Source organism: Psychrobacter aquimaris (assembly GCF_016107525.1).
GTDB lineage: Bacteria > Pseudomonadota > Gammaproteobacteria > Pseudomonadales > Moraxellaceae > Psychrobacter > Psychrobacter aquimaris.
Genome location: NZ_JABASR010000002.1, coordinates 1 through 230,686, shown reverse-complemented (window position 1 = coordinate 230,686; position 230,686 = coordinate 1). Strand labels below are relative to the sequence as shown.

Genomic DNA, 230,686 nt, shown 5'->3' with positions numbered 1-230,686 from the left:
CTTCTACGCTGGCTTGAAAGAGGTCGTCACGCGGTAACGTATTAATCACATGCATCATTTTATGGTGCGCATGACCGTCACGTGGCAATTCCGCCATGGCCATAATCTTGTTGGCTTTTTCACGTAATAGCGGGATTTGTTGCACAGTCAGTTGATACGCTTGTGAGGTCAATAGACCAATAAATCGATATTCACCAACCAGCTTACCATTGTCATCAAATTTATGAATACCTAAAAAGTCCATATATACTGGACGATGCACAGGCGATACACGGCTTGATTTGGACAACATCAATACTCGCGGTTCAGTCAATAGTTGCTTTAATACTTTTGGCAATTGGCTAAAACTTTCTGAGAGTTTGTCTTCTTCAGCGCCGCGTAATAGACCAAGACCGCTATTACCAATGGCGAACAAATCTAAATCAGCAGGTTCAGAATTCACTTCGACAGCCTGCCCGCCTTCTAAACGGTATTCACGGTAACCCAAGAATATAAAATGATCGTCTAATATCCAATCTAAAAACGCTTGTATCTCTTGCTGCGAGTAAAAGACTTCTGGTAATGGTTTCTTTGATAGCTCAGCTTTGATATCCGTCAGCTGTGCACGCATCTGCTTCCAATCACCAACGACTGTATCTAGCGTATCAATTTTTGCCAATAACATTTGCTGTAGCGCAGCCAGATCCTCATCATTTTGATAAGCAATTTCACAATGAATCAAAGACAGATGAGAGGTAGCGCTTTCATGTGCACCTTCAATATGGGTAATATGACCATTATCATCACGCTCAACACTGACAATGATGTTATAAGTACGATGAACATCGATACCTTCAGCCTCAAGACTCATCAAAATCGTATCGACTAAAAACGGTCTGTCATAGGCGACAATTTGAATAACCGTATGTGAGCTGTGAAAATGCTGCTCTTCTGCTTTGGGGTTCAGCACCTTCAGTTGTGGCTTGCTACCATCATAGGCTTGGAGCAACGTAAAATGATGTAGTGCCATGCCCGCTAGGTCAGCATTACTGATGGTCTCAGCTGCTTCTGCGTGCAATGGCTGATAATAGCTATGAATAAAATGATCAAATAATGATTTGTCTTTTTGTACATAACTGGTAGCAATATCGCTTATCTGGCTGATGCGCTCTTTTGCGATACTGAGGGAGTTTGGCATGTCCTTCATCCTTTTTTATAGATTTGATTTATCATTTATTTAAGTTTATTAATTCGTACTAACTAATGGCACCGCATAAATATATGGAACATTATTGGTGCTGCGGAGCAGTATATCCATTTACGCAATTTATTCTGTTTTTTTCTTGATATTTTAAGTTTCTCTCCTTTTTTCACCCTTATTTTTAGGAATATGTCGCAATCGGGATCTAATACCATTAATTTAGTGAAGTGTAACGTACATAGCGTGCCAGCTAAAGCGTACAACATCATTTCATGAATCAGCAACATGTCGATAACATTTACTCATGAGACAGGTTTTACTCTTTCTTGACGATTAATTGCTGGCGAGTGGATACTCATGGCAATCGGTACGACTTTTTTGTTAGAATATGCCAGTATATTTGAGAGTGTGTGGCTAACTCATAATTAACTTTAATGCTAAGGGCAAGACGTATGATGAATATTTTGGTGATTGGTTCAGGTGGTCGCGAACACGCGTTAGCATGGCAGTGTGCAAAAGACGATAAAGTCAATAATGTCTACGTCGCGCCTGGTAATGCTGGTACAGCGCTTGAACCTAAATGCCAAAACGTCGTCTTAGAATCTGCAGACGAGAATGCTAGTGAACATAGTGCAATCATCGCGTTTTGCCAAGACAATGCCATTGATATGGTCATCGTCGGGCCAGAAGCGCCTTTGGTCACTGGTATCGTTGATGCCTGCCGTGATGCTGGTATTAAAGCGTGGGGACCAACAGCATACTGTGCGCAGTTAGAAGGCTCCAAAACCTTCGCCAAAGAATTTATGGAGCAAAACAATATCCCTACAGCAGCCTATAAAGGTTTTACTGAAGCTGTGGCTGCCAAAGCTTATATCGATGAACATGGCGCACCAATCGTTATCAAAGCCGATGGCCTTGCCGCTGGTAAAGGAGTCATCGTTGCGGAAACTATCGAACAAGCACATGAGGCCATCGATGATATGCTTGCCGACAATAAATTCGGTGATGCAGGCAGCCGCGTGGTGATTGAGCAGTTTTTGCAAGGCGAAGAAGCCAGTTTTATTTGTATGATTGATGGTAAAAATATCTTACCGATGGCAACAAGCCAAGACCATAAACGTGCTTTTGAAGGCGATACAGGCCCGAACACAGGCGGTATGGGCGCTTACTCTCCTGCCCCAGTTGTCACTCAAGATGTCCATGAAAAAGTCATGACCCAAGTCATCCAGCCAGTGGTTGATGCAATGAATAATGCGGGTCACCCTTATACGGGATTTTTATATGCAGGTCTTATGATTGATGCTGCCGGAGACCCCTATGTTATCGAATTTAACTGCCGTTTTGGTGATCCAGAAACTCAGCCTATTTTAATGCGTTTACAATCATCAATGGTAGATTTGGTTGCACAAGGTCTAGCAGGACAGTTGCCTAGTGATGCGCAATGGGACAGCCGCCCTGCCCTCGGTATTGTCATTGCTTCCAAAGGCTATCCTGAAACATCATCCAAAGGTGATGTGATTGCTGGCTTGCCAGAGCTAGATGCCAATAATGACAACGCTGTCAAAGTCTTCCATGCTGGCACAGCCTTTTCTGACAGCGATGCTATAGACAGCGAAAAAGAAGTGGTGACGAATGGCGGACGTGTCTTATGCGTGACGGCTCTTGCAGATAGCATCTCAGACGCTCAGCAAGCCGCACTTGCAGTAACGGGTGCTATTAGTTTTGATGGTGCACAGTATCGCCGTGATATTGGTCATCATGCCATTGCTCGTGAAAACAGTTAGAAACCAATAGAAATCAGGCTAGAGCTGTTCCCAGCCTTAGTCTAATACACCAAATGATTCTTAGCTTATATGATTCGACCTAGCATCACGCTAGGTCTTATTTTTTGATATCCATTTTACAAAGATTATAATCTGAAAATATATACTGCGTCTTACAAAGTAACTGCTATTGGCAAGCTTAGGCTCATCAACCAAATGTGCTTTATATGATACAATTTTGTACCCGTACATCGCATCTCCCTTGTATTGTAGGTTTTGAACCCACAAATCAATACCAACTGGATGAATGATTATATTTATGGCAAATGATACGTCTAAACCTTCTAGCAATAAGCAATCAATCGATAACTTAAAAACCTCAGGGTTCGATCGTCGAATGTCGATTGCCAAAACCTCCTTAAATATTGGTCGCCGTTGGGCGGGTAATAGTGTGTCTGGTATGTTCTTAAATAAAGAAGCACGTACAGCACGTAACCAAGTGTTTATGGAGGCCCAAGCAAACTACCTCGCAGAAGAGCTAGGTAAGCTAAAAGGTTCGGTCGTTAAAATCGGTCAAATGTTAGCAATTTATGGCGAACATATTTTACCACCAGAAATCACACGTGCCTTGCAAACGCTAAATGATGATACCGCTACATTATCATGGTCAACCATGCAACAAACCCTGCAGCAATTACTGGGTGAAAAATTAAGTGAATTGGATGTCGATACGGTTCCTATAGGTACTGCGTCTCTCGCCCAAGTTCATCGCGCCACAGTGATTGCGACTGGCGAGCAAGTTGTACTAAAAATTCAATATCCAGGTGTTGCTGATGCAATCAACTCGGACCTTGCTTTATTTAAGCAATTATTAAAAGTTAGTAATATCGTTCCGCAGACCCGTTCGCTAGATGCTTGGTTTGAAGAAATACGTGACCTACTCCACCATGAGGTGGACTACGAAGCTGAAGCCGCGACGACAGAACGCTTTTATGAACGCTTGAGTAAAGATCCGCGTTATGTGGTTCCCAAGATTAATCGTACTTATTCCAAAAAGCGCCTACTCTGTATGTCTTATGAGCCAGGTATTACCGTAGTTTCTGAGGCATTACAATTATTACCTCATGAGCGTCGTAACGCTATTGGTCAGGCGGCCATCGAAATCATGATGCAAGAGATTTTTGTGTGGGGTGAAATGCAGACAGATCCCAACTTCGGTAATTATCTGGTTCGTGTCAGTGAAAATGAAGATGATATCGACAAATTGGTATTACTAGATTTTGGTGCTATTCGTCAATTTGATAATAACCTTTTAACCATTGCGCATGGCTTACTAAAAGCTGGCTACCGCCATGACCATCAGGCGATGATGCTTGCGATGACGGGTTATGATTTCTTTGATAGTATGAGCGATAAAGTACGCTCTGATATGGCGGCGCTATTTTTATTGGCAACTGAACCTTTTAGCGATCCGGCGACTAACCCTGACATTCCTGCCGACTGTCTAGATAAGGATGACCGTTATATTTGGGCTAATAGTAAACTTCACTCTCGCCTTTCAACACAAGCTACAAAAGCAATGCAGTCTTTTGAGTTCAATTTACCACCAAAAGAGTTTATGTTTATTAGTCGAAAATTTATTGGTGCTTATACTTTTCTAACGGTGCTTGATGCTTATACTGATTCGGATACCTTAGTAAAACCTTATTTATAGTCTTAATTGAAGCAAATATTCTTTAATAGTAAGTAATTTTTGAACCGCCTTTTTGTGGCGGTTTTATTTTTTATTATTTTATTTGCTTAGGCTATTTAACTTGATTCACAGTCTCGGCCTGCCATTCGTCAAATCTGGTTTTATAACCTTCTGGCTTACGCATATTAAGCTCCCAGCATACTTCTCCACGAGCTAAATACTTTATTTCAAAATGCGTGCGCTGACTGTCATCAGCGACTTGATAGCGCTCATTAGGTAACGACCATGTCTCAGTTGCTTGCTGTTCTGCATTATTCATATAGGTTTCTATGTTGGTTACTAGTACCACCTCTCCACCTACGTGCAAGCGTGACAATAGAAACTCGAAGAAAGGCATGTTTAGCCATTGCTGGTTGGGGTTGTGCTGTTCAGGATTGGGGTACAGAATGAAAATCTTACTGACACTATTGGGTTTAATGGCATGCACAATCCATGCAATCGCATCAGCATGAATGGCATTTAAATTAGGTGAATCTTGTAGCACTGCCAGTTTGGCAAAAGCGTCGAATTTATTACGTGTACGTTCAATTGCAATCAAATGCTTATCGGTATTTTTTTCGGCAAAACCAAGCGCATGCTTGCCCTTCCCTGCACCAATTTCTAATATCAAAGGGATACTACTTTTATTGTCGTGAATGATGTTTGGCACAATAAAATCACGTGGTGCCGAAAGCTTTTCTGGTTGAAATGCACGCTGTTGCTGATGCGTAAACTCAATATTATCCGTCATCTACTATCCTTAAAGTATTTGTCTTTTGCCATTATTCGGGCGCATGCTATTATATAGCCAATCCACTTCAATAGTAATATAGCGACAGCGAGTAATACGCTATCGTAGTCTATCAAGCGCATACGAGACGAGAATAGATACAATGACCGACTGCCGCTCGCTAATGATGTTAATCATACAAATAAATCGAGGATACTCTCACCCTTATCATGACTGAATCTACCCCCAACACTTCTCCTAAAACCTATCCTTGCCCACGTTGTGGTACTAAAACAGCATGGCAAGACAATAAATACAAACCGTTTTGTAGCAGTCAATGCAAACTTATTGACTTAGGTGCATGGGCAAATGAAGACTATACCTTGCCTGCTGAAACCACGCCTTTTTCTGACGAGCTATAATAAACACCCTCTCTTTTAACTAACTTATCATCTTAAGGATGTTTTATATGTCTGCTACTTATCTGATGCCCACTTATAACCGTCAACCCATCAGCTTTACACGCGGTTCAGGCAGTTGGCTATACACCAAAGATGAGACGCCTTATTTAGATGCACTGACTGGTATTGCTGTATGCGGCTTAGGGCATTGCCACCCGCAAGTGACTGATGCCATTCAACAGCAAGCAGCGACTTTAATACATACCAGTAATTTATTCGGTATCGACTGGCAAGAGCGTGCGGGTGAAGTGCTATGTACAGCTGCCCAAATGGACAGTGTGTTCTTTGCTAATAGTGGTGCTGAAGCGAACGAAGCGGCGCTCAAACTTGCACGGTTGTATGCACATCAGCAAGGTTTTAAACGCCCAAAAGTCATCGTTATGGAGCAGTCATTCCATGGTCGTACGTTACTGTCACTGTCAGCCACTGCCAATCCAAAAGCCCGTGAAGGGTTTTATACATTAGATGAGGATTTTATCCGTGTACCCTTTGGCGATATTGCCGCGATTCAGCAAGCCGCGCAAGATCATGATGAAATTTGCGCCATCTTTGTAGAGCCTATTCAAGGTGAAGGTGGTTTAAATACTGCTGCCAACGGATTTACGTATCTTGAAGAACTACAGGCAGAGTGTGAAGCCCATAACTGGCTATTTATGTTGGATGAAGTACAGACAGGTAATGGCCGTACGGGTAAATACTTCGCTTATCAACATAGTAATGCGCGTCCTGATGTATTGACGACAGCTAAGGGCTTGGGTAACGGTTTTCCAGTAGGTGCATGCATGGTACGTGGGCGTGCTAATGGCCTGTTTGGTGCAGGTAGTCATGGCTCTACTTATGGCGGTACGCCGCTGGCCAGTCGTGTGGTACATAGCGTATATGACGTATTGGCTAACAGTGATATCATGACTAATGCCGTTACCGAAGGGCTGTTTATTCGAGAAATGCTAGTCGATACACTAGGACAATACGGCGTCAGCAGTCGTGGTGCAGGTATGATGATTGGTATCGCTTTGCCTGAAAACATGGACTGTAGTCAGCTAGTTGATCGTGCGCGTGATGAGCAAAAGCTAATTATTAATGTCACTGGTGGACATGTTGTGCGCTTACTACCACCGCTTAATATGAGTCGTGATGAAAGCACACAAGTGGCTGAGCGTTTGATTGACTTACTAAAGCCATCATTTTAAATGATTGTTTAAATCAAACGCTAACACGCAAAAAGCCTATAGATAATATGTCTATAGGCTTTTTTGCTTTCGGAGGCTTTAACCTAATTTTTATAGCGCGTTATGTAAATTTCATCTCAAACGTATTATCAATCACGCCACCCCGCGCAAGCAACCAAATGAAATGCCTTGAACAAATGACGAGCTAACTTGTCATAACGAGTAGCAATCGTACGGTACTGCTTAATCTTTGCAAAGAAGTTCTCGATTAAATGCTGTTCTTTATAGCGTGCTTTATTAAAGTCTCTTCTCTGCAGTCGGTGACGCTTCGATGGTATGACGGATTGCATTTCTTTTACTGCTTCAATCATCTCAATGACACGGGCCTCAGCATCGTAAGCCTTATGAAATGGACAAGCTAAGTTTGGCTAATACTGACATCGTATGGTTCAGATGAATCACACGATGTCATGAGCTACACGACACATCAGATAAAAGCTAGGAGATTTTCCTAATGTATCTACACAAGGAGGTATTTTAGTTGGCAGCCCAACTTTACTATAACCGATGGCTTGCTCCCTTTTTTTATAACAGTGCTAATTGGTATTAAGCCCAATAATACCTAAAAGGTATAGTTTATTATTGAATAGGTGTTGGACACGTATAACTAAAATGTTTACCTTGGGTTAAATTGTATGAACTAAGTTTATATGTGTAGAGTTATAGAAATATCGTGTAACTTTTATTTCTCTTCTATCAATTGAATACATTTTAACTCTGAAGTGGTTTAACTATTTAAATTCTAAATAATAGTGACTAAACAGCCAGCTTTGAGGGACATCCTGGAGACAGGAATACTTCTTGTTCACTCCTACCTCATTATTTCATAGCAAATTTTCAACATACCCTAATGAAAGTAACTCAAGAATGTAAGGATGGATCATGAATCGTATTAACGTTAAAACGGTTTTATCAACTATAGTATTGGCGTCTTTATTAACAGCCTGTAGTTCTATTGAACCCAAAGTTACTAAGCTAGCAACCAATTTAGATTATCTACATAAACCTAGTACGCATCCAGCTAGACTAGCTCCTTCACCTAATGAAATACGCGTCACGTTACTTGGTACTGGAAGTCCTGTTCCAAGTACAAGCCGTTACGGCATGTCAACGCTTGTGCAAGCCAACGGTTATAACTTTGTATTTGATGCTGGTCGCGGCAATGTAGTCCGATTAACGCAAGCAGGTGTGCCACTTGGTAAGATTGATGGCGTATTTCTCACCCATTATCACTCAGATCATGTAAATAGCTTAAGTGATTTATGGATGACAGGTTATATACCAGCTTTTGGCGGTAGAGAGGGAAGTTTTAACGTGTATGGACCTAAAGGCATACATTCATTAGTCGATGGTTTAAAACTGGCTCATGCAGATGACATCAGAGTACGTGTCGCTGATGGCGAACTTAAAGAAGCAACTACTAACATGGTGGCTCATGAGTTTGACACCAATAGCGTTGTATTTGATAACAACGGTGTGCGCATAACTGCTTTTGATGTTCAGCATGATCACAGCGGAGCCATACAGCCAGCTGTGGGATTCCGTATTGACTATGCGGGCCGTTCTGTTTTATTAAGTGGAGATACTATCCCAACTCCCAATGTACTTAAATATGGTAAAGACGTTGATTTATTGGTTCATGAAGTAGCAGAGTTTGAAGATATCAATGCGTTGCCACAGGTATATGCACACCATACCAATCCACGCCAAGCTGGAGAAATCTTCACTAAAACAAAACCGAAAATGGCAGTATACAGTCATATTGTGAATGGTACGTCACCAAAATATATTGGGATTCCAAATGAGCAACTTATTGAACGAACTAGAGAGAATTACAAGGGGCCATTAGTTGTAGGAGAAGATTTGATGAGCTTTTCTATTACAGCCAAAGGCATAGATATTTATCGTTATTAAAGAGCAAATGCGTTGCCGTCTTTAAAAGCTGAGCAAAAAGCAAACTTGCAAAGATTGGCGATGCTTTCAGATGATGATCTTAATTTATCTAATACTGTTGAAGTGATTGGACTGTTCAAGCTTGAATCGTAGCAGCATAGGAAATTATCTTGAATTCTGTGTAACTGCCATTGAGATTAAGTACCTGATGAAACCATCATTAAAAACTGTCATAAAGCGATTCAGAGCAGACATCCAGTTACGGATTAGCATCGAGCAGGTTTTGAAAGCCTGCTAGGTTGCTAAGTACACTACTTTAAACGCAGCTTGATCAGACGGAAACATCTTACGCTTGTTCACCATAGTACGGATAACGTTACTTAAAGGCTCAATAGTATTAGTGATATAAATGACTTTTGTCATACCTTTAGGATAACCATAGAGCAGCATTAAGCCTTCCCAGTTACTATGCCAATATATGTACGATAAATAGCTGAACCTTAGCATTAGGGTAAACAGTGCACTTATTTGATTTGTCGGCTTTCTCATATTTGGATTAGCCTAGATGGTCTTCTATCTAAGCTCCATCGTGGTAGCAAATCATCCCACTATCAGTGTAAATATCGTGCGCACTAGCATCACTGCGAGATTCCAAAATAAAGCTAGAAAGACCGACGGTAACCATCAAGATATAATGAACGATGCGTCAGAAGACTATTTGTTAGATTATTAGTCAATAAGATCATAATATCTAAAATGCCCATAATCGTTTTTTCTTCTCAACCGTTTTGACGATTGAGAAGAAAAAAAGGGAACAAGCTATCGATCGCAGTAAAGATGGGCCGACAACTAACATATCTCCTCGTACAGATGCATTAGGCAATTCATCTGATTTCTTGCATGGGCGGGCTTAATTGATGATAAGCCCTAATTGGCATGAAAGTACTTTTTTAGCACCTCTAAACAGCGAGTGATTTTAGCTGGCTGTTGATCACGATTTAAGGTAACCGCATATAGTACAAAACTTGGCAATTGATAACCAGTCAACACTTCGACCAAATCACCATTTTCAAGCTCTTTTTTAATGTCCATTTCCATCACTCTAACCAAGCCATGACCTTCTTTTGCCAAGGTGGTCGCCATAAAGACATTATTGGTATAAATGCGTGAATTCATTTTCGTGCGCGTTTTTTTACCTGTTTCTGTCTGAATGAGATCAATTTGATTTGCATCTTTCATGATTTCAATACAAATCAGCTGATGATCAGCCAAATCTTTAGGTGTTTGCAGTTTGGTATGCTGGCGTAGGTACTGCGGTGAAGCAACCAGCATTTGGCGCACATCAGTCAAGGGATGACTGCTTAGGCTCGAGTCATTAATCGATGGACTCATACGAATCGCAATATCGATCCGCTCATCAATCATGTCAATATAGTGGTTGTCTGCCAGATAGGTAATGCTAAGATCATCATGTGCCGCCATCCACGTAGAGAGTGCAGGCAAAATATGATTAACGCCAAGCTCTGGTGTTGTCGCCACTCGTAAGCTTCCTGCCAACTCATCACGCAACTGATTGACCTTAATCCGGCCTTGTTCAGCAGCACTTACCACATCCTTTGCGGCTTCATAAAAGCTTTCGCCAGCTTCTGTTAAGCTCAGCTTACGAGTTGAGCGGTGTAATAGCACGACGCCCAGCTCATTTTCTAATGAGCGGATTTGCTGACTGACTGCACTGGTTGTAATGCCAAGCTCACGAGCAGAACCACTAAAAGAGCCATGTCCAACCACACTGGCGAACACAGCCATACCGCGTAAATTATCCAACATATTCTCACCTAAACTTCATTTCAGTTTTTAATATAACTTAACCATTATAACGAATCTTGATTCATCTTATCGTTATTAAATATTTCTCTCGTGTTTGAGAAAGCCCATTTAATCTGCAATAAAAACAAAAATATCAAGGCGATAGTACAACATCGCCTTGATATCTTATATAAAATTTGCGTTTAACAACTATATAGACTTTTAAATAATTTTAACAACAGTTTTTCTGACTGTTTAATACAACTGAACCTTACCCATTTTTCCTTCACCGCGCTCATTCAAATACTGCATCACAGGCGTAGCAAGCAGTCTTGCTTCTGCAACCGTTTTCGCTTGCACCAAGCGCTTTTGTTGGCGACGCTCAGGCGTTTTATCCTCTGCTTGCATGACGCTACCATCGATTTGTAAGTCAATTTCTGCTTGGGTGAACTGCTGTTGCAGTTTAGCCGCCAATTGCTGAAACGTAGTTTGTAAATGCCGACTATCTACACTGGTTATAAATATTGCCTTGCCATCACATAAGCCCGTCATCATGCCTTGACGCGCAAGTGCCAATTCGTCTTGAGCCAAGATCTCCGCTTCGCGAGCCGTTTGTAGCCAGTAGTCCCATTTTTCTGGTGTCCACTCACCTAGCAGTTCTTGCGGTGGGCAACGCAGTAAAGTACGTGGATCATCAAGTTGCGTTGTTAACTGAGAATTATTTGCATCAGGCTCAACAACGGGTTCAGGCTCAACAACGGGTTCAGGCTCAACAACGGGTTCAGGCTCAACAACGGGTTCAGGCTCAACAACGGGTTCAGGCTCAACAACGGGTTCAGGCTCAACAACGGGTTCAGGGTTAGTAACTAAGACATCATGATTTTTCTCATCATTTTGAGCCAAACTTGATTCAATATTGTTATAGCTCTCGACTTGCAAATGATCATTATCTCGTGCTTGATAATCAACATCATAAGACTGTAATGGTGGTGCGGAAGCCGAGTGGCTAGTTGATGACTGTGTAGAACGTGTAGCGGTCACATCTTCTATAGCTGGCATTTCAGATGATACAGAGCCAGCATAAGTATGATTTAATATCTCATCGACTGGCAACGGACGAAATGCCAGCAGGCGTAAAATGCACATTTCCAGCGCCTGCATCGGTGTGCTGGCAAGCTTAACACCTTCACGTGCTTGCACGACAATTTCATAATACAGTTGCAGGACGTCTGGGCTCATATGCTGCGCAAGCGTGTTAATATCTTGTGCCTGTGCCTCATTCACATTTAATGCCACTTCAGGAAGCAGCTGGGTCAATGCCAATTGATGCAGTAACTCAGTAAGACCATCAAACATACTCGTCGCATCAACCATTTGCGCGCGCATCTGCTCTATATGAGCCGCGACAGCAGGCTTATCATGATTATAGATATCAGTAATTAAACTGACCAAATCAGCCGCATCAATCAAGCCAAGCATGGCGTTTACAGTGACATCATCGAGCGCACCTTGACCAAAAGCAATGGCCTGATCTGTCAGTGACAACGCATCACGTACTGAACCTTTCGCAGCACTAGCCAACTGCCAGAGTGCAGGCTGCGTATAGCCTACTTTCTCTTGGGTCAGGATATTTGCTAGATGCTCGCTGAGTAGCGTTTGCGGCAATGGACGTAGTACGAACTGTAAACAGCGCGAAATAATGGTAATCGGCAATTTTTGTGGATCAGTCGTGGCAAGTAAGAATTTTACATGCTCAGGTGGTTCTTCCAAAGTTTTAAGAAGCGCATTAAAACTGTGTGTGGACAACATATGTACTTCATCAATCAGGTACACTTTATAACGACCTTGGCTTGGCGCATAAGGCACATTATCCAGCAACTCGCGGGTGTCTTCTACTTTGGTACGGGATGCCGCATCAATCTCGATAAGATCGATGAATCGCCCTTGATCGATGGCCACGCAGTTATCACACACACCACAAGGCGTACTAGTGATACCTGTATCGCAGTTCAAACATTTAGATAAGATACGCGCAATCGTCGTCTTACCCACACCGCGTGTGCCCGTAAAGAGGTAAGCGTGATGCAGACGGTTATAATCAATCGCATTAATCAATGCTTGAGAAACATGCGTTTGCCCAATCAACTCATGAAAGTTTTTGGGGCGGTATTTGCGAGCTAAAACTTGATATTGCTGCGACATAGCTATCCATTGTGCCAAGTAGTTAGAGTGCTTATTTTGAATACTATTTTTCGATATTTATTATAGCAAAAAGCCAGCGCATTCGTCTGGCTTCTTACTGATTCGATAAGCGACTTTGATTAAGTACTAATGAGTCATTAGTCAACTTTACGGCGCATATGCGGGAATAAAATCACATCACGGATACTAGCCGAATCGGTAAACAACATCACTAAACGGTCAATACCGATACCTTCACCTGCGGTTGGTGGTAAGCCGTAAGACAAGGCTTCGATATACTCTTCATCAAAATGCATGGCTTCATCATCACCAGCGTCTTTTTCAGCGACTTGCCCACGGAAGCGTTCTGCCTGATCAGCGGGATCATTAAGCTCACTAAAACCGTTGGCCAGTTCACGACCACCGATGAACAGCTCAAAACGATCGGTAATTTCAGGATTGTCATCACTACGGCGTGCCAGTGGTGAAGTTTCAGCTGGATATTCAGTGATAAAAGTTGGCTGACGCAATTGGTGCTCAGCAGTTTCTTCAAAGATAATGGTCTGTAGTTTACCCACCCCAAACACATCTTTCACTTGCTGTTTAAGCGTCGTCGAGGCGTACTCTGCCAGATACTCACGGTCATTGATACGTGTCATATCGAAATTTTCGGCATATTTTGCAATCGCATCAGACATAGATAAACGTATGAATGGCGCTTTCAAACTGATGGCTTCTTCTTGATAAGTAATCTCAGTCGTGCCTAAAATATCCATCGCCAATTCATTAAATAAGCGTTCGGTCAAATCCATCAAGTCATGATAATCAGCATACGCTTGATAAAACTCAATCATGGTAAATTCAGGATTATGGCGAGTTGATACGCCTTCATTACGGAAGCTGCGGTTAATCTCAAACACTCTTTCAAAACCACCAACGACTAAGCGCTTCAAGTAAAGCTCAGGCGCGATACGCAAATATAAAGGCATATCTAGAGCGTTATGATGGGTCACAAATGGACGCGCCACCGCACCACCTGGGATAGGATGCATCATCGGTGTCTCAACTTCCATGAAGCGCTCATTTAACATAAACTTGCGAATACCACTAATGACTTGACTGCGAATCATAAAGGTATCACGAGTCGTCTCATTGGTCATCAAATCAAGATGACGATTACGATAGCGCGCTTCCACATCGGCTAAGCCATGAAACTTGTTTGGCATTGGACGTAGCGCTTTAGTCAACAACTGAAACTCTTCGATATGCACATATAAATCGCCTTTGCCTGAGCGACCGATATAGCCTGATACGCCAACAATATCACCCAAATCTAGTGATTTAATGGTCGCCAACGTCTCTGGGTCCAACTCTTTGCGTGCAACATATAACTGAATGCGACCCGTCATGTCTTGAATAACAATAAAGGCACCACGGTTCAGCATGACGCGACCTGCCACGTTGACCTGTGTTTTTTCACCATTCGCCGCTTTTTCTTCAATTTCTTGTTTTGAGACGCCGTCAAAGGCTGTTTGCAAATCTTGCGCATAATCAGTACGTTTAAACGTATTTGGATACGGCTGTTTGCCTGAAGCACTGATATCGTCTAGCTTGGCTTGTAACTGCGCAATCAGCTCGTTAGCGTCTTCTACAACTGGGGTTTGGTCTGGGTTCTGATTATTGTGCTTTGACATAACACTCTCAATATTATTAGGTAATTAAAAGAATAAACGAAAACTGCAAAATTAAATCTATACTTATTATCATAGTCGATAGCCGTAAAAAAACAGCTATAAACAAACAGACACTGTCATATAGACAGTGTCACGCTTTTATGAATTAATGATTCACGACCAGTTATTGAGCCTCTAGTCATTAATATACTGATGGTTACTAATCACCACCGCCAATACTGGCCATCAAATCAGCTTGATGCTCACGTAACAGTGCATCAAGAATCTCATCCAAGTCGCCTTCCATAATGGCATCAAGCTTGTATAACGTCAGGTTGATACGGTGATCGGTCATACGACCTTGTGGGAAATTATAAGTGCGAATGCGTTCTGAACGATCGCCACTACCCACCAAGTCTCTACGGATAGTATCTGCTGCATCAACTTGAGCCTGTACTTTGACTTGCTGAATCTTTGAAATCAGCATTTTCATCGCTTGCGCACGGTTTTTGTGCTGGCTACGCTCTTGTTGACACTCTACCACGGTACCCGTTGGAATGTGTGTCAAACGTACTGCTGAGTCAGTAGTGTTAACGTGCTGACCACCGGCACCACTTGAACGAAAGGTATCAAAGCGGATATCAGCTGGATTTAGATCCACTGTATCATCAATCTCAACCTCAGGCATGACCGCAACGGTACAAGCTGACGTATGCACGCGACCTTGGCTTTCGGTTTCAGGCACGCGCTGCACACGGTGTACGCCTGATTCAAACTTTAAGCGACCATACACGCTGTTGCCTGATACGCGAGTGATGATTTCTTTATAACCGCCATGCTCGCCTTCACTTGCCGACAGCACTTCCACTGTCCAGCCTTGTGTCTGCGCGTACTTTTGGTACATTCGGAACAAGTCACCAGAGAAAATTGCGGCTTCATCGCCACCTGTACCCGCTCGAATTTCCAAGAAAGCAGGCACTTTATCATTCGGATCTTTTGGTAGCATCATGACGTTGAGCGCCTCTTCCATCTCTACGATGGTCTCGCGGGCGTTATCAATCTCTTCTTGCATCATCTCTTTCATGTCAGGATCTGAGGCTTCTTTTAACATCGCCTCGGCATCAGCCTGATCCGTCTCTGCACGCACATAGTTCTGCCATAAAGTAGTGATATCCATCAAGTCGCTGTGCTCGACAGACAGTTCACGGAATTTATTATTATCGCTGATGACACTAGGATCTGATAATAAGGCGGTGACCTCTTCATAACGGTCTACCATCTGGTCTAAACGCAGGCGTAAGGATTCTTTCATAAAAGGACTTTTAATTGGATGAGAGGAATAAGACCGTGATTATAGCAAATTTTTCGGGGTAAATTAAAACCTCTAAGCATTCTTGTCGATATTCTAAGCATTCTGCCCGTTATATTCTCAAATAGCGCTTCATTCTTGAATAATATATTGCTCAAATAATGCGATTGAGTGTTCATAACAAAAATAACAGACAAAAAAATAGCTAAGATTGCTCTTAGCTATTTTTTATTAGGGCGTGTCCTCATTTTAAAAATGGTGATAAAAATGAGATAAATAGCAGTCAAACAAGGAAAATAGCGCAGATAATATCGAGATATTACCTAGTTATTTGACAACGTTTGGCAAAATTTAGCCATTTTTAGCCCATTTAGACAATAATCGATTGAATTGAGGACACGACCTAGTAACAGATTTTACTTTAGAAATTAAACCTTACGTACCAATACTGAACCGATAGAGTAACCAGCGCCAAATGAACAAATAACACCCAAATCACCTGATGCTAGCTCATCTTTATAGCGATGGAAAACAATCATCGGACTGGCTGAACTGGTGTTAGCAAATTCAGCAATGACACTTGGCACGATGGCTTTATCGGCGTCTTTACCAATGACAGTACGTAGGATTAAATCCAACATATTGGCGTTGGCTTGGTGCAACCACATCATCTTAACGTCAGATGTTGGGATATCGTTTTCTTGTAAATGCTCGCTGATGACTTCTGAAACCTTTGGACAGACTTCACGGAACACTTTTCGACCATTTTGTAAGAAGAGCTTGTCGGTGACTGGCTCTTTGATGTCTGGATACATCTCAGTCTGTGCCGCTAAGAATTCTGAGCGATCCATAAAGCCGTATTCGTTTTTGATATTGGTCGAAAACTGGGTAAATAGCTTAGAGTTAAGAATCTCATAACCTTTTGGCGTGTCTAGCTCTTCGACGATAGATGCTGTTGCGACATCACCAAAGATAAAGTGGCTGTCACGGTTACGCCAGTTCAGATGCGCTGAAGTAATCTCAACGTTGACCACAGCGATGCGCTTAGCCAGACCAGAAACGATAGAACCGTGTGCTTGCGACAGACCAAAAGTCGCGGCACTACAAGCGACGTTCATATCATAAGCAAAACCGCCAATCATACCGATTGCATTTTGAATCTCGATAGCGACCGCAGGATAAGTACGCTGAAAGTTTGAACAGGCAAGGATAATACCATCTAGGTCATTGGCTTCAAGTCCCGCATCTGCTAGCGCGTCTTTCAAAGCTGCAGTACCCATTTCTGCCATAATAGACAGCTCTTCACCTAAATGACGATAAGGAATCACTGGTGCCATGATTTCAGGATCTAAAATACCATCCTTTTCCATCACATAACGTGATTTGATACCAGATACTTTTTCGATAAAGGCTGCTGAAGAAGGCTCTAGGGCAGTCAAAGTTCCTGCTGCTATCTCGTCAGCATGCTTTGCATTATAATTCTCAACATACTTATTAAATGAATCTACTAGCTCTTCATTACTGATGCTATAAGGCGGAATATACAGGCCAGTGCCTGTGATACAAGTCGTCATGATAAGCTTCCTTGTCTACTACTATGGGGCTTGGGATAAGCATAAAAGTGGAAAAATAACAGTCGTTTGATTTCAGTGAATAACTGTAAACTTAAAATCAGAGCCTTTATTATGCCTGAATATAATTATTTTTCTAATACTTTGTTACAAATAATCTGTTTGTTGCGAAAAATAAGCAAAGTTTGCCTTCATTTTGGAGCAGCTACGTTATAATTGGCGCACTTTGGTAGCGACACGTTCACAATTAGAGCGCATAAAACTGCGAGACATAAACCCGCTCATACTTGGTAATACTCATGGTAGAAATTTTTAACTGGTTATTTGGACAATACGCTGACTATCCCACTGTCTTTATTGCTCTTGAATTTATTGCCGTCATATTTGGGGTAGCAAGTGTCTTGCTCGCCAGCAGAACCAATATTCTGGTATTCCCAATAGGGCTAGTCAGCACCGCTATATTTGTCTATCTGCTGTGGAAATGGCAGTTATTTGGCGATATGTTTATCAATGCCTATTATACGGTGATGAGTCTGTATGGCTGGATCAATTGGACACAGAATAAAAAAAACACAGCAATAAAAAAGCAGCAGGATTATATCAACCCTACAGGCCAGCAGCAAAATAAATCGTTAGCAGGCACCGCTGCCCAAAATGCTATTGACGTAGAACATCTAGATAAAAAAGATTTGCCAATACTGGCATTACTGGCCACAGCGACTATAGCCTTTGTCGCATTGGTATATTACTTCAGACCAATCATTAATAATAACTTTAGTTTTGATGGCGCAGTATTAGGTCTGCATTTATTTACGTGGGTCGATTACACCGATATGCTGACCACCGCGCTGTTTTTGATGGCGATGTGGCTGATGGCGCGGCGCAAAATTGAGCATTGGATACTCTGGATAATCGCCGATGCTATTTCAGTCCCACTGTACTTTTATAAAGGTCTCACTTTTACTGCGCTACAATACGTAGTCTTCACTCTTATCGCAATTTGGGCTTACTATGAATGGCAACGACGTTACCGCTTGCAACCTAAAGCAGCATACGCCTAAATCGGTCATCAATGTCGCTATCCTAGGGGCAGAGAGCACTGGTAAGACCACACTATGTCGCGACTTGGCAGCTCATTTTGGTTGCCCTTGGGTGCCAGAATACATGCGCACCTATCTACAAACGAAATGGGATAAAGAACACCTGACTTGCACTTGGGAGGATTTACTCCCTATTGCGCAAGGTCAAATTGAGTTAGAAAACAAACTTGCTGAGCAAGCGGCTCAAACCGATCACAACCATTATTTATTTTGTGATACCAGTCTGTTTGAGTTAATGGTTTATGCCAACTGGTATTATGGCGATTGCCCTAAAGCGCTCACCAATGCGGCGTTAGCACATCATTATGATTTGATTCTATTAACCGAAGTTGATATCCCATGGGTCGCCGATGACTTACGAGATAGCCCACATCAACGCGAAGAGATAAGTGCTTATTTTGAAAGTCAGCTGACCTGTCACCAAAAGCCGTTTCATCGCATAGGTGGTGATAAAGACGAGCGAGTACAACAAGTGATCGAATGGCTGTCTTAAATTCACCCTATACCACGTTATAAGTAAGTGACCTACAACCTTTCAGAACCTTAAGAGATGTCCATGCTAAAAAACCTTGAACGCTACTTAGAAAAAACCATCTTTAACAGCCGCTGGATATTAGCGCCTTTTTATTTAGGGCTGGTCTTAGGGATTATTTTATTATTTATAAAATTCATTCAAAAAACAGTCATGATGTTTAATACTGTATTTAGCGCTTCTGTATCAGACGTCATTGTTAATATATTGGTGTTAGTCGATCTCTCCTTAGTAGCCAGTTTATTATTAATTATCATATTTAGTGGCTATGAAATATTTGTCTCAAAAATTGACACTGGTGATCACGTTGATCGACCTAGTTGGATGGGAAAAGTAGATTTTTCTGGTCTAAAACTAAAAGTCATCGGTGCCATCGTCGCTATTTCTGCGATTGATCTTTTAAAATCATTTATGGATATTCCTAATGAATTGAGTGATGGTGAAGCAGACAAACTCATGTGGAAAGTCATCATTCATATGACTTTTGTATTGTCTGGCTTATTATTTGCTATCATGGATAAAGTGGTTGGCGATACTAAAAAACACTGATGCCAGAAAATATTAAGGATTATTTTTCCACATACTCTCCATCGTTCTTACATATTTTTTCTTCATTCCTCCTCTATGCTCTTCTTTGAACCTACTGACTGTTATAGGTACAGTTTTGGACTAAAGATTCACATGAGGAGCTTTCATGCAAAAAACACTATTGACTAAATTGTCCATCATCGCCGGGCTTTGTATTATTTTTGCCATCGGTCTCGGTATGATTGGCTCGGTCATCTACGAACGACAAAATTATGCTGCGTCGGTGGTCAAAGAAATTGCCCAGCAGCACATCAATCCGCAAGAAGTCATCACTCCATTTATCATCATTCCTACCACAATTACGCCTGAATGTCAGGTTGCAGCACCTGAAACAACCAGTAAGTGTGCACTATCCTACTCAAAAAATGAAATTGTCTTTGCCAGTCAGACCCAAGCCATACAGGATCTTGAAGTAAGCACTGATACCTACAAACGTGGCATCTATCATGCGACCAGTTATGATGGTGCGTTGACATTTGACCAACGCTATACATTTGATCAAGCCATCAGTAGCTTGTATGACAATACAAGCACGACTAGTGACACACAAGGTTCTGTCAGTACACCCGCCAATAAAAATAACACACAGCCAGAAAAAACCATCATTCACTGGAATGCAGCAAAATTGATTATTCCAGTATCAGATCTGCGCGGCGTTGCGACTCTGCCAACGGTGACCATTGATAACAAACCGATAAAAGCGACCTACCCTCAGACAGCGCTGCTGAAAAATCTGACCTATGTAGAAGTAGCTATTCCGCAAGATATATTACAGCGTTCAGTAAAAAACATAACGAGCCAGCAGAATGGCAATACCATCCTTGCTACGAACAGTGCTAGCGAATCACTAACCAGTACAGAAATCGTCATTGATTTACCGTTAGCTGGTATTAGCAATGTAAGCACCGTGCCGACTGGACAAAACTTTAACTTAACGATGCGCAGTAATTGGCATGCGCCAAACTTTATTGGCAAGGCACTTCCCAATGCCAAAAAACTCACTGCTAAAGGTTTTGAAGCCAGTTGGCAAAATCAGTATTTAACAATAGCCAACAATCAAGATTTGTCGCAGTGTGTCAGCAGCGCTAACAACCGATGTGTCGTCACCAGTCAAGCCAGTCTCGATAGCAATAGCCAGTCAATGGCTTCTGATGATGTGATTACAGCAATAGAAGGCGCTGCCACAGCAGCAGGTAATGCCATACCTGATAGCTATAGAAATGTGCGCCTGAACAGCTTTGGTGTGAGTTTTGCTGAGCCTAATGACGTGTATTTACAAACTGAACGAACGATGAAATATGCCTTATTATTAATCTTAGTATCATTCGGCACTTTCTTCTTATTCGAAGTCATTAAATCTAGCCGCATCCACCCTATTCAATATCTGTTGGTCGGTTGTGCGCTGTTGGTTTTTTATGTCTTACTATTACCACTTGCTGAGCAAATTGTCTTTTGGAAAGCATATGCCATTGCTGCCAGCGCGTGTGTTGGACTCATTGGTTGGTATGCTTATTATGTACTGGGCGGCGTCAAGCGAGCGGCGATTTTTACTTTCACACTGGCAGGATTGTATGCGTCGTTTTTCGGTATATTAACCACCGAAGATATGAATTTATTGCTTGGTGCTGTCTTCTGTTTTGTCCTACTCGCTTGCGTGATGGTCATGACGCGTAAAATTGATTGGTATAAAATTGCCTAACTCAGTTAGGGCATATTAAAAACGTTTAGTGTAGGGCGGTCTTACGTTGGTATAATTGGCTAAAACTGCCAACATAAGACCGCTCGATCTACTCATAGATAATTCAATATAGCTATCATCTCATTCATTATCATCTAATGATCTCACTATTCAAGGCCTTCGCCCAGTCTCGACATCCATTCTCACAGCGTTCACAGAGCTGATTGGGGTCAGATATGTAATCGACATAGCCGCAATGCATACATGCATAGTACGTTTCTGATTCTATCTCTTCGACAGGTTGATACTGCTTAGGGAAAAGCGGCATACCATAGCCAGTGTTTTCAGGTGAGTATAACAATATACTAAAATTACCGTCTGTCTCTAGCAAGCCTGTACGCACTTGACCCAGATGCTCGACCCCTTGTTGGCGCATTTCAGCGAAAAACTCATCATGTGACATCTTGCCCTTTTTAATCTTATCGAGTACTAGCGTCCCGTCCTCTACAATATAGAGTGATTTCCCTTCTAATAGATCTTCAAAAGGTTGGAATTCCATCATGATCCACGTGCACAATCGATAAAGCAGGATAACGGTGCTCATGACCAGTACTGCCTGAATAATCGGTAAATCCTCGGTAAACATAGGATCACCTGCGATAGAGCCCAATGATAAAATAATGGTCAGCTCAAAGATGGACAGCTGACGGACGCCGCGCTTGCCCGTCAAACGCAAAAACGAAATAATCAGCACAAACATAACAATGACGCGCACTAATATTTCAAGCGCAAATGCCCAAGTGGTGTCATGAATAAAAATACTTGCCCAATCCATATTACTTTTTCCTATCTATTATTTTTATTTAATTTACGACAATTCATTTAAGCAATCGTTCTGAATATGCGTGTGACCCACAACACATCACTTTTGTAGTCAGTCTTCATTGTCAATTCAACTATCATCAGTCCAATTTAAAAGATACTTTTTACCGCAAGTACAATAAAATATGATCTGTTGTGAGAAATCTCCCAATTGGCAACTAGCAACGGGGTTTTCGCACTTCAGCCAGTATTTCTGCTGGTAAAAAATCGGTTATAACAATATCCCTAAAGATCGGATTTGCCTATTTTATTCAAAAACCAGCTTATTTATTGTAGGAATTATTTTTGAAAGCTACCTTGTACACTGTTATTGCATTAATCGCCTTTGCTGCAAACTCTCTCTTTTGTCGGATGGCGTTAGCAGATGGCCATATAGATGCTTGGAGCTTTACCATTATTCGCCTGCTGAGCGCTGCTGTCTGCCTAGGTATTATCATGACCATTCATGCTTACCGATTACGACAGCACGTGCGAGAGCCTGACAGTATTTCTCACGCTGCTATTTTAAACGACAAAGGCAGCTGGTTAAGCAGCGTGAGCTTAGTGATTTATGCGCTGTGCTTTTCGATTGCTTATGTAGAGCTGGATACTGGTACAGGCGCGCTGATTTTATTTTCAGCGGTTCAGCTGACGATGATTGGTTGGGGTATCTATAAGAAAGAGCAATTGAGCGGCTTACAATGGCTGGCATTTATCGTAGCGGTGGCAGGCTTTGTCTATTTGATGCTACCGTCAGCAGCGGTGCCTTCGTTACTAGCAGCGGTGCTTATGGCGATCAGTGGTGCTGCTTGGGGAATATATAGCATACGCGGCAAAACCTGTGTGTCACCACTGCGAGCCACAGGTTTTAATTTTATTCGAAGTCTGATAGCAGCTCCCATACTGTTAGTGATAGGCATGAATTATCTAGACAATATGGGCTTAGAAAACATCAATTTAGGTGATATTACTATCAATGGAATATTTTTGGCCTGCGCATCAGGAGCGATTGCATCCGGTATAGGCTATAGCATCTGGTACATGGCCATGCCTTTGTTAAAAAATACCCAAGCAGCAGTTGTACAACTGTGTGTACCTCTACTGGCTGCAATATTAGGCGTGGTGTTTTTATCTGAGCAATTGACCTTGCCATTCGTTGTGGCAAGCTCAGTTATCTTGGGTGCAGTATTGGTATTTATTTTAAATAAAAAAGAAGCCTCTACGTGAAATATCCTCATTCGTTATTCAAAATTAATATGCGGATAAAGACTGAGATGATTAGTCATAAAAAAGACAGATAAGATTACTACCATAGCCCTCAACCACAATATAAAGTGACATTCTCTGCGGTATCATGTTGCTCGACGTAACAACCTACTTTTACCGATACTTTTGAGGCATATTATGAAAAAATTATTAGCCGTAGCACCTTTTGCTGTATTACTAGCTGCCTGCGCCACTAACGCACCAACCACCACGACCCCAGACACCAATACTCAGCCAGTAGTCCAATCATTCACTTGTGAAGACAACGGTCAACTCATTGCTGTCTACACTGCAAATGGTCAAGCTGCCAACCTAAACGTGACCTTGCCTAAAGTTGGCTTGACCAATGCAAAAATCACCATGGAGCATGCGGTATCAGGTTCTGGCACTCATTATGTAAATAATGTTAACCCTCAAACCACTTACGATTGGCACACCAAAGTGGATTATGGCATCATGACCATCAAATCAGACAATGGTCAAGAATACCGAGTGAACTGCCAACTATAATAATCATAGAAACACACATAAATAATACGTGGTAGTTATTTGAATAAACTCCATGTTTTTATTAAAATTTATTTAAAACGAAAGAGCCAATAGTCAAACTACTGGCTCTTTTTTGTGCTTGACTTTTTGTGCTTGATAATTTGATCTTAATGATCAAAATTGCATCACTCAATAAAAAACTGCCTGAATACTTTATGTACCCAAGCAGTTGAAAGTCATGTCGTTTTTATATTTATTTATAGTTATTAGAGCAGCTGTTGAATCAGTTGTTAGGTGTTAACCACTCTTGACCGTTAAATCACAGTCACATGCAAACGTGCATCGACATTGCCGCGTGTGGCATTAGAGTATGGGCAAACTTGATGAGCTGTTTCGACCAGTGTTTGCGCTTGAGCTTCATCAATGCCAGACACTTCAACATACAAATCTATATCTAGGTTATAGCTACCATCAGCTTTCATACCAATACCCACTTGGGTCGAGGTTTTTGAGGCAGTGATTGGCAATTTCATTTGCTGGGCGGTCAGGTTTAAAGCACTATCAAAACAAGCCGCGTAACCCATTGCAAAAAGCTGTTCTGGGTTCACACCTTCCTTGTCTGTTTCTTGAAAAGAGACCAGATCAAAACCTAGCGAACCATCGTCAAGACCTGTATGACCAGAACGACCACCCGTTGCCGTTGCTCGCGTTTTATAGAAAATTTTCATCATATATTCCTTATGGATTGGCGTGTTATTGGTATTGTGCAATACGCTGCAAATCAATCTTGCTGCGTTTTGATGCCATCATTATAGAAGTGAACACGCTAATCTGGTAGAGCATTACTACAGAATCCTTGCCTAATCCTATAAATATTTATATGATTAGGCAAATTATAAAATAAGCATAAATCATGAAAACAAAAACGGTTGAGCAGCTACTTAGTATATTACCCAAAAACCAAACCATAGAATCAGACATTTCAGGCTTGTTTTTTTATTGTGCCGACAGACCAAGAAAGACTGTCAGCTATATCCAAGAACCTAGTATATGTATCGTCTTACAAGGCACGCGTGAAATTTACTTAGGTGCAGATTGCCAGAGATTTGATGACAGCAGCCTGATGTTCTGCCCTGTCAATATTCCTATAAGCATGCATATCAAACACGCCACTGTAGAGAAGCCTGTCATCGTATTGTCTATGAAATTAAATTTAGTGCTTATTAGTGAGGTCATGGCAAAAATACCACCTCAGAAAAATGCCGATTATGAGCATCAAGGTATAAAATGGCCGTTAGAAGACACCATATTAGCCGCATTCGAACGACTGATAGACTTGCTTAATTATCCAAATGATATAGCGTTCTTATCACCTTTAATTCAGCAAGAGATTTATTATCGTTTGCTCTCAGCACAGCAAGGTCATAAGCTTCGGCAACTGGTGGTTAACGGCAGTCACACTCACCGTATTGCCCAAGCCACCGATTGGCTAAAATCACATTTAAATGAGCCAGTCATCATAGAAAATTTGGCCAGTCGATGCGGGATGAGTGTTTCGGGATTTCATCAACATTTTAAAGAAATCACTCAACTAAGCCCGCTTCAATATCAAAAAAGCCTACGATTGATGAAAGCGCGGCAGCTTATTCAACTCGGCGAGGCACAAGTATCACAAATCGCCATGCAAGTAGGCTATGAAAGTCCCAGCCAATTTAGCCGTGAATATAAACGGCTGTTTGGAGTAAACCCAAGCAGCGAATTAAATATTTAGCATAATGCTCCTACCATAATGGTTTCTGACTAGGGCAACTCCTCTGCGCATTGACAGCTTCACAAGCAACTACGTACGTAATATAAGTACCTGCTTAACAGGTTCCCTTTTTGCAGTCGAACAAACGACGAAATATCTTATTCAAGCAAAAAACAGTTGACTTAAGCCATATATTCATATTATAACATATATAATATATTCATAATTTTGCAACTATTAGAATAGTTTTTCTACGTTTAATCGTCAGAATATTTCGGGAGGCACTAACATGATTCGTTTAAGCTATACTCTCAAATGCTGGGCATTAGGTGTCACTTATTTCTTGGTGTTTTATTTTATGGTGGTCTTGAGTGATCCTGGCTTTAGCAAGTATATTTATATGTTGGCGTTAAGCACCATATTATTTCCCGTGGCTAAACGTGCAGTCGATGTAATGACGGACTTTTTTACACCAAATACCGTATTATTTAACGGATTATTGCCCTCATTATTGATCAACGTGGTGATCTGGATACTCACGCCATTTATTGTAGCATTGACCGTCATTGCATTCGTTCTTTATAGTATGGGCGTACTGACAGAAAAGATCAGTCACTAACTTTATCTAGGTGCTAATTTTTAGAGCAAAGGTCACATGAAGTCGCCTTTGCTTTTTTGTTTCATAAAAGATTTATCCGTTGCAGCAAAACAATGACACTCAAAAGCGGTGCAATAAGACAAATAAAACGATAAAACCCGCATCTTGGTTATGATGCGTCCTCTTTTGTCGCGAGAAGACGCCAGAGACTGGTGGCAGTGTATATGACATTGTATTAGAAAAAAATGAGGGATAAAGAGATGCTAAACGATAGCTTGTCTCCTGCCGATATGGTGTATCCAGAATTTAGGACTTTACTATAATTTATCTTTAGTTCAATAAAAAAGGCTGGGTTAGCGATTGCTAATCCAGCCTTTTTTATTGTTTGAATAAGAATGTATAGGCGATACTAAATAAACAACATTATGATGCAGCGTGACTGCTACAAACTTTTGTGCTTGCTGTGCCTGTGCAGAGAGAAGCTACTCAAATTTACAACAGTCATACGGCATCTCTTTTATATTGACATGACTATAGCAGGAATAACTCCAAGAGATACGGCATTCAAAATCGATGGGTTACGAATTTTCTGATCCATTCTAAAAGCCTAACGCTATCCTAACTCATTTTATCCCACATCTTGCTTAGACGTTTTGGTGACACCGCCATACGGGTTTTCATCGGTTGCGCGAATAGCTGAATGCGATACTCCTCGACCATCCAGCGGTACTCACTAATGGCTTTATCATTGGCGCGATTCGCCAGCCGCTCCATATGTACATCAAGCGCGTATACTCCTTCGAGATCAGATTCGAGATTGTGCTCAAGCCGTTCGATACGAATTTCAAGCGCCTCTAGATAGCGCGGATACTGCTGCCAATGGCTATAATCCATACGATAAACAAAATCAGCCAAGTGCAAATCTTCTAACTGGTCTTCGATATCTTCGATAGACTCACCAAATACCTCTCGATCGAGCATGAGTAAGCTTTGGCGAATACGTTGCCAGCGAGTATAGACATTTTTAAGGATTTTTATGACGTTTTGACCGGTCAATAGAAAGTTACCCGAAACCACTTCCAAGGTTTTCTCGTACTCTTCTGGTGTAAAGGGTAATTCTTCAGCAAGGGCTACAGCACTATCATCAGCGCTTTCAGGCAAATCAGCACTGTGATCAAATAACACATAATGCTCTTCAAGCGACGCGTCCAATGCCGCGTCGATAACGATGGTTTTTAGCTTCTCCATATCACCAAGTGGGGCAAACGCCAATTTAAATATTTTGTCGATTTGGCTGGTCAGCTGTTTTTTCTTCGCACCAAGCTTACCTTTTATTAAGGTCAAAACGCCAATACGGTGCGCCTGTAACGCCGCATTGACATCGGTATATTGATGGATGGATACCGCCTCGCCTGCTTCATCAGCAACCAAAGCAGCAAACTGCTTCATTACTACTCCTGCACTATGATGGTTTTTACTAAAGGCAAAATGCTCAGGGAATTCGGTGTGCGTACCTTGCTGCTCATTCACCGCTTGTCTAGTCTCAGAAGCGTGGCGAATCTGTAGCGTTTGCAGGTCGCGACCCTTTTCGATAATACGATTTTTGTCATCGACCACACAGATTTGTGGCTGCAAATATCGATCAATGCTGGAAGGATTAAAGCTATCAGGCGTCACTGACATAACGCCGCGACGGTTGAGCGCTTGGCAAAGCTGCTTAAGCAGTCCTTGTCCACCAGCAGGTTGCAATTCATCAAACAAACTATCGGCCGTATCAGGAATTGGTACAATTTGACGGCGGATATCCTTAGGTAGTGACTTGAGCAATTGCAACACCAACTCATAACGCCAACCCGGTACGCCCCATAATAATTCGATCGCATCAAGCTGCGGTAGCGCGGCAAGTGGCACACGAATGGTCACGCCATCATCATCGCTTGACGGATCAAAGACATAACGTAGCGGCAGTTTTAAATCACCCAATTTCCACACTTCTGGAAAATCGCCTGTGGTCGGTGCTTGGCTATTGAGCACGTCATCATCGCTAAAGAATAGATATTTGGCATCGGTTTTTTCAACCTCGGCACGCCAATCTTCAAAGGCTTTGCGACTGGCAATATGCTCAGGGATTTTTTTATCATAAAACTGATACAGCGCCTCTTCATCCACCAACAAATCACGGCGGCGTAATTTATCTTCAATGCGCTCGATATCGGCAATTTTATCCATATTATGCTGTAAGAATGGCGCTTGACGCCCCAAGTTACCAGTCACCAGACCATCACGGATAAATATTTCTCGTGACTCAACTAAGTTCACTTGCTCATAATTGGTCAGCTGCTTACTGATAATTATGAGACCAAACAAACTAATCTGCGCATAGGCTTTAACGCGTCCAGTCTTCTTCGACCAATGCGGCTCAAAGTAGTGATACTTTAATAAGTTACCAGCGGCTGAGATAATCCATTCAGGTTCAATTTTGGCAACAGTGCGCATAAAGACTTGCGAGGTTTCGACCACTTCAAAAGCCATGACCCAAGGTGGTACTTGTTTAAATACTGTACTGGCTGGGAATATTTTGGCTTTTTGCTGGCGCGCCGCTAAGTATTCACCACGATTTTCAGTTTTATGCGCAATCGTAGACAACAAGCCTGTCAATAATGCGCGGTGTAAATTGGCATATTTAACGGCCTTGAGGTCTTCATCTTCGATCGCGGTAGGATCGCTGGTCATATTTTCTAACGAAGCATTTTTATCAGTAGCTTTTGCCTCTTTAACATCCGTCAGCTTAAGTTCTGTGACCATTTGTACTAACTGACGATGGGTTTGACTCCACTCACGTACACGCGGGAAGCTCAAATAGTTTTTCTTCGTAAACTGCTTTCGCTGATTACCAGACAACTTATTGCCGTCTTCATCTTTTTCAAATAGCGCTTTCCACAGACTTAGATAGAATAAAAAGTCAGAATCATCTTGACGAAATTCCGCATGCTTTTGATCAGCTTGCTGGCGTTTATTGGCAGGACGCTCGCGTGGATCCTGTACAGCAAGCGCAGCTACTACGATTAGCATTTCACGGATACAATCAAAATCACTACCCGCAACCAACATACGTGCCAGTCTTGGATCGATTGGCATACGCGCCATTTTTTGCCCAGTGGGCGTCAGGCTTAAATGATCGAGACCTTTTTTTGGTTTTGGCTTATTGTTTTGATGAGCAGAAGTTGCTTCGCTTTTAGAAGTAATAGCGCCTAGCTCATCGAGCAATTTATGACCATCAGTAACCAAGCGACTGTCAGGCGGCTCAATAAAGGAAAAATCATCAACGCTACCTAAACGCAGATTGGCCATCTGTAAAATAACCGAGGCTAAGTTAGTCCGTAAAATTTCAGGTTCAGTAAACTCCGGACGACCAGTAAAATCTTCTTCGCTATACAGACGAATACAAACCCCTGGTGCAACACGACCACAACGACCTTTACGCTGATTGGCAGCGGCTTGCGAGATCGCCTCAATCGGTAGACGCTGTACGCGTGAGCGATACGAATAACGCGAAATCCGCGCAAAACCCAAATCAATCACATAGCGGATACCCGGTACGGTCAATGCAGTCTCGGCAACGTTGGTCGCGATAACGATACGCCTGCCACGACCTGATGGCTGAAAGATGCGCTGCTGCTCTTCATAAGTCTGCCGTGCAAATAGTGGCAAGACTTCTGTATGCTTTGGCCCATGACGCTCAAGCACCTCTTGTAGCTCACGAATCTCAGCTTCTGTCGCTGCAAATATGAGAATGTCCGCTTGATCGGCATGACCTTTATTTTGTGCATCGCTAAAGCATTCTTCGACGGCGGCAACGACCGCACGTGGCAGATTTTCTTCAAAGTCATCGTAGCTGTCATCATCTGAGCTGTTCACTGGCTCATCGGTAAGCGGACGGTAACGAACTTCAACAGGAAAACTACGACCTTCGACATTGAAAATAGGCGCAGGCACATTGCGTTTTAGCTTATTATCATAGCGGCTAAAATATTCACTAAAGCGTTTGGTATCAAGTGTTGCTGAGGTAATAATCACTTTTAAATCAGGACGTTTGGGTAGTAGCTTTTTCAGATACCCCATAATAAAATCGATGTTTAAGCTACGCTCATGCGCTTCATCAATAATGATAGTATCGTATTTACTCAAGAACCGATCATGCCCCAATTCAGCCAGCAAGATACCATCGGTCATGAGTTTAACAACAGATTGCGCCGTACCCTGCTCATTAAAGCGAATCTTGAAGCTGACAGTATTACCGAGCTGCTCGCCCAATTCTTCAGCGATACGGTTTGCCACACTGCGCGCGGCCAATCGTCGAGGCTGGGTATGCCCTATCTGCCCAGTGATACCGCGACCTGCCAGCATTGCCAGCTTCGGCAATTGCGTCGTCTTACCAGAACCCGTCTCCCCTGCAACAATAATGACTTGGTTATCAATAATTGCCTGTACTAAATCTTCTGCACGTTGACTCACGGGTAAATCAAGATTCAGTTTTTCTGCCAGTTTGTCTGGAATGCTATCCATACGTGCCTGCACCGCTTGCTGTGAGCGGCTTTTAATTTTTTCATACTGCGCACGTTTTTTAGTTAGCCCATCATCGGCTTTATCGTCAGAATCTTTTTTATTGTTAGCCACAGTAGCTCGCGCCAGCTCCCGCTCGAGACGACTTAAATAATAACTGTCTTTAGCCAGTACTGGTAAATCAACAACCATGTCGGGCTGTGAAGACGCCTCATCACTGTTCGCCGTCATATTTGAATTATCATTATTTGGGCTTGCTAACTTACTTAATTCATCGGATTTAAACACATTGGTGTTGTTTTCAGTCGGCATATCGGAGGTGTTCTTAGAAGTATTCGGCATATTTACTTAGGCTATTTATTGTTTGGAAGTGGTTAGATTATGAGGGTAATTTGGGCGTGATTCAAGGTGGTTATAGTGTTTGCTTGGCAACTATGCAGACTATTATCTATTTTCAAAACGCTCAGTCAAAATATTTCTAAGCTCATCCGTCATGGGTCTAAATTTAAAATGCTTTGGCTCCATCTGAGCAATCAAAGCATACCGATCATTTTCAATCGAGTTATTCTCACAAGAAAAATGATTCATCTCCTGACCAGTGATGGCATTAATAATATAAAAAGAGGTATCGCTATCTTCAAACTGTGTCAGCTCATAATAATTATTCGGATCCCGCATAACGAGATTAGTACCATTAGAAAGAGTCGTATAATAGGTATCCTCAGTAGCTTGCTGAGCCTCTAATCTTAAAGGATTACCTTGAGTGGCGAAATAATACTTGAGCATATAACCAATATCGCTATTGATCACATCCAAACGTAAATGCTCACCCTCTTGTGTGATGCACTGATAGATCATAAAAGGTTCGTAAATTCGTGGTTCAGTATTGACATTCTCGTCCACTATACTCTCCCACTCCATTCCCATAATGGGCGCATCCAACATGAGGCTTCCATCCTCAGTCAACTTATAACCTGCTGGTACGTCTTGATCTTCGACCTTAAACTGGAGGTTTAACGACTCATTATTCTCTTTTCGAGCATCGTCAGTGTCGTTACTCAGTACCGCTGTAGTGTCGTCCGATGTGTCTTGTTTATTCTTTTTATCCCAAAGTGTTATAGCCACTAGGACAATAAAAAGTCCTATCCCAAGACCAATACCTGCGATAACCCACTTAACAAATCCTCTTATAAAATTTTTCAAACCTGCCAGTCCTATTTTATTTTTGTGAATAAATTATTTGCAAGCTCAAACACTACTTGTATAAATAATTTGTTGACGAGTGGCAGCCCCCGTAAAGAAAGTCTGCAAATTTTGTAATGGTAGCCTAGGAAAAGGCAGATGCAGCGAAAGTATTAACCTCTCAAACGCTACCATTTCATCAGCTAATGCTTGCGCGACGTCAGGTTGAATTTTTGGGTTTTCATAAATATGATCAATTAACCAAGTGAGTTGTGGAAACTTAGCATTATCATGAATCTGATAAAGAGTGGGTAATAGCTCATCAGAGATTTGGCAACGCGATTTGCGAATCATGCCATTTTTATAGTACATATTTAAAGCCATATTAGAATCTGTCCTTAATTAAATGATGAGACTAAAAATGAAATATATTTTTGTCAGTCAAAGAGACAATTGCAGAGAATATGAACATATTGTCTAAAAACTTGCAAAGAGTGACGGAGATATAACCGCTTTTAGTCCATTAAACTCTAGTCTCGTCAATTGAGAACAAGCCTAGAGTAACTTCCTTAAATTCTTAATACTTAGATAACCAACATACTCTTTATCTTCGTCAGCATTTGCAAGTTCGTGACTATTATTAATCATAGGCTCAATTAAAATCTGTATGTTTGAGACAAGGTCATTCACGTTGTATATATCATCAATATCTACCTCAAATTTATCATCGATGTGCGATGCGGCATTAAAAGGTGTGTCTTTATCTTTATAAGTAAATTGCTGATAAAACTCACTTTGCTTTGCTTGTTTAATAGCATCTGTTTGATTATCAGCAACGATAAGTAGCTTATGGTGAAATTCTTCAAAACTCCCCTGCTGATAGCCGCCTAAATTAATAAAGAACAGTTTTAAACCGTTATCGTTCTCTACTTGATTGTTTGACTCGATCAATTTAATAGTATGGTTTCCCACTTTGGTAATCGCTCTGTATGAATCAATATGCCATTTATTGTTGACTTCCGGCCAATGATTATTGATATCGTCTATCAGCTCATTTACTTTGCCAGCTACACCAAAGAAAATATCATGCTGCTCAATTAAACGACCTTTGGGGCGACCACCAAGCTGCACCATAAATAGTGTTAGCATCTTACGCAGTCCTTATTTAATATACAAAACTCATCGTTAATCTAATTAATGTAATCAGCTTACTCTAAAAATACGTTGGCAACTTCTACATTTATAACACCCGCCCTGTTCTCAGTGCAAACGCCCAGTCTTCACGACCGTTCATTGAAGCTAATTTAGCCGCAGCCTCATAATCATAAGGCACTTTGATATGCTCAGTTTGCCAGTATTTGCCCTGTTCAGTATCAACACATTTAATAATCGCGTAACTGGCATGGGGCGAATAGGTTTGCATCTTATGCAAAATAGGCAAATCATCTTCATAGGCTGGGTAACCAACGCTACCTGTATTGACGACCATCTGCCCTGTCGATAGCGTGACTGTACGTGGGATATGAGTATGACCACATATGATAACGGTGCTATCGATACCGTTAAGCAGTGCCAAAATGGCTAGATTATCACGTACAGTCGGCTGCCCCGTCTCGATATTTTCTAACAAATATACCATGTCATCGGTTGGTGACCCATGGCACAGATAAATATCCTCACTCAAATGACAATCAAACGGCAAATTCTGTAGCCAATTAACCGCTGCTCTAGGCAAATCCTCGGTGATAAAAGCCATGGTTGCGTTGTTGCCAATCTCCGCCGTTGTCGCTTCATAAATCTGTCTATCCTGATTACCTCGAATGGTAATGATATCGTTCTGATGTGCCATTAAGAGCGCATAGGTATCTTTAGGGGCAATCGGTCCGTATAAAACATCACCCAGATTAACAACTTGATCAATATCGCGCTGTTTAATATCAGTCAGTACAGCTTCAAGCGCGAAGACATTACTATGAATGTCAGAAATAGCCGCGATAGTATTTAAATGCTTATTATTAGAGTGCGCCATTCTATTTATTCTCCTCACAAACCACTATGTTATACATCGACTAACCGTAAAAAGGAACAGAAAAGAGAAACAAAAAAACCCAATGGCTCGTGAGTATTGAGACATCGGGTTTCATAAGTTATGATTAATGTGATTGCTAAACTATATTAAGAAGAAATAAGCCCACAATCCGACGACAAAGGTAGCAATGATATTAAGAATGACACCCGTACGGATCATTTCGCTCTGTTTAATCAACCCCGTACCAAAGACAATCGCATTTGGCGGTGTCGCAACTGGTAGCATAAAGGCACAAGATGCGCCAATACCGATGACCAATACCAGCACTTCGTGAGGTAAACCCATCTGCTCTGCAATGGCAGCAAATACGGGAACCAGCAGTGCAGCAGAGGCGGTATTAGAAGCAAACTCCGTCAAGAAGATAATAAATGCTGATACCGCAATCATAACCACGATAAGCGGTGCAGAAGACAAGGCATTAGCGACCGTCTCCCCTAGCACCAAGGACGCACCTGATACCTTCAAAATCGTCGATAGGGCGATACCCCCACCGAACAGCATGAGTACACCCCAATCCGTATTATCAGACACTTGCTTCCAAGATACCAAACCTAAGCTCACCACCGCAGCGGCGGCTGATAAGGCAATAACTGCATCAGTATCCGTAATATCAAGCGCGGCACCGATCTTTTTGGAGAAAATCCAGCTCAATGCAGTGACAATAAAGACGATAATCGTCACCACACGCGGTTTATTCCATGCGATAGGTTCGTCTTCAACCAGTACAATTTTACGATTCAGATTGGGTTTAAGGAACAGATACATCGCACCCAATAATAGTGGAAGTAACACCAACATCATTGGTATACCAAACTTCATCCAATCCACAAAGGCAATATTGAGCGCCTTTGCCGCGATGGCATTTGGCGGTGAACCAACGATCGTACCCAGACCACCAAGGCTTGCTGAATAAGCAATACCTAGTAATACAAATACAAAAGTACCACGGTCTTTTTCGCGATCAACTTGCGTTAAAATACCGAGCGCCAGTGGCAACATCATCGCCGCCGTCGCGGTATTCGATATCCACATCGATAAAAATGCGGTCACGCCAAATATCAAAAACACCGCCGTACTTAATTTGCCGCCTGACATCGATAAAATCTTCAGTGCAATTTTTTTATCCAATTGCTGCACATGCAAGGCTGCCGCTAAAGCAAAACCACCAAAAAACAGATAAATGGTCGGATTGGCAAAGCTTTGTAAGCCTATCTCGGCATCGAATTCTGGTATCCCAACTAGGGCACCCACCACTACTACCAATAGCGCTGTAATCGTGACGTGCAACGCTTCCGTTAGCCACAGTACCCCGATGAAAAACAATAAGGCAAGACCCTTATTGGCATTGATATCGAATGGCAATACATTAAAGATAATTATACTAATAACCGCCGCAATAGCGACCACTATCAACCCTTTACCGGTACCCTTTGGAAAGGTATCGGTAAATAAATACTCGTTGCCATCATCAGGAAGATGGCTATCTAGTTTTTGCTCTGACATAAAATGTCCTTATTTTCCCAAAGACAGTGTAAAAAGACGCTAAAATAAAAACGTATGTTAGCGATTGACACTGATTCAACCAGCAACCGTAAAAAATACGTTGTCATAATAACAGATATATAACAAAAATCTGATGCAACAAAGCCCTTATAAGATTTGCAATAAATATTGTCATTTCAAAGGTAAAAAATTACTTTGATGCATTTTACGAAATGCACCTTAAAACAGTACTTTACAGAGATAAATCTTTCTCATGAACCCGTTCACATTTTAATTAAAAACTTGACTCAACAGCTTATTATTGTTAAATCGAACACAGAGTGAGCAACCTATAGCTGAATAATCACTTTTCATCAAGCCGCAAGCCTTGTGATGTACGGTTACACATCGTCACTAAACAAGCGTACACTTAGTATGTACAAGCGCATGGTGCTATCTCATACTAAATAAGTCAAAATAAAAATCTAATACCGCTAACAGCTTAACAATTATTTTTTAATAGTATTTATATCGGAAAGTTAATAACAATAAATAGGAGTATTTTATGACAGACACAAATAAAACCGACTCAACCACTAAAATGGCACCAAAAGATATCAATCAAGACGGTTTGGCTAAAGAAGACCAGCAACGTACCGACGACTCAGCACTCGATATGATGCAGGGCATGCATGAACATGAAGACCATGAAGGTGAGAAGTAAACCAACGTTTTATGATTACCCCAAGCCAAAACACGAAAGGTGCTTATCGTTATGATGAGCGCCTTTCGTGTTTTGGCTCTCTTTTTTCTGGCAGGCGATCTGAGGCGTAGTTATATATAAATGCCGCCGTCAAGACGATAGCAATGGGTACAAATAGAGCTTCATAGCCAACTTTAGCGAATAAAAATGCCCCTACGGCGCTACCACCACAAAAGCAATACCAAATAATGGCTTGAAAACCCAATGTCGGTTTACTAATTGATCGACCAGCCAGCCAGTTGCCAATAGCAGCGCCCATATCTGATGTCAAACCTGTCAAATGGGTGGTACGAATGACTGCACCGCTATAAGTCGCTACCATGGCATTTTGTAATCCGCATGCCATCGCCGCCGCCAATTGTCCTAAATAATCATGCTGCTGATACAACCAGTAGCTGGCCATTAACAGTGCCGCCTCAATATATAGCGCATTACCATAGCGCCTACCCAACTTTAGTGACGTCTGCCCAATCACATAACCGCTCAGTATCGCACCTGCCAAAAAAGACAGTAGCAGCGCACCAATATACAAGATACTACGCACATCCAAGTAAGCAATAGCCGCTGCAAATAGGCTTACGTTGCCCGTGACATGAGAAACAGATAGATTGGCAAAGCCCATTAACGCAGCAGTGTTCACACAGCCAGCACTGAATGCCAGTACAGCACCGCCCCACAATATCCACTTTGGTAGTTTGGTTATCATATTCGCCGCCTAATGGCTTATCACCAAAAATCCACTATTATAACCAAAAAAGGCAACCGATTGGCTGCCTTCCTGATGTATAAAACCTTATAACTAACTATTAAAGAGGATTATTTAGGCTCATCAAGCATCATTAACTGCTCACTGATAGCAACGGTATTAAAACCTGCGTCAACAAACATAATCTCACCGGTAATACCAGATGCCCAAGGTGATAGCAAGAAAAGAGCCGCATTACCGACTTCGGCCTGTGTGATATTACGTTGTAGTGGCGCAATTTTTTCGCTGATATCGAGCATTTTACGGAATGATTTAATGCCACTGGCGGCAAGCGTGCGAATAGGACCTGCTGAGATTGCATTGACACGAATACCTTCACCGCCCATAGAAGTAGCAAGATAGCGAACACTGGCTTCAAGACTGGCCTTTGCCATACCCATAACATTATAGTTTGGCAATACTGAGATACTACCTTCATACGTCAATGTCAGCATCGAACCGTGACGCATAGCTAATAGAGCACGAGCTTCTTTGGCCAATGCCACAAAGCTATAGCTTGAGATATCATGGGCAATTTGACTACCTTCACGGGTCGTCGCCTTGACAAAATCTCCATCAAGCTGATCCATCGGTGCAAAGCCAATCGCGTGTACCACACCATCGATACCATCACCCCAATGGGCAGTGACTTGCTCAAAGCAGGCGGCAATCGACTCATCAGACGCCACATCACATTCTAATACCAAATCTGCTTCGAATTTCTCTGCTGCCATATCGACACGCTTTTTGATCTTATCATTGGGATAAGTCAGAATTAATGAGGCACCTTCACGGTGCAGTGCCTCAGCGATAGCCCAAGCGATAGACAGTTTGCTGGCAATGCCTGTTACGACAAATCGTTGTCCTTGTAGTAGCATAATGTTTCCTTTTGAGTCGACCAAGATGGTTTAATAATATCACGTTATTTAGAGTGATTAGATACGATGAATATCGCAGCATAAAAAGTACAAATTATAAGATAAACCATTATACACGAATTAATTTAAGTAAACAGTCGTAAACTGTATTCCCTTGCAATGTCGCCTAATATCGATTAAACACTCAACTGCTCGCCACAGCAGTATGAAGTTAAGCAGTTTTCAAGTATAATCACAGCCCTTCCCAGCTTGCACAATTTTTATAAAAATCCTTTACAACCGTTGTTTGTAAACAAGGATTTAGCGTTAAGCTACACCCACATTTTGGATGGCTGCCAAACTTATGAGTAACACCCCAACAATAGCATCAGATTACCAAGAAAGCGTTGAGTCTTATCGTCAACTGATTCTCTCAACTGGCGAGGATTTACAGCGTCCCGGCCTTGAAGAAACACCGATGCGTGCCGCGAAAGCTTTTGCACATCTAACCCAAGGTTATCATCAAAGCTTGGATGAAGTCGTCAACGACGCCCTGTTTCCATCGAGCAATCGCGAGCTGGTATTGGTACAGAATATTGAGTTTTATTCATTGTGCGAACATCATATGCTGCCCTTTCATGGTATCGCTCATGTAGGCTATTTACCCAATGGTCAAGTACTGGGCTTATCAAAATTTGCCCGTATCGTCGATATGTTCGCCCGCCGTTTACAAGTTCAAGAAAATTTAAGCGATCAAGTGGCACAAACTATTATGGATGTCACTGGCTGTCGCGGCGTAGCGGTAGTGATGGATGCAGCACATATGTGTATGATGATGCGCGGCGTGAATAAGCAGCATTCCACCACACGTACGACGTCGATGCTGGGTGAATTTGTACATGATAACCAAGCACGTACAGAGTTTTTAAGTGCGATCCCTAGACGTCAGCCTGCATTCTAACGCTTCAAATAGCAATAGATAGTCACAAAAAAAGGATACTACGGTATCCTTTTTTAATGCACATCGTTCAATATAGCTGTGATAAAACTTAGCAATCAACCCTTGGTTGGCAATATAACAACAAGGCTTAACTAACCTAGTTCACTTCATCAATCCAGTTGCCATAACCTTCTGCCTGCATCTGCGCCAGTGGAATAAATCGCATCGCCGCTGAATTCATGCAATAGCGCTTGCCTGTAGGCGCTGGACCATCATCAAACACATGACCCACATGTGAATCAGCATAGCGGCTACGAATTTCGGTACGGCTTCCAAATATCCCGCGATCTTCCTTCTCAACGACCATATCCGCGCTCAATGGACGGGTAAAGCTTGGCCAGCCAGTGCCAGATTTGTATTGATCACGAGAGGAATACAGTGGCTCTCCCGATATCACATCAACATATAGCCCAGGCGCTTTATTATCCCAATATTCATTATCAAAAGCGCGTTCGGTACCGTCTTTTTGAGTGACTTTATATTGAATATCAGTGAGTGATTGCTTTAGCTCATCCTGTTCAGGCTTCACAAAGGTATCTGGATTGAACCCTGCACTAGTGTTAGTAGCTGGCGCATTGTTTGATGATACTTGTACGCTATTAGCCGCCGTAGGCTTGAACTGGCGAAAATCCAGCTCATAGTCTTTGCCATAGACACTTTCGATAAATTGATAGCGACCAGAATTAAAGGTATAAGCCTTATAGCGGATTGGATTTTTCTTATAATAGTCCTGATGATACTCTTCCGCAGGATAAAACTTGCTAGCAGCAACAATTTCAATCACAACTGGTTTGCTATAGACACCAGAGTCTTGCAGTGATTGCTTAGCAGCTTCTGCTATCTGCTTTTCTTGTGCATTATTATAAAAAATAGCGGGACGATACTGAGTACCGCGGTCTACAAACTGACCTTTATCATCGCTAGGATCCGCAATTCGCCATAGTGCTTGGACAATACCGTTATAGGTAATTTTCGTCGGATCATAATACACTTGTGCGGCTTCAGTATGTCCCGTACCACCTGCTGACACCGTACTATACGTTGGATTGGTCGATTGACCGCCAGTATAGCCGGAGACTACCTCTACCACTCCAGGTATTTTTTCATAACCAGCTTCTACACACCAAAAACAACCACCAGCAACCGTAGCGACTGCTAAATTTGGATCCGTAGGTGCATAAGGATTGTCGATGGAAGTATTTTCCACAGCGGGCGTATTTTCGGTGGCTGCACAACCAACATAAAGAGCACTGCTCGCTACGATAGCGATACCAACAACTTTAGCCTGTAATTTATAATTCATTAATAATTGGCGTGTCATAAGAAGCCCTTAAGAGTAATGTTATGTAATGATTGTAACTCTCAGGTATCACCGAAACATTCCCAAATTGTTATATATTTACAATATCTTGAACTATTTAGAAAAATAAAGCCTACTATCCTTTCGGAAATAGGCTTTATTTTTATTTATTGCCAGACTACTAATATGGCAAAATAGTTATGCGACTTTATCGTTATTTTTATTGATCGCCTCATCACTGGCTTGCTTAATTTTCGTTAAAATAGCCTTAATTTCAGATGCTGATAGATAAGTCGGTACTGCATAAGTATCACTGACTTCTTTCGCAGCCGCTTTAGCAATTTTATCAAAATCACTGCTTTGCATACCTTTAACCGTTGGATCAATATTTAAGTTGGCGATCAGTTCGCGTACTTGCGCGATTAGCTGATCGGCAATCTCAGCATCACTCTTGCCAGCTTGGCCCGATTTTACCATAGCCGTTTTTTTAGCCAGCTCCGCCAATCTTTTTTTACTCCCTTGACGATTGACGTCAAGCACATACGGCAACACGATGGCATTGGCGCGACCATGAGGAATACTATAATACGCGCCTAATTGATGAGCGATGGCATGGACGTAACCCAAACCAGCTTTATTAAAGGCGATACCGCCGTAATGGGCTGCAATACCCATCTCTTCTCTGGCTTTCAAGTTGCCGCCATCTTTATAAACCAGCGGTAAGTTTTGCATGACAGATTTCACCGCAGAAGCCGCATAATAGTCCGTCTCTACGCTAGCATTGGCACTCATCCAAGCTTCAAGCGCATGTGTCAACACATCGATACCAGTGTCCGCTGTGATATGCGCGGGCATACCTTTCATAATAACGGGGTCAATAGCCGCTGCTAATGGCACCATTCTTGGGTCGATAGACAAGGATTTTTGATGCGTTTTGTCGTCTGATACCACCGCACCAAGGGTTGCTTCTGAACCTGTGCCAGCTGTCGTAGGGATACAATAGAGAGGCACCGATGGCTTTCTGGCTTTAAGAATGCCGATAAGCTGTTGCGGTTTGCAGCTGTTGCCTTGTGACATCGCAATCATCTTAGCCGCATCAATGACCGAGCCACCACCGATGGCGATAATCGAGTCGCATTTAGCATCGATAGATTTTCGTAGTCCTTCTTCGACGACCTTAAAAGTAGGGTCTGGGGTAATGCCATCATAGACTTTATAACTGATGTTTCTTTTATCTAGATAATCCGTGACTTTGGCAGGGATACCAAGTTTGTTTAATACGGCATCAGTAACGATAAATACGTTGGCATGTCCTTCATTGATAAGCATATCGCACAGATCCTCACAGGAGGTCTCGCCGATAAATAACATCGGTCTTCTGATAGGTACAATATAAGCGAAGGCTTTTAGCACTTTGGCGCGAGTCTTGGCAACTGCCAAATAACCGGCATACTGCAATGGATTATTACTGACTAATTTAGAAAAACCATTCTGTTTTTTCATAAGCATAAAAATCCTTTTTAATAATGCTAACACTGAGGTCTGTTGAACATCTAAGCAAAGCAAACTACTATTTGAATTTATTGTACCACCGCCATTTTTAGGATGTCGCGATTATTATGAACTGCTATGTTCTGATTATTTACGGTATTCAAATGATTCAGTTTTGACTGTCTATACTAAATGAGACTCGCCTGTAATAACTGCTGAGCATAAGGATGCTGTGGATGATTAAACACCTCTTCAGTACGTCCATACTCTATACACTTGCCCTCTTTTAGCACCATAATATGCTGACACAAGGCGCGTACTACTTTTAGGTCATGACTGATAAATACATAACTTATTTGCAGTTTTTCCTGAATTTCACGTAGCAATCTGACTACAGTGACTTGCGTGGTACTATCAAGCGCGGACGTCGGCTCATCCAATATCAGTAGACTAGGCTGCATAATGAGTGCGCGCGCAAGCGCTACCCGTTGACGCTGACCACCTGACAGCTCATGCGGATAACGCTGTGCAAACGCTAATGGTAAATGTACAGTAGCGAGACTGTCCATCACTGCCTGCTGGCGTGCTGTCTTATCAACGCCTTGCACCAGCAATCCTTCTTCAACGATCTGCATAACTGTCATGCGCGGATTGATACTAGCAAATGGATCTTGAAATACCATTTGAATTTGCGAGCGAAACTGACGTAGCTCACCCCTGGACAATACTGAAATATCTTGTCCATTAACCATTATCTCGCCACCGACGCGTGCTTGATTGCTAAGCAATTGACTTAACGCAAGCGCTATGGTCGTTTTACCAGACCCTGACTCACCAACGATGCCTAACGCCCACCCCTTTTTTAATGTCATATCGACATTTTTTACCGCATCGAACCAGCGCTTAGTACCGCCAAACAGACTTTTTTCAATTGGGAATTGTACTTGTAAGTTGCTGACTGCTAATACGGTTGATTGCTGACTTTGGTCATCATTATCATCAAATAAACTCAGTGCTTGCCCAAAGTCTTGTTTTATTAGCGTGCGGGTATATTCGGCTTTCGGCTGATTGAACACACTGATGGTTTGCCCCTGCTCAATCGTTTGACCTTGGCGCATAACGATGACTTCATCACTGTAGCGCCTGACCAGATTGAGATCATGACTGATTAATATCATCGCCATATTATGCTGACGCTTGAGATCATCTAGCAACTCAAGAATTTCATGTTGCAAGGTGACATCAAGCGCGGTGGTTGGTTCATCAGCGATTAAGATATCAGGCTGCTGGGCCAACGCCATGGCAATCATCACCCGCTGACGCTGACCACCTGATAACTCATGTGGATAGCGATTGAGTTTGTCAGCAGGGTCGGTGATATTGACACCCTCTAATAAGGCGATAGTTTTTTCGCGCCATTGTTTCTTGGGTACATCGCTGAGACGCAAGGATTCCGCAATCTGCTTGGCGACTGTATGTAGCGGGTTTAATGCGGTCATCGGCTCTTGAAACACCATGCCGATGCGCTGCCCGCGAATAGAGCGCAGTGCAGCATTACGCGACCTATCATTGGCTATCGGTAGTGTCGTCATTATTGTTGCATTTGCTAATTGCACTTCACCGCTAACGGTCAAACTGTCTGGCAACAAGCCTAATAGTGCAAGACTTGCAATAGATTTACCAGAGCCTGACTCACCAACGATGGCCAGTGTCTGACCTTGCCGCAGCTCATAAGACAGATTATCAACCAAAGTTACGCCAGTATTAGTAACAATACTAAGCTTATCTACTGTTAGCATAAGCTTATTGTCGGTATTACTGTGGTTTTCATTTAAATGGTTATTTTTCTCAGTAGCAATTGTCATATTAGCAGGTATCATATTAGCAGGTATCATATTCTCAGTTGTCATATCAGGAGCGCCTCGGGTCAAACGCATCACGCAGCGCTTCGCCAACAAAGATCAGCAATGATAAAATAAAGGTCAAACTAAAGAATCCAGATAGTGCCAACCAAGGTGCATCAAGATTGTTTTTCCCTTGTACCATTAGCTCACCGAGCGACGGTGACCCAGGCGGCAAGCCATAACCCAAGAAGTCTAATGCCGTTAAAGCGATAATATTGGCCGTCAATATAAATGGCAGCTGTGACAAGCTTGAAGCTAGGGCATTGGGCAAGATGTGTTTGAGCATGACTTGACTGTCTGAAGCCCCCAGATTACGTGCCGCACGCACATAGTCAAAGTTGCGCGCGCGCAAAAACTCTGCCCGCACTAAACCAACCAATCCCATCCAGCCAAACAATAACATCATGGCAAATAGCATAAAGATACTAGGGCTAAATAAGCTGACCAAAATAATAATCATAAACAGCTGCGGCATACCGCCCCAAACCTCCATGAAGCGCTGCCCTGCTAAATCTATCCAGCCACCGTAATAGCCTTGTATTGCACCGATGACAATACCAATCAATGCACCCGCAAGCGTTAATGCTAGGCCAAACAATAACGAAACCCGCATGCCATAAAGTATGCGCGCCAGCACATCGCGACCCAAATCGTCCGTACCAAGCCAGTTCTGACTATTGGGTGCTGCTGGATATGGAATACCCAGCTCAACGTTTGGTGTCTGATCGGCAAATGGTATGGGCGGCATAATATAAAAGCCCTGCTCATCAATCAGCATCTGCACTGCCGGGTCTTTGTAATTGGCTTCGGTCTCAAACACTCCACCAAAAGTCGTTTCAGGATAGGCTTTTAGAACAGGAAAGTAATAATTACCTTGATACTGCACCAATAATGGCTTGTCATTGGCAATCACATTGGCTGCCATACAAATGAAAAATATCAGCGCAAAAATAAAGAGAGAGATAACGCCAAGTCTATTTTGGCGAAAGCGGTTTAAACGCGCCTGCCAAATAGGATTTAGGCGACGTTTTTTTTCTATAGTAATTGGAGGTGCGGTTGAGGGAGTTGAAGATAATCGATGACTTGACATTAGCGCCCCTCAAAATCAATACGGGGGTCAATTAAGTGATAACTTAAATCACTGAGTAACTGTAACAATAGTCCCACCAAGGTAAAAATAAATAACGTACCAAATATCACGGGATAATCACGCTGCTGAATGGCTTCAAAGCCTAGCAACCCCAAACCATCAAGTTTAAAAATAATCTCAATGAGAAAATTACCCGCAAAGAAAATGCCAACAATAGCCGCTGGGATACCTGCGATAATAATCAACATCGCATTACGAAAGACATGACCGTATAAAACCTGACGCTCACCCAAGCCTTTCGCTCGAGCAGTGAGCACATACTGCTTACCCAGCTCTTCTAAAAAGCTAAACTTGGTCAGATAGGTCAAGCCCGCAAAACCGCCAACCGTACTTGCCAATAGCGGCAGCGCTAAATGCCAAAAATAATCCTTGATTTTACCCAACACGCTTAATTGCTCAAAGTTCTCAGAGGTCAATCCTTGCAGTGGAAAGATATTCCAGTAGCTACCACCAGCAAAAAACACCAGTAGTATAACGGCAAACACGAAGACGGGAATCGCATGGCCAATAGCCAGTAGCATGGCAGAGACTTTATCAATCCCTGAACCATGATGCATGGCTTTATAGATACCTAATGGAATCGCTATCATATAAATTAATAACGTGCTCCAGAGTCCAAGCGAGATAGAAACGGGTAGTTTCTCGATAATCAAATCCGTTACTGATTGACCTTTAAAAAAAGACTCGCCAAAATCCAGTTGAGCGTAATTCTTTAGCATTAGCCAAAAGCGCTCAGGAGCCGATTTATCAAAACCGTATTGGGCATTAATCGCTGCAACCATTTCTTCAGATAAGCCTCGCGTGCCTTGATAAGTGCTATTGTTGCTGCCTGCACCAATATTACCAGCGAGCGCATTGTCTTTTGCACCCTGCTCAATAAGCGCCAGCTGCTGCTCAACAGGACCACCAGGCGCGGCTTGTACAATCACAAAATTCGCCAGCAATATCAAAAATAGCGTCGGTAATATCAGTAGTAACCTTTTTAAGATATAACGACCCATAATGGCGGCTTCCTAAAATAAACAAATATAATACCAACCCCAAAAAGTACGATTAGCAGCGGTGACTATTTAAAAGTTGTTTTTAAGCTCACGTAACGCAGCAAATACGGCCAAAGATTTATCGTCATCGATAGTTGCTTTAGACTTAACCCCTGCAATCACACTCGGCTCTTGCGTTCGTAAAAACACATTGACCGCGCGCTCATGTTCTAAAGTGACTGGCAGCGTCGGAAGACCTTGGGCGGTGTTTTCTTCTGCTTGAGCCAATGCTTGCTGCATTGCTTCATTAGCAAGTTCGATAGATAAACCAAAATGCAGGTTACTGGCAGTATATTCGTGCGCAGGATATAGTAACGTCTCAGCTGGCAGTCCATTTAAACGCTTAAAGCTCTCATGCAATTGCTCAATAGTGCCAGTAAACACACGCCCGCAACCGGCACTAAATAAGGTGTCACCGCAAAAGCAATGCTTACTGCCGTCGATATCTAGTATATATGCAACATGACTGGCCGTATGACCTGACACATCCCATACTTGCGCGGCGCAGCCCCATGCGCTTACCGTACTGCCGTCTTTAATAGTCTGATCTTCGTCGACGTTGTGTTCAGTATGAGCAACCAGATGCGTCATCGGATAAGACTCTTGCAGTTCTGCGACGCCGCCAATATGATCATGATGATGATGCGTGGTCCAAATAGACGTCAGCTCTAGCTCATGTTCCTCTAGATAGGCAACAACTGGCTCAGCTTGACCCGGATCAATGACAATTGCCTGCCTATTATTTTCGTTTATCAATGTCCAGATATAATTGTCATTAAATGCTTTAATCGGGTGAATACGAATACTCATATGAAGTCCTTACCAGTGGTTATCTTTATTACTTATATCTTTTGCTAAATTTTAAAAACCAAGTAACACGTGAAGATGAAGTATTATTTCATTTATGGGTTTAAAGTATTGTTTGAAGCTATTTTTTCAAATATTGATTAACACCTGCTTCTGCTTGTTTATCCGTCCACCAATAATCAATACCGATAGCATTGGTTGGCAGTTTTTCAGTATGACGATATTGATTCCAATAGGCGACATTGGTAGCCGACTTACCATATAAGGGCACTAAGTAATATCCAGCACGTAGTAGACGATCAAGCACGTGAGTATATAAAATAATTTCTGCACGGTGCTCGGCATTTGCAAGCGCCGCAACTACCTCATCAATAGCGACGTTTTTAATCCCTATCGAATTATGATTGCCTGGCTCGTTAGCAGCAGCACTACCCCAAAATGCGGCTTGTTCAGCACCTGGTGATAAGCTCTGCGCAAAGATATCGACCACCATATCATAATCAAAACGGCGCATACGCTCATAATATTGTGGCCCATCGACTTGACGTAAGCTTGCATCAAACCCTAGACGCTTTAGATTGCGAATATAAGGCAGCAATACACGCCCCATAGTCTCGCCCGTCATCAAAATCTCAATCTGAGCAAGATTGCCATCTGGCTGATATAACTTCATATCGTCATAATAAAACCCAGCATCTAGTAATAACTGCCGCGCCTTTAATAACGCTGTACGATTAAAGCCACTACCGTCGCTGGTTGGCAATTGCCATTCAGTCAATACAGCTTGCCGCTGAACTGGCTCAAGCTTGGCTAGCAATGGACTTAATACCTGCATCTCAGCAGCAGATGGTGTGCCTATCGCAGCAAGCTCCGAGCCATGAAAGAAGCTTTGTAAGCGCTCATACTGCCCATGAAACAAGGTCTTGTTCATCCACTCAAAATCATAAGCCGCAGTCAATGCTTGGCGGACGCGAATATCTTGAAAAAGTGGCCGACGCATATTCATCACCAAACCCTGCATCGGAACTGGGTTTTCACTGCTTATGGTTTCTTTATAAATAAAACCTGCTTTGACGGCTGGGAAATTGTAACCGGTCGCCCAATTAGAGGCTTTATTTTCAAGTCGAAAGCGATATTGCCCAGATTTAAAACCTTCAAACGCAATCTCATCACTTTGATAATACACAAACTTAATCATATCGAAGTTGTAACGACCGCGATTGACCATCAAATCACGCCCCCAATAATTGGGGTCACGCACATAGCTGACTGCACGTCCCGCATCGACGCGTCCAAGTTTATAAGGACCACTACCCATCAATGGTGTCAGCGTGATTTTCTCAAAACCTGTATCAATAGAGGATTTAGCAAAAATAGGGAATTGCCCAACCGTTAATAAAATCTCTTTATTGTCATCGGACTTGAAGACAAACTTTACTTGTTGCTTATCGATAGTTTCAATGTCTTTAATATCACCCAAATAGCTGCGAATATACATCGGTCCTTTGTTTAGTATTGCGTCGTAAGTGGCTTTGACATCGCTACTGGTCACTGGTGTGCCATCCCAAAAGCGCGCAGCAGGATTGATATGATAGATAATCCAACTGGTATCATCAGGGTCATAAGTCACCTTGCTTGCCAGCTGCGGATACATGGTAAAAGCTTCATTTAGTGAGCCGGTCATCAAGGTATCATACAGATAATCGGTGCCGATCATCGCCACACCCGTGGTCATCCATTTATTGGCTGCGTTAAAAGTGCCACGCGCATCAAGCGATAATGTACCACCTTTGGGGGCATTGGGATTGGCATAGGGCATAAATGGCACGTCAATATAATCAGTAGTGCTGTTATGTCCAAGCGCAGTAGTGGTAATGGGTGCCGCGATACTGCATGGTATCCAGCTGACGGTGATGGTTAGCAAAACAGCTTTTAGCATGGCATCTTTTATCATCATGACGTTATAACAAACCTCTATGCTAACCAATTTGGATATCAAAAATTAAGGGCTTATAGCAAAATAGTGTTATTGCAAAATTTCATCATAACAAACTTAGGTTTTTTAACCTAATGGTTTACCGTGTTACGTAGCACGAGTGCTGCATCGTTGATATTAAGTATTAACATAGCAGCGATTAAAAAGCCTTGTGCTATCATCGTCCACTTGACAAATGTACTCACGAAAAAGGCGCTACCGTTGCCAGTTGCGCCTTTTTTCTTACATCATCTGTATATTAAGACTTTGTATTTAAACCATTATTGATGTGCTTAAGCATGCTTTTTTTCAAATGCGATCATAAAGTCAACCAGTTGCTGTACCCAGTCTAGCGACACCGCGTTGTAAATACTGGCACGCATACCGCCCACATCGCGGTGACCTTTTAAATTCATCAAACCTGCTGCCGCTGATTCTTCTAAAAATACTTTATCAAGGCTGCTGTCTGCTAACGTAAACGGCACATTCATGATAGAGCGATACTTAGGGTCAACTGGATTGCTATAAAAGCTGCTGTCATCAATCGTTTTATAGAGCAAATCTGCCTTTTTCTGGTTGATTTTGCCGATAGCAGCAACGCCGCCCTGCTCTTCTAACCAATCAAAGACCAGCCCTGCTAAATACCAAGAATACGTGGCTGGCGTGTTTGACATCGATTCTTTTTCAGCTTGATGCTCATAGTTCATGAGTAATGGGCACCACTCACTTGCTTGACCTAATAAGTCTTCACGGATAATCACAATAATCAATCCTGCTGGACCGATATTTTTTTGCGCACCAGCATAAATCATCCCAAACTTAGAGACATCAATGGGCTGTGACAAAATGCAAGAAGACATATCGGCGATAATAGGCGCATTCACTTGTGGCGGCTCAAATATCTGCAAACCATGAATGGTTTCGTTAGCACAGTAATGAAAATATGCGGCATCTTCACTCAGATTCCATTCGCTTTCGGCTGGCACGTCAGTAAAGCTACTGTCTTTACCCGTTGCGACCACATTAACCTCGCCAAGACCTAGTTTGGCATAACGCTGTGCTTCTTTGACCGCTTTACCGGACCAAGTACCCGTCGTCAGATAGTCGGCGCGTCCACCATTTAATAGGTTTAATGGAATTGCTGAAAACTGTAAGCTAGCCCCGCCTTGTAAAAACAGCACTTTATAGTTATCTGGAATGTCCATTAGCGAGCGCAATTTGGCTTCAGCTTTTTCGGTAATCGCGATGTATTCTTTACTACGGTGGCTCACTTCCATGACCGACATGCCGCGTCCCTGCCAATCAAGCAACTCTTCTTGAGCGCGTGATAATACGGCCGTCGGTATAGTAGCAGGTCCCGCTGAAAAATTGGGTACGCGGTTAGGAGCGGCTTTATTGGTCATAATCAATATCCTAAATATGATGAAGTCATCGTTGTTGTATAAGTTTTAAAGCGGTAGCTTTAGCAGTTCAGTCGTCAAACTATCACTTTAAAACACGTTGAGGTGGGTCTTATCTCTATTTTTATTTTTAATTACTAGGGTCTAGTCAACAGCTATGGCAGCAAACTGTCAGCCTTTCTTTATGCAGCTCTAATTATAAGCCTTTAACTCTGACTCAATAACTGCTCCCAAAGCTGACGTTTAAGATTACTATCAATAAGCATCTCATCGAGTGTGGGCACAGTAGTAACGTTAGGATGCTCAAGACCATCAGGCAACGCAGTCAATACAGCAACTTTAATCTCTTCGCTACGACCAATTTTAAAGACGTATCCGGCAAGGCTAGCATTAGCAAGCTCTGCTGTATCCATACCCTCACAGATAGGGAACGATGTCGTCTCACAACTGATGGATAAGGCTTGCGTAATATTTTGCCACAGTTTTTGGCTATCATGATTAAGTGCTTGGATATCCACCAAAATCACCCAGTCACCATAGCGACCACCTTGCAAATCAAAGGGCGCTACTTTTTTAAAGCTATCTTCTTTAAAACTGCCATCTTCAAAGCACTCAGCGTTATTTATACCAGCAATAGCAGTTTTCTGAACAACAGTATCTACAAGGGAGGTAACGGCTGGCTTAGAGATATTATTAGGGGTAGTCGAGTCAAAACTATAGGTAACGGAGCTTTGTTGGTCAAAGTGGCTTAAACCTGTCTCATTAGCATCATCATAATAGTGATTATTAATAGGCTCATCACCTACTATACCTGATAGCGAATCAGCAGATGCTGCTATAGGTGACATCTCAACACTTATATCATCAGCATTAGAAGACTCAATACTTGGCTGTTCAGTGGTCGCAGCGGCAGAAATAGAGGCCGTACTGATATTATCTATAGTCGAGTTGGCGGTAGCCGGATCAGGGAAAGTAGGCGCAGAAATATCTGCGATACTTCGGGTCTCAGAGCTCGGCTGCACCCACTGATTGATACCCATCATCGCTAAAATCTGGCGCTGCTGCATACGATGCTGCAATACAACTAGCGGCTCTTGGATATCACTCATGCTTATTTACTATCCTACTTATCTAAAATGGATTTACTGACTTTTAATGGCAAGGAAAATATTAAAAAAGGATTAAAAACATATCGCTCCTTCAATACCAGTTCCTTCAATATAAATTTTCTTCATAGCGAAATACTTACTCAGATGCCATCAATGACATTGCTCAAAAAAGCTGCCGAACGCCTAACCAATGATTGGCGAGCATGGATAAGCAGTCATATTCATCTTGACTGACTATCGTATCGTGTAACATCACCGTATGCAATGTACTCAGCCATTGCCGGTAAGTATGATAATCATAAGAATGACTGTCATTGCCCTCGTTATCTGCGTTGCCGTCCTGTCTATGAGCATTATAATCTATTTGATCGCCGCCCTGTTGCCTCTGTCTATAATTATCATTACATTTGGCTTCTGATGCAGAAGACTGACTGGCAGGCGCTATAAAAATAGGCACCGCTTCTATCACTGCTAATAACTGGATACTGTTTATATTTTGCGCAGTCAATAGTAGCCATTGCAAATTCGCGTCACTAACGGCCGCTAAGTCAATATCGATCAAACGTGCATGACGCCGCAAATCTACGATATAGTGAGCAACACTGTCATTATTATAGCTTAGCGCTGAAATATGTACTGAGCTGTCTAGTGCTGATACGACCTGACCCTTAACATCTTTTGATAAGCGATAAGCCAATAAACTAAGCATGGTTTGCTTCGCAACATCGAGACCATTAAATACCTGTCCTGAAGGGTCAAGCTGAGCATAAACATTATCCCTACCAGCTTGTAATGTTTGCTGCCATAGCCATAATAGCTGAGGCTGAACATGCCCCTGTTTCTCGTTTAATACAGTAGAAAGTATAGGTAATAATTGCTGCAGCTGTAGCGCTTGCCATAATGATAAAATCGATGGCAAACGAGAGTCGATATTTCCTGAGTGCGTTGATACTGATATAGGTTTATCGATAGAACCATCATGGCTGGCTATGTTATCAGCGAAATTCTGACTTAAATCCGCCATCAGGTAGTTTTCAAATAGCTCAATGATACCTTTTTGATAGCGCATCAGCATTGTGCGACACTTTTTTTGCTGCACATAATGTTGATGGTCTTGACTACGATGACTGGCTTCATACTTTGAATGTAATTCATTGATAGCAGTTTCTGATAGGTCATGCTGACTCAGTTTCTTTACCGCCAACGTAATCAATGCACTGTCTAAACGCCGATCCAGACGTGCCACTGCCTCCAATAATTTATGATCTAGTGTATGCGATAAAATTTGCATGTTGCTGCTAATATTAGCTCTAGGATTATTATCGATTTCAGCCGCAGACGTTTTATCATTAGCAAGTCCAAGCCACATATCGGTTAAGTCATAACTCTCAGTCGTTGATAAGATGCGACCTTGATGGCATAGCAGCACTGCTTCAATCAGAGCTTGCGACCCTAGCGGGTGATAACTGTGATTGAGTATATACTGCGGCAGTGAAACTTTTTGTATATCATCGATACCAATCAATGTATCCGATGGCAAATCGCTATCAGGTTTTGCTTGCCATGGCTTGAGCAACGGATGAATACCGATATCTTGTACTTGAACCTGTAAACGTCCATCGACCACGACATCTTGCTCGATAGCAAACTCCAGTCCCTTATCCGAGTCCAATTTGTTTTTTCTTTCATCAGTAGGAAAAGCAGCGACTTCTTTGTTGATAACATCATGGCAGTTACTAGTAATGCTTTTATCAATTGAATGATTGTTTTGATTAATATCGCTTTGATTTGTATTTAACGTTGATTGAGTTTCAAATATTAATGATTGGGTGTTTTTTTCTTGTTTATTTTTGCTTAGGCTATTTGCTTTTATTGCACCCCAATCCCCTAATCGGCGCTGCTCATATATCTCTTTTATTTTTTGTTGATTTATGCGTTTTTCTTTAGCCACTTGCACAGCAAAATCATGATAAGCGTTGGCATTGATGGCACTCATTCGCTCAGCCAAGCTCGGATGGGTGGCAAACCAAGAGACGTCACCTAAATCAGCACCACTACTAGCAAAGAAGAAGTGACTAAGGCCATTGACATCGGCGATACTGGTTAAGCGCGAACCAAGCGAATCTTGATGAATGGCTTTCAGTGTTGCCATAATGGCAGGTGAGCGTGTCAGCTGCACGCTGGTGGCATCGGCAAGCAATTCACGCTGGCGATTAAAGCTATGCTTAATTAACTGAGCACTGGCCATACTTGAGAAGCTTAAACCATGCACTAGGAGTGTCCACACACTTCGCGGTGCCTGACTATCAAGCTTAGCAGTATTTTGCAGCCACTGCGACTGACTCTGTGCTGATGATTGCTGGCTTTTTGACGGGCTGTGAAACTGATTGTAAGCTTGAGAATGCCAATAGCTTACCCATTCACTATGGGTGGTGAAGTTGGCGGTTTGAGCTTCAGTGCTACGCGCATGGCTATCGACTGCTCTTTGTGACAAGAGATTGCGTTGATTGACTGCATTATCAAAATAATTATTATGGCTATTCTGATGACTGCGTTGATGAGCAGCGCCAAAACTATTAATAGAATCACTCCAGTCATACAATATTTGTAAGCCTGCTAATACCACCATCAGCTGCAAATTGAATGTCGCATCACCATGCAAGATATGACCATATTCATGGCCAATGAGTCCGTATAGCGCCTCATCAGACAGTTTATCAAGTGCGCCTTGAGTGACGACCAACACCATATCTTGACTATGACGACCAGCGACGAAGCCGTTAATGCCTTGCTCATTAGGTAGCACATAGAGAATTGGCATACGTAAACCTGAAGCAATGGATAGCTGCTGGGCAATCTCATAGTAACGACGGTAGACAGGCGGAAAATCTCGCTCATCACGCACGGCGATATGACGGGCGCTAAACCGAACCTTTGGTACAGGCTCATGCTGATGAGCAACCCCTTGACTATGCTCCCACGCATCTTGGCTGTGGTCAATAAATAGCCGAATGGCGCCCACACGCTGAGCAATAGCACGACCACCCGCTTCTAAACGCCTGTACTCTAAAAAACTACCGATCACAAAGCTGCTAATTGTCCAGATAGCAACCAGTATTAACACCCAATGATAAATGCCACCAGTAAATATCGTCAGCAGTAGCGCCATGATACCCAGCGCTACTGCCAGATGGGCAAAGACAATGAGAAAAAATAGCCCATAGAGCAACAGACTTCGCTGAGTACGGGTGCGCTGTTCACCAAAAAAATCCATCTATATGCCTGACTTAAAAATAGCTAAACGCATCTGAACATATGAATATAATTAAATATCATCCCATATTGACGACAGGTGCTTGAGCGATCACCTTTCTGTCTTCAAACACTAGCGGGCTTAACGGGCGAAAGCCAAAAGTCGTACTAATAAGATTATTGGGAAATACCTCGCGGTCATTGTTGTAAAACATCACGCTGTCATTGTAATGCTGACGGGCAAAGCCAATGCGGTTCTCAGTATTGGTCAACTCATCCATCAACTCTTTAATCATACTGTCCGCTTTTAGCTCAGGGTAAGCCTCCACAACCGCTGAGAACTGCCCTAACGCTTTAGACAGCATACTCTCAGCTTTGGCAAATAGCGCCATATGCTCAAGCGAGTCTGGCTGATGTATATTGGAATCTTGCAAGCTTTGGGCGTGATTACGCGCGCTAATCACACGGGTCAGCGTCTCTTCTTCATGCGTTAGATAGCGTTTAGCGGTTTCGACCAAATTTGGAATCAAATCATGACGGCGCTTCAGTTGTACATCGATTTGAGCAAAACCATTTTTCGCTTGGTTGCGAGCGCGTACCAACTTATTAAATATAGATACGCCAAATACAATCACTAGTAGCACGAAGGCAATGAACAACCAAACAAACATCTTCATAAGAAAACCCTAAAGTGTCCAGAATGTTAATAAAAGTTAATACATTGTATTTTAACTCATATTAATCAACCAAAGGTCAAAATCGGACAAAACAAAGGCCAAAAAAAAGCCCTTTATAATTAAGGGCTTAATATATCAAACGAGAATTTCTGATTAAATATCAAAACAGTCATCAAATTTTAGGCAAAAAAAAGCGACTCCATCAGCACATCCTCGGCACACATTGTGACTATTACCGTTGCTACCTTCCGGTCCTGGCGGGGTTCATAGAACAATGTTGCGAGGCTACCAATGGAGCCACCAGTTGCAAATTATACAAGAATTTTAAAATATTACAACCCCTATCGCAAAACTCTTTGTTGTATAGCAAAAACACTCTGTAACTTAGGTGACAAAATTCTCACAGCAACCCTGCTAAATTTTGCTATTTTAGTCAAGGAAGCTGAGCATACTCGGTATCAACTAATAACTAAAATGGACAGCTTCTCATATAAAGGCGAGCCTTACCTATTGTATGGCTCATCTAAATACCATTGATATAACTCACTTAGGAGATTATTGTGAAAACTACTCTACTTAATAAAGCGGCTCTAACGACTGGCACTGCATTTCTACTCACAGCTATGATGGGCAGTGCACATGCAGAACCCACTGGCTACGACCAGCTTACTTTTCAGACAGAAGTAAAAGAAGAAATCCAAAATGATGAAGTACGAGCCAGTTTATACAAAAAAGCACAGGCAACGGATTCTAAAACTCTAGCGACAACGCTCAATACCTCAATTAATAATGCCATGAAAATTGCTAAGCGCTATCCAACTGTTACCGTGAGCACTGGACAACAACGCACCTACCCTCGCTATGATAAAAACGACAAAATCATTGGCTGGACAGGACAAGCAAACATCGATTTAAAGAGCACCGATTTTGCAGCAACAAGCCAGCTCATCGCCGATCTACAAGAAACGTTGGTGATGGACAATCTGAACTTTGGTGTCTCAGATACCAAGAAAGATGCACTAGAGCAAAAGCTGATGACCAATGCTTCTCGTGCCTTTCAGCAACAAGCCAAAAACCTAACACGCGCTTGGGATGCTCGTGGCTATCGTGTGGTCAATGTGAGTCTAAATACAGGTAGCAACTACCCACGTCCGATGTTTAGCGCCATGAGTATGAAAGCAGGTGCAGCAGATGAATCAGTACCTAGCCAAAGTTTTGAATCTGGCAATAGTACTATCTCAGTGACTGCTAATGGTACGATTGAATTGACTAAATAATTGAGCTAAGTTTGCCAGTATAGGTTGGTTAAAACATGGTTTGATCAACTTATACTGTAATAGCGCCGAAGAATAAATAGCTAAACAAAAAGAGGAGCCGTCACTTATCACAGTGACTGCCCCTCTTTTTAATGCCTAAAGACCAAATCATTTAAAAACAACATTATATTTAATGACTAAATATAATGACTAAGCTACGCTATTTTTTGGTAAAAGCGTCATTAGTCACAGGCTTACTGCTCTGTGCTTTTTGTAGATTACTGTCTTTTTGGCGCATTTTTAACAGCACTTTTTGATGCCAAGGTAGGTTCTGATAGGCTAGAAGCTGTTGTGCGATTTTCTTATTATTTTGCAATGTTTGCGTATTTTGAATCACATAGACTGTACGCTCAACCTGTTTTAGTATCTGCCCTTTCTCATTTTTTAACACAGCTTTTATCTTGTGCGACCCTGGCAAAATATCTACCGTTGCAACAGAGGCGCTGAGACCTTGCGCGATTTCATTACCATCCAAATAAATACTGACACTATCACCTGCTTGTAAATCCGGTTTCACTTGCACATTCACAGTGATATTTTGTGCTGGACGACGATATGCGCGCTCTTCACTGGGTTCAGTAATGGCAAGCTGGTAGTTGATTGCTGGTTTGGCAGCAGGGCTATTTTTAGCAGCAGTATTTTGTGTAGTAGTATTAACACTGCTAGGCGGAGGCGGACTACTCGCATTATCACTGTTGCTTGAGCTGACGGTACTTTCTCTCGTCATGACACCTGTCTGGCTGATTTTTTTACCTGCCTGCTGCTCATAATTTTGCGGGCGATCGGTAAAGGTGACTTGACCTGTTTTTTCGTCAATAACTTTATAAATAGGCGCAGCATTCACTGAAGGGGCGTAGAGACTTGCCATACTAATCATCGTAGCAGCAATCAGTGCTAACCCTAATTTACTTTTTGAAAAAATCGGTTTTGATAATGAAGTCATAGTCAGTCAACCTAATGAATACCTAATATAATATTATGAATATCTATTATGCGATACTTTGGGCGTTAAATCAGAAATAATTTCAAAGAAGACAGATCTGTTGATTTGGCAAATTATTATTGAGACGTAAAAAAACCAGCTAAGATTTCCTTAACTGGTTTTATGAATTGAGTTTGCTGTGAGCCTATCAGCTATAAATTAGCAGCTGTAGTATAAGTCAAACTCAACTGGATGTACGGTTACATTGACACGTTGTACTTCTTCTTCTTTCAAGGTAATGAACGCCTCTAACATGTCTTTGGTAAATACATCGCCTTTCAACAAGAACTCATGATCGTCACGCAAGGCTTGTAGTGCAACGTCTAAGCTCTCCGCAACAGTTGGGATGAGTGCTTCTTCTTCTGGAGGTAGGTCATACAAGTTTTTGTCAGCAGCTTCACCTGGATGTATTTTATTTTGAATACCATCAAGACCCGCCATTAATAACGCAGCAAACGTTAAGTATGGGTTGGCCGCTGGATCAGGGAAACGTGCTTCAACACGTACCGCTTTTGGGCTGCTAACATGTGGAATACGGATAGATGCTGAGCGGTTAGACGCTGAGTACGCAAGTTTGATAGGGGCTTCATAATGCGGTACTAGGCGCTTATAGCTATTAGTCGATGGGTTGGTAATCGCATTCAACGCACGCGCATGCTTGATAATACCACCAATGTAATACAATGCCGTTTCAGACAAACCAGCGTACTCATCACCTGAGAAAGTATTGACACCATCTTTAGAGATTGACATATGCACGTGCATGCCTGAACCATTGTCACCAACGATTGGTTTTGGCATAAAGGTAGCAGTTTTGCCAAACTGATGCGCAACATTATGCACAACATACTTTAACTGTTGTACTTCATCTGCTTTTTTGACTAGCGTATTGAAAGCGACACCAATTTCTGACTGGCAAGGCGCAACTTCATGGTGATGAACTTCAACACAGCCTTCACCGATGATTTCTTCTAGACGCTCACACATCACAGAGCGCATGTCTTGTGAGCTATCGATTGGTGGTACTGGGAAATAAGCGCCTTTAACACGTGGACGATGCCCCATGTTGCCCCACTCATAGTCATTATTGGTCGACCATGCCGCTTCTTCGGCTGTGATCTTGTGGCTAACGCCAGACATATCAATTGACCATTTAACATCATCAAATATAAAGAACTCAGGCTCAGGACCAAAATAAGCAGTATCACCAATGCCCGTTGACTTTAAGTACTCTTCGGCGCGGCGCGCAATAGAACGTGGGTCACGATCATAACCTTGCAGCGTTGATGGCTCGATAATATCGCAAGTAACGACTACGGTAAGTGAATCAAAGAACGGGTCAAGAAAAGCCGTCTCTGGATCAGGACGCAAGATCATATCTGACGCTTCGATACCTTTCCAACCAGCAATAGATGAGCCATCAAACATTTTGCCATCTTCCATCACTTCTTCATCAATGCTGTGCGCTGGGAAGCTGATATGTTGCTCTTTACCACGTGTATCAGTGAAGCGAAAATCAACCCATTTAGCATTAGAGGATTGGATAAGATCTAGTAGTTTGTTCGACATAAATAGTCTCCGTTGTGTTGATTAGGTTATTGCGATTTGAATTATGAGTGCAATCTGCTGGTTTAAAATCTTTGGTTTGAAAACAGTAAGCGCTGCGTTTAAAGCTAAAAAGCCTGTTCAATATTATGCTTATTATCAGCACTGTCAATATTATTAGTCAAGATAGCGATCTAAGTTATGTTATTGATAAGACCCGTCAGCATTTTGCTCCGATATTATTCTAACAACATATAACTCATTGTGCTGAACTCTTCAGGCACTTGCTTAATAATAATTGCTGAACCACTTTATCACCAAAGATAACCATAACAATAATAGTGCAAAGGCTATGCCAGTTTTTTATAACGATCACACCACAGAAGCTGAAAAATATTTATTAATAATATTTACAGCAACTTATAGCACCTTTGGCACTATTACAACAGTAGGATTGCCATCATGGTTGTCACACATATTATTCATGCATAGTCATTAACAACGCATTTACGCACTAAATCAGTGCGTAATAAACATATGGATAAAAAATCATGTACTTTTTTAGTGCATTTGAAATATTAACGAATGCCATCCAACAAGCAAAATTTATTTTTATTAACCGCTCATTTGGATCGCTTGTACCCTACATTTGATAGACTGCAAAATAGTGGTAAGATAACGGCGCTATATAACCATCTCCATAAGTAGAACTCAATTAAGTAGAAAACTAATGATTCTGATGATCGATAATTACGACAGCTTTACATACAATATTGTACAGTACTTCGGTGAATTACAGCAGGACATCACCGTCTGGCGTAACGATCAAACCACTATTGAAAATATTAGAACCCTTGCGCCAGATGCGATCGTCATTGGCCCTGGTCCCTGCGATCCTGATCGAGCTGGTATCTCTCTAGAAGCTATAGAGACCTTTAAGGTTGTGATACCGATACTAGGTATTTGCCTAGGGCATCAGGCAATTGGACAAGCATTTGGTGGACAAGTCGTTAAGGCTGGCGAAGTCATGCACGGCCGATTATCCGCCGTTTATCATACTGACCAAGGTGTCTTTGCAGGCTTGCCTAATCCCGTACAAGTCACGCGCTATCATTCGCTTGTCATTGATCAAACCAGCCTGCCCGACTGTCTTGAGCTGACCGCATGGACAAAAAACAGTGATGGCAGTATTGAAGAGATCATGGGTATCCGTCATAAAACGTTTGCGATAGAAGGGGTGCAATTTCATCCTGAGTCTATTTTAAGCGAAGCAGGTTATCAGCTGCTCAATAACTTTTTGCAGAAGCATCAGTTGTCAGCACTAAACTCAGATCAACTACCACAAGTCGGCTAACAGTTTATTAAGGCGTGTCCTAAAAAGCCTTCAATAATTAAAATAAAGTCCATTCTGTTGATAATTTAGAATTAACGTATAAAAATATTAAGAGAGATTATAATGAGTACAACAAAAACAAATGAAAGCCCTACCCCAAATAACATTGCCCAACTGTCTGATGAAGGCACACACAAGCTACTGACGACAGCCTTAGGTCGAATCTTTCAGCACATTGATTTAACGTTTGATGAGATGTATCAGGTGATGCTGATTATCATGCAAGGCAGATGCAGCGACGCCATGATGGGGGCTATTTTGACTGGCCTGCGTATGAAAGGTGAGTCCATCGATGAGATTACTGCTTCTGCCAGTGCGATGCGTGCGTTAGCAGCCAATATTGAGCCAACCAACTGTGATTACTTAGTCGATATCGTCGGAACTGGCGGTGATGGTGCCAATCTATTTAATGTTTCTACTGCGTCAGCGTTGGTTGCTGCCGCCGCTGGTGCGCAAGTAGCCAAACATGGTAACCGCGGCGTCTCCACCAAATCTGGTAGCTCAGATTTGCTTGAGCAAGCGGGTATCAGTTTAGCGCTTACCCCTGAGCAATCTAAAGAATGTATCGAAAACCAAGGTATTGGCTTTTTGTTTGCGCCCAATCATCACAGTGCGATGCGTTATGCCAATCCAGTACGCCGCGATCTCAAAGCGCGCACCATCTTTAATATTTTAGGGCCATTAACCAACCCTGCTGGCACACCCAATCTGGTGATTGGTGTCTTTACCGCCCAGCTGTGCGAGCCTATCGCTAAAGTCATGAAAAACTTGGGTGCACGTCATGTCATGGTCGTTGGTGCAAAAGACGGCTTGGACGAAATCAGTCTTGCCACCTCAACCACTGTCGCTGAATTAAAAGACGGTGAGATATCCGTTTATGAGATGATGCCAGAAGATGCAGGTATTGAGTCACAAACCCTTATCGGTCTCGATGTAGACTCTCCAGCGCAAAGTCTTGAGCTAATTCGCGCGGCTCTATCAGGAGAAAAATCTCAAGACCGTGCTGTCCTTAAAGCACGTGATATGATTGCACTAAATGCAGGCGCGGCTATATATACCTCAGGGCTTGCCAGCAATTACCCTAATGGTGTTAGTCGGGCACAAAAAGTCATTCAGAATGGTGATGCTTTACTCAAGCTCGAGTCTCTCGCCAAATACACGCAGCAACTGGCGACGCAGGCTTAATGGCTAAGCACCATTACTGTGCACTCTAGCTATTTTGTCTATTTACATTTAACGATATTCGGATACCAGCATGACTCATACAGAAATTAAGACAGATATTCCTTCCGTATTGCAACGCATTGTCGCCACTAAAGTGAAAGAAGTAAATGCCGCACGCGAGGTATTATCTCTTGAAGATTTACAAGCGCAAGTAGCGACGGATAACAAACCACGTCGTGGCTTTGCGGCGGCACTGCGAGCGGCCAGCACTAAAGAGCATGGTATTGGTATCATCGCTGAGATTAAAAAAGCCTCTCCTTCTAAGGGCGTCATCAATCACAACTTCGCGCCCGCACTATTTGCCAAGCAATACGAGCAAGCGGGCGCCAGCTGTCTGTCTGTATTGACCGATCGCGATTATTTCCAAGGCGATGATAGCTACCTTATTCAAGCAGCTAATGCTGCAAGCCTACCGATACTACGTAAAGATTTTATGATTGATGTGTACCAGATCTATCAATCTTATCTGATGGGTGCTGACTGTATATTACTTATTATGGCTTGCCTTGACGACATCCAAGTACAAGAGCTACATGCGCTAAGTATCGAATTGGGTATGGACGTGTTGATAGAAGTACACACCAAAGCCGAGCTTGAACGGGCACTCCAGCTACCACGTTCAACGCATAATATTTACGGTATTAATAATCGTGATTTGAATACTTTCGATGTCGACTTGCAAACCACGCTGGATCTAAAAAATATTTTAATCGACGCACTGGCTGCTGATGTAGATAGCGCGCTTAAACCGCTTATCGTCACCGAAAGTGGCATTCATAATAGCGCTGATATTCGTTTGATGTTGAAGCACGATATTCAGCACTTTTTAATCGGTGAACAGTTCATGAAGACTGACCACCCTGGTCAAGCGTTACAATCCTTACTTGCGGGCGTCGCAGCAGACGGGTAAAGTGGCTTAAGTCTACTAAACAGTTTAAATCAATCCATCATTCATCAACCAACGATACGTTAACTTCTATGTCAAACTCTCTATTTTCAAAAGAAATGCAAGACCAGCTCAAAGAGCTAAAAGGCCAACTTAGCAAAGGTCGCGATACCAATTCGCCAGAAGATGAAAACCAAAAACCCACTGAACCTGTATCATTACCCACGCAAAAGCAAGTCAACAAGACTGTCAAGCAAATGGCTAGCGAGCATATTGATGATGACAAAGTGCTGTTTATGCAAGCAATGCATGGTGTCAATCAGCTTGAAGACAAAAACGTGCGCTCACCTGCCAATGCTAGCAAAGCGGGTAAACCTGATGCGACTACCTTGTCTAAACGTGCTGCCGCGCAAGGTAGTGAAGCAAGTGATTTGGGGGCAGGCTTATCAGATATGCAAGCACTACTCAACCCTGTCGCTGCTGAAGCCTATCTATCTTACAAACAGCCAACTTTGCAGAATAAAATCTTTGATCAGCTTAAAAAAGGCAAGCTACGTTGGTATGACGCCGTAGATATTCATGGTTGCACCATCGAAGAAGCGCGCGTGGCCATGACTCAACTCCTAAGCCAAGCAAAGCAGAAAAACGAGACCATGGTAAAAATCGTTCATGGTAAAGGCAGTGAAGCCATTTTAAAAACGTGCGTCAATGGCTGGCTACGTCAATTACCAGAAGTATTGGCATTTTGCTCTGCACCGCCAAAAGATGGTGGTAATGGTGCGGTATTGGTACTACTCAAAAAACCTAAAGCTGATGGTGAATAGTTTTTAGTGTTAGATTCAGTAGTGGAAATCAAAAGGACTGCTTGTTTGCAGTCCTTTTTGTTATGCTGGTTTTTAAAATCATTATTTACCTCACATTTAACATCTAGCGATAGCGGTATTTGCATAAATTAGGATCAGACATTTATGAGCATACAAACCATTGAAAACACACAGCAACTAGATGAACACATCAAGGCTCTGATAGTTATCGAGCCAAGATTTTTGTCTATCTATGAACAAATTGGTATGCCCAGTTTACGGCATAATGTTGGTGGGTTTGAGCAGTTGATGCGAGCAATGGTCGGTCAACAGCTATCAGTAGCAGCGGCAAGCAGTATTTGGCAACGATTGCTTGATGCAGACTTAACTAACTCACAGGCAATAATTAAAGCAACAGATGAGGACTTACGAGCGCAAGGGTTATCTAAGCAAAAAACCCGCTATATTCGCTCATTAGTCGATCATGATATAGACTTTGCTGCGTTAGAAACTATGCCTGATGAAGAGGTGCTAAAAGTGCTGACGGCCGTTATCGGTATTGGCCGCTGGACGGCTGAGATGTATTTATTATTCTCTCTAAAACGTGCAGATGTGCTTGCGGTCGATGATCTAGCGATTAAAGTAGCGGCGATGCCATTATTAGACTTAACAGAACGCCCAACGCCGAAACAGTTAAAGAACCTAACACAAGATTGGTCGCCACATCGCAGCGCTGCCAGTTTGTTGCTATGGTCATACTACGGCTTATTACGTAATCAAACTGCTGTCCCTTTATAATGCCAAATACCCAAGTGATGATTCACCTTATCAAACTCGCTTAGTCTAGAATTTAGTATTTGTTTTCTTGGCTGCTCTAATTTTTGTGAATGGCAGAAGATAAACGCTTGATACTTACCTCAAGTGCTTATCTTATACATTTTTTAAACCATAATTTTACGGCTGGTTCCATATAGAAAAGCCAGATTTTCTTTTTGCGTACTTGAACTTGATTTTCTTTAACATACGGCTTTTATTTCTCAATGCCTTTAACGCATTGTCTTTTTTACTCTCTACTGATTTAGAGGTTCGCTGACTGCCTTTTTCATCTGTCTTGACGCTATCTTTACTCAAGTCCACGGCATGCTTATCATCGTTATTGTTATCCGTGTTGTCGCTAACATCGTCATCAGCATAGCCATCATTTGACAGATCTTCTGTCGTTTCAGCGACGTTATTTTCCTTGTTTTTATCTTCAATTTCGTTTTCTATATGATACTCAAGCTCAGTTTGATTGACGATAAGCTGCTGGGTTGGCAAGGCATGCTCGACATCATATTTCGCCACTTGGTTCAATAAATCAACAAATAAAACGTTCTGTTTATCATAGAACTCAGTCACGCCATTAGCGTTAACATAAGCCTGTAATTGAATGATATAGCAGTCTTGACGTAGCTCTAAAATATTGACCTGATTCCATTCTTGGTTGGTCAAATAATGCTCATCTATAAACTCATCCAAGTCTTTGACCATCTTAAAGACCACATCAATATCAGCAGTGCGTTTAATATATAACTGATGGAAGAAGCGAAACATATCGCGGGACGTAAAGTTTTCAATCTGCATCGATGAAAAATCACCATTTGGTACAGTCACGACCGTGCGCGTCAAGGTGCGCACACGCGATGAGCGAATACCAATATCAATGACTGTGCCTTCATAAGTGCCAAACTTACAATAATCACCAATACGTACGGGCGAATCCGCCACGACCACGACACTACCAACAAGGTTTTCGATGGTTTTTTGCGCACCCAGTGCTAATGCCAAACCACCCACACCCAAAGCGGCAATACCCGTGGTCAAATCAAAACCCAAATTACCGAAGATAACAATCACAGCAAAAATCAGCAGCAACGCTTTGACGACTTTGCGTAGCAGCCCCAAGATAGAGACCCGTTCAGTATAGTTTTTCTTATAGCTTAAATTTACCGCACGAGTGAATATGGCATCGATGACTCGTAGCAGCAACCAAGTTAATGCCAACCAAGAAGCAATATCAGTAAAGCGATTGACCGGTTCTCGCAGCGTCACTGACACGCCCGCATATACCATCACTTCTGACAATATCAGCGCCATAATGACCACAGCCAGCGGTAATACGACTTTATTGGGTAATGGCAATGGTACACCGCGCACGCGAGGATAGACGATTCTCAATAGATGGTACAACAGCCACACCAGAATGTAAGTGAACACAAAGCTGCCGATAATCATGGTTAACGCTGCAACCAAATCTGCCATTTGATAACCAAACAGCTTTTTACCTTCTAATGAATCAAAGGTATAGCGAGACACTAGCGTTGGCTCAGTATTTTCTATGACTTCTGGTACTGAGCTGAGCGTATCCGTAGAAAACTGCCAGTACTGCTCTCCCTGCTTAGACACCACTCTTTCAAGTATCAGTGGCACACTTTTTTCGCCTACATTAATCGCACCGACGTTTTCTTGGCTTGGTGGTAGTTGATCGGTTAGATTGCCCTCAGGCGTATTATTAATCTGCAAATCAGGCTGAAAACGCCCTCCCGCATCCAGTGCTTGCTTAAATTGACGGACTATTGTCGTAGGATTGTCAGACTTGGATAAGTTTAAATAATTACTCGCCAGCAGATAATCATTTTCACCTAGCGCACTAATGAAGCCCTGTACAGTATGCCGCGGTGTATCGCGTCCGAATGAATCTGGTATAGGCGTACTCGCCGATTCCTCACTAGTACTGCCGCCCATCCCCAGTGTGCTAGCTTCAACAGCAAACGCATTATTGGGCAATAACACACTCAAGAGCATCACAAACAAAAACAAGATTGCCATTAGTGGCATTTTGATCGTTGAGTGTATTGAAGACAACTCGGGGCTAGGAATCATAGGAATCAGGCGATACTTAATAGACAAAACAAACCTCTTAGCATTATGAGTGGTACAACGAAGAACAAATGAGCGCTTCACTATAATAGCAATTATTTATAACAGCAGTGCTTTTGATTACACGTTTTTATGGTCTTCTATGTGAGTTATCTGCTCTCGCCTTTCTCTATGACTTTTAATTTTTTTATAACCTTTAACGAAATTCCTTATGAATTTCTACTATGAATGAGAGTGATAATCGTTAAATGAATAAACCGCAATCTATCATGAAAACTACTCAGCTTACCGTGAATAAACATTAGGTTAAAGTGGTTTATAAAGCTGTTTATTTTGTAGATAATGAGCGCAGTTTTGCTTGTCTACTGTTTTTTGTAATTTTTAGCCATATTAACGTCAGTATGGTTACTTTTTATTTATGCATTTTTTAATATGATTACTTTGGAATTTACTATGTCTTTATCACGTTCATCTTCACTTACCTACCTTCGTTTAAGTATCTTAAGCGCATTGGGTTTACTTGCGGTTAACACTGCAATGGCAGTGACACCTGACGTTGCTATCATCAACGATAGCGAGCTACCACAAGTTGAGCTTGATGAAATCATCGTAACAGCAACCCGTACCCCCACTAAAACCAGTAATGTTATTGCACAAACTCGTGTGGTTGATAGTCAAGAGTTACAACGCTATCAGGGTCAAAGTGCCCTCGAAGTACTTAAGCATCAACCTGGAATAAGCTATTACACAAATGGTGGTCCTGGTACTACTTCAAACTTTTATATGCGCGGATATAATAACAAACAAATATTGGTACTCATTGATGGAGTCCGTTACAGCTCCCTGAGTGCAGGTGGTGCAACTCTTAGCTTGTTACCTGCTGATCAAATTGATCGTATAGAAATTCTATACGGCGCATCCGGATCAAGCATCTATGGCGCTGATGCTATGGGCGGCGTGATTCAAGTATTTACGAAAGGCACGAACGTTGACAGAACCAATTTTTCAGTGACGGTTGGTGCAGGGTCACATGACGAATATCTGTATGGTGCCAGTGCACAATTTGCAAACCAAACAGGTACAACCTTAAGCTTATCAGCGAGTCATAACGAAACGGACGGCTATAATGCGACACTACCACGTAACCTGCCTGCTCAAACAGATGACGATGGATTTAAAAGCGATAATTACAGCATATCATTTAACCAAAAAATTAATGATAATTTGAAGTTAGGAGTCAATGGTATTTATTCAAAATCAACTACTGATATTGACGCTTATGATGATTACAATACTAGCGCCCCTGCTCTAAAACATGCTTTCTCCGATCAAAATAATGGTGCTGCTAGTGCCTATCTCGAACACACTAACGACAATAGCAATACTAAATTAACTTACGGTTATAGCATTGATGAATCAATAACCTATGAGACTGATTTAAAAAATGGCAGCAAATACGATACTAATCAGCAACAGATAAACTTAGTAAGAGCTCAAGACCTACCGATTGGTAAAGCCATTATAGGAGCTGAATACTTAAATCAAGAGCTAGAATCAAATGTATATACTACCAACGACCGTAAAATTAAAAGCGGATTTTTAGGTTATTTAGTATCACATAATAATATCGATGCTCAAGCAAATGTACGATACGATGATTACTCGGACTTTGACAGCAAAACTACTTACAACTTAGGTGCAGCCTACCACCTTAACCCAGAATTTCGTGTAGGTGCTAACTACGCTAAAGGATATCGAGCGCCTACTTTTAATGACTTATATGGTCCAGCCAGCTGGGGTAGTAATCCAAACTTAAAGCCAGAGACTAGTGATAACTATGAGGCTTTTATCGAGTATATTAACCAAACTCAATCTACTCGTCTTACTGGATATAACAACAAGGTTGAAGAACTGATTGCTAGCGATGGTATCAATACTGTTGAATACCCTTATGGCAAAAACATCAATGTTGATAAAGCAAAAATTAAGGGCGTTACCCTAACCTCTGACTGGAACATGGATAACTATCTCTTTGGTTTAAGCTATGACTATCAAAAAGCAACGGATAATAGTGATTACACTGGTAAAGTCGATTACTTTGGCAATCCTATTAACTACAATGGTAATTATCTTTCTATCCGTCCCGAACATAAAGGTCTAGTGTATTTGGGCTATCGCTTGCCAAGCGTAGATATCCGCGCTGAGTATCAATACGTAGGCGATTATTATAGTGGTGTCGCCAATACAGATTCCCAATTGGTTGATTCTTACGGCTTATTGAATATTAGTGGCAACTATAAACTGACTGACAACCTATCTATGACGGCACGTTTAAACAATATTACCAATAAGAAATATGTGACTTTACCTGGCTATAACACCGATGGCACCAACTTCTTCACATCCCTGACCTATAACTGGTACTAAGTGTCTCTTAGCACTATTCAAACTCTCTGAACTAAAGTAAAAAAGGTCATCAATCGATGGCCTTTTTTATGGCTATATATTGCTGTTCGACATTTTACGAACCTAAGCCGTCAGCTATTTATGTTATCCAACAGGTGACAATCCACGGCTCATCTATTACAATAACGACCTCCGAGAGGTGTTGCGCCATAAATATTGATAGTCGTGTTTGTATTCAAATGCTCGCTATTCATTGTTTATGTTAGGCTCGGTTAACTGTTGAGTATCCATCGTTTTGGCCGCTCGCAGCGCAAATAACGACACCTGCGTTTTTATTCTTTTTATCATACCTTAACCACTGATAGGAGCATATTATGGACGCAGTGTCTAACACCCCATCTGCCCATACGATCGACCCCTCTTTCACTGACTATAAAGTCGCCGACATCAGTCTTGCTGACTACGGTCGCCGTGAAATCACCCTTGCTGAAACCGAAATGCCTGCCCTAATGGGTTTGCGTAGCCGCTACGAAGCCGATCAACCGCTTGAAGGCGCGAAAATCGCTGGCTGCATTCACATGACCATTCAGACTGCGGTTCTTATCGAGACGCTTGTCGCGCTAGGTGCTGAAGTACGTTGGACTTCATGTAATATTTTCTCAACTCAAGACCATGCTGCTGCTGCTATTGCTGCTGCTGGCATCTCTGTTTATGCTTGGAAAGGCGAAACGGAAGAAGAGTACGAGTGGTGCTTACGTCAACAAATCCACGTTGGTGGCGAAGCATCAGGTCAGCTTTGGGATGCTAACTTAATCTTAGATGACGGCGGTGATTTGACTGCTTTGATTCATAATGATTATGCAGAAATGCTTGATAGCATCCATGGTATCTCAGAAGAGACCACCACTGGTGTGCATCGTTTGGTTGAAATGCTAAATAAAGGGTCACTTAAAGTACCAGCCATCAACGTCAACGACGCAGTTACCAAATCTAAGAACGACAATAAATACGGCTGCCGTCACAGCTTAAACGATGCTATCAAACGTGCAACCGACATGTTCCTTGCAGGTCGCCGTGCTTTAGTGATCGGTTATGGTGACGTTGGTAAAGGCTCTACGCAGAGCTTACGTCAAGAAGGCATGATCGTACGTGTTTCAGAAGTTGACCCTATTTGTGCGATGCAAGCATGTATGGATGGCTTCGAAGTATTGTCACCTTACATTAATGGTGATAACACAGGCGGCGCAGAAAACATCAATACCCGTTTGCTTGAAGATACTGACATGATCGTTACCACCACTGGTAACTACCATGTTTGTGACAGACATATGCTAGCAGCCCTTAAGCCTGGTGCGGTTGTTTGTAACATCGGTCACTTTGACACCGAGATCGACACACAGTTTATGCGTGATAACTGGCGCTGGGTTGAGATTAAGCCACAAGTGCATCAAATCTTCCGCTCGGACGATGAAAACGATTACTTGATTTTGCTTGCTGAAGGTCGCTTAGTGAACCTTGGTAACGCCACTGGTCACCCATCACGCGTGATGGACGGCTCATTTGCTAACCAAGTATTGGCACAAATGTATCTGTTTGAAGAAAAATTTGCTGACTTGCCAGCCGACGCACGTACTGAAAATTTATACGTAAAAGTACTGCCTAAGAAGCTAGACGAAGAAGTCGCTGCTGCTATGGTTGCTGGCTTTAACGGTACGCTGACTAAGCTGACTGAAAAACAAGCAGAGTATTTGGGTGTGCCTGTCGAAGGTCCATTTAAGCCTGACGCTTATAAATACTAAAAGGAGCCAGACTGTGACTAAGCCTGCTTTCTCCTTTGAGTTTTTTCCAGCCAAAACCGAACTAGGTCATGAAAAGCTACTCAGCACTTACGATGAGCTGAATAAGCTATCACCTGCGTACTTTTCGGTGACCTACGGTGCAGGTGGCTCAACCCGCAACCGCACTTTAGACATCGTCCAAGCACTATGCGCACGCGGCGACACTGACATTGCACCGCATATATCTTGTATCGGTGATGATAAAGCAGAAATCGCTGAATTACTTGATCTTTACAAGGGCTTAGGTATCAAGCGCTTGGTCGCATTACGTGGCGATTTGCCTTCAGGTCAAGTTGGTATGGGTGAGCTGCCGTTTGCGGTAGATTTGGTTAAGTTTATCCGTGAATATTCAGGCGATCATTTCCATATCGAGGTCGCAGCGTATCCTGAAATGCATCCCCAAGCACGTAGCTTTGAGTTTGATATTGACAATTTGATCAATAAATACCAAGCGGGTGCTAATGCATCGATTACTCAGTTTTTCTATAACGCTGATAGTTACTTATATTTGCGTGATACCTTAGAGAAGCGTGGTATCGATACGGTTGCTCAGCCTTTGATCGCTGGTATCATGCCGATTACCAACTCAAGTAATTTGGTACGCTTTGCCGATAGCTGTGGCGCTGATATTCCGCGTTATGTGCGTAAGCGATTGTCTGACTTTGGCGATGACCGTAAAGCGATTCGCGAATTTGGTTTTGATGTGGTCTATCGTTTATGCGAGCGCTTGATTAGCGAGGGCGTACCTGCCATGCATTTTTATAGCATGAATAAGATTGAGCCAAACAAGCGCTTGGTTGAAGCACTGGGACTCTCCGCTTAAACCTTTCGTCGAATTTATGGTGTAAAGACTGGCGTTCTTAGGAGCGCCAGTTTTTTATTGCGCCTCCTATTTACTAAAACAAGTTTTTGCTATATTAAGAAAATTTAAACCATCAAGTTATGTAGCGTATGTTGAATATCCATGAATAGGGCTTAAAGCCACTATGAAGTCGTTATCTTTAATAACCTAATGACAAACCCTTTACCCACTCAAACGATATTCTGCTAAGATATTTGAAAATATTATTATTCAAACAATAGGACTAAGCGACTGTGCGACGTTTTTTTTATGACATCAGTAATGGCATTAGTGATGAAAGAGGCTTACTCCATCCTCAACTGAGTACTTTGCCTATCGGCGCCAACGTTGAATTAACAGAAAGCATCGCCCATCATTGGTGCCGTGTATTGCGTGCCAATATTGGCGATCAAGGCATTTTATTCGATGGCTTTGGCGGCGAATATCAGGTGCAGCTACAAACCATCAGCAAAAAGCACGCCACTGTGACTTTATTGGCTCATATCAATACAGATCGTAGCGCGTCTATGTTCACTAAAATCGGTCTGGTGATGAGCCGCGGCGAACGCATGGACTATGCGATTCAAAAATCCACCGAACTGGGTGTCACTGCCATTCAATTATTAAGCAGTCATCATGGCGAGGTGAATTTAAAACCTGCCCAAGTAGAGAAAAAACTGGCACATTGGCAGCAAGTTGCCATTGCCGCGTGTGAGCAATGCGGTCTGAATCGTCCACCGCTTATTATTGCGCCTGTGTCTATCAATGACTGGTTACAAGGGTCAGCGACACACTCTTTAGATTCACAAATGGACGTTAGCCCTCCTACTGTTAGTCCTATTGTCACAACCCTTAGCCAAGACCCTTATTATCAAATATTACAGCAACCAGCAGATTTGCGGATGCAACTGAGCGTGCCAGCTGCAGGACAACCAGCCATACCTAAGTCGCTACCAGAGGTCTTGAAACAGCAGTCTCCTTATATTAAGCTGTTAATAGGCCCTGAAGGTGGTCTGAGCGTTGATGAATGTCAGCAAGCAGCCAATGTTGGTTTTGAACCTTGGCAAATTGGCTCAAGAATCTTACGCACCGAGACTGCACCCGTGGTGGCGTTGGCAACCCTACAGGCTTTGAGCCATTGAGGGTAAAAATGCCATAGGTGTAATCCTAATTACTGTTCAATTTTGACGTAATGAGTCCAATTATGACTGCTTTCGCTCCTATTTCAATCGCAGACAAACAGCAACTGCTGGCCGATTTATGCGAGCAGCTTGATGATGCCATATTTATCTTGGATGCCAATTTACGCTATCTATCAGTCAATGCCAGCTATGAGATCATCATTGGCTATAGCGATGCATTTCTACTTGGAAGGCCACTTGGCATTTATGCAGCAGAGTTTTTATCAAATGAAGAAAGAGTTATTTTAGCAGATATCACTAACCGTCTAGACCGCAATGGTTTTTATGAAAATGACTTTTCGATGCCGAACCGCTATGGACAAATACTTGACTGTCACATGACTTATCGAAAAATTTGTGTCAATCATAAGACCTACTATGTTGGTATGTTGCGTGATATGTCTGCGGTCGTCAAAGACCAAAAACAGGTGGCTCATTTGCTCAATTATGATCAATTGACTGGGCTACCAAACCGTAAAGTGTTCTTGAGTCAGACCAGCGATTTATTGTTGGACAGCTATCAGGAAGTCGTGATTGTACGCTTCAATATTGACCGTTATCGTAACCTAGCAAGCTTGCTAGGCCCTGATGGCATCAACACTTTGGTAAAAAACTTTGTCACACGCGTGAAGAACCTTAAGCTCGATAATTTACATTGTTTTTCCCATTTTGGCGGCGATGATTTTGCGTTATTATTCGAATCTAATGACGCTAATATGGTACGTCATCAACTAGACAGCTTAATGCAAATGTGTGAACGCCCCTTTTCCTTAGATGAGAACACTGCGACAGACGCCAAGATTTATTGTCATGTTTCCGTCGGTGTCAGTTACTTTCCCACTAATGATGACGAACTGACAGGATTATTGACCAAGGCTGAAAAAGCGCTGCATTATGTTAAGCAGCAAGGCGGTGATGACATCTGCTGGTATGATACGGCTATTGATGAAGCCACTGCTGGTAGCTTGCAGTTAGAGGCGGAACTTAGAGCTGCCGCCACTGAAAATCAGTTTGTTCCTTATTATCAACCGAAATTTGAACTGGCTACTGGCATCATTATTGGTTTTGAAGCCCTAGTACGTTGGCAACACCCGACTCGCGGACTACTAAAGCCGATACATTTTATCAATGCCATTATCAATCATAAACTGTCGTTTGAGCTGTTCTCGCACATGGCGGTTCAAATTGCTAAGCAGTTATCTACTTGGCAACAGCAAGGATTTTGTCAGCACATCTGTATCAATGCAGATGCAGCCGAATTTAGCCACCCTGAATTTTCTGAGATGGTCAGCAGTTTACTGGTGCAATACCGTATTTCTGCGCAGCAGCTACATATTGAAGTCACCGAATCATCCTTAATTCAGCGTCATGCAAACGTCAAAAAACAGCTTACTTTGCTTAAAGAGCTTGGAATTTGTCTGGCTTTAGATGACTTTGGCACCGGTTATGCGTCTTTAAGTTACTTACAAGAATATCCGTTTGATTTTATTAAAATTGACAAAAGTTTTATATCCAACATCGACACCGATCGTACCCAACATGCCATTGTAAAAGCTATTTTAGACTTGGCAGTTGCACTCGATATGCAGGTGGTCGCCGAAGGAATCGAAACTGAACAACAGCGCGATGTGTTGTTGAAGATGGGCTGCCAACAGGGGCAAGGCTATTGGTTTGGCAAACCAGTGCCAGCAGATGCTGCGACCGACATGTTGATTCAGCAGTACGCCGCCAAATAAACCTCTTTTAATGGATGTTTATTTATCTATTATCATTATTACTTTCATATAGTTATTCGTACATTATCTTAGCGCCTAACGTCGATTGTATAACCGATGCAAGATAGGTTCATGACTTATCAGTGCTGTCACCAAACTTGTATAATCCTCTATGAAAGCCTATCTTTTATAGTGAATTTGTTAGGTCTTATAAATTTTTAAGCCGACTCTAACACTCACCATTTTTTAAATATCATATTTATGTAATCAATAATGTAGATGATCTGCTTGACGGCCTATCATTGATTTAGGTTCGCTAAATTAAAGTAGGCGATATCGGTATGCGACACCATCGTGCCCCACTTGCCTACTTCTTCGACTACCATTGATTGCATACTAAAAAGGACAGGAAGTTATGCAATACAAAGCGCCCTTACGTGACATTCAATTCGTGATGCATGAGTTACTTGATAGCGAAAGCCACTATAAAACCCTGCCAGCATTCCAAGAAGCTGACCGCGAGCTAATGGACAGCCTGTTTGAAATGGCTGCAAGCTTTGCTGAAAACGAGCTGTCACCCTTGAATCAAAGCGGTGACGCTGAAGGCTGCCAATTTAATAATGGTCAAGTCACCACGCCAAAAGGCTTTAAAGAAGCATACAAAGCGTATTGTGAGCTTGGCTTCCCAGCCTTATCTGCTGAAGAAGATTTTGGTGGTCAAAACATGCCGTTCTCATTATCGACAGTCATTAATGAAATGGTTGGTACGGCTAACTGGTCATTCTCGATGTACCCTGGTTTATCGCATGGTGCCATTCAAACCATCGAGCATCACGGTACGGACGAGCAAAAGCAAACCTACCTAGAAAAAATGGTCACAGGCGAATGGTCAGGCACTATGTGCTTAACTGAAGCACATGCGGGTTCTGATTTGGGCATCATCCGCACCAAAGCCGAGCCTAAAGAAGATGGTAGCTATAGCATTACTGGTCAAAAAATCTTCATCTCAGCTGGTGAGCATGACTTAACGGATAACATTATTCATATCGTCTTGGCTCGTCTGCCAGGCGCACCGGCTGGCACAAAAGGCATCTCACTGTTTATCGTTCCTAAGGTAACGGTCAATGAAGACGGTAGCCTAGGTGAAAACAATAACGTCGTTTGTGGCTCTATTGAACACAAAATGGGTATCAAAGCCTCAGCCACTTGCGTGATGAACTTTGATGGCGCAACCGGTTATCTAATTGGCCCTGAAAACCGTGGTCTACAGTGTATGTTTACCTTTATGAACGTGGCCCGTATCGGTACAGCAGTTCAAGGCTTAACAGCAGCAGAATATGCGTTTCAAGGCTCATTGACTTATGCCAAAGATCGTCTAGCGATGCGCTCGCTGGCAGGTGTTAAAGCCCCTGAAAAAGTAGCTGACCCTATCATTGTACATCCAGCCGTTCGTAATATGCTGTTGACCGAAAAAGCCTTTGCTGAAGGTGGTCGTGCTTTAGTTTATTACCTCGCACATTTTGCGGATACCGTTGCAAAAGGTGAAGGCAATGATCTTAAGTTTGCTGATCAAATGTTGTCACTATTGACCCCAATTGCTAAAGCCTTCCTAACTGAAACGGGTCTAGAAGCAGCAAATCATGGCGTACAGGTTTATGGTGGTCATGGCTTTATCAGCGAATGGGGCATGGAGCAGAACGTGCGCGATACGCGTATTGCTTGCTTATACGAAGGCACCACTGAAATTCAAGCACTCGATCTACTAGGTCGTAAAGTATTGGGTTCACAAGGTAAACTGCTTGCAAACTTTGTAAAAATCATCCAGACATTCTGTGAAGAAAACAAAGATAACGACGAGATGGGTCAATTTATTCGCCCACTTGCCAAACACCTTAAAGAATGGGGTGATTTGACTGCACGTATCGGCATGCAAGCCACTGAAAACCCAGATGCAGTTGGCGGCGCTGCTGTGGATTATATGTATTTCAGCGGTTATGTGACGCTAGCCTACTTATGGGCACGCATGGCGTTAGTGGCACAAACTGAACTTGCTAACGGTAGTAGCGAACAAGCCTTCTACGACGCGAAAGTAAAAACCGCGCAGTTCTATTTTGCTAAGCTATTGCCACGTACCACCACTCACGTACAGCGTATCAGCACTGGTGTTGAGCCATACATGAGCATGGACGTTGATCAGTTCGCTTTTTAATTAGACGTTGATCACTTCTAATACTGTCTTTTTATCGGCAACATACTCAGGTGTGTTGCCGATTTTCTTAGCGCCATTAAAATTAATAACGAATAGACTCAACACTTTCAAAAAATCCAATCTTATTTTTATAAAGGCTATCCTTTATCAATACTTTTGGTGTACGCACAATTCACGAAGAAAAACACCCGTGCGCAAGCTTATTTGCTAAACTTTGATTATTAACCACTAAAGTTAGACCAAAAGAACAATTCATATCTTTAACAACTTCAATTTTGTTTATTTAAACCAAAGGAATGTTTATGGCTGTTTATAATGCCCCTCTGAATGACATGCGCTTTATCTTAAATGATGTATTTAACGCGCCTAAATTTTGGCAAAACAACGAAAACTTAGCTCATGTCGATATGGAAACAGTCGATATGATTTTGGAAGAAATGGCAAAACTGTCAAAAAACATTCTTTTGCCAATCAACCGCAGCGGTGACGAAGAAGGCGCAACCTTTGAAGGTAATGGCGTCGTCACAACCCCTACTGGCTTTAAAGAAGCCTATAAGCAGTATGCTGAATCAGGCTGGGTTGGCCTCAGTGGTGATTCTGAATATGGTGGTCAAGGTTTCCCAAAGATGGTGACCATGCTGACTGAAGAGATGGTATTCACTGCCAACCAGTCATTTGCCCTCTACCCTAACCTAACCGTTGGCGCGACGCTTTGTCTAAATGCAGCCGCTTCTGAAGAACAAAAGCAAACGTATCTAGAAAAAATGTACAACGGCGAGTGGGCAGGCACCATGTGTTTGACAGAGCCACATGCGGGTACTGACTTGGGTATCATCAAGACCAAAGCCGTGCCTAACGATGATGGCAGCTATGACATTTCTGGTACCAAAATCTTCATTACTGGCGGTGAGCATGACTTAACCGAAAACATCATTCATTTGGTGTTAGCAAAAACCCCTAATGCGCCAGAAGGCTCAAAAGGTATTTCACTATTTGTCGTACCAAAATTTTTGGTCAATGCAGATGGAAGCTTGGGCGAGCGTAACACCCTAGCAGTCGGCTCTATCGAGCATAAAATGGGTATCAAAGCCTCAGCCACTTGTGTCATGAACTTCGACAATGCTAAAGGTTGGATGGTTGGTGCCGAAAATACCGGTCTGTCGTCAATGTTTATTATGATGAACTATGAGCGTGTGACCATGGGCTTACAAGGCCTTGGTGGTTCTGAGCTTGCTTACCAAAACGCAGCGCTATATGCCAATGATCGTGGTCAAGGTCGTAGCGATACCCAGCTGCAAAGTCCAGAAAAACCAGCTGATGCCATCATTCATCATGCCGATGTGCGCCGTATGCTATTGAATGCCAAAGCCAACACCGAAGCGTCACGTTGCTTTGCCATGTACGTTGCCAAAAACCTTGATGAAGAGAAGTTTAGTACCGATCCAGAAGCCGCTCAAGCTGCCGCCGCACGTGTTGCTCTACTGACGCCAGTGGCTAAAGCATTCTTGACCGACAAAGCACTAGAAGCTACTATTGATTGTCAGCAAGTATTTGGTGGTCACGGCTATATCCGCGAATGGGGTATGGAGCAAATCGTTCGTGATACCCGTATTGCCCAGATTTATGAAGGCACCAATGGTATTCAAGCACTTGACCTACTAGGTCGCAAAGTCGCTCGTAATAATGGTAAGTATGTCACGCATTTCTTGGGTGAAATTCGTGATTTTGTCAAAAATATGCAAGCGGATCATGGTATTAAGCAAGCCACACTAGATGCTGCCGATACAATTGAAGCGCTAACCACGACCGTGCTTAGCAATATTAGTGAACGTAAAAATGAGATAAATGGCTGTGCAGTGGACTATATGCATGCCTTTGGTTACCTAGCTTATTCATACATGTTTGCCCTGATGGTTGAAGCAGCTAACGGTAAAGAAGGTGATTTTTATACCAATAAAGCCAAGCTTGCCGATTATTTCGTCGGCCGTATTTTGCCACGCATTGATGCTCATGCGCAGATGGTTCAAGCAGGTAGTGATCCAATGATGAATTTTGATCTGAATTACTTTGACGTACCTGCTAGCTAATTTTTTACTTTTATAATAAAGTAAACCATACCGCACTACGATAAAAGGGACAGTCACGCTACTGTCCTTTTTTTTGCCAAAAATATCATCACGATAATCGTTTCAATAATTAATATAATGAGCGCCACAAAATAACTGCTAACAAAATAGTTAACCGCCCATGCGTTGTTACGATTAAAATAGCGCATGGTCATAAGCATTGAGATCAATACCAATATCCCTAACTCTTAAATTAACAGACTGCAAATTGTCGAGCTTTAAATTAAATATAGAAAATATCACGGCATTGATAAATACAATAATCACTAAAATATATCCTTGCATATACTGAATAATGACAATGATTGAAATAACCACCACAAGGGATGCAATGTGTCAGAAATAAAACACATTTTACAACAGATTACTGCCTTAAGTGATGTGCCAGATCCTGCGGTACTCAAACGCTTAATCGATGAGCTACGCGTGAGTGATAAAGAGCCTGCGTTAGCCAATCAAAACATTCAAGATCTGATTGATATTTTACGTCAACATCCAGAATATGCAGATGGGCTGTCAAGTTTTGTCTTAAAACTTATTATTGAATATCGTCAAATTGCTTTATATACCGATACTGGCATCATGTCAGATCAAGGGTTTTTTAATAGCCTGCGCCGCCTTATCGGGCATCGTTTTTTACCGCTATTACCACAAGAAGACTCTGTCGTAGAATTGGTCGGTTATTTATTTGATAAACGCTCTGATGAGCGCTGGCTTGCCAATATTGAAAAAGACAAATGGGATGAGCTGGTCAAGCTACTCAAAGTCGATGAGCAGCATTTAAACTTAGTGGCGACGGCAAAAAACAGTATTTTGAACGCCATTATCATTTTATCCTATCGTATCAGCGGCATTGGCTTGCACCCGGATTTGATGGAATTTTATCCGCAAATGCTGAATTATTCAGCATCATTTGTGGCACAAAATCAAGAGGCGGTCTTGTATGTCAATCAGTACCGTGAAGCCCATGAACTTGATACCTTAACGGACATCACTCCTGAAAAAGCGGTGGACCCAGCGCCATTATTGGTCATGATTGAACAATGCGAAGATATCGTTGCCACCATACGCAAGCGGATTTATAAAACCGGTATCTCTATTCGCCTAACCAATATGATGCTACGCTTAGATCAAAGCTTGCAGCGTATGCGCATCTTAACTGAGCTGGTAGCAGACAATTATGATAAGCGCGATCAGGCAATCATTGAGCTGATTCAAGCGCTGATTACCACTGCCAGCCGTCGCTATAGTATTGGCTATTTGATTGATAATAATACCAAGCTGTTGTCACGCAAAGTTACCGAAAACGCCAGCCGCGTCGGCGAACATTATATTAGTACCGATAAAGCGGGCTATCAAAAAATGTTCAAAAAAGCATCTATCGGTGGTTTTATCATTGCTTTTATGGCAACGCTTAAGATATTGGCCTATAACCTAGCCCTCGCACCGATGGGACGCGCCTTTGTAAATAGCATGATTTATGGATTGGGCTTTGTTTTCATCCATATCGTTCATGGAACGGTCGCCACCAAGCAGCCAGCCATGACGGCAGCGGCAATCGCCTCTACCATCTCGGACAGTTCTGGCAAAAAGTCACACCAGTTAAATAAGCTATCAGAGTTAGTGGTCGATATTTTACGTACCCAATTTGTGGCGATTATGGGTAATATCATGCTAGCGATACCAGTTGCCCTGATTATCTCTTTTGCGTGGTTACAATATACCGGCGCGCCGATGATTAATACCGACAAGGCTGCACACTTACTGCATGATCTTGACCCCTTTCATTCACTTGCACTACCACATGCCGCAATCGCTGGTGTGTATTTATTTTTATCAGGTCTGATCGCTGGTTACTATGATAACTTGGCAGTCTATAACCAAATCGGTGCCCGTATTCAGCGCCATAGGCTACTTCAATATGTATTACCCAAATCTTGGTTGCAGCGTTTAGGCGGCTTTATAGAAGCCAACCTTGGCGCCATTATGGGCAATTTCTTATTCGGGGTGTTCTTAGGCAGTACCGCAACAATTGGCTATTTATTTGGCTTACCGATTGATATACGCCATATTGCGTTTGCCTCAGCCAATCTAGCACATGGACTGTTTAATATTTCCGCCAGCCAGTGGGATTGGCAGATTGTCTTTGTCTCTATTTTGGGGGTTGCCCTCATCGGTATGGTAAACCTCATGGTAAGCTTCTCACTCGCCTTATTTGTGGCGCTGCGCTCTAAAGAAGTCAAATTCCTTGAGTGGAGCCGTTTAACCAAGCAGATTTTTAGTCACATGCTCACCCATCCTTCTGACTTTTTCTGGCCACGTGATAAGCCTATGAAGTATGCTCGTATCGACAGCCAAGGACATATGATTTTTGACGATACCAGCGCTCATAAAGGCGGACAACCTATACCCAATAACTATGTTGTGCGCCGTTTGTCTGATGTAAAAATCCTACCTAAATCTAAGCAAAAAAGCATGCATAATGAACAGGCTATCACAGACATAGATTACGATAATAATATCTCAAATGGTGACGCTGATCCTCTGCTAAAAAGTCGGGAAACACACAACACCACCAATCATATCAGCACTAAAAAAACCATTGAACTCGATGATGGGCTGATAGATGAGGAGCTCAATAGCGTCCCTTATAGCAGTGATATTCAATATGACAAAGCGCATAGAGCATTTCATGAGGATAATGAGACGACTGCCCATTATGAAAGCGATAATAGCAACCCTGAAAGCAAGGCCGCGGGCGATGCTAAAACATCACTGCCTAAACCAAAAAAACCACCAAACCTACCCAGTTAATGGGAAGATTTTGGTGGTTTAAGAAATCGTTTGTCTAAGTCAGATAGCTAGGGCATGTCCTCATTTTAAAAATGGAGATAGAAATGAGGACATGCCTTGATATTATGTTTCTGGTTGTAAGCAATGCGCACTTGACGTGATGATTTTGCCATCGCTCAAGCGATACGCCAAGAGATCATTACCCCAAACGCAGCCGCCGTCAAGTGCACGCGCATACGGTAAATCCACCTCACCTTTCAGCGCTGCCCAATGACCAAATAGTATCTTGCGCGTGCGCGGTACTTGCCATTCAAACCAAGGCAGGAAACCCTCTGGCATAAACGCTTCTAACCCTGCTGCAAAGCTAAATTCTAGCGTGCCGTCTTGTTTGCATAGCCGCATACGAGTGAAGTAATTGGCAATTGCGCGCATTTTGGTAAAGCCATTAATATTTGGATGCCAGTCATCAGCAGTCTTACTATATAAATTCGGCAATAAACGATCCAGCTGTTTTAAACTACTTTGCAGTTGTGACTCTAACTGCTGCGCATAGTTAGCTGCTGCCTCAACCGTCCAATGCGGTGGAATGCCAGCATGTACCAATACCGTCTGCTCATCAGGAAAAGCCAATACCGGCTGATGACGCAGCCATTCCAGCAACTCATCACAATCATCGGCAGCAAAAATAGGTGCTGTCTGATCCTTTTTCTTAATCTTTGCAGCACCTCGCCAGACAGCGATCAAATTAATATCATGATTGCCGAGTACTGTCGCAGCGGCGCCTTGCTCACAAAGTGCTTTGACATGACGCAATGTACTTAACGAGTCTTCACCACGTGCCACCAAGTCACCTGCAAGCCATAGCTTGTCTTGCGCAGGATCAAAATCTAATATCTCAAGTAAGTGAAGGTACGCCGCATAGCAACCTTGCAGGTCACCGATGACATACTGATGGCGAAAACTCATAATACCTCTATGCTTTTATGTGATGTTCTTTATGTGAAAATCGTATAGTGTCATGATTTTTACATCATAGCTTCTACACACATACTTTTGACGATTAATGATTAATAGGTTAATTAAACCTCTACTTTACGTGCCTGATTGCTCAAATTCACAAAATCCTTCACACTTAAGACTTCAGGACGCGCTTGTGGGTCGATAGCGCAAGCCGCAAAATCATCCTCGCTCAGCGTTGGCAGCAAGGTTGATTTTTTAAAGATGGCACGTAACGTCTTACGACGATGGTTAAAGGTTTCGCGTACCACAATCGCAAAATACTCTTCGTCTTCTGCCACGATAGGCTTATTGATATGCGGCGTCAGGCGAAAGACTGCGCTGGTGACTTTTGGTGGTGGATTGAAAGCACCACGTGGTACGGTCAATAAATAATCGGTATCACAATGATATTGCATGATGACAGATAGGCGACCGTAAGTCTTGCTACCGACGTCAGCGGTGATACGCTCGACCACTTCTTTTTGCAGCATAAAGTGCATGTCTTGAATCACATCAGCATAACTGAGCAAATGAAAAAGTATTGGCGTCGAGATGTTATACGGCAAATTGCCGACCACACGTAGCTTGCCACGCTCAGGGCTATACAGCTCACGATAATCGACATGCATGGCATTGTCTTTGATAATCGTAAAGTTTGGGTGACTGTTGGCACCGATACGAATACGCAAGCTATCTGCCAAATCACGATCGAGCTCTACCACGGTCATCGCATCGACTTCTGCCAATAGCGGTTCCGTCAGCGCGCCCATCCCCGGCCCAATCTCGATTAAATTGTCATCACGCTCTAAGCGAATGCTCTCAACAATCTCACGGATAACACTACGGTCATGTAAGAAGTTTTGACCAAAGCGCTTACGCGGTTGGTGTTTGGCAGCGCGTAGGCTGTTAGAAATAGATTGAGCATCAAATGTAGTTTTGGACATAAAAAAGTCTTAATGAGTAAAAGATAAAAGGACTATAGCGCTATGGCAACAATATACTGGTTTTATATGCGCTTTTATTTTCTGGCTTTGTAAGACGAAATTATAGCACAGCTCATAATTACACTGTATTTTTGAGATGTTTTAGCGGTAAATCACCTATATCTTAGCGCAATCGATACAGTATTTTTAGTTTACAAATCATTTGCTATAATTTTGATGATATATACAGTTCTCTAGTGAGGACTTGAACCTTTGGCTGTAGCCCAAGTGATTCCAATGGGTATAGACTTTTATATTGAATCAGCATTCATCTGAGTGCACTTAATGAGCTTAGCTTAATGATTACGAAAATTCACCGCTAACTGCTTAGTGACCATTGCCTTCAAATCCGTAGAAACAAACTTGGAGAATTACTATCTTAAAATAGTCTGATTAATTAAAAGAAGAATACTCCCGTTCTTTTTTCATAAGCAACTTGGAACAAATCGTTGAGATTTCTAAGTAATATATTTCTTGGGTTTTTACCAAGATAACACTCCATAAAACCTTCTAAATTTTTTTGAACCGTCCCGACAATATCGAGGCGGTTCAGATGACTTTCTAATACAATATGAAATCAGAATAATAAATAATCAATACAATCAAACACTTAATCTAAGTGCCTATGATACGCATTTTACGCAAGCATTTAAAGACGTCATAGCGGCTGATGGTAGAATATTGGATTATCCCGAAATTATTCAGGGATTTATTGATAATAATGAGCGCGTGATTAAGTTCTTTAAAGCGCATAGACAGATCGTTACTAACGCAGAATTTAACGCAACCAACAATTCAGACTAATAAATTTAAGGTATGCCTTAATCTAAGCATATTAGTCGTTGTCTCAAATTAATTAACTACTACACCTTCAGACGCGGTTTAGCCCTGATAGTAGTGTTTTGCTCGTCTAGGCAAAAAAAATAACGACTTTTCGGATTATTTTTTTGTCTTACTTTATCTCTCTATTCTCACGTTCAAATTCTTTAGTTCACTCATCGAACCTTTAAGCTTATATAACCGTTGAAAATCCATGCTAAAAGGGTCTCAGAGACCTCCATCTTAGAGACAATGGCTTAAATGGCTATCCCTGTGGTGGTGGAGTGATTTGATGCTTCCATAAGTATACTAACAACGCTTTATCTGATTTTAGAGGTACGGTTTACTCTTTTCATCATAACCTCTTACAGTGTTAAGTCTCCGACAATTCCAAGACCGGCCATTATGAGCGCTTGAACAAAATATTGTAAGTTCAAAGACCATTGTGAAGCTGCTGTCATGCTAGCCCATAGGCTTATTTAACAATTTTTGATTATAGTTCCATATAGTACTTAATTTAGTTAGATAAATTAAACATTTGTTTAAGATAATAAATCACTATTTTTAACAATAAAACAACGGTTATGTAAATTTAAATTAACAATAGAACAACATATTTTGAATTTTCAGAGGCGTCTAATATATGTAGGTCGACACAAACAATGATGTTTCAATCACATAATGGAGCGTTAGATTATGCCTTTACATAACAGAAAACGGGTAGATCCTATTGGCGAAGATGCTTATGAAGATCCAATGAGTAATACGTTACTCAATAAATTTCAGTTGCCTCAAAAAAGTACCCAGCCAGAAATTGTTGCCCAGTTTATAAAAGACGAGCTACTCCTCGATGGCAATGCCAAGCAGAATATGGCTACATTTTGTACGACATGGATGGAAGATCAGGTTCATGACCTCATGGACTTATGTGTTGATAAAAACATGATTGATAAGGATGAATACCCACAGACTGCTGAGATTGAAGCGCGTTGTGTTCATATCTTAGCGAATTTATGGAATAGTCCACAATCTCAGACTACCCTTGGCTGCTCAACTACTGGCTCATCAGAGGCTTGCATGCTTGGCGGATTAGCCATGAAATGGCGTTGGCGTCAAAAACGTGAATCAGCAGGATTAGATACTTCAAAACCTAATTTAGTCGTTGGGCCGGTACAGATTTGTTGGCATAAATTTGCGCGGTATTTTGATGTTGAACTTCGCCAAATTCCACTTGAAGGTAATGAGGTTGGTACAAATCCCGAAAAAATAAAAGACTATGTTGATGAGAATACCATTGGCGTCGTTCCTACATTAGGCGTGACTTACACCTGTGTGTATGAAGATGTCGCTGCTATGGCGAAAGAGCTAGATAAAATTCAAAACGAAAAAGGATGGGACATACCTATTCATGTAGATGCCGCTTCGGGTGGATTCATAGCACCTTTCACTCAACCTGACCTTGAGTGGGATTTTCGTATTGATAGAGTGAAGTCTATTAATGCCAGTGGTCATAAGTATGGTTTAGCACCACTAGGTGTCGGTTGGGTGGTTTGGCGCTCAAAAGAAGACTTGCCAGAAGACTTGATATTCTATGTGGATTATCTAGGTGGAAATATGGCAACCTTTGCGCTTAACTTTTCTCGACCAGGTGGTCAAATTGTTGCGCAATACTATAATTTTTTACGATTAGGATTTGATGGTTATAGAGGTGTTCAACAAGCCTGTGTAGATACCGCTCAATGGTTAGCAGATGAAATCTCAAAGTTAGGTCCATTCGAAATGTTTTATGATGGACGAGGTGGTTTACCCGCCCTTAGTTACACCTTAAAAGAAGGAGACTGGGGTTTTAATCTCTATGATTTATCTGACAAAGTTCGCCAGCATGGTTGGCAAATAGCCTCTTATCCACTACCAAATGATCGTCAGGATACCGTCATTCAACGTATTCTAATTCGTCATGGTATCAGTCGAGATATGGCAGCGTTGTTATTGCGTGATATTAAAGCAGCTGTTGAATACTATAAAGCGCATCCAGTTTCACATTCTAGCTCTACTCGTACCTTTCATCACACATAGAAGAGCGTTATGAGTAATCCTACTGTAGTCGGTCAAATATTCGATAAGATAGAGCCTGTTACTGCTTCAGGCTTACATGGATTTTTTCAACTACTTGATACTCAGCCCATAGTATTTATCTTGTTATCATTAGCAGTAGGTACTTATATTGGTAATCGTAGCATCAAGAATATCTCTTTAGGGTCAACAGCAGGTACTTTGCTGGTGGGGGTTGTGCTTTCGATGATTGCACAATCTGTTTATGGTATTACTTATGCCATACCGGGGGTTCTTTCAACCTTTATGCTGCTCCTCTTTATGTATGCGTTAGGGCTTAAAGTTGGACCTCAGTTTTTTTCTGGATTAAAAAAAGGCGGTTTGGCATTCATTAGTATTGGCGTCATTGTCTGGTCACTAAACTGGATTATCTGCTTTTTTGGGGCAAAGTTTGCAGGTTTAGCACCTGGATACGCAACAGGACTTATCTCTGGCAGCTATACCATAACGGCCATACTAGGAGTGGGGCAAGGCGCTTTATCGAGTGGCGCCTATATACCACCGTCAGGGATAACAGCAGAAGAAGTTGGTGCTAATATGGCCGCGGCCTATGCCGTTAGCTATGTCCTATCCACTGTTGGTATCATTTTACTCATTCGCTATTTACCTAAGATTTTTGGTTACAACTCTGCTGAAGAGGCTAAAGCTGCTGAAGCTGATTATAATGGCGGTGCGACAGACCCTTTACCTGGAGCACCTCAGGCATTAACGCTGGGTTTTTCACCGTATGATTTACGCGCCTTTTATGTGACTCACAAAAACATTCTTGGCAAAAGCATCTCAGCGTTAGTCAAAGAATATCCGCAAGCGCCTATCTTACGTTTGGTTAGAAATGGCACGATTATAGAGTTATCAGATGATCCTATCGTTCAACTGAACGATATCGTTACAGTTAGAGCCAATATTCACGATTTGATTTTTGTAGACAATGAGCTTATCGGACCTGAATCTGATGATCAATTGGCCCGCAATGTTCCTATAGAAGTTGCAGATATTCATATTGGCTCTCATGATATTTCAGGTCAAAATATTGATGACCTCAGCGAGTCTGGAATAGGAGGCGTCACGGTTCAAGCTTTATTTAGAGCAGGTAATGAAATCCCTTTAGGTCCTAAAACACAGATTTCTTTCGGAGATGTGATTAGATTGGCAGGTCCGGATGTGGCCTTAAAAATGGCAGGGAAACGATTGGGAGGACGAGTAATATTACCAACCATGAAGTCTGAAATAATTTATCTCGCCGTTGCGATGGTTATTGGATATTTAGTCGGTATTATAACGGTCCGAATTGCAGGTATCCCATTTGCACTAGGAACTTCAGCAGGTTGTATTCTTGCTGGGATTGCCGTTAGTTATTTTCGCAGTCGTAACCCTGAGTTTGGTGGTCCAATACATGAAGGCGCCAGAAGCTTCTTGCAAGATTTTGGTTTAAACGTTTTTGTAGCGGTTTTAGCAGCCAATGTTGGGCCTAAAGTCATTACAGCCTTACATGGTGATACTCTATTATGGCTAGCAGTAATCGGAATAGCAGGTGCGTTAATACCACCGCTCGTTGCCTTCTGGATAGGGGTGAAATTCTTTAAACTTAACTCAATTATTGCTGATGGTGCCGTAACTGGTGCTAGAAATAGTACACCTGGACTAAATGCCATTATGGAAGAGTCAAAAAGTTCAGTCGCTGCTATACCTTATCCTGTCAGTTATGCACTTACGACCGTTTTAGCTTTGATTGGTGGTTATATTTCAATAATTTTATCTTGAGTTTTTAGGACTGAAGTTAGTAGCCAAAGATGATTTCAAATCAGTCTATTTAAAGCATACCCCCAACGGAACCATTAAAACTGACCTCTACATCAATTAATAGACCACTTAAAATAGACTGATATAATTGAACCACTCATATTAGGCCAAATAGTCATGGCTCACACTAAAGTTATCCAATACTGCATCATAAATTTTGCTAAGTCACCGAATTATGCAAAAGGTCTATTAATAAGCAACTTATCCGCCATCTCATTAGCCATCAGTAGTGCTTGGTATAAACTCGTCGCGCTCGCACCGCCGCGTCCTGCCAAATCTAGCGCCGTGCCATGATCGACAGAGGTACGAATATAAGGCAAGCCCAAGGTGAGATTAACCGTATCACCAAAACCGTGCGACTTTAGCACTGGCAACCCTTGGTCATGATACATGGCAATCACTGCGTCACAGTTCGCTAAATGCCTTGGGGTAAATAACGTATCCGCTGGCATCGCCTCTGATATATCGACGCCTGCTTTGATAAACTCGTGTAACACGGGATTAATAATCTCAATCTCCTCCGTACCCAAATGCCCACCCTCGCCTGCATGTGGATTGAGACCGCAGACTAAAATACGTGGCTGTATTAAGCCAAACTTCTCTCGCATATCATCAATGACAATTTGTACCGTTTGCCTTACATTATTAGTAGTAATCGCAGCAGGAATGTCTTTTAACGCTAAATGCGTAGTGACGAGCGCAACTTTCATTGCTTGATTGGCGAGCATCATGACGACTTTATCACAGCCACTTTGCTGCATAAAAAACTCTGTATGACCGCTAAACATAGTGCCATCGAGCAGTTTAATATCAGCATCTATCAGTGCGGACTTTTGCAATGGTCCAGTGACGATAGCAGCCACTGTTTTATTGGTTGCCAACTGATGGGCAATGTCTAACTGCTTGGCGACCATTGCCGAATTGCGAGTGTTAATTTGCCCGCAAACAACTGGTTCAGCACAAGATATATTAAGCAGAATAAAAGCATTATCAACGTCAGTATTTTGCTGCGACATCTGCTCTAAAAAGTTAAAATTAAAGTCGTTGGCATCCATATCAATAGTTTGCCAGATAGGTGAATTTGTCAGCACGCCAGCTGCAACCAACTCATCTGCGCGCTTTGTCATAGCGGTGCTATCGGCGGTGACCCAAACTGGGCGTTCAAAATCCTGCAGTTTACTCTCAGCCGCTAATAGCAGCACGATATCCATCCCTATACCAGCAGGCTCACCAGTTGTTATTAATAGCGGCAATTTTTTTTGTATATCTTGCATAGTAACTACGCCTTTATATTCATATTAAGTCTTGAATTTTATTGTATTTTTTATGGGAAAAATAAGTGCTGACACTTATATTGTATAGATAATTTTTGACTTGTCATAATCCTCATCGAGGATAGATAGTTGTCTATCGGTGCCGAAAAAAGCACATTATGTGTTAAACTTTCGCTTTTCATTATAGCATTTACCAGTCAACACCGAGATCAGGTTTTGGTACTTCAATTATAGTGGCGCGTGGCGTTTTATTTGCTGTATCAGCACCCAATTAAACTCCTATATCAAATACCCATTTACACCCTCTTTTATATCGACTTTTGACACATTAGGCACTCATGGCAGACAACGAAAAAACCGACGACTTACTCAATCAGACACCGCCGCACAATATCGATATTGAAAAGGCATTACTCGCGTCTTTAATGAGTATCGAAGAGGCGTACGACAAGATTGCTGATATCGTTACCAAAGATGATTTTTATGCAGGGCGACATCAGTATATTTTTGATGCTATTGCCCATTTAGCGGCAGTGAATGAACCCTACGATACGGTCATGGTACACGACTGGCTAGAAGCACAAAAACTCCTTAAAAGTGCAGGCGGCGATAGCTACTTGGCAGATATTTTGAGCCAAAGCCCTGCGACCTTGTTTAACCTGACCGCCTATGCTCAGCGCGTACGTGAGTTATCTACTCTACGCCAATTGATCACGACTGGCAATGAGATGCTCACGCTCGCCTATAATCCTAAAGACCAGACCGTTAGTGATATTTTAGACAGTGTTGAGGGTAAGATATTTAGCATAAATGAGCAACATAACAAACGCGCCGAACAGCGTGGACCTGTAGGTATTACTGCTGTTTTGACCAATGTTATTGATAAGATTCAAGAGCTAAAATCCAATCCCGATGGCATGATTGGTTTACAAACGCCGTTTGCTGAGTTAAATAATAAAACCCAAGGCTTGCAGGCAGGTGACTTAATCATTGTGGCCGCCCGTCCTTCTATGGGTAAAACCACTTTTGCGATGAACTTGGCAGAAGGGATTTTATTCAATGAAGATCTGCCTGTTGTGGTGTTTTCGATGGAGATGCCTGCTGAGTCTATCGTCATGCGTTTGCTGTCCTCATGGGGCGCGATTAATCAGACGCATCTGCGTTCTGGGCAAATGAATGAAGACGAATGGGCAAAAATGATGAACGCCATTCAACACTTGCAATCTAAGCATCTTTATATTGACGATAGTACAGCGCTGCCACCCTCTGAGATGCGTTCACGCTGCCGCCGTATCGCCAAAAATCATGATGGAAAACTTGGCGCCATCGTCGTCGATTATCTCCAGTTGATGAAAGTGCCAAACTTAGATGGCAACCGTGTTGGAGAAATCTCTGAGATTTCACGGAGTCTCAAGGCGCTAGCACGTGAGCTTGAATGCCCTGTTATTGCTTTGTCGCAGCTTAACCGCAGTCTAGAAAACCGTCCTAATAAGCGCCCTATCATGTCGGATTTGCGTGAATCGGGTGCAATTGAGCAGGATGCCGATTTGATTATGTTTATCTATCGTGATGAGGTTTATAATGAAAACTCAGATCATAAAGGCGTGGCTGAAATCATTATTGGTAAACAGCGTAACGGCCCTATCGGCACTATACGTTTGGGCTTTGAAGGGCAATTTACCCGCTTTATTAACCTAACGCCAGAATACTATCAAAACGTCAGTTATGAGAATGATGAGTAACCAATCTTATAAAGACTAAGGCTTAATCATAAGCTAATAAGTACTTTTTAACAAAATAGCCAGTGCTGCATTAGCCCGATTGATGCGGTACTGGCTTTATAACTTCATAATTCTACTTATAAAGAAGCCAATTATGCGTACTATCACAATCAAACCACAAGCCATTACTCACAACTTAAACCAAGTCAAGAAAATGGCACCAAACTCTAAAGTCCTTGCTATGGTCAAGTCCAATGCTTACGGACATGGCGTGGCTGCAGTGTTGCCAGCATTGCAAATGGCAGATGGTATCGGCGTCGCCACCCTAACTGAAGCGCTGGAAGCTCGGCAGTTGGGCTGGAACAAAACCATTGGTTTGATTGAAGGTGCATTTACCGCTGATGAGTGGCAACAAGCCATTGAACATGATATTAGCTGCGTGATTCACCATGCACCGCAATTGCAGTGGGCTTTAGAGAATATTCCACCAACCAATAGTGCAACCAGAGTGGTTTGGCTTAAATACAATACTGGCATGAACCGTTTAGGCTTCAATGCTGAAGGCGTTATGGCAGCGGCTAAGCGCCTGCATGAAGCCGGATATCAGTTGATACTAGCAACGCATTTTGCCAATGCTGATGATAGTGCTCATCCATTGAATGCGATGCAGATACAACGTTTTTCGGAGGTATTAGACACCTTACAAGCAACCATTAGCCCAGATATCCAAGGCTCATTATGTAATTCTGCTGGTATCGTTAATTTTCCAGAGCATCATTATGATTGGGTGCGTCCTGGCATTATTTTATATGGTAGCGCCCCTGTGATTGATAAAAGCGCGCATGAGTTAGACTTACAGCCAGCGATGGATTTTAGCGCGCAAATTATCGCCCTGCAAACAGTCCATGCAGACAATGCTATTGGCTATGGCAGTCGCTGGACAGCGCAGAAAGACACTAGAACGGCTCTGGTGAGCATTGGATACGGTGATGGCTACCCTCGTGTCGTAAGCGATGAGGCCTATGTTTCTGTTATCGATACTACCAACAATCAAAGCTACCGATGCGCGGTCATTGGACGGGTGGCAATGGATATGATTGTCATTGATATCAGTACCACACCAGAAGACATTGCGTTAGACAGCAAAGTAATACTGTGGGGCGATTCACCGCACGTCGATGAAGTCGCCGCACATGCAGGTACGATTAGCTACGAGCTACTATGCCGCCTAAGCAATCGCCCAAATCGTATACAAGTATAATTATGCTGACCTAATCGCTATCCATTTATCGCTATCCATTTAATGACTGTTTGCCAGACTGATAAATCACGGCAAATTGGACATTTACATTAAGCCTAATTGCGCTATACTAAAAGTTTGTTGTCACCCCAGTATACGCACTGACGCGATACTATTAAAGACTGATGACGTTTCACTGACTGCGATCGACTGCTAGGATTACTATGAGTTTGCGCCATTTTTTGACCTTATCTGATTTAACCAAACAAGAACTAGAAAACCTTATAAAACGCGCCAGCGAATTGCGCAAGATGCAACACGCAGGCGAGATATATCAGCCGTTTGTTGGTCGTACGCTTGGCATGATATTTGAAAAATCCTCAACCCGTACGCGCATCTCGTTTGAGACGGGTATGGGTCAGTTTGGTGGTAGTGCTATATTTTTATCGCCAAATGATACCCAGCTTGGGCGTGGTGAGCCACTAGAAGACTCCGCTCGTGTTATATCGAGCATGGTCGATATCATCATGATTCGTACCTTTGGCCACGAAAAAGTTGAGACCTTTGCTGAATACTCAAGTGTTCCTATTATTAATGCTTTAACTGACGAGTTTCATCCTTGCCAGCTACTAGCTGACATGCAAACCTATTATGAGCATCGCGGTAGTATCGAAAATAAAATCGTCACTTGGGTCGGTGATGGCAATAATATGTGCGCATCCTATATGCAAGCGGCTCATCAGTTTGGCTTTGAGCTACGAGTAGCAGCTCCTTATGGTTTCGAGCCTGACCCTGAGCTGATGAAACGTTTCTCGCATTGCGTCAGTATTGTCGAAAACGTGCAAGAGGCAGCGAAAGATTCAAACTTAATTGTCACCGATGTATGGGCAAGCATGGGACAAGAGTCTGAACAAAACACTCGTGCGCGCCGTTTTGCCGCTTATCAAGTAACGCCATCGCTATTAGATAAAGCCGATCCTGAAGTGGTATTTATGCACTGTCTACCCGCGCATCGTGGTGAGGAGATCTCTCATGATATGCTTGACGACCCACGCTCAGTGGTATGGGATGAAGCTGAAAACCGCTTACATGCACAAAAAGCCTTAATGGAATTCTTATTACAAGACAAAATCAAACTATAAAAAAATATAGTCATAACCTATTTATCAAAGAGTAAGTATAAAAAAGGCAGACCACATTTAGTATGGTCTGCCTTTTTTATACTTACTCGACAATTATTACTCAGCTAACGAGCCATTTAACGCATCAACGTCTCGACCCCAACGCTACTTGCTTTAAGCAATACATCAGCTTGGTTAGCAGCAAAAATACCATTACACACGACCCCAACGATATTATTCAGTTGCTGCTCAAGCGCTATTGGATTACTAACGTCCAAATCATAAGTATCTAAGATGACGTTACCATAATCAGTCACAAAGTCTTCACGATAAACAGGCTCACCACCCATTTTTGCCAATTGTCTAGCGACATATGACCGGGCTTGCGGCAACACCTCTATCGGCACTGGGAATTCGCGGCCTAGTATCTCGACACTTTTACTCTCATCAACCATGCATATAAATTTCTTAGAAGCAGCTGCCACGATTTTTTCACGAGTGAGCGCGCCACCGCCGCCTTTTATCAATTGCAAATGCTCATTGACTTCGTCAGCCCCATCGATATAAATATCAAGCGTACCCGCAAAGTTCAAATCAATAATCTCGATACCAAGGGCACGAAGTTTGTCTTCAGTGACCTGTGAGCTAGCCACCGCGCCAGCAAGCTTTACGGTCGGCAATAATTCAATCAAACAGTTGACTGTACTGCCTGTGCCTACTCCAAGTATCATGTCATCTTCGATATAACTTAGAGCCGCTTTGGCTGCGGCTTGCTTTTGTGCTTGCTGATCACTCATCATAAATCCTTGACAGAATAAACGTATCGTTTTAAAAAAGGTAAAATGCGCCGCTATTATACCCGATGAGTTTGATGGATGTCAGCGTAATAGCCACGCTAATCGCAAGACATTCACTCAACTTTTAAAATGTAGACAGATAAGGCAACCAAAAAACCAAAGCCAGTAGCGTGACCAATAGTACGGGCGGAGTAATAAGCAGTCCAATTTTCATATATTGCCCCCAGCTGATTTTATAATCCTTTTCTGCCAATACATGGAGCCACAATAAAGTCGCCAGACTACCGATAGGCGTAAATTTCGGCCCCAAATCATTACCAATCACATTGGCATAAATCATGAGCTCTCGAGTAGCAACGGGTACTTGAGCACTATCAATCGCCAGTGCACCAACTAAGGTCGATGGCATGTTATTCATGATAGACGCTACAATAGCAGAGAGGAATCCTGTCCCTAATGTTGCTATTACAGCACCTTGCTGCCCCAACCAATTCAATACTTGTGCACCATAGGCCGTTAACCCTGCATTACCTAAACCATAAACGACCAAATACATGCCGATGGAAAATAATACAATTTGCCAAGGCGCATGACGCAGAACATCGGATACAGAAACGACGGCACCACGACCCCCTTGCCACCAGCGACCGGCGATAGCCATTAACAATAGCGCAGCCACTCCTGTCACAAATGAGATAGCAATGCCCAATGATTCCGTCGTAAAGTAGGCAATAAGTAGCAACGCGAGCAGTGGAAAGGCAGCTTTAAAGACAAGCGGATCTTCAATCGCAGACTCTGGTGCGCTTAGTTCAGCCACAGAGTAATGTTTTGGAATGTGCCGCGCATAGACTACCCATAACACGGCAAGCGTCGCTAATACAGACACGATATTGACTGGTATCATCACCGCTGCATAACGGCCAAAACCAATATCAAAATAATTGGCACTAACAATATTGACCAGATTAGAAGTAACTAATGGCAGACTTGCAGTATCAGCAATGAAGCCTGTCGCGATGATAAACGCCAAAGCGGATGGTGGTGAGAATTTAAGTCGCAGCAAAATAGCAATGACAATCGGGGTCAGTAGTAATGCTGCCCCATCATTGGCAAAAAACGCCGAGATAAACGCGCCTAAAATCACAATCATGGGAAACAATAATCGTCCTTGCCCATTGCCCAGTCTGGCCACATGCAGCGCTGCCCACCCAAAGAATCCAGCTTTATCTAAGATAAGCGAGATGATGATAAGTGCCACAAAGGTAAAAGTCGCATCCCAAACGATGTCCCACACAATTCCAATATCGGAGAGCTGTACCACGCCAAAAGCCAAGGCAACCAATGCGCCACCCATCGCACTCCAGCCAATACCCAATCCTTTAGGTTGCCATATCACTAAAACCAACGTCACGATAAAGATAGTTAATGCAAGCATTGAGTAACCTTTCTAGGCTTAATTATTATAAGAGCAAGTATTAGAAAATGAATTATGAGCGGATAAATTAGAGTGATTTTTGATTGACGCGCTGCGACAACTCCTCAGCGCTTTCTACTCGTTCAGAGTAGCGGTCTGTTAGATAGGCTGAGCGTCCACGAGTCAGCCAAGTGAATTTTACCAACTCCTCACAAACATCCACGAGACGCAAATATAAAGGAGACTTATCCATACGATCATCGTCGTTAAATTCCAAAAAAGCTTTAGGAATAGACGATTGGTTAGGTATGGTAATCATCCGCATCCAACGACCCAGAATGCGCAATTGGTTGACCGTATTGAAGCTTTGGCTGCCACCGCTAACTTGCATCACTGCCAAAGTTTTACCTTGGGTCGGACGTACACCGCCTAATGATAATGGAATCCAGTCAATTTGTGCTTTCATAATACTGGTCATACTGCCATGACGCTCTGGGCTCACCCACAGCATACCTTCTGACCACTGCGCCAACTCTCGCAGCTCTTGTACTTTTGGATGATCTGCATCAACAGCATCAGGCAATGGCAAACCCGTCGGATCAAATGTTCGAACCTCACAACCATACCAACGCAATAGACGGCTCGCTTCTTCACTTGCCAGTTTAGAGAATGAGCGCTGGCGTAGAGAGCCGTATAGCACCAATATTTTAGGGGGATGGCGCGGGTCATGTGTACCAATTAAAGACTCAATATCAATCGCTTGTATTGCACTTGCATCAATATTGGGCAAATCGATCACATTCAAATCTGCTGTATTATTTGCCATAATGAACCACTTCCCCATCTTCTTTAGTAAAGCTGCCCACTGGATTGTCTAATAACTCAAATACGTGTTCTGATGGGCGGCATAATGCCGCGCCTTTATTCGTGACCACGATAGGACGATTGATTAAAATAGGATGGGCAATCATCGCATCAATGATTTGATCATCAGACAGTTCAGGATTGTCTAATCCTAGTTCATCATTGACAGGCTCTTTGCTTCGTAACAGCTCTCTTGGTGAAAGGTTCATTTTTGCCAACAGCTCAACTAAGTAATCACGGCTTGGTGGGTTTTTAAGATATTCAATCACCTCTGGATTTTCGCCTGATGCTTTCATGATGGCTAACGTATTGCGAGAAGTACCGCATTTTGGATTGTGAAAAATCAATGATGTCATAGTAATTTTACCTATTTTATGAGTATGCTTAGGGTATGTCCTCAATCTTAAAGAAATTGACTAAATGAGCTAAAAATGAGGACACGCCCTAGTAATAAAGAGGTTTGTTAAATCAGTTATGGGCTTACTGACTGTTTGAAAGATTGTCTGCATCAGCAGGTTTAGCACTCTCACATCTGCTCAAATTTTCCATGAGCGAGGCACACAATTCCGGGTGTCCCGCACAACAATCTTGCAATAGAAACTGAATCACCCCCTCCATATGTGCTAATGATGCACGATAAATTATATGGCGGCTGTGCCGTTGAGACACCACCCACCCTGCCCGAGCCAGCACCGATAAATGGGCTGACATGGTATTGTGCGGCACAGACAGTTGACGAGCAATTTCACCTGCTGGCAGACCAACGGGCTCTTGGCTGACAAGCAACCTAAAAGCTTTTAGACGAGTATCTTGAGAGAGCGCAGCAAAGCTTGCAATAGCATTAGTTATTTCCATATGTCCAATAATACAGACATATTGAAATCATTCAATACTTCTTGGACAAAATATTGAAATAAAACCAACCCTATCTTTCATCAAATCTTAAAATCACTACAAAAACTGCAATTGAGTCTTGCAAGACCATCAAAATCAGCATAGGCTAATCTATTTAATTTTTCTATTCAATCACACTTTTTATTAGGAAACATTATGCTGTCACATTGGGTACGAGCCATCTTGCAAGCCACCGTCTATGACGTGGCAATTCAAACACCACTTGAAGCGGCACCCAAGCTGACCCAACGTTTCGCTAATGACATTCGCTTTAAACGCGAAGACTTGCAACCGGTCAAGTCCTTTAAATTACGCGGCGCTTACAATCGAATTAGTCAGTTAAGTGATGAGCAAAAAGCACGCGGTGTCATTTGCGCATCAGCGGGTAATCATGCTCAAGGGGTTGCTTATTCTGCCCGTAAACTTGCCCTAAACAATATCATCGTGATGCCGACCACCACCCCTGACATTAAAGTAGATGCGGTTAAAGCACTGGGCGGCAATGTTGATTTGTATGGTGATAGCTTCGATGAAGCCAACCGTTATGCAATCAATCGCGCTGAAACAGAAGGTCTGACCTTTATCCCACCTTATGATGATGAATTGGTCATTGCTGGACAAGGCACCATTGGTCTTGAGCTAACCCAGCAATGGCGCAATATGGATTATGTGTTCGTCGCGGTTGGCGGTGGTGGTCTTATCTCAGGTGTCGCGGCATTCTTAGGTGAAGTTGCGCCGCATGTTAAAGTGATTGCGGTAGAAGCAGAGCAGTCAGCTTCTCTTAAAGCGGCGCTTGAAGCCAATGAGCGCGTTAAGCTTGAGCAAGTTGGACTGTTCGTCGACGGCGTGGCGGTTGCTCAAATCGGCGAATTGCCTTTTGAGATCGTTCGCCTGCAAAAAAGTGATAAATCAGGTCCTTTAGTCGAGCCGGAAGTGGTGACTTGTACCAATGATGAAGTATGCGCTGCGGTGAAAGATATCTTTGAAGAAAACCGTAGCATCGTTGAGCCTGCGGGCGCGTTACCCGTTGCTGGCATGAAGAAATATATCGAAGCCCATAATCTACAAGGTAAAAACTGCGTCGGTATCATTTGTGGTGCCAATATGAACTTTGACCGCCTACGCTATATCGCTGAGCGCACTGAGATTGGTGAGAAAAAAGAAGCCATCTTTGGCGTGACGATTCCTGAACAAACGGGAGCTTTCTTAAATTTCTGCCGCAGCTTACACGGACGTAACATCACTGAATTTAACTACCGTGCCGATAGTAAAAAATCACCTGACTCTATGGAGCCTGCATCAATATTCGTCGGTATCGCGCTAAAAGAAGGCGACAAAGAGCGTAAAACCATTCGTACCCAATTGGCAGCTGATGGCTATACAGCGCATGACTTGACCGATGATGATATCGCCAAATCCCATATTCGCCATTTGATTGGTGGTCATGCACAGGTCGCAAACGAGCAGTTATTAAGTGTGGTTTTCCCAGAGCGTCCAGGTGCATTGTTGACTTTCTTAGAAAAACTGGGTGATGACTTTAATATCACTTTGTTCCATTATCGCAATCATGGTGCCGCCGAAGGTCGCGTATTGGTCGGTTTGCAAGCGTCTGAGGGTAACTCTCGTCAATTACAAGACGCGTTACTCGATATCGGCTATGACTGCACCATGCTCAATGATAATATCGGCTATCAGTTATTTTTGAAATAAAAATAGACGTCGACTATCAATACATCAATGGCCATTTTTTAATCACTAAAAAACGGCCATTGATGAATGAACAGTAATTATTCGTTGGTAACTTTCATTAATTTATAGCGACCATGATTAGCTGGTAAACCGTGATTCAAAAGATATTGATGTTTGTATTATTACTGGTTTTAGCACTTGTGGGTTATAAGATACTGCAACCTAAAAACACGACCAGCAACAGCAACCCTATTACTAACGTTGCAACTGATAATCCAGTTGACGCTGCTTTTACCTCAACTGATTTGGATGATATACCGCCAACGTACGTCGATTCAAAGGCAACGTCAACATCAGTCTCGGCAGTAAAACCAGTACTCACGTTATCAGGCTCAGCAGCAAGCTTTACCTGTGATGGCCGAAAGCATTGCTCTCAGATGACATCATGCGCAGAAGCCACTTACTTTATACAACACTGCCCTAATACAAAAATGGATGGTAACAATGATGGTATTCCATGTGAGCAGCAGTGGTGTCACTGATTTTATATCAAACATAAACTGAGAACAGCATGCATACTCCTGCCATTTTTACCGAAGAAAACCTAGAAAACATTATGAAATTTATCGCAGCCAATCCCTTAGCGACCTTGGTTGCTCAAACCAAAGATGGCATCGAAGCCTGCCATATACCGCTCTTCTGGCATAACGATAACTTTATGCCTAATGCTGATGTTGGTTCTGATGTTAACTCTAATGCTCAGCACGGCTATCTTTACGGTCATTTCGGTCGTAAAAACCCTATTTATCAAGACGCCTTACCAAATACTTCGTGGTTAATTATTTTTCAAGATTCTGGACACTATATCAGCCCCAAATGGTATCCTAGCAAAGCCAGAACTCATAAAGAAGTGCCCACTTGGAACTATCAAAGCGTCCATATTCAATCCAAAATTGAACTGCTTGAAGACGCCGATACGCTGAAATGGATATTAGCAGCCATGACTGCGCAGCAAGAGGTGCTATCCGATCATCCTTGGTCATTAGATGAGGCACCTGCTGCTTATATCGATGCTATGTGCCGAGGGATTATTGGCTTTAAGCTGCCCATCGATTCTATACAAGCCCAATTTAAATTAAGCCAAAATAAAACCGTAGAAAATATCACAGGTGTGATTAATGGTTTAGCGCAGTTGAAGACAAATGATGCGGCAGAAATGGCTGTGAAAGTTGCCAATCAGAATAATGGCTAAGACGAGCCTTTCTACTTCACCATAAGAATCTATTTTTAAACATTTTGATAGCGCATGGCTCTTTCAATTTGCAAAAAAAGCACCATTATTATTATCTTACTTTATGGATATCTATGAGGTTTTGATGAGTAAACACAACAAAAACCACAATCAGCCTAACCATAGCCAACCTGATGTCGTGCGTATGCGTCTCGATAAGTGGTTGTGGGCAGCACGATTTTATCGCACTCGCAACCTTGCCAAAGAAGCCATCGAAAGCGGACGGGTGCATTATGCGGGTAGTCGCGTAAAGACCAGTAAAGAGATTATGATTGGCGATGAACTACAGATTCGTCAAGGCTCAGCCACTGCCATGACTGAAAAGACCGTCGTCGTTGAAGCACTAACGGCGCAACGTGGTAATGCGCTCGCCGCTGAAGTTTTGTATTCAGAAACTGAGGAAAGCGAAGAGCGCCGCGCTTATTATGCTGAGCAGCGTAAACTTGCCAATCTTGCACGGCCTGATAATAAACCCAACAAAAAAGAGCGCCGTGATCTTCAACGCTTTAAGCACAAACAAGAGTAAGCTGGTCACAGCACTACCTTAGGCTATAAATAATATCGTCAAAAATCCGTGAGCAAATGACCGTATTGTTTAGCTTCTACCCTTGCCATTCAGGGCATTAACCGTTAGGCTGACAGCCGATTTACTTAATTAATTGCATGCTAATAAAAGCCGCACTAACATGGCGGTCTCTTATAGCATGTTTTTTTGTTATACAAGGTCATATTATGCTGATGAAAACCTGTACTCCGTCTTCTGTATTATTGGTTTGTTTGGGAAATATTTGCCGATCGCCAACGGCTGAAGAAGTCTTTCGTCAGCAAGCAGCGATTGCTGGATTGTCAATCAAAGTAGATTCAGCAGGGACAAGTGACTGGCATATTGGTCATGCGCCTGACACTCGCTCGCAACGCCATGCAAAAGCGCATGGTTATAAAATCAACAAACTGGTCGCCCGCCAAGTCAGTACCGATGACTTTCGTAATTTTGATTTAATTCTAGCGATGGATACACAGAATTTAGCTGATTTACAAGCCATCAAGGACAGCTTGACAGACACAGAGGACCATTTGGCCAAGTTGGCTTTATTTAGTGAAGAAGATCCTACTTATGGCGGCGACGATGTGCCAGATCCTTATAAAGGCGATGGCGATGACTTTGAAGAAGTGATTGAACGTATTGAGTCAAGCGCACAAGCGTGGATTGAAAGCTGGAAAGCTTGCTAACGATAAAGTTAACTTTATGCCACCTTTATGTCTTGCATCCTTTATAATAAACACTGTGTAATTCATTATCTATCTGCCACATAGGCTATGTTATGACCTCAGTTTCACGCTTGAATTCTAGTACTCAATTTGCCATGACCACTGATTTGCCAGCGAGCTTATTGACCCGTGAATTAGTCGATTTGTCACATGGTAATACCATGGCCTTAGCCTGTGTCGCGGATACTGTCGTGACACTGACGAATGAAACACAGCTTGACGATTTTATGGCAAATCATGCAAAAGACATAGCACGAAACAAGCCGTTATTTGTGTTGTCTGGCGGCAGTAATGTGTTATTGCCAGCGCACCTGAATGCTATCGTATTGCAGCCCCAAATGCGAGGTATCAGCCTAACCGCTCAGACAGATAGCCACGTCGATATTGCAGTGATGGCAGGCGAAAACTGGCATGACTTGGTGGTATATACAGTCGATCAAGGTTGGTACGGGCTAGAAAATCTGGCGCTGATACCCGGTCTAACTGGCGCTGCACCCGTACAAAACATCGGTGCTTATGGTGTCCAATTAGAAGACTGCTTACAGTATGTGCGAGCCTATCACTTACCCACTCAAACTTGGCATCATCTCACAGCCACCGACTGCGAGTTTGGCTATCGTGACAGCATATTTAAACGTGCGCCTAATACCTGGTTAATCAGCTGCGTTGGATTCAGACTACATACCGATGCAACCAAAATCCTAGCCAGCTATGGTGATGTGCAAACCGTTGCAAAACACTATGCCGAGCAACACGGTCGTACGCAGCCAGTGCCTGCGGATGTAATGCAAGCGATTATCAATATTCGTCAACAAAAACTCCCTAACCCCAAGCAGCTGCCAAATTGTGGTAGCTTTTTTCAAAACCCCATTATTCCTCAATCGCAATTTACTGCTTTACAATCGACCTACCCTACTATCGTCGGCTATGCTATGCCTGATGCCCTGGTAAAGGTTGCGGCAGGATGGTTGATTGAACAGACTGGCTTGAAAGGTGGTGGTGTTGCACCGATTGTCACTCATCAGCAGCAAGCCTTGGTGCTGACCAATCACGCCCCTTATCATGCCACTCAAGACGATGTAGCAGATGCCCAACGACATATCGCCGATACGGTCTATGAAAAATTTGCGATTCAGTTAGCGCGTGAGCCAGTTTGGGTAAATACTGATGGCTCTATTGGGTATGAAGAGCATGTGGTCTAAGCGGTTATTATCTAAGCGGCTATGGCGTTATTACTTGCGTTCAGCTGAGCGTATGATCAAGCTATTTCGCATCATTAATATTACCTTTTTACTTGGTTCAACAACTGTTATTTTAGTAATCATCAGCCTGTTTACACCGCTGTTTTCCCAAGCGATTGTTTATCTATTTACGCTTTTGCCATTACCCAGCCTACCCTCTGCTGCCTTGAGCTCACCGCCTACCGCTTATGTGGTATTAGGCGGCGGACTAACCAATGATAATGACAATCAAATTATTCTTAATAGCTATAGTCTTAACCGCGCCCGCACCGCTGCCAGCGCTTATCACGACTTACCCCTACCTATTGTGCTAAGCGGTGCTGAAGCGCCGTGGCTCGGTCAATGGCTCCTTGAGCATGGCATTGATGGGCTGATAAGCGAAAATGCCAGTATGAATACCTGCGAAAATGCGCGTTTTACCGCCAAACGTATTCCACTGCGTCACGTGTATCTCATTACTGACAGCTACCATATGGCACGTGCTCGTAGACAGTTTGCCTTAAACGGTATCAATAGCACACCACTTAGCGCACCTTTACCAGTGAGCCGTGACTGGATGAAGCCTGCGCAGAACTTAAGTCATTCACGGCGGGCTGTTTATGAGGTTGCCGCTTATTTGCGCGATGTGATACGTCCGCAGGTAGATTGTCGTCATGCCAACGACGTGACTTCACAGCAGCTGTTAACTCCAAGAGGTAACGCAGCAAAAAAATCTGATCAATAGATTTCAATACAAGCAGGTAGCCAATTAAATATCTTCTGAGAACTCAACCAAATCACTACTGATCATCCACTACACTTGTGATGAGTGTATAATAATAAAAGAAAATGCTATTTAAGAGAGTTACCATGCTCAGTATATTTTTGTTAATTCCATTAAGTCTCATGCTGTTTGTGGTTGCCATTTGGGCGGTGCGTTATGCTGTCAAATCAAACCAGTTTGAAGATTTGGACAATGCATCACAGCGCATCATATTGGATGATCGCCAAGAGCGTCGGCAAACCATACAGGCTCATGAACACTCAATGCCTGTTTCGCAAAATGACGCTACCACAGCGACTGATATAATCGCTGATGATAAGGCGATCCATCCTGATGATATAAAGTCAGTAACTCAGTCTGACCTTGATAAACATCCAAAAATCTAGCCTTGATCTACCTTATCTATAGTAGAAGCTATTAAAAGTATAAATATATGGCAACTGAGCGCAAATAGTACGAATTGGTGCATTGAGCGAGGTGAACGCCGTAACCATTTATAAAGGCTTTAACTATCTGTATTACTTACTACTAAGTGTTGATTCAATACCGACTATATAAGTAGGTACACCTTTCATTTTTTAGGAGAATCGCCCCATGACCACCGCCTTACTTATTGCGGCATTACTGATGGGATTTTTTGGTTCGCCGCATTGCTTAGGCATGTGTGGCGGTCTGGTGACAGCATTTGGGCTATCGATGAAAGACGTCAGCCCCGCCAAACGCCGTGCTCTTGTGGCCACTTACCATATAGGTCGTTTGACCAGTTACGCCTTTTTGGGTTTGATGGCAGGACTGATTGGCACCACTGTACTAGAACCCTTAATGAAAGGTAATAGTACGCCGCGTATCTTACTAGGCTTGGTGTTAGTATTCGTCGGCGTGACCATGCTGGGCGCACCATTTTTAAAAAATCTTGAGCGTTTTGGTATGCGTTTTTGGCAATATCTCAGCCCACTTCGTCAAAAAGTATTTCCACTCAACACCTTTCCGCGAGCATTAACTGCTGGGCTGCTTTGGGGATTTTTGCCTTGCGGACTGGTTTATGGTGCATTACTCATTGCAGTCGTCGCTCACAACCCGCTCAGCGGTGCCGCACTCATGTTTGTGTTTGGCTTAGGAACCGTACCGATGCTGGTCGCCACGCACGAGACCGTTGGCTGGTTACGTGACAAGATTGGTCGTTTTCGCTTGAGACAGCTTAATGGCGCTGTCATGGTTTTATCTGGTTTAGCCGTTGTGTTCGTACCTATAGCAATGTCTAGTATGCATGGTGGGCATGATATGTCGAATATGCAAGGCGATCATATGCAAATGAGCGATTCACAAATAATGAATATGCCGATGGATACAAATATGGATCACAACAGTCATAATATGATGCCAGCTGATGACAGCACCTCTCACCAAGGTATGGATCATAGTATGCATGATATGAGTGATGGCACGATCAATATGAATCACCATGAGCATTCTGAAATAATGGAACAAACTCAATAAAAATTATCGATAATAAATACTGTTAAAATATAAAATCATTTAACATCAAAACCTACCACATAAAAAAGCCCTTAACATCAATCATGACGTTTAGGGCTTTTATCATTTCGTCAGCGGCGTACTATAGCAGCACTAATGGCTTAGAAATCACTACTCTTGCCACTGCTCAAGCATAAACTTAGTATCTAAATGCTTCTCTAGCGCTGGTATATTAAAAGCATCATCTTCACTCACAAAACTAATGCTGATGCCTGTTTGTCCAGCACGACCCGTACGACCGATACGATGCACGTAATCATCTGGCTGGTCAGGCAAAGTATAATTGACTACATGACTGATATCATCGACATGGATGCCGCGCCCTGCGACATCGGTTGCCACCAAGATAGAAGCATGACCATCCTTAAAACGCTGTAAATACTTTTCACGCTTTTGCTGAATGACATCGCCTGACAACATCACAATTTTATGCGCTTGACGCAGCTTATGATAGAGACGCTTGACTTGGTCTTTACGATTGGCAAAGACAATAACTTTATCCACTGCCTCGTCACTGATAATACGCTGCAACGCTTCTAACTTTTGATCTTCTGTCAGTAAGTAAAAGTGCTGATCAACCAATTCGCTGGTTTTGTGTTCCGGCTCGATTTCAACAAACTGCGGTTCATGTAACCAACGATAGGCCAAATTCATCACATCTTGGTTAAAGGTAGCAGAGAACAATAAGCTTTGACGGTCTGTATTGGCTGGCATCCGACCTACCAAACGCTTGATGTCAGGAATAAAACCCATATCCAGCATGCGATCCGCTTCATCTAATACCAGTACTTCCACTCGATCTAAATAAACCATGCCTTTATTGGCAAGATCAATCAAACGCCCAGGAGTTGCGACCAAAATATCAACGTATTGACGCTCAAGCTCATGCTGTTGGGTTTCATAATTGGTGCCACCCATGATACAAACACTGTGTAGCGAGGTGTATTTGGTTAGAGCAATGCAATCGTCAAATATTTGCTGAGCAAGCTCACGAGTGGGCGCCATGACAACAGCACGTGGCTCACCCAAATAACGCTCTTCATCATTGGTAAAAGGACGTTTAAGCAAAGCTTCCATAATAGTCAGTAGAAAGGTTGCTGTCTTGCCAGTACCCGTTTGTGCCTGTCCAATAGCATCCTGATTTGCCAACGTATGCGGTAGTATTTGTGCTTGGATAGGCGTCAATGCAGTAAAACCTAGATCACTTACGGCACGTAAGGTCGGTGCTGAAAGTGGCAAATCAGTAAACGTGGTGAAATTACTCAAAAAAATATCCTTTTAAATTAATCGCTTGTTCATTACTAATGATAAGTAGACTTATGATAAATAGGCTCATAATAAACCGTTATATCGCTATCTAGATTAAGCAACAGCAATATTAACTCTATGTACAGCTGACTGAGATATGGGCATAAAAAAGCCAAGCCTAACGCCTGATCCTACCAAACATGCTGGTTTTGACTCAACATGGGTAAGATAAAACGGGCTTGACTCAGTAGTATATCAGTAGTGTCTACAGACATTATAGCTAAACCGCTCTAATGACTGGATAGATTACTCTTCTACTTTTCTAACTTCTTCAGCTTGAAGGCCTTTATCACCTTCTACCACACTGAATTCAACTTTTTCGCCATCTTTTAAAGAACGATAGCCATCACCTTGAATCGCGCGGAAATGGACAAAAATATCTTCTCCGCTGTCACGTTGAATGAAACCAAAGCCTTTTGAGTCATTAAACCACTTAACGATACCTTGCTCACGAGCTGACATAATATTGCTTCCTAAAAAAGTCCGCTTAGCCCCAAATTCCTTTGCAACATTGCATATAAACGGGATCTAAGATGATGAAATCAAAAACTTAAAAGTACTACCCTAACTACTATCACCTACATATCGCATCTATAGCAAATAGCGGTATGTACCGAGACAGCCACTACTTACAAAAATGACGACTATCTTGCTTACTACGCTACTTCGTCATAAGCTGCTTCGACAGTAGCAACAAACTTGCAATAATTATTGCATAAAAAATATCATAGCACGGGTTTTTAGCAACATAAAGACTTTTAACATGATTTTTTGTCTTTAGCTTTATTTTTCATGTAATTTTTTTATAACCTCGCCATCAAGCTGTTATCATAAAGAGAAAGGTTTGATTAAACAGCGCAATTTCATACTTGTATAATACTTAAACCTTATAACAAATAATAAACCATCAACCTCGCTTCATCGTTATAGAGACCATTATGACCTCTTCTTCTCAATCTATACCAACCGTCAAGCCTTCTAAACAAAATGCCGATCAAACACTCACTCATAAGTTGTTGCTGGTTAATGGGGCTAATTTGAATTTATTGGGTAAGCGCGAACCTGAGATTTATGGTCATACGACACTAGCAGATATCGAAGAACGTCTGATTAAACGTGCAGCTCAGCATGGCATTGAATTAATATGCATACAATCCAATCATGAAGGCAAACTGATAGATGACATCCAACATCATGGACTCTTAGCGGATAAAACTGCGCAAGTAGATGCCATTATTGTTAATCCTGCAGCCTTTACTCATACCTCAGTTGCATTACGTGATGCGCTCTTGGCCACACAAAAACCATTTATCGAGGTACACTTATCCAATGTGCATGCGCGCGAGCCTTTTCGCCATCATTCTTATCTAAGCGACGTCGCCGTCGGTGTTATTTGTGGTTTGGGGCATTTGGGTTATCAAATGGCATTGTCCTATTGGCTTGATAACCTCTACTCTGTCACAATCAGCGACTCATACTAATTTTGATAACCGAAAATAATCAATTGTATAACAGCGTTTTATCAATGTATTATCAATAGCACACGAGTTAAACAGCAATTGTTTGACTAAAACACTAAAATTACGGCTGAGCAAACAACCCACTATATGGTGATATGAATGGCAAAATCGTCTGGAAAGCGCTTTATGAAATTGGCTGGCATGACAGCAAGTATTGCCGGAAAAGCAGCTAAAAACTCATTTAAGCACCTCTCAAGTGACGAAGAAAAACGTTTGCAAGCACGCTCAGAGCTGATGCAAGATGTGGGTGTCCAGATAGCCGAAACATTGGGTGAAATGAAAGGCGCGGTGATGAAAGTCGGGCAAATTGCCTCTCAATACAAAGACGTGTTCCCACCTGAAGTGGCGACAGCATTAGAAAAGCTGCAAAAAGATGCGCCGCCCATGCCGTATGCGCAGATACGTGCACAAATCGAACGCGAGCTTAAAGCACCTGTGGCAGAATTATTTAGCGAATTTGAAGAGACACCGTTTGCTGCTGCTTCCATCGGCCAAGTGCATAAAGCCGTTTTGCTATCGGGTCAAAAAGTGGTGGTCAAGGTTCAATACCCTGATGTCGATGAGAACTGTGATAGCGACCTCAAACAAGTGCGAATGGCACTAAAAATCGCGGGTGTGCTCAATATGAGCAAACAGTTGCAGGAACAGCTCTTCAACGAGATTCGCCAAAGCTTACATGATGAGTTGGACTATATTAAAGAAGCGCATAACTTACGAGTGTTTGGCGCATTTCATGCAGAAGACGAAGGTCTTATTATCCCTAAGGTCATTAGCAGCCACTCTTCTAAACGGATTTTGACATTAACAGAAGAGATGGGAGAAACGCTAACCATCGCGGCGACTTGGGACAACGACATCAAACAAGACATAGCCAAGCGCCTGTTCCACTTTACCGCAGGACAACTTTTTGGCTTATACCGTATGCACTGCGACCCACATCCCGGTAACTTCGCCTTTCGCAAAGATGGCAGTGTGGTGGCTTATGACTTCGGTGGTATTCGTAGCTATAGTGACAGCGAAGTTCAATTATTCCGCCGTTTTGCCAAGCATGCCATTAAAGGGGATGTGACTGCACTTGAGCAAGACCTCATCGCTCTTGATATTCGCCGTGATGACGATAAAAACATCCCCGGAGAGTTTTATGAGAAATGGCTATCTATTGGCCTAAAGCCTCTGTCCATTCAACCTTATCAAGAAGGCGCTTTTGATTTTGGTCAAAGTCAGGTGCATCACGAAGCCATTGCGCACATGCGGACGTCGTTGAAATACTTTGGGCAATTCCAGCCTTCTGCAACGACCATGATGCTAGATCGCACGGTATCAGGGCAGTACTGGAATTTGGTCAACCTTGGGGTTGAAATTGACTTATCACCACTCGTTAGTGAATACATCGATGTATAGTAATATAAAATATAGATATTGACGAAAGTAGACAACGCGTCAAAACTGCTAGATATGCAAAGCGTGCCCACAACGATCACAGAATTCTGCTGCGACAGCATGACCAAATTTGCCACAATTAGGACAAGTTACAGGATTGAGTTGAGGGCGCATATTACGCGCCAACTCCGAGGTAAAAATACCCGTTGGCACTGCAATAATCGAATAACCCGTAATCATGACCATGCTCGCAATGGCTTGACCGAGCGGTGTTTTCGGTGACATATCACCATAGCCAACTGTGGTCATGGTGACGATTGCCCAATAGATAGACAGCGGAATACTGGTAAAACCATTCTCTGGCCCCTCTACCACGTAGATAATCGAGCCAAAAATCGTGACCAATAATACCAGCGACAAAAAGAATACCGTGATTTTTTGCTGACTGGTTTTAAGCGCTGAGGCCAAAAACCCCGCTTGTTGCATATAGGCTTTGAGTTTGAGTACACGAAACACGCGTAAAATACGCAAAACCCGTATCACTAATAGATACTGTACACCCACAAACATGAGGCTCAAGTAACTTGGCAGCACAGACAATAAATCGACTACCCCATAGAAACTAAAAACGTAACGAAAGCGGTTGGGTGCTGAAAACCACCTAAGAGCATATTCTATCGTGAATAAAATGGTAAAAAACCATTCAGCATAGAAGAATATAGTGCCATATTGCAGGCGCATGTATAACACACTGTCGAGCATGACCACAGCCACACTGGTCAAAATTGCAATCAGTAATACAATATCAAAGATTTTACCCAAACGGGTATCTGTGCCTTCAATAATGATATGAATGCGGTTACGCAGATGGGTAATGGCTTCAGCGGTTGGTTGCTTCATAGAGTCAGTAGTATCGAGTCAGTAGCGCTATAAAACCGATGGCTTGATGACAACCAATGATTTAAAATACGCTGGATAAGGCCAAGTTAGTCAAAATACATAAAACTGGTTTATAATATTGTTCACGTATCACAGTGAATACAATCTATAAGTTGCCACAGTGTAGCAAAAAAGCACTCTCAACAACATACAAATCGTTAACGTGTCGGTAGCTCTGTTACTTTAAATAGATAAGGCAATCTATACCATAAAAATACGCGAACCTAGTGTGTGTCATCATGCAGATTGTAAAGTCTTGAGATGTATAAACACTCTCATTAATGACACATTCTAGAATGAAAGATTGTTATTAAATATTTTTTAAGCACAATAAATAATACGCAAAACTTAAGGATGTTATATGGCAGGCCATTCAAAATGGGCAAATATTAAACACCGTAAAGCCCGTCAGGATGCGGTAAAAGGCAAAATATTTACTAAGATTATTCGTGAAATTGTTTCTGCTGCCAAGCAAGGTGATCCCGACCCTGACAAAAACCCACGCTTACGTGCTGTCATTGAAAAAGCACTGTCAGTCAATATGACACGAGATACCATCAATCGAGCAGTTGCTCGTGGTACAGGCGGTGATGACAATGATAATATGGACGAAGTCAGCTATGAAGGCTATGGTGTCGGCGGCGTCGCAGTGTTAGTCGAAACCATGACTGACAACCTTAACCGTACGGTCAGTGAAGTGCGTCATGCTTTTACTAAAAATGAAGGCAATCTTGGCACTTCAGGCTCAGTGGCTTATCTATTTACTAAACGCGGCGAAATCACTTTTAATGATACAAGTTTAGAAGACGAAGTCATGTTGATCGCACTAGATGCTGGCGCGCTTGATATCGAGAATGATGGTGACAGCCTGCTGGTTATCACCGAATGGGAAAGTTTCGGTCAAGTCAAAGATGCACTTAATGCTGCAGGTCTGGTCTCTGACAATGCTGAAGTCACCATGTCACCATCCACTGTTGCGGAAATAGACAATGTGGAAGACGCTGAAAAAGTCATGAAAATGATTGATATGCTAGAAGACATCGATGACGTGCAAGAAGTTTATAGCAATGTGAACTTTTCTGCTGACGTAATGACACAGCTTGAGCAATAGTATTTATCCCGCAACCATTTATGTGTCAATCATACAAAAGGCCAAACGTTTAAAATGTTTGGCCTTTTTTGTTTAGCAATATCTGACGAGCATTTTTTTCAAACTAAGTTTTGCAAGTGACGCCTTCAAGTGCTAACAAGTATATTTTCTTATCAAGTCCACCTGTATAGCCACCCAGCCTACCATCGCTAGCAATGACTCGATGACAGGGAACAATGACGCTAAAAGGGTTTTTACTGTTGGCATTGGCCACCGCGCGAAACCCTTTGGGATTATCCACATTTTGTGCCAGTGTCGCATAGCTGATTGTTTCGCCATAACCAATATTTTGTAATGCTTGCCAAACTCGTTGCTGAAACTTGGTTCCTAAGCTTATATCAATTGGCAAATCGAATACCTGACGCTCACCCTTAAAATACGCTGTTAATTGCGCAATAGTCTCTATCAGTAGCGCTTGAGCAGGCTCGTTTTTGCTTAGGCTATCGTTATTGATGAACGTAAAACTTTGATCGACAAGCCCATAGTGTTTCTTAAGTTTAGGAATAGCTTTTGAGCTATGCCAAGAGTCACCTGCTAGCAGCCAATTAACTTCCACCAGTTTAGGGCTGCTATGCTCATTGACACTCGCAATTAACGTTAACTGGTGTGCTCCAAAAGCTACTTCAGTGACTATCATGATGCTTCCTTTCAAAGTATGCGGTTTTCAAAACTCATTCATCGACTAAAATGACCTATCGAGCGCTACTCTTTATCATCAGTCTCAAACAAGGCAGCGACAAATTGTTTTGGACTAAAGGCACGTAAATCATCAATCGACTCGCCAACACCAATATAACGAATAGGCACATCTGTGGTTTCGGCAATATTAAAGACCACACCACCTTTTGCAGTGCCATCTAACTTAGTAATAGTAATACCGGTTAACGGTACGACTTTATTAAACAATTCAACTTGATTAATTGCATTTTGACCCGTGCCAGCATCGAGGACAATCATACCTTCGTGCGGTGCGCTTGGATCGGCTTTACGCATGACGCGCACCACTTTTTCAAGCTCAGCCATTAGGTGGGTTTTATTCTGCAAGCGTCCAGCAGTATCAGCGATTAATACATCGATATTTTTTGCTTTAGCGGACTGCATGGCATCAAAGATGACAGAAGCACTATCAGAGCCGTGACCCTGCGCCACGACTGGAATGTTATTACGCTCACCCCAGATTTGCAGCTGTTCGGTAGCAGCGGCACGGAATGTATCACCAGCTGCGAGCATGACGGATTTGCCTTCACCTTGTAGATGCTTGGCAAGTTTACCAATCGTTGTAGTTTTGCCCACACCATTGACGCCCACGACTAAAATCACAAAAGGTTTTTTGCTGGTATCAATAATTAACGGTGCGACTTTCGGCGTTAAGATATCAACCAGTTCAGTTTGTAATGCTTTGTATAATGAATGCGCATAAATCAGATCACCACGGTCTGTCTGCTCGGTGAGACTTTTGATAATACGATTGGTCGCGTTGACACCGATATCGGCGACCAATAGCTGATCTTCAACTTCTTCCAATAGCTCATCATCAATCTCTTTGCCACCGATCAAAATACTGACCATACCTTCGGCAAGATTTTTACGCGACTTACTCAGTCCCGTTTTCATGCGGTTAAACCAGCTGCCTTTTTTCTTGTTTTCTTGCAGCTCTGTGGATTCGACTTCTGGCTGAGTGGTCGCTTGTACCGCACTACTTGCAGGACTGACATTTGGGCTATCCCCTAGCTGATCCTGTAACGGCATGGTTGGGGCAGTAGAAATAGTGCTAAGCTTAGTATCAATATTTTTATTATCATTATCAGCTGATGAAGCGCTTATAAAGCTTTCAGATGCATTTTTAGACGTACTTTGCTCTTCTGTCCTCACAATCGGCGCACCCAAGGCAATATTTTGTGCTGCATCAGCGCTTGAGACATCTTTGTTTATCGTGCTGTCTTTTTGCTGATCTTCGATGCTTTTATCATTGGGCGTTTGGATAGAGCCTGCATCTTCTTTCTCATCGATAATGGGCACAGATTGAGAAGGCAGACTAGGTAAGGTAATATCATCGTCATCTAATTCATCAAGATCGCCATCGAGATTAATGATCACACGACTGCTATTATTGGAGTTATTCATAAGCTTGCCCTAAAAGTTATCACGATCAGTTATTTGATTATTTTAAATGGGTTGGTATGTCGTCATGTTTTTGCCATGGGTCACGACAGACAATTTTTAGCGTAGTTTATCATAATTCGAGTTGCGCTCAGACCTTACCATCATAGCCTATCGTCAATTTTTGCAAATCTAGCAAGCCATACCATCCATTTAGAAAGTTTCGCTTAAGATTTGGAAACAAAAATCTGACCTTACACATGCTAAACTTCGCCTACTCTACCAAAGTTTATTGTAGAACAAGCCTTATTCCAAAACTTACTAATTATTTCACTATCGCTTACTCAATCATCATTTTTAGGAATTATCTATGCCATCACTATCTAACACTGGCAAAACGTACGGTAAAAAAGCAATCAACATCAGCGCAGCTTTACTAGTAGCAACACTGGTACTATCCACGACAGGCTGTAACACCACCCAAGAATTTAAACCAACGGCCAGTGTGATGGTTGGTGCACATAAATCTTTATAAAACCTGCTATCTATCGCTCGTATTGAAAGTGACCTAGCCACTTATCAATTTACAAGTTGCCATTTTATATAAGTAGAACATACCATGCCACTGCCTTTATCATCGTCGCCCCTACATACCGCCTCTCTACGTCTTGCCTGCGCCTTAGCAATAGCAACGACTCTTGCTGCTTGCCAAACCAATACTATCAGCGCTAACGCATTGTCAACTGTTCAGAATCCAGTGACTCAAAATACTTTGGGTAAAGATGAGGTAGGTCCAAGTAAAGCAATTCAAGATATTCAGCCATCATCAGCATTGACCATGGATATGTCAGGTCGACATGAATATCAGTTAGAAAACGGTCTAAAGGTAGTTGTAAAAGAAGACCATCGCGCACCTGTGGTAATGACCCAAATCTGGTATCGGGTCGGGTCAGCTGATGAGCCGCTGGATAAAGGCGGTATCTCGCATTTGCTCGAACATATGATGTTTAAAGGCACTACTGATGTTTCGAGCGACGACTATGAGCGCTTGATTGCTAAATTCGGCGGCGTCAATAATGCGTTTACCAGCTACGACTATACAGGCTATTACGAGCTATTCCCTGCCAACCGCTTGCCTTTGGCGCTAGAGCTAGAAGCAGATCGCATGAAAAACCTATTGTTTAATGAGCAGGAGTTTGTCAAAGAGCACCAAGTGGTCATGGAAGAGCGCCGCCAACGCACTGATGACAATCCACTTGCCAAGGCTTACGAGTCATTTCGTTTGCTAGCCTTGCCCGACAGTCCAAAAGGCGAATCCGTCATTGGTCCGATGGATGAGCTTGAATCCATTACCCTTACAGATTTAAAAGATTGGTATAAGACATGGTACGCACCAAACAATGCAACGTTAGTCGTCGTTGGCGACGTTAAGCCGCAAGAAGTGCTGGCTCAAGTCAAACGTTACTTTGGTGAGCTACCCCCAAGTGACCTACCTAAACGTCCTGCCGTCAGTCAAAAAGGCTTTCGTGGCTATCAGCAAGTCGACTCCGAGCAAGCCGTACAAGTGCCAGTGTTATTAATGGGTTATAATGTCCCGAGCCTTGTGACAGCAGGGACAGGCAATGAAAAACAAGCTTATGCGCTCTCACTGGCTCAGGATGTATTAGATGGTGGTCTATCTGCGCGACTTGAGAGTCGATTGATACGCGAACAAGGTCTGCTTACCACCGTAGGTACTTCATATGACTTGCTAGATCGTGGCGATGGGCTGTTTTTAATACAAGCAACACCACGTGAAGGTGTCAGCTTAGAACAAGCACAACAAGCCATCATTGCTGAAATAGAAAAGCTTAAAACCGATCCCATTACCGCCGATGAAATTGAGCGTGCCAAAACCAATACGGTCACAGGGCTCGTCTATGCGCAAGACAGTATGGAGGGTCAGGCGCGGATGATTGGCTCATTACAGTCTATCGGTCTTGACGATACGCTGCTTGCCGAATTGCCCGCCAAACTCGATAGCGTGACGATTGCTGACATACAAGCTGCTAGCAAAAAGTATTTGGTAAAGGAAAATTTAACAGTGATGCATATCATCCCGCCTAAAGACCAAGCAGCGACAGAGAAATAATAGTGTCCTGTTAGCTCTTTATTCGATACAAGCGCCAATCATAAAGACCTTATTTATAAGAAGAAAACCATGACTCAGAATAGTGATTTGTTGCAAAAGAGAAAAAAAGCGTTCAACTTAATACCATTAGCAATGCCAACCATGCAAAAACTGTCACATCTTAGTGTTGGTATCTTGTTAGGTCTAACAACATTGACGATGGCAGCACAAGCAGATACAACCAGTGCTGAAGAATATCGTGACTCTACGGCAGTGGATACGAGCGCACCGATTGCCGCATTATCAAAGCTAACCAGCCTTGACGATGACAAACCGTTAAAAGTTACTGTCCCAACGATTCAGCAGTTCAAAACCAAAGCAGGTGTACCCGTACGTTTTGTACAGACGACAGCCTTACCAATTGTCGATATCGATTTGCGCTTTAACGCTGGTAGCGCCCGTGATGGTAGTATTAGTAGCACAGGATTTGGTATTGCTAACATGACCGCTACTATGCTGACGCAAGGCTCTAAACGCTTAGACGAAAATGAATTTACTCGAGCTGTTGAAACCTTGGGCATTGACCTAAACAGCAGTGCCTATAAAGACATGTTTATTGTCTCGCTACGTAGCTTATCTGATGACAAACATTTACTTCCAGCCATTGATTTAATGACTCAAATGCTCAGCGAGCCCGCTTTTGATGAAAACATCCTAGCACGCAATAAAGCACGATTATTGGTGGGCTTGCAGCAGCAAAAACAAGATCCCAACAGCCTTGCTAGCATCGCATTTAACGAAGCATTGTATGGGGATCATCCTTACGCCCATCCATCAGCGGGTACGCTTGAAAGCGTCCCTACTATCGAAAAGCAACAACTGATAGATTTCAAAAACCGCTACTTGGTCGCAGCAAATGCCTCTGTTGCCATCACTGGTAATCTAACCTTAGAGCAAGCAAAAAAACTTGCTGAAGATATCACTGGCAAATTACCGAAAGGTCAGCCCGCAACTGAACTGCCTGAACCCAAACCACTGAGCCAAGCCAAGCACATTCATATTCCCTTCCCAAGCACTCAAACCACCGTACTCATGGGACAATTGGGAGATAAGCGCGCCACCGATGCCCAGTCTCAGCAAAAGCAAACCAACTTTGCAGTTGGTAATGAGATACTTGCAGGCGGTGATTTTAATGCTCGACTCATGACTGAGGTTAGACAAAACTTGGGCTACACTTATGGCATATCAGGCTCTATGAATCCCATGCTAGCACGAGGACCGTACCAAATTGGTTTTTCAACGCGTAATGATAAGGCTCGTGCGGCTATCGATGCCAGCTTAGCAGTCATCAACGACACCTTAGAAAAAGGTGTTACCAACACTGAGATGCGCTTAACGACGGACAATCTTAAAAACAGCTTTCCAATGAGTTTTGCGAGCAATGCGGGAATTAATGGCTTACTTGGAATGATGAATTTTTATCAATTACCGAATAATTATCTGACTGATTATGTCAAACGTATCGACCAAGTACAGCTATCAGAAGTCAATCAAACCATGCGAGATACCCTTAAGCCTGATGATTTCTTGATCGTTACCGTTGGACAAGAGGATCCTTGGAAAGATAAAAAGACCAATAAATAGCCATACAAAAAAATACTGGGCAACACTATTTAGTATTACCCAGTATTTTTTTATACAATGACACTATTTATGAATGCTCCTAAAAGTCGATACTAAGTTATCCATCCTAGAAAATAAGGCACTTAACCAGAAACAGTCACTGCCACGTCGTACATAAAATTTTCAGGTTTATAAGTTGCACCATTATAGGTCAATCGAATCACGTGCTTGTCATAAGAGTCTACTTGATAATCACCATTGGCAAAGTTATGCAGCGCTGGCACTATTAAGAGGGCTTCAATTTGACTGCTGTTAATGCTAACCGAGATGTGCTGCCCACTTCGTGGATATAAGAAATAATCACAATGGTTATTCACCATCACTTCTGCAGTACGCTCAACGACCTCACTGCCCACTTCTTCTTGTATAAGTTTTGGACAGATATCTGAGCGCTGTGAAGCCAGCTGAGCATAGGAATTTCTGATACTGTCTTCAATATCCTGTAAGTTTCTGTCAGGATCAGTAGGGGAATCCTCTGTAATTAAAGAGCTTTCTTCAGAAAACGTTTCTGGACTACAGGCACTGATCAATAAAAGAAACAGAAAAACTAAACCAAATAAAGCCACATACATGTTATTTGATTGCAAAAACGCTTTTTTTGGCTTATCAAACTGATACGTTTTTACTGTTGCTGAATACCGCTTTTTCATAAATCCTACTTATAATAAACGCTATATAACTTCATAAACCAAATAATCATTAAACATAGCTTTTTAATTCCAGGCTAAGCGAGCTTGATACCGTATCTGGTTTATACAATATAGACCCTATTATGATTCTAAACTGTTCATCATTTAGCGCTGCCTTTTATAAGTATTATTATAGCCCTTTTAATCTAATTTTATTACCTCTGGCTCATATTTATTTGATTTTTCGATAGCTTATGGATGACTTAATAGCGGCACGAAGATGAGCTACTGGCGTGATTAAAGCCCCATTTACGATAACCATCCGTGTCTAAATGTATAGCACCCGTAGCATATAGGCCTAAACCAAAATTATGGGGTTGCCCCTGATATTGCCAAAACTGACATAAGCCATCTTGCATAGTACTAAGCTGCCATAAGTTATCTTCATACTCTGGTACCCATATATCGATAGCACTGGCATTCATATGCTTGCTACTATCGGCACCGCCTGCACAGTCGTTAAGACCAGGACTCCGATATACCGAGCGTATTTCACTACTGATGGGTAGAATGCCTTGATGCTTTAACTCACCATACAAACGTAATGTCGGGACAATATTTGCCCATAACTCCTGCGGTGGCAGCTGATAAGGCTCGTAGCCACATTTGCTCCAGCTTCGTGCTGTCGTGAGTAATTGCGACATAGGCGGTACATTTTGTGCGCCCACTCGTGAATTTAGGTAGCGTTGATAGTCTGCCACTTGCCTAGCACGGTAGCTATTGCTATTCAACCATGCGTTAAAATCCATACTAATAGAATCATTATAATTGCTATTGTAAGTATTGTTCGCCGTGCTGTAGCTGTTATTACTGTAAGTTGTGTTATAAGCAGGCGCGCGCCGATTGATATTCATGCGCTTATTTTCTTCAATAGACAGACTGGCATCGAACTCAAAATCACGCTGCTTTTCGGCTATCAAGCCCTGCATGCTATCGCCACTCAGCATGGTAACGCCAGGATTATGGCTTGTGGTATTTGAAGAAGGTCTGATGTAAGCATTACTGCTACTATCCGCACTACTACCATGACGTACTTGGATACGGCGCTCACTATTGTCACTTATAATAGCGGCATGAACAGAGAAGCTACTGGCACACACGAGTAGTGCAATAATAGGCTTGTGAATCTGCCTATAGGGATGTTTTTTTGTATTAGTCATTGCAAAAATCTACCGCTAAAAACGTTTTATCGATACTATCAAATTTTCAGCAAGCAAGCTAAACTATCGCCTTCAATCAGAGGCGTGTTATTCGTAATTAACACTTATCCTTATAATTTTTATAATTATGTGACTTTATTTCTTATGTGTTACTTTGTCCACGATATTTTACTAGTAAAGATATCGTACAATTACTTTAAAGCATGGTTCTGATTTGAAACTTCCCTCTTACCTCAATTGCCAGACACACTTTGCCTATGTCTTCTAATCCGCAATACCGTTTTTCACGTCAGAGCCATCATTTAGGCCAAGGCCATGCACCGACGTTATGGCAGCGTATACATATCGATCCATGGTTGACCCTCCTCTTACTGACGGTTTGCTGCATTGGTTTGACTATTTTATATAGTGCTGCTGGCCAAGATGTCGGCATGGTATTACGTCAAATGGTCAGCTATGGTGTTGCCTTTACGGTTATGTTTATCATGGCACAGATACCGCCTAGCCTTTATCGCACTTTTACACCCATATTTTATTTACTGGGATTAATTCTATTGGTGTTAGTCGATATCATCGGTGAGGTACGTATGGGTGCTCAGCGCTGGATTAACTTACCAGGGTTTGGCAGTGTGCAACCATCAGAGTTTATGAAGCTTGGGATGCCAATGATGTGCGCTTGGTTTTTATCCAAACGTGACCTACCACCCTCTCTATCAAGCATCGCTATCACCTTGGCCTTAATCATCGTTCCTGTGTTATTAATTGCGAAAGAGCCTGATCTTGGGACGTCACTCTTGGTAGCAGCGAGTGGTATCTTTGTGCTTTTTTTGGCAGGGCTATCTTGGCGGTTGATTTCAGCTGCCGCCATATTAGCGATACCGCTTATTGCGATTGCTTGGAATTTCCTATTACATGATTATCAGCGTACACGTGTCTTAACACTGCTTAATCCTGAAGCCGATGTACAAGGGGCTGGGTGGAATATTATCCAGTCAAAAACTGCCATCGGTGCGGGTGGTCTTACTGGTAAGGGTTATTTAGAGGGCACGCAGTCGCACTTACATTTCTTACCAGAAGGTCATACTGATTTTATTATCGCGGCTTTTTCAGAAGAGTTTGGCTTGTTGGGTGTGATTTTATTGATGTTCATTTATTCCTGTTTGCTCCTACGTGCCTTATACATTGCTTTCACCCATCCGGATGTTTATAGTCGATTACTAGCGGGGGCTATTGCCATGTCTTTCTTTGTTTATGTGTTCGTTAATGTGGGTATGGTTGGTGGTATTTTACCCGTCGTTGGGGTTCCTCTGCCCTTCATTAGCTATGGTGGTACAGCAGTAGTGACGTTAATGGCTGGATTTGGACTACTTATGTCCATTCACACTCATAAGCCCAGTTAAATTACAGTTACCAACAACTTTTTAATGAAAATTTAGATTTTATGTTGATACTATTTATATTGATGCGATTAGTGTTTGGACAATATTTGAAGCTAACGTTTGGAATCGAAAAAATACATCCTATCGAAAGCCTTGAATGGAATAAACCAGTAAATTAAGGCCCTCATGCATTTAAACAATGATCTTAAATAAATAATAACCAACCAGAAATAAAGATTTTTTAATCATTTCGATTATTTAATTTGTTCATGGCAAGTTGCATGACTTGCCATAAAAACCCTCATATCTACCTTCGAATTAAATACAAATAATTGATTTAATTGAAATAAATACAAATACCCCTCATGTTCTTTCTTACTACAACACTTCGTTGCTAATTGGTACGGATAGGTTTTAATCCTTGTTTTTTACAAATAATTGCGTTAACCTCGTTTTACTGTACTTTGATACATAACCCGTACATAGCTACTAATAAACTTTGCATTTAATTATATTTTGGTTGTAGCTCGTACGTATAGTTAGCGAATTGTAGATTTCAAGCTTTCAAATACACTACTTAATTAACGGTTTAATAACAAAGACACACGCAATACCTTTTAAAACCTTTATTAATTTAGCAATGTGAGAAAGTTTGTAATTAGCACATATAGCGGACTCGACACTCAACCTTTGTATTCACATTGGGTGTTTTACTAATATCGTTAACTATCATTTGAGCGTTTCATAAGCATCTTTGGTCATATTGTATTGACCCGCTTATGATAATGAAATGAAAAATTACCATACCTTAAAATCTATAAAAGCCCCATTTATTTAGCATCAATAATTATATGAAAAAAAAGATTGATGATGTGGCTTTATAGTTTGTGACGCTGTTAGATTGGTCTAACACTGCCACTCTCAGTCTAAAACTATTAGAGTTAGATTTTAAAGTATAAGTTATAGAGGTATCTATGAATAAGCGTTTATCTGGTTTACTTACCATGTCAGCAGTATTATTTGCTGGCTCTGCAGTTGCTACTAATGCAAATGCTGTAGAAGCAAAAACCTCTCTTGCAATGATTTCACAAGATAACGCCTCCCATATCGATCGTGTACTTGGTGAGCTCAGCCGTCAGCATGATGGTGCATCAAGTTTGGTTAAGTCAGCACGCCAACCGACTTCGTTGGCACTTAGCAGCTCACTGTTAGCCAGTGACACTACTCAACTGACCAATGATGAAGATGTATTAGAGCGTCTGACAGCCGTAGCTTCTAACTCAGTCAGTAAGTTCAAACAAACAGGTCTAGCCTCTTGGTATGGTCGTAAATTCCATGGTCGTAAAACAGCCAGTGGCGAAACCTTCGACATGAATGGCTTAACAGCAGCACATCGCTCGCTACCGTTAAACTGTTATGTTAAAGTCACAAATAAGACTAATGGTAAAAGCGTTGTGGTAAAAGTTAATGATCGTGGCCCATTTCATGGCAACCGTGTGCTAGATTTGTCTTATGGTGCTGCCAAAAAACTTGGTATTACAGGTAAAGGTGTGGGTAATGTTGCTATTGAGCGCGTTTCAGGACCATAATTCTGAGAAAACAGTCTCTCTGAATTAGAACATAAAAAGCGCCTAATACATCAGTGATTAGGCGCTTTTTTGTGGTTCCAGTTTATTGTGTTCATTAGGCTCTACGAATAAACTTATAGCCCTTAGCAATGACTTATGAGATAACTTATAAAACAACCATAATCAAAACCATTAAACCTTACAATTCAAACGCACTTTCAATGGCATCATCAAGACGTTCAACGGCAATCACATTGATACCTTTAAACTGAGGTGCATCTTTAGCAGGTGCGTTGGCTTTTGGAATAATGGCATGCTTAAACCCATGTTTCATCGCTTCTTTTAAACGTTCTTGACCGTTCGGTACAGGACGGATTTCACCCGATAATCCCACTTCACCAAATACGGCCAATGACGATGGCAATGCTTTTTCTTTAATACTTGAGGCACAAGCCAACAATACCGCTAAATCAGATCCAGTCTCTATGACCTTGACACCACCGACGACGTTGACGTACACATCTTGTCCGCTGGTGTGAATACCACCGTGACGATGCATGACGGCCAGCAGCATGGACAGACGCTGAAAATCCAACCCTAATGCCATTCGTCTAGGTGAGCCTTGTGAATCATCGACTAACGCTTGCACCTCCACCAACAAGGGTCGTGTGCCTTCGCGGCTGACCATGACGACAGATCCAGCAACAGGTTTGTCATAACGGCTCAAAAATATCGCTGATGGATTGGCGACCTCTTTCAGTCCCATATCAGTCATACCAAAAATACCTAATTCGTTGACTGCTCCAAAGCGGTTTTTAACGGCACGAATCATCCGAAAGCGTGAGTCTGATTGACCTTCAAAATATAAGACAGTATCAACCATGTGTTCAAGGACGCGTGGCCCTGCGAGCGTGCCTTCCTTGGTTACATGACCCACTAGAAATAGCGCTGTACCAGTCTGTTTGGCATAGCGAGTCAAGATAGCCGCAGACTCTCGAATTTGACTGACGCCGCCAGGTGCAGAATTGATTGCATCCGTATAAATGGTTTGAATAGAGTCAATAATAGCGATGGCGGGCTGCTCTTGAGTCAGGGCTGCACAGATAGTCTCTACATTGGTTTCAGCCAGCACGCGTAATCTATCGGCCGGTAAATCCAAGCGTCTAGCGCGCATAGCCACCTGTGCCAATGATTCTTCACCAGTCACATACAATGCACTACCTGCCAATGAGTCGGCACGTGCCATATTGGTCGCAGTTTGCAACAAAATCGTCGACTTACCGATACCAGGATCACCGCCGATCAAAACGACTGAACCGGCAACCAATCCGCCACCAAGTACACGATCAAACTCACTGATACCAGTTGGTAAACGTGTGTCTAGCGTTACACTCACGGCATTAAGTGGCATGACCGCACTATGCGTGCCCGAATAGTTTCCTGCTGGTGCACTGCCTGATTCACGAGGTGCTGAGCGATTTGCTGCTGGTTTAGAAACATTTTTATTATGATGCGGCATGCTGACATTAGGTGCTTCGACCAAGCTATTCCATTCACCGCAATCGGTACATTGCCCTGCCCACTTACCAAAATGCGCGCCGCAATGCTGACAGACATAACTGCTCTTATTTTTTGCCATAACGTATGAACCTTATTCAAGTGTCCAATCAAGATTAATTGATAAGATATCGTGACGCTCTTATAAGCGTTAATTTGAGAATAAATTTTGAGATAAATCAGCCATCGATATGATGAACCAGATCTTATAGAAGAAATGAGGCTAAATGTGATGAATAGCTAGATATAAGAAAAGTAGCAAGCGCTGTCTTGAGAGCTTAATGAAAACTATAAATCCAACAGACAGTTTAAATAGTAACGCGAAAAATGCATTGAGATGTTAGGGCGTATTGAACACTCGCAAATAGCTGCCGCTAATCGCTGCTAATTTAGCAAAAATGTGTTCGAGACAAGTCGAATATTCAACACATCCTAATTCACACTTGAAAGTCTTTACCCAGATAAACGGCTTTCACCAATTCATTTTCTAACACTTCACTAGAAGTACCCTCAGCAATAATAGCGCCTTCTGAGACGATATAAGCTTTCTCACAAATGGCCAAAGTATCGCGGACGTTATGATCAGTAATCAAAACACCAATACCACGATTTTTTAGGGTCAAAATAACGTCTTTGATATCACCAACAGAGATAGGATCGACGCCTGCAAACGGCTCATCTAATAAAATAAACTTTGGGTCAGCCGCCAATGCACGGGCAATTTCACAGCGACGACGCTCACCACCTGATACGCTCATGCCTAATGATTTTCGCACATGCTCTAAATGAAACTCACCGATTAGTTTTTCAAGCTCTTGCTTTTGCTCACTTTTACTCAATTCTTTACGAGTTTCTAAAATAGCCAAGATGTTGTCTTCGATAGACAATTTGCGAAATATAGATGCTTCTTGTGGTAAGTAACCAATACCCGCACGCGCACGCTCATGCATGGCATATTTAGACAGATCCATTTTTCCTAGAGTGACACGGCCTTTATCCATATTGACCAACCCTACCACCATATAAAAGCTGGTTGTCTTACCTGCACCATTTGGACCTAATAAACCAACGACCTGCCCTTGTTCTACGGAGAAAGAGACATCTTTCACAACCCAGCGCTTACCATAGCGTTTGCCTAGATTTTGCATCGATAATCGCGTGGCAGGCGCTGTATTATTATTGGTTGCCAAAGGGTTTGTATTTTTATTATCACTCATAACTTACTCATACGGTTGCAGAATTCAAGCATTAATACGCTAAGGGGTGTTGATAGCATTACATCAACCATTCAGCTTTCTAGCGGATGCTACTTTGGCTACCATTACTACTGGGCGGAAACACCAACTCTACGCGCTGATTACCGCCAGCAGTTGCTTCGACATCACCAGCTTTTAGGCTATAACGAATGACATTACCAGCAAAACTTGCACCATTTTGAACCAACTTAGCATTACCTGTCAAAGTAACAATACCAGTGACTGCATTATAATCAATCTTATTGGCTTGACCTTTAGCCAGCCCTTTTTCTTGTGTGACAACCTGTTGCATGGTTGCAGGGCGTCCGGTCGCTACTGCCGAGTTGATACTGCGACCCTGTGATAGGTTAACCGTAATATTATCAGCGGTCATTTTAAACGTACCTTGAGTGATAATGACACTACCTGAATAGCTGGTAACGCCTGTACGCTCACTATAGGTCGCTTTGTCAGCCAATAGTTTGATTTCTTGATTGGCATCTGATGGCAGCGCATGACTGTAAAGTGGCAGTGCCAGCAGTATAACCGTTGGCAGCACATGTAATTGACGCAAGCGGCACGATGTTAGATTGAAGCGTGCTAATGATGAGCGCAAAGTAGGCAAAAATTTAGATGTCATAAAAATCACTCGTTTTATAATGGGTAGTAGGATTTGCAAACTTTATGCTAGCTGCTATTTTTATTACATAGTCAATAAGAGTTATTGCGATCAAAACAATGCTTTATCTTGGCGGTCAGCTGGAGTAAAAGCGACAGCAACTTGACCAAACTCATATTCACCAGTCTCAAGGTTGGCGGTCATGCTAGAAGCTTCAAACCGATTCATGCCTTGTTCAACCTTAACAGGCGCATCACTATATACTTGCCCTGATTTGGTATTGCCCTTAAGGATACTACCTGTCACCTTTATCGGTTCAATATCTGGTGCGTCTTTATTGCCTTCACTGACCAGTGAAAACCCCCCTGACAAGCTGAGTTCACCCGTCTGCTGACTGATAGCAGCACTGCCCGCTTCAATACGATAGCGCTGCTCTGCCGATGGCTCCCAATTCATAGTGATGCCTGACATCTCATCTAAATTGGTCTCTGGATTGTGCGTCAATGTTTTGGCAGTCAGCTCATACTCGGTTTCGCCTTTCTCATTAGTCTGTACCGCTTTGATGTCTGTTGCTTCATAATCAACATCAGTCGCTTCCATACTAACTGGTGGCGCTATCTCTCCTTGTTGTTGAAAAAACCAGCCTGCAATACCGGCGATAATCAAGGCAAGGACTATTAAAACACGAGTATTCACGACAAATTATCCTGAGTTTTGACTTCATCAAGCGTATAGTGCGCGATAAAGTCTTGATAGTGTCCATGACCTTTCAAAATGAGGTCACATATTTCACGTACTGCGCCAGTGCCACCTGCTCGGGTAGTGACCATATCACTGCGATTGATGACTTCGGCGTGTGCATTGGGTACTGTTGCAGCAAATCCAACGGTTTGCATAGCTTTAATATCTGGCAAATCATCACCCATATAAGCGCAGTCGGCAGCCGTGATATTGAGCGCTGGATCAAGTATGCTTAGCAGCTCATTTAAAGCAACCAGCTTATCGTCACGACCTTGCACCACATGATTAACACCCATTTCCGCGGCGCGCTTATCCACCATGGCACTGCTACGACCTGTGATAATAGCCGTCAAAATACCATAACGTGCTAACGACTTAACCCCTACGCCATCATGGACAGAAAAAGCCTTGGTCTCGATACCATTGGCATCATAGATAATTTGACCATTCGATAAAATACCATCGACGTCCATTATCAACAGTTTTACTTGTCCAGCTTTTTTGATTAAGTCTTGCATCATGTCCCTCTTTCTTAACGCTGTTTTTTAAATTTTATTGTTATAAATCAATATTTTTATTAATTCTCGTTATTTTACACCGGCTTGTAGCAAATCATGTACCGTAATAATCGCTTCTAAACGGTCTTCGTCGTCAATGATTAGCAACTGACTGATGCCATTTTCATTCATTACACTGAGCGCATCTGATGCGCGCATGGTCTTGCTAATGCACCGTGGATTGCTGATCATTACTTCACGCATCGGTGTTTGCAAATCGATGCCTTTTTCTAGACCACGGCGTAGGTCACCATCTGTAAATACCCCAACCACCTTATCATTATCATCGGTCACCACCGTCATACCTAACCGCCCAGCAGACATAGTGAAAAGCGCTTCTTGCAGGGGTGCTTGCTGATGAATGAGCGGTAAATCTTCTGATCTAGTATGCATTAAATCTTCAACTCGCGTTAGCAGCTGACGACCTAATGCGCCTGCTGGATGCGATAATGCGAAATCTTCTGAGGTAAAGTTGCGCGCATGTACTAAGGCAACGGCTAATGCATCTCCAAGTGCCAATGTCGCCGTGGTACTAGAGGTAGGAGCAAGATTAAGTGGACAAGCCTCTTGCGATTTACCAAGCGTCAATACAATGTTAGCGGCACGAGGTAACATACCGCGCTTATCACGGCTAATACTAATCAGTGGAATATTTAGATGTTTGACCACTGGCAGCAGCATCTTAATCTCATCGGACTCACCAGAGTTAGAGATGGCAAGCAGTACATCACCTTTTACCAACATGCCTAAGTCGCCATGCCCTGCTTCACCAGGATGCATAAAAAAGGCTGGCGTACCAGTAGAGGCAAACGTCGCCGCTATTTTACGCCCAATCAATCCTGACTTACCCATACCAGTGACCACGACTCGACCCTTACAAGCCAAAATAATATCGCAAGCTTGCGCAAATCTATCGTCTATCTGCTCTGTTAGTAAAGCCAACGCCGATATCTCAGTATTAATCGCTTCGATAGCCTTACTGATAAATTGCTCATGGGTTAGATTGATTGGGGTATTACTCATGGATTCGCTCTATTTTATAATGAATCAATCACGTATTTTACTATACTATGCCCAATATTAATAATAATCTGCGAAACCAATCGCTAACAGCTCTGCACGTAATCTCAGACCATTATTATACGTTTATTTATACAAAAAAAACCCACTATAAAAAGCAGGTTTTGATCGGACAAATCATATATTAGTAATACACCTTCGATAATGAATCTTGCTTTCTAACCATTGTTATCATTAGATTCATCGTTTGACTTATCCTCAAAACCCGTATTGTCTGCTGGATTTTCGAAGCCACGGTCTTGACCAAAACCGCCGCGCTCAAAGCCGCGATCCTGACTCTGACCAAAGCTACCACGCTCAAAGCCACGATCTTGACCTTGGCTAAAGCCGCCACGATTAAAACCACTACGACTAGACGCAAAACCGCGCTCTTCAAAGCCACCTGTACTGGCAGGATTACTACCACGCTCAAATCCGCCGCCTTGATAACCTGCTGGAGCAGTGCTTTGCGGTTGAGTGCTAGTACCTGTCGTTGTCGTACTGCTACGTGGATTACGTGCTGGCACGACGGTTGAGATAGCGTGTTTGTATACCATTTGACTGACTGTATTTTTGAGCAATACAACGTACTGATCAAATGATTCAATCTGACCTTGCAGCTTGATACCATTGACCAAAAAAATAGAGACAGGAATGCGATCTTTGCGCAGCGAGTTCAAAAACGGATCTTGTAAAGTTTGTCCTTTTGACATGAGAGCTCTCCTAAATATTATTAATTATGTTTTAGTGCCAATTATTTTAAGTGTTAATTTAATTATAATGGCTAACGGCAGATACAATAATAAATTTTCTTTATAAAACGTATCTAAATAAACGCTAATTGTTCTTAAGTGATTCCACTTTATCGCGAATACATTATTATTGTAAATAATTAAGTAACTAGTTGTTTCATTAGTTATTCTTATCAACAAACGTCAATTAATATTGATTAAATACACAGTTAGGCTAATACCACACCTACTATTTTGATGAATGTAAATTATAACAGCTATCTACAATATATTTTGATACTAATTGTCATTACTTTCTAATAGTTGTATAGAGCTTTTTGCAACACTGTGCTTTCAGTACACAATACCGTATTTATAAGGTATTAACTCGTACCAGATTTTGAAACGCTGGTAGTTTTGCTATAACTGATAGCTTTAGTATCATTGATAGCTTTAATATAAATAGTCTCTTGCCTGTGCCATCGTCGTAAATGTTTTTACCACCATATCGCGGTCTGCAGAAGAATCTTTATCGCTAGATGCATCTGCTGCTAACGCCATATCTATGGAGGTATTAGGCAATTGCATGACTTTACGTAACCATGTGTACTGTCGTTTTGCCAATTGTCTTGTCGCATATAATGCCTTATTTTGCATTTGCTGACAAGCAAGCACCTCGGTCTCGCCATCAGATAAGCTTGATTTATCTGATGACTGAAGCACCCCAAAAGCACTGTAAAATTGTGCTTTGTCTAGATGAGATTGTTCAAAGACTGGGTGATTGATATGTACTAGGTATTCTAATACTTGTCGATAACCCACACAGCGCATGGATGGCAGGTTTGGTGTTAAAGGATAGCGCTCCAGCAGACCAATGACCTCAGTCACCAACCCATCATTCCACATGATATCTAAACGCTGCTCGATACGTGTATGTAACCATGGACGATCAGGCATGACTGTCAATGCATGCCATTGCTGATTGGGGTTATTTGCCAATGCTTTCTTGGGCTTTCGCTGCCAGTCACTTATAGGGATGTCAGTTTGCAGATAGACTTCAACTGCTCGGGTGATGCGCTGAGTATCAGTCGCATTAAGGCGCTCATGGCTGATAGGATCTATCTCACCCAAATAGTCGTAAAGCGCACTAATGCCTTCATCTTGCCGCCACTGCTCCACACGTACGCGAACGCTATCATCACTGTCAGGTACTGGAGATAGCCCGTCTAATAACGCCATGTAATACATCATAGTGCCGCCTACCAGCAAAGGTATTTTGCCATTCTCGTGACAGCTATCAATCAAACGGGCAACGTCATTCACAAATTCAGCGACGCTATAACTCTGCATAGGATCGATAATATCAACCAAATGATGTGGATAACGCCCCAACTCAGTAGCTGTTGGTTTTGCCGTACCGATATTCATATCACGATATATCAGCGCTGAATCTACTGAAATTAGCTCATAACGCCCTGTATCATATAACTCATAAGCCAGTGCAGTCTTGCCACTTGCTGTCGGCGCCATCAAACACACCACGCTATTATCCGCTAAATTGGAGTTTAGGCGATAAGATGAGCTATCAGATGAAAGTTGCATAGAATTGCCTTTATTAATGATATTAGTAGCAATAAATAAATTTGAGCTGTGTCATTGCTAAAGTTTGCTTATTAGATTTTTGTCGTTATAGCTATCTTGACTCAGGCGCAGATAATAGCATCAATGTTGCTAATTGATTACCATCTATAGCTTTGATCGCATACTGAGTCAGTAACGCGTCGATATCCGCCAAGAACACCATTAAGTCTTGTTTTGACATTTGCATACTCACGGCAGCAATTTGCTGATTAATGTCATCTGCACCGGGCAACAATTGATATTTTTTATATACTGTATTGCTAAGTAAACTTGACTCAAATAACGAACCAATCTTTGATTGCCAATCCTCTGCACCAATCAGTACACATTGGCTTTGATGATAAAACAACAACCAAGGCAGCGCTTTATCCTCAATATATTTCGTGCCAACAGATTCAATTAACACCTCATTTAAATGAGTAACAACATCTAAGCAATAAGGCAAAGATGTCGAATGTATAGCGATATCTTTGGTGTTTTGACTTGTTTTCTCAGAAACATTTGATGCGTTTAAGGTTTGAGGCGAATACCTATTTTCTGACAACTGATAGGGTTGCTTGGGCGCTTTTACCTGCTGGCCTTTGCTTGAATGAATGGTCGTTGATATCTTTGGAACTACAGTAGCGAATACGTTATCGATAGACAGATTAGTAGCTAGTATCTGGGCATTATTTAATATTCGACTATCATCAGTAGAATTGATCGGCTCTGTAGCTACTACCGTCTTAAGTTTTGTCCGAATCGCATGGCTTACATGCGCCATAATATTATTGAGCGGACTTATTTTAATGCGCTGTTTAGATGGATGCACATTAACATTGAGCCACTGAGTGGGCAAATCAAAATAAAGCGCATAGCCAATACCTACCAACTGAGCAGTTTGGGCAAGTTGGCGTAGCTGATTGCTTATCAATGCTTCTTTGACCAGTCTGCCATTCACATAGATTAACTTTGGTAAGGTATCCTGCAAATCAGTGATAGGCCATAACCAACCATTAACGCTTGCTTTATCGCCAAAACCACTATTAGCATAATCTCTGGATGGCTGCATTAAACTGGTGAGGTCTATCACTATTTCTAACGCCTTCTTGGTCAACGGCAACCCAGTCGCTTGCTCAAGACGTGATAATGGCAAAGGATGGACATTATTGTTGCCATTAGTATTTGTAGAAACAGCACTTAAAGACTTTGAATTTGAAAGCCTTGTAGTTGAAGACATCGTACTTAAAGACATCGCACTTGAAGAAAGTGACAGCCGTTTTTTATTGTCATGAAAGAGCGTCAGTGCCACATCTGCGCGCGCCAAAGCCACTTCGCGCACAATCGTTTCAATATGACCGAACTCCGTCGCAATAGATTTCAAGTTACCACGGCGGGCTGGTACATTAAAATATAAATCCTTAACCGTAATGCTCGTACCACGATGATGTACAACTGGCATGAGCTTTGCCGCATCATCTAACACACCGGCGACTTGCAACTGGCGACCAATGCCACTGTCGTCATGGCTACTGGTTAAGGTCAGCCGAGATACTGCCGCCGTTGCTGCCAATGCTTCCCCGCGAAATCCCAACGTCGTAATACCATGCAAATTAGCCACATCCGCCACTTTACTGGTTGCATGACGAGTAATTGCCATGACCATATCCTCGGGATGAATGCCCACGCCATTGTCGACCAGTTCAATCATACCCATGCCGCCTTGAGTAATATGTATCTCAATATTGGTCGCACCAGCGTCAATGGCATTTTCTAATAGCTCTTTGACCACTGCTGCTGGGCGCGTCACTACCTCACCCGCTGCCAATTGATTGATGAGCAGCGGCGATAGTTTTTTGATGCGAGTATGAGAATGATTGTCTGACATTTGTGGCATTAAGAGGTATCGTTGTTTTACGTGGTAATAAGTAGTGCTAGCAGATATCGATGACTTATATTGAATGTATAATTAAATCTTAACAGAGGATAAATCCAAGTCTTGCGCTTGCCCAACCTTCGATAGCCGCAGCTCAACTTGACGAGACTCATTATCCTTATCATTGCTAGCAGCTTGCGTCATATCGATAAACAAGGTGGGCGGCGGTAAATAGCTGTCCGCACGGCTTGCCCATTCGATGATAACCAACGCATTTGGCTCATCCAAATATTCATCAAAACCGATAAAAGATAACTCTTCTGGGTCTTGCAGACGATACAAATCAGCGTGATAAACTGGATTGACTGAGCCGTCTTTTTGCTCGATGTTATAAGGCTCGACCAAAGTATAAGTTGGGCTTTTGACGGCACCTGTATGCCCTAACGCCTGCAACCAATAGCGAGTCAGAGTAGTTTTACCTGCCCCTAAATCACCTGCTAACCAGACACTACCTGTCAATGGCAACGCTGCCAATTGCTCAGCCAAACGCTGAGTGTCAGATTCTGTATGCAGTATCAACGTCTTAGTGTTTTGGTCTTCTGTTGTACTATTAGGCATCAGGTGTACCTGCCTGCACTTGCGGCTGTACCTGCATCGTCACAGATGGATTAACAAAGCTTTCACCGCGAATCAGTTTGGCATATAGCTCAGGGTCGTGCCACTCGGTACTGACTTGGTCGCTGAACTCGAACGCTTCTAAATTAAGCTTACCCATTTGCTCGTTCGCCACATCATCAGCAAAGCACTGCGCGTAACCGGTAGCAGTTTCGTGTGCAATCACCGAATAAACGCTGACATCAGATTCACCGTTTTGCATTTGGGTTTGTTTTAGAATTTCTTGCGCCCAAAAGAATATCACGCGTGAGAACTGCTCTGCCGATGGCGATACCGGCAAGCTTATCCAGCGCGCACTGAATTTTTTACAGGCAGCGACATACTCAGGGTCGTCTTGATTCCAAAAACAAATCGCATGATCAAAGCTATCGATAATATCCTTGATAGACGATTTTAATAAGCCAAAATCATAGACCATTTGCCCATGATCTAAGCGCTTAGCCTCAAGAATCAATTCAATCTGATAGCTATGACCATGGATAGAGTGTTTGCAGCGCTCAGAGCTACAATTACGCACAATATGCGCATTTTCAAATTTAAAAAGTTTACGGATACGCATAATAATCAACCAAAACAGTAAGCATTTTTATGCTAAATATGAATATATTAAAAGTTTGCCGCTACGACTTATCGGCTTGTGCCTTATTATAGCAAATCGTGATGTATCCGTAAGTAAGCACTTATTAATAGCAGTATTGACTAAATAAATCCATGGCATCGAAAATCTACTTATAAAACCCATTTATCAAATAAATTTTTAGAAGTAGCATCAAACAAGGGATGGATACAGGATTGACTCGAATCGTAGGTGAATTGTGCTAGCGCTATCTATTGCGACACCTTAAGCATATACTCATTGCAGTACGCACTATTTGCGTCATCAGCATTAACCTAACCTTTAAGCCTGTTTGTTTTGGTTTTAAAGGTATTAAGGCTTATCTCAAGAGGAAAAAACCATGAGTAAAGGTCAAGACAGTAAAAAGAACGTAAAAAAGAAACCGCTATTAACGGCAAAAGAGAAAAAAGCCGCTAAACAATCTAAGAAAGATGACAACGGTAGTATCTTAGGTAAACACTAATATTCATTGCATCAGTATACTGCTTGCAACTATGCCAATCGAACCTCAAAGTTTGATTGGCATTTTTTATGCTAGGTGCGGTCTTTATGCTAAGTACTGCGCGGTGCAAACATGATAATTGCCATGCCTAATAGCGCAACTGCCGAGCCCAATATATCCCACGTGGTCGGCCTGATACCGTTCACCGTCCACAACCATAAAATCGCCATCGAGATATAGACACCGCCGTAAGCCGCATAGACTCTACCAGCTGCGGTAGGATGTAAAGACAACAGCCAAACGAAAGCAACCAAACTAAGTACGCCAGGGACAAGCAGCCAAATCGACTTACCTTCTCGCAGCCATAGATAAGGCAGATAGCAACCCGCAATCTCTGCCAATGCGGTTAGCGCAAACAGTCCAACGGTTTTTAATTCAGTCAAACCTATGACTCCTCGATCGTGATAAAGCCTGTCATATACTTAACGGCATGACCAGAAATAAACACTCTGTCATCAGCGACCACACAGTCTAAAACCCCGCCGCGACGAGATGCTTGATAAGCGACCAAGTCATTTTTACCCAAACGCTCAGCCCATAATGGTGCAAGCCCTGTATGAACTGAACCCGTCACTGGATCTTCATCGCCACCATTGGCTGGCCAAAAATAACGTGAAATAAAATCATAGTTTTTGTAGTCAGCAGACATAGCCTGACAAGTCACCACCACATCTAAAGGCGCAAGCTGTTTTAGCTGCTCGTTATCGCGCGCTACTGTTAATACGTCAGATTCAGCATTATAAACCACGAAATAGGCTTGAGCATTTTTATAGACCTCAACTGGTGCAATAGATAGTCCTGCAAGCAAACTATCAGGAATATTGTCAAATTTTTCAGGCTTAGTATTGGGAAAGTCCATTTGTATCTTGCCATCGTCTGTTTGCACAATGGTCAATATACCAACCGCTTTAGCTGAAAATTTAATACATTCTAAATGAGGGTTTTTGTTAAATAACACAAAGGCAGATGCTAGCGTTGCATGTCCACAAAATGCAATCTCAGTGAAAGGTGAAAACCAGCGGATGTGATAAATGCCTTTATCATCAGCAACAATAAAAGCCGTCTCAGATAAATTATTCTCAAAAGCGATAGACTGCATCAAATCATCAGACAACCAATTTTCCGTAATAATAACTGCCGCTGAATTTCCTTTAAAAATAGTATCAGTGAAAGCATCGACGACATTAATTTCTAGTTGCATTTTATATCCTCATTTTTATGATTTTTATGGTGTTACTAGGGTGCGTCCTCATTTTAAAAATGGTGAAAAAAATGAGATAAATTGCCACCAAACAAGGAAAATAGCGCAAATAATATCGAGATACTCATAAGCTATTTAACGAAGTTTGGCAAAATTTAGCCATTTTTAGCCCATTTAGATAATGCTTGATTGAATTGAGGACATGCCCTAGCAATATCAATCGACAATAAATAGTTTAGCACCCATCTTAGTTGACGAACGATGCGCAATCGTATTGTCCGCTACTTGATAAGTCATGCCCGCTGTTAAGGTAAAAGTACGACCATCTTTTAACTCAGTGTTCAGCTCGCCCTCAACACAGAATAAAATATGCCCTTTATCGCACCAGTGATCGGCAAGGTAGCCCGCGGAGTACTCAACCATATGCACATTGATATTGTTAAATTCGCAAGTCTTCCAGTACCCTGTGCCAGTTTCACCTTTGTTTTCTACCGCTTCCACTGTCGTCCAATCGGTAATAGCAAAAGGTATATTTTTCATTTCCATAACGTCATCTCCCTGATTTTAATGCTCATTCATTTATCACAAACATCTTTACTTACTATACCTCAAATCCAGCGCCGCACTTTATTTAGATAATCCTGATAAGTTTTACCGAATTTTCGTGCCATCATCCGCTCTTCTGGCTGGATTTGAAAGCGCGTCATATAAAGTATAAAAATGGGCAGTAATACAAACGCCAGAAAGTGAGAAAGATAGAACGCCCAGCCTAATAATATCAGCACCAGACCCACATACATCGGATTGCGGCTATACTGATATACGCCGCTGGTCACTAAACTAGAGACCTTCTCTAACGCTTGCGGATTGGGCGTGGTCTGAGCTATTCTAAATTGAGTCACACCCATAATACCTAAGCTCAGCCCTATCACACCCAAACACCCTGCCAGTGCAGTTGAGCCGTTGAGTGAGAACGTCAAAGTAGGAACCATTTTAGAGACACCATACATAGCAGCTGCGGTAATAATGACTTGGGCCACTGGAGGGACTTTAAGTACTAGAGCATTCATGATTAGACCTTATAGCGCGTTAAACGACAAACCTGAACATTCAGTGCTCATGATACCTGCTAACTATTTTCGTTTTAATTTTTGACTTTTATTTCTTTACTATTTAAACAATCACAAAACGATTATTCTTACCTTTTAGATGGCTTTATCATTTATTTTTATTCTTTACTCTCTAACCATATCACTGTATTTATACGGTTAACGGGGATTGTTATTTATCAAAATAACGCCATTTATGTAAAGTAAAAACATATATAAAAATATAATACCTCATAGAGTATTATGTCTTAAAGTTGTCTTTAAATTTAAATGAGGAAACTGGCATCATGATGCGTATCGGATTGTTCTTATTAACCAACTTAGCGGTGATTGTGGTATTTAGCATCGTGTTTGGTATTTTATCCAGATTCTTTGGGATTGGTGGCGTACATGGCGCGGGCGGACTAAATTACACCAGTCTTGCCATTATGTGCGGCGTATACGGCATGGTTGGTTCGATAGTATCACTATTTATCTCGAAGTGGATGGCCAAAAGATCAACGGGGACGGTGGTTATTGAAACGCCAAGCAATGCCACTGAAAAATGGCTGGTAGATACGGTCGCTAGACAAGCGCGAGCGGTAAATATCGGCATGCCAGAAGTGGGGATTTTTAATAATTCCCAGCCAAACGCGTTTGCCACAGGCTGGAATAAAAACAAAGCATTGGTCGCTGTTTCATCTGGCTTATTGCAAAGCATGACCCCCGATGAAGTAGAAGCGGTATTGGCACATGAAATTGGTCACGTTGCCAACGGTGATATGGTCACACTGGCACTCATTCAAGGTGTAGTGAATGCCTTTGTGATGTTCTTTGCACGTATTATTGGTAGCTTCGTCGATCGGACGGTGTTTAAAAATACCAGTGATAGCCCAGGTATTGGTTACTTTATCACGAGTATTGTGATGGATATTTTGCTTGGATTTTTGGCGTCTGCCATCGTAATGTGGTTCTCGCGTCTACGCGAATTCCGTGCGGATCAGATGGGAGCAAAACTTGCTAGCAAAGACAAAATGATTAGTGCGCTTGATGCCTTGCGTCCTTCTGAACAGCGTCCAGATCAAATGCCCGAGAGCATGAAAGCGTTTGCTATTTCATCAGGACAGTCTACGGGCTTTAGTATCGCAAACCTTTTCCGCTCACACCCAACGCTTGATGACCGTATTGCGGCGTTGAGAAATTATAATCCTAGTGAAGGGTGATGGATCAAATAGTTAATTTGCTAGTTGTTAGCAGGTTAACTATTTGATTTTTTCAACGCAGAGAAAGTATGAAAAAAATTAATTACTAACATCTATATCGGTGGTTAACTCTTCATTAGATGCATTTCTCAACTGGGAATCCTGTTTGTCAAGGCTGTTTTCAAATACTTGTTCAATATCAGAAATACTTGGTGATGATAGCGTCAGCGTTAATGCTAGGCCAAAAACGCCAACAATTGCACTTACTATGGTAATTAAGCTATTAATTTTAGTTTTCTTTTTTAAACTATCTCTTTCTTCAATTAACTCAGAATATTTCACTAAGTGACTTTTTATAGGTTGAATAATAAGTTGATGAGAATCACTATCAGTCATTTCCATTTGTTTTTCAACTTGAATTAGAGCTAATTTTAAATCTTCAGGAAGAGAATTATAAGGATCTATTTTATCGATATCATCTAGAACGCTTTCAAGCTTCTCAGCACCCTTATCGGAGAATTTATTAGAATAAATTTCTAATATTAGCAAATGAACTTTGAAATCTTTGAGACCCAATCCTTTACCAATTCTTAATAATTTTTTGTAAGATATACTTTCACAATCTGAATTTAAGATACTATCTACTGATTTTTCAAAGCTTGCTTTTGCGATACTATTTCTTCTCTTGTCTTTTACTGAGATTATTAAAAATAGGTATATCATTAAAATTATATATATTGAAAATATATACGGCGCAGAAGATTGTATAAAATGATCAATAACCCTGAGACCTTCCATAAACTTCCTAATTTTTTAAATTATTGACATAGGTGCACCCAGCACACTTATAAAATAGGTATCGATATAAATTGTTTCGCTTTTTTTGGATATGCAAATTCAAGTGTACTCGAATAGGCTCAAACAACGATAGATAGTAGCAAGAACGCGATGTCACCGCTAGCCCTGAGAGCCGTAAAAAATTGCACTACAACTTTAGGATAATAGCGGATGGCAGGATCAGCTCCCCTACCTCCTCGTAAATTTAACGTAAAAACCCAGACATAAAAAAAGCCTATCTTTTATAGATAGGCTTTTTTGTTGGATAAACTTACTGATTAAATATCAAACGCTAACGCTCTGTCGCCTTCGCTATCTTTGATACGCGTTGGCAGACCAATCTTATTCAGCAGATTGATAAATGGCTTGGCATCCAGCTCTTCGACGTTAACCATCTTGCCAGCATCCCACTCACCAGTCGCGACCAGTATGGCAGCAGCAACGGGTGGTACGCCTGCGGTATAAGAAATACCTTGGCTACCAACCTCATTATAAGCATCTTTATGATCTGAGATATTATAAATAAACACTTCGGTATCAACGCCGTTGATTTTGCCTTTGACTTTGTCACCGATGCAGGTCTTGCCCGTATAATTCGGCGCAAGAGAGCTTGGATCTGGGAGAACCGCTTTGACCACTTTTAACGGAATCACTTCTTGCCCTTCAGCAGTCATCACCGGCTGCTCAGAGAGTAGGCCCAAACTTTGTAGCACAGTGAATACATTAATATAATGCTCACCAAAGCCCATCCAAAAACGGATATTTGGTACGTCTAAATTGGCGGATAACGAATGCACTTCATCATGACCACTTAAGTAACTGTTTTGCACGCCAACTACTGGTAGATCGTCAGTACGTTTTACTTCGAACATTTTATTAGACTGCCACTTGCTATCCTGCCAAGAATAGACCGTACCGGTAAATTCACGGAAATTAATCTCAGGATCGAAGTTAGTAGCGAAATATTTACCGTGGCTGCCAGCATTGATATCAATGATATCAATATCAGTCACCGAACCTGCATCCATCATGTCATAGCCGAGACGCGCATAGGCGTTTACCATACCGGGGTCAAATCCTGCCCCTAAAATCGCCGTGACATTATTGTCCGCACAGCGCTGTTTACGCTGCCATTCGTAATTGTCATACCATGGCGGCGTCTCGCAAATCTTACGCGGATCTTCGTGGATAGCGGTATCAATATAGGCAACACCTGTCTCGATACAAGCTTCCAATACCGTCATATTCACAAATGCCGAACCGACATTGATGACGATCTGAATACCCGACTCTTGAATCAGCTGTATCAGCGCCTGAGTATCCATAGCATCCACTTGGTGCGTATGCAATACCGCAGGCTGCTTGAAGCTATTTTTTTCTATGACGCTTTGGGCGATGGCATCACATTTATCTTGCGTGCGCGAGGCAATATGAATCTCGCCAAGGACATCGTTATGCATCGCACATTTATGCGCGACTACTTGGGCGACACCGCCTGCACCGATGATAAGTACATTTTTTTTGCTAGATTTGGTTTTTTGGTTTGTGTTCAATGAACAATCCTCCTTTGTGTCTCTGTCGATACCATCGATAGTGGCGAGTCAAAACAGAAACGAGTGAATGATATGCGTGAATTAAAAAGGAAGACCGAGGAAAACCCACGCACCCGTCGGGCAAAGCACCATTTGATTGCTGGTTTTTGCCCGTGGCGATTATAACAATTTTTATGACGTCATCGGTAAAAATAATGCATAAAAAACAGACGGGTTAAAGTCATCTAAAAACAGACTTAAGTCTTTGTTTTTTAAAATCCAAACTAATTTACTGAAACAATTAAATCAAGACAAGCTGGCTTTGTAATCTTGATAATCAAAATTGCGCTGCACATCTATACTGCCATCTAGACGACGAATCACAATTGCTGGCATATTAACACCATTGAACCAGTTTTTTTTCACCATGGTATAACCTGCGGCATTACCAAATGCGATCTTATCACCTACTTGTAAATTGTTAGGTAAAGCATACTCACCAAAGATATCGCCTGCCAAGCAAGAACGGCCATAAATAATGGTGTTGTCTGACATGTTAGCTGTTTTAGCCATATCAACAGGTGAGATATTCATCGCTTCTTCGTTAATAGCCGCAATGGGTGCGGACTCGCGATAAATTAGCAAATCCAGCATATGTGCTTCGATAGAAGCATCGACGACAGCTAAGTTTTTTTCATTATGCATGGTATCTAAGACGGTCGTAACCAGTGACCCAGCACCATGGATACTTGCCTCACCCGGTTCAAGATAAACTTGCACACCATATTTTTCACTAAAGCCTTTTAATCTGTCAGCCAGTTTTTCTAGTGGATAATCAGGCGCGATAAAATGAATGCCACCGCCCAAACTCACCCACTCAAGCTGCGCTAAAACATCACCAAATCTGTCTTCGATATCCGCCAAGCTGGCACTAAAGGCTTCAAAGCTGTCATTTTCGCAGTTGTTATGAATCATAACCCCAGTGATGTCACCAAGTACCGCCGCAATCTTGTTTTTATCATGTTCACCCAAACGGCTAAAAGGACGCGCAGGATCAGCGATAATAAACGAGGAATTACTGGTCTTAGGGTTTAAGCGCAGTCCAACTGGTATGTTTTTTGCCGCCGCTTGACCTTTAAAAGCATTTAATTGTGAAATAGAATTAAAAATAATTTTATCAGCATAGCTCAACACTTCATCGATTTCATCAGCGCTATAGGCGACGCTATAGGCGTGGGTTTCTTTCTTATCTTTGCTATTAGCATCGGCGTTATTACCAAAGGTCTCATAGCCCAAACGCACTTCATTGAGTGACGATGAGGTTGTGCCATGCAAATAAGATTGCATCACATCAAACACGCCCCAAGTGGCAAAGCATTTGAGTGCCAATAATGCTTTAGCGCCTGATAGCTCACACAGCCGCGCGATAATCTGCATATTGGCAACGATTGCCGCTTCATCAAGCAAATAATAAGGCGTGGGCGGTAGAGATGATGGGGTCGTTTTTAGCGAAGTTTTTGCATTCATAAGAGGTTACCTAATAGCTGCGGTTGGCATCATGACAGACATAAATATTTGCGCTATAGTAGACTAAATTCATCATAATTAGAATATCTTATGTCACTATCAACCGATTATTCCACCGCTACTAGCCAAACCCATTCATCGCAGCTCGACCCAAAAAACATTCATTTAGAACATCTTGAGGCTAATGCGCGTGCAGTATTGGAGTTTTGGTTCGACAAAGACAATGAGCAATATTGGTTTGCCCAAAATGATGACTTTGATACGCAGATAAAAGATAAATTCGGTGATATCTGGAAAGCTGCTAAGCAAGGTGAATGTGTGACGTGGCGTAGCGCAGACGCGCCAACCGATAGTAATAGCTCAATCACGGCATTGGCAGGAAGACTAGCCGAAATTATTGTCTTAGATCAGTTTTCGCGTAATCTGTGTCGCGAACAGGCCTGTGCTTTTGCCCAAGACGGTATGGCACTAGTCTTAGCACAAGAAGCCATTCAGCAGCCATACTTTGATACCTTACCAATGCAGTGGCGCCGTTTTATGATCATACCGTTTATGCATTCTGAGTCAGCGCTGATTCACGATCGTTATTTACCACTATTTAAGCAGTTAGACGATGCAACCACGCTAGATTTCGAAAATCAACATAAAGATATTATTGAAAAATTCGGTCGTTATCCGCATCGCAATGATATTTTAGATCGTGAGTCAACGGATGCAGAAGAAGCCTTTTTACAGCAACCGAACTCGTCATTTTAGAGCGTATATATTTATATAGTTGATTAAAATATAGGGGCTTCAACTTAGAGAAGTGTAAAGTACAAGGCAACCGAATGTAGTTATATACGATATATCAAGCGAGGTGAATGCCGAACTCCTTTATTGTGTAATGAATTGACTATAATAATCAAACACAAGGGCTGAATCAGATAACTGGTTCAGCCCTCTCTAATGACTTCCTGACGGGTGCAAAACTACGTCTATGCGCAGATAATACGCCGTATTTTTCGATCGCCTCCATGTGTGCACGTGTTGGATAGCCTTTATGTTTGGCGATACCATACTCTGGATGCTCAGCATCAAGCGCATACATGGCTTTGTCACGGCTGACCTTGGCCAATATACTGGCGGCAGCAATGCTGGTATGACGCGCATCGCCCTTTACCCATGCTTGGCAATCAATAATCGATTTTTCTATACCCAATTCAGCGAGCATGGCATGATTTAACTCGGGGCAGCGATTACCATCAAACAAAACTTCGACCTGCCTCATAGAGGTGACAAAATGATGGGCAATGGCTTCCAACAACACTTCGGTACATAAGCGCATACCTAGCATCGTCGCTTGCAAGATATTTACTTGATCGATAACCGCTGCTGGGATCTCAGCGACAACATAACCAATAGCATGCTGCTGAACCAATGGATAAAGGCGGTCACGCTTCTTTTCACTCAGCTGTTTGGAGTCCGTCAAGATAGATAATGGCGTGTCTTTTAATGGCTGCATCTCAATCAATCCTGACCAAGTTTCAGGCAATATCGCAGCAGCCACATTGACGCTACCGAGCAACGGCCCACGTCCTGCTTCATCAACGCCTATTTGTAGCATTGACTGCTGTAATCCTTGCTCCACATTGATCGGATACTGAGCGATTAGCTCACCAATATTTAACTGACCCGATAAACGGATAGGCTCAACTAGTTGTAGATATTGACCTTTGATATCAATTTGCTCAATACTTATTTCAATCGGTGTGACAGAGTTGTCGGTTTGGTACTGGTTATTCATAGGGTCGCGGTGTCTTTGTTATTAGGTATCATTGTTATTAATAGAAAAAGGAGTGATCGCAATCGATGATGGCTTAAACCCGATATTTCTCTTGGATAAACCACTGCTCAATCACACTATTAGCAGGATCATGATTACTCTGCTGTTGTAATAAGTGCTTGGTGGCTACTAGATCTTTTAATTGCTCAGCATAGGCTCGCGGTTGCAGTAGCCGCATGACCGTACGACAGATATTGTCACCACTCGCCTGCTCTTGAATCAGCTCAGGAACGATTGCGGTATCAGCCAAAATATTGGGCAGCGCCACATAAGGCACTTTGACCAAGCGTTTGGCAATCTGATAGGTGAGCGTATTTAATTGATAAACCACCACCATTGGCCGCTCTAGCAGCATCGCCTCTAGCGTTGCAGTGCCAGAGGCCAGCATCACAATATCTGAGGCTGCCATCGCTTGTTGACTAAAGGCTGGCTGGCTATCATCATAGACCACCACGATGGCAGCACGCAGTTGCTCTGAGCGCTGATCAATAACATCTTGGACGATGTATTGGTGATTCTGGTCGACGGTCGGAATGATAAAGCACAGCTTGGGGTCGAGCAATATCAACTTTTGAATACCATCTAACATCAATGGCAAAATAGCCGTGATTTCACCACGACGAGAACCTGGCATCACACAAATAAGCTGGCTGACATCGTCAAATCGTTCAATAAAAAATTGCTGCAAGCCGTCATTGTGCCAAACCAGCTCACTACGACGCTGATTGATCGGTGTCTCTAATAATGTTTGATCGATAGTACGCAATAGCGGATGACCAACACATATTGCTGGATGGTTATGGCGCTCATAAACGGACAGCTCAAAGGGGAACAAACACAACACGAGGTCGGTCGCCGCTTTGATATTATGAATACGCGACTCACGCCATGCCCAAATAGAAGGACTGACATACTGCACGCAGAATACGCCTTGCGGTTTTAATTTTTTAGCCACTCTAAGATTAAAATCAGGCGCATCAATGCCAATAAACCAATCAATCTCAGCGGCTTTAAATGCGCTTAATAATTCACGGCGAGCTTTAAGTAAGTCAGGTAATTGCGCCATGACTTCTACCAAACCCATTACCGCCAAACGCTCCAATGGAAAAATGCTTTGCAGCCCTTGCGCTTTCATCTTTGTACCACCAACACCGACCCACACAATATCATCGCGTAGATTATTCATTTGCTGCATGAAGTCTGCACCTAAGCTATCACCTGACACCTCACCTGCGACGATACCGATAACCAATGGCACAGTCTGTAATTCAGCACCTTGAGGCTCAGTCTCTGTTTGGTCTATAAAATTATGATATTGATCAGGTGTAGCAGAATCTGTCATGACAAGCTCTCGATATGAAAAAATACAATAAATGCATATAAAATAAAAAAATGATTATTATAAAATATGACACATAAAATCTGCGCGAAAGCTCTGTGACGCATAAGCATTCGCTATCCTCACTATTTTATCGTCATACCCTTTATATTGTCATCATACGTGACGATGATACAAATAGCTAAATTAGCTGATAAAAACCAAAAACAACCACTTAACAGGTTAACCCGATTTTCTTTATGGACAGAGAAGTTGAGTCACCATCTTACTTGTTGAAGTTCTCATATACGATTGCCGCTGAACAAGTATAACTAAGTTTTGGTTTCCTCATTCCAGTTATCAGTCAATTAACTGCGCGACTGCCCTTGTCAACCAACACTTTTGTCCGCATAATGAAACTCCCTATAAATCAGCTAGACGATATATAACCATGACAACATCAGTTACCCATAATGCAGATATTGACGACGTGAATATTGAAAAGTTCATTCCTTTGATCACTCCCGCTGAGCTAAAAACTGAGCTACCTTTATCAGATGAAGCCTATAAAACCGTATTAAACGGTCGAAATACCATCCAAAACATCTTGGACGGTAAAGATAAGCGCCTATTTGTGGTCATTGGCCCCTGCTCTATTCATGATATCAAAGCCGCTCACGAATATGCTGATCGATTGGCCGTATTGGCAAAAGAAATCGAAGATAGCGTGTTTGTTGTGATGCGCGTATATTTTGAAAAGCCACGCACAACCGTTGGCTGGAAAGGCATGATTAATGACCCTGATATGAACGACAGCTTCGATATCGAAAAAGGTCTGCGTACTGCCCGTAAGCTACTGCTCGATTTGAATGAAAAAGGTCTGCCTTGCGCCACCGAAGCACTAGATCCGAATACCCCGCAGTACATGCAGGATTTGATCAGCTGGTCAGCGATTGGTGCACGTACCACCGAGAGCCAAACGCATCGTGAAATGAGTTCAGGCTTATCGTGCCCAGTAGGTTTTAAAAATGGAACAGATGGCGGCATGACAGTCGCTGTTAACGCAATGCAAGCCGTAAAAGAAGGTCATAGCTTCTTAGGTCTGTCAGCAGATGGCAAGGTCTCCATCATCAAGTCTAAAGGCAACCCTTACGCGCACGTGGTACTTCGCGGTGGTAACGGCAAACCCAACTATGACGAGACTGCGGTTGCGCAAGTGGAAAACGAGCTGGCAAAAGGCAAAACCAATAGCAAGATTATGATTGACTCAAGCCATGCCAACTCAGGTAAAGACCCGTATCTACAACCGATGGTTATCCAAAACGTTGCAGAGCAAATTCAAAACGGTAATAAATCAATTATCGGCATGATGATTGAGAGCCATCTAAAGGGCGGCAATCAAAAACTAACGTCTGACTTGAGTCAGCTTGAGTATGGCAAGTCTATCACTGATGGTTGCTTAGATTGGGATAGTACGGTCACTGCCCTATATAATCTACGTGATATGGTCAAAGACGTTTTGCCTAACCGTTAATATTGACAGTCCCTCATCACGATAAAGATCACTCTATCGTGATAAGTTGCTCAGCAAAAATCCCGTCTGACATAATATGTCAGACGGGATTTTTTATTCTTTAACTTATCAAGTTTAATTTTTTAAACTTAACTGATAAAGTATTGCATTTTATGCACTTACTGCACCTTCATTTGCCGCACCTAAAACACTGTTTAAACTTTCAAGTACGTGCTTAGAAGAGGCTTTCTTTTGCAACTCAATCAACCGCTCATGCGCCATCTGACGACGTGGCTCAGCCAAGGTATTCCAGCGTGCTAGCACTTGCAATAAGCGCGACGCCAAAACAGGATTAGCATCATCCAACTTTTTAATCACACCAATATAAAGGTCTAACCCTTCTACCGTCCATAAGGCCGTCGGCTGCGAGGTAAAGGCGCTGACTACTGAACGTACACGATTGGGTGTATTCCAATCAAAATCTGCATGCGCAAGCAAAGATTGAATAGTATCAGCGGTGACGGTATCAGCAGACGCTTGCACACTAAACCATAAATCGATCACCAAATCATTATTTTGGAAGCGATTATAGAAATCCGCCAAATACTCATCAGCATTTAGCAGTTGATGATTGACCATCGCTTTTAACGCGCCGAAGCGCTCCGTCATACAACTAGCATGATCATACTGCTGCTGCGCCCATTCATTTGCGCCATCGACATTCGCGGTCAGCGCCATATCGAGCACTACATTACGTAAGGCACGGGTGCCACGAGCTTCGGCACTATCTTCATAAGCCTGCATAGGTAACTGCTTATAAAGCTCAGCCCATTGATCGTTTAGCGCCTCTGCAAGCTGTTGATACAAGTCGTCGCGCTGCGCTTTCACCAATACTGGATCGTAATCTTTATGAATAGCAGACGCTAACTCTTGCGCTGATGGGATATCAAGCAACCGTGCAGCAAGCATTGCATCATCAGCCGCTAATACTGGTAATGTCTGTGCCAATGCTTCCAGATACACATCAGGACTGCTCTTCTCGCCTTGTCCTTGTCCTTGTAGCAAGATACGATTGACCAGCATCTGCGTCACTTGCCAGCGGTTAAAACCATTGGTTTCATGTTTGAGCAAAAATGCCAAATCTTCATCTTGATAATCATAATTGAGCTGTACTGGCGCACTAAAATCACGTAGCAAAGAAACAACAGGCTCGCGCGCTATGTTTTCAAAGGTAAAGGTTTGCATTGCTTGATCGAGGAGAAGCATACGCTCAGCCACAATGTCACCAGTGTCTTTATCAAATAGCGCAGTCGCTACCGGAATAGGCAATGGTTTGGGCGCATCAAAGCCACTGACGTGACGGGTTTGCTGACTTAACGTAATGGTCAGTGTCTGCGCTGCATGGTCATAATGTTGATGACCAGACACCATTGGTGTGCCCGGCTGACGATACCAGTCGATAAAGCTTTCAATCTTGCTATCAGTAATACTAAGCGCTGATAAAAAGTCCTCAACGGTGACTGCTTGCCCATCATAACGGCGAAAGTACTCATCCGTGCCTTTGCGGAAGTCATCTGGTCCCAACGTATTGGCAATCATGCGAACAATTTCAGCGCCTTTCTCATAAACAGTCGTCGTATAAAAGTTATTAATCTCAACAAAACTCTCAGGGCGTACAGGGTGTGCCAGTGGCCCTGCATCCTCAGAAAACTGATGAGCACGTAATGTCGCCACATCATCGATACGCTGTACGGCACTCGACTGCTGATCCGCTGAGAATGATTGATCGCGGTAAACAGTAAAGCCTTCTTTTAAGCACAATTGAAACCAATCACGGCAAGTGATGCGATTGCCTGTCCAGTTATGAAAATACTCATGGGCAATAATGGCTTTCACACTAAAGCTACGCGCATCCGTCGTCGTCTCAGGGCTGGATAACACACAAGCGGTATTAAAAATATTCAGACCTTTGTTTTCCATCGCGCCCATATTAAACTGACTCACGGCAACAATCATATAGCGATCTAAATCGTAGGCGCGACCATAATTGACCTCATCCCATTTCATCGAATCTTTCAACGCTTGCATACCGACATCACATTTATCGATATCAGCAGACTTTGCGTATATTTCCAGCAACACCTCACGGCCTTCGCTGGTGGTATAAGAATCTGTCAATACGTCTAAATCAGCGACAACACAGGCAAATAGATAGCTTGGCTTCTTAGTTGGATCATGCCATATCGCATAGTGACGATCTGCTGTCCCTGACACTTCACCCGCTTCAACCAAGTTACCATTGGCCAACAGTGTTGGATAACGTTTATCTGCCTCAAGGCGCGTGGTAAATATCGCTAGCACATCGGGGCGGTCTGGATAAAAGGTAATTTTACGAAAACCTTCAGGCTCACACTGAGTAACAAACATCGTCTCATCACCACTGCCCGCCATATAGAACCCTTCAAGGGCAGTATTAGTTTGTGGACAAATACGTACTTGGATTTCTAATACAACCGCATCAGGTGCATTAGTAATCGTCAATGTGCCCGCTTGTTGTTTATAATCCTCAGCCGTCAATGGCTTACCATTCATCGTAATGGTGAGCAGTTCCAACTCTTCACCGAATAATACGAGATCTCCTGCCGTTTGACGTACCATCTTCAGGGTGCTGTCTACCTGTGCATGATCTTCGAACAGCTTAATATCCAAATCAACCGTTTCCACATCAAAGCTAGGTTTTTGGTAATCTTTTAAATTAATTTTACTTGGCGCATGCGGTGGCACATCTGGCATGTCAGGATTAATAATTTGAGCATCAGTTTCAGCAATAGACATGGGTATTCCTATTATTATTTATGGCAAAAAACATATATGGTAAAAAGCATGATAAGTTAGGTTAAGATCGGTCATCAATTGGCACAATTTTGTATGACCATTAGCATTATAGCGGCATCTTGCTACATTGACCTAAACTGCCATATTTCAAGAGCAGATCTCAAGTTTATTATGTTCATTGTCCGTTATATTTATCAAAAGGCGATGGCAATGAGAGAGTCGACACATCAAAAGAGCGGCATAATTAGCATCAATCACCAATTGGATAATCGCGATTAAAATGATTTAATAAGGTCACTGATGACCAACACTCGATAAACGGCCTATTATATGACAAAGAAAACTGCCAGTCGCTCAGACATCACGTTACCATTACTGATAGATTACGTTGATGCGCTTCTACCGTCACTAGACATTCAAGAGAACACCTCAACAACGATTGAATCTGCTAATAACGACCCTGAGCTACTGTGGGTCGTCCCAGACCCAAATGCACGGTTAGCATTAACGACACTGCTAAAAAACACCAAGGATCTACAAATATCGACAATATCAGAGCTCAATCAACGACAACTACCTGAACGTTATGAGCTCGCCTGTTTTTGGTTGCCCACACTATCACCAGAGTTGCTACAGCATTATATTCCGCTGCTCATGCGCTATCGGGATCTTTATGCGGCACACCTGCTCATCGCCCTTGATGACACCCTGGATTTAAAAGCTTATGGCTTTACCCCATTTGATATCTTGCATCAGCCATCTTTAGAGAGCGATAGTATCAGCCAAACAGAACAACCTTTACCTGCAAACTCCTCATCAGTATCCGCCACACTTTGGCAGTTCAATTTATATGATTATAAACAGCTCCCAAACTGGTTGAATGCGGATTATTGGGCAAATCCTGAAAATTGGGGTAAGCATCGATGGTAGTACATCCCATATCTATCTGTAACTTCTAGCATTATTTACAGTAATACTACTTACATAAAGTAACATTTAGTATATGATAGATAGCAATTGCCTAAGTTTTATCGTAAGCAGTTCAAAAAACAATTTTAATTAATTAAAATTTTAGGAGCTCATTATGTTAACCAATTTTTCTAAGATCGCAGTGCTCGCTGTATTATCAAGCGCTGTAGCACTAACCACAGGTTGTGCGACCAAACGTGCTACTTCTGAAGTTGTGATTGCGCCACTAGGTATTCCAAGTGGTCAAGCTGGGTACACTGGCGCCGTTATCGTAGATAACTCAAACGTAATTATTACTGAAGCTGAGAATCTACAAGCGGTTGTCTACTTTGCTTTTGATAGCAGTGAAATTACTGCACAAGCAGCGAGCATTCTTAATCAACACGCAAGCTTGCTCAATTCAAATCCAGGAGCTAGTGTTGTTATCGCAGGTTACACTGATGAGCGCGGTAGCCGTGAATATAACTTCGCACTAGGTGAACGCCGTGCTCAAGCAGCACGTGACTACCTTGCGACTCAAGGCGTCGATGTAAACAACATCCGTGTCATCAGCTATGGTGAAGAGCGCCCTGCTGTGGCTGGTAATACTGAAGAAGATTACGCACTAAATCGCCGTGCGGTATTGTCTTACTAAAACCAGTAAAACAGATTACAATCAATAAAGCTCAATATATTTTATAATGGAAAGCCCAGCAATAGTATATCGCTGGGCTTTTTGCATGTTACTAAGCGAACCAATACAACAGACATAATCAATGATGCCAAGCTCTATCTTAAATTTGACTCATGTCCAATATACCCAGCTCGACCCTATGACGTGGTGCGCCACTGCGCAAGTGAGCGAATGCTTATCTATCAACTTTCAAAGTTTGTGGAATAAATCACTGCGGTCAGCAATTAATCCTATATCACATGTGAATTTTCATAAACTTTACAAGCTCAATTGGCATTACTGCCTGCCACCAGTAATTTTATCAACACGTGAAATAGCGCAGCATCAACGTCAACTACAACGTAAAGGCGTTCGATTATTGCTACAACAATTACTGTGTGAGCTAAAGCTCAGCGATACTTTGGATGAATCAAATTTCCCCTATCGGCTTATCGGTAGCAAACATTACGTGTGCTTTAGCCATACAGGCATCAAGGCTCATAATGATATTAACAAAGACGCTGTTCAGACAATCAACACACCATCAAACAGTAAAGTGACCGTAGTTATTAGCCGTCATCGCCCCATCGGTATTGATATAGAAACCAACCCTGTAGCATGGCATGTGGCACAGCGGTTCTACTCTGAGCATGAAATGGCTGCTTTACAATCCCTGTTACCGCTTCAGCGTGAGATTATCGCTAAGTTACTGTGGCAAATAAAAGAAAGTTTTATCAAAATTCATCAATACAAACTGGCACAAGGTTTAGGAATGGATTATTCCCACCTTATTGCGGATTTAATTCATATTATTAGAGAGCCATCACCTTTAATGGTCATAGCAGACGCTAAGTCCGATTACCGTATCGCGGTGTTATCAGTGCAACAAACCATCGTTATTTTCTAGACCATTTATACATGTTATTTACTCTAGCAACTACTTTATTACAGACAAAAAAACGACCCTAAAAAAGGATCGTTTTTTTCTTACTATTCTTCTAACAACAGTACTTAAACTGTGATTAGATTAGAAACGGTAAGTTGCACCAACTTTAACAATTGGCATCCACTCAAGATAGTCTTTACGTTCTAATTCTTTTTGTGCTGCAGCGGCAACATCACCACGCGTAACAGTACTCTCGTCTTTAGAAACAGTATCTGCACCACTTACATATCCAACAAGCTCATCAGCATCACCAGTTGCACGAACTGTCGCGTTTGTTTTACCCATGTAAGCTGCACCGATCTCACCGAATAAACCGAAGTTGTTAGTGATGTTAGGACGGAAACCGATAGTGCCATACGGGGCTAGCTTGTTACGATGCTCTATAGTACCTGATAGCTTACCAGTATCTGTAGCATTATAGCTAACATCACCAATCTTGAAGATATCATTTTTACCTTCAGCGGTTACGTCGATATCGTTGTCAGGTACGATGATACCAGCACCCATCGTGAACCAGTTACCAGTAGGGCGTAATTGTACACCTAGATACGGGTTACTAAAGTCTGCATCTTTAATATCATATTCAACATCGTTTACATCAATGTCGCCGAATAAATCAGAAACATCACCACCAGCCCAACCAGCTTGTAATTCAGTTTTCTCGTTTAGTGACCAACCAATGTTAGCACCATAACCTAGAGTACCAACTTCAGCGCTAACAGATGCTGGGTGGATGACTTGTTTGAAGAAACCTGTAGTACCACCAACGATAGCACCAGCAGTGTTGCGAACTATACCAGCGTCAGTATCGTATGCATAAGCAACAGGCTCGGCTTCATACGCAACAGCAACTGGCTCAGCTTCATAAACAACTGCATCGTTACCATCGACAACGATAACAGGCTCAGCAGCTAGTGCAGCAGTTGACGCTAAAACGGCAGCAGAAATTGCTGTTAATTTAATAAGTCTCATAAATACTCTCCTAAAGTGTGGAATAACTTGCCCATAAAAAATGACAATTTAGCTTTTTTTAAATCGATCATTTTGTTGAGCAGATTAAAACAATTTTGGCCGGAAAAGTCACCCCTGTAGGAGCGCTTTTTATTTGCCGTTATGTAAAGATTGCATAGGTATTGTAATAATTACTACACCAATCAGCAAAACTTCGACTTTCTGTTACACAATGCTCTTAAAGTAACTCAACAGCGTAGACATGAATATTGGCTAGCTTAATGTTCATGTAAGGGTATTACAAAATATGTAATTATAATGACCTACCTCTTTATTTAACTCAATGACAGTTATATAGCTTATTACTACAGTTTGTTGTGTTTTGTGAGTTGGTGTAGTAATTATTGCTTTTAGAAAATTTTTCAGACATGCACAACAGTTATATAAATGTTTCTAGATCGTATGACGTTACTATCAGCAGATAAAGTAACTAGCTCTTGTCTAAGCTTGATATTATGCTAAATTAGAGGTTAGGGAAAATGTGTCGCAAGACTGCGAATTTACTATTATTTAGTAACTCCTTGTGGTATTTCCTGCTGTATTCTTTTTATTCTTATTGAGCCACTCATATGCCTAAAGTATCGTCAATTACCCGTGTGTTAGAGATCATCGAAGCGGTGTCTTATGCTTCTAAGCCTCTCTCGCCACTTGAGCTGTCACAAGAGCTAGATATTCCTAAGCCAACCATCCATCGATTGATTCAGAATCTGCTCGATGAAGGGTTTGTGACCGTCGATATTGGCGGCGGCATCATACCGGGCAAGCGTGTACGCAATTTGGGTGTTGAGCTTTGGCAACAGCGACTGTTCTTTAATGAACGACAAATGATTTTGCAAAAGCTAGTTGATGACCTGAAAGAAACTTGCGGTATCGGCGTCCCGTATCAGATGAATATGATCTATACCAATCGCGCACAAACCACTTTGCCGATTCAGATTTATTTGCCAGTGGGTGCAAAGTCACCGATGTGGTGCACTGCCACTGGCAAGCTATATTTAAGTCAGTTACCACGCGCAAGCCGCGACAAGATACTACAAAACTTGTCGTTAGATAAATTTACCAAAAATACGATCACCGATATTGAGGCATTAAATGCTGAGCTTGATCATATCGCTGCTACTGGTATAGGTGTCGATAACGAAGAGTTTATTTCTGAGATGGTGGCAATCGCAGTACCGATACGAGACAGAAAATCACGCTACCTTGCTTCGCTTTATCTACACGCACCGACCATACGAGTGTCTTTAGATGATCTATTAGCCCATGTGCCACGACTACAAAAAGCGGCGCAAGACATTCAGTCTCTGGTCTATGAGCTACCAAGTTAAATGTTTTCATATAAACCAAAAAGGACTGCACTATTATTATAATGCAGTCCTTTTTGGTTTATATATGAGATAGTATTAAGACAATACAGAGCTATCGTGACGCGCCATGATACTAGAAAAGTCCTTATCACCATTTTCTAGCGTATGTGCTTCATATAGCTCTGTCGCTTTAGCACCCATTGGCGTTTCAACATCCGTATCCTTAGCCGTTTGCATCGCAAGGTTAAGATCCTTTTGCATGAGCTTACTCATAAAGCCACCTTTATAACCATTGCTAGATGGGACGTTTTCCATCACTTGCGGATAAGGATTGTACACCTCTAGCGTCCAGTTACGACCTGAGCTTTGTAGCATAATATCTGACAACACTTTAGGGTCGAGACCGTTTTTGACCCCCAAATTAATCGCTTCTGCCGTTCCCGCCATTAGAATACCTAACAGCATATTATTGCAGATTTTAGCCACTTGTCCGGCTCCGTGGTCGCCTGCATGAAATATATTTTTTCCCATAACGCCTAGTATTGGCTCAGCTTTGGCAAAGGCATCGTCGCTGCCACCCACAATAAACGTTAAACTACCAGCGATGGCACCGCCCGTACCACCGGAGACTGGTGCGTCTAAGAAGTCTATACCAAACTTACTTGCTGCCTCTGCCACCACTCTTGCATCAGCAGCAGCGATAGTGCTGCTATCAATGACTAATGTGCCTTTCGGTAATTCTGCCAGCAAGCCATTATCTCCCAGATAGACAGAATGGACATGCTGGCCAGCCGGTAACATACTAATGACGACCTGTGCATTGCTTGCAGCCTCTTTAGGACTATCAGCCACACTCGCACCTGCTTGCTGCAAGCGCTTGGTCGCTTCCGCAGACAAATCATAGACAGACAGTGCATAACCTGCCTTTAATAAGTTTTCTGCCATTGGTGCGCCCATATTACCAAGACCTATAAAGGCTATGTTTGGCTTCGCAGTATTATTTGAACCTGTATCCTTTGTACCCATCTCATCACTCCTTGATGATTGATTATTAATTATTAATTACACATATATGCAGACCATGCTGCGCACAGTTTTTCGTTATCTATTTGAACTTAATTATTTTTAATATTTAAATATTCCACAGACCTTAATAATGAATCCAAAAATAAAACTTTTAGCGCACAAGCTGACTGCCTAACGCCTCATCACCCAACAAATCGCCTAACGGATGCTCACCTTTAGCATAAGGATTTACGAAGTGCTGCTGTATGTACGACTGCCCTTCGCTACTGAGGCAGTCTGCTAGTGAACGCGACCATTGTGGACTGCGATCTTTATCAATAAGCAGCGCACGTACACCTTCTTTAAAGTCCGGATTGGCTGCACAATGTACGGCTACGTTAGCTTCTAGATACAGAACCTGTTCTATCGATAAATCCGTGACTTTATGATACAGCGCATAAGTTAAAGCAGCGGTCACTGGGCAGCCATGACGATAAGTGTCCACTGCTCGCTGCGTCCAACTGTCATTAGCAAACTCCACATTTAATTTTTCAAGTGCCGCATCATTTTGTAATAACACATCGATATCACCCAATCCGCCGCTGTTCATCAACTGCTGAATAGGTTGCCAATAGGTTGCCAATTTACTCGCCGGCAGTTCAGCTACTGGTTGCGCAGCCAGTGCACGGCTAACGATACTATGGGCACTATTGTCATCGCATTTGTCCGTACTACTAGCTGACACCTGCCAATCGCTCTGTTTTAAACTTTGTATGATGGCACCATAGTCACTACTGGCGACGGCATATTCTGCAAGATTGGCCAATATCGCATCATTGCCATTGCACATCGCCCCCGTTAACCCTAAAAACAAACCTGTCTTCGCTGGCATACGCTGCAAAAACCAACTGCCAGAGGCATCAGGGAACAATCCAATAGTCACTTCTGGCATAGCAAAGCGAGTGCGCTCGGTGACTAAGCGATGACTGCAACCTGCCATCAGCCCCATGCCGCCACCCATGATAATGCCGTCACCCCAAAGTATTAATGGCTTTGGATAAAAGTGCATCTGCCGATACAGACGATATTCATGACCAAAAAACTCTGTCGCATAAGGGTTCGGTAACGGTGCATCGCTAGACATGCTGTCATAGAGCTTACGAATATCACCACCCGCACAAAATGCCTTGTCACCTGCTCCTTGTAACACCAAAGCCACTATCTGATTATCACTCTGCCACTGCTCTAGCTGTTGTGATAATAGTTGACACATCTCAACGCTGAGCGCATTAAGAGATTTTGGGGTATTTAACGTCATTATTCCAATGAGATGACCACAATCTGTCGGCTCAGTATTGAACAATACTGGTGCTTCTTGTGCGGTTTTTTCTACGGCTTTTTGATTATTAATATCATCCGTCGCTGTGATAGCTGCTGTCATAAAAGTGACCTACAAAAATTAAAAGGGAAAATATTAGAATAAAGTCATATTCAATTTGGCCTATTTATTTTGCCAATTAGGTTTACGCTTTTCTAAGAAGGCTTGTACGCCTTCACGCTGATCTTTGGTATCGAATAACTTAACAAAAGCTTCGCGCTCATGAATAAGGTTTTGTGCAGGTGGAGTATTTCTTGCCGCTTGGATAAGCTGTTTAGAATAAGTGACGGCAACGGGTGATTGCTTAGCGACTTTTTGCGCAAGTAACTGTGCCGCTTGCAAACCCTCTCCTTTAGTGGCGACTTCTTCCACCAAACCAATACGCAGTGCTGTCTCTGCATCGACGCGCTCACCGCACAATATCATACGCTTTGCCCAGCCTTCACCGACTAAAGCTGTTAGATTTTGCGTACCACCCGCACACGGTAACAGTCCCACACCGGTCTCAGGCAATGCCATTTGCGCATGCGCTTCTGCAATACGAATATCACACGCCAGCGCACACTCAAGCCCGCCGCCCATCGCATAGCCGTTGATGACCGCGATACTGACTCCACGATACGCTGATAGCGCTTCAAATGCTTCACCAAACGCTATTGCCATACTAATCGCACGACCTTTATCACCATCAGAGAAGTTATTTAAATCTGCACCTGCCGAAAAAAACTTCTCACCATCGCCATGAATGATTAAGGCATAAACATCATCATTGGCATTAAGGTCAGTAACCAGTTGCTTGAGCGCTGGTAGACTGTCCATCGTCCACGTATGGGCTGGTGGGTTATTCAATGTCACGGTAGCAGTATGACCGTCAATCGATAGGTTTAAGTTGGTATAATCCTTCATAGAACATCCTTGTTATAAACTTTTTATAAAATCGCTTTATTCATAGAGTTGAATAGGCAGGTTATTCATTCATATAAAGTGATTAACGTAACTGACTCAACGCATCATCTTGCAATAGCTGACGCGAGACAATCACTCGCATGATTTCATTGGTGCCTTCTAAAATCTGATGGACACGCAAATCTCGCACATGGCGCTCAAGCGGATATTCATTTAGATAACCATAACCGCCATGCAGCTGTAAGGCTTCATTGGCAACATCGAAACAAAGATCAGTCGACAAACGCTTTGCCATCGCACAATAAGTAGACGCTTGCGAGTCATTGTTATCGACTTTACTGGCCGCTAAATATAGCATTTGCCGTGCAGTGATGGTTTGAGTCAGCATATCTGCAAGCTTAAATTGTACCGACTGTAAACTAGCAATCGGACTCCCAAATTGGCTGCGCTCTTGCACATAATTGGTGGCTGTCTCCAGTGCTGACTGCGCCGTACCAACCGCACAGATACCGATATTGATACGACCACCATCTAAACCCTTCATCGCAATACGAAAGCCTTGACCTTCCTCACCTATCAGGTTTTCTGCTGGGACTTTGACATCTTTAAAGCTAATCGTCCGTGTTGGCTGCGCTTTCCAGCCCATCTTATGCTCGTTTTTGCCATATTCGATACCAGCACTATTGGCATCTACAACAAACGCTGATACGCCCTTTGGTCCTGCACCGCCTGTACGTGCCATGACCACTAACACATCGGTGGAGCCTGCACCTGATATAAAGGTTTTCTCTCCATTGAGTACGTAATAATCGCCTTGCTTATCGGCTTTGGTACGTAATGAGGCGGCGTCAGAACCGGCATTCGGCTCAGTTAAACAATAGCTGCCAAGCCATTCACCACTGACCATGTTAGGTAAATATTTTTTACACAACACATCGCTGCCGTATTCACCAATCATCCAGCCAGCCATATTATGAATACTCATATAAGCAGCCACAGCCGTATCACCCCATGCTAGCTCCTCAAACACCATCGCAGAGTCTAAGCGTGGTAGCCCTAGGCCATCATAGTCGGGATTGGTATACAGCCCTAAAAAGCCAAGCTCGCCTGACTTCTTAATCACATCGACTGGGAAATGCGAGGTTCGATCCCATTCAGCCGCGTTTGGCTTTAGCTCTTTTTGCGCAAACTGACGAGCAGTTTGGCGAAAGGCGATTTGGTCTTCGGTCAATGAAAAATCCATAGGGTCATCCTTGTGCATGCAAAGCAAATATGGTGGAGAGAACTTAATAAGCCATCAGTTTAATATTATTTATACCGTGTATTTTATACAGTATAACAGCGGCATAATGACAATTATAAAATCATACTTTTCTAGCAAAAAATATGTTGAGTAAGATTGACATTAGACCGCAAATATAGTGGATTGACGATTAAATTGAAATAGTCGTATTGACGCCGCGGCTCGCTTCATCATCAAACCAACGTGCAGTGACCGTTTTTGTTTGCGTATAAAACTGCACAGCTTGCTTACCATAAGGACCGAGATCGCCAAGCTTACTGGCACGTGAGCCTGAGAATGAGAACATCGGTAGTGGCACAGGAATTGGCAAGTTAATACCGATTTGACCAACCTGAATATCTTGTTGGAATTTATGTGCAGCAGCGCCTGACTGGGTAAAGATTGCCGTGCCATTACCATGTGGATTGGCATTAAGCAGCTCAATCGCTTCATCTAAGCTATTGGCGCGCATGATACAAAGTACTGGCCCAAAGATTTCTTCTTTATAAATTTGCATATCTGCAGTGACATTATCAAAGATAGTCGGTCCTACGAAGTTACCCTTTTCATAGCCTTCAACCGTAATACCGCGACCATCAAGAAGCAAACTGGCCCCTTCTTCTACACCAGTACCAATTAAATGCTCAACACGGGCTTTTGCCGCAGGAGAAATCAGTGGACCTAAGTCTTTATCATGCTTACCAGCTGAGACGATTAAGCCTTCTGCTTTGGCTTTGATATCATCAATCCACTCACCAGCAGCGCCCACTAGTACCACAACTGACAATGCCATACAGCGTTGACCAGCAGCACCAAATGCCGCACCTGCTAGCTGATTAAGGGTTTGCTCTTTATTGGCATCAGGTAAGATAACGCCATGGTTTTTCGCGCCCATCATACATTGGGCGCGCTTGCCGGATTTGCTGGCACGCTCGTAGACATGCTTACCAACGTTGGTCGAACCGACAAAAGAAACCGCTTTAATATCTGGATGGTCACAAATTGCATCGACGGTTGCTTTGCCACCATGCACCACATTGAGTACACCTTCAGGTACACCCGCTTCAATCGCAAGTTCCACCAGACGCATGGTCACCATCGGGTCTTGCTCAGAAGGTTTTAGAATAAAGGTATTACCCGTGGCAATCGCCATTGGGAACATCCATAGCGGAATCATCGCTGGGAAGTTAAATGGAGTGATACCAGCACAAACGCCTAGTGGCTGCCAAATACTATAGGTATCGACGCCTGAGGCGACATTTTCAACGAAGTCGCCAATTTGCAGATTGGCAATGCCAGCTGCGTGCTCTACCACCTCTAAACCACGGAATACATCACCGCGAGCATCAGCAATCGTTTTGCCCTGCTCTGCTGTTAAGATTTCTGCCAGCTCATCCATATGCTCGCGTATCAATGCTTGATACTTTAAAAAGATACGCGCACGTGTGGTAATAGGTGTTTTTCGCCATGTTTGAAACGCTGCTTGAGCCGCCGCAACGGCTTGATTGATTTCATCGTCGGTAGTTTGTGGGACTTTGGCAATAACTTCTTGGGTGGCGGGATCGGTGATATCAATCCATTCGCTGGTATTAGAATCAACAAATTGACCATTAATGAGCTGCTTGACGTGGTGCATAAGATATCCTTATCTTGTTTGCGAGATTACCCTTTAACGGTAGTCTTGGTATTCAAAAAAGAGATAAAAAACAATAAGTTTTTATCAATCAAATATAATTTTTAAAATGATTTATTTCGTATCATTATTGACTATAACAATAAAACAATTTTAGGGTCAAGCCCTTTATCATTCTTTTAACAAAGTTAACATTGCCATCCGATTTATCTATCACTATCCGCAGATCATTAACAACAATAAAAAAAGCCCATGAGCATTCATGAGCTTTTTAAAATCAACACGACTATAAAGTTTACTTAATAATCTTTCATAGACTGTTTAATCGCGTCAATCGCTGTTGGATTATCAAGCGTTGACATATCTCCTGTTTCCTTGCCTTCTGCTAAAGCACGAATGGCTCGACGTAAGATTTTGCCAGAACGCGTCTTTGGTAGTGCTTGCGGGAAATAAATTGCCGCTGGCCTTGCGATACCGCCAAGGGACTTGACCACAGCACCAATGACTTGCTGCTCTATGCGGAAGCGATTTTCGGTCGTTGCCACTTGCTCATGATCTCTCAGTACGCAAAAGGCGATGGGCAGCTCTCCTTTTAATTCGTCTTGAATACCCACAACCGCACATTCTGCCATCTCTGGATGCGTACTAATTGCTTCTTCAATTTCTTGCGTGCCAATACGATGACCAGCAACGTTAATCACATCATCAGTGCGTCCTAAAATATAAAAATAACCCTCCTCGTCAGTTACTGCATAATCTGAGGTTGAGTATTGCTTGCCATCAAACAGACCAAAATAGCTACTGACAAAGCGGTCATCATTACGCCATACCGTGGTCAGACAACCGGGCGGCAATGGTGCACGAATCGCGAGCAGTCCTTTTTCGCCAGCTTTACAAGGTTCGCCTGTTTCTTCATTGATGACATGGGCATCATAACCATACATGGGGTAACCGGGTGATCCTTGTTTATGCGGTTTATGATTAAATTTGGGCGTGTTACTTAGGATGGGCCAGCCAGATTCTGTTTGCCAATAATGGTCTAAAATTGGCACACCTAAATGCTTGGTCAGCCAATGGGCTGTCGATTCATCCAGTGGTTCACCTGCCAAAAAGAAGGATTTTACGCTGGAAACATCATAGCGCGTCATCCATGTCTCATCTTGTTTTTTCAGCATACGGACACCCGTCGGTGCCGTGAATAAGATATTGACCTTGTTTGCTTCAACAATTCGCCACCAAATACCGGGGTTCGGACGATGCGGCAAACCTTCGTACATCACACTCGTCATCCCAGCTAGCAATGGCGCGTAAATAGTATAAGAGTGTCCCACTGCCCAGCCAATATCTGATATCGCCCAAAACGTCTCGCCCGCCTTGCCATCGTAGATATAGTCCATCGACGTCGTTAGCGCGACCGCATGACCACCTGTATCACGTTGCACACCTTTTGGCGTACCCGTAGTGCCTGAGGTATAAAGAAGATACGATGGGGTATTTGACTCGAGCCAAACAGGCTCGACAATCGCATTGGCTTCACAGCTGATACGACGCTGGGTCGCATAATCGATATCAATACTTTTTGGCACAAACGGTAAAATACCGCGATTGACGACCAATACATGTTCGGGCTTAATCGTTGCTTGCTCGACCCCTTGATTGACAAGATTTTTATAATTAATAACTTTACCACCACGCAGACCTGCATCCACCGTGATGACCATTTTTGCTTCGGCATCATCCATACGAATGGCTAAGTTATGCGCAGCAAAACCACCAAATACCACTGAATGTACGGCACCAATACGAGCGCAAGCCAACATGGCATAAGCGGCTTCCAATATCATCGGCATGTAAATGACGACGCGATCACCCTTGCCAATACCATGACGCTGTAGCACATCGGCAAAGTAATTGACTTCTTTATAGAGGTCATTATAGGTCAGGCGACGCTTGGTATAGTCCGTATAAAGCTCAACGTTATTGCCCAAATCTTTAAACGCATCGACGACTGCAGGAAAGGTTTCTATTAACTCTTGGTTAATCTCAGAGGACAGCCAGATAAAAGCATCCTGCTCTGCGCGCTCTGCAAGATGGCGATCCACACAGTTATAACAAAGATTGGTCTCGCCGCCAACATACCATTTGGCAAAAGGCAGATTGCTGTCATCAAGGATTTGTTCAGGCTCTTTATGCCAATAGATACGCTTGGCTTGCTCAGCCCAAAATTGCTCTCGGTTATCGATGGAAGACTGATATATATCTGCAAAGGTTGGGTTAGTATCAATTGCCGCTTGGGAGTTTTGGCTAGAGAATGGATCGAGGCTTTGATTATTATTATGATCCCCAGCTTGATTGCTGTTTTGAAGATTGGCTTGCTCGTTCATAATGGCTGTCCTTAGCGTAAACGATGGGTAATGCAATAAGATTTTATAAAATGTGATTTTATAATAGAAGCTCTTATGGAACACTATCATAATACAAGTCTGACTATCCCTACCAGAATTGAAAAACCGATACACTACGTATCGATTTAGTAGGTATCGGTTTAAAATGTAGCAGAGCTAACAATAAAGGTCAACTATTAAGCGCTCAATCTATTTTGTTATGATTAACATTAGATTGGCTTAACAGCTGATAACTTTAGCAAATAAGAGAGGTAAAGCTACACCTCAGTTTGATCAGCATACATCTCACGCATCACTTTTTTGTCATGTTTACCAACAGAAGTTTTTGGCAACTCATCGACAAACTTAAACTGACTTGGCACACCATATTTCGGGATAATACCCCGCTCTACGGCTTTCTCGGCAATGGCTTTGATGTCATCAACGCTCGTGTCTTGAGCATCAGGTTTTAACACAATCAAGGCCAATGGACGCTCACCCCACTGTTTATCACGTACCCCGATCACAGATACGTCAGCGACCGCTGGATGTAATGATAAAATTGTCTCAATCTCTAGCGATGAGATCCACTCGCCACCTGACTTAATAACGTCTTTTAAGCGATCAGTGATTTTAATATAGCCATCAGGGCGTATATAAGCGATATCTTGGGTGTGCATATAACCATTTTCCCAAAGCTCTTTACCCGCATCGTCATTTTTTAGGTAGCTTTGCGTTAGCCAAGGGGCACGTAATACCAGCTCTCCCGTATTGTCTTGCCCAGTACCAACCGACTCATTATTGGTACTCCATATTTGAGCGTTAACCATCAGTACGGGCTTACCAGTCATACAGCGTCGGGCAATGTCTTCACCCTCTGTCATCGCAGGCTCATTTAAGCTAAATTCTGTCAAGCTAATAAGTGGGGCCGTCTCTGACATACCATAACCGGTATATACTTCGATACCTTGTTCCATGGCTGTTTTTGCCAGACCTTCAGTCAATCTTGAACCACCGATGATCATTTTTAAACCATTGAAGCTGGCACCACGATCTTGTGCTTCTTTGAGCACCATTTGCAAAATCGTTGGGACACAATGGGTGATACTGACTTTTTCATTAATAATCAAGTCCATCAATACATCTGGTGCATAGCGTCCCGGATACACTTGCTTCAAACCAGCCATGGTCGCGGTAAATGGAAAGCCCCACGCATGAACGTGGAACATCGGCGTCATCGGCATATAAACATCACCGTAACTGACGCCTTGCTTGTCGGGCAGCATACCTAATGTCGCCGCTTCGGTGAGGGTATGCAATACTAACTGACGGTGGCTAAAGAACACGCCTTTTGGATCGCCCGTCGTGCCTGAGGTATAGAAAGTCGAGGCAATGGTGTTTTCATCAAAATCTGGGAAGTCAAACTCACTATCAGCAGCTTGTAATAACGCTTCATACTCACCTACTACGCGGTTTTGGTTACCACCGAAGACTCCTTCGGATGTCACACCATCATCATCTAGCCAAATAATGTGCTCAATACTAGAGTTTTCAAACTGATAGTTTTTGACCAATGGCGCAAACTCAGAATTGAGCAATAACACCTTTGGTTTAGCGTGATTGATGGTATAAAGAATTTTTTCTGGCGACAAGCGGATATTGACGGTTTGCAAAATATACTCTGACATCGGTACCGCAAAATACGACTCAAGATAACGATGGCTATCCCAATCCATCACTGCCACTATATCACCTGCATCCAGATTCAAACCTGCTAAGACGTTGGCCAAGCGATTGATACGGTTGAACAAATCTTTATACGTAAGGCGTTTTTTGTCAGCATAAACGATTTCTTGCTCTAGCGACACCGTTTTGGCACGGTTTAGCAGCTGTTTAATTAATAAAGGATAATCGTAAGCAGAAGGTGCGCTGTGGTAAATATTTGACATATATGTGACGTCCTTGTTGGTCATGCGGATAAGTTATTATGCGGGTGAATCATGGATAATTGATGGCGTATTGAGCATACTATATCGATAGTAAGAAAAAATCGACGCTATGTAAAGCGACCTTACGTAAGCGTACTAAGCTGCAATAGCTTGATGAATATTGCTCAAAAATAGCCATCAAACCACGCGTGATTTTGTTTTAATCATACCAAAACTGGCAACCAGTAATGCCAAAATCTGTACAAATAAGAGCAACCATACTGTGAGCGACCACTGCCCACGCGCATAAGCCATGCCGCATAACCACGCGCCCATCGTACCGCCAGCATAATAACCCATATAATATAAACCAGACGCCAATGAGCGCCCTTTTTTAACATTGACGGCGATATAACTAATGGTGGCAGCTTGGGTAATAAAGACGCCTGAGGACATAATCGCAAGACCGATAATAATGCCCCATAACGGCGTTACCAGTGTTAATAGCACCCCAATCATAGAAACACAAACAGCCACACGCACTGTGCGCGCTGAACCAAAGCGACGTAATAATGTCGTCGATAATGGCGTAATGATAACGCCTATCAAATAAACGGCAAAGATATTGGCGAGTGCACCGGTACTCAACTCATATGGCGTCTTAGCAAGATGTAGATTGATAAAGGTAAAACAACCCACGAGTGAAAATAAGACACACGCACCTAACAGACAAGCCGTCACCACATAACGATTGGTTAAATGCTCACCGAGCGTCTGCATCGCGGAACGAAAATTCGGATTGGCCACAAACTGCTGTGACGATGGCAGCATCTTGCCGACCCACAGTGCACCAATAAGGGTCATCGCTGCCATCACATAATAGCCAGCACGCCAGCCGATAAGCTCGTGCAAGTGCCCAAGCAAAAATCGCCCCATAAAGCCGCCAAGTACCGAGCCTGAGACATAGAACGACATCAATTCTGTGACAGCACGTCCCTCAAACTCTTCACCGATATAAGCAATCGTCACCACTGTAATGCCCGGTACAGACAACCCTTGCATAAACCGCCACATGCCCATCCAACCAATACTGGGACTTTGGGCAATTAAAGCGGTGGGTATCGCTAAAAACAATAAAGCGCCAACGATAAAGGATTTACGCCCCACAGCGTCAGACAGCATGCCCAAAAATGGCGACATAATAGCAATCGCCATCACCGTTGCACCGACGATCATGCCAGCTTGCACCTCTGTTGCTGATAGATCCACCATCAATACGGGCAAAATGGCCTGAATAGAATACACTTGCAAAAAAGCAAACATCCCAATCAAGCCGATAGTGAGTTTTAATACCCACGATGTCGAATTGATTGGTGTAGATAGAGGTTGTGGCATATTATTTTGGGGTTTACTGATGGTATTTTTCACAGGGATACAGGCTATATTGGACGCGGATTATCTGGCGTGAGTGATAGAAGTAGGACGATAATAGCTGAAATAATGACAAAAAATAATGGCTGATGCTAGAGATATGCGTCATATATGATTTTAGCATACCAAATACCAGACTCTGGTTTCGGTGTGTTATCGGTATTGCCTTATTTATACTTGACCAATCATATTATTTTAACAACATTAATAGTGCTAGCCAGCTGGCTTATTGTGCTATTTGAACACTAAAAATTGCTGCTTTATATACTGCGTAGGTGACGTATATTTTTGACAGCAAGCAGATTACTGTCTACTATTATTTTGACCTATTATATATAAATGCGATCCACAAAAACTTGCGCCAACAAAATATAACCTGCCGCGAAATCCAACTCACCTATAACAGACTCCTTATCATGCCCAAACACCCTTTTTATTCGCAATTGATTGTCGCTATAGGTGCCCTAATTTTTTCTATAAATGTGTCGGCAATTACGTTAGACGAAGTAGCCGCAATTCATAAGCTCACAATTAAAGAACAATCGACCAAAATATTATCAACCCCAATAGCATCATCGGTTACAGTAACAGCACCAATATCAACATCAGCCTCGCCGTCAAACTGTATCGCTGATAGTATTATTACGGCGGCTAACCTGTCAGATACGCGTGATAAGGGAGCTTTTTCGGTAGCTAAAAAACCCGTTCCTCGTCAGTTGGCCAATGGCTTCGGTGGCGGAACCATTCATTATCCAACCAACGCAGGCGGCTGTGGCCTGTTAGGCGGAATCGCGGTGATACCCGGCTATGTGTCCTACGAATCTTCTATTAAATGGTGGGGGCCGCGTTTGGCATCTTGGGGGTTTGTGGTTATTACCATCGATACCAACTCTATTTACGATGACTCAGAGAGCCGTGCGACGCAGTTAAGTGCTGCGCTTGATTATATTCTTAGTGACAATACGGTGGGTGCTCAGATAGATAGTACGCGCTTGGGTGCTATTGGCTGGTCAATGGGCGGCGGCGGTGCACTCCAGCTAGCGACAAAACGTAAGACGGTTCGAGCCATTATTCCGCAAACGCCCTATCATGATAAAGACTACGGCAAAATGGACACGCCCGCTCTATTCATTACTTGCCAGAATGACCGCATTGCCTCAAATAAAAAATACAGCAGTCCTTTTTATGATAAGGCTACGGGCGCAAAAATGAAGATTGAGATAAAGAATGGTAGCCATTTTTGTCCCAGTTATCGTTTTAATGAGATATTACTGAGCAAGCCAAGTATTGCTTGGATGCATCGCTACATAAATGGCGATACCCGCTTCGATAAGTTTTTATGTCGTAACGACAATTATGGCAACAATCCTCGTATATCGGCTTACGACTATAAAAACTGCTGATAAAGTAAACGTTTATAAACAATCCACTGATAAACGTCTGACTTATGAGCGCTTAGTATAGAAAAAGGCTACCAAAATGACAGCCTTTTTTATAAAGTCATTAACGCCATTATTCACAGCTGGCTTTGCCAGTACGATGATTCACAGCACCATTGGCGGCCAATAGCTTTTGCATATCAACCAAATCTCGCGAACACGCATATGAATAGGCACCTTGATTATACGAGCCCATTTTTTTGTCTTTGGTCGTTGCCACTAGATTTGGATTGGCGCCTTGCGCCAATAAATACTTGACAGTCTCAAGGCGATAATTGCTGGCAGCAACCATAATCAAGGTTTCGCCATCACTCTCTACCGTCTGATCATTTAAATCTACAGGCGCTTTATCATTCAATAACATATGTACTTTTTTGACAATATTGGTATTTTTTCCCAGCACAGCAGATTTCATGACGTTATATACATCACCGTCATCTTTAGCATAGATATCAGCGCCTTTATTGACTAAGTAATCGACCATATCTTCATAGCCGATAAAGGCAGCCCAGCCTAATGCCGTTTGATTAAGGCTACCTGTATCCTTAACTTCTAAGTCTTGACCATTATTGACCATGTATGTGACCGTGGCTAGGTCACCATGTTTTACGGCATCAAACCAAGTAGCATCTGCACCTGTAGAGGGTTTGTCATAAAACACACGCCAAGAAAGTTTGTTTTGATTGGCAAGATCAACATTCTCAGCAGCGCTAAAGCGAAAATCCACTTGCGGGATTGGTGCTGTTTGAGCAAGTTGGATAGTATCCGTTTTGGTTGCGCTGTTATCAGCGTTTAGGCTTGAGCAACCTGCTAATAACATCGTTGCAATAACCGCTGATGCGCTCATTTTATCAAAAAATCTCATCACTCAACCTTCAAACATAAATAAAATAGTAAGAAGTATTATACAGATTCATTAAATAATAATCTATAAATTATAAGCTGTGAATGACAATGCTCATCGATGAGTATAAGTTTGCATTAAACTTTATGCTCATACATTGACTATAACAATCGACATCTTTTTTATAACAGACTTTAGGTACATGACTCACCATACTCTTAAGGTGTAATCTAATAAATAGTATTCGTCATTAAAAAATCTAGGACATTGAAAATGTTTAAGGATTTAAGAACCCAAGCAAAAAAACATTAAGGAATAATTTAAATGACCGATAAAATGCATGATTTAGGCGCAGGATTTTGGAATATACGCGGAGATTTTCGCATTGGCGGTGTTCTAAACATTGGCACTCAGTGCTCGCTGGTCAAGCTATCTTCAGGACGCTTTATCTTTTTGGACAGTTACGCCTTAACAGGTGATATTCGAGACGAAGTGATGGCACTGACCAATAATGGTCAGGATGTCGAAGCCGTCCTCAATGTTCATCCATTCCATACGGTACACTGTGCCCAAATGGCAAAAGACTTCCCGCAAGCGATCTTTTATGGCAGTAGCCGCCACCATAAAAAAATACCTGAAGTAAAATGGGCAGATGACTTGGTTGAAAGCGAGGCAGTCGCTAAGCGTTACCCTGAGCTTAAGTTCTCAATGTCACAAGGCATCTACTATATCTCACCCAATGAGATGATTCATGCAGGCTCACTGTTAGCCTATCATCCTGCCAGTCAAAGCTTGCACGTCGATGATACCTTTATGAGCCCACCGATGAAGTTATTAGAGGCGATATTGCCTGAACTGATACTGCATCCAACGACCAAAAAAGCGCTGAAAAACGAACCCGATGCAGGCAAGAAATATTGCGACTGGGCAAGCAATCTGGCACATGAATGGCGCGATGTGCGTAATTTCTGCGCCGCACACTCTTACCTCGTTCAATTCAAGGAAGGCGAGTTTGAGAAAGCATTATTAAAAGCCATTGATAAAGCCCGTCCAAAATTAGAAAAATCTTAATTGACCGTATAATCTCGCATTAAAAGCATAAAAAAGGGAGTGGCCAAGATGGTCACTCCCTTTTTTAAAATGAATCCATCAACATCAAAACCATTAACGAAACAATAAAGATGCCAGTTCATCTTCGTTGTTGAGGATATCTGCCAAGGTATAGCGCTCAAGGACATTAATAAATGCTGTCAATGCTTCAAAAAACACATTTTTTAGTTGGCATGCTGGGCTAATGACACAGCCCTTAGCGTTAACTGTCGTTTCATCAATCAGCGTAATAGGCAAACCTGTCGAACCAGTCTGTCGACCATCACTGCTCTTAGCATTCGTGGGTGTCGCAAAGCACTCGACCAAATCAAAGTCCGGCTCCATTTGTTTGATTAATACACCCAAATTGATATCTTTTGGCGCACGAGCCAAACGTATACCGCCATTTTTCCCACGCACACTTTCTATATAACCAAGCTGACCCAACTGATGAATAATCTTGGTCAAATGACTTTTAGAAATGCCGTAACTATCAGCAATATCACTGATATTTGCGAGTAATGGCGGCTCTGGTCTCACTGCCAAATAAATCAATGAGCGTAGCGCGTAGTCACTATAATTGGTCAGTCGCATTCATTTGCGCTCCTCTTTCTTCGTATAATTTTTTTAAGCCAATCAATTTGGTCAAAGTAATTCATCTTTTGACAATGGCATCATTAGATCGCTCTAACCAAATAAGCCATCAGGTCTAGGACGTGCCAGCATCGGTAAATAACTGATGCAAAATAGCACAAAACAAGCAATCCAAGCGCCTTGAGCAATCATAATCCATAATAGGTAGTGGCTCATATCAGCTAATGGTAACAGTACTCGACTGACAAATACTAATACCATCAAACCATACATGAAGCTTACCATTTTGGGCGGCTGATGAATGCTGCGTCCCGTATGCCCAAGCGATACTCGCGTCATCATTGCCAACGTCATCATACCGACACCTGCAATCGCAAGTCCATGCATCGCAATACTATGAGTATAGCCCAACCACGGTTGCAGCGCATACAGTAGAAAACTCAAACACATGCCCAAAAATGCAACATATAATGACCAAAGTAATGGCTTTTGCCAAATACCGCGATGATACCAGCCTACCAAACGGATGATATTAACCACTGCTACGCCAAGTGCCGTAATAGTCAGCAGATACTTATTAGGATAAAACAAGTCACTAATAAAAAAGGCTAAGAAAAACAATAAGCTCGCAACATCCTGTATTTTACTATTGCGCAACTTGATGACCTCCGTCGTTCCAACACTAAGACCACGCTCAATAAAGAATGGCACCACGCGGCGACCAATGGTTAATATCAAGCCAATGATCAAGTAAAACCCTAGATAAAGCCCTATCTTAGTCATACTCATATCGGCATTGATAATACCCCAGTAGCAGATTCCGTTGCCAACGGTCAATAACGCCAGTTTCGCTAAGATACCCATTTGCTTATACTGCTTGACCTGTAATACTGCTCGACATATCAAAAATGCCATCGAGGCGATGAATAATAAGTCAAATATTGCGGCGACATATAACAACCGTATACTGCTACCCGCAACCGTCATACCAAGCCCAAAACCTGCCCAGCTCAAACGTGCTAGCAGCCAACAGCCAAATATAGCCAGCAGCTTATAACCATGCGGCATCATTATTCCTGTCCATGTCTTTACCGCTGTTAGCAAAAACCCTGCGACCACTGCCAATGCATAACCGTAAACCATCTCATGGCCATGCCAGTACAACGGGCTCAATACCTGTGCGTCGATATCCGTGTGCCCAGTAAATACAAAAGCCCATAGCAGCATCGTTACCACTGCAAATAGCGCAGCAGCACTAAAAAATATGCGAAAGCTCAAATTAAGAATAGGATGTGGAGAGCTTGGTGGCTTACTAGGTAAATTGATAGATTGCATGGTGGTCTTCTTAGAAGAATATAAATAAAGTCAGTTTTATAAAATTCATATTAAATAAATGTTATAAAACTTGCAATGTATCTATCAAAATATCATGACTACAAACACTTACCGATTTTAACTTCTGACTTGATATAAAAACGAAGAAAGCAAATTGATAAGATTTAGCCAGTACCATTCATAACTGCACAGCGGCCATGATTAAGGACGCAACCACTATGGCTGTGACATAGGTTCTCACTTTGAAATAGTCTTGCGTAATAATGCACGCTCGAGTGAGACCGTAATCAATAATCAACATACTGGCAAATCCAAGAATTAACAACCAAATAAAACCGATGGCTGATAACGTTAAAAACCCTAACCATAGGCCAATCGCGATCACATTACTCACTAAGGGCAATATAATCGCCCATCTATTATCATCAGCTAAGCTCAAATGGTTGCCCCATTGCGCACCAGCCATAAAAGAGGCAATCACCAGACCATAGATACTCAATACATAAGTTGTTGTCCCTAAGTAGGGCAAACTATCAATGTTTATAGCAAGTAAAAGTGCACAGGCGACAAACGGAATAGCACCTGCAAAGGTTAGATAAGGGCTTGGTTTTTTCATCGTTCATACCTATCTTGTATTTAGTCTGTTGATATTTCTAACATATAAATTTTTAACCAGTAATTTCAACATATATTAATTAACCGCTTTGCCCTACCACCCCTTGCCACTGACGAACAAAATCACCATTTGGATCGTATTGCTGAGTTTGTTTGTTGAGATTAAATTGCCGACATCCTCTTGGGTCAGCGCCGACACCAGCTAAGTACTGCCAATTCCCCCAATTACTCGCGACATCATAATCGATAAGATGCTGTTCAAAATAGGTTGCACCATAACGCCAGTCTAAACCCAACTCATGAATAAAGCAGCTAGCAACGATTTGTCTGCCTCGATTGGACATATACCCTGTTTGCTTAAGCTGATTCATGCAGGCATTGACGATAGGATATGGCGTGGTGCCATTCTGCCATTGCTGCAAACGCTGATCATCGAAACGAATGGCTGGTAACTGATGACCAATTCCCTTAAACAAAAATAAGTTTCTTCCATGTTCAATCGCATACCAATAAAAATACTCGCGCCACAGCAGCTCAAACCATATCCAATACGTTGACTCATTGGCGATAACCTCACGCTCATAATGACGTAGGCGGTTCAACAATGTATTGATAGACAAGCAACCATTTGCCAGCCAAGGCGAGAATTTAGTGGAATGCGTCCAGTCATCCAGCGCATTACGCGTGGTTTTATACGTGCGCGGCGCAGCAGAATCAAAATAGTGAGTTAAATGAATCATTGCATTTTTTTCACCACCTTTAAAACTATATGCTTGCTGTGCTTGCTCATCAAATGGTAGCGCTTTAAAAAGGTAGTTACTACGTCCTATCAACGCATCAGGCATTGGCGGCAGCGACTTTGGCATAGGAGAAACAGCCACCTCATAGTCCGCATTCAATAAATCATGGCTTGCTTCTACCTTTTTGCGAAACTGCGTAAAGCTTTTCGGCAGGTCTTGTGTCGGTAAATCAGCAAATAGCGTATGGGTTGATTGACTGTGCCATATTATCTGCGGATATTTGCTCTGCAAGGCAACATAGCCTTTATTTTGATTATAATCTGCCGTGTGGCTGACACAGATATCGGTGACTTGTTGCTGCTCAATGAGCTGGCATAACTGAGTAAAGGGGCTTGAGGCAGACTCTACATTATCTGACGACAAATGACTTTTTGATAAACAGCTTGGCGACAGATACAGCAATCGATTACCAAGGCGCTGAAGCGATTGATCCAAATCCGCCAAACTCTCAGATAAAAATTGCTGACGAGCCGCGCCCATCTCATTAAAGTGGTAAGCTTGACTGCTATCTTTCGATTCAAAGCTATCAGCCAAAAAATCAGCATAGATGAGCATCAGACTCCCTTGGTTGCTTTCAGCCAATGTCGCCGCTTTGACTAACGTCTCATTGTCCTCTATGCGCAAATCGTTATGAAATAATACCAATACCACTTTTTTATTGACTGATTTATTTGATGCATTGACTGATTGGTGATTTGACATACTCTCGATTCCCAAGTCGTTAAACACGCTCACTTAAAGCTGAGTCTAGACTATAATATTTTAGAATGTGACACACAGTATAGAGCGTGTTATCTGTTCAACTTAAGTCGCTAGCATCGTTGTTATCTGCGCTATACTAACCATAAGCATTGACTATGACTGAGCTGACTGCTTAGATGGTTATAACTAGGAGAATGTCATGACTAAAGAACACGCTGCCCTTGAAAAGCGCAAAATCATCGATAAGTTTTTGATGAAACTCACTAAAGAAGATCCGCAAATGTATTATGCCAGCACTTATGAGGTCGCTCGTAGTATCCACACTATGATAAAAGAGCACACCAATCGCTTGTCGGTAGATGACCAAGCACTCGTTAGACATATGACCGTCGAGGAGATACAAGGCTTGCTAGGCTTTCACCTTAAATAATCACACTTTCAACGTTCCCATAAAAAAAGACCGCTATAAAAGCGGTCTTTTTTATTATTCTTCATTCTAGTCTGGTGCTATTAAAATGGATACTCACGTGGTTCGTTTTGCATTGAAATCCAATGCGTTCTGGTGAACTCTTCAAGCACCCACTCGCCATTAAAGCGACCAATACCTGAGTTTTTCTCACCACCGAATGGCGTATTGCTTTCATCGTTGACTGAAATGTCATTGATATGGGTCATACCTGCTCTGATACCGCGAGCGAAACGTAGACCTTTCTGCATATCAGCAGTAAATACGGCGCTAGACAAACCATACATAGAATCATTGGCTATCGACAATGCATCGTCTTCATCTTTAGCACGAATAATACCGACCAATGGTCCAAACACTTCGTTACGTGATAGATCCATTTCGCGAGTCACTTCAGTGAAGATATGCGGCGGTACTACTTGGCCTTCGATCTCGCCACTTAGTATCATTTTTGCGCCTTCATCCTGTGCTTTAGCAATTTTTTCTTTGAGCGATTTGACTTGTTTTTCATTGATAATTGGACCAACAGCAGTGTCTTGCTTATTAGGATCGCCTACATTCAATGTTTTGACATGTGCTAAGAAACGCTCAACGAAGTCATCATAAATCTCGTCTTCAACAATCACTCTGTTGATGGCGATACAGATTTGCCCTTGATGCAAGAACTTACCAAAGGCAGCAGCTTTTACCGCTTGCTCAATATCAGCATCTTTTAATACCACAAATGGACTATTACCACCCAGCTCGAGTGCTACTTGCTTGATGTACTCACCGCCATTGGCAAGCTCACCGATATGTTTACCCACTGAGGTCGAACCTGTGAATGACACTAAGCTTGGCGCTTTATGCTCAACGATTGCATCGCCTATCTCGCTACCTGAGCCAACAACTACGTTTAACAGACCCTTTGGCAGACCCGCTTCTTCAAACACTTTTGCAAGTAACAGACCACCAGTTACTGGCGTATCGCTAGCAGGCTTTAGCACAACTGCGTTACCAAGTGCTAAGGCTGGTGCGATCGAGCGCTGGGTTAGATGCAGTGGAAAGTTCCATGGGCTAATGACAGCGACGACACCGATTGGCTCACGATAAATGAAGTTCTCTTTGCCAGGGGTATTCGATGGTCTAATCTCACCATGTACACGGTTAGGGAACGTTGCCGCCTCAAGGGTAATCGCACGCGTCGCACTAAACTCAACCATGGCTTTGATACGTGTGCTACCCGACTCTTTGATTAGCCAATCAACGATTTCTTCTTGACGCTGATCCAATATATTTACCACTTTGTATAACACTGCGGCTCGCGTTGCAGGCGTCTGCTTGGCCCATTTTTCTTGAGCTTGGCTGGCAGCATCGTATGCTTCATTAAGTTGATCTTTAGTCGCTTGCTGAACCTCTACGAGAGTATCACCATTGTAGGGATTGGTATTGGTATTGATGCTATCGTCTTTACCGGTTTGCCATTCACCAGCGATGAACTGCAAATGGAAGTCGCTATATGCACTAGTAGTATTGATTGACATAATCATCCTTATTTTTGATTTGTTATGTTGAGTACTGATTTTCGATTATTCAAATAAAATTATTAAGTCGGTGATATCTTATATTAGAAAATATCTTACAAGTAGTAATTTTAAAATTACTGTTAAGCTATCAGCTAAAATCCATCAGTTAGAATAAAGATGCTCTGATAACGGATAAGAACAAAACCCATCTTGCTAGACGACTGGTCTAATGGTATCATAGCTATCAATAAAACAAGACTACTTTGTCAGTGAATAGTGTTGATAAAACGTAACACATATAAATATATCCTATTACAATACGCCATCAACATGACGTTCAAGTGAACGCTAACTGTTTTAACTGACTATTTAATACATACGCTAATCCAAGCAATTACCAAGGGAGACAATCCTATTTATGTCTAATATAGACGCTACTACACCAGATACTAAAGCTCATTTACTTGCCACTGGTTACCAATTAATAGCCAAAAAAGGCTTTACCGCTGTCGGCCTAAAACAAATCTTAGACACAGCTGGCGTGCCTAAAGGCTCTTTTTATCATTACTTTGCCTCAAAAGAAGCTTTTGGTGAAGCGATCATTAATCATTATTTTAGCTTGTATAAAGCCCGTCTAGATATCATCGACGCACAAGATGTCAGTGCCCAGCAAAAGCTATATGATTATTTTCAAAATTGGTATGACACCCAGCAGAACGGCTGTGATCACGAGAAATGCTTGGTTGTTAAGCTCAGCGCAGAGGTGGCCGATATGTCAGAAACCATGCGTAAAGCACTTGATGCGGGCTATCAGCAAACGACCATGTGGCTCGCCGAGCAGATCAAGGCAGGCTGGACAGATGGGTCTGTACCCCGCCATGATAATATATCAGCTGAGAGTATGGCTAAGCGTTGGTATTTCGCGTGGCTTGGTGCCAGCCTAATGGCTAAGATTAGTCAAACAAATACGCCTCTAGCAGAAATTTGGCACATGACGACGACTCAGATGGGACGTTGATAGCAAACGGCATCTGTGGTGCAGCTCTCTAAAGTTGCGTTTTATATCTGCGCATCAACATAGTGTTATTACCTAGAAACCCAATGTTTGATAAAAACGTTGTATGATAGTTTTGTAAACACCACTAGACGACTGGTCTAATTGGTGTACAATGCGCATCAAGCTTCAGAGTAAATGCACCAATAAGTATTGCTTACCATTCATTGTTTAACGTCAAAATATTTGACGGAACCATTTTTATCAACATTAGGAATTTTATGAATAACTTTCAATATTACAACCCAGTCCGTATCGTTTTTGGTGAAGGCCAAATCGAACAATTATCTGATCTAGTGCCTACTGATGCCCGCGTACTTATTACTTATGGTGGTGGTTCAGCTCAGCGTACTGGTACATTAGACGAAGTAAAAGACGCCTTGTCAGCCAGCGGTAACCGTACAGTGTTTGAATTTGGTGGTATCGAAGCCAACCCAGAATTCACCACGCTATTAAAAGCAGCAGATATGGTGAATGAGCACAACATTGACTTCTTATTAGCAGTCGGCGGTGGCTCAGTAATTGACGGCAGTAAATTTGTTGCACTAGTATCTTCATTGACTGAAGAAGATGGTACTGTCTCACGTGATCAAGCATGGGATGCATTAACGGGTTATTGCAAAAACATCGACTCTGCTATTGACCTAGGTGCGGTATTGACTATTCCAGCGACTGGTTCTGAGATGAACTCAGGCGGCGTCATCAACTACAGCGAACGCCAAGCAAAACTACCATTTGGTAACCCACTTGCCTTCCCTAAATTCTCAATTCTAGACCCAGTCAAAACGCTTACATTACCTGAACGTCAGGTAATGAACGGTGTGGCTGATGCATTCGTCCATGTGATGGAACAGTATCTGACTTATCCAGTCAATGCTAAAGTTCAAGACGCTTTTGCTGAAAGCTTGCTCAAAATCCTTATCGATGAAGGTCGAATAGTTAAACAAGATCCAGAAAACCTAGAAACACGTAAAAATATTATGTGGACGGCGACAATGGCATTGAACGGTCTGATCGGTACTGGCGTACCGCAGGATTGGACAACCCATATGGTCGGTCATGAGCTAACCTCGCTACACGCAATCGATCATGCACGTACGTTAACTATCTTATTGCCATCAGTGATGCGTGAGCTAAAAGAAAGCAAAAAAGAAAAATTGCTTCAGTATGCACGTAACGTATGGAACATTACCGATACTGACCTAGATGACGATGCCATCATTGAAACTGCCATTGTTTACACTGAAAACTTCTTCCGCGAGCTTGGCTTGCCAGTTAGCCTAGAAGATGCCAATTTGACTGAATCAGCGATTGATCCAATCATCAAACAACTAGAAGCACACAACATGGTTAAGTTAGGTGAGCACGGCAAGAATGATTTAGAAGTGTCACGCCGTATTCTGCAACGTGCCATTAGTAGCAAAGCTGCTTAATAAAAGCACCACCGTAATAAGAAACACATATAGTTATGCTATTTATAGTAGTTACTCAGCACTGAGTAGCTACTCCATTCACAATCAAAACCTCAGAACCAGTAAAATATTAAGACCAATAGAACCTTAAAATTAATAAATAGAAAAGGAATCTAATAATGAGCTTTGATAAGCAACAAAACCAAAAAACAAACCGTCAAATCAAATTGGCAAGCCGTCCAATAGGTGAGCCAAAAGCCGAAAACTTTGATATGGCAACCAGCGATATCCCATCGCCAAATAACAATGAAATGCTGCTGCGTACCGTTTACCTATCATTAGATCCATACATGCGTGGACGTATGAGCGATGCAAAGAGCTATGCTGATCCGCTAGACGTTGGTGATGTCATCATGGGTGCAACCGTGGCCCAAGTTGTAGAGTCCAATATTGACAAATTTGCTGTGGGCGACTTGGTTGTTTCAAACTCAGGTTGGCAAGACTATAGCGTCAGTGATGGCGAAGGTGTCTTAAAGCTTGACAAGAACATGCCGAACCCTTCTTATGGTTTGGGCGTACTAGGTATGCCAGGCTTTACCGGTTACATGGGTCTGACCGATATCGGCAAACCACAAAAAGGTGAAACCTTGGTCGTCGCTGCCGCAACGGGTCCCGTTGGTGCAACGGTAGGTCAAGTTGGCAAGCAGTATGGCGTACGTACTGTTGGTGTGGCTGGTGGTAAAGAAAAATGTGACTTTGCTGTCAATGAGCTCGGCTTTGATGTCTGTATTGACCATAAAGCCGATGACTTTGCCGAGCAATTAAAAGCGGCGTGCCCAGATGGTATCGACATCTATTACGAAAACGTCGGTGGCAAAGTATTTGATGCGGTCATGCCATTATTGAATGCTCATGCACGTATCCCAGTCTGTGGTCTGGTCGCGCAATACAACGCTACTGAGCTGCCTGATGGTAAAGATCGTTTGGGCGTATTGATGGGCAACATTCTAAGCCGTCGTCTAACCGTTAAAGGGTTTATCATTTTTGAAGAATATGGCAACCACTTCCCAGAATTCTTAAAAACCATGAGCAAGTGGGTCGAATCAGGCGATGTTAAAACCAAAGAATATATCGCTGAAGGCTTAGACGATGCACCAAATGCCTTTGTTCGCATGCTAAATGGCGATAACTTTGGTAAAACAGTGGTTAAAGTATCTGACGTTCAGTAACTCATGTTAAATAATTGACGATAGGTAATAACTATTGTTAATAACCACTTAACAACACAACTTGCTAAGATCACTACTGAAAGTTACGTCTGAAGCAGGAATAATATTAACGGTCACCACTTATACTGATAACGTTTTGGTCATTTGGCTCGCCATTTGAATGAATCCCCTATCAATAAAAATGTGGCTGTTAATGATTTGCTTTACTCACATATAAACAATAAATAAGGATAATTATGAATATTTTAATGGTACTAACCTCACATGATAAATTGGGCGATACTGGCAAAAAAACGGGCTTTTGGCTAGAAGAATTTGCCGCGCCGTACTATGCTTTTATCGATGCAGGCGTCAACGTAACACTAGCCTCTCCTGCTGGTGGCCAGCCGCCGCTTGATCCTAGCAGCGACACTGAAGACACCCAAACCAAAGATACCAAGCGTTTTAAAGAAGACAGCGATGCTCAAAAGCATCTTGCCAATACTAAAAAACTCGCTGATATGAAAGCCGAAGACTTTGATTCAGTCTTTTATCCGGGCGGTCACGGTCCACTATGGGACTTGGCAGTTGATAAAAATTCGATCAATTTGATTGAGACTTTTGTCAAACAAGACAAACCTGTCGCCTTTGTTTGCCATTCTCCAGCCGCTCTTAAAAACGTCAAAATTGATGGTGAGTATTTAGTAAAAGGTAAAACAGTGACTGGCTTCACCAATTCAGAAGAAGACGCCGTTGGTCTAACAGATGTCGTGCCATTCTTAGTAGAAGATGCCCTAAAGGCTAATGGTGCTAACTATGAAAAAGCCGCTGATTGGGAGTCATTTGTTGTTGAAGATGGTTTATTAATCACAGGTCAAAACCCAGCGTCTTCAGAAGAAGCTGCCAAACGCTTAATCACTAAGCTAAAAGCTTAATATCGGTTGAACGTTAATATAACCGTCCATGCAAAAAGGCCACTATCATGATTCGCTTACATCATCTCAATCAGTCTCGCTCATTACGTATTTTATGGCTCTTAGAAGAGCTGGGCGTGCCTTATGAGATCATTAGTCATCAACGCGATGCTGACACTCATTTGGCACCAGACAGTTTAAAGGCGATACATCCACTCGGTAAATCTCCGGTTATCGAGATGGATGGTCAACTTTATGCTGAGTCGGGTGCGATCACTGAATTATTGATTGAGCGATTTGCACCAGAGCGTCTGCGCCCTGCTACAGATAGCTCGGATTATGGGTATTATCTGCAGTGGATTGACTTTGCAGAAAGCTCGCTGATGTTGCCATTAATGCTTGAGCTATTTACCAAAAAAGCAGGCATTGATGACAATGAGTTTTTGAATGGCTATATCGATACAGAAAAAACCAGATTGTTTGAGTATCTGGATGCATCGGTTGAAGGTAAGTCGTTTATTGTGGGTGATAAGCTAAGCGGCGCTGACTTCATGTTGTCATTTGATTTGATCATTCTTGCTAAGCGTCAAAAACTCGATGCTTATCCACATATCAAACAGTATGCCGAACAGTTGGCCAGTCTTGATAGCTATCAGCGCGCTATGCAGTTAGAAGCAAAATATGACGAATCAATTTAACGTGATACATTAACTGATAAACCTATTTTCTGATAAACAAAAACAGCTCTTTATAGAGCTGTTTTTTATGTTCAAAGGTGGCGTGAGTAGGAACTTTTGAAAATTTAACTGACTTTTTTAGCGAGCGGAGGATTCATACATGCTAGCTCAGATAACAGGCAAAAAGCACCGTTCAACGTCATGACATTCTTAAATTAGGTGAGCAGTTTTTAATGTAGTGCAAACCGAGAGTGTGAGACAGTCAAACATGCTATCTATACACAAAAGACAATGGTCTTCATATCTTTTAACTTAAATTTTAATCAGTTAGTTACGCGTAATAAATGTTCAACAAAAATCATGATAAAATATCCCGAACAGAGTTTAGAATACTTTTTTGGCTCTGTCAGCCTATTAAATGACTTGGGACTCCTTGAGTTTCATACCAATCAAACGAGCGCGATGCTTGTCTAAGAAATGCTCTATGCCATTCTATTCTTCTACGCAGATTATCCATCCATGAGTACTGAATACCAGTTTAAGCCCCATGAACGACCATTCATGTTGGGCTCACCTGCCACCCCTGATCATCCTGTACGCCGTAAAGTATTTTATTTGCTGATTGGTATTTTTATTGGCTTGACTGCCAGCTTTCAGAACGGTTTATTGGCCGCCAATCTTACCCAAATTCAAGGTGAGATGGGCTTAACGCCAGTAGAAGGTGGCTGGATATCAGTCGCTTACAATATGACCAATGCTTGCGTCACGGTACTACTGTACAAAATTCGTCAGCAATTTGGTATGTCGCTATTTAGCAAAATCACTCTTTTCTTTTTGTTGGCAGCCACCAGTATGCAGTGGTTGGTCAGTAGTAATCTACTCAGTACGATGACTGGGGTTAACATTGAGCCTTATTATTTAGAACTACTCGCCCGTGGCTTTAGTGGTGTGGTGGCTAGTGCGATGACGGTATTGTCTATTTTTTATTGTCTACAAGGCATGCCAACTGCTCGGCGTATCAGCGGACTGATATTGGGGTTTGGCTTGGTGCAGTTTGGCATTCCACTGTCACGGATTATCTCGCCTTATCTAGCAGTTGACGGTCAGCTTGAAGGTTTGTTTTTATTCCAAGTGGGATTATCGCTGATTTGCTTTGGGCTTATTAACATTCTTGAACTACCACCGGGCAATACAGAAAAAGTCTTTGAAAAACTTGATTTGGTGAGTTTTGGCTTTTTTGCCAGTGGTCTTGCTGCCCTATCGGTATTTTTAGTACAAGGTAGGATCCAATGGTGGACAACGCCTTGGCTTAGCTATCCATTAATCATTGCCGTCGTGACTATTTCGATTGCTTTATGGATTGAGACGCACCGCAAAAACCCTATGTTACAAGTGCGCTGGATGCGTAGCCGTAACATTATTGCCTTTATGATTACCGGTGCCGTCATGCGTATTTTGCTGTCTGAGCAAAGTGTTGGTGCCGCAGGCTTACTAGCAAACCTTGGTTACGGTAATGACCAGCTGATTGTTTTTTATGCCGTCATTTTGGTGGCTAGCATACTAGCATTGGTGATTAGCATTTTTACAACCAAGGCGACGGATCTACGCCGCCCCGTTATTTTTGCGGTTACACTGATTGCGATTGGTGCATGGATAGATACAGGTGTATCACTAAATTCTGCCCCTTATATGTTTTATTTCAGTCAGTTCATGATTGCTTTTGCCGCCGTTTACTTTATGGGACCAATGGTATTTGAAGGTATGTTTCGTGCCATTGCTAACGGGCCTGCCTATATTATTAGCTTTTCGGTAATTTTTGGTATTTCACAAACCGTGGGTGGTTTGGCAGGTGCCGCAGGTATTCAGGCATTTACCACCATTCGTACCCAGATACATTATGCTGATATGGTCAGCTCAATGGATGCCAGCAATCCTGCTACGATGACCCAAATGCTGCAGGGTGTGCAACGCCAAGCAACAGTCGCAGCTTATGATGATTTGTTCTTTTTGATGGCCGTGAGCGCCACCATCACTGCGCTATATTTATTGATGGTTTATCTTTATTATCTTTATCATAAACGCAATCCACTTGGTAAAGAACTTGCCGCATTGGCAGAAATGATGAGTAAAAAATAGCAGATGATAATCATACGAATTTTCTGCTATTACCTTTTTTTCTTATGCTAATTACTATATTTTTAAAAGTTATCTACTATGTTTATTAAATTCATTAGGAGCGCATCATGAGCGAAGACAAATTGAATGATCTTGATGACCACAATCAAGACACCGCTCAAGCTGCCACCCAAAACACTGCTGAAAACAATCAGATACCATCCGATGCGACCACAATAGAGAGGCCTCTAAAGCAATCGACAAATGATAATACTGTGACCGTACCGAAGAAAGAGGAGTCGGTAGTGACGTCAGTTGCTGATGCTGATGAAACTCCAATGCCGCCAAAAGAGCCTATTCCTGACGCTACAGGTTGGTCGCCTAAAAAGAAATCTTACTTTAACCTAGGCTTATTGATTGCACTAATTATTATTGGCGTACTTTTGATTCTTTATGCGTGGAAGCTACCACCCTTTACGCCTACGGTTCAGCAGACTAATAATGCCTTTGTAAAAGGTCAAACAACGATTATCAGCCCGCAAGTTTCTGGCTATGTCACAGAAGTAGCAGTGCAAGATTTTGAAAATGTACAAGCGGGTGATTTGTTGGTTAAGATAGACGATCGTGCCTTTCAGCAGCAGCTCGAACAAGCACAAGCCAATATCGAAGTTGCTATGACCGACCGCTCAAGCAATGCGCAAGATACGGGCACCAGTCAGGCGCAAATCGAAGCACGTAAAGCGGACTTATATAGTGCCAAAGTTAGCGTTGATAGTGCACGCGAAGACGTCAAGCGCTATCAAGGACTTGATGCCATTGGTGCTGTGTCGAAAGCAGAAGTTGCTCATGCCCAAGCTCAGCTCGCTCAAGCACAAGCTGGCGTTCAGCAAGCAGAAGCCAATTTACAAGTCGCCCTTGAGGCTAGCAAAAAAGCCAGTGGTAGCCGCTCATCACTCGATGCCAATATTAAAAATGCAGAAGCAGTTGCTAAGCAAGCAAAGATTAATTTAGACAATACGATTATTACTGCTCCTGAATCAGGACAACTGAGTCAAGTCAGCGTCAAAGCTGGGCAATATGTCAGCGCGGGCACACAGCTCATGTATGTAGTTCCAAAAGGCGTGTGGATTATCGCCAACTTTAAAGAAACCCAAGTGGCAAATATGACTGTCGGTGAGCCTGCGACTATTCATGTCGATGCGCTGAGCGGCGTTAAATTTCGTGGTCATGTCAGTAATATTTCACCAGCGACTGGCAGTGAATTTAGCGCAGGCGCATCAAACCCTGCGACTGGCAATTATATTAAAATCGCTCAGCGTATTCCGGTACGGATAGACTTAGAACAAGGTCAACCTGAGCTTGCTCAGTTGCGCCCCGGTATGTCAGTTTCAGTCGATGTCGATACTAAAAGGAATTAGGGCGTGTTGGACATTCACAAATAGGCACTGCTATTCGCTAAAACTTCTCCAGTGAAGGCGTAAAATAAAAAGCCAGTCCAGATGTCATAATCACTATGACGCCTAGACTGGCTTTTCTACTTATATGCAAATATGAATAGCGCGCTTGGGTTAAGGTAGCAGGCGTTTGGTAATCCAGCTTTCGCCATTGTCTTTAGTATAGACAATACGGTCATGCATGCGATTGGCACGACCTTGCCAAAACTCAATCTCATGAATGGTAATCTCGTAACCACCCCAAAACTCTGGTGTTGGCACTTGGCTATCTTCTGGATATTGGTTTTGTAGCTCATCAAACTTGGCTTGCATCACCTCACGATTAGCAACTTCGCCACTTTGAGGTTGGCTGACCCACGCACCCACTTGACTGTCGTGAGGACGCTTTTGAAAGTAAGCAGCTGACTTATGAGCATCGATTTTAGCAATACTGCCACTAATACGTACTTGGCGCTCCAATTCGTGCCAAAAAAACAGTGCCTCAGCATTCGGGTTTTCAGCAATATCTTGACCTTTAGCACTTTCATAATTGGTGTAAAAAACCACACCATTCTCGGTAATCTCACGCATGAGAACGATACGTACACTTGGTTTATTATCAGAACCGCACGTCGCAAGACTCATGGCATAAGGCTCTTGGACCTTTTGCGCTATTGCCTCATTCATCCACTCTTTTAACAGCTCAAATGGAGAGTCTGGGACAGATTGTTGATCAAGCGCCCCTTTTTCATATGACAAACGTTGATCGGTAAAATCCATGCTCATGGTCATTCCTTATTTATTTGTTGTTTTACAATTAACACGATCAGCCCAATACCGCTTTGATTTGATTAGCCAAATCGTTTGCCAACACATCACATTCGATTTCATCATCTGACTCAACCATTACTCGTATCATAGGTTCTGTACCTGACTGGCGAATGAGAAGACGACCGCGACCCTCTAAAGTTGCCTTTGCTTTATCAAAAGCAGCGACCAGCTCTTGGTGTTCAAAAGGATCTTGCATTTGACTCAAACGCACATTGACCAGTTTTTGTGGCAATTTTTCAAACCCTTCGGTCAGATCACTGAGCGCTTTACCGCGTGCTTCCATCACCGCCAGTACTTGCAAACCAGCGATAATAGCATCGCCCGTACGACTCTTATCTAAACATAAAATATGACCCGATGGTTCGCCACCTAGTATCCAGCCATTGGCTTCAAGCTCATGCATTACATAGCGATCACCGACTTTTGCACGAGTAAATTTAATATCTGCTGCTCTGAGTGCCAGCTCTAAGCCCATGTTACTCATCAGCGTACCAACCACACCCTTAGCTTTATTCTGACCTTGGGTTGCCAATACGTATAAGATGCCATCACCATCGACTAACTTACCTGCCTCATCGACCATGACGATACGATCACCATCACCATCTAGCGCAATACCCACATCTGCTTCGTGCTCGATGACGGCTTTTTGCAGACTTTCAGGATGGGTAGAACCGCAGTCGGCATTGATATTGATGCCATCAGGCGTATTGTTAATAGCAATCACATTGGCACCCAGCTCACGCATCACTCTTGGTGCCACGCTATAGCCTGCACCATTAGCACAATCCACGACGACTGTCAGATGACTCAAGTCATATTGATAAGGAAAACTGCCTTTACAGAATTCGATATAGCGACCTTTGGCATCATTGATTCGATTGTTTTTACCCAATTGTGCTGGATCAACAATAGGCATGATCACGTTATTGTCCGCCTCAGAGGCACTCATAATGGCTTTTAGCTTGTTATTAATAGAGTTTTGCATCTCATCAGTCAGTTTTTTGCCATCACCTGAAAACAGTTTGATACCGTTATCATAATAGGGATTGTGCGATGCTGAAATGACCACCCCAGCATCTGCATTGAAACTACGGGTCAAGTGCGCAATCGCTGGTGTGGGTAATGGTCCAAGCATATGCACATCAACACCAGCGGCATTAAACCCCGCTTGTAATGCACCTTCAATCACATAACCTGACAAACGCGTATCTTTACCGATGACCACACTTGGCTTGCGCGCAGGATTGTCATTATTCTCTATCAGTACACGTCCCGTCACATAACCCAATTTTAAAATAAAATCCGGTGTAATCGGTGACTCACCAAATTTTCCGCGAATACCATCGGTACCAAAGTAGCTCATCATGTATGCTCCCAAATCTAAAGGTGAAAGGCCAGACTCATACGCAAACAATAACGTATAAACAGTCTAAGTAGTTGTTCTAATAATCTGTTTGTGTATTTTACAAAAAAACAGCCAACAATAACAAGGCATTGTTGGCTGTTTGTATCTTAAGGTCACTACAGCGCTGCAAAACAGCTATCTTTGACGTAATGCAGGATTATAAAACATCTTTTAATTCACACGATAGTTCGGTGCTTCTTTAGTGATTTGCACATCATGGACATGTGACTCTTTCATACCCGCCGATGTAACCTTGATGAATTGCGGATTGGTACGCATGTCTTCGATGGTCGCAGAGCCAGTATAACCCATTGAAGAGCGCAAGCCGCCAACCAACTGATTAACGATACCAGCGACTGGACCTTTATAAGGAACACGGCCTTCGATACCTTCTGGTACTAATTTTTCTACGCCATCTTTGGCATCTTGGAAATAACGGTCTGATGAGCCATTTGAGCCTGACATCGCACCAAGGCTACCCATACCGCGGTAAGCTTTGTAGTAACGACCTTGGAACAGCTCAACCTCACCTGGCGCTTCTTCAGTACCAGCCATCAATGAGCCTACCATAATGCACGATGCACCAGCGGCAATGGCTTTTGCCATATCACCTGAATAGCGTATGCCGCCATCAGCAATCAATGGAATACTGTCTTTTAATGCACTAGCGACGTTATCAATAGCTGAGATTTGCGGTACACCGATGCCTGCGATGATACGCGTGGTACAGATAGAACCAGGACCAATACCGACTTTTACCGCATCAGCGCCTGCATCACGTAGTGCAAGTGCGGCATCACCAGTTGCGATGTTGCCACCGATGACTTGCACGTGTGGGTAGTTTTTCTTAATCCAAGATACTTTATCAATCACACCTTTTGAGTGACCATGTGCCGTATCGACCACGATAACATCGACGTCAGCAGCGATTAATGCTTCAACGCGCGCTTGGGTATCTGCACCAGTACCAACGGCAGCACCAACACGTAGGCGACCTTGCTCATCTTTACAAGCATTTGGATTGTTTTCAGCTTTTGCAAAGTCATTTACGGTAATCAAGCCACGTAAACGGAAATGATCATCGATAACGATGACTTTTTCAATACGATGCTCATGTAGCAGACGTTTGATATTTTCGTTGCTCTCACCTTCATGCACCGTAACCAACTGATTTTTTGGCGTCATGATTTTGCTGACTGGCAAAGACAGATTGGTTTCAAAGCGCCAATCTCTGTGAGTCACAATACCCACAACATTATCAGTGCCCTTTTCTACCACAGGTACACCTGAGATATTGTTATCTTGGGTCAACTGTAGCAGATCACCAATCGTCATCTCTGGATGCACGGTGATAGGATCGACTACTGTACCCGCTTCAAACTTTTTGACACGGCGTACTTGTGTGGCTTGCTTGGCGATATCCATGCTCTTGTGCAAGATACCCATGCCGCCTAGTTGTGCCATCGTGATGGCCATTTCAGATTCAGTCACGGTATCCATCGCTGCAGAAATCAGCGGTAGATTCAGTGTGATGTTTTTGGTCAAACGGGTAGACAGATCGGCAGTTTTTGGCAAGACTTCAGAATAAGCTGGCAACAATAAAACGTCATCAAAGGTTAAGGCTTCATCGACAATTCGCAACATACAGACCCCTAGTGGTGGTTATTTTGATGGGTGGGATTTTCGCATTAAGACAATCAACCAAAATCACCGATATGACTTTATGAAGCTAAAGTCTTAAAATTAAAGACCTTGAATCATAGCGTTTTAGATAATAAGCAACGAGCCAGTCGTTGTTTATCATTAAACAAACAGAGACACTCGAAAACTGCAATTGATTGAGGCTAGGTAAGTGTGCATAAATATAGCGCGCTCCTACTCTTAATCGCTCATTTATCCCTTAAAAATAACGCCATATTATAACAAATAAGCTGACAAATCGCATGCTATATTTGTCAGCTTATTTTACTAGCACCTGTCTATCGATATCGACGCCTTTGGCGCCCAGTTGTTCAAAAACACAGAAAGTACAATCACTCGCTACTTACTCGTTTTTACCCCTCAATATCAAACGCTCAGCGGGCAGATAAGTTTTTTGTTCGCTATATAAATAACTCAGCATCTGCTCACGTATCTCACAGGCTAGCGTCCATGCTTCTATGGGACCTACCGCTGAAACAGCGCCGCGCAGGTGAATGGTGTTTGCAGTCACCTCAACGACAAACATTTCAGGCTCAGTTTTGTTGTCCCAAAGCTTGTTCTCTTTAGTCACCGATATAAACTGCTGGCGAATGGCATCAATATCTGCGCCATAATCAATATATAAAAATACAGGACAGGTCTGATGTACTTCTGTATGTGACCAGTTCTCTACCATTTCAGTGATCAATTCACGCATCGGCACGATTAATCGACGTTCATCCCATGTTTTTAATACTGCATAAGTGTAACGCAGGTCTTCAACAGTACTAAAGTTGCCATCCATTATCACACTGTCGCCAATCCGTACCGGCTGGGTCACTGCCACCTGTACGCCAGCAATGATGTTACCCAATATTGGCTGAGCGGCAATACCAATGACCACGCCAGCAATTCCAGCCGACGTCAGTAAAGTTTTGCCAAGGCCTTCCATATTGGCAAACTCACTCAGACCTATCCAAATACTGCCCAATACCATAACAAATATGAAGACGCGGCGAAATATCGATACATAAGTGCGACGACGGCGCACTTTATCAAAATGCTCCTCTCCTAGGTTTTCAATCTGCATGTCTTGATAGCGATTGGCAAAAAAGTTAATAACGCGGATGCCAAGCCACAAAGTACTAAATACTAGCCCAATCCAGATAAGCGGACGAGTTGATGACGCAACCGCATCTAAATAGGGAAAGCCGCCTGACACCAAAGTAAAGACAAGCGAAAAACTGATGGTAAAAGTCAAAGGCACGGTCAGCTTATTGACCAAATCTGCCACACCATTGCTACTACCGACATAATTGATGTATTTCTCATCATCGATATAACGGCTGATAATTTTTTCAGCACCCTTACTAAGTAACCACCCGACTCCCATGGTAAATAAGAAAAATAGCGCTAATGCTAAAAACTCCCATAGTGCAATACTGAAAATTTTAAGCTTCAACCACGCAGGTAAATAACGCTCAAATTCCGCTGGATGATATTGCTCATAGAGATTGTCAATATTACCCACTGTCTGTGCAGAAAATACCCAAATAGGCGCAGCATCACCAACTCGTACTCGTTGCAAATAGATAGGAACACGGCGCTCACGGTAGTCGATATAGCCTAGCTGAATCGAACGTCTAGGGATGCCCATAATACTACTAGTATTACCAAGTGGCGGCTCGATTAAACCATCTGGACGATCTGGTAGATCATCAAAAACATAAAGCTCTTTTTCCGATAACAAAAAATCCAGCTGCTTTGATAGCTCAAGCGCATGGTTACGCTGAATGCTCTGATCGATTAAATTCATGTTAAGTGCATAAGCGGCCAAGTCATATTGTTGCTTCATGACTGCTGACTGAAAAAACTCTAAAGTCGCCAGTGGCGTGGTTAGGTTTGGTGGCTCAGACAATGGTGGCAAGCCTACATTGAGCTTATCTAGCAAATAGTAGCTTTCATTAAACTCTCCTGTCAGTGCTGAATCACCCTGTAGCGTTCCAGCCTGCTCTACTGCGCTGCGCTCAGTGGGATCAAAAATCTCTTCTGCCACTCCAGAGATGCTGAGACTCTCATCTTTAAGCGTATTAATTTTCTGAGCGGCATACTCAGCCAGATCGTCGGGTTTGTGAGAGGGCTGAGATGTCGCTTGCTCCCTCGTAGTTATCTCATCGTTATTACTCGCAGCATTGACGGGCATACCAATAGTCAGCATGGCTATAACCATACATCCAAGCAGTAATTGCCAAGTGTGGTAGAAAATATGACGTGGCTCTTTATCTAAGTCATGATCGTAGTCAGAACTCGTGACCGTTCTGTGACAATCAATAGGGCTATTTTTAAAAGTATTCATATTTTATAAATCACTGGTTTGCGAGAAATGATGGGTAAACAATGCACTGAATAAATTTTAACTTAATTCAATATACAAAAAAAAGCCAGCGCAAAGCTGACTTGATTCATTACGATAATTGTAAGGCGTTAATTTATTCTATCAATCGCATTTGAGCATTTGAAAAAAAACGTTAGAAATAGCACTTTAGAAAAAACGATATCAATCGCCGTCAGTTAGTACGTTTTTCAGTCAGTCATTTTTTAAGCGCGGCGCCATGTCGTACCAGCACGGCTATCTTCAAGCTCAATACCAGCCTCTTTCAACTGCTCACGTATCTCATCAGCACGCGCAAAGTTTTTATTGGTTTTGGCATCCGCACGTTCAATGATTAAACCATCGATAGTCGCATCGGTTAAACCGTCATCCGCCTTGTCACCAATCACTGCTTGCAAAAACTGCTGAACTGGCTGTTGTAAAATATTGAGCACCTGTGCCAACGCTTTGAGCTGCTCTGCCAATTGCCATGCGGTGTCTACGTCTTCAACTTTAATGGCTTTATTAATATCGCGCGCCAGCCCAAACAATACGCTAATCGCTGTTGAACTATTAAAATCATCGTTCATAGCTTTGATAAAGTCTTGCCCAGCGCTGCTGCTATAAGCGTCATTTATCAGCGTATCACTGACTATGAGCATCTGCCCTTTTTGTTGTTCAGCCAATTTTAACGCATTATACAATCTGCTTAGGCTATTATGTGCTTCATCCAATGCATTATCAGAGAAGTTTACTTGGCTACGATAATGGCTAGATAGTAAGAAAAAGCGTACGGTTTCAGGCAGATATTTTGCCATCACGTCACGAATAGTAAAAAAATTACCCAATGACTTGGACATCTTTTCACCATCGACATTAATGAAACCAACATGCATCCAGTTGCGCGCATATTCACAGCCAGTCGCTGCTTCAGACTGCGCTATCTCGTTTTCGTGATGCGGAAATTGCAAGTCATGACCACCGCCATGAATATCAAAGGTATTACCTAAGCACTTGGTCGACATCGCTGAACATTCAATATGCCAACCTGGACGCCCTTGTCCCCATGGTGATGCCCATTGCGGCTCATCAGGTTTTGCAGCCTTCCATAATACAAAATCAAACGGACTGCGCTTGTCATTTTCGACATCGACACGCGAACCTGCCTGCATCTCATCGAGGTTACGCTTAGATAATTTGCCATAATCTGCAAAATTATCGACGGCATAGTAGACATCACCATTGTCGCCAGCGTACGCATAGTCGCCTGTGACCAAGGTCTCAATCATTTGCTGCATATCATCGATATGATCAGTCGCGCGCGGCTCAGCGTCTGGCATCTCGCAACCAAGAGCGGTTGCATCTTCGTGCATGGCTTCAATAAAACGCTGCGTTAACGTACCAATCTCTTCGCCGTTCTCAGCGGCACGAGTGATGATTTTGTCATCGATATCGGTGATATTGCGCACATAATTAACGTCATAGCCTAACTGAGCCAACCAGCGCACTACCATGTCAAAACCAACCATCACCCGCGCATGCCCGATATGACAATAGTCATAGACGGTCATACCACACACATACATGCCTACTTGCCCTGATTTGAGTGGTACAAACTGACGTTTTCCGCCAGTCAGTGAGTCATAAATAGCAAGCTGAGACATCGCATCGGCAAGTGGTGTGGTCATGGTTAAAAAGCCTTTTAATATAAATGAAATAGATAAAATAAAAACAAAAATACAATCAATGCTTGGGTATTAAATAGCACTGATTACGGTTGTTATGAATGTAAAAGCAGCGGCAAAAATAGCAGCAATATAAAACTTAACCCATTATCTTAGCGAAAACAGCCATAAAATACTACAATGAGCCCGCAACTAACATCATTCAATCATAAAAAACTGTTAAGGATTTAGATATGGGCAATCGTTTAAGCAAAATATATACGCGTACTGGAGATGATGGTAGCACTGGCATGGCTGATGGCAGCCGCGTCAGCAAAGCAGACAACTTATTTAGTGTCATGGGTGATATCGACGAGCTTAACTCACACATCGGTCTGGTACGTGCTCAATTACAGCATAATAAAGGGCAGTCTATAGAGAAAGAGTTTTCTCAAGCTTTAGTCATCATTCAGCATTTACTATTTAACATCGGCGGTGAGCTGGCTATGCCAGAATATGAAGGCGTCAATGCCACTCACATTACATGGTTAGAACAGCAAATTGATGCGATGAATACTACCTTGCCGCCGTTAAAAGATTTTATTTTGCCCACAGGTTCGATATTGGTCAGTCAACTGCATATTGCACGTACGGTCTGTCGCCGTGCTGAGCGCCAAGCAGTGATATTACAAAACGAGCGACCACAAGCGATTCGCAGTACGGCCGTGAGCTTTATCAATCGCTTATCGGATTGGTTGTTTGTCGCTGCTCGCTTTTGTACAGATCCCAATAAAGTCTCTGAAGTACTGTGGGACAGTCAGGTATTACAAAAGTTCGCTGATGGCAAATAATTACACTTGACTACTTCAATTGAATAAAACGCTAAAATAAAACCTTAGAATCAGATCCTAGAATAAAATGAAAAAAGCCCGCAACCTTAACGTTGCGGGCTTTTTACTGATTTAGCTATATTATTCAGTAAAGACAATATTATTCGACAACAGTGTAAACCTTCTAATTAGTAAGTAGCGCTGTCATCTTCAATAATGACCATATCGATGCTTTCATCTTTAGGTACTGATTTTGGTGTGGCTGGGGCTTTAGTCTCAGGAGTGGCTGACGCGCTGCTATCCGTATTACTACTGCTTGGATTGTTAATAGTCGGTGGCGTTGCAGGCTGAGTAGGACGAATTGGCTCAACTGGCGTGACAGTTCTAGGCTGACGAACGGGTTCTGACTGGCTGTCATCGTTTTGGGCTGCACGGCGCTCAGCGTTAAGTTGGGTGCGCTGCGCATCCATCGCTGATTTGAATACAGAACCTGCCATCACATCAGCGACCACGGTAATCAATGCTGGTTGTCCAGCAATACGTGTGCGTACCTGACCACCTTGGGTGCCAACGACATAGGTAAAGGCATCATCAACCAACATATTATTATTGATACGAATATTATTTTGCGCTAAGCGTGATTGTAGGCTCGGCAGATTATTAGCTGCTTGTACTTGACTGGCTTGATATAAATCTTCACTTGGCAGCGTCATGCTCACGCTTGCCTGACAAGTCGTCATACCATTGTCATTGGCTGCTTGTAAGACCGCTGCATTTTGTACATCAATCACAATACCGTTGGTTTTATTAGTGATGGCGCCACTAGCGAGGCTGATCTCTGCATCATTTGCGTAGTTGGCGGCCAGCGTTTGTGCTTGTTGATTGAGCGTATTTTTTAACGCAGATTTCAGGCGATCTTGTACCATAGGATCATCACAGCTTACGGCCGTGGCTGCCGCGTTTTCACTAACCGGTGATTCTTGCTCAGTCACTTCTGCCGTTTCAATATCATCGTCTTTTTCTGAGCGATCACAACCAGCAAGCGCTAAACCACATACCAGGCCAATACCAGCCACTTTATACCACTTGCTCACGTTTTTATTTGCTACGCTCATATTTCTTTTGCTCCAATTCACTGAATCGTACCATCGCTAACGGACAGTATTAACATTTAAATTATAAAACTCAAATCTAACCGAAACAGGCATTGAGATAGATTTGAAAACCACATTATTATACGGTGTTTGAATGGGATGGTCATCCATGTAGCTGACGGATATACAAATAACGTCCAGCATTATGTACAAAATCCAGCTTTGGTTGCAAAAAAGCTACAAATATATATTTAATATAATGAATATATAGATGATGATACAAAATTCTAGTAGCTCAAAAATTTTGATAGGTACTTTGGCTAATACGCGTTGATACGTAATAGCGTTAGATGATATTTGTAACAGACTATATAATATTCCAATGATATTGCTCAAAAATTATATTGCCCAAAATAGGTGATGGTTACCGGTTATGATAGATCTTAAAAACACCTTGCTACTCGGTCATCGTGGTGCGCGTGGCGAAGCATTAGAAAATACTTTTTCAGGTTTTGAGCACGCTCAACACTTAAATATAAAGGGCTTAGTAGGGGTTGAGTTTGATGTACAACTTAGTGCGGATGGTCATTTAATTGTGTTTCATGATGACACGCTGCAACGCATGTGTGGTCAGCAAGCACGTGTTGATCAGTTGAACCTTGCTGAGATTCAACGCCATTCGCAGTTTGGTCATCAGATTATGACGTTAGAGCAGGTCACGCCGTTGCTAAATGGCTTTACTGATATTGAACTGGAGATTAAAACGCATGACCGTACTGATTACACTAAACTGGTAAAAGCATTGACACGCAATCTCATCGATAGCCCACTTGCCAAACTACCCATAGTATTAACCAGCTTTGATATCGAGCTGCATGCTCACGTGCAGCGCAGTACTTTATTAAAGCATATACCACGTGGGCTACTTATTCGTGAGCCCAAACTATTGAAACAGGCACCCAATACTGCCTTGCAACTTGACTGTGTTCAGCTGGGTATCCACTACCCTCTTATCAGTCGAGCGGTCATTGAACATAGCCACCGCTATGGCCTGCCAGTTAGTGCATGGACGGTCAATGATATTGATACGATTAAACAGCTGATCGTATGGCAAGTTGATGTGATTATCACCGATTACCCGAGTCATTTACTGCTAAATTGATAAGCACAGCTTTGATTTGATTTATTTAAAATCATCTACATATCTACGGCGTTACTTACACTTCTACTCAATGCCTGATAAGTCATTCGTTATTTTCGTCAACACATTCCATAATCAATACAAGTTATTGTTATTTAGCAATATTTTTCTAGTGTATAACTGTTCACTTTACTCTGTTTTTACGGTAATATAGAGGCTGAAATTTATATCATTAGGAATACTATATGATTGCTAAGAAAGTAATAGGCTTACCACTTAAAGGCTTGCGTTTTGCTGTTAAGTCTGGTGATACGCTTATACAGCATGCTGGCACTCAAGCGTTACGCATCAAGACGTGGCTCGATACTAGCAAAAGCAAAACTGATGACGCGGCTGACAAGTTCTCTACTACTAGCGGCAATGAAGATGCGAATGCAGTGATCAATTATGAAGGCATTGACCCTCTGGAACTTGAGTTTCAAAAGTCACCAATTAACTTGGTTCCAGCAATTTTTTTGATTGCAACGCCTATTGCTGCTGCTGTCATTACGCCGTGGTACTTGCTAACTCATCAGGTTAGTGCACCGGTCTGGGGCGTATTCGGTGCTTTTATGGTATGGACAGGTATTAGTATTACTGCAGGCTATCACCGCCTACTGTCGCATCGTGCTTATAAAGCGCATCCTTTGGTAAAAAACTTTCTATTACTAGGCTCAACCCTAGCTGTTCAAGGCTCAGCCTTTGACTGGGTATCAGGCCACCGTACGCATCACCGTCATGTTGATGATCGCATGGAAGACCCTTATTCAGCACAGCGCGGATTTTTCTTTAGTCATATTGGTTGGATGCTACGTAGTTATCCTAGCGGTCGCTTTGACTATAAAAATATTCCTGACTTGACCAAAGATAAAGTGCTACAGATTCAGCATAAATATTATGGTCTATGGGTATTGGCAACTAACGTTGCTATGGTTGCCGCTGTTGGCTGGTTAGTTGGTGATGTTTGGGGTACCTTAGTCTTAGCAGGTCTACTACGTTTGGTACTGACGCATCACTTTACCTTCTTTATTAACTCGTTATGTCATATGTTTGGCACGCGTCCTTATACTGACACCAATAGTGCCCGTGATAACTTCTTCTTAGCCATATTTACGTGGGGTGAGGGTTATCATAACTACCATCACTTCTTCCAATACGATTATCGTAATGGCGTAAAATGGTGGCAATATGACCCAACCAAATGGTTGATTGTTGGCCTATCAAAGCTTGGCTTAACCAGTGAGCTACGTACGGTTGATGACACGACTATCAAGCATGCAGAAGTGCAAATGCAGTTTAAAAAAGCACAACAGCAGATTGATACGGCATCTGTGAGCGGTCTTGATCTTCCTCATGCAATGAAAAGCTTCCAAGATCGTATTAAGTTTGAATATGATGCCTTTATGCAGACTGTTGAAGAATGGCAAGCGCTAAAAGCCAAAACCATTGAGCTGAAAAAGACAGAGTATGCCGATCGACTGCATGAAGTTGATGACAAGTTAAAGCATGACTATGCTAAGATCGAACAAAAAATCCTTGAGCATAACAGCAACTTGAAGACAGCGTTTCGCTCTATTGGAATAAGTAAAAAGGCTGCATAATAGCTGCTTACTTGGCTGTATTTTATTACCTTTGTGATGAACGATGATTGTAAAGTTTCTCCTTCCCTCTATCTGCTACAGATAGAGGGATTTTTTTGCTCATCGTTTATATGACGTGTCGAATATTACTTTATAAAAGTAAAAAACAAAGAGGATAAGTGGAAGCAATATCTTTGATAGGCTAGGGTCTGTTGAACATTCAAATATGGTACTGGCAGAGGCTATTTTTTAGACAATACGCAGTGAAATTTTTGACGCCTAGTCATTCTAGGTTAGACAATTTCGCCATGTATTAGCAAAAAATAGTCCTGCCCTGAAAGGCTGATGCTAAAACCACTCCAAACGTTGTTGCAAACCTAGCTAAGGTCTCGACATTATCGTCGGTTTACGCCTAGTTTGGTGCGATTTTAGCGATCAGCAGCCCTAATATTTGAATGTTCAACAGACCCTAAATGCATTCAAACTTACTCATGGTTTTTGGTTATGCTATTACAAGAGATGGACAGAGTGCAACGATGCTATATAAGAGCTATGTTATAGTGAGATTCTCACTTTTACATTTGAATGGAAACGGCCTATATGCGTTATCAAAATACCTATGTCAACCTCGACACGCGCCTTTATCATGAGCAACCGCCTACGCCACTGGAAAATCCACGTGCTGGACACTTCAACACCCAAGTTGCGCAGCAGTTAGGCTGGACAGATGATGAAGAGCTGATGACAAACTGGGTTGAGATACTTGGTGGTCAATACGTGCCAGCGGACTTTAAGCCATTGGCCATGGTTTATGCTGGTCACCAGTTTGGACAATGGGCCGGACAACTGGGTGACGGGCGCGGCTTACTCATGGCACAAGTACTCGATAACAATAATCAATTGCAAGACTTGCACCTTAAAGGTATCGGTCTGACACCTTACTCGCGAATGGGTGATGGTCGCGCTGTGTTGCGCAGCACCATTCGCGAGTATTTATGTGGTCATGCACTTACACAATTAGGCGTTCCTTCTTCTAATGCTTTGGGATTTGTTGTCTCCGATACCAGAGTACGACGTGAGCGTATGGAGGCAGGCGCGGCATTGATGCGGGTGGCTGATAGTCACATTCGCTTGGGTCATATCGAGTGGATTGCCAGCTTTGCCCCTGACTTGCTCGCTGAGTTCACCGATTATATGATCGACACTTATTATCCAGAGTGCCGTGATAGCGACGCTCCCATACTGACATTTTTAACCACAGTGGTTGAACGAACCGCGCGGATGATCGCTGACTGGCAACTGATTGGCTTTGCTCACGGCGTGATGAATACCGATAACCTCTCCATCACTGGTAGCACCTTAGACTTTGGTCCTTTCGGTTTTATGGAGCGATTCAATCCCGCTTGGATCAACAACCACTCTGATCATACTGGTCGCTATGCTTACCAGAATCAACCTGCTATCGGTCATTGGAATCTCAATGCTTGGCTGCCACATTTTATGCGTTTAGATGGTGTAACACGTGAGGCGTTAGCAGACTGTCTAGCGCCTTATGAAGCCACGTTTATGCAGCACTATCAGCAAGGGCTTTGTCGTAAGCTTGGATTACCCCATCAAAGAGAAAGCTTAACCTTAGCCTTTGAATGGTTAACCTTACTAGAAGACAACTTGTTGGACTATACCAATAGCTTTCGTGCGCTACTCGGTTTGGTCGCGCCGAATGAACACCATTGTGAAGAGCAGCTATTGTCAACCATGACGAATGAGCTTAGCGATGATGCCCAACAAGTCTGGCAAGATTGGTCGACTCGTTATGTGGCTCAAATACAGCAGCTGCCACTTGAGCAAGTTATCAACGATATGACAGCCAACAATCCTGTTTATGTACTGCGTAATAGTATGGCGCAGCGTGCCATTACTGCAGCAGAACAAGGACAGTTCGAAGAAGTGAGTCGAGTATTCGATTTACTGGCTGACCCTTATCAGGTACAAGCAATCGCTACCCATCTCGATACAATGCCGCCTACCCCACATGCGCCGCAAATGCCGATTAGTTGCTCGTCTTAATCAAATATTGTTAAACTGCTATTCTGTAATATTTTGAAACATTATGAGATTAAGGTTGATATTTAACCCTATTTTTTGGCATTATTAATTGGCTAAATAATGAATATCATTTCATTATATTATCCGCACAATTCGCCGCTGTTGACTAGGCAGTGAATTGCCAATAATGCTAGAATAACTGTTTTTGCTAGATTACTTTTTTGATCCAATCCTTAGTTGCTAATCCTGCCACTTTGAATTATTAGCTGTTTAGCGTTACGTTACCCTTAGAGGATTATCATTCCATGATTTTTTGAGGGTAAAACGTTATTTTTATCACCATTTACTTTATTCCAATTTATTCCAACCATGGCAATTATTATGAATGACGATACCACTTTGAATACGGATAACTTTCCTACAGAAAAAGAGCAGTTTGAACAAGCTGCCTTACATTATCATGAGTTCCCACGTCCAGGTAAAATCTCTGTTACCCCTATTAAGCAGTTGGCAAACCAACGTGACTTAGCACTTGCTTATTCACCAGGTGTGGCAGTTCCTTGTCTTGAGATTCAAAGAGACCCGACATTAGCGGCTAAATATACCGCACGTAGCAACTTGGTTGGTGTTATCACCAATGGTACTGCGGTACTGGGTCTAGGTAATATCGGTCCATTGGCATCAAAGCCTGTGATGGAAGGTAAAGGCGTTCTATTCAAAAAATTCGCGGGTATCGACGTTTTTGATATTGAAATTGCCCAAAACGATCCAGACAAATTCATCGAAGCAGTCGCTTCTCTTGAACCTACTTTTGGTGGTATCAACCTAGAAGACATCAAAGCACCAGAATGTTTCAAAATTGAGCGTGAATTACGTGAGCGCATGAACATTCCAGTATTCCATGATGACCAACATGGTACGTCAATCATTGTTGCAGCAGCGATGCTAAACGCACTATTGATTACTGGCAAAAAAATCGAAGAGATTAAAATTGTCTGTTCAGGTGCTGGTGCCGCAGCCATTTCTTGTTTAGATATTATTTGCGCACTTGGGGTGAACAAAAATAACATCTTTGTTTCAGATTCACGCGGTATTATTACTACTATTCGTGAAAACCTTGACGAAACCAAACAGCGTTATGCACGTGAGACGACTGCGACTACTATCGACGAGGTTATGGACGATGTCGATATGTTCCTTGGTCTATCTATGCCTGGTACGTTATCTGAAGATATGGTTCGCCGCATGGCAAAAGACCCTATCGTCTTTGCACTTGCCAACCCAACGCCTGAGATCATGCCAGAATTGGCGCACGCCGTACGTCCAGATGTCATCATGGCAACCGGTCGCTCAGACTATCCAAACCAAGTAAACAACGCTTTATGCTTCCCTTATATCTTCCGCGGCGCATTAGATGTTGGTGCGACGACTGTTAACGAAGAGATGAAAGTGGCTTGTGTAAGAGCTATCGCTGCGATGGCACACGTAGAAGCAACACCGACCACAAGCGCTAGAAATATCGAAAAAATGCAAAGTTTCGGTCGTGATTACTTGATTCCAGGTCCGCTAGAGCCAAATCTAATCATCGAGATCGCATCTGCGGTCGCTCAAGCGGCAATGGATTCAGGCGTTGCAACCTTACCTATCGCTGATATGCAAGCTTACCGTCAGCGTCTGTCTGAGTTTGTCTATAATTCTGCATTCGTGATGAAGCCAATCTTTGCTCGTGCCAAATCCGATCCAAAACGTATCGTTTACTGTGAAGGTGAAGACAATAATATCTTGCTCGCTGTGCAAGTTGTTGTTGATGAAAAGCTGGCAAAGCCTATTTTAATTGGTCGTCCTTCAGTCATCGAAGCCAATATCGAAAAATTGGGTTTGCGTCTAAAAGATGGCGAAAACATTACTATCGTCAACATTGATGATGACCCTCGTTATAAAGACTACTGGCAGGGCTACTACGAGAAGAATAAACGTCTTGGTGTGAGTATTGAACTTGCGCGCCGTGACGTTCGTCGCAAGACCACTTTGGTCGGCTCACTATTAGTCGAAAATGGCGCTGCAGATGGCATGGTTTGTGGTACGTTTGGCCATTATCAGTTGCATTTAAAATATGTACAAAGCGTTATTGGCAAAAAAGCAGATGTGAACGACTTCTATGCTATGAATGCTGTACTAATGCAAGATCGTAATATTTTCATCGCTGATACTTATGTCCACGAAGATCCAACGGCTGAACAATTGGCTGAGATGACTGTCCTAGCGGTTGATCAATTACGTCGCTTTGGTATTGTACCGCGCGTCGCGCTAGTCTCTCATTCTAACTTTGGCGCTTCAGATCGTACCAGTGCTGTCAAGATGCGTAAGGTCTATCAACTGCTGACAGATATGAACGTAGACTTTGAATTCGACGGCGAGATGCAAGGTGACGCAGCGCTGAATGAGCATATCCGTTTAAACAATATGCCATCAAGCCCGTTAAAAGGTGCAGCAAACCTGCTCATCTTACCAACGCTTGACGCCTCAAATATTGCCTTTAATCTGCTCAAGACAGCAACTGGTAGTGCCTCTATTGGTCCTATTTTATTAGGTACTAGCAAACCGGTACATATTCTCACACCATCAGCTACTGCGCGTGGTATCGTTAATATGACGGCTCTTGCCGTCACTGAAGCTCAGGATTTGGCAAGCGAAAATCAGTAATATATCCTGCACTACATAGTAATATCTGTTGTCGAGATGGTCTCTGTTATTCATTTATAGAAGCCGTCTGCTATACTAAAACCAGCCAATGCTATTAAATAGCGTTGGCTGGTTTTTTTTGCTCATTATAAACTGGCTAAGACGTAGCACAGCCTTATTCAGTATCAGTCATCACTTGCTCAATTAAAACAAAAGATAGAGGATATCATGCAAATTTACCTTGTCGGCGGCGCAGTACGCGATCAACTATTAGTACGTCCTATCAAAGATAAAGACTTTGTCGTCGTCGGTGCAACCGTTGCAGAAATGCTTGACGCAGGATTTCTGCAAGTGGGCGCAGATTTCCCTGTATTTTTGCATCCTAATAGTCATGAAGAATACGCACTGGCACGCACTGAACGCAAAGAAGGCTTGGGATATAAAGGATTTAGCGTACATGCCAGTCCTGACGTCAGCTTAAAAGAGGATCTACAACGTCGAGATTTGACGATTAATGCCATGGCAATAGAAGTCACCAGCTTAACTGATGACACTCCTATCAACGGTGACGTCATTGACTATTATGGTGGCATGGCTGATATAGACAGTAAAACCTTACGCCATGTATCAAGTGCGTTTAGCGAAGACCCACTACGGGTGCTCCGAACCGCTCGCTTCTATAGCCGTTATTATGACTTAGGTTTTGTCATTGCTGATGAAACTTTGATTTTGATGCGCCAATTGGTTGACTCAGGAGAGCTTGCTCATTTAAGTGCGGAGCGTATTTGGCAAGAATCTAGCCGTGCAACCATGCAGCTATCGCCACACGTATACTGGCAACAACTGTTTGAGGTTGGTGCGCTCACAGAATATTTTTCTCCACTACATGAAGCTTGGGCTGATGCTCATATACGAGAGACAGTGCAGACAGCGCTTTATTTCGCAGGCCAGATGAAATTAAACTTATCACAACGTTGGGCACTATTAATGGCAAGTCTTAACGCAGATTTATTTAGGTCGATAGATAAAGACCTTGATGCTAATGAATCAGCAATTGCCAAAAGCATTAGCAAAATAGGCAACGCCGCTAAGGTACCAAAAGTGCACACCCAATTTGCGACTCTCTTCACTCAGCAAGCCACAAAACTAAATGCGATAAACCATTTAAATGCAGCTGAAAAAATTGACCTCATACAAACTTGCAGCGCTCATAAAGAGCCTGATAAGCTCTCGCAACTACTCGTGTGCAGTCACGTCTTGCAGTTGGCAACACAGCACCGTCAGATGATGCTAGCACTGAGCAGCTTTCATGCCATTAGTATGCAAGATATTGATTCAGAGCTGACAGGCCCTGCAATTGGTGCAGCACTCAGACAAGCCAGAATTGAACACTTACTGTTAAGCTAATGGCGGACAATCTTATGATGGTACAATCGCTTGCATTGCCGATTACACGAGAAATGTGTGTCAATGCTAGTGCTTTCGAGGTAAATATTTTACCTGAAGTATATAATGATCAATCACTCAATAATGAGCAGCAACGAAATATCATCGATGCTATCCCTATGCTGTAAGCAAATCGACCTAACAAGATTGCCCATTGTATGATTTATCTTATACAAGTAATTATGTCACTGATGCAATCATCACAGTCGATGGTAGTCTCTGCCTTACATTGGTTATTGGTCTTATTTAGTAGAAAAACAGGGTTTTATTAAAAATATCTCTATTACTTCTTATGTTTTACTTGAAAAATTAAAAAAATCAGGTATCATTGTGCGTCTAACGTTAGGGCCCATAGCTCAGTTGGTTAGAGCAGAGGACTCATAATCCTTTGGTCGTAGGTTCAAGTCCTACTGGGCCCACCATATTCAAACCCTTATAAGCCACGGTTTATAAGGGTTTTTTATTGTCTATAGATTTTAGGCTGGCTTGTCTATCAGTACCAAAGTGGCTAAAAGTATACTTTTGGTATACTTCTCATTTTGTCGGTTATCCTCTACTATACCTAGACAGATTCACACTACGGATAGCGAAGATCATGGCAAAAACTAAATTTACCAAACGGTTTATTGACGGCTTAGAGTACACAGATAAAGCGGTCATTCATCAAGACGAAGTGGTCAACGGCTTTGCTGTCTGTACCAAGAGTGCCAGTAAAAACTATCTGATCAATAAGCGTATTGCTGGCAAGCTGCACCGCCGTGTCATTGGTGATTGCTCAATCATTACCTTGCAGGACGCGCGCGAACAAGCCATGTCGTTGATATCAGATTTGATGCAAGGCAAAGACCCATTTAACGATGACATGAAAGATGTCGTGGTTCCCACACTTGGTGAAGCTTATGAATATTACATCTCTCATAAGCCTGGTTTAAAACAATCTACCATCGATACCTATAACCGGCAGATACCAGGCAAGCTTGCAGAGTGGCAAAACAGATCGATGAACGAGATCATGCAAAGCAATGTCACTGAAAAACATTTAGAGCTTACTAAGCTCAGCCCATCACAAGCGAATGCAACTTTTCGGGCCCTTAATGCCGTTTGGAACTTTTCACGTCTGAGCTTTTTAGACAAGACCGAATCCCCTATCATCAAGCCAAGCCCTATTGAGATACTGACGGCTAAGAAGCTCTGGAACACGGTTAAGCCTCGCACTACGTATCTTAGTGAAGATACGATGGGTAACTATGTACGTGTGCTGTTAGATTTTAGGAGTGAAGACTTCCACACGATGCAGCCGCATAGCAATAATGCACGCGATATCATGCTGCTATTTTTGTGCACTGGCATACGTGCCAGCGAAGGCTACACGCTTAGATGGGATTGTATTGATTTAAAGCACGGCACGATGACCATTCATGAGACTAAAAATGGCGACACCTTGCATATACCATTGGGCAAAGTCATGTGCGCCATGCTTGCGCATCGATACCAATACCGGATGGATGAGCCGTGGCTATTCCCTTCTCGCTTGAAAGAATGCGACGGCAATCTGACCGATATATCAAAGCAGTACAAGAACATCGGTGATGCTGCAGGTATTCATATTACACCGCATGATCTGCGTCGAACCTTTTCAACCATCGGTGATATTCTTAATCTGAACATATCGGTTATTAAGCGGCTGATGAATCACAGAACCTCGAAAGCATCTGATGACGTGACACTACAATACATCCAAGTCAGCCAAAAAAGATTGCGTGCCGCTATGAATGATATTGAGGTATTTATCTTTAATGAGGCTGGCATGACACAAGATGAAGTGATTGAGAAGTTGTATAAAATATACTAGGAATTAAAACAAGGATTTTAGTCATGGACGATGATGTGCACATGGAATCAAACGCACTTAAAATTTTGCAAAGCATAATTGATAAGACTGAAGATAAGAACCTGCAACGCTTTCCTATTATGATTGGGGATGAATTAAAAAATAGTAAAGATATAAGGCCAGAAGATGTGATTTTATTGAGGTTTATAGGGTATGCCGCCTCTATGAAATTGGTTCCTGAAAATAACGATGAGCCTTTTCAAGTGTCTACAATTTTACTGGACGGAACACCTCTCAATGTGTTTAATTTAGAACCTATTAATTGTAGTGGATTATTAGAAATAAGCCGTATAGCTGAAAAAATAGACTACTCACCCCTAAAAGCAAGAATTTTTGATTTGCTGTGGGTTTTAGAGTCAAGTCTACGTGAAAAATATATTTATGCAGAAAAGGCTATAAGCTGTTATATATCTGGGGATATCAACAATAAAGTATGGTCGGATAGTGGAATAAAAGAATTTGAACGTGCCTATCGTTTATCAAAAAAACTTTCTAAAGATGGCTTGATAACAATGGTGGAGAAGCGTCTATATGATATATTTAATTCTGGCACAGATGATATTGTCTGCTGGGTGGCTGATCTTATCAAAAGAATTGAACCTAATTTTAGAAAAAGAACCGATGTTTTAAAAAATAAGGGTGTAGATATTGCTTCAAAGTTAGAGGGGTTAGGTGGTAAGTTCGAAAAAGCTGGCGATTTTCATAAAGCAGCCATTTATTTTGAGTTGAGTTCTAAATACTATGAAGAAAATTCTGAAGATAAACATATAGCTCCCTTGGTTCAGGCGGCTGACTGTTACATACAAGAAGCTGATAAGCACTTTGATTCGGATCAAGCGCTAGATTTACGATCGTCAGGGTTTTTCCAGGATGCTATTGACTTATACAGCAAGGTGCCAAAAAAGTCTCAAGATGAATATTTGATTAATACAAAAATCGCTGCTGCTTATTGCAAGCTTAGAACATCAAATAAAAGGTTGTTGAAACATATGGATCCCCTTTGTATTAGGTCGGAAAATTTAGGCGATATAAAGATAGAAGCCAAGAGGTTTGTATCTCATAAAAAAACCATATGGGAAAGCTTATTATATTTCTCTAAAATACTTGCTATCCCTAGTTGCAAATCGTTAAAAGAATCTAAGAGCGCGAAAATCGATCAGCCCTCTATAGATCACTTATATGGCAAGTTTGATCTTGAACAAAACGGAAAAACTATCGCTAAAACCCATGCTGTCGAATTCGCTGAAGGTCAGGCTTCAATTGATAAAATAGTTGAAACTCATTTAATAAGAGACTTTAATGATGAGATAAAGCTTCGTGTAGATTCATATATACTTCCTGCTCTTGAGCAAATTTTAAGCGAATACGCCATAAGTAAAGATTACGTTTTTGATATATGCAACCTAAGTCCTATAGTTCCAATATCTAACATTCAGTTAATATCACATGCAATTTGGTTAGGTTTTGAGCGTGATTTTTCTACTGCTATTCATTTAGTTGCGCCCCAAATGGAGTTGATTGTGCGAACTCAACTAAATAATAATGATGTAGATAATACTCTTAAAGGAAAAAATGAGGAAAAGAACATTGAAGAAGAAAAAGGCTTAAGCTCTCTTTTGAAGATAAAGGGAATCAATGAAGTTTTCAACGGAGATGAGATTTTTGAATTAACAGCTGTATTCGCACACCCAAGTGGCCCAAACTTAAGGAATAAAGTCGCACACGGTCTTATGAATGATTCATCTGCGTCCTCTAGCGCACCTATTTATGCTTGGTGGGTTCTTTTTAGAATGGTGATGCACTCTATAGAGATGCCTACACAGAAGCTTGATTACGAGTAGCGTAACAGTTTTTCCAATACCTAGTATTCAATAGATAATGATGGTGTACCGTGTGAGTCAATATGTCCAGGTGGCTAACTAAAATATTAATTTTTGAGTATAAAAAAGCCGCTAATGATTAGCGGCTTTTTTGTCGATTGGGCTCTTACTATCCTCCAATATCTAAATGCCAATCGAGTATGCGTAAGAAATTCTCGGGGCTATATTTAGCTTCATCCCTCAAGAAGTCACGCGGATTTAGATTGCGAGTCAAATTGTCACCAAAACGAGTAGGTATAGTCTGGCCATGGTCTTTTATCATCTGCCGACTATGCTTTTTATATTCAGTCCATGCGTACTTTTTTAGTGCGGCTTTATCAGACTTTAAAGCTTGATACGCCTCATTAGCCAAAAACCGCCTATCCTCACGCTCGCGCTTATCTGTCTTTGCCTTATCAACTTTGTACCTATCAAGCTCTGCATTAATATTCTTGATGCGATTTGGAATACTTAGCTCACCATGATCTAGGCGATTAAGGGGGATGGACGTAGAGGCGACTCGATTGCTTTTTTCGATAGTGTACTTGCGCTGCTTAATGCGCTGTAGCACTTTAGTCAAGCGCTGACCTGCCAGCACTCGCTTGAGTATGCTTTTAGCGCCTCTAAGCTCAATTAGTGCGACCTGTAACGCCTTAATATCGTTTAGCCTATCGATTAATATCATAACCATGCCTCGCACGTGTCAATCAGAACAGTTTGACCACCAAAAATAGAGTCCATCATCGCTGTATTGCTCGTAGCATTCTCAAACACCCTTTGGTCTTTAATGGTGGCGAATAAGCGCTTAAAAACAGCATTGATGCGTTTACGTTCCTCGCCCGCTGGATAAGCCTTATGTTTATCACCGTATAAGTCATTATTAGCACCAAAACTCAAGTAGTCGTTACGGCGATCTTGATCTTGCAGGCTGTCTTCTAAGTATGCCTGAAACGCACGAGCTGCCATCTCAAGCGTAGTCGACCAGTAAGGCTTAGACCTGCCAGCATCCAGTCGTTTGGATTCAGCATAAAAGCTAGATACTAGCTCGCCTGTGTCAAGCGTAACTGTTTGACCTGCTTTATCTTGATTGTAGTAAGCAACCACGATTCTACGCCATTGATCGTGATTCTTGCGTCTCTTACCGCTGTATGACATGCCAAAACGATCATCAACTGCAAGGACGGCATCAACTGCATTGCTATCTATAACTTTAGCCACAAAAGGATTTCTGCTACCAGACTTGATATTAAGTGTTGCCACATCAATATCTTTTTGAGTGATTTTAAAGGCTTCAGGCGACCTTACATCACCTTTCTTCATGACTTCCCTAAGCTCACTAAAAGCGCTGTGTAATGGTCCATCACCTAGCATAGATGAGTCGTCAGTCAAAAACACATTGGCACCAGTCGCGCCATCAATGTTAAGCACCTCACCCAAGATATTATCGATAGCATGAAACCACTCATGACCTAGTGAACCACCGCCCTTCATCTTGGTAATATTAATAACCCTTTGTACCGGTTCGTAGTGCGCCTTAGCGCCTGACTTGCCGCGCGCGCCCAACGCCAACGCAAGACGACCTCCAAATGCCAACGAGTGCTCATCAATGCCTACGATATCAGATAAATCCATCATGGCTGCCGCTGCGTGCTCTACGTGGAATTTAGCGCTAGCCTTATCCTTTAGTACCCACTCACCCGATTGTATATCTCGAAAGCCAAAGCTATCCTTAAGCTCTTTGGTTGATTCAACCGTGACAGGACGACCGCCTTTGCGTTCAATCTTGTCAGCAACAATTAATTCAAAAGTCTTCTTCTTTGTAGTTGGTTTTTTTGCACCAGTACTGTCACTTGTATTATCCTCTTTGAGGATAAGGCCCCAGTCGTCGTAACGCTTATTTAGTGACATATTAGCGTGCTTAACAAAAGCGTCGGAGGTAAGTTCAACAATTCCCCAAAAGCGTTCGCCCAAAGATATCCAAGCTAGGTTGGCGTTTTCGTCTTTAAAACTATCAAGCCCTGACGCCAGTCTTAACTTGCTCATTTTTTTATTTATATCGTTAAGACTATCGATGTAGTCTCGCGCAACCACTGGTGCTAATTCAGAGACGCTTGAGCCACCGACTACAACAAACTCTTTGCTGGGTTGCTCGTGTTCAAGCCAGCGCTTTATTGCTCTTGCGGTTTGCCAAAAATCAGCACCACGCTTATTTATATCAAAACCAACTTCGCTATTAACAAATATTAAACGCTCGTTATCTAAGCTTTTGCCTTCAGTCGACTCAATATCTTTTTGAGCTTTTAGCATAGCCTTCTCGTAATCAGCAGCGTATTGCTTAAAGTCGCTCTTTATTGACGATCTAACGTCGTCCATCTCATTTTGATACGCGTTATAACTACTTGTAGTTTCAGCACTGATCTTTGCGCCTACCATTTCATCAGAAATACTTTTAAGCTCGCTGACCAACTCTCTTGTGCCTTTCATGCTCAATATGCGGCTCTTTAAGGTATTAATACCGTTAACGTAAGCTTTGCGTGCCGCTTTTTTCTGATCACTTGTGCTGTAATTATTTAAACTTTCGTAAAAATCGTCCTTGTCTTCTTTATCTAAACTTCTAATAAAACGGTCGCCTCTTTGACTGTTTTTAACGAAATACTCTATATCCCAGTGAGGCGTGGAAGCGATTGATGCAAAAACTTTTTGCATCATAAAGGCGGTTCCTGCATCAATACCACCATCTTTCATGGCTTGATAATCAACCTCGCCCATAATATTTGATTTCTTGATGACATCTTCAGCCAACAGTTCATCGGACTCGATTTCATCCCACTCAATATCAGTGGCTTTTACTGTCTGTCCGTCTTTTGCTAGCTCTTTGATCCGATTGCTGGCACGCTCTTTATGGGCACCTGCGATATGCCCGGTATCAGCATAGCGATAGTTATCGTCATTAGTATTGTCGCTATAGCCGTCATCTACTCCTTGCAGAGATTCAAGGTTAAAAATACCAAGCTCTTTTAGAATAGCGGTCAACTCTTTCGCGGTTATTACGCGGCTTTTAATGTCATTGGCTGCCTTTAGGCTGGCAAGCGCGGTCTGTAATCGTTTTAGTCTAGCAAGTTTCTCTTTCATAATCGGTGGCCTAGTTGGTGTTATCGACCCCTTATTATGAGGGGTGATAGCTTGCCAGCTTTCAACGTGTTCCACAAAAAAACCCGCCAGAATTAGCGGGTTTTTGCGTTCATTTGCGTTCATTTGCGTTCATTCTCTACAAATAGCGTAGGCAGTCTTCAAGATATTTGCAAAAATCATCGTAACCATTAAGACCGCCGTTCACAGTCTCACGAATGATACGTGCCCCATAATTCATTTCATAATTTTTCGTTTCAACACCTTTGCTAGTCAAAGTGTTAAGCGTATAACCGTTTGCATAAGTATTGATTTTCTCCGCTTTTTCGTTGCAACCATTGATACGCCAAAATTCCATAGCGGCAATAGCGGCATTCTCCATTTGCTCAATCAACCTGGGGTTCTCGCCAAACTTAATACCTGTCATATTTTCTAAAATGAAAAAGTTATCTCGGAATGTGTTTTGTGTCCAGCCACCACCGCGATAATCCCAACCATCATTGGTATTAGGTCTGTTACCATAGCGCCCACCATACAGATAGTTAGCAACGGCAACCTGTCCTTTTGCAATCAAATCTTTTGCAGCCTTGATTGTCTTAACCCGTGTAGGGAATACAGCAACAAGACGATCAGGTCTGTAATTGAAGCTTTCACGTATTGCATAAAGACCACGTGACTCAGCAATACAGTTAGCAATGAAAGCGCACATCTGCTTCTTGGTGATAATGCCGTGCTTGGGGCCGAGCCTTAAAAGTATTTCGATAGCCTCGGGATTAAAACTTGGATAAACCTTTTTAACGTTTTCTAAAGTTAGATTATATTCTCTGCCCACTGTGGTAACTGGAAAATTTTGAGCTGTCACACCTAAACGTTTGATGAGTGTCTCACGGAATGCCGCGTCGTTCTTCATCGCCTTATTAGTAATATCGACTTGCAACTGTGTTAATTGCGTCGGATTTGCAGCCCCATGTTCTCTTAGTTTATCGAAGATATCCGTGTCGGTTACTGTTAAGCTTGTCATAGTTTTTTCCTCTTGTTTTCAAGCAGTGGCATACAAGCCCACAATCCAAATATAATCACTGCCCTACCAAAGACAGTAAGACTTGTTGGTTGTACGTTTTGCAAACTGTCAGCAAGGAAAAGTACAATCCATAGGACACCAAAAGCAATTACTCCAGATTGTATCCGCATGTCATGGCCAGTCTTGTACTTACTGAACCACCACACCCAAATCCACCCAACAACACCAATAATTGCAAGCACGTTGTTGAAAAAGGCTAAATTAAAGATGATCATTTATCACGTCTCCCAAGAAACGCCATCAAAATACCTTTAAAGTAGTTAAAGACAGCTTTTATCATTTCAGGTGCAGAGTTGTGGGCTTCGGTATTGATGACTGCCCATAGTTTTTCCGATATAAAAAAGGCGATCACGTAATAGATAACGACCGAACCAATGGCCGTAAAAAATGCGGCTGGCACGATCAGACTCCAAATGGTGATATCAGGATAAAAGTGCGGCACAACAAACAATGTGACTAAGACGCCAAAACCTAAGCTATAAAAAGGCTTTAGGTATGTTCGTTTAAACTTAGCGTCGACTGGCGTTTCTTGATTCATGCCAGCGATGGTGCCGCAAATGAGTGCAATCACAAAGAAAACAACGCCAAGCCAGTTGGGTACAGTGAAGCCAACCAGTAAGTAAGGATCGGCTAACTGCAAAAGGTATACGTTTGACTGTGGCACTACTTCCGCAGTCGACGGTGGGGTTATATCAGCTGCAGATAGTGCGGCGGCTTTTGTAGCAACATAACCGCCCGTTGCAATAATGCCGTTGCCGATGATGGATCGAATTGTCATCTTTTGCCCTTGTTTATATTCTTAAAAGATTCTTAACGCCGCCCTACATTCGTTTTGATAATGGCGTCAAGGCGGCTAATTACCGAAATTTTATGCAGATGCTCACTCTCCAAGCGCTTAGACACTAAGTCAAAACTTGATGATGCTTTGTACATCGTTAAAAAAGATAATCCTATTTTAAGGGCTTCTGGCAAGCTCATTTTGCCGTGTTCCATCATCACAAAAGCATCATCAAGCAACGCATTCTGCAATAATTCGGGCGATCCCTTGTAAGCTATCAAGGGCGAGAAATCGTGACGGCTCATTGTTGCCGTCACCTCCCTGACTGATAACCGTTAAACCTTTGTTTTCACAGCCCAGCATTAAGAAGTGAGCTAAGGCATCAACCCCTACGCTATATGCTTCATGTAAGAGATTAAAATTACCGTTAGCATCAAGCGTTTGAATAAATTTAATACGGCTTTGTATTGCCTCGTTAATCTCGTTATCGCTCATATTGGGGGTGATAACCTCCCACTTGAGTTCATCACTATCCCCGCCGATTACGGATGATATGTCGCCGCTAAGCTGGCAAGCCATTTGTCCGATAATCCAGTCGTAAACATTCTCACAAATACCTTCAAGTACGACCACATGAGCGCCTAGTAAGTGATTAACGTACATATCGCCTATCCGGTGCTGCTTTGGCACCTTAGATTGCACCGTAGGGATCACATAGCGCTCGATGTCATTCATATCGCTATGTTGGCTTTGCGATATAGCTTGATGACTGAGCAAAATAAAATAACGCTCTTGCGCGGTCAGCTTGCCAGCCATATCTGGATCGTCGGTTAAGTGTGAGATCATGGCGCTTAACCGCTTTTCGTTGAACACTGCAGGTATCTTAGCGATATCCATTGCTTGCCCTATTTGTAAGTCAGGTAATAACACGCTGTTATCTAAAAGCTGTACATCTAAAGTGGTTTCCATATTAGCGGCCCATATCTATGATATTTTGTTGGTCCCATGCGGTTAGGGACAAAAAGGTGACTTGCACTTTGACAGCAATACGATTGCCGTCTTTGGTCATCGGTGCGGTGATCGGTGCTGATACACTCTCAATCACCATTGGCTTGTAGGTTTTACCGCCATACTGTAGCTGCACCATAGGCGGTATTTCTGATGGAAACATTGCTGACAAACCCTCATCAAGCCCGCCAACAATCAACGATGTTTTTGATAAGCTCTTAGCGGATGCCCAGCGCTGTAACTGAGTTACCGCTTCCTCAACCTCTTGCTCAGCATTGGCCCATGCTTGAAACACCAGACTGCCAGTTATGCGTACTGAATTTGACGAGGTAAATATTTGACGGCTATTAAGCTTGGTAAAGTTGGACTTCCCCATTAAGCCTTGCAATTCAGTTTGAGCGCTATTTAACGTCTCAGTAAAGGCGGCGCTTGCACCTGTCTCCCTAGCAGCAGTGGCAGCAAGATTTGCCGCCACGCCCGCAGCCCCAGTCGGGTCACCTACAGCTGCAAATATGCTGTAACCTGCTGCTGCGGCTTGACCAGATTGAATCATGCCCATTAAGTTAGGTAGTCGACTCTCTGGGTTTGATGACTCAAAAGGCGTGCTGTACTGCGATTCAATGGTAAATTCAGCATCCTCAAAGATGGACTCAACCACAGGCTGGCTTGTATCAACATCATAAGTCTGTGCCCCTTGCCCGCCCTCAAGGTTGTCTTCAATCACGGGCCGTATTTTGACGACAAGGTTTTTATTTAAACCCTTCTCGCCCCAAGTGCTACCAATAGTTCGACTATTGGTAGTTTTGGTTTTATTGGTGGCGGGTGCGTCTAGCATTAGTTACCTACCATGTCGGACATTGCTTGCATGGCGATTGCTATAAGCTTGTTTTGATAAACCTCGCTTGCTGCCTCAAGCTTTGCAGTCAGATCACTATTACCCTCTGCCTCATCTGCGATAGCAGTAAGCGCATCAACGTCAAAAGATTCTGGATCAAAGTCGCTGGAGTTGATCTCGTTTACAATGCTATCGACTTTATCGGCTAGGTTTGCGCTGTTGAGGTCGTCAGGTGGATTACTGTCTTGCGGTACTGACTCTACCGTTTCATCTATTGCCGTCTCATTAAACATATCAAGAGATCCTATAGTGTCGGTATTGTCACTGGCCTTGCCATTGGCATGAGCAATAACATCAGCGAGCGATAACGGTTCAGGCTCACCGAACATATCAAGGTTTTGACGGGAGACAGAATCTTGCTCGATGTAGCTTGCCATTGCATTAAAGTAGTCGGTCATCTTCTTAGCGCTACGAGCATTGGCGGCTAGAAATACCGCAAGCTCTGCTACGCTATCATCAACTTGCTCAAAAAGACCTTGCTGAAGCACGTACTCTTTAATGTCTTGATTGCTAATCTTGGCATTCATGATCATGTTGGTAGCATCGACAATAGCGTTTTTAACTTCATCACTTAGCGACTTCTCGACACTATCAACGACCTTCTCTGCTAAATCTTGCGCGTCACTACGATTAACCGATTGCGCTGCCACAAAATTAGGCGCGGCCATTGTGAGGGCGTTTAGCGTGTTTTGTAGCTCAGGTTTGGTTTGGTCCGCCATCATCTCAAGCAAGCGGTCATCATCATAAGCTTTGCTAAATAATGCGCCCTTAATACGAGTCACTAGCGCTTGAGTTGGATTGCCGTTACTGTCGGTATATTGCGCGGCCTCTGTAGCGCCTAGGCTGGCTAGAAACGATTTTACAAAGTCACGGTTACTAGCAGCTAAGATGTCGCCTGACTCGCTAGGATCGAACAGCTCTAACATGCCAGCGTTAACGCGCTTGGCATCTGATTTAGCACGTTCTGAGGCGGTAAAGCTTAACTTGTCGTCTTGGTTTGCCTCTACTGCAAACTCACTGCGGTTAACGTCTGTAGTGCGCACACGCACAAGAATAGGCTGCTTGTAGCTTTCTACTTGCTTGGCGGTCATACCAAACATATCAGCGTTCTCGGCAAGCCATTCTCTATACTCGCCAGCATCGCCGTTTGCATAGGCCATTTTGATTGCAATAGTACGACCATTGCCGCTTTCTACCACTAGATCATCGCCTACGATAGGTGCACCGGTATCAACGCGCCCAGTACGGCCTAGACTTTCAGGATCAAGTTCTTTTGAGGTTTTTTGTACCCATGCGATAGAAGATTCGCGGGCACGGTCACGCGGCTGTAGCTCTTGTGGGTATTTAGGGTTTTTGCTGCCGTTCGCGGTATGCGAGGCGATCAAGAATTTAGCATCGACTAATGCAAAGACGCTTTCAATCTTGGTGCCCTTAGGGGTTTTGGCCTTATTGGATTTGCCTTTAGTGATTTTTTTGTTGTTGGGGTTGGTTGGGGTGTGATCTGGATCGGTGTCGGTTTTCAAAACATCCGCGCCATTAGTTAGGGATAAAACTGACATATCCGCGCCTAAGCCTTCTAAGTAGTTAGAGATAAAACCTTTAATCTCGGTTAAGCTGCCAGATAATTTGCTATCGTTATTTATTGATTTTATTGATGCCTCGTATTGGTTGTCATCAATTTTAGTGATTGATATATAGCTCAGTTCGCTAAACGAATCAGCAACATAGGTACTAGTATTTTCATTAGGTTTAGTATCAGCTAATTCGTTATCAGTGTCGTGATTTGCGGTATCTTCGATAGATGTCTCGTTTAAAATAAACATATTCAGCACCCCATCGACTGTTGCAGGGCTTGCTTTATCAAACATAGCTTGATCTTGGTTGACATCCTCATCATTTGGTGATTTAATATTAGGTGTGCTTGAGGCAACCCCTGAATCGTTATCAGGGATCGCTGTTTCAAGCACATTTTTTTGGTCTAAATTATCAAAACTCGCTGCGTGTTTTGGTAAAATCACATCATAATGCAATAGTCCTTTCTGATCTTTTTCAATCAGCACTCTTAACTCGATAGTCTCACCACCTATAGAGATTTTATTTTCTAGATGATAGTAGCCTGCCACCATAGGTTTTTTATCTAGCTTCTCATTGTCTTGCCAGCTGTTAGTGGATAAAGTCGCTGTTCTAATAATTTCTGCGATTTTTGCAACCAATTTAAGCTTACGACTATCACCACTAAAAGCCATAAACTCTTTAATGCCACGTTTGCGAATCTCTATTTTGGCGTTTGCGCCTTCGACAGCTGACAGTGACGGACAATCTATCCACTGACCACGAAGTTTGTTAAATTCATCCTTGGCAGCCGCTCTTAGTTGTTTTTTTCCTTCAGGCGACTCTTCAAACTCCCCCAACTCATCCCCCTTTAACTCAAGTGGAAGAACATCTGCGTTACTATCTTGACTGGCTGGCTCTATTACAGTCTCGTCAACTACCGACGTTTCTATAGCAGGTTCGACGACCGGCTCAACCACAGGGGCAACTTTAGGTGCCTTCATAGCGGCATCAATTTGGCTGGTTAAACTTTCAATATCTTTGTCTAACTGCTCAATAGTGGCCACTTTGGTGTCAACCAGTACTTGAGCATCTAATAAGTCTTGCTCAAGCTTTAAACGGCGTGCTTGAGTACGCTTAAATCGCATTGAGTTTTTAGCAGCCACTCGCATAATCCGACTTGCCAGCACTGGCAACTGCACGTTATCGCCCTGCTTAGGTGATAAGGCGGCGGTCACATCGCGCTTATTTAACATCCATTTCCAGCTAATCATGATATCGCTTGGCATAAGCTTGCTTGGCGTACTGTCTGGATTATGGAACCAGATAGACAGTTTTTGACCGTCTGATAAATCAAAGACGAAAGCAATATTGGTCACGCCTTGGCGCTTAAAAGGCTTGGTTTCAGTGACATTTGTGATTGACACCGTGTCGTTACTAGCGCGGCTCATCGCGTTATATAGGCGGTCCTTGAGTAGTCCTAAGCGGTTCTTAGTGTCCATCAAGGCATCAAAACTTTGCTCAGGCTCAGCGCCTAAGAGATCAAGCACGTCTGCAAGCTCAAACTCGTTTACTAGGTCGCTGCGAGTATCAGCGCGGGTCATATCTAACATGAGCGTGCTATCACGCCCATCATGACTTAGTAGCTCATTGCTATTCTCACCCCACTGCACACTATCAAAAGTGACGCGTTCAGCTTCAAAAGCCAATTCTGAGGTGGTAATGATCGGCAAGTAGTTTTTATTTTGCGATGGATTATCCATGAGCTTATTGATAGCATCGATTGAAAATGTGCCAGCCTTTTGTTGATTGAGACTATCAAACTGAGTTAAACCCGTGCCAATGAGCGCGAAACTTGACACGCCTAAGCTATCAAGCTGAGTTTGAGCGACGACTAAAGCATGATCGCTATCCATAGCACCGCCTACTGCGATGGTATCAACGTATGAGCCACGCTTATCAAAAGCGTTTAGTACATGCCAGCTATCGTCATCACTACCGACTGCGCTATCAAAGCCGTAGCCATCACTACCAGTGTTATCTGCTAGGATCGCTGGCAAGTTGCGCTTACTACCAGTGATCAAGCCCGTTTCATAGCGGCTATACTGATTGGCAGGCTGTCCGTTAATGGTGGTTCGATGATGGGTGTGTGCTTTATTAAGGGTGATATATGCCATTACTTGACGCCTATGTTTATTAGGGATAATAAGATAGGTTTATTTTGACAAGTTTTGGCAACTAAGCTGTGGGGGTGTTCCGTTGGGGTTTAGGCAAAGAAAAACATACTGATAGACTTTTTAATTCTTCCATTCTCAAAGCTATGTATACCCAATCCTCAATAAAAAGACGATTATTACTGTATTTAGAAAATTAACTTTCTAAATACAGTAATAATCGTCTGTATTTCTAAATATTTAGCACACAATTTATTAATCTTTATAACCTTAAGATAAGTTACTATTATCCTAAGTCTAATCTAGACATATGCAGATTATAATCTATGGCATCTATAATTTATTTATCACTTTCTGTTGGTTTTTGATTGAAACTCGTATTTTTTTCGTCCACCATTGTTGAGTCGCCAATTACCGAGCCATCAGTCATTTCATCGATTACGGTATTATCTGCTGTATCAGTCGTCCCTGTTTCAACAGATTCAGCTTCAGTAGTGTTCGTACTAGCTGGCTTCTCTTCCACTTCGTTACTGCAAGCACTAAGTCCCATAGCACTGACCAATAATGTGATCCATAATTTACTTTGAAGTGAATGGTTAGAGATGATTTTATTCATTTTAATATCCTTAATAAAGTTAAGATAAATAGTAGCGTTAAGATAAACCATTGATTATGGTTTTAAATATTGCAACCTAACGGTCACTTTAAACGAATTCCAATATTAATATATATGCCTACTAATACGTTTTTGTTAACTTTTAATAGTTTTTAATAAATTTCCGCAGAAATCCTCTACCTCTAAGGTAATGGGTAGTTTATCTAGATATACTGAGAGATTGAGTGGGCTTGTTGTTTGCTGGTACTACCGTTCAAACATCAATGGGCGTAACTTTTGAAAGGTGATCGGTATTTTGACAATCTCACTGCGAGCTGTACTACTGACCTCAAGCCTAGCACTTTTAACCCCAACCAACCATGATGCCGTAATAACTGGCTCGCTATTTGGTTTCTCTGGATTAATTAGGCCAACGCTTAACTTAAAAGCGTACTTTTTCGACTCATTCATCGTGCCATCTTTATTGAAAGCTAACTTGTGGCAGTCTATATAAGACTTTGCGATACGGCCATTAATGGTTTCAATAAATGTCATGTCCATATCGTCCGATGATTTTTGCGTTAAGTAGCCGGCTTGATACGCGCCAGCATAAAACGACTCACCCTCAGCGCTACCCAACGACATATCTGCCTCAGTCACCAAGTAGCACAATGACTTGTCTTTAAACCAAGGGATATTAGGACCATTGCCGAATATATCTTCGATTTTTACCACATACATACACTGCAATAATGCCTTGTGCGCTCGCAACTCCCCGTATAGTAGCTTGAGGGACTGCATATACTGCGAGTTGGTTGTACCAGTCTTGACGCGCTCGGCTACATTATTGCCAGCAACTAGCGTTTGTAATAAATCAGTCCTCATAATCGGCACCTAACTCTTCAGGCAACTCATCATCTTCAAAGTCGTCATCCTTACTGCTATCGTTAGGAGGCTGCGCTTTCCCACCTGGCAAGCCTTCACTCTCGCCCATCGGAAGGGCAGTAACAGCAATAGCGACCTTTTCAGCAAAAGATAAGTCGTAGTCTAAGCGGTCCTCTAGCATAAGTTGTGTCGCTTCTTTACCAAGCCCTAGATCTTTTATCATCTGCACCGCTTGCATCTCAACGATTAGCGTATTTGCTTTATTTTGCTTGTTGCTTAGCGCCTGTGCGGTAGCAGCGCCAGCATCTGAGAAGAAATCAAACTGCCAAGGGTATTCTTTAGCATCAAAATACTCACCGTACTTAATGCCCCAGTGAATACTCATTAGATGGTTAAAGGCATCAATTAACGATGTGCGAATAAGATTTGATCGTCGCATGATCTGTGCTGAGGTTTGAAAGGATGCTCCGTCGCCGAGTCCACCTGCAAGCATATCCGCCCAGCCCACTAAGGATAAATCGATACCCAGACCACCCGCCACGCGACGAAGGTTAAGCATTAACGTCTCAGGGTTCAGCGGCATATTACGCTGTGATAGATCACCTACTGATTGCAATATCTGCTTATCACCCCATTGCGGCAGCACATGATACTTAGTGCCATGCAATGCCTCACCCCCTTTAAACGCTTCTTGTATTTGATCGCGGTAATTGGTCAGCATTTTAGTAATACTTTCTTTATATTTGTTTTGCTGCTTAGGCGGCATACCCTCCATATTGACCGTTAAGAAGGCTTGCTTGACACTATCTGCTATTTGCTGGTTGTTAAGACCCGCTAGGCTAATTACAACATCTTTCCACGGCTTTTCTACTGGATAGAGAAACGATCCGCCGATTTCCGCTGGCAAGATAGGGTTGTCACAGCGCTCATTGTAGATCAGTGTTTTTCTGTCTTGCCATACCTGCATGGTCATCTGCGGTATCACCTCGATGCGCTGCATCTTGACGCGCAATAGCTGTCTAGGAGTAAGCTTGGCAATAGAGCGCTCGTAGTCCTCTTCCTCTAACCCATGAAAGCCGACTGTCTCGCCTGCCTGCTCAAACGGCATAATAAGCGATGGCGCGGTATGGCGATTGTTCATAAGCCCAACCACGCCCTTACGCTTGTCAGTATAGATACGCGCGTAACTGTCCCCATAGGCGATGGCTTGACGCGCTAAGGTGAAGGCGTAACGGTTAATAATGGGCGCAATATGCAATGCCTCACGCTCCACCCTATCGCGCAACTCTTTTGCTCGTCGACCTTTACCACGCACGCGCTCATGCGGGGTAATAAATATCATGTCACCCGTGGTTTCATGCCCGCCGAGTGCTGCCGTAACATGCAAGCTTAATGCCTCTGCTATTTGTGGGTCCTTTTGCATCAGCTCCCACGTTGAGTAGATATCTTGACGGGTTCGCGGCGCGTTCTCAGGGCTGTTAAACGTGCCAAGCTCCATCTGATTGAGCGCTTCATACTGACGGTTAACATCACCTATGCTGGCAGGCATCATTGCTCGCTTGGTCTCACGATTGCTAATCAGCATGTTTGCCATGGTATTAAGTAGTTTCATGTTTTACGCCTATTAATGCTGTGTTCTAGCAAATGTTATTGTGGGCCGCTGGTTGAGCCGCCGCCAGTATCAACGCCGCCATGTTTATGAGATTTAAGCGATATGCCGCCCGCCTTGATATCGCCTGTGGCAGACACACTGCCATTGATTGTCTGGTTGCCGTAAGAGGTGCTATTGCCGTTGACGCTCGTTTCTGCGGTGACGTTAAAGTTACTGGCATTAAGATTGACGGTAGTTGCATCAATAGTGATGGTTTTGGCTTTAATGTGTACCAAGTCTTTAGCATCAAGGGTAATCGCTGAGCGTGCCAGCACCTCGATATTCTCTTGACGTATGCGGCGGATATCCACCACTGCTCGCCCTTGACCGTGACGACGGTAAAAGGCGATCACCGGCATAGTGGTGTCGCCTTGCTCAAAGAATACCCACACGTCCGCACCTGCCAGCAGCTCGCGCTCTGTGTCCATGTCATCATCGCCTATCGGGTAGGCAATCATGGCGGTGATACCCTCTTCTACGCCATCCGTAAGTCCTGCGATAGAAACTTTAGCCGTGCGATTGGTGTTGTCGTAGCTGATAAGTTTGGCGGGGTGTATGTATGGTGATACAAGACTCATGATCTATCCTCCACGCCAGCAAGCCACGCTTTTGTTGCCATAACAGCGGGACCGCCTAACGCTCCTGACTCGAATCGGTGCGCGGCGGTTAAGGCTACCAATGTTTTGTTGTCAACCGTTATAAGCTTGCCTGCATCCAAGCGCTCGTCGAGCTGGCGAGTAATAGTGGCTTTGGTGATAAGTATGCGCCGCAAGTTCTTTAGCTCGCGGTTGTCTGCTCGTGGGTAGTATTCTATTGAGCGCTCAGTCCGTGCTGACCCTAATATATCTGAGCCATTGTCATCAATAGACAGATAATTGACGTTGCCGTGCCGGATAGCGTTCGGATTATTGATCCATTGCACGGCGCTTTTATCAAACAAGGTCGCCGCGCCTATCATTAGCTCGTTTAGGCGAATGACTGACAAACCGTTATCAGTATGACAAATAACCGCCGACTCTTTTTGCAGTGCTTTAGCAATGGCCACGGTTGGCATCTGACCTTTCAGGCAAATAAAGCTGGCAAGTTTGATGTCTTTTTTAATGCGGACTTTAGCGCCCAATGCGCGGTACACCTCGTTAAAGCTGGTATTATCTAGGCTGACTGCCTTTTTGGTGACGCCTAGCAGTGGCTCGCATCCTGATAAGACAGCAATGATATGCAGCGCGGCAATGCGCTTGCCAGCCTTGATAGATTGCTCATTGATAACTTGTGATTTAACGATGGTCAGCGACACGTCTTTAGGGGTGGTCAGCGTCTTATCAATTAATAATAGCTTATGCAATCGATCATCCGCTTTGACGACAAGCTCAATGGTGACAGGTACGGGCACAAGATCAGTGCGATAGATTGCGCTAATTAGATTGGTGCCGATTTGACTGCCATCTTCGAGCTGAATGTTCATAGATTTTTATCATCGCTTGGCATGTTATCAACTACCGCCAACCCAATAGACTCAAAAAACGCTAAAACCTCTATAGTTTCCGCCATGTCGTACTCCAAAATTTATCTTTAAAAAACTCGTCTAAGGCGTTATTTTCGGGAACCTCAACACTAAACGGCTGACACTGGAATGCCTCACGCTTCATCAACTCAAGCGAATCTTTGTAATATTGCAGCGCCTCGCTTGATGACATGCCAGCGGGTTGTACGCCTAAATTCTGTGCTCCCTCCATGCGGCGGGCTTGCACAAGGTCGCAATGAGCGCGAACCACTGGCTCAATAATCAGCCAGTCATCCACACCTAAAACCGTGTTTTCAGTGATTGTGAGTAGCGGCTTAACACACGAGGCGTCGTCTTTTGGACAATGCTGCAACTCACCTGACCAGCCAGCATACTTTTTGGTGTTCACAATCATAATCTTAACGATATCACTAAGCATAACCGACGAGCCGGTCGTTAGCAGCTCGTCATACAGCTCGTCGCTAGCGTCTTTCAGCGATCCAATAACGTGATGGGCGTCTGTGTCAGTGGTGCTCATAGATTGGCCTTACCCGAAGATAGTCATATCGTTTGAGTTAAACTGCGGGGTTAGACCGCCAAGATTATTTAGCGCACTGACCAGTGTGTTAGCAAAAACATCGGCACCGCTACCAGTTGCACCAATCTTGCCAGACTGACCAAAATAGTTATAACGGCATGAGGCTTGCACCTGCAATATCTGGCTACGACTGGCTGCATCAATCTCACCACCGCCATCAGTAAAGGTAATGGCGCAATCAATTAATTCATACTCACGGCTGCCTTTGATGTTATCGCCATCACCGATAAAGCCGTCATAGATGCGTACTAGCGGCAAGATACCGCCATGCTTGACCGCAATCTCTTCAGCGAATTTAGAAATAGCGCCCGATTCAGTTTCAATCAGCGTCCACTGACCCTCAAAGTTGGTTTTAAGTGTGCCTGCAACGTGTGCCTGTAGACCACGCGCATAGTCAACATCCGCACTATCGTTATGACTCATGATAGGGCGCTGGAAGTTTTGAATAAGCATGTATATATCGTTGTAGCCTTCTGGCACTAAAACCGCATTACATGCCAGCATAGCTGCACCTAATGATTTTGCGGTTTCGTACTGTTTGCGGTACGCCTGAGCGCTGGGTGTTTTGGTTCTCATGAGTAGCCCTATGATGTAATAAGTAATAAGGCTATTTTGACTTGCTTTGGGCGGGCGTGTTTAGGGGTGTTCCATAGGTTTAGTAAGGCGAAAAATTAGCCACTTGAAATATCTCACCTGCCAGCGCAACCTGAACGCCCATGTCTTCAGTATCGATACTAACAGCCACCTCTGGCACAATCTGCCACGGCACCAAGCGAGATAGCGTGGGTGCAAGCTCTGATAGCTCAGTGATATCAATATCAGAGTCAATCTTGATGCGAATGCGGCTGGTCAAAAATTTTCGCACCCCTTGCGACTCACTTAAATACAAAGGATAGCTACCTGCCTGCGCTATCGAGTGCCAAAGCCTAACTATTTTATTCTGATTTGGGTACAGCATATCAAGCATGAATTGCAAAAAAGCCAGTCCGCGCTCGCTTGCCATCGACTCCCAGTTGGCATAAATAGTGCTCATAAGTTTATCGGACAAGCCCCCGTCATTGCGACGTAGCACTGCCAAGCCGTTAAGCTTGGTAAAGCGCTCAACCACAGTGGCGCTACCAAGCCACGGCACACCATAACTATAGATATCATTGAGTTGGTTTACTTGATACTCTTGAACCACAGCAGTAAAAACACCTGCCATTGCCCGCTCAAGCTCGCCCGCCTTATGAGTAAAGGCAAGTGGCGCTAAAAAGTCACTAGCGCTAAGGGTTGTATTGTCCATATCACATCGTCCATATAGCATTACCGCTATCAGCAGTACGGGTTAAGTTGATGGTGATGCTATCGGTATCTAAAAACGCCCATTCATGCGGCTTTACGGGCTGGCTTGCCACATCCTCACCACTGACCGTAAAATCACTAATGCGATCTTGAAAGGCGCTTATCGTTGAGCGTATGCGCGTAGCAATCTCCTGCAAGTTGAACCCATCAGCATTATGATGAATAGCAGCAAGCGAGCCTTTGCCATAATCTGCCAGTAGTAACTCTTTGATCTGTGTGCGTACTGAGTCAATATCATGCACCGCGGCTAAGCGTCCAGTGATACTAATCTCATACGGCCGCAATACCGCTGCGCGTACCCTTAATCGACCCTCAAGCAAGCTATCGGCACGGGCGACTAGCTGCTGAATATCAGTAATAAGTTGCTCGCGCTCGCCTGCACTATCGGACTTCGCCACCACCGTTAGGTTAAGATGGTTAATACCGCTAAGATCAGCACCATAGTAGCGCTCATGAATGGTTTCATTCCATATCGCCATGTAGTCAAAGCGATTCATAAAATGCTGCATCACCAAAAAGGTGAAGTTACCCATGAATACCGCATTACGGTCATACATAGAGGGGAAGCTTGCCAGCAATCTAAGCTGATTAATCGTTAAAGGATTGGCACCAGCTCGCACCATATCACCGGCTTTAAAATATAGGTTTAATTGACTTTCATCTGCCGTATTGAGCTCGCTCAAAGCGGCTTGTTTTAGGCTGGTTGGATCAACCTCACCGTAGCACTGCGTAATGGCAATCTGATAAACCTCGCCTGCCTGTACCGTCTTGCCAGCTCTATCGCTCGCACCAAAGATCACATTAATATTGGTTAAGTTGTCACTTTGCAGCGTATAAGCGGGCGCGTTTATCGCCGCATTCATAAAGCTTGGAGTGTGTTGATATACCTCGCCTGTAGTGGTGTTGATAATACTAATACCCGCAAAGTAAGCGTCATCTGTGGTAGATAAGGCGGCGGTATAAAACGGCTCATTAAGCGGTACGGTCATATCGACACGGTTAATAACGCTTTGTTCAGCCAGTACCACCTTAGCCTCACCGCTTGCCACGGTAACTGACGCTAGCAGACGCCACTGCCTACCCGTACCATCTTCAATAAGCCGACCTTGCGATAAGGTAAGCGTGACCGCCGACCCGTTCTCAACGGTAATTTTATGCTGGCAAGGTGTGGCAACCGGAAGTATGCCTTTATTAATAGCATCGGCAATGATGGTACGGTTTTTTGACTTGATAAACGGCTCAATCGCATTAACGTCATTGTCGCGTTTTAAGAAGATAACCGCCTCAACGATTGAAGTTAGCATGGCACGCACCGTCGGATCACCTGCCCGCCAGCGCTCAGCTACCTCTGGGTAATCATTAATATGACTGTTAATGCTATCAAGTATCTTACTGCGCTCGGACATCGTAATAATCCTGATCTGAATTTTCGGTTTTGGCCTCACCTAAATCTATCGTAATATTGCCGATAAATAGGTACACATAAAGCTTGTCGAAGTCACGGGTTTCGGTGCTGATACTAAGCTGGCTGTCATCAAGCTGAGCTATTAGCGGTATGTCTTGACGCAACTTTTTAAGTAGATTATCTGCGTTGTCGCTAGATAGCTCACGTAGCAGCATATTACGCACATCAGCGCCATAGCTTTGACCGAAATAGCCGTTTGGTGGCGTGTTTAGCCAGTGATCGACCATCGCCTTAATCTTTGCAGCATCAATCATGAATACGCCCCGCGAGCTTGGCTTGGCTGCGGTGCCGGCTTGTCATTAACTACTAGTGTCTCTGTAGAACCGATAAAGCGGCTATGCTTGACGCAAACCAGCAGCACATACAGCCATATCATAGGAGTACCTACAAAAAACATGATAGCCAAAAGCCCGATACCGCCCGCGCCCCACGCTTGACTTGCCAGCATTAACCCATAAAAGCGCCATAGCATAAAACCAAGGATGGCGATAAAGGGCGTGGTTATAACAACGGATAGTTTTAATAGCTTGGTTATCGCCACTAAGAACAATTCAGGTGTGACCAAATCGTTAAGTTCAATAACTCGTGACCGACAAGCAAAGTATAGATAGATAAGCGACACCCAAACGGTGCCAGACAAAAACGCATCGATAATATAGCTGTTTTGCATAACAATCCTTACAACCCTTTTCTTACGGCTGGCTTGTCAAATTGGTGAGTTGTAACTCAAGTCCCTCTTTCTCTTTGGTCTTGATATCAATAGTCTTATCAAAATCAGCCGCGTCATTAAGCATCTCGTTGAGCTGCTGGGTTTTGTTTTTAGGCGCGGGGCCAGTGCGTGGCTTGCGTATCTTTTGTTTGGCACGTTTTTTATCAAAAGCGGCTTGACCTGTTCTTAGCATATTACCCAAAGCATTAACTGAGGCATCAAAAGCGGGTCGATAGCTGTTGTCATAGTCGCCTGATAGCGGCTGAGCCTTGCCGTTGATATCAATACGGAAGATATCGAAGCGCTCAAAATCTTTGTTGTTGTCATTTTTTGCACTTACGACACGCAAAAATAGCTTAACGGTCTGCCCGTTTTCCAGCACTAGATTGACAGGGCGAGCGCTTGCACCTGAGACACGGGCAACCTTGCCCACTTCAACAATAGGTATGGCTTGCTTGGTGGCTTTTTTAAGCTGGGCCACAAAGTCTTTAACAAGCTGTGTTTTTTCGGTGATATCGGATAGTTTCATGGTGGACCTAGATAGATAGTTGCTGATTTATCTATTGTATCGCTGTCCATGCTGGCTCGTTTGGTGTGTTCCATTGTTGTAGGTAGCAAAAAACCCAGCCATTGCTGACTAGGTTTTTGTTATCACGAATATGCTAGGTGACACTACTTGCCAAAATTGGCCTTAGTATTACGCGCATAACCAGCATTTTTAAGCGCTTGTAGGCGATTTGGGTTACCTTTGTAGATATTAGCTCGCAAGCCTTTGCCAAACGAGCGCATCTGCTTACGAATAGCGGAGGACGTACCAGCCTTGCGACGTGCTTTTTTCAGTCCGGCTCGCTGGCTAGCATTTAGTTTGACTTTACCGCTAATGCGCTTATTGATCGTGACCTTTTTACCGTTACGAATGGCCTTAACTGCTTTATAGACTAGCGTTTTACCATTGACCTTTTTCACGGTTTTCTTGCCCACTCGCAGCTTCTTCTTAGCAGCGTCAAACTGGTATTCTTCATTCATACCGTCAAAACTTTCTTCATCTTCTTCATCGCCACCATCATCGCTATAAGCAAAGCCTGAGACAAAATCATCAAATGCTTCACCGTCATCTGGCATATTCTCAAGTACCGTTTCAGCGGCAGCCAAGCAAGCGGCATCAGCCACTTCAATCTCATCATCGAACAAATCAGCGATAACTGCATCTTCGACGCCTAGGGTTGATAGCGCATCTGATACGTGAGCTGAAAAGGTGATGCGGACATTTTCGTCAATCTCATCAAGATCGGCATCATCGTCGTCGTCATCAGTAAATGCTTCGATCATAAGGCCGTCTAGTACCTCGCTAGGCAATAGTTCTTCATCGTCGTATTCGCCATCCGTTAGTACAGCGGATAGCATAAAGGCGACATTTAATGCAGCAAGGCGCATCTGGCTAGTCGCTGTAATCGCCATACGCTCAGAGATAGGATCAAGCTCCATCTTATCGGCGGCTTCTTGCGGGGTTAAAGCATCGAACTGCGCTTGCGCTTGGTCGTATTGACGATTAAGGCGGCGCTGGGTAATAAAATCGCGTGACATAATTTAATCCTTTCAATGGGGGGTTGTAAATAAACAGGTTGTGACTAGCGCCATGCGATGACGCTAATAAATAAGGCTTAATAACTACTTAGTAACCGTGCCTTCTAAGAATACTTGACGGGCGCATCCTTCAGGACGGCGGCTAAACTTAATATCCGCTTTACTAAACGGGTCATCAGCGCGTGGCGTGATTTGCAATAGATAGTACAAGCCGCCAAGCTCGGAGGGCAAAACGAGCAAGCCTGACGCGACACACGCATCAAGCGCACGGCTGCATTCATCCTGAGCATCACGTACAAAGCTGGTCATACCTTTTAGCATGTGCTTTTTGACGATAGACAACACAAGGTTTGTGGTGTAAGTCTCAATCTCGGCGCTATTGGTTAAGCGTAAGGCGCTGTTTTCGCTATCGTACTGAGTAAGGGCATCGCCATAAATCCAGCGGTCGCCACCTTCAAAGCGCTCATTAATAACCACGTTCACGCCAGCGCTGGCAAGGGCGTTTTGCGCCTCTTCATCAAGCGTTAAGCCGCCTATTTTTTCCATATCGCGGAACGATACTGGGAAGTCGTAACCTGCGATTGGTCGATAGATTGGCGGGATGCCAGCGGCATTGGTGGCCGCGTTACGCAACAATAATTGAGCGAGGTAATCACCAACACACGGTCGCCATTTTTTACGCGCCAGTACGGTTGTTGCATTGCTTGGACGTGACTTGTTAGGGTTCCAAAATACCCAAAAACGATGGTCGTTAATGCTTAGCGTGTCAGTCAGTGCTACGGCTGATTGCCAGTCGGTGATATCGCCAATATCGAGCAATACGTGACAGTTAAGTTTACCCATCACCTCTGCCAGCGCTTCAATGTGGGGCAAGCTGGCCACGTCACAAGTGACTAGGTAACGTGGACGATCGCGCATGTCTAGCAATGAGTTTTTAAGCTCTGTTGGGGTCAGGTCGGTTACGGTGCTGGCTGGTACGGCCAACTCAACTTGTTTGGTGCGATAAGCGCCAAGCTCGTTTAATGCGCCCATGGTTTCAAGCGCTGTTTTGATCGCTTCGGCATCGCTTGCGCTATAACTGGTCGTGACGGACTCGAAAAAGTCATACTGGCTATCTAATGCGCCGTGAAAGTCTAGCTTGCCTGTGACATAGCTAAAATTATCGGCATGGTTTTCTTCTAGCGCCTCAACGCCGCCGCCAGTGTATAAACGGCCTTGTAATTCTGTTAGCGTACTGCCATCGATCTTGTCGTTAAAGCTGATCTTAAAAACAAGGTTGTTTAAGGGGTCGGCGGCAGTGGTAAAGGTTTTTTGATCAACCACCATGACTTTTGCCACAACGTTTGAATCAAACGCGTATTCCGTGACAAGCTCTACGCTTGCCAGCGCTGCGGGATCGGGCGATTCCGTCAGCGTCATAGAAGACGCTAAAATACTTAAATAAAGGGTCTGAGCGCTCATAATAAAATGCCTATACTGTGTTGGTATCACACAAGTATAGGCAAGGTTCGGTTTAAGGTTTTAGGGGTGTTCCATAGGCATTTAGCTTGATACCACTAACAGTATCGATGGCGACATGGACAGCAATTTGACGAAGCTGTATTGGTGCGTCTTGTCTAGCTGGGCACGTAGAGCTGCGGCCACTGCGATAATTGGGGTTACTTGATAAGCTAATCTGTGTTGTTGTAAGGTTGATATCATTTCATCACTCACGATTAACTCCTAAATGTAAAGTGCTGACCTGAAGATAGTTAAAGAGTAATTATCACTTGCATCATCTCTACCGAAATGGTAACTAGAATTCCAACCAGATGATAAGGTTACACAGTTAATGAACGCTTTATCTAAAACCCTTGACTTCGCAAAAAGTTGTGAGCCACCTCTATCATCCGAGGATGATACAATGCCTGTGGAATCCAGTTTAGGGATACCTCCACAAGATGCAGCCCAGCTTAACCCACCAGTTGCATTAGAGAAAACTTGGTTTGAATTAACCCCTACATCCCTATAAATTGATGGGTCTGCGGCAGTAAACGCCTCAAAACCTGAACCTAGAAGGTCATAGTTATTCCCTATGCCTGCTAACCCCCAAGCACCTGAGCTAGCTGTCTTGCTGTCTGTCAAGTTGGAAACTTTTGTTGTTGTTTTTAAAGAGTAGACTTTACCATCATACTGAGTTAAACCTATGAGGTACTCACTGACACCTTCGAAACAATCTGCAACACCAGATTTTTGCCCGTTGTGAGTAGTCTTTGCAAAGTTACTGGCTGAACCTGTTTTACCTAATTTAAGTTCGCTATCCGCCCTAATGAAACCTGTAGGTTGATAAACCACCTCGGGGTCAGAAGGACTCTCCAAGGTCTCAGTACTATACCCTTTAGGGTAATTACTAACTTTTGTTGCATCAAACCACGCACAGAAAGTGTTACTATTTGAAGCTTGACCATGAGCTAAACTTAACATAGACAAGGCAAACTTAATAAAGTTTGTTTGTGGGAAAAAATCTACCCCTCTAGATTTGGCAGCCTTGATAATTCCATAAACAGCATTTTGAGGAGAACCGTTTAAAGCTGACAGAGGATTATTTAGAGGAGAGATAGATAAAGGATTCCCATTCTTGATAGAACTTGCCACACCTGAGTTATTACTGGCAGCATACTTATCAACAAAGAAACCCTCTTTAACTTCTCCGTTGTCGTAGAATGCTCGATGTAGGGCGTACCCTGCCGAATTAGCTTCTGCTTCATCTGCAAAATCATACTTAGATTTAACATCACAAGAGTTTAATCCATACTTAGCAGCGTAAGGGCTATCAGCACCTCCCCAACGATAATAGAACTGTGGAATCCAACACATGATTGAACCGTCACTGTACTGGTAGTTACCATAATTCTCGTGACCTAGTGTGCGTGTACCCTCCATTTCTGACATACCAATAGGTAGATTGTCTGTGATACCGACTCCAAAGTTAGCCGTTCCTTGAATACCAATATTATTGAAAGCTAAATCAACAATAGGTTTATCAGGTACTACCAACTCACTTGCTGGGCTAATAACAGACTCGGCATAACCATCGTTGTCAGTAAATTCTGCCTTGACAGTGATAACCTTACCTACTTGAGCTGTATTTAGCGTGCAATCCTTAGTTGTTGCGCCCAATATTACCGCGCCGTCTGCGTACCACTGGTAAGTCGCGCTACTTGGTACGCCATTTGCATCTGTTACTGTTGCAGTAAGGGTTTCACCTACCTTTATTGTAGTGGTCAACTAATTTAGGACACCTAATAAGAGGTTTTTATTAAAGTAACGT

At 42.7% G+C, this 230,686-nt stretch carries 189 protein-coding genes, 1 tRNA gene, 1 other RNA gene and 3 pseudogenes (1 of these 194 cut by a window edge); 79 read left to right on the top strand and 115 right to left on the bottom strand.

Annotated features, from left to right (window positions below; all coding sequences use genetic code 11):
- Positions 1–1,177, bottom strand: partial view of an NAD-glutamate dehydrogenase gene (locus JFC10_RS02980; protein ID WP_198331595.1) — the 5' end (the start) only. The gene continues 3,671 nt to the left of window position 1, outside the view; the window shows 1,177 of its 4,848 coding nt (coding positions 1–1,177); the start codon lies at positions 1,175–1,177; its stop codon lies beyond the left edge, outside the window.
- Between the two features lie 458 nt (positions 1,178–1,635).
- Here JFC10_RS02980 and purD point away from each other — a divergent pair, with 458 nt between their 5' ends.
- Both purD and JFC10_RS02970 read left to right on the top strand, forming a co-directional pair.
- The gene (purD, locus tag JFC10_RS02975; RefSeq protein WP_193013099.1) at positions 1,636–2,964 is read left to right on the top strand and encodes a phosphoribosylamine--glycine ligase; all 1,329 of its coding nucleotides are present in this window, start codon (positions 1,636–1,638) and stop codon (positions 2,962–2,964) included.
- A 298-nt stretch (positions 2,965–3,262) separates the two neighbouring features.
- Positions 3,263–4,657 (top strand): ABC1 kinase family protein, encoded by a 1,395-nt coding sequence (locus JFC10_RS02970; RefSeq protein ID WP_198331594.1) that lies wholly within the window; start codon positions 3,263–3,265, stop codon positions 4,655–4,657.
- A gap of 91 nt (positions 4,658–4,748) precedes the next feature.
- Here JFC10_RS02970 and JFC10_RS02965 read toward each other — a convergent pair whose 3' ends face one another.
- Entirely contained in the window at positions 4,749–5,426 is a 678-nt protein-coding gene (locus JFC10_RS02965; protein ID WP_198331593.1) for a class I SAM-dependent methyltransferase, read from the bottom strand.
- 209 nt (positions 5,427–5,635) lie between these two features.
- Between JFC10_RS02965 and JFC10_RS02960 the strand changes: the two genes are divergently transcribed.
- Positions 5,636–5,827, top strand: a complete 192-nt coding sequence (locus JFC10_RS02960; protein ID WP_193013089.1) for a DNA gyrase inhibitor YacG — start codon at positions 5,636–5,638, stop codon at positions 5,825–5,827.
- 47 nt (positions 5,828–5,874) lie between these two features.
- Positions 5,875–7,056, top strand: coding sequence for an aspartate aminotransferase family protein (locus tag JFC10_RS02955; protein WP_198331592.1), 1,182 nt, complete (start codon positions 5,875–5,877; stop codon positions 7,054–7,056).
- 128 nt (positions 7,057–7,184) lie between these two features.
- Here JFC10_RS02955 and JFC10_RS02950 read toward each other — a convergent pair whose 3' ends face one another.
- Positions 7,185–7,385 carry a transposase gene (locus tag JFC10_RS02950; RefSeq protein WP_193013087.1) on the bottom strand — a complete coding sequence of 67 codons (201 nt, stop codon included), beginning with the start codon at positions 7,383–7,385 and terminating at the stop codon, positions 7,185–7,187.
- Between the two features lie 592 nt (positions 7,386–7,977).
- Here JFC10_RS02950 and JFC10_RS02945 point away from each other — a divergent pair.
- Positions 7,978–9,009 (top strand): MBL fold metallo-hydrolase, encoded by a 1,032-nt coding sequence (locus JFC10_RS02945; protein WP_193013086.1) that lies wholly within the window; start codon positions 7,978–7,980, stop codon positions 9,007–9,009.
- 144 nt (positions 9,010–9,153) lie between these two features.
- On the opposite strand, the pseudogene JFC10_RS15140 reads toward JFC10_RS02945, so the two are convergent.
- From JFC10_RS15140 to JFC10_RS02915, 6 genes and pseudogenes are all read right to left on the bottom strand, one after another.
- Positions 9,154–9,462, bottom strand: a pseudogene (locus JFC10_RS15140) (transposase); the annotation flags it as partial.
- Positions 9,463–9,915: 453 nt separating this feature from the next.
- A complete protein-coding gene (locus JFC10_RS02935; protein WP_198331590.1) occupies positions 9,916–10,815 on the bottom strand; it encodes a LysR family transcriptional regulator in 900 nt (299 codons plus the stop codon).
- A gap of 234 nt (positions 10,816–11,049) precedes the next feature.
- Complete coding sequence (dnaX, locus tag JFC10_RS02930) at positions 11,050–12,996, bottom strand: DNA polymerase III subunit gamma/tau (RefSeq protein ID WP_198331589.1); 1,947 nt, start codon at positions 12,994–12,996, stop codon at positions 11,050–11,052.
- A 137-nt stretch (positions 12,997–13,133) separates the two neighbouring features.
- Positions 13,134–14,669 (bottom strand): lysine--tRNA ligase, encoded by a 1,536-nt coding sequence (gene lysS, locus JFC10_RS02925; RefSeq protein ID WP_198331588.1) that lies wholly within the window; start codon positions 14,667–14,669, stop codon positions 13,134–13,136.
- A 199-nt stretch (positions 14,670–14,868) separates the two neighbouring features.
- The gene (prfA, locus tag JFC10_RS02920) at positions 14,869–15,960 is read right to left on the bottom strand and encodes a peptide chain release factor 1 (RefSeq protein WP_193013082.1); all 1,092 of its coding nucleotides are present in this window, start codon (positions 15,958–15,960) and stop codon (positions 14,869–14,871) included.
- 425 nt (positions 15,961–16,385) lie between these two features.
- On the bottom strand, positions 16,386–17,531 hold the full coding sequence (locus JFC10_RS02915) for a beta-ketoacyl-ACP synthase III (RefSeq protein ID WP_198331587.1): 1,146 nt from the start codon (positions 17,529–17,531) through the stop codon (positions 16,386–16,388).
- 296 nt (positions 17,532–17,827) lie between these two features.
- Between JFC10_RS02915 and pnuC the strand changes: the two genes are divergently transcribed.
- The 4 genes from pnuC (at position 17,828) to creD (ending at position 21,447) form a co-directional block, all read left to right on the top strand.
- Complete coding sequence (gene pnuC, locus JFC10_RS02910) at positions 17,828–18,589, top strand: nicotinamide riboside transporter PnuC (RefSeq protein ID WP_198331586.1); 762 nt, start codon at positions 17,828–17,830, stop codon at positions 18,587–18,589.
- The gene (locus tag JFC10_RS02905) at positions 18,540–19,121 is read left to right on the top strand and encodes an AAA family ATPase (protein WP_198331585.1); all 582 of its coding nucleotides are present in this window, start codon (positions 18,540–18,542) and stop codon (positions 19,119–19,121) included. The genes pnuC and JFC10_RS02905 overlap by 50 nt, the downstream gene beginning before the upstream one ends.
- A gap of 63 nt (positions 19,122–19,184) precedes the next feature.
- Complete coding sequence (locus tag JFC10_RS02900) at positions 19,185–19,709, top strand: TIGR00645 family protein (protein ID WP_198331584.1); 525 nt, start codon at positions 19,185–19,187, stop codon at positions 19,707–19,709.
- A 145-nt stretch (positions 19,710–19,854) separates the two neighbouring features.
- The gene (gene creD, locus JFC10_RS02895; protein ID WP_198331583.1) at positions 19,855–21,447 is read left to right on the top strand and encodes a cell envelope integrity protein CreD; all 1,593 of its coding nucleotides are present in this window, start codon (positions 19,855–19,857) and stop codon (positions 21,445–21,447) included.
- A gap of 130 nt (positions 21,448–21,577) precedes the next feature.
- Here the strand turns inward: creD and JFC10_RS02890 are convergent, their stop codons facing one another.
- Positions 21,578–22,261, bottom strand: coding sequence for a DUF421 domain-containing protein (locus JFC10_RS02890; protein ID WP_198331582.1), 684 nt, complete (start codon positions 22,259–22,261; stop codon positions 21,578–21,580).
- A gap of 332 nt (positions 22,262–22,593) precedes the next feature.
- Here JFC10_RS02890 and JFC10_RS02885 point away from each other — a divergent pair, with 332 nt between their 5' ends.
- Together JFC10_RS02885 and JFC10_RS02880 are read left to right on the top strand one after the other, a co-directional pair.
- The gene (locus tag JFC10_RS02885; RefSeq protein WP_198331581.1) at positions 22,594–23,514 is read left to right on the top strand and encodes a DMT family transporter; all 921 of its coding nucleotides are present in this window, start codon (positions 22,594–22,596) and stop codon (positions 23,512–23,514) included.
- A 177-nt stretch (positions 23,515–23,691) separates the two neighbouring features.
- Entirely contained in the window at positions 23,692–24,063 is a 372-nt protein-coding gene (locus JFC10_RS02880; RefSeq protein WP_198331580.1) for an MliC family protein, read from the top strand.
- Positions 24,064–24,356: 293 nt separating this feature from the next.
- Here JFC10_RS02880 and JFC10_RS02875 read toward each other — a convergent pair whose 3' ends face one another.
- Entirely contained in the window at positions 24,357–24,770 is a 414-nt protein-coding gene (locus JFC10_RS02875) for an organic hydroperoxide resistance protein (RefSeq protein ID WP_198331579.1), read from the bottom strand.
- Between the two features lie 185 nt (positions 24,771–24,955).
- On the opposite strand from JFC10_RS02875, the gene JFC10_RS02870 reads away from it, so the two are divergent.
- Complete coding sequence (locus JFC10_RS02870; RefSeq protein WP_198331578.1) at positions 24,956–25,813, top strand: AraC family transcriptional regulator; 858 nt, start codon at positions 24,956–24,958, stop codon at positions 25,811–25,813.
- Positions 25,814–26,081: 268 nt separating this feature from the next.
- Positions 26,082–26,411: a hypothetical protein gene (locus JFC10_RS02865; RefSeq protein ID WP_198331577.1), complete on the top strand. Its 330-nt coding sequence runs from the start codon at positions 26,082–26,084 to the stop codon at positions 26,409–26,411.
- A 597-nt stretch (positions 26,412–27,008) separates the two neighbouring features.
- Here the strand turns inward: JFC10_RS02865 and hrpA are convergent.
- From hrpA to JFC10_RS02835, 6 genes are all read right to left on the bottom strand, one after another.
- Positions 27,009–31,184, bottom strand: coding sequence for an ATP-dependent RNA helicase HrpA (hrpA, locus tag JFC10_RS02860; RefSeq protein WP_198331656.1), 4,176 nt, complete (start codon positions 31,182–31,184; stop codon positions 27,009–27,011).
- A gap of 213 nt (positions 31,185–31,397) precedes the next feature.
- Positions 31,398–32,156 (bottom strand): hypothetical protein, encoded by a 759-nt coding sequence (locus JFC10_RS02855; RefSeq protein WP_198331576.1) that lies wholly within the window; start codon positions 32,154–32,156, stop codon positions 31,398–31,400.
- A gap of 45 nt (positions 32,157–32,201) precedes the next feature.
- Positions 32,202–32,519, bottom strand: a complete 318-nt coding sequence (locus JFC10_RS02850; RefSeq protein ID WP_198331575.1) for a hypothetical protein — start codon at positions 32,517–32,519, stop codon at positions 32,202–32,204.
- A 171-nt stretch (positions 32,520–32,690) separates the two neighbouring features.
- Positions 32,691–33,284 carry a DUF1543 domain-containing protein gene (locus JFC10_RS02845; protein ID WP_198331574.1) on the bottom strand — a complete coding sequence of 198 codons (594 nt, stop codon included), beginning with the start codon at positions 33,282–33,284 and terminating at the stop codon, positions 32,691–32,693.
- A gap of 91 nt (positions 33,285–33,375) precedes the next feature.
- The gene (locus tag JFC10_RS02840) at positions 33,376–34,164 is read right to left on the bottom strand and encodes a metallophosphoesterase family protein (protein WP_193013068.1); all 789 of its coding nucleotides are present in this window, start codon (positions 34,162–34,164) and stop codon (positions 33,376–33,378) included.
- Positions 34,165–34,305: 141 nt separating this feature from the next.
- Complete coding sequence (locus tag JFC10_RS02835) at positions 34,306–35,727, bottom strand: SLC13 family permease (RefSeq protein WP_193013067.1); 1,422 nt, start codon at positions 35,725–35,727, stop codon at positions 34,306–34,308.
- A 544-nt stretch (positions 35,728–36,271) separates the two neighbouring features.
- Between JFC10_RS02835 and JFC10_RS02830 the strand changes: the two genes are divergently transcribed.
- Entirely contained in the window at positions 36,272–36,430 is a 159-nt protein-coding gene (locus JFC10_RS02830) for a hypothetical protein (RefSeq protein ID WP_198331573.1), read from the top strand.
- 49 nt (positions 36,431–36,479) lie between these two features.
- On the opposite strand, the gene JFC10_RS02825 is transcribed toward JFC10_RS02830, so the two are convergent.
- Together JFC10_RS02825 and JFC10_RS02820 are read right to left on the bottom strand one after the other, a co-directional pair.
- The gene (locus JFC10_RS02825) at positions 36,480–37,175 is read right to left on the bottom strand and encodes a YoaK family protein (protein WP_193013065.1); all 696 of its coding nucleotides are present in this window, start codon (positions 37,173–37,175) and stop codon (positions 36,480–36,482) included.
- Positions 37,176–37,285: 110 nt separating this feature from the next.
- Positions 37,286–38,092, bottom strand: coding sequence for an enoyl-ACP reductase FabI (locus JFC10_RS02820; RefSeq protein ID WP_198331572.1), 807 nt, complete (start codon positions 38,090–38,092; stop codon positions 37,286–37,288).
- 343 nt (positions 38,093–38,435) lie between these two features.
- Between JFC10_RS02820 and folE the strand changes: the two genes are divergently transcribed.
- A complete protein-coding gene (gene folE / locus JFC10_RS02815) occupies positions 38,436–39,032 on the top strand; it encodes a GTP cyclohydrolase I FolE (RefSeq protein ID WP_193013064.1) in 597 nt (198 codons plus the stop codon).
- 136 nt (positions 39,033–39,168) lie between these two features.
- On the opposite strand, the gene msrB is transcribed toward folE, so the two are convergent.
- The 12 genes from msrB to ffs all read right to left on the bottom strand — a co-directional run bounded on the left by msrB (position 39,169) and on the right by ffs (position 55,470).
- Positions 39,169–40,392, bottom strand: a complete 1,224-nt coding sequence (msrB, locus tag JFC10_RS02810) for a peptide-methionine (R)-S-oxide reductase MsrB (protein WP_198331570.1) — start codon at positions 40,390–40,392, stop codon at positions 39,169–39,171.
- A 177-nt stretch (positions 40,393–40,569) separates the two neighbouring features.
- Positions 40,570–41,874 (bottom strand): iron-containing alcohol dehydrogenase, encoded by a 1,305-nt coding sequence (locus JFC10_RS02805; protein ID WP_198331569.1) that lies wholly within the window; start codon positions 41,872–41,874, stop codon positions 40,570–40,572.
- A gap of 176 nt (positions 41,875–42,050) precedes the next feature.
- Positions 42,051–43,742 carry an ABC transporter ATP-binding protein gene (locus tag JFC10_RS02800; RefSeq protein WP_198331655.1) on the bottom strand — a complete coding sequence of 564 codons (1,692 nt, stop codon included), beginning with the start codon at positions 43,740–43,742 and terminating at the stop codon, positions 42,051–42,053.
- Positions 43,743–43,773: 31 nt separating this feature from the next.
- Positions 43,774–44,856, bottom strand: a complete 1,083-nt coding sequence (locus JFC10_RS02795) for an ABC transporter permease (RefSeq protein ID WP_227686010.1) — start codon at positions 44,854–44,856, stop codon at positions 43,774–43,776.
- Entirely contained in the window at positions 44,856–45,917 is a 1,062-nt protein-coding gene (gene yejB / locus JFC10_RS02790) for a microcin C ABC transporter permease YejB (RefSeq protein ID WP_198331568.1), read from the bottom strand. Before yejB ends, JFC10_RS02795 begins: the two co-directional genes overlap by 1 nt.
- A gap of 69 nt (positions 45,918–45,986) precedes the next feature.
- Positions 45,987–46,766, bottom strand: a complete 780-nt coding sequence (gloB, locus tag JFC10_RS02785) for a hydroxyacylglutathione hydrolase (RefSeq protein ID WP_198331567.1) — start codon at positions 46,764–46,766, stop codon at positions 45,987–45,989.
- Between the two features lie 118 nt (positions 46,767–46,884).
- Positions 46,885–48,717: an extracellular solute-binding protein gene (locus tag JFC10_RS02780; protein ID WP_198331653.1), complete on the bottom strand. Its 1,833-nt coding sequence runs from the start codon at positions 48,715–48,717 to the stop codon at positions 46,885–46,887.
- Positions 48,718–49,031: 314 nt separating this feature from the next.
- Positions 49,032–50,141 carry a 3-phosphoserine/phosphohydroxythreonine transaminase gene (gene serC / locus JFC10_RS02775; RefSeq protein WP_198331566.1) on the bottom strand — a complete coding sequence of 370 codons (1,110 nt, stop codon included), beginning with the start codon at positions 50,139–50,141 and terminating at the stop codon, positions 49,032–49,034.
- Positions 50,142–50,344: 203 nt separating this feature from the next.
- Positions 50,345–51,247, bottom strand: a complete 903-nt coding sequence (locus JFC10_RS02770; RefSeq protein ID WP_198331565.1) for a hypothetical protein — start codon at positions 51,245–51,247, stop codon at positions 50,345–50,347.
- 163 nt (positions 51,248–51,410) lie between these two features.
- On the bottom strand, positions 51,411–54,521 hold the full coding sequence (locus JFC10_RS02765; protein ID WP_198331564.1) for a M48 family metalloprotease: 3,111 nt from the start codon (positions 54,519–54,521) through the stop codon (positions 51,411–51,413).
- A gap of 58 nt (positions 54,522–54,579) precedes the next feature.
- Positions 54,580–55,176, bottom strand: coding sequence for a LemA family protein (locus JFC10_RS02760; protein WP_193011389.1), 597 nt, complete (start codon positions 55,174–55,176; stop codon positions 54,580–54,582).
- Between the two features lie 197 nt (positions 55,177–55,373).
- Positions 55,374–55,470: signal recognition particle sRNA small type (gene ffs / locus JFC10_RS02755), an RNA gene on the bottom strand.
- A gap of 329 nt (positions 55,471–55,799) precedes the next feature.
- Between ffs and JFC10_RS02750 the strand changes: the two genes are divergently transcribed.
- Entirely contained in the window at positions 55,800–56,453 is a 654-nt protein-coding gene (locus tag JFC10_RS02750) for an SIMPL domain-containing protein (RefSeq protein WP_404816557.1), read from the top strand.
- Between the two features lie 199 nt (positions 56,454–56,652).
- Here JFC10_RS02750 and JFC10_RS02745 read toward each other — a convergent pair whose 3' ends face one another.
- Complete coding sequence (locus JFC10_RS02745; RefSeq protein ID WP_198331563.1) at positions 56,653–57,435, bottom strand: DUF4124 domain-containing protein; 783 nt, start codon at positions 57,433–57,435, stop codon at positions 56,653–56,655.
- Between the two features lie 198 nt (positions 57,436–57,633).
- Entirely contained in the window at positions 57,634–59,043 is a 1,410-nt protein-coding gene (gene glnA, locus JFC10_RS02740) for a type I glutamate--ammonia ligase (protein ID WP_193013263.1), read from the bottom strand.
- 706 nt (positions 59,044–59,749) lie between these two features.
- On the opposite strand from glnA, the gene JFC10_RS02735 reads away from it, so the two are divergent.
- The 5 genes from JFC10_RS02735 to JFC10_RS02715 all read left to right on the top strand — a co-directional run bounded on the left by JFC10_RS02735 (position 59,750) and on the right by JFC10_RS02715 (position 64,123).
- Positions 59,750–60,373: an anthranilate synthase component II gene (locus JFC10_RS02735; RefSeq protein ID WP_198331562.1), complete on the top strand. Its 624-nt coding sequence runs from the start codon at positions 59,750–59,752 to the stop codon at positions 60,371–60,373.
- 102 nt (positions 60,374–60,475) lie between these two features.
- Complete coding sequence (gene trpD, locus JFC10_RS02730) at positions 60,476–61,597, top strand: anthranilate phosphoribosyltransferase (RefSeq protein ID WP_198331561.1); 1,122 nt, start codon at positions 60,476–60,478, stop codon at positions 61,595–61,597.
- Between the two features lie 70 nt (positions 61,598–61,667).
- Complete coding sequence (gene trpC / locus JFC10_RS02725; protein WP_198331560.1) at positions 61,668–62,546, top strand: indole-3-glycerol phosphate synthase TrpC; 879 nt, start codon at positions 61,668–61,670, stop codon at positions 62,544–62,546.
- A 68-nt stretch (positions 62,547–62,614) separates the two neighbouring features.
- Positions 62,615–63,346 carry a Smr/MutS family protein gene (locus JFC10_RS02720; protein WP_198331559.1) on the top strand — a complete coding sequence of 244 codons (732 nt, stop codon included), beginning with the start codon at positions 62,615–62,617 and terminating at the stop codon, positions 63,344–63,346.
- A 144-nt stretch (positions 63,347–63,490) separates the two neighbouring features.
- Positions 63,491–64,123 carry a DNA-3-methyladenine glycosylase family protein gene (locus tag JFC10_RS02715; RefSeq protein WP_198331558.1) on the top strand — a complete coding sequence of 211 codons (633 nt, stop codon included), beginning with the start codon at positions 63,491–63,493 and terminating at the stop codon, positions 64,121–64,123.
- 156 nt (positions 64,124–64,279) lie between these two features.
- Here JFC10_RS02715 and JFC10_RS02710 read toward each other — a convergent pair whose 3' ends face one another.
- On the bottom strand, positions 64,280–66,274 hold the full coding sequence (locus JFC10_RS02710; protein ID WP_227686009.1) for a mechanosensitive ion channel family protein: 1,995 nt from the start codon (positions 66,272–66,274) through the stop codon (positions 64,280–64,282).
- A gap of 423 nt (positions 66,275–66,697) precedes the next feature.
- Here JFC10_RS02710 and JFC10_RS02705 point away from each other — a divergent pair, with 423 nt between their 5' ends.
- The 8 genes from JFC10_RS02705 (at position 66,698) to JFC10_RS02670 (ending at position 81,374) form a co-directional block, all read left to right on the top strand.
- Entirely contained in the window at positions 66,698–68,671 is a 1,974-nt protein-coding gene (locus JFC10_RS02705; RefSeq protein ID WP_198331557.1) for a TonB-dependent receptor plug domain-containing protein, read from the top strand.
- Positions 68,672–69,024: 353 nt separating this feature from the next.
- On the top strand, positions 69,025–70,449 hold the full coding sequence (gene ahcY, locus JFC10_RS02700; protein WP_198331556.1) for an adenosylhomocysteinase: 1,425 nt from the start codon (positions 69,025–69,027) through the stop codon (positions 70,447–70,449).
- Between the two features lie 13 nt (positions 70,450–70,462).
- Complete coding sequence (locus JFC10_RS02695) at positions 70,463–71,311, top strand: methylenetetrahydrofolate reductase (protein WP_198331555.1); 849 nt, start codon at positions 70,463–70,465, stop codon at positions 71,309–71,311.
- 272 nt (positions 71,312–71,583) lie between these two features.
- Positions 71,584–72,471, top strand: coding sequence for a 16S rRNA (uracil(1498)-N(3))-methyltransferase (locus JFC10_RS02690; protein ID WP_198331554.1), 888 nt, complete (start codon positions 71,584–71,586; stop codon positions 72,469–72,471).
- Between the two features lie 62 nt (positions 72,472–72,533).
- Positions 72,534–74,246 (top strand): putative bifunctional diguanylate cyclase/phosphodiesterase, encoded by a 1,713-nt coding sequence (locus JFC10_RS02685; RefSeq protein WP_198331553.1) that lies wholly within the window; start codon positions 72,534–72,536, stop codon positions 74,244–74,246.
- Between the two features lie 394 nt (positions 74,247–74,640).
- On the top strand, positions 74,641–76,434 hold the full coding sequence (locus JFC10_RS02680) for an acyl-CoA dehydrogenase C-terminal domain-containing protein (protein WP_198331552.1): 1,794 nt from the start codon (positions 74,641–74,643) through the stop codon (positions 76,432–76,434).
- A gap of 302 nt (positions 76,435–76,736) precedes the next feature.
- The gene (locus JFC10_RS02675) at positions 76,737–78,521 is read left to right on the top strand and encodes an acyl-CoA dehydrogenase C-terminal domain-containing protein (protein ID WP_198331551.1); all 1,785 of its coding nucleotides are present in this window, start codon (positions 76,737–76,739) and stop codon (positions 78,519–78,521) included.
- A 372-nt stretch (positions 78,522–78,893) separates the two neighbouring features.
- Positions 78,894–81,374, top strand: a complete 2,481-nt coding sequence (locus JFC10_RS02670; protein ID WP_198331550.1) for a site-specific recombinase — start codon at positions 78,894–78,896, stop codon at positions 81,372–81,374.
- Between the two features lie 102 nt (positions 81,375–81,476).
- On the opposite strand, the gene JFC10_RS02665 is transcribed toward JFC10_RS02670, so the two are convergent.
- Together JFC10_RS02665 and rsmA are read right to left on the bottom strand one after the other, a co-directional pair.
- Positions 81,477–82,319, bottom strand: coding sequence for a symmetrical bis(5'-nucleosyl)-tetraphosphatase (locus JFC10_RS02665; protein ID WP_198331549.1), 843 nt, complete (start codon positions 82,317–82,319; stop codon positions 81,477–81,479).
- A 113-nt stretch (positions 82,320–82,432) separates the two neighbouring features.
- A complete protein-coding gene (rsmA, locus tag JFC10_RS02660) occupies positions 82,433–83,296 on the bottom strand; it encodes a 16S rRNA (adenine(1518)-N(6)/adenine(1519)-N(6))-dimethyltransferase RsmA (RefSeq protein WP_193012287.1) in 864 nt (287 codons plus the stop codon).
- Positions 83,297–84,850: 1,554 nt separating this feature from the next.
- Between rsmA and JFC10_RS02655 the strand changes: the two genes are divergently transcribed.
- Positions 84,851–86,230 carry a glutamate decarboxylase gene (locus JFC10_RS02655; RefSeq protein WP_193012286.1) on the top strand — a complete coding sequence of 460 codons (1,380 nt, stop codon included), beginning with the start codon at positions 84,851–84,853 and terminating at the stop codon, positions 86,228–86,230.
- 9 nt (positions 86,231–86,239) lie between these two features.
- Positions 86,240–88,027, top strand: a complete 1,788-nt coding sequence (locus JFC10_RS02650) for an aspartate:alanine exchanger family transporter (RefSeq protein WP_198331548.1) — start codon at positions 86,240–86,242, stop codon at positions 88,025–88,027.
- Positions 88,028–88,239: 212 nt separating this feature from the next.
- Here JFC10_RS02650 and pdxA read toward each other — a convergent pair whose 3' ends face one another.
- Complete coding sequence (gene pdxA, locus JFC10_RS02645; protein ID WP_198331651.1) at positions 88,240–89,331, bottom strand: 4-hydroxythreonine-4-phosphate dehydrogenase PdxA; 1,092 nt, start codon at positions 89,329–89,331, stop codon at positions 88,240–88,242.
- A 347-nt stretch (positions 89,332–89,678) separates the two neighbouring features.
- Here pdxA and dnaB point away from each other — a divergent pair, with 347 nt between their 5' ends.
- The 3 genes from dnaB to argF all read left to right on the top strand — a co-directional run bounded on the left by dnaB (position 89,679) and on the right by argF (position 93,443).
- Positions 89,679–91,082 (top strand): replicative DNA helicase, encoded by a 1,404-nt coding sequence (gene dnaB / locus JFC10_RS02640; RefSeq protein WP_192520311.1) that lies wholly within the window; start codon positions 89,679–89,681, stop codon positions 91,080–91,082.
- A 133-nt stretch (positions 91,083–91,215) separates the two neighbouring features.
- Complete coding sequence (gene alr, locus JFC10_RS02635) at positions 91,216–92,322, top strand: alanine racemase (protein WP_198331547.1); 1,107 nt, start codon at positions 91,216–91,218, stop codon at positions 92,320–92,322.
- 203 nt (positions 92,323–92,525) lie between these two features.
- A complete protein-coding gene (gene argF, locus JFC10_RS02630; protein WP_193012283.1) occupies positions 92,526–93,443 on the top strand; it encodes an ornithine carbamoyltransferase in 918 nt (305 codons plus the stop codon).
- A 116-nt stretch (positions 93,444–93,559) separates the two neighbouring features.
- On the opposite strand, the gene rpiA is transcribed toward argF, so the two are convergent.
- The 5 genes from rpiA to JFC10_RS02605 all read right to left on the bottom strand — a co-directional run bounded on the left by rpiA (position 93,560) and on the right by JFC10_RS02605 (position 97,352).
- Positions 93,560–94,219: a ribose-5-phosphate isomerase RpiA gene (rpiA, locus tag JFC10_RS02625; RefSeq protein ID WP_198331546.1), complete on the bottom strand. Its 660-nt coding sequence runs from the start codon at positions 94,217–94,219 to the stop codon at positions 93,560–93,562.
- 124 nt (positions 94,220–94,343) lie between these two features.
- Positions 94,344–95,654: an arsenic transporter gene (locus tag JFC10_RS02620; RefSeq protein WP_198331545.1), complete on the bottom strand. Its 1,311-nt coding sequence runs from the start codon at positions 95,652–95,654 to the stop codon at positions 94,344–94,346.
- 67 nt (positions 95,655–95,721) lie between these two features.
- Positions 95,722–96,459 (bottom strand): arsenical resistance protein ArsH, encoded by a 738-nt coding sequence (gene arsH / locus JFC10_RS02615; RefSeq protein ID WP_193012280.1) that lies wholly within the window; start codon positions 96,457–96,459, stop codon positions 95,722–95,724.
- A complete protein-coding gene (gene arsC, locus JFC10_RS02610; protein WP_198331544.1) occupies positions 96,449–96,853 on the bottom strand; it encodes an arsenate reductase (glutaredoxin) in 405 nt (134 codons plus the stop codon). The genes arsH and arsC overlap by 11 nt, the downstream gene beginning before the upstream one ends.
- A 124-nt stretch (positions 96,854–96,977) precedes the next feature.
- Positions 96,978–97,352 (bottom strand): winged helix-turn-helix domain-containing protein, encoded by a 375-nt coding sequence (locus tag JFC10_RS02605; protein ID WP_198331543.1) that lies wholly within the window; start codon positions 97,350–97,352, stop codon positions 96,978–96,980.
- Positions 97,353–97,547: 195 nt separating this feature from the next.
- Here JFC10_RS02605 and ilvA point away from each other — a divergent pair, with 195 nt between their 5' ends.
- The 9 genes and pseudogenes from ilvA to JFC10_RS02560 all read left to right on the top strand — a co-directional run bounded on the left by ilvA (position 97,548) and on the right by JFC10_RS02560 (position 105,141).
- Positions 97,548–99,101: a threonine ammonia-lyase, biosynthetic gene (ilvA, locus tag JFC10_RS02600; protein ID WP_193012277.1), complete on the top strand. Its 1,554-nt coding sequence runs from the start codon at positions 97,548–97,550 to the stop codon at positions 99,099–99,101.
- A gap of 377 nt (positions 99,102–99,478) precedes the next feature.
- Positions 99,479–99,622, top strand: a pseudogene (locus JFC10_RS14990) (excalibur calcium-binding domain-containing protein); the annotation flags it as partial.
- A gap of 29 nt (positions 99,623–99,651) precedes the next feature.
- The gene (locus tag JFC10_RS02590) at positions 99,652–100,332 is read left to right on the top strand and encodes an FMN-binding negative transcriptional regulator (RefSeq protein WP_198331541.1); all 681 of its coding nucleotides are present in this window, start codon (positions 99,652–99,654) and stop codon (positions 100,330–100,332) included.
- Positions 100,333–100,456: 124 nt separating this feature from the next.
- The gene (locus tag JFC10_RS02585) at positions 100,457–100,897 is read left to right on the top strand and encodes an RNA-binding S4 domain-containing protein (RefSeq protein ID WP_193012275.1); all 441 of its coding nucleotides are present in this window, start codon (positions 100,457–100,459) and stop codon (positions 100,895–100,897) included.
- Between the two features lie 206 nt (positions 100,898–101,103).
- A complete protein-coding gene (locus JFC10_RS02580; RefSeq protein WP_193012274.1) occupies positions 101,104–101,601 on the top strand; it encodes a low molecular weight protein-tyrosine-phosphatase in 498 nt (165 codons plus the stop codon).
- Positions 101,602–101,735: 134 nt separating this feature from the next.
- Positions 101,736–102,842, top strand: coding sequence for a UDP-N-acetylmuramate dehydrogenase (gene murB, locus JFC10_RS02575; protein WP_198331650.1), 1,107 nt, complete (start codon positions 101,736–101,738; stop codon positions 102,840–102,842).
- On the top strand, positions 102,832–103,605 hold the full coding sequence (locus JFC10_RS02570) for a YdcF family protein (RefSeq protein ID WP_198331540.1): 774 nt from the start codon (positions 102,832–102,834) through the stop codon (positions 103,603–103,605). The genes murB and JFC10_RS02570 overlap by 11 nt, the downstream gene beginning before the upstream one ends.
- 125 nt (positions 103,606–103,730) lie before the next feature.
- On the top strand, positions 103,731–104,030 hold the full coding sequence (gene ccoS, locus JFC10_RS02565; RefSeq protein ID WP_193012272.1) for a cbb3-type cytochrome oxidase assembly protein CcoS: 300 nt from the start codon (positions 103,731–103,733) through the stop codon (positions 104,028–104,030).
- 208 nt (positions 104,031–104,238) lie between these two features.
- Positions 104,239–105,141 carry a sulfite exporter TauE/SafE family protein gene (locus JFC10_RS02560; protein WP_198331539.1) on the top strand — a complete coding sequence of 301 codons (903 nt, stop codon included), beginning with the start codon at positions 104,239–104,241 and terminating at the stop codon, positions 105,139–105,141.
- A gap of 150 nt (positions 105,142–105,291) precedes the next feature.
- Here JFC10_RS02560 and JFC10_RS02555 read toward each other — a convergent pair whose 3' ends face one another.
- Together JFC10_RS02555 and JFC10_RS02550 are read right to left on the bottom strand one after the other, a co-directional pair.
- On the bottom strand, positions 105,292–106,446 hold the full coding sequence (locus JFC10_RS02555) for a DEAD/DEAH box helicase (RefSeq protein WP_193012270.1): 1,155 nt from the start codon (positions 106,444–106,446) through the stop codon (positions 105,292–105,294).
- Between the two features lie 288 nt (positions 106,447–106,734).
- Positions 106,735–106,950, bottom strand: coding sequence for a cold-shock protein (locus JFC10_RS02550; RefSeq protein ID WP_011513806.1), 216 nt, complete (start codon positions 106,948–106,950; stop codon positions 106,735–106,737).
- A gap of 476 nt (positions 106,951–107,426) precedes the next feature.
- Between JFC10_RS02550 and aroQ the strand changes: the two genes are divergently transcribed.
- Positions 107,427–107,969, top strand: a complete 543-nt coding sequence (aroQ, locus tag JFC10_RS02545; protein ID WP_198331538.1) for a type II 3-dehydroquinate dehydratase — start codon at positions 107,427–107,429, stop codon at positions 107,967–107,969.
- Between the two features lie 138 nt (positions 107,970–108,107).
- Positions 108,108–109,409: an ABC1 kinase family protein gene (locus JFC10_RS02540; protein WP_198331537.1), complete on the top strand. Its 1,302-nt coding sequence runs from the start codon at positions 108,108–108,110 to the stop codon at positions 109,407–109,409.
- 48 nt (positions 109,410–109,457) lie between these two features.
- Here JFC10_RS02540 and JFC10_RS02535 read toward each other — a convergent pair whose 3' ends face one another.
- Positions 109,458–110,288 carry an ion transporter gene (locus JFC10_RS02535; protein ID WP_193012267.1) on the bottom strand — a complete coding sequence of 277 codons (831 nt, stop codon included), beginning with the start codon at positions 110,286–110,288 and terminating at the stop codon, positions 109,458–109,460.
- A 400-nt stretch (positions 110,289–110,688) separates the two neighbouring features.
- Here JFC10_RS02535 and JFC10_RS02530 point away from each other — a divergent pair, with 400 nt between their 5' ends.
- The gene (locus JFC10_RS02530; RefSeq protein WP_193012266.1) at positions 110,689–111,438 is read left to right on the top strand and encodes a YebC/PmpR family DNA-binding transcriptional regulator; all 750 of its coding nucleotides are present in this window, start codon (positions 110,689–110,691) and stop codon (positions 111,436–111,438) included.
- Positions 111,439–111,541: 103 nt separating this feature from the next.
- Here the strand turns inward: JFC10_RS02530 and JFC10_RS02525 are convergent, their stop codons facing one another.
- The gene (locus tag JFC10_RS02525) at positions 111,542–112,114 is read right to left on the bottom strand and encodes a methylated-DNA--[protein]-cysteine S-methyltransferase (RefSeq protein WP_198331536.1); all 573 of its coding nucleotides are present in this window, start codon (positions 112,112–112,114) and stop codon (positions 111,542–111,544) included.
- 65 nt (positions 112,115–112,179) lie between these two features.
- A complete protein-coding gene (ftsY, locus tag JFC10_RS15115; RefSeq protein WP_265089977.1) occupies positions 112,180–113,091 on the bottom strand; it encodes a signal recognition particle-docking protein FtsY in 912 nt (303 codons plus the stop codon).
- Positions 113,092–113,947: 856 nt separating this feature from the next.
- Here ftsY and JFC10_RS02515 point away from each other — a divergent pair.
- The 3 genes from JFC10_RS02515 to JFC10_RS02505 all read left to right on the top strand — a co-directional run bounded on the left by JFC10_RS02515 (position 113,948) and on the right by JFC10_RS02505 (position 117,331).
- Positions 113,948–114,112: a hypothetical protein gene (locus JFC10_RS02515; protein ID WP_198331534.1), complete on the top strand. Its 165-nt coding sequence runs from the start codon at positions 113,948–113,950 to the stop codon at positions 114,110–114,112.
- 84 nt (positions 114,113–114,196) lie between these two features.
- Positions 114,197–115,708, top strand: coding sequence for a M16 family metallopeptidase (locus JFC10_RS02510; protein WP_198331533.1), 1,512 nt, complete (start codon positions 114,197–114,199; stop codon positions 115,706–115,708).
- A gap of 69 nt (positions 115,709–115,777) precedes the next feature.
- Positions 115,778–117,331, top strand: a complete 1,554-nt coding sequence (locus JFC10_RS02505; RefSeq protein ID WP_198331532.1) for a M16 family metallopeptidase — start codon at positions 115,778–115,780, stop codon at positions 117,329–117,331.
- Between the two features lie 122 nt (positions 117,332–117,453).
- Here JFC10_RS02505 and JFC10_RS02500 read toward each other — a convergent pair whose 3' ends face one another.
- Both JFC10_RS02500 and JFC10_RS02495 read right to left on the bottom strand, forming a co-directional pair.
- On the bottom strand, positions 117,454–118,020 hold the full coding sequence (locus tag JFC10_RS02500; protein WP_198331531.1) for a hypothetical protein: 567 nt from the start codon (positions 118,018–118,020) through the stop codon (positions 117,454–117,456).
- A 242-nt stretch (positions 118,021–118,262) separates the two neighbouring features.
- Complete coding sequence (locus JFC10_RS02495) at positions 118,263–119,219, bottom strand: D-Ala-D-Ala carboxypeptidase family metallohydrolase (RefSeq protein ID WP_198331530.1); 957 nt, start codon at positions 119,217–119,219, stop codon at positions 118,263–118,265.
- A gap of 257 nt (positions 119,220–119,476) precedes the next feature.
- Between JFC10_RS02495 and rodA the strand changes: the two genes are divergently transcribed.
- Both rodA and JFC10_RS15110 read left to right on the top strand, forming a co-directional pair.
- Positions 119,477–120,619: a rod shape-determining protein RodA gene (gene rodA / locus JFC10_RS02490; protein ID WP_193013113.1), complete on the top strand. Its 1,143-nt coding sequence runs from the start codon at positions 119,477–119,479 to the stop codon at positions 120,617–120,619.
- A 1,226-nt stretch (positions 120,620–121,845) separates the two neighbouring features.
- A pseudogene (locus JFC10_RS15110) lies at positions 121,846–122,187 on the top strand (septal ring lytic transglycosylase RlpA family protein); the annotation flags it as partial.
- A 178-nt stretch (positions 122,188–122,365) separates the two neighbouring features.
- On the opposite strand, the gene radA reads toward JFC10_RS15110, so the two are convergent.
- The 11 genes from radA to JFC10_RS02430 form a co-directional block, all read right to left on the bottom strand.
- Positions 122,366–123,805, bottom strand: a complete 1,440-nt coding sequence (gene radA, locus JFC10_RS02480; protein ID WP_198331529.1) for a DNA repair protein RadA — start codon at positions 123,803–123,805, stop codon at positions 122,366–122,368.
- A gap of 355 nt (positions 123,806–124,160) precedes the next feature.
- The gene (gene lptB, locus JFC10_RS02475) at positions 124,161–124,940 is read right to left on the bottom strand and encodes an LPS export ABC transporter ATP-binding protein (RefSeq protein WP_406947316.1); all 780 of its coding nucleotides are present in this window, start codon (positions 124,938–124,940) and stop codon (positions 124,161–124,163) included.
- 79 nt (positions 124,941–125,019) lie between these two features.
- The gene (gene lptA, locus JFC10_RS02470) at positions 125,020–125,598 is read right to left on the bottom strand and encodes a lipopolysaccharide transport periplasmic protein LptA (RefSeq protein ID WP_226914661.1); all 579 of its coding nucleotides are present in this window, start codon (positions 125,596–125,598) and stop codon (positions 125,020–125,022) included.
- 90 nt (positions 125,599–125,688) lie between these two features.
- Positions 125,689–126,273, bottom strand: a complete 585-nt coding sequence (lptC, locus tag JFC10_RS02465) for an LPS export ABC transporter periplasmic protein LptC (RefSeq protein ID WP_198331528.1) — start codon at positions 126,271–126,273, stop codon at positions 125,689–125,691.
- Complete coding sequence (locus JFC10_RS02460; RefSeq protein ID WP_193013169.1) at positions 126,270–126,836, bottom strand: KdsC family phosphatase; 567 nt, start codon at positions 126,834–126,836, stop codon at positions 126,270–126,272. Before JFC10_RS02460 ends, lptC begins: the two co-directional genes overlap by 4 nt.
- A 69-nt stretch (positions 126,837–126,905) precedes the next feature.
- Positions 126,906–127,898: a KpsF/GutQ family sugar-phosphate isomerase gene (locus tag JFC10_RS02455; protein WP_198331527.1), complete on the bottom strand. Its 993-nt coding sequence runs from the start codon at positions 127,896–127,898 to the stop codon at positions 126,906–126,908.
- Positions 127,899–128,113: 215 nt separating this feature from the next.
- Complete coding sequence (hfq, locus tag JFC10_RS02450; RefSeq protein WP_193013118.1) at positions 128,114–128,647, bottom strand: RNA chaperone Hfq; 534 nt, start codon at positions 128,645–128,647, stop codon at positions 128,114–128,116.
- Between the two features lie 471 nt (positions 128,648–129,118).
- A complete protein-coding gene (gene miaA / locus JFC10_RS02445) occupies positions 129,119–130,267 on the bottom strand; it encodes a tRNA (adenosine(37)-N6)-dimethylallyltransferase MiaA (RefSeq protein ID WP_198331526.1) in 1,149 nt (382 codons plus the stop codon).
- 91 nt (positions 130,268–130,358) lie between these two features.
- Positions 130,359–132,182: a DNA mismatch repair endonuclease MutL gene (gene mutL / locus JFC10_RS02440; protein ID WP_320157975.1), complete on the bottom strand. Its 1,824-nt coding sequence runs from the start codon at positions 132,180–132,182 to the stop codon at positions 130,359–130,361.
- Between the two features lie 72 nt (positions 132,183–132,254).
- On the bottom strand, positions 132,255–132,779 hold the full coding sequence (gene tsaE, locus JFC10_RS02435) for a tRNA (adenosine(37)-N6)-threonylcarbamoyltransferase complex ATPase subunit type 1 TsaE (protein ID WP_198331525.1): 525 nt from the start codon (positions 132,777–132,779) through the stop codon (positions 132,255–132,257).
- Positions 132,772–133,395 (bottom strand): 6-pyruvoyl trahydropterin synthase family protein, encoded by a 624-nt coding sequence (locus JFC10_RS02430; protein WP_193013122.1) that lies wholly within the window; start codon positions 133,393–133,395, stop codon positions 132,772–132,774. Before JFC10_RS02430 ends, tsaE begins: the two co-directional genes overlap by 8 nt.
- A 397-nt stretch (positions 133,396–133,792) precedes the next feature.
- Between JFC10_RS02430 and JFC10_RS14985 the strand changes: the two genes are divergently transcribed.
- Positions 133,793–133,915, top strand: a complete 123-nt coding sequence (locus JFC10_RS14985; RefSeq protein ID WP_020443648.1) for a hypothetical protein — start codon at positions 133,793–133,795, stop codon at positions 133,913–133,915.
- Between the two features lie 89 nt (positions 133,916–134,004).
- On the opposite strand, the gene JFC10_RS02425 is transcribed toward JFC10_RS14985, so the two are convergent.
- The 4 genes from JFC10_RS02425 to JFC10_RS02410 form a co-directional block, all read right to left on the bottom strand.
- Entirely contained in the window at positions 134,005–134,337 is a 333-nt protein-coding gene (locus tag JFC10_RS02425) for a YnfA family protein (protein WP_198331524.1), read from the bottom strand.
- A gap of 2 nt (positions 134,338–134,339) precedes the next feature.
- Positions 134,340–135,155 carry a PhzF family phenazine biosynthesis protein gene (locus tag JFC10_RS02420; RefSeq protein ID WP_198331523.1) on the bottom strand — a complete coding sequence of 272 codons (816 nt, stop codon included), beginning with the start codon at positions 135,153–135,155 and terminating at the stop codon, positions 134,340–134,342.
- A 216-nt stretch (positions 135,156–135,371) separates the two neighbouring features.
- Entirely contained in the window at positions 135,372–135,701 is a 330-nt protein-coding gene (locus JFC10_RS02415; RefSeq protein WP_198331522.1) for a DHCW motif cupin fold protein, read from the bottom strand.
- Positions 135,702–135,763: 62 nt separating this feature from the next.
- Complete coding sequence (locus JFC10_RS02410) at positions 135,764–136,225, bottom strand: methyltransferase family protein (RefSeq protein WP_198331521.1); 462 nt, start codon at positions 136,223–136,225, stop codon at positions 135,764–135,766.
- Between the two features lie 326 nt (positions 136,226–136,551).
- On the opposite strand from JFC10_RS02410, the gene htpX reads away from it, so the two are divergent.
- Positions 136,552–137,466 carry a protease HtpX gene (gene htpX, locus JFC10_RS02405; RefSeq protein ID WP_198331520.1) on the top strand — a complete coding sequence of 305 codons (915 nt, stop codon included), beginning with the start codon at positions 136,552–136,554 and terminating at the stop codon, positions 137,464–137,466.
- Positions 137,467–137,544: 78 nt separating this feature from the next.
- Here the strand turns inward: htpX and JFC10_RS02400 are convergent, their stop codons facing one another.
- The 3 genes from JFC10_RS02400 to JFC10_RS02390 form a co-directional block, all read right to left on the bottom strand.
- Entirely contained in the window at positions 137,545–138,243 is a 699-nt protein-coding gene (locus tag JFC10_RS02400; protein ID WP_198331519.1) for a hypothetical protein, read from the bottom strand.
- Between the two features lie 317 nt (positions 138,244–138,560).
- Entirely contained in the window at positions 138,561–139,835 is a 1,275-nt protein-coding gene (locus JFC10_RS02395) for a saccharopine dehydrogenase family protein (RefSeq protein WP_198331518.1), read from the bottom strand.
- 285 nt (positions 139,836–140,120) lie between these two features.
- Positions 140,121–141,341 (bottom strand): carboxynorspermidine decarboxylase, encoded by a 1,221-nt coding sequence (locus JFC10_RS02390; protein WP_198331517.1) that lies wholly within the window; start codon positions 141,339–141,341, stop codon positions 140,121–140,123.
- 90 nt (positions 141,342–141,431) lie between these two features.
- Here JFC10_RS02390 and JFC10_RS02385 point away from each other — a divergent pair, with 90 nt between their 5' ends.
- The gene (locus JFC10_RS02385; protein WP_198331516.1) at positions 141,432–142,097 is read left to right on the top strand and encodes a DUF924 family protein; all 666 of its coding nucleotides are present in this window, start codon (positions 141,432–141,434) and stop codon (positions 142,095–142,097) included.
- Between the two features lie 166 nt (positions 142,098–142,263).
- Here the strand turns inward: JFC10_RS02385 and JFC10_RS02380 are convergent, their stop codons facing one another.
- Together JFC10_RS02380 and lpxB are read right to left on the bottom strand one after the other, a co-directional pair.
- Complete coding sequence (locus tag JFC10_RS02380) at positions 142,264–143,127, bottom strand: ribonuclease HII (RefSeq protein ID WP_193013132.1); 864 nt, start codon at positions 143,125–143,127, stop codon at positions 142,264–142,266.
- Between the two features lie 73 nt (positions 143,128–143,200).
- Positions 143,201–144,508 (bottom strand): lipid-A-disaccharide synthase, encoded by a 1,308-nt coding sequence (lpxB, locus tag JFC10_RS02375; protein WP_198331515.1) that lies wholly within the window; start codon positions 144,506–144,508, stop codon positions 143,201–143,203.
- 427 nt (positions 144,509–144,935) lie between these two features.
- Here lpxB and JFC10_RS02370 point away from each other — a divergent pair, with 427 nt between their 5' ends.
- Entirely contained in the window at positions 144,936–146,018 is a 1,083-nt protein-coding gene (locus JFC10_RS02370; RefSeq protein WP_198331514.1) for a 3-deoxy-7-phosphoheptulonate synthase, read from the top strand.
- A 150-nt stretch (positions 146,019–146,168) separates the two neighbouring features.
- Here the strand turns inward: JFC10_RS02370 and pepN are convergent, their stop codons facing one another.
- On the bottom strand, positions 146,169–148,790 hold the full coding sequence (gene pepN, locus JFC10_RS02365; RefSeq protein ID WP_198331648.1) for an aminopeptidase N: 2,622 nt from the start codon (positions 148,788–148,790) through the stop codon (positions 146,169–146,171).
- 372 nt (positions 148,791–149,162) lie between these two features.
- Here pepN and JFC10_RS02360 point away from each other — a divergent pair, with 372 nt between their 5' ends.
- The 3 genes from JFC10_RS02360 to JFC10_RS02350 all read left to right on the top strand — a co-directional run bounded on the left by JFC10_RS02360 (position 149,163) and on the right by JFC10_RS02350 (position 151,360).
- Complete coding sequence (locus tag JFC10_RS02360) at positions 149,163–149,762, top strand: DUF6231 family protein (protein WP_198331513.1); 600 nt, start codon at positions 149,163–149,165, stop codon at positions 149,760–149,762.
- A 154-nt stretch (positions 149,763–149,916) separates the two neighbouring features.
- Positions 149,917–150,435, top strand: a complete 519-nt coding sequence (gene pal / locus JFC10_RS02355; protein ID WP_193013136.1) for a peptidoglycan-associated lipoprotein Pal — start codon at positions 149,917–149,919, stop codon at positions 150,433–150,435.
- 121 nt (positions 150,436–150,556) lie between these two features.
- Entirely contained in the window at positions 150,557–151,360 is an 804-nt protein-coding gene (locus tag JFC10_RS02350; RefSeq protein ID WP_227685852.1) for a 4'-phosphopantetheinyl transferase superfamily protein, read from the top strand.
- A gap of 120 nt (positions 151,361–151,480) precedes the next feature.
- On the opposite strand, the gene JFC10_RS02345 is transcribed toward JFC10_RS02350, so the two are convergent.
- On the bottom strand, positions 151,481–152,371 hold the full coding sequence (locus JFC10_RS02345) for a hypothetical protein (protein ID WP_198331512.1): 891 nt from the start codon (positions 152,369–152,371) through the stop codon (positions 151,481–151,483).
- 608 nt (positions 152,372–152,979) lie between these two features.
- Here JFC10_RS02345 and JFC10_RS02340 point away from each other — a divergent pair.
- Positions 152,980–153,738: an IclR family transcriptional regulator gene (locus JFC10_RS02340; protein ID WP_193013139.1), complete on the top strand. Its 759-nt coding sequence runs from the start codon at positions 152,980–152,982 to the stop codon at positions 153,736–153,738.
- 75 nt (positions 153,739–153,813) lie between these two features.
- Here JFC10_RS02340 and mmsB read toward each other — a convergent pair whose 3' ends face one another.
- From mmsB to JFC10_RS02300, 8 genes are all read right to left on the bottom strand, one after another.
- A complete protein-coding gene (mmsB, locus tag JFC10_RS02335) occupies positions 153,814–154,773 on the bottom strand; it encodes a 3-hydroxyisobutyrate dehydrogenase (protein ID WP_406947322.1) in 960 nt (319 codons plus the stop codon).
- Between the two features lie 121 nt (positions 154,774–154,894).
- Positions 154,895–156,163, bottom strand: coding sequence for an enoyl-CoA hydratase/isomerase family protein (locus JFC10_RS02330; protein ID WP_198331510.1), 1,269 nt, complete (start codon positions 156,161–156,163; stop codon positions 154,895–154,897).
- Between the two features lie 60 nt (positions 156,164–156,223).
- Complete coding sequence (locus tag JFC10_RS02325; RefSeq protein ID WP_198331509.1) at positions 156,224–157,006, bottom strand: enoyl-CoA hydratase; 783 nt, start codon at positions 157,004–157,006, stop codon at positions 156,224–156,226.
- Positions 157,007–157,088: 82 nt separating this feature from the next.
- Entirely contained in the window at positions 157,089–158,249 is a 1,161-nt protein-coding gene (locus tag JFC10_RS02320; RefSeq protein WP_198331508.1) for an acyl-CoA dehydrogenase family protein, read from the bottom strand.
- Positions 158,250–158,439: 190 nt separating this feature from the next.
- Complete coding sequence (locus tag JFC10_RS02315; RefSeq protein ID WP_193013144.1) at positions 158,440–159,924, bottom strand: CoA-acylating methylmalonate-semialdehyde dehydrogenase; 1,485 nt, start codon at positions 159,922–159,924, stop codon at positions 158,440–158,442.
- A 296-nt stretch (positions 159,925–160,220) separates the two neighbouring features.
- Positions 160,221–162,305: a propionate--CoA ligase gene (locus tag JFC10_RS02310; protein WP_227685853.1), complete on the bottom strand. Its 2,085-nt coding sequence runs from the start codon at positions 162,303–162,305 to the stop codon at positions 160,221–160,223.
- A 278-nt stretch (positions 162,306–162,583) separates the two neighbouring features.
- Positions 162,584–164,254 carry a fatty acid--CoA ligase gene (locus tag JFC10_RS02305; protein WP_198331507.1) on the bottom strand — a complete coding sequence of 557 codons (1,671 nt, stop codon included), beginning with the start codon at positions 164,252–164,254 and terminating at the stop codon, positions 162,584–162,586.
- 177 nt (positions 164,255–164,431) lie between these two features.
- Positions 164,432–165,628 carry an MFS transporter gene (locus tag JFC10_RS02300; protein WP_193013146.1) on the bottom strand — a complete coding sequence of 399 codons (1,197 nt, stop codon included), beginning with the start codon at positions 165,626–165,628 and terminating at the stop codon, positions 164,432–164,434.
- A gap of 452 nt (positions 165,629–166,080) precedes the next feature.
- Between JFC10_RS02300 and JFC10_RS02295 the strand changes: the two genes are divergently transcribed.
- Entirely contained in the window at positions 166,081–167,067 is a 987-nt protein-coding gene (locus JFC10_RS02295) for a dienelactone hydrolase family protein (protein ID WP_198331506.1), read from the top strand.
- Positions 167,068–167,176: 109 nt separating this feature from the next.
- Here the strand turns inward: JFC10_RS02295 and JFC10_RS02290 are convergent, their stop codons facing one another.
- Positions 167,177–167,968 carry an ankyrin repeat domain-containing protein gene (locus JFC10_RS02290; RefSeq protein WP_227685855.1) on the bottom strand — a complete coding sequence of 264 codons (792 nt, stop codon included), beginning with the start codon at positions 167,966–167,968 and terminating at the stop codon, positions 167,177–167,179.
- Positions 167,969–168,271: 303 nt separating this feature from the next.
- Here JFC10_RS02290 and JFC10_RS02285 point away from each other — a divergent pair, with 303 nt between their 5' ends.
- A complete protein-coding gene (locus JFC10_RS02285) occupies positions 168,272–169,018 on the top strand; it encodes a hypothetical protein (protein ID WP_198331505.1) in 747 nt (248 codons plus the stop codon).
- Between the two features lie 93 nt (positions 169,019–169,111).
- Here the strand turns inward: JFC10_RS02285 and JFC10_RS02280 are convergent, their stop codons facing one another.
- From JFC10_RS02280 to JFC10_RS02265, 4 genes are all read right to left on the bottom strand, one after another.
- Entirely contained in the window at positions 169,112–169,630 is a 519-nt protein-coding gene (locus JFC10_RS02280) for an Rrf2 family transcriptional regulator (protein WP_193013149.1), read from the bottom strand.
- Positions 169,631–169,723: 93 nt separating this feature from the next.
- A complete protein-coding gene (locus tag JFC10_RS02275; RefSeq protein WP_198331504.1) occupies positions 169,724–170,965 on the bottom strand; it encodes an NnrS family protein in 1,242 nt (413 codons plus the stop codon).
- A 178-nt stretch (positions 170,966–171,143) separates the two neighbouring features.
- On the bottom strand, positions 171,144–171,581 hold the full coding sequence (locus JFC10_RS02270) for a DUF3429 domain-containing protein (protein WP_198331503.1): 438 nt from the start codon (positions 171,579–171,581) through the stop codon (positions 171,144–171,146).
- Between the two features lie 79 nt (positions 171,582–171,660).
- Positions 171,661–173,082, bottom strand: a complete 1,422-nt coding sequence (locus JFC10_RS02265; RefSeq protein WP_198331502.1) for a DASH family cryptochrome — start codon at positions 173,080–173,082, stop codon at positions 171,661–171,663.
- 199 nt (positions 173,083–173,281) lie between these two features.
- Here JFC10_RS02265 and JFC10_RS02260 point away from each other — a divergent pair, with 199 nt between their 5' ends.
- A complete protein-coding gene (locus tag JFC10_RS02260; RefSeq protein ID WP_193013153.1) occupies positions 173,282–173,512 on the top strand; it encodes a hypothetical protein in 231 nt (76 codons plus the stop codon).
- Positions 173,513–173,592: 80 nt separating this feature from the next.
- On the opposite strand, the gene JFC10_RS02255 is transcribed toward JFC10_RS02260, so the two are convergent.
- Entirely contained in the window at positions 173,593–175,071 is a 1,479-nt protein-coding gene (locus JFC10_RS02255) for an aldehyde dehydrogenase family protein (RefSeq protein WP_198331501.1), read from the bottom strand.
- A gap of 400 nt (positions 175,072–175,471) precedes the next feature.
- Between JFC10_RS02255 and JFC10_RS02250 the strand changes: the two genes are divergently transcribed.
- The 7 genes from JFC10_RS02250 (at position 175,472) to JFC10_RS02220 (ending at position 183,851) form a co-directional block, all read left to right on the top strand.
- Positions 175,472–176,071, top strand: a complete 600-nt coding sequence (locus JFC10_RS02250) for a TetR/AcrR family transcriptional regulator (protein WP_198331500.1) — start codon at positions 175,472–175,474, stop codon at positions 176,069–176,071.
- 257 nt (positions 176,072–176,328) lie between these two features.
- Entirely contained in the window at positions 176,329–177,540 is a 1,212-nt protein-coding gene (locus JFC10_RS02245) for an iron-containing alcohol dehydrogenase (protein ID WP_198331499.1), read from the top strand.
- Positions 177,541–177,698: 158 nt separating this feature from the next.
- The gene (locus JFC10_RS02240; RefSeq protein ID WP_198331498.1) at positions 177,699–178,748 is read left to right on the top strand and encodes an NADP-dependent oxidoreductase; all 1,050 of its coding nucleotides are present in this window, start codon (positions 177,699–177,701) and stop codon (positions 178,746–178,748) included.
- Positions 178,749–178,984: 236 nt separating this feature from the next.
- On the top strand, positions 178,985–179,662 hold the full coding sequence (locus JFC10_RS02235; RefSeq protein WP_198331497.1) for a type 1 glutamine amidotransferase domain-containing protein: 678 nt from the start codon (positions 178,985–178,987) through the stop codon (positions 179,660–179,662).
- 47 nt (positions 179,663–179,709) lie between these two features.
- Complete coding sequence (locus tag JFC10_RS02230) at positions 179,710–180,339, top strand: glutathione S-transferase family protein (protein ID WP_198331496.1); 630 nt, start codon at positions 179,710–179,712, stop codon at positions 180,337–180,339.
- A gap of 498 nt (positions 180,340–180,837) precedes the next feature.
- Positions 180,838–182,454, top strand: a complete 1,617-nt coding sequence (locus JFC10_RS02225) for an MFS transporter (protein ID WP_198331495.1) — start codon at positions 180,838–180,840, stop codon at positions 182,452–182,454.
- 107 nt (positions 182,455–182,561) lie between these two features.
- Positions 182,562–183,851, top strand: coding sequence for an HlyD family secretion protein (locus JFC10_RS02220; protein WP_198331494.1), 1,290 nt, complete (start codon positions 182,562–182,564; stop codon positions 183,849–183,851).
- A gap of 150 nt (positions 183,852–184,001) precedes the next feature.
- On the opposite strand, the gene pdxH is transcribed toward JFC10_RS02220, so the two are convergent.
- The 5 genes from pdxH to cysS form a co-directional block, all read right to left on the bottom strand.
- Positions 184,002–184,646 carry a pyridoxamine 5'-phosphate oxidase gene (pdxH, locus tag JFC10_RS02215; RefSeq protein WP_198331644.1) on the bottom strand — a complete coding sequence of 215 codons (645 nt, stop codon included), beginning with the start codon at positions 184,644–184,646 and terminating at the stop codon, positions 184,002–184,004.
- Between the two features lie 46 nt (positions 184,647–184,692).
- Complete coding sequence (gene glmM, locus JFC10_RS02210) at positions 184,693–186,063, bottom strand: phosphoglucosamine mutase (protein WP_193013173.1); 1,371 nt, start codon at positions 186,061–186,063, stop codon at positions 184,693–184,695.
- Between the two features lie 213 nt (positions 186,064–186,276).
- Positions 186,277–187,749, bottom strand: a complete 1,473-nt coding sequence (guaB, locus tag JFC10_RS02205) for an IMP dehydrogenase (protein WP_198331493.1) — start codon at positions 187,747–187,749, stop codon at positions 186,277–186,279.
- 400 nt (positions 187,750–188,149) lie between these two features.
- Entirely contained in the window at positions 188,150–190,141 is a 1,992-nt protein-coding gene (locus JFC10_RS02200) for a mechanosensitive ion channel family protein (RefSeq protein WP_227685859.1), read from the bottom strand.
- A 242-nt stretch (positions 190,142–190,383) separates the two neighbouring features.
- Complete coding sequence (gene cysS / locus JFC10_RS02195) at positions 190,384–191,844, bottom strand: cysteine--tRNA ligase (RefSeq protein WP_198331492.1); 1,461 nt, start codon at positions 191,842–191,844, stop codon at positions 190,384–190,386.
- Between the two features lie 230 nt (positions 191,845–192,074).
- Between cysS and JFC10_RS02190 the strand changes: the two genes are divergently transcribed.
- A complete protein-coding gene (locus JFC10_RS02190) occupies positions 192,075–192,671 on the top strand; it encodes a cob(I)yrinic acid a,c-diamide adenosyltransferase (RefSeq protein ID WP_198331491.1) in 597 nt (198 codons plus the stop codon).
- A 167-nt stretch (positions 192,672–192,838) separates the two neighbouring features.
- Here the strand turns inward: JFC10_RS02190 and JFC10_RS02185 are convergent, their stop codons facing one another.
- Entirely contained in the window at positions 192,839–193,765 is a 927-nt protein-coding gene (locus JFC10_RS02185; RefSeq protein WP_193013165.1) for a hypothetical protein, read from the bottom strand.
- Positions 193,766–194,177: 412 nt separating this feature from the next.
- Between JFC10_RS02185 and JFC10_RS02180 the strand changes: the two genes are divergently transcribed.
- From JFC10_RS02180 to JFC10_RS02140, 9 genes are all read left to right on the top strand, one after another.
- Positions 194,178–194,906: a glycerophosphodiester phosphodiesterase gene (locus JFC10_RS02180; RefSeq protein ID WP_198331490.1), complete on the top strand. Its 729-nt coding sequence runs from the start codon at positions 194,178–194,180 to the stop codon at positions 194,904–194,906.
- Between the two features lie 443 nt (positions 194,907–195,349).
- The gene (locus tag JFC10_RS02175) at positions 195,350–196,525 is read left to right on the top strand and encodes an acyl-CoA desaturase (protein WP_404816238.1); all 1,176 of its coding nucleotides are present in this window, start codon (positions 195,350–195,352) and stop codon (positions 196,523–196,525) included.
- A 579-nt stretch (positions 196,526–197,104) separates the two neighbouring features.
- Complete coding sequence (locus JFC10_RS02170; protein WP_198331489.1) at positions 197,105–198,571, top strand: protein adenylyltransferase SelO; 1,467 nt, start codon at positions 197,105–197,107, stop codon at positions 198,569–198,571.
- A 360-nt stretch (positions 198,572–198,931) separates the two neighbouring features.
- Complete coding sequence (locus JFC10_RS02165; protein WP_198331488.1) at positions 198,932–201,253, top strand: NADP-dependent malic enzyme; 2,322 nt, start codon at positions 198,932–198,934, stop codon at positions 201,251–201,253.
- A gap of 207 nt (positions 201,254–201,460) precedes the next feature.
- On the top strand, positions 201,461–202,639 hold the full coding sequence (locus JFC10_RS02160; protein WP_198331487.1) for a tRNA nucleotidyltransferase: 1,179 nt from the start codon (positions 201,461–201,463) through the stop codon (positions 202,637–202,639).
- A gap of 14 nt (positions 202,640–202,653) precedes the next feature.
- Complete coding sequence (locus JFC10_RS02155) at positions 202,654–202,806, top strand: hypothetical protein (RefSeq protein WP_198331486.1); 153 nt, start codon at positions 202,654–202,656, stop codon at positions 202,804–202,806.
- Positions 202,807–203,023: 217 nt separating this feature from the next.
- A tRNA-Ile gene (locus JFC10_RS02150) sits at positions 203,024–203,100 on the top strand.
- 173 nt (positions 203,101–203,273) lie between these two features.
- Positions 203,274–204,530 carry a site-specific integrase gene (locus JFC10_RS02145; protein ID WP_198331485.1) on the top strand — a complete coding sequence of 419 codons (1,257 nt, stop codon included), beginning with the start codon at positions 203,274–203,276 and terminating at the stop codon, positions 204,528–204,530.
- A gap of 23 nt (positions 204,531–204,553) precedes the next feature.
- Entirely contained in the window at positions 204,554–206,410 is a 1,857-nt protein-coding gene (locus JFC10_RS02140) for a DUF4209 domain-containing protein (RefSeq protein WP_198331484.1), read from the top strand.
- A 148-nt stretch (positions 206,411–206,558) separates the two neighbouring features.
- Here JFC10_RS02140 and JFC10_RS02135 read toward each other — a convergent pair whose 3' ends face one another.
- From JFC10_RS02135 to JFC10_RS02020, 24 genes are all read right to left on the bottom strand, one after another.
- Positions 206,559–207,113, bottom strand: coding sequence for a hypothetical protein (locus tag JFC10_RS02135; protein ID WP_198331483.1), 555 nt, complete (start codon positions 207,111–207,113; stop codon positions 206,559–206,561).
- Complete coding sequence (locus JFC10_RS02130) at positions 207,110–209,560, bottom strand: LPD1 domain-containing protein (RefSeq protein ID WP_198331482.1); 2,451 nt, start codon at positions 209,558–209,560, stop codon at positions 207,110–207,112. The genes JFC10_RS02135 and JFC10_RS02130 overlap by 4 nt, the downstream gene beginning before the upstream one ends.
- A 136-nt stretch (positions 209,561–209,696) precedes the next feature.
- The gene (locus JFC10_RS02125) at positions 209,697–210,578 is read right to left on the bottom strand and encodes a glycoside hydrolase family 19 protein (protein ID WP_198331481.1); all 882 of its coding nucleotides are present in this window, start codon (positions 210,576–210,578) and stop codon (positions 209,697–209,699) included.
- A 271-nt stretch (positions 210,579–210,849) separates the two neighbouring features.
- On the bottom strand, positions 210,850–211,416 hold the full coding sequence (locus tag JFC10_RS02120) for a hypothetical protein (protein ID WP_198331480.1): 567 nt from the start codon (positions 211,414–211,416) through the stop codon (positions 210,850–210,852).
- A gap of 32 nt (positions 211,417–211,448) precedes the next feature.
- Positions 211,449–211,655, bottom strand: coding sequence for a hypothetical protein (locus JFC10_RS02115; RefSeq protein WP_198331479.1), 207 nt, complete (start codon positions 211,653–211,655; stop codon positions 211,449–211,451).
- Positions 211,648–212,385, bottom strand: coding sequence for a hypothetical protein (locus JFC10_RS02110; RefSeq protein WP_198331478.1), 738 nt, complete (start codon positions 212,383–212,385; stop codon positions 211,648–211,650). Before JFC10_RS02110 ends, JFC10_RS02115 begins: the two co-directional genes overlap by 8 nt.
- A 1-nt stretch (position 212,386) precedes the next feature.
- Positions 212,387–213,259, bottom strand: a complete 873-nt coding sequence (locus JFC10_RS02105; RefSeq protein ID WP_198331477.1) for a hypothetical protein — start codon at positions 213,257–213,259, stop codon at positions 212,387–212,389.
- The gene (locus tag JFC10_RS02100; protein ID WP_198331476.1) at positions 213,259–217,047 is read right to left on the bottom strand and encodes a defense against restriction DarA-related protein; all 3,789 of its coding nucleotides are present in this window, start codon (positions 217,045–217,047) and stop codon (positions 213,259–213,261) included. Before JFC10_RS02100 ends, JFC10_RS02105 begins: the two co-directional genes overlap by 1 nt.
- Positions 217,048–217,384: 337 nt before the next feature.
- A complete protein-coding gene (locus tag JFC10_RS02095) occupies positions 217,385–217,660 on the bottom strand; it encodes a hypothetical protein (RefSeq protein WP_198331475.1) in 276 nt (91 codons plus the stop codon).
- A gap of 246 nt (positions 217,661–217,906) precedes the next feature.
- On the bottom strand, positions 217,907–218,524 hold the full coding sequence (locus JFC10_RS02090) for a hypothetical protein (protein ID WP_198331474.1): 618 nt from the start codon (positions 218,522–218,524) through the stop codon (positions 217,907–217,909).
- Positions 218,514–220,136, bottom strand: a complete 1,623-nt coding sequence (locus JFC10_RS02085) for a hypothetical protein (RefSeq protein WP_198331473.1) — start codon at positions 220,134–220,136, stop codon at positions 218,514–218,516. Before JFC10_RS02085 ends, JFC10_RS02090 begins: the two co-directional genes overlap by 11 nt.
- A 35-nt stretch (positions 220,137–220,171) precedes the next feature.
- Entirely contained in the window at positions 220,172–220,753 is a 582-nt protein-coding gene (locus JFC10_RS02080) for a hypothetical protein (protein ID WP_198331472.1), read from the bottom strand.
- Positions 220,750–221,637, bottom strand: coding sequence for a hypothetical protein (locus tag JFC10_RS02075; protein WP_198331471.1), 888 nt, complete (start codon positions 221,635–221,637; stop codon positions 220,750–220,752). The genes JFC10_RS02080 and JFC10_RS02075 overlap by 4 nt, the downstream gene beginning before the upstream one ends.
- Positions 221,638–221,707: 70 nt before the next feature.
- Positions 221,708–222,214, bottom strand: coding sequence for a hypothetical protein (locus JFC10_RS02070; protein ID WP_198331470.1), 507 nt, complete (start codon positions 222,212–222,214; stop codon positions 221,708–221,710).
- A gap of 9 nt (positions 222,215–222,223) precedes the next feature.
- Positions 222,224–222,850 (bottom strand): hypothetical protein, encoded by a 627-nt coding sequence (locus JFC10_RS02065; RefSeq protein ID WP_198331469.1) that lies wholly within the window; start codon positions 222,848–222,850, stop codon positions 222,224–222,226.
- Positions 222,851–222,929: 79 nt separating this feature from the next.
- Positions 222,930–223,559: a hypothetical protein gene (locus tag JFC10_RS02060; protein WP_198331468.1), complete on the bottom strand. Its 630-nt coding sequence runs from the start codon at positions 223,557–223,559 to the stop codon at positions 222,930–222,932.
- Position 223,560: 1 nt separating this feature from the next.
- On the bottom strand, positions 223,561–225,024 hold the full coding sequence (locus JFC10_RS02055) for a hypothetical protein (protein WP_198331467.1): 1,464 nt from the start codon (positions 225,022–225,024) through the stop codon (positions 223,561–223,563).
- Positions 225,008–225,337: a hypothetical protein gene (locus JFC10_RS02050; RefSeq protein ID WP_198331466.1), complete on the bottom strand. Its 330-nt coding sequence runs from the start codon at positions 225,335–225,337 to the stop codon at positions 225,008–225,010. The genes JFC10_RS02055 and JFC10_RS02050 overlap by 17 nt, the downstream gene beginning before the upstream one ends.
- Positions 225,334–225,753, bottom strand: coding sequence for a hypothetical protein (locus JFC10_RS02045; protein ID WP_198331465.1), 420 nt, complete (start codon positions 225,751–225,753; stop codon positions 225,334–225,336). The genes JFC10_RS02050 and JFC10_RS02045 overlap by 4 nt, the downstream gene beginning before the upstream one ends.
- Positions 225,754–225,775: 22 nt before the next feature.
- Entirely contained in the window at positions 225,776–226,321 is a 546-nt protein-coding gene (locus JFC10_RS02040) for a hypothetical protein (protein WP_198331464.1), read from the bottom strand.
- 143 nt (positions 226,322–226,464) lie between these two features.
- Complete coding sequence (locus tag JFC10_RS02035) at positions 226,465–227,376, bottom strand: hypothetical protein (protein ID WP_198331463.1); 912 nt, start codon at positions 227,374–227,376, stop codon at positions 226,465–226,467.
- An 84-nt stretch (positions 227,377–227,460) separates the two neighbouring features.
- Positions 227,461–228,837, bottom strand: a complete 1,377-nt coding sequence (locus JFC10_RS02030) for a hypothetical protein (RefSeq protein WP_198331462.1) — start codon at positions 228,835–228,837, stop codon at positions 227,461–227,463.
- 81 nt (positions 228,838–228,918) lie between these two features.
- Positions 228,919–229,089, bottom strand: coding sequence for a hypothetical protein (locus JFC10_RS02025; protein WP_198331461.1), 171 nt, complete (start codon positions 229,087–229,089; stop codon positions 228,919–228,921).
- A gap of 9 nt (positions 229,090–229,098) precedes the next feature.
- Positions 229,099–230,643 carry an Ig-like domain repeat protein gene (locus tag JFC10_RS02020; protein WP_198331460.1) on the bottom strand — a complete coding sequence of 515 codons (1,545 nt, stop codon included), beginning with the start codon at positions 230,641–230,643 and terminating at the stop codon, positions 229,099–229,101.
- Between the last annotated feature and the right edge of the window lie 43 nt (positions 230,644–230,686).

Bases quoted from the DNA above. Each gene is read 5' to 3' on its own strand.
- JFC10_RS02325 (WP_198331509.1), bottom strand. From the start codon at position 157,006: ATGAAGGATTATACCAACTTAAACCTATCGATTGACGGTCATACTGCT.
- JFC10_RS02320 (WP_198331508.1), bottom strand. From the start codon at position 158,249: ATGGATTTTTCATTGACCGAAGACCAAATCGCCTTTCGCCAAACTGCT.
- JFC10_RS02875 (WP_198331579.1), bottom strand. From the start codon at position 24,770: ATGAAAATTTTCTATAAAACGCGAGCAACGGCAACGGGTGGTCGTTCT.
- JFC10_RS02225 (WP_198331495.1), top strand. From the start codon at position 180,838: ATGAGTACTGAATACCAGTTTAAGCCCCATGAACGACCATTCATGTTG.
- JFC10_RS02030 (WP_198331462.1), bottom strand. From the start codon at position 228,837: ATGAGCGCTCAGACCCTTTATTTAAGTATTTTAGCGTCTTCTATGACG.
- JFC10_RS02845 (WP_198331574.1), bottom strand. From the start codon at position 33,284: ATGCTAACACTATTTATGGTGCAGCTTGGTGGTCGCCCCAAAGGTCGT.
- JFC10_RS02960 (WP_193013089.1), top strand. From the start codon at position 5,636: ATGACTGAATCTACCCCCAACACTTCTCCTAAAACCTATCCTTGCCCA.
- tsaE (WP_198331525.1), bottom strand. From the start codon at position 132,779: ATGCCTAATAGTACAACAGAAGACCAAAACACTAAGACGTTGATACTG.
- pnuC (WP_198331586.1), top strand. From the start codon at position 17,828: ATGGTAGAAATTTTTAACTGGTTATTTGGACAATACGCTGACTATCCC.
- JFC10_RS02340 (WP_193013139.1), top strand. From the start codon at position 152,980: ATGCCTAAAGTATCGTCAATTACCCGTGTGTTAGAGATCATCGAAGCG.
- lysS (WP_198331588.1), bottom strand. From the start codon at position 14,669: ATGTCAAAGCACAATAATCAGAACCCAGACCAAACCCCAGTTGTAGAA.
- JFC10_RS02430 (WP_193013122.1), bottom strand. From the start codon at position 133,395: ATGCGTATCCGTAAACTTTTTAAATTTGAAAATGCGCATATTGTGCGT.
- JFC10_RS02765 (WP_198331564.1), bottom strand. From the start codon at position 54,521: ATGGATTTTTTTGGTGAACAGCGCACCCGTACTCAGCGAAGTCTGTTG.
- JFC10_RS02380 (WP_193013132.1), bottom strand. From the start codon at position 143,127: ATGAATAACCAGTACCAAACCGACAACTCTGTCACACCGATTGAAATA.
- JFC10_RS02185 (WP_193013165.1), bottom strand. From the start codon at position 193,765: ATGAGCGTAGCAAATAAAAACGTGAGCAAGTGGTATAAAGTGGCTGGT.
- miaA (WP_198331526.1), bottom strand. From the start codon at position 130,267: ATGCAACTTTCATCTGATAGCTCATCTTATCGCCTAAACTCCAATTTA.
- JFC10_RS02180 (WP_198331490.1), top strand. From the start codon at position 194,178: ATGATAGATCTTAAAAACACCTTGCTACTCGGTCATCGTGGTGCGCGT.
- JFC10_RS02550 (WP_011513806.1), bottom strand. From the start codon at position 106,950: ATGTCAGCTCGTGAGCAAGGTATCGTTAAGTGGTTTAATGACTCAAAA.
- JFC10_RS02100 (WP_198331476.1), bottom strand. From the start codon at position 217,047: ATGGCATATATCACCCTTAATAAAGCACACACCCATCATCGAACCACC.
- JFC10_RS02135 (WP_198331483.1), bottom strand. From the start codon at position 207,113: ATGATATTAATCGATAGGCTAAACGATATTAAGGCGTTACAGGTCGCA.
- JFC10_RS02275 (WP_198331504.1), bottom strand. From the start codon at position 170,965: ATGCAATCTATCAATTTACCTAGTAAGCCACCAAGCTCTCCACATCCT.
- JFC10_RS02590 (WP_198331541.1), top strand. From the start codon at position 99,652: ATGCATACTCCTGCCATTTTTACCGAAGAAAACCTAGAAAACATTATG.
- JFC10_RS02065 (WP_198331469.1), bottom strand. From the start codon at position 222,850: ATGAGAACCAAAACACCCAGCGCTCAGGCGTACCGCAAACAGTACGAA.
- pdxH (WP_198331644.1), bottom strand. From the start codon at position 184,646: ATGGATTTTACCGATCAACGTTTGTCATATGAAAAAGGGGCGCTTGAT.
- JFC10_RS02055 (WP_198331467.1), bottom strand. From the start codon at position 225,024: ATGTCCGAGCGCAGTAAGATACTTGATAGCATTAACAGTCATATTAAT.
- ftsY (WP_265089977.1), bottom strand. From the start codon at position 113,091: ATGAAAACGGGACTGAGTAAGTCGCGTAAAAATCTTGCCGAAGGTATG.
- JFC10_RS02805 (WP_198331569.1), bottom strand. From the start codon at position 41,874: ATGAAAAAACAGAATGGTTTTTCTAAATTAGTCAGTAATAATCCATTG.
- JFC10_RS02330 (WP_198331510.1), bottom strand. From the start codon at position 156,163: ATGACAGCAGCTATCACAGCGACGGATGATATTAATAATCAAAAAGCC.
- JFC10_RS02880 (WP_198331580.1), top strand. From the start codon at position 23,692: ATGAAAAAATTATTAGCCGTAGCACCTTTTGCTGTATTACTAGCTGCC.
- radA (WP_198331529.1), bottom strand. From the start codon at position 123,805: ATGGCAAAAAATAAGAGCAGTTATGTCTGTCAGCATTGCGGCGCGCAT.
- JFC10_RS02955 (WP_198331592.1), top strand. From the start codon at position 5,875: ATGTCTGCTACTTATCTGATGCCCACTTATAACCGTCAACCCATCAGC.
- gloB (WP_198331567.1), bottom strand. From the start codon at position 46,766: ATGAGTATTCGTATTCACCCGATTAAAGCATTTAATGACAATTATATC.
- JFC10_RS02620 (WP_198331545.1), bottom strand. From the start codon at position 95,654: ATGCTTGCATTAACTATCTTTATCGTGACGTTGGTTTTAGTGATATGG.
- JFC10_RS02310 (WP_227685853.1), bottom strand. From the start codon at position 162,305: ATGAACGAGCAAGCCAATCTTCAAAACAGCAATCAAGCTGGGGATCAT.
- JFC10_RS02300 (WP_193013146.1), bottom strand. From the start codon at position 165,628: ATGCCACAACCTCTATCTACACCAATCAATTCGACATCGTGGGTATTA.
- mutL (WP_320157975.1), bottom strand. From the start codon at position 132,182: ATGCCACAAATGTCAGACAATCATTCTCATACTCGCATCAAAAAACTA.
- JFC10_RS02780 (WP_198331653.1), bottom strand. From the start codon at position 48,717: ATGATAAAAGATGCCATGCTAAAAGCTGTTTTGCTAACCATCACCGTC.
- JFC10_RS02285 (WP_198331505.1), top strand. From the start codon at position 168,272: ATGACCGATAAAATGCATGATTTAGGCGCAGGATTTTGGAATATACGC.
- JFC10_RS02715 (WP_198331558.1), top strand. From the start codon at position 63,491: ATGAGCATACAAACCATTGAAAACACACAGCAACTAGATGAACACATC.
- JFC10_RS02890 (WP_198331582.1), bottom strand. From the start codon at position 22,261: ATGGATTGGGCAAGTATTTTTATTCATGACACCACTTGGGCATTTGCG.
- alr (WP_198331547.1), top strand. From the start codon at position 91,216: ATGCGTACTATCACAATCAAACCACAAGCCATTACTCACAACTTAAAC.
- JFC10_RS02370 (WP_198331514.1), top strand. From the start codon at position 144,936: ATGACAACATCAGTTACCCATAATGCAGATATTGACGACGTGAATATT.
- JFC10_RS02840 (WP_193013068.1), bottom strand. From the start codon at position 34,164: ATGGCGCACTCTAATAATAAGCATTTAAATACTATCGCGGCTATTTCT.
- JFC10_RS02255 (WP_198331501.1), bottom strand. From the start codon at position 175,071: ATGTCAATCAATACTACTAGTGCATATAGCGACTTCCATTTGCAGTTC.
- JFC10_RS02345 (WP_198331512.1), bottom strand. From the start codon at position 152,371: ATGAGACTTATTAAATTAACAGCAATTTCTGCTGCCGTTTTAGCGTCA.
- JFC10_RS02160 (WP_198331487.1), top strand. From the start codon at position 201,461: ATGCAAATTTACCTTGTCGGCGGCGCAGTACGCGATCAACTATTAGTA.
- JFC10_RS02950 (WP_193013087.1), bottom strand. From the start codon at position 7,385: ATGCAATCCGTCATACCATCGAAGCGTCACCGACTGCAGAGAAGAGAC.
- JFC10_RS02140 (WP_198331484.1), top strand. From the start codon at position 204,554: ATGGACGATGATGTGCACATGGAATCAAACGCACTTAAAATTTTGCAA.
- JFC10_RS02800 (WP_198331655.1), bottom strand. From the start codon at position 43,742: ATGATACCTGCTAATATGACAATTGCTACTGAGAAAAATAACCATTTA.
- JFC10_RS02675 (WP_198331551.1), top strand. From the start codon at position 76,737: ATGGCTGTTTATAATGCCCCTCTGAATGACATGCGCTTTATCTTAAAT.
- JFC10_RS02795 (WP_227686010.1), bottom strand. From the start codon at position 44,856: ATGTCAAGTCATCGATTATCTTCAACTCCCTCAACCGCACCTCCAATT.
- JFC10_RS02760 (WP_193011389.1), bottom strand. From the start codon at position 55,176: ATGAAGATGTTTGTTTGGTTGTTCATTGCCTTCGTGCTACTAGTGATT.
- cysS (WP_198331492.1), bottom strand. From the start codon at position 191,844: ATGACCACACCACTTGCCGATGCGATGTCTCAGCTTGCTATTTATGAC.
- pal (WP_193013136.1), top strand. From the start codon at position 149,917: ATGTTAACCAATTTTTCTAAGATCGCAGTGCTCGCTGTATTATCAAGC.
- arsC (WP_198331544.1), bottom strand. From the start codon at position 96,853: ATGACATCATTGATTTTTCACAATCCAAAATGCGGTACTTCTCGCAAT.
- JFC10_RS02190 (WP_198331491.1), top strand. From the start codon at position 192,075: ATGGGCAATCGTTTAAGCAAAATATATACGCGTACTGGAGATGATGGT.
- JFC10_RS02415 (WP_198331522.1), bottom strand. From the start codon at position 135,701: ATGGAAATGAAAAATATACCTTTTGCTATTACCGATTGGACGACAGTG.
- lptA (WP_226914661.1), bottom strand. From the start codon at position 125,598: ATGACATCTAAATTTTTGCCTACTTTGCGCTCATCATTAGCACGCTTC.
- JFC10_RS02745 (WP_198331563.1), bottom strand. From the start codon at position 57,435: ATGACTTCATTATCAAAACCGATTTTTTCAAAAAGTAAATTAGGGTTA.
- yejB (WP_198331568.1), bottom strand. From the start codon at position 45,917: ATGGGTCGTTATATCTTAAAAAGGTTACTACTGATATTACCGACGCTA.
- JFC10_RS02585 (WP_193012275.1), top strand. From the start codon at position 100,457: ATGAGTAAACACAACAAAAACCACAATCAGCCTAACCATAGCCAACCT.
- JFC10_RS02900 (WP_198331584.1), top strand. From the start codon at position 19,185: ATGCTAAAAAACCTTGAACGCTACTTAGAAAAAACCATCTTTAACAGC.
- JFC10_RS02720 (WP_198331559.1), top strand. From the start codon at position 62,615: ATGTCAAACTCTCTATTTTCAAAAGAAATGCAAGACCAGCTCAAAGAG.
- hfq (WP_193013118.1), bottom strand. From the start codon at position 128,647: ATGTCAAAAGGACAAACTTTACAAGATCCGTTTTTGAACTCGCTGCGC.
- JFC10_RS02455 (WP_198331527.1), bottom strand. From the start codon at position 127,898: ATGAGTAATACCCCAATCAATCTAACCCATGAGCAATTTATCAGTAAG.
- JFC10_RS02420 (WP_198331523.1), bottom strand. From the start codon at position 135,155: ATGCAACTAGAAATTAATGTCGTCGATGCTTTCACTGATACTATTTTT.
- serC (WP_198331566.1), bottom strand. From the start codon at position 50,141: ATGACCAATAAAGCCGCTCCTAACCGCGTACCCAATTTTTCAGCGGGA.
- JFC10_RS02095 (WP_198331475.1), bottom strand. From the start codon at position 217,660: ATGAATAAAATCATCTCTAACCATTCACTTCAAAGTAAATTATGGATC.
- JFC10_RS02050 (WP_198331466.1), bottom strand. From the start codon at position 225,337: ATGATTGATGCTGCAAAGATTAAGGCGATGGTCGATCACTGGCTAAAC.
- JFC10_RS02070 (WP_198331470.1), bottom strand. From the start codon at position 222,214: ATGAGCACCACTGACACAGACGCCCATCACGTTATTGGATCGCTGAAA.
- folE (WP_193013064.1), top strand. From the start codon at position 38,436: ATGAGTAACACCCCAACAATAGCATCAGATTACCAAGAAAGCGTTGAG.
- JFC10_RS02680 (WP_198331552.1), top strand. From the start codon at position 74,641: ATGCAATACAAAGCGCCCTTACGTGACATTCAATTCGTGATGCATGAG.
- JFC10_RS02385 (WP_198331516.1), top strand. From the start codon at position 141,432: ATGTCACTATCAACCGATTATTCCACCGCTACTAGCCAAACCCATTCA.
- rpiA (WP_198331546.1), bottom strand. From the start codon at position 94,219: ATGAGTGATCAGCAAGCACAAAAGCAAGCCGCAGCCAAAGCGGCTCTA.
- JFC10_RS02200 (WP_227685859.1), bottom strand. From the start codon at position 190,141: ATGAATACTTTTAAAAATAGCCCTATTGATTGTCACAGAACGGTCACG.
- JFC10_RS02400 (WP_198331519.1), bottom strand. From the start codon at position 138,243: ATGGAAGGTCTCAGGGTTATTGATCATTTTATACAATCTTCTGCGCCG.
- JFC10_RS02865 (WP_198331577.1), top strand. From the start codon at position 26,082: ATGATTCGTTTAAGCTATACTCTCAAATGCTGGGCATTAGGTGTCACT.
- JFC10_RS02965 (WP_198331593.1), bottom strand. From the start codon at position 5,426: ATGACGGATAATATTGAGTTTACGCATCAGCAACAGCGTGCATTTCAA.
- JFC10_RS02060 (WP_198331468.1), bottom strand. From the start codon at position 223,559: ATGGACAATACAACCCTTAGCGCTAGTGACTTTTTAGCGCCACTTGCC.
- arsH (WP_193012280.1), bottom strand. From the start codon at position 96,459: ATGGCAAATAATACAGCAGATTTGAATGTGATCGATTTGCCCAATATT.
- ccoS (WP_193012272.1), top strand. From the start codon at position 103,731: ATGCTCAGTATATTTTTGTTAATTCCATTAAGTCTCATGCTGTTTGTG.
- guaB (WP_198331493.1), bottom strand. From the start codon at position 187,749: ATGTTGCGAATTGTCGATGAAGCCTTAACCTTTGATGACGTTTTATTG.
- JFC10_RS02915 (WP_198331587.1), bottom strand. From the start codon at position 17,531: ATGACGACTTGTATCACAGGCACTGGCCTGTATATTCCGCCTTATAGC.
- JFC10_RS02580 (WP_193012274.1), top strand. From the start codon at position 101,104: ATGCTGATGAAAACCTGTACTCCGTCTTCTGTATTATTGGTTTGTTTG.
- JFC10_RS02500 (WP_198331531.1), bottom strand. From the start codon at position 118,020: ATGAAAAAGCGGTATTCAGCAACAGTAAAAACGTATCAGTTTGATAAG.
- glnA (WP_193013263.1), bottom strand. From the start codon at position 59,043: ATGTCGAACAAACTACTAGATCTTATCCAATCCTCTAATGCTAAATGG.
- JFC10_RS02110 (WP_198331478.1), bottom strand. From the start codon at position 212,385: ATGGAAACCACTTTAGATGTACAGCTTTTAGATAACAGCGTGTTATTA.
- murB (WP_198331650.1), top strand. From the start codon at position 101,736: ATGACCACTGATTTGCCAGCGAGCTTATTGACCCGTGAATTAGTCGAT.
- creD (WP_198331583.1), top strand. From the start codon at position 19,855: ATGCAAAAAACACTATTGACTAAATTGTCCATCATCGCCGGGCTTTGT.
- ahcY (WP_198331556.1), top strand. From the start codon at position 69,025: ATGGACGCAGTGTCTAACACCCCATCTGCCCATACGATCGACCCCTCT.
- JFC10_RS02130 (WP_198331482.1), bottom strand. From the start codon at position 209,560: ATGAAAGAGAAACTTGCTAGACTAAAACGATTACAGACCGCGCTTGCC.
- JFC10_RS02825 (WP_193013065.1), bottom strand. From the start codon at position 37,175: ATGATAACCAAACTACCAAAGTGGATATTGTGGGGCGGTGCTGTACTG.
- JFC10_RS02525 (WP_198331536.1), bottom strand. From the start codon at position 112,114: ATGATAGTCACTGAAGTAGCTTTTGGAGCACACCAGTTAACGTTAATT.
- JFC10_RS02075 (WP_198331471.1), bottom strand. From the start codon at position 221,637: ATGAACATTCAGCTCGAAGATGGCAGTCAAATCGGCACCAATCTAATT.
- JFC10_RS02120 (WP_198331480.1), bottom strand. From the start codon at position 211,416: ATGACAATTCGATCCATCATCGGCAACGGCATTATTGCAACGGGCGGT.
- JFC10_RS02040 (WP_198331464.1), bottom strand. From the start codon at position 226,321: ATGAAACTATCCGATATCACCGAAAAAACACAGCTTGTTAAAGACTTT.
- JFC10_RS02045 (WP_198331465.1), bottom strand. From the start codon at position 225,753: ATGCAAAACAGCTATATTATCGATGCGTTTTTGTCTGGCACCGTTTGG.
- JFC10_RS02295 (WP_198331506.1), top strand. From the start codon at position 166,081: ATGCCCAAACACCCTTTTTATTCGCAATTGATTGTCGCTATAGGTGCC.
- JFC10_RS02685 (WP_198331553.1), top strand. From the start codon at position 72,534: ATGACTGCTTTCGCTCCTATTTCAATCGCAGACAAACAGCAACTGCTG.
- ilvA (WP_193012277.1), top strand. From the start codon at position 97,548: ATGCTGTCACATTGGGTACGAGCCATCTTGCAAGCCACCGTCTATGAC.
- JFC10_RS02220 (WP_198331494.1), top strand. From the start codon at position 182,562: ATGAGCGAAGACAAATTGAATGATCTTGATGACCACAATCAAGACACC.
- JFC10_RS02535 (WP_193012267.1), bottom strand. From the start codon at position 110,288: ATGAAGCAACCAACCGCTGAAGCCATTACCCATCTGCGTAACCGCATT.
- JFC10_RS02270 (WP_198331503.1), bottom strand. From the start codon at position 171,581: ATGAAAAAACCAAGCCCTTATCTAACCTTTGCAGGTGCTATTCCGTTT.
- JFC10_RS02290 (WP_227685855.1), bottom strand. From the start codon at position 167,968: ATGAGATTTTTTGATAAAATGAGCGCATCAGCGGTTATTGCAACGATG.
- JFC10_RS02245 (WP_198331499.1), top strand. From the start codon at position 176,329: ATGAATAACTTTCAATATTACAACCCAGTCCGTATCGTTTTTGGTGAA.
- JFC10_RS02280 (WP_193013149.1), bottom strand. From the start codon at position 169,630: ATGCGACTGACCAATTATAGTGACTACGCGCTACGCTCATTGATTTAT.
- JFC10_RS02090 (WP_198331474.1), bottom strand. From the start codon at position 218,524: ATGAGGACTGATTTATTACAAACGCTAGTTGCTGGCAATAATGTAGCC.
- aroQ (WP_198331538.1), top strand. From the start codon at position 107,427: ATGACCTCTTCTTCTCAATCTATACCAACCGTCAAGCCTTCTAAACAA.
- JFC10_RS02230 (WP_198331496.1), top strand. From the start codon at position 179,710: ATGATTCGCTTACATCATCTCAATCAGTCTCGCTCATTACGTATTTTA.
- prfA (WP_193013082.1), bottom strand. From the start codon at position 15,960: ATGAAAGAATCCTTACGCCTGCGTTTAGACCAGATGGTAGACCGTTAT.
- JFC10_RS02360 (WP_198331513.1), top strand. From the start codon at position 149,163: ATGACAAAGAAAACTGCCAGTCGCTCAGACATCACGTTACCATTACTG.
- JFC10_RS02155 (WP_198331486.1), top strand. From the start codon at position 202,654: ATGATGGTACAATCGCTTGCATTGCCGATTACACGAGAAATGTGTGTC.
- JFC10_RS02665 (WP_198331549.1), bottom strand. From the start codon at position 82,319: ATGAGTTTTCGCCATCAGTATGTCATCGGTGACCTGCAAGGTTGCTAT.
- JFC10_RS02035 (WP_198331463.1), bottom strand. From the start codon at position 227,376: ATGTCACGCGATTTTATTACCCAGCGCCGCCTTAATCGTCAATACGAC.
- JFC10_RS02750 (WP_404816557.1), top strand. From the start codon at position 55,800: ATGATGGGCAGTGCACATGCAGAACCCACTGGCTACGACCAGCTTACT.
- JFC10_RS02085 (WP_198331473.1), bottom strand. From the start codon at position 220,136: ATGAAACTACTTAATACCATGGCAAACATGCTGATTAGCAATCGTGAG.
- dnaB (WP_192520311.1), top strand. From the start codon at position 89,679: ATGGCAGACAACGAAAAAACCGACGACTTACTCAATCAGACACCGCCG.
- JFC10_RS02390 (WP_198331517.1), bottom strand. From the start codon at position 141,341: ATGAATGCAAAAACTTCGCTAAAAACGACCCCATCATCTCTACCGCCC.
- JFC10_RS02705 (WP_198331557.1), top strand. From the start codon at position 66,698: ATGTCTTTATCACGTTCATCTTCACTTACCTACCTTCGTTTAAGTATC.
- JFC10_RS02265 (WP_198331502.1), bottom strand. From the start codon at position 173,082: ATGTCAAATCACCAATCAGTCAATGCATCAAATAAATCAGTCAATAAA.
- JFC10_RS02510 (WP_198331533.1), top strand. From the start codon at position 114,197: ATGCCACTGCCTTTATCATCGTCGCCCCTACATACCGCCTCTCTACGT.
- JFC10_RS02770 (WP_198331565.1), bottom strand. From the start codon at position 51,247: ATGAGTGATATCCAAGAGCCGCTAGTTGTATTGCAGCATCGTATGCAG.
- rsmA (WP_193012287.1), bottom strand. From the start codon at position 83,296: ATGTCCAAAACTACATTTGATGCTCAATCTATTTCTAACAGCCTACGC.
- hrpA (WP_198331656.1), bottom strand. From the start codon at position 31,184: ATGACGGCGAACAGTGATGAGGCGTCTTCACAGCCCGACATGGTTGTT.
- glmM (WP_193013173.1), bottom strand. From the start codon at position 186,063: ATGAGCTACTTTGGTACCGATGGTATTCGCGGAAAATTTGGTGAGTCA.
- JFC10_RS02820 (WP_198331572.1), bottom strand. From the start codon at position 38,092: ATGCTACTACAAGGACAACGATTTGTCGTAACAGGCATTGCCAGCAAA.
- JFC10_RS02305 (WP_198331507.1), bottom strand. From the start codon at position 164,254: ATGTCAAATATTTACCACAGCGCACCTTCTGCTTACGATTATCCTTTA.
- JFC10_RS02460 (WP_193013169.1), bottom strand. From the start codon at position 126,836: ATGCAAGACTTAATCAAAAAAGCTGGACAAGTAAAACTGTTGATAATG.
- JFC10_RS02260 (WP_193013153.1), top strand. From the start codon at position 173,282: ATGACTAAAGAACACGCTGCCCTTGAAAAGCGCAAAATCATCGATAAG.
- JFC10_RS02240 (WP_198331498.1), top strand. From the start codon at position 177,699: ATGAGCTTTGATAAGCAACAAAACCAAAAAACAAACCGTCAAATCAAA.
- JFC10_RS02905 (WP_198331585.1), top strand. From the start codon at position 18,540: ATGAATGGCAACGACGTTACCGCTTGCAACCTAAAGCAGCATACGCCT.
- pepN (WP_198331648.1), bottom strand. From the start codon at position 148,790: ATGCCAGATGTGCCACCGCATGCGCCAAGTAAAATTAATTTAAAAGAT.
- lptB (WP_406947316.1), bottom strand. From the start codon at position 124,940: ATGAGTGATAATAAAAATACAAACCCTTTGGCAACCAATAATAATACA.
- JFC10_RS02650 (WP_198331548.1), top strand. From the start codon at position 86,240: ATGAGTAATCCTACTGTAGTCGGTCAAATATTCGATAAGATAGAGCCT.
- JFC10_RS02935 (WP_198331590.1), bottom strand. From the start codon at position 10,815: ATGTTGGATAATTTACGCGGTATGGCTGTGTTCGCCAGTGTGGTTGGA.
- JFC10_RS02080 (WP_198331472.1), bottom strand. From the start codon at position 220,753: ATGAGTCTTGTATCACCATACATACACCCCGCCAAACTTATCAGCTAC.
- JFC10_RS02830 (WP_198331573.1), top strand. From the start codon at position 36,272: ATGACAGACACAAATAAAACCGACTCAACCACTAAAATGGCACCAAAA.
- JFC10_RS02105 (WP_198331477.1), bottom strand. From the start codon at position 213,259: ATGCTAGACGCACCCGCCACCAATAAAACCAAAACTACCAATAGTCGA.
- JFC10_RS02515 (WP_198331534.1), top strand. From the start codon at position 113,948: ATGCCATCACTATCTAACACTGGCAAAACGTACGGTAAAAAAGCAATC.
- JFC10_RS02735 (WP_198331562.1), top strand. From the start codon at position 59,750: ATGATTCTGATGATCGATAATTACGACAGCTTTACATACAATATTGTA.
- JFC10_RS14985 (WP_020443648.1), top strand. From the start codon at position 133,793: ATGAGTAAAGGTCAAGACAGTAAAAAGAACGTAAAAAAGAAACCGCTA.
- JFC10_RS02315 (WP_193013144.1), bottom strand. From the start codon at position 159,924: ATGCACCACGTCAAGCAGCTCATTAATGGTCAATTTGTTGATTCTAAT.
- JFC10_RS02540 (WP_198331537.1), top strand. From the start codon at position 108,108: ATGGCAAAATCGTCTGGAAAGCGCTTTATGAAATTGGCTGGCATGACA.
- JFC10_RS02145 (WP_198331485.1), top strand. From the start codon at position 203,274: ATGGCAAAAACTAAATTTACCAAACGGTTTATTGACGGCTTAGAGTAC.
- JFC10_RS02605 (WP_198331543.1), bottom strand. From the start codon at position 97,352: ATGGAAATAACTAATGCTATTGCAAGCTTTGCTGCGCTCTCTCAAGAT.
- JFC10_RS02250 (WP_198331500.1), top strand. From the start codon at position 175,472: ATGTCTAATATAGACGCTACTACACCAGATACTAAAGCTCATTTACTT.
- JFC10_RS02945 (WP_193013086.1), top strand. From the start codon at position 7,978: ATGAATCGTATTAACGTTAAAACGGTTTTATCAACTATAGTATTGGCG.
- JFC10_RS02850 (WP_198331575.1), bottom strand. From the start codon at position 32,519: ATGGCTTTAAATATGTACTATAAAAATGGCATGATTCGCAAATCGCGT.
- argF (WP_193012283.1), top strand. From the start codon at position 92,526: ATGAGTTTGCGCCATTTTTTGACCTTATCTGATTTAACCAAACAAGAA.
- JFC10_RS02410 (WP_198331521.1), bottom strand. From the start codon at position 136,225: ATGAATGCTCTAGTACTTAAAGTCCCTCCAGTGGCCCAAGTCATTATT.
- trpD (WP_198331561.1), top strand. From the start codon at position 60,476: ATGAGTACAACAAAAACAAATGAAAGCCCTACCCCAAATAACATTGCC.
- JFC10_RS02835 (WP_193013067.1), bottom strand. From the start codon at position 35,727: ATGTCAGAGCAAAAACTAGATAGCCATCTTCCTGATGATGGCAACGAG.
- trpC (WP_198331560.1), top strand. From the start codon at position 61,668: ATGACTCATACAGAAATTAAGACAGATATTCCTTCCGTATTGCAACGC.
- JFC10_RS02560 (WP_198331539.1), top strand. From the start codon at position 104,239: ATGACCACCGCCTTACTTATTGCGGCATTACTGATGGGATTTTTTGGT.
- JFC10_RS02170 (WP_198331489.1), top strand. From the start codon at position 197,105: ATGCGTTATCAAAATACCTATGTCAACCTCGACACGCGCCTTTATCAT.
- JFC10_RS02165 (WP_198331488.1), top strand. From the start codon at position 198,932: ATGAATGACGATACCACTTTGAATACGGATAACTTTCCTACAGAAAAA.
- JFC10_RS02655 (WP_193012286.1), top strand. From the start codon at position 84,851: ATGCCTTTACATAACAGAAAACGGGTAGATCCTATTGGCGAAGATGCT.
- htpX (WP_198331520.1), top strand. From the start codon at position 136,552: ATGATGCGTATCGGATTGTTCTTATTAACCAACTTAGCGGTGATTGTG.
- purD (WP_193013099.1), top strand. From the start codon at position 1,636: ATGAATATTTTGGTGATTGGTTCAGGTGGTCGCGAACACGCGTTAGCA.
- JFC10_RS02235 (WP_198331497.1), top strand. From the start codon at position 178,985: ATGAATATTTTAATGGTACTAACCTCACATGATAAATTGGGCGATACT.
- JFC10_RS02970 (WP_198331594.1), top strand. From the start codon at position 3,263: ATGGCAAATGATACGTCTAAACCTTCTAGCAATAAGCAATCAATCGAT.
- JFC10_RS02505 (WP_198331532.1), top strand. From the start codon at position 115,778: ATGACTCAGAATAGTGATTTGTTGCAAAAGAGAAAAAAAGCGTTCAAC.
- JFC10_RS02495 (WP_198331530.1), bottom strand. From the start codon at position 119,219: ATGACTAATACAAAAAAACATCCCTATAGGCAGATTCACAAGCCTATT.
- JFC10_RS02570 (WP_198331540.1), top strand. From the start codon at position 102,832: ATGTGGTCTAAGCGGTTATTATCTAAGCGGCTATGGCGTTATTACTTG.
- JFC10_RS02125 (WP_198331481.1), bottom strand. From the start codon at position 210,578: ATGACAAGCTTAACAGTAACCGACACGGATATCTTCGATAAACTAAGA.
- JFC10_RS02870 (WP_198331578.1), top strand. From the start codon at position 24,956: ATGAAAACAAAAACGGTTGAGCAGCTACTTAGTATATTACCCAAAAAC.
- msrB (WP_198331570.1), bottom strand. From the start codon at position 40,392: ATGACACGCCAATTATTAATGAATTATAAATTACAGGCTAAAGTTGTT.
- JFC10_RS02350 (WP_227685852.1), top strand. From the start codon at position 150,557: ATGATGCCAAGCTCTATCTTAAATTTGACTCATGTCCAATATACCCAG.
- JFC10_RS02530 (WP_193012266.1), top strand. From the start codon at position 110,689: ATGGCAGGCCATTCAAAATGGGCAAATATTAAACACCGTAAAGCCCGT.
- rodA (WP_193013113.1), top strand. From the start codon at position 119,477: ATGTCTTCTAATCCGCAATACCGTTTTTCACGTCAGAGCCATCATTTA.
- lpxB (WP_198331515.1), bottom strand. From the start codon at position 144,508: ATGACAGATTCTGCTACACCTGATCAATATCATAATTTTATAGACCAA.
- dnaX (WP_198331589.1), bottom strand. From the start codon at position 12,996: ATGTCGCAGCAATATCAAGTTTTAGCTCGCAAATACCGCCCCAAAAAC.